This is a genomic window from Pseudodesulfovibrio sp. lm2024, assembly GCF_051175575.1.
Taxonomy (GTDB): domain Bacteria; phylum Desulfobacterota; class Desulfovibrionia; order Desulfovibrionales; family Desulfovibrionaceae; genus Pseudodesulfovibrio; species Pseudodesulfovibrio caledoniensis.
The window spans coordinates 3,906,372-4,131,389 of sequence record NZ_CP195092.1; the positions used below are offsets into that span (position 1 = coordinate 3,906,372).

Sequence of the window (225,018 nt, forward strand, 5' to 3'; positions counted from 1 at the left end):
GTTCGTCCTTTTCCCGGTTCAGGCGAATGACCTGGGTGGTGAAGGTGGTCTCGTCGGGAACGCAGTTGGGGCACCCTTCCGAGAGGATCACGCACCGTTCATCTAGGGTGGACGGATCGATCTTGGCCAATTTGAGGAGCTTCGTGGTCATGCCGCTCTTCCAGAGGACAGGCTGGCCGCAACGATGACATTCCACATACAACAATTCGGGATCGAATTTCCTGGTCATGGTTCCAAGGTAAGCCTCCGATCACGGATTGGCAAGGGGACGTACCGTTAGCCATGTTATTATTTCCGGGTCTGGCCGCCCCCCTTTGAAGGGCGCATGCTGGCGTCCGGCATCGAGGCCGGGGCCGGGAACCTGGTGTTCAATCCGGTCATCGGCGCGGACCTGAAAAGGCGCGGCGAGGACATCACTATGGCCGACTACGCCGTGGACACCATGCTGGGCACGGGCGTGGGCATGCTCTTCGGCGGGACGCACGGGGCGTGGAAGCATTTCCGGGGCGAGACCAAGGACGCGGTGCTGCGGGCCCTGCAAAAGGGGGCGTTGGACATCGGCGACGGCGGGCCGGTGGACGTGGGGCCGATTCTCAAGGACGTGGTCGAGGCCGGGCAGTTCAACCGGGGCGCGGCCTTGGAGCGGCTGACCGGGGCGGGCTTGGGCGCGGACCGGGCCGAGACGTTCCTGGCGCACCTGGACGGGCTGGCCGCCGCGCAGGGAATGGACGCCGACGGGTGGCTGCGGCGGCATATCGCGGACATCGAAGTGGGCGGGACCGACGGGGAGGGCATACGGTTCGCAAAGAAGGTGCTCTATGACGACACCGGGAAGATCCGGGTGGAGTACGAGGACACGGGGACCGATTTCAGTCTGAAAGACCGGGAGGTCATGAAAGCGTATTTTGATACGTTGAAGCCGGAAAAGATCATACGATTAAAATATGATGATCCGAATCAATATATAGAGGTTGTAAAGGGAATTGCTGATCAGCTTTTCCCGGAAGGAATTCTGCTGTCGCCGACCAAGGATTGGAGTGGAGTTGATTATGAGCATTTCACGAAACAGTCCAAGCGGCAAAAATATGTCGGAACACTGCCTGAAACAATTCATAATAAAGATCTTAAAGTTGTGATTTCCCAGACCGATGGGGAAAAGTTCTACTTCTTCAAGCGATATGTCGATGAAGAACTGGGCAAGGATATCTGGGATACGGTCATAGCCTACAAGAAGACCTTTCTTGAACCGTTGGAATTGCAGACCAAGATCCAAACAAGGAGAGGAAGGGTAAGAGCGAATGGGCGCGATGGATTGATATGGAAAAGAAGGGGGTTGAACCTGAAGCGTCCCAGTCTACCGATCCGGGCGGGGATACGGGGAGCGCTCCCACCCACCAAGATCACAAACTCAATATAAGCGATGGGCACGGAAAAGGCAACCCGGATTCCGTTGCGGCGCGCGAGGCCGTGGAGCGGTTGCAGAGCCGTGCGGCCAATGCCCTGCCGCTTGTGGTGGTGGATACCTTCCGCGACCTGCCCGAGCACATCCGGGCCCGGTACCGGGAACGGCGGATGACCGGCGGGGTGAGCGGCGTTTCGGACGGCAAGACCGTGTATCTCGTGGCCGACGCGCTGGAGTCCGAGGCCCATGCCGTGGCCCTGTGGATGCACGAGCAGGGGGTGCACCACGGGCTGCGCGGGCTGGTGGGCGACGACGCGCGGTTCAATGCCCTGCTGGACGGCGTGTTCGAGCACTTCGGGCCGGATGAGTTGGACGGCATCCGCCAGCAGTACGGGCTGGACTTCGAACGCGTGGCCCACCGCCGCGAGGCGGCCGAGGAGATGCTGGCGGGCCCTTTGACAGGACAGCCTTCGGCTGGCACCAAACTTGATATGGTGAACGGACCGGAAAGAACTGCCACCGCAACCAAGGGCGCACTGTGAAAACGAAATACCTGATCATCGGCGCGGGCCCCACGGGCCTGGGCGCGGCCCACCGGCTCCAGGAACTCGGCGAGGCCGACTTCCTGGTGCTGGAGCGCAACGATTACGCGGGCGGACTGGCCGCCAGCTTCAAGGACGACAACGGCTTCACCTGGGACATCGGCGGCCACGTGGTCTTCTCCCACTACGCCTATTTCGACGCGCTCATGGATTCCCTGCTCGGTGACGAACGCCTCGAGCACCAGCGCGAGTCCTGGGTCCGCTCCAATCAGACCTGGGTGCCCTACCCGTTCCAGAACAACATCCGCCACCTGCCCAAGGACGCCCGCTGGGAGTGCGTGGAAGGGCTGCTGCCCGGCAACCGGCCCGACAGGCCGCCCGAGAACTTCGCCCAGTGGATCGACGCCATCTTCGGCCCGGGCATCGCCCGCCACTTCATGGACCCGTACAACTTCAAGGTCTGGGCCACCCCGCCCGAGCTGATGCAGTACGGCTGGATCGGCGAGCGGGTCTCGGTGGTGGACCTGAAAAAGGTGCTGCGCAACATCATCCTGGAGCGCGACGACGTGGCCTGGGGCCCGAACAACACCTTCAAGTTTCCGCTGCACGGCGGCACGGGCGAAATCTTCCGGCGGCTGGCCGCTCGCCTGGCCGACCGCATCGAGTACGGCCAGGCCGTCGGCCGCATCGACACCAAGGCCAAAACCGTAACCACCGCGCAGGGGCTGACCGTCGAGTACGACGCCCTGCTCAACACCGCGCCCCTAAACATCCTGGCCCGCGACTGGCTCGCTGACGCCCCGGACGCCATGGTGGACGCGGCCGCCAGGCTGACCCACAACTCGGTCTACGTGGCCGGAGTGGGCCTCGACACCGAGCCGGACGCCGCCCGCGATCCGCGCTGCTGGATGTATTTCCCGGAGTCGGATTCGCCCTTCTACCGGGTGACCAATTTCCACAACTATTCGCCGAACAACACGGCCCGGCCGGGCGAGCAGCTGGCCTTCATGTGCGAGACGTCCTTCTCGAAGCACAAGCCGGAAAAGGTCCATGAACTGATGGACCGCACCGTGGACGGTCTGGTAAACTCCGCCCTGTTGCGCGGGGACAGGGTGGACGACATCCTGACCCGCTGGGAGATCGCCGTGGACTACGGCTATCCCGTGCCATGCCTTGCGCGCGACAAAGCGCTGGACGTCCTCCAGCCGGGGTTGGAAGCCATGGGCATCCAGTCCCGGGGCCGCTTCGGCGGCTGGAAATACGAGGTCTCCAACATGGACCACTCGGTCATGCAGGGCGTGGAATGGGCCGAACGCATGATCACCGGCACCCCGGAAAAAACCTACACACTGGACTGACCCACCATGAATACATCCGTTTTCGAAAAACGCCGCGAGGAGCTCAAGAGCGAAATGCACGCCCGCGGCCTGTCCGCCATGCTCGTGTCGCTGGCGGCCAACCGGTATTACCTGAGCGGCTTCGAGCTGCACGATGCGCAGTGCAACGAATCCTCCGGCTGGATAGTCGTCACCCCCGACGACGACTACCTGTTCACCGACCCGCGCTATCTGGACGCGGCCCGGCAGGTCTGGGACGAGAACAACCTGTGCATCTACGCGTCCCGCAAGCACAAGGAGATCGCCGAGTTCCTCAAAGGGCGCGGCGTCGATTCCCTGGGCTTCGAGCCCAAGGCCCTGCACCTGTTCGACTACGACAAATTGTCCGAGGACTTCACCCTGGCCCCCACCGAGAACATCGTGGAGTCCCTGCGGATCATCAAGGACGCGGAGGAAATCCGCCGCATGGACGAATCCATGCGCCTGAACCACGAACTGTTCGAGTACATCGAGGGCGAGCTCATCCCCGGCCGCACCGAAAAGGAAGTCGCCTGGCTGGTGGAAAAATTCTTCCGCGAGCACGGCGCCCAGGAACTGGCCTTCTCGACCATCGTGGGTGTGGGCCCCAACGCGGCCCTGCCCCACTGCATCCCCGGCGACACCAAGCTTCGCGAGAACGACATGGTCCTCATCGACACCGGCTGCCGGCTGCTCGACTACAACTCGGACCAGACCCGGACCTTCTGGGTGGGCAACAAGCCGTCCGACCGTTTCCAAAAGACCATGGACCAGGTGCGCGCCGCCCAGCAGGCGGCCATCGACATCATCCGCCCGGGCCTGACCTGCATCGACGCCTACCGCGCCGCCTACGCGGTCTTTGAAAAGGACGGCGTGGAGGCCCTGTTCACCCACGGCCTGGGCCACGGCGTGGGCCTGGAAACCCACGAGCCCCCGTCCCTGTCCCGCGCGGGCCAGGGCGAACTCGAACCCGGCATGGTCGTCACCGTGGAACCCGGCCTCTACGACCCCGCCTGGGGCGGTATCCGCTGGGAATACCAGGTCCTCGTCACCGAAGACGGCTGCCGCGTAATGTAACCCGGCCACTCGAAGGACGTTGCAATAAAGGCGCGGCCCGCTTGAGCGGGCCGCGCCTTTTTGAATGCCTCCGGCGGCCAGAGGGGGAAACTTTTGAAAAAGTTTCCCCCTCTGGACTCCCCCTTCCAAACTTTTTGTCGCCGCTTCGCGGGGAGGGCCACGTAAAAAAGTCCCCTGACGCGTACTGGACTCAAGGGCCCTGCCTTTTTCTTAATGGAGTGAATCGGGTGCACAGCACCCGACAACAGCTCAGTCCCCCGCGCTCGGAATAGGCTTTCGAGAGTGGTGCAGCTGTGCATTTTCTTCCGGCCGCGGCAACCGCAGCGTAGCCGTCTACGTGAGGATTGGCGCGGCCGGAAAAAATGTGCAGATGTGCCGCTATCGGAAGCCGCGTAGGGTCCCTATATCTGCAGTCGAGCGCCTACTTCGATTACCTGCTCGGATGGTATGTCGAAGAACGCCGCCGGGTCCATGCCGTTTCTGGCCAGGAAGAGGTAGAGGTTGGAGCGCCAGCGGGCCATGGCCGGGGGAGTGCCCACGGTCAGCTTTTCGCGGCCCAGGAAGAAGCTGGCCGCCTGGATGTCCACGTCCACGCCCTTGTCCTTGCACAGGGCGAAGATCACGGCCACGGTGGGCTGTTCCATGTACCCGAAGTGGGCGATGACCCGCAGCACGCCCGAGCCGAACCGCTCCAACTCGATCTTCTCGAAGTTGGGCACGCGGGGAATCTGCTCGGTGCGGATGTTCAGGAAATAGACCTCGGAGTGCAGGACCCTGTTGTGGCGCAGGTTCTGGATCATGGCCACGGGCACGGTGTTGTGGCTGCGGGTCAGAAACACGGCCTGGCCCGGCACGCGCTTGGGCGGGTTGTCGCCGATCTCCTTGAGGAACTCGTCCAGGGGCCGGGTCAGCCCCCGGGCCCGCTCGGCCAGGATCTCGCCGCCCCGCTCCCAGGTGAGCATCACGGCCAGGACCAGCAGGGCGATGACCAGGGGGAACCACGCGCCGTGCGCGATCTTGGTCATGTTCGCGGCAAAGAACGAAAAGTCCACGGTGAAGAACAGGGCCGTCAGCCCCACGGCCACGGGCAGCTTCCATTCCCAGCGTCTGCGCATGACCACGTAGAACAGGGTGGCGGTGACCAGCATGCTCGCGGTCACGGCCACGCCGTAGGCCGCGGCCAGCCGGCTCGAGGTCTGGAAACCCAGGACCAGCCCAACGGTACAGATCATCAACAGCCAGTTGACCGGGGCCACGTAGATCTGGCCCATGTGCGTGGACGAGGTGTGGGTCACGCGCAGTCTCGGCAGATAGCCGAGCTGGACCGCCTGGGAGGTCAGGGAAAAGGCTCCGGTGATGACCGCCTGGGAGGCCACGATGGTGGCCATGGTGGCCAGCACGACCATGGGGATGATCGCCCAGCGGGGCACGATGGCGTAAAACGGATGAAAGGCGTCCTGGGGCGCGGACAGCAGGTGCGCGCCCTGGCCGAAATAGTTGAGCAGCAGGGCGGGCAGGGCCACCAGGAACCAAGTCAGCCGGATGGGCTTGCGCCCGAAATGGCCCAGGTCCGCGTAGATGGCCTCGGCCCCGGTGGCCACCAGGAAGACCGCGCCCAGGACCACGAAACCGTGGACCTTGTTGGCGATCAGGAAATGCAGCCCGTGCCACGGCAGGACGGCCGCGAGCACCGACGGGGTCTTGACCACCTGGTGCAGGCCGATCAGGGCCAGGCTGGTCATCCAGACCAGGATAACCGGGCCGAACAGGGTGCCGACCCGGGCCGTGCCGTGGCGTTGCAAGAGGAACAGGCTGATCAGGATGACCAGGGTGATGTGCAGGATGTACGGTTCCAGCAGAGGCGTGATGTGCCCCAAGCCCTCCACCGCGCTCAGGACCGAGATGGCCGGGGTGATCATGCCGTCGCCGTACAGCAGGCAGGCCGCGAACAGGCCGAGGATGACCAGGGTCCAGGCCCCTTTTCCCATGTTCTCCTTGCGCGGCTTGACCAGGGTGGTCAGGGCGAGCACGCCGCCCTCGCCGTCGTGATCGGCGCGCAGCACCATGGTCAGGTACTTGAAGGACACGATGAGCATCAGCGCCCAAAAGATCAGGGAGAGCACGCCCAGGACGTTCTCCGGGGTGACCGCGATGCCGTAATCGCCGTGAAAGCACTCGCGCAGGGCGTACAGCGGGCTGGTCCCGATGTCGCCGAAGACCACGCCCAGCGCGGCCAGGGAAAGCCCTGCCAACCGTTTGCCCGTCGGATTATCGCTCTGTTCCATGAAAGCTCCGGTTTCAGTGGCCGGACCCGGATTTCCGGCCCGACGCGCAACACCATACCGCCATCCGCGCCGCAGGGCCACCCCCTCCGCCTGCAGCCCGCAAAGGCCCGAAATACGGGGGTTGACCGCCGCGCCACGCTCTGTCATCAATTTGAATGACACAATGAAAACCTCCGGGGGGTGGTGCCATGAGCAAGAAAGTTCGCAGTGTTCGTGTTCCCAAGGAATTGGAAACCCTGAATCTTTCGGGTATGATCCGGGAGTGCGAGAATCACTTGCGTGATCTCGAATCCGCCACCCTGCTCAAGCAGCAGGGCAACCAGGAGGCGGCCGAGGCGCTGATGAAGACGCGCCAGGCCGACCTGGGCCGCAAGATCGGGAAACTGGTCTGGGAGGCCCGCGTTCAATACGGAAAATCCAGAGAGGACTGATATGAAAGCGAAATCCGCAGCAGAATCCGAGGTGATCATGACCCACCTCGTCCTGCCTCAGGACGCCAACCCCGCAGGCAACCTGCACGGCGGCGTCATACTCAAACACGTGGACACCACCGGCGGCGTGGTCGCCAAGCGACACTCGCGCGGCAACACCGTGACCGTGTCCATCGACCGCATGGCCTTCAAGCAGCCCGCCTACATGGGCGAACTGCTCATCTTCAAGGCCAGCCTCAACCACGTGGGCCGCACCTCCATGGAGATCGGCGTGCGCGTGGAGGCCGAAAACCTGCGCACCGGCGAGGTCCGCCACACCAACTCCGCCTACCTGACCTACGTGGCCCTGGACGACAACGGCAAACCCACCGAAGTCCCGCCCCTCAAACTCGAGACCGAAACCGCCAAACGCCGCTACCGCGAAGCCGAACTGCGCCGCGAAAACCGCAAGCGCGAACGCGAACTCGAAGAGGGCAAGAAAATCTGCCCCACCAAGGAATAACCCCACGCAAAAGGGCCGCCCAAAGGCGGCCCTTTTGATTTGAAATGCCTCTGGACTGCCCTTCCAAACTTTTTATCGCCGCTTCGCGGGGCAAGCACCCATAGCAAAGGCCTTCGGCTCCCAACTGAGTCAAAGGCCGTATTTTTCTCTTCATGGAGCGATTCGGGTGCGCAGCACCCGACAGCGGCTCAGTCACCCGCGCTCGGAATAGGCTTTCGAGAGTGGGTCAGCTGTGCATTTTTCGAGGGTCCGCCTGACCGCAGCGTACCCCAGTACGTGAGGATCAGGCGGGCCCTCGAAAAATGTGCAGATGGCCCGCTATCGGAAGCCGCTCAAGGCACCCGCTTCTTTCTTCCGCCCTGGGAGCCGATATAGATGCCCACGAGCGCCAACCCAACACCGGACAGCTCAACCCAATTAACCACCTTCCCAAAAAAGAGAATGTCCCAGACAAAGGAGAGCGTCGGCTGCAACAGGAGAATGAGCCCGACCAGGGCGCCGCGCACGTTCTGGATGCCGCGCGTGATCAGGAACCAGCCCACGGCGTGGCAGATCAGGGCCAGGGTGGAGATGGCGGCCAGGGACTTGAACGTGGGGATGGCGAAGGACTCGCCCTCGATGAGGGCGAACGCGCCGAGGATCAGGCCGGTGGCCAGGGCGGCGGCCGAGGCCAGGACCAGGGAGTCCGCGCGGTCCTTGGCCAGGGCGTATTTGAGCGAGAGCATGTACAGGGCGTAGAAGCAGGCCGTCAGAAGCCCGAAAAACACGCCCAGCCGGTAGTCGGCGGTAAAGCCGGACCAGCCCACGCCGACCATGAGGTAGAGCCCGGCCAGGGCCAGCGGGATGGCCGCGTACATGCGCGGCGGCATGCGCTCCTTGAAGAACAGGGCCGAGACCACGGCCAGGGGGATGACCTGGAAATTGCCGAGCATGGTGGACAGGCCGGGCCCGACGTACGCGATGGAGCGGTGCCAGAACACGAAGTCGCCCGCAAAGAACACGGCGGCCACGCAGCCCCACTTGATGACGTTGGGCGTAAACAGCTTGAGCTTGCCTGCCCGGGCCAGGACCGCGAACATGGCCAGCCCGCCGCAGGTCAGCCGGTAGAACCCGGTCACGTCCGGGGGCAGCCCGGCCAGGACCACCATGACCGAGGAGAAGCTGATCAGCACCGCGCCGACAACGAGCGCGCTCACGGGGCCACCACCTTCAGCCTGCGGCCCAGCGTGATGCCGGTCTCGTCCACCTCGGCCACGTAGGGCCAGGCCTCGACCCCGGCGTCCAGGGCCTCGTAGAACAGCTCCGCATAGACCGGATCGATCATGTCCGCCGGGCCGAAACAACGGCCGTCGGGCCGCTGGACCAGGAAGAACAGGGCCACGCGCGCGCCGGTCGCGGCCAGGGCCATGAGCTCGCGCAGGTGCTTCTGGCCGCGCTCGGTGATGGCGTCCGGGAATAGGGCCACGTCGTCCTCAACCATGGTCACGTTCTTGCACTCCACCCACAGGTCGCCGGGATCGCCGGTCAGGTGCGCATCCAGGCGGCTCTGGCCCACCTTGGCCTCTTTCTGGAAATGGCCGTAGCCGTCCATCTCGGGCATGGCCCCGGCCCACCAGGCCGCGTACAGCATGCGGTTGGGCGTGAGCGTGTTGACCCCGACCATGGCCCCGGCGAGCTCAAGGCCCTCCAGGGTGTACTTGAGCTTGCGGTCCGGGTTGGCGGCGGGCGAAAGCAGGGCCTTTGACCCCGGCCGCAGCAGGCCGAGCATGGACCCGGTGTTGTTGGTGTGGGCCGCAAGGAGCGCGCCCTTGTCCGGGCCGTCCAGGGCCGTGGCCTCCACGGTGAACCGCTTGATCCGGCGGATGAAGGCGGCGCGGCGGCACGGGGCGTGGAACGGGATATGGGCGGCTGGTCTGGACACGGTTGCTCCTGGGGCACAAGCACTAGGCGATTTCCATGGCTTTAGCCAGCGGAAAACCCGGGGTTCCCCGGCTACTCCCCGCGCTTGAGCCTTTCCAGGGCCTCGACGATCTTGTGGCCCTCGCCCTCGTACACGGCCTTGTCCTCGTCCGGCGTGGGCGCGGTCACCTCGGGCCAGACACCGGGCCGGGGCTCGGACCCCTTGCGGGCCTCCGGGCTGGGCTTGGAGTCGGTCATGACCGGGGTCCTGCGCAGGTCCACGCCGGGCACCTCGGCGCTGAACTCGATGGGGATGTTGTTCGGGTCAAAGGCGTAGATGGAGTGGATGAACCCGTGGTCCACCACCTCGGAGCACCACACGTCCGCGGCCTCGAGCTTGTCCTTGATCTCCCACAGGTCGTCCTCGCCCGCAACGCCGAAGGAGATGTGGTCGAAGGCCACCTTGCCCTTGACCGGAAAGCCGTGGTCCTTCTCGTCCAGCGGCTCCACGCCGTCCCATTCGAAAAAGGCGATCATGTCGTTTTCCGCGATCTCGAAGAAATAGTGGCGGTAGCCGGGTCGGCCCAGGCCGACCACCAACCGCATGCCGAGCAGGTCGCGCCAGAAGCGGATGGTCCCGTCCATGTCGCCGGTGACCATGGCCAGATGGTTGATGCCGGTGTATCGTGCCATGCGAAATCCTTTCCTTGCTTGGTTTTACACAGGCTACCATGGGGGAGGAAAGGAGAAAAGGGGAACCGGACCGGCCCGCGGGGAGTCGGTTTCCGGGCGAAAAAAAGCCCCGGACGTGGTCCGGGGTTTTCGCTTACGCCTTGTTCCGCCGCCTGCTCCGGCGCAGGAAACCGACCATGCCCAGGAGGCCGAGCCCCGTGATCAGGAAGGTGCCCGGCTCGGGAACCGGCGTGCCGCCGTCAAAGGGGACGTCGTGCTGCTCGATGTGCGCGTTATAGGACGAGGCGATGAGGGTCCCGTCGATATGGCCCCAGCCGCCCCACCGGCCGGCAACGTCGGCCCCCGGGGCGAGGATCGAGCCCTTGATCCCGACGCTGTCCAGTATCAGATCTTCGGCATTGTAAAAATTGAACAGGACCTTGTCGCTGTAGGGCATGAGCGCGTCCATGCCCATGTTGACCAACCCGGCGGTCGCCCCATTGACGTTGATCAGTATGGTCGCGCCGTCTGCAATCTGGTCGATGGACAACGTGTTGGCGTTCAGGAGATCGGCGGCGTCGAGGTTGAAGACCTGGAGCCCGGATGTGTTGTCGCCGCTCAGCGAGATGGCGCCCCAGGGCGTGCTGTCCACCGTGCCGTTGGCGCCGGTTCCGCTCAGGGCAAGCGACAGGTTCTTGAGATAGGCCGCCTGGGCACCGAAATCGAACGGCAGCGTGGCATTGCCGGGGACTGTGCTGCGTCCGGCTCTACCCCGTGTCAGGCTGGCTGAGCCGCCTACCACCGCGTTACCGCCGATGCTGCCGTTGGTCATGGTGAGATCTTTGCCCACCACCACGGAGCCGCCGATGCGGTAATTGGACATCGTCGCGTTGCCCCCGACGGCCAGATTGCCCTGGGTGTCGCTGCTGTCGCTGGTATAGTCGCCCAGGATGAACGCGTTGTAGTCCCCGGCCACGCCGAGGTCGATATAGGCCGCCCGGGCGGGGGAGGCCGCGAGGATCAGCGCCAGCAGGCTCAAGAGAATATATGCGTACTTCATGTGAATGCTCCGGTGTCTTTGCGTCGGCCCCCCGCACGGGTTATCCTGCGGGGGACTGCAATAATAGCAAAAACCGGTCCGCTTGTATATCCTCCTGAAATATAATATTTTCCGCATCTGTACTATACTAACTATGTAAAAGAAAGCGCGTTTTCTGTCGGACAGCTTTACAACGCCATGGCAAAGAAACGGTTCCTTGGCGAAGGCGTGCGCCCGGCTCGGCTCGGGCCGGTTCCCTTTACAAACAGCCTGAAATGGGCTCAAACTGCGGCCAAATGACGAAACTCTTGCTGCATATCTGTTGTGGCCCGTGCTCCATCACCACGCTCAAGACGCTGCTGGCGCAGGGCCATGAGATCACGGGGCTGTTCTACAACCCGAACATCCATCCCCTCACGGAATACGCGAAGCGGCGGGACGGCTGTCTGGCCGTGGCCGAGAAGCTCGGCGTGAAGGTCATCGTCAAGGATGACGAGTACCGGCCCCAGGAGTGGTTCCGGGCCGTGGCCCACCGCGAGAACAACCGCTGTTTCCACTGCTACGCCATGCGTTTGGAGCGCACCGCGCAGATCGCCAAGCGGGGCGGATTCGACTTTTTCACCACCACCCTGCTCTATTCCAAGTACCAGAAGCACGATGAGATCGCGGCCCTGGGCCGGGACCTGGAGTCGGCCAAGACGAAATTCCTGTACCACGACTTCCGCGAGGGCTGGAAAGAGGGCATCGAGACCTCCAAGAAGTGGGAAATCTACCGCCAGCAATACTGCGGCTGCCTGTACAGCGAGAACGAGCGGTACAAGCGGGAGCTGCTGGGCTAGGCCATGCGCGCGCTTCTCGCCTTCCTGTTCACGCGCAAGCACGCGCTCGTCGGCTTCCTGCTGCTCAAGGCCGTGGCCGTGATCGTCAACGGGCTGGCCCGGGGCTCGGCCGAGGCCTGGGGTATCGGCATCCTGGCCCTCATGGTCTACGCGATCATCGCCCGGTTCGCCCAGGCCGGGCGGGCCATCTCCATCTGGGCCGTCACCCTGCTCATGCTCTACGAGGCCGCCGGGGCCCTGCTCCTGGCCTGGTCCGGTCTGACCAGCGCCCCCGCCATGGCCCTGATCGGGCTCGTCGTGGCTTTGTACCTCATCGTCGGGGCGCTGGCGGTCTTCGCCAGCCGCCGGGAGGGGTGAGCGTGGGCAGGATCTTCGGCGAATACGTCCCTGTGCGCCCCGCCTTTCCCGAGGCCGGGTCCAAGCCGGTACAGAAGGCGGACCACGGCAAGGGACTGCTGCTCTACATCCACGTGCCGTTCTGCCGCTCGCGGTGCCACTACTGTTCCTTCCATTCCCAGTCCTTCGACCAGGCCACCTTCGCCTGGTACGTCTCCCTGCTGCTCAAGGAGATCGAGCTGTGGGGGAGGCGGCTGAACCGCCCGAGGCTGCGCACGGTCTATTTCGGCGGAGGCACCCCGTCCCTGATCCCCCTGGCCCAGCTCGACCGGATCATGAAGGCCCTGAACAAGGCGTTCGTCTTCAATCCGGGCATCGAGGCGACCATCGAGGCCAACCCGGACTCGGCCCAGGACGTCAGCTATTTCCGGGGGCTTTTGTCCATGGGCTTCAACCGGCTGTCGCTGGGCATGCAGAGCCTCAAGGACGCGGACCTGCAGGTCATGGGCCGCCCGCACTCGGTGGCCATGGCCTACCAGGCGTTCGACCAGGCCCGGCGGGCCGGGTTCGGCAACATCGGCGTGGACCTCATCTGGGGGCTACCCGGCCAGAAGCTCAAGGTCTGGCTCGACCAGCTGCGCATCGTCTCCGAGATGCGGCCCGAGCACATCTCGGCCTACAACCTGACCCTGGAGGAGGGCACGGTCATGGCCCGGCGCTGCGGGGAGGGCGGGGACCTGACCCTGCCCCTGGACCAGGAGCAGGGGCGCATGTTCGTGTACGGGGCCGAGTACATGGAGTCCGTGGGCTACCTGCACTACGAGGTATCGAATTTCGCACGCATGGGGTTCGTGTCCGTGCACAACTCCGGGTACTGGGACGGGTCCGACTACCTCGGGCTCGGGCCGTCGGCCGTGTCCACCCTGGGCCGCAGGCGGTTCACGGTGCCGCGCTACATGGACGAGTACGACGCCTACGTGCGGGGCGAGCTGGTCGGCAGCGACTACGAGGAGCTGACCGACGAGGTCCTGCTCGAGGAGATGGTCATGCTCTCCCTGCGCACGGGCAAGGGGCTGGACCTCAAGGAATACCGCAAGCGCACCGGCTTCGACCTGGTCAAGAAGAAGGAGCAGCTCATCAGCGCCCTGCACCGCGAGAACCTGGTGCGCATATCGGGCGGCAGGCTCAGGCTGACCAAGAACGGCATGCTCGTGTCCAACGTGATCATCGAACGGCTCGCCTTCGGCGACTAGGCGGCTGCCATGAACGCCCCCTCCCTGACGCGCATCTTCCTGGCCTTCACCCGGCTCGGCCTGACCGCCTTCGGGGGCCCGGCCATGGTCCCGTACATCCGGGCCATGGCCGTGGAACGCAAGCAGTGGGTCGACGAGGCCTCGTTCTCGCTGGGCATGTCCCTGACCCAGCTGCTGCCCGGAGCCACGGCCATGCAGATGGCCGCCTACGTGGGGCTGCGGGCGCGCGGCGGACCGGGAGCCCTGGCCGCCTACGCCGGGTTCGGCCTGCCCGCCTTCCTGCTCATGCTCGGCCTGACCGCGCTCTATTTCTCGGCCCGCGACGTGGCCGTAGTGACCTCGGCCTTTACCGGGCTGCAACTGGTCATCGTCGCCCTGATCCTGCACGCGGCGGTCAACTTCGCCCGGCGCTATCTGAACAATATGGCCGACATGGCCCTGGCCTGCCTGGCGGGCGTCTGGCTCGGGCTCAAGGGCAACCCCATCCTGGCCATGGCCGTGGTCTGCGCCCTGGCCGTGGTCCTGCTGCGCGACGACGGGCGCGGGCTGCCCGAACCACGGGACGGCACAGGACGCGGGCCGCTGCGCTTCGCCCTGCTGCTCCTGACGGCACTGATCCTCTTCCTGGCCGCGCTGTACGCCGTCGATCCCGAGCTGTTCCGGCTCGGCCTGCTCATGGTCAAGATCGACTGCTTCGCCTTTGGCGGCGGGTACGTGTCCGTGCCGCTCATGCTCCATGAGGTGGTCGAAGTGCGCGGCTGGCTGACCGAGCCCATGTTCATGGACGGCATCGCGCTCGGGCAGGTCACGCCCGGCCCCATCGTCATGACCGGGGCGTTCGTGGGCTATGCCGTGGCCGGGCTGCTCGGCGCGCTCATCGCGGCCGTGACCGTGTTCTCGCCCTCGCTCATCGTCCTGTGCGCGGCCATTCCCTTTGCCGACAGGCTGGTCCGCTCGCCCATAGCCCGGCGGGTGCTCAAGGGCAGCCTCATCTCCCTGGTGGGCCTGATGGCCGCCGTGGCCGTACGCTTCGGCCTGTCCGTCCAGTGGACCGTCCCCCAGGCGGTTTTCGCCCTGGCCGCGTTCATCTGCCTGCGCAAGAAGGTGGACATCCTCTGGGTGGTCCTGGCCGGGGCCGGGATCGGGGCGCTGGCCTTCTGAGCAACGCCCCGTCCGTGTTGACAGAATCGTACGGCCGCCGTAGAGAATCTAAATAATATCTAGAGAATTGGCCCGGGCCGACGGGCCCAGCGGGTGCCGCCCGGCAATCCCGGAGGGAGGAGGTATGTTCGATTCCAAGAGGATTCCGTTCCGTTTCAAGCTCATCTTCGGCGTGGTGACCATGGTCGCCCTGACCGCCCTGGTCCTGGCCGGGGGCATCGTCCACCTCGTGGACAACGCGCTGAGCGAACTGAACGTGGCCCCCGAGGCCCTGAGCGCGGTGGAGAGCCGGATTCTCCTGGTGGCCGGAGCCATCGTGGTCGCGGGCGTGATCGCCTCCCTGCTGGGCAGCTTCCTGCTGGTCCGCATCCTGATCAAACCGCTGCGCCAACTCTCGGCCTACACCCTCGAAGCGGCGGCGGGCAACTACGCCGCGACCATCGACTACCAGGCCGAGGACGCCATCGGCGAGACCATCGACGCGGTCAGGAACATGACCGCGGAGCTCAAGGCCAAACTCGGCATGTCCCAGGGGCTGCTGACCAGCCTGACCCAGCCGTGCGTGGTGACGGACACCGACGAGATCATCACCTTCCTGAACCAGCCCGAGCTGGACCTGTTGCAGATCGACGGCCAGCCGTCCGATTTCATCGGCATGCACATGTCCGAGTTCATCTACGGCGACCGCTCGCGGCCGACCCTGCTCGGCCAGTGCATGCGCAAGGGCAAGGTCATCGTGGGCCAGACCACCAAGGGCACGGGCCGCAAGGGCCGCCCCTACCACCTGCTGGTCGACACCTCGCCCATCCGGGACCTGGACGGGAACATCGTGGGCGCGTTCACCATCCTGACCGAGACCACGGAGATCAAGAAGAGCGAGGCCGAGGCCCTGCACCAGCACGAGCTCATCGCCGAGACCGCCCGCGAGGCCGAGGCCATCGCCCTGGAGCTGGACGAGGCGTCCGCCACCCTGTCGGGCAAGGTGGACGAGGCCAGCCACGGCTCGGACATCCAGCGCGACCGGGCCACCGAGACGGCCACGGCCATGGAGCAGATGAACGCCACTGTGCTCGAGGTGGCTCAGAACGCCGGAAGCGCGTCCAACAACGCGGACAACATGCGCGACTTGGCCGAAGAGGGGGCCGGACTGGTCAACCAGGTGGTCCAGGCCATCCAGGACGTGGGCGTGCAGTCCGAGGCCCTCAAGAAGTCCATGGCCCAGCTCGACCAGCAGACCGAGGACATCGGGGCGATCATGCAGGTCATCGACGACATCGCGGACCAGACCAACCTGCTGGCGCTCAACGCGGCCATCGAGGCGGCCCGCGCGGGCGAGGCCGGGCGAGGCTTCGCCGTGGTCGCGGACGAGGTCCGCAAGCTGGCCGAAAAGACCATGACCGCCACCAAGGAGGTGGACGCGGCCATCCAGTCCATCCGCACCGGCACCCACGAAAACGTGGCCGCCACGGAACGGGCCGTGGCCTCCATCCAGGAATCCACCGACCTGGCCGACCGCGCCGGGCAGTCCATCGAGAACATCCGGCAAAGCGTAATCCTGACTGCGGACCAGGTGCGCTCCATCGCCACGGCCGCCGAGGAGCAGTCGGCCACCAGCGAACAGGTCACCCGGGCCACCGAGGAGATCACCGCCATTTCCAGCGAGACCGCCCAGGCCATGGGCGAAGCCCGCACCGACCTGGACCGCTTGTCCTCCCTGGCGGGCTCTCTCAAGGAACTCATCGGCCGCATGCAGTCCTGACCGGGACGCTCTTTCAATACTGAACGAATAGCCCTCGCCGAACAAGGCGGGGGCTTTTCGTTTGCGGCAACCGGGTATTTCCTGAAACCTGTCAAGTTGCTTTTTTATGCCTATCAGCTGTTTTTACCCTACATTCTCCGACAAAAGCCGGTTTCCAGGAAAACCCGTGATACGTTCTCGTAAGTGACAACTGTCGCATCAAAGACAATCGACAAGGAGAAGCAACGATGTCTGAAAGGACTGTACAGCACATAGGAGATGACCAGTTGGTTTACGGCATGCCCAAGCGGATGGTCGGTATTGCCACCAGCGCCGGTCCGACTGGGATCAAAAAAGCCGACGCTGACAGGCGAGAGGAACACGTTGATCCTGAAAGCAATTCTTATTGGACAGTCCACCCGGCAACCAGTGCATGTAAGAAGTGCAAGGCTCTCGCTGGAAAGCGGTTCGTGGAAGAGCCTGAACGACCGCATCCGAACTGCAAGTGCGAAATCAGGAAACACCCATTGCGAAAGCCAACACGATATATTAGCGGTTCAGTAGAAGGCTTTGCTATAGAGACCTTTGTCGGAGGAAGACAAGTCGACATCTCTTTTGAAGGTGTCTCGGGCGGCCTCACTTCCGGTGTCCATTTAACCAGTAACCAAGGTCATTCCGAACAAATCGCCTGCATGCCACTCACGAGCAACTCGACCACCCTGACCACAGACCAGACTCCCCCGGTGGACTGGCGCATCAATCTTATTGCGGTAGGTTCAGACAACGTGTTGATTTACTATACGATAACATATGAGGATTGGAGTGAATAAGCCGATACTCACGCTTGCCGTTGTCGCCATACTGTATCTGACCACTTGCGTCTGGGCTTTCGCTCCATGCGAGGCTCACCTGTCTTGCGAGGAAGTACAGGCTATACACGTCGGCAAAGGCAGACAGCATCTGGCTGGCGGGGTGACTAAAATCTTCTACGAAGCATTCGTTCTGGTGAACACGGCAAAAAGCAGCCTGAAGGAAGTCTATGCGACCTGCCCGAACGACACTATCACGATCAGAGTCGGCGACAACGTCATACCTCTCCCCAAGGATGCCATCTCCTCCGGCGGGGACTGGTTCGGAATAGATCGACCGACGCCGCAGGAGGCCCTCGACGCGGCCAGGGGAATGTGTCCGGACAAGGTCATATCGCATTTGCCGGGGTCATTGTCCCAAGACAACTCCGAAACGCCGTGACACGGGTATGCCTTAGCGGCTCCTGTCCAATTCGGATACTTGGGTCCATCGGATAGACATGGCCTATCCCAGCACGGCCCGGACCAGCTCCGGGGTGCGCGTACCGGCTTTGCCTTCGAGGAAGTAATCGGTGGTGTTGTAGGTGTACGAGGTGTCCCGCAGGTTGATCTCGATGATCGTGCCGCCGTGCTGCTTGACCACGACCGGGATGCGTCCGGCCGGGACGACCTCGCCCCCCGTGCCGATGACCAGGCAGACATCCGCCTGCTTGGCCAGGTCCGTGGCCGCCCGGTGTACGTCGTCGGGGATGCCCTCGCCGAAGAAGACGAAGTCCGGCTTGAGCAGTCCGCCGCAGGCCGGACAGGGCGGGGGCAGGATATCCAGCGATATGGATTCGGTGTCGAAGAAGGTCCGGCAGGACAGACACTGCATGCGCCGGGTGGAGCCGTGGTACTCGTGGACCACTTCGCTTCCCGCGTCCTGGTGCAGGGAGTCGATGTTCTGGGTGACGATGCCGACGAGCCTGCCCGCGGCCTCCAGCTCGGCCAGGGCCAGGTGTGCCGGATTGGGTTTGGCCCGGCCGTACATGTCGTAGAATATCTCCTTGAGCAGGGGCCAGACCTCTTCGGGATGGCGCTTGAAATACCCCTTCTCGAACTTGTCCGGGTCGTACCTGGACCACACGCCGCCCGGTCCGCGAAACGGCGGGATGCCCGACTCCACGGAAATGCCCGCGCCGGTGAAAGCCATGGCGCAGCGCGCCTTTTTCAGGGCCTCGGCCGCGTTGTGCAGGGCGTGGTTCGACATGATCTAGTGCCCGGCAAAAGCCATCTGGAGTTTGCCCTGCTCGTCTCGGCGCAGGGAGAAGATGGCGGCCCAGCGGTCGAAGCAGCCGTCCGTCGGCCCGGCGGACGGTCGGAGCACGGCCGGGTCCACGGTGATCTCCGCATTGACCGCGCCCTCCTTGAGAAAGACCAGGCTCCATCCGCCCTCCTTCCTGGGGGCGAGCTCGTAGTCGCGGCCGAACAGGGTGGAGAAGTCATGGTCCGCGCCGGGCAGGACCACGCAGACGGAATCCCAGTCATAGTATTCCATGAAGGCGTCCAGGGAATAGGCCCGGCCGGTCGCGGCCGGGGCCCCCTGCAACGCCTTGAAGAAGCGGTCGCTGACATAGCGGTCCGTGTAGTCGAAAGAAACCAGCACCGAAAAAAGCAGGAGCAGGCCGATGGTCACCACCAACGCGCTTTTGGTCCTCATGGTCATGCGTCACACTCCCCAGGTAACGTGCCCTTAACAATTCCCTCAATAAACCCTACTGGTTTGACCTGTCGCGGTCAAACCGGGCCCAACCCCGAACCGCTCCGGCGGAATCGACAAATATCGCCTTGCACATTTACAATTTTGACAATTTTTTGCCAGAATTGCCAGTTTTGTTAACTCAAAAAAATACTTTTGTGTAGATACCGGCCAAATTCCGTGGTTTTCTCTTGGCCCCGGTCTTGCATGTCCGCCCGGCTGGAGGTTTGAACAATGAATTACACCGACAACGCTTTTATCCTGGTCTGCGCTGCCCTGGTCATGTTCATGACCCCCGGGCTGGCGCTGTTTTACGGCGGGCTGGTCCGCTCGAAAAACGTTCTCGCAACCATCATGCAGTCCTTCATCATGCTCGGGCTCATGTCCGTGCTCTGGGCCGTCATCGGCTATACCCTGTCTTTCGGCTCGGACATCGGCGGGCTCATCGGCGGGCTCGACTTCCTCTTTCTCAAGGGCGTGGGCATGACCAACGCGGGGTCTCCGGCCGAAAACCTGCCCCACCTGACCTTCATGATCTTCCAGTGCATGTTCGCGGTCATCACCCCGGCGCTGATCACCGGCGCGTTCGCCGAGCGCATGAAGTTCGGCGGGTTCATGGTCTTTTCGGCCCTGTGGCTGATCCTGGTCTACGCCCCCATGTGCCACTGGGTCTGGGGCGGCGGCTGGATGGGCCAGATGGGCGCGCTGGACTTCGCGGGCGGCGCGGTCGTCCACATGAGCTCGGGCGCGGCCGCCCTGTGCTGCGCCATCCTCATCGGCAAACGCAAGGGCCACGGCTCCACGGCGTTCATCCCGCACAACCTGCCCATGACCATCCTGGGCGCGGCCATCCTCTGGTTCGGCTGGTTCGGCTTCAACGCCGGTTCCGCCCTGGCCGCCGACGGCGCGGCCGCCAACGCGTTCGTGACCACGCACATGGCCACGGCAGCGGCCGCCCTGTCCTGGATCGTGGCCGAGTGGATGCACGGCGGCAAGGCCACCACCCTGGGCGCGGCCTCAGGCGCGGTGGCCGGACTGGTCGCCATCACCCCGGCGGCCGGGTTCGTCACCCCCATGTGGGCCATCGTGCTCGGCCTGGGCGCGGGCGTGCTCTGTTACGGCGGGATCATGCTCAAGAACAAGTTCGGCTACGACGACGCCCTGGACGTGGTCGGCATCCACGGCCTGGGCGGCACCTACGGGGCCCTGGCCACCGGCCTGCTGGCCACGGTCAACGCCGAGGGGCTGATCGCGGGCAACGCCCACCAGCTGTGGGTCCAGTTCGTCTCCGTGGTGGCCACCTGGGGCTTCTGCTTCGTCATGACCTTCGTCATCTTCAAGGCGGTGGACGCCACCATCGGCCTGCGGGCGAGCGACGAGGAGCAGGACAAGGGCATGGACATTGCCGAGCATTCCGAGACGGGCTATCAGTGGTAGTCAAGGAGACAGCGACATGAAGAAAATCGAGATCATCACCAGGACGTTCAAGCTCGACGAGGTCAAGACCGCCCTTTCCGGCATCGGCGTGAAGGGCATGACCGTCAGCGAAGTCAAGGGATTCGGCCGCCAGGGCGGCCACAAGGAAGTGTACCGGGGCGCCGAGTACCAGGTGGACTTCGTGCCCAAGATCAAGATCGAGGCCGTGGTCGAGGACGACTTCGCCGCCGAGGTGGTGGAGGCGGCCCGCGCGGCCGCGCGCACCGGCGAGGTGGGCGACGGCAAGATATTCGTCTCCACCGTGGACGAGGTCGTGCGCATCCGCACGGGCGAGACCGGCGAAGAGGCCATCTAACACAGACGAAAACGACTCCGGTCCGGGCGCGCCCGGACCGGAACCATCCGGGCCTGCGAGCAGAGAGAGTCCCAGCAATCGCCCGGGCATATTCCGGCCCGGACGGGCCGGCGGCGGCCGGGAGCGGGAAAGGCTCCCGGCCGCCTTTTTCCCGACAGGCCGGACAACCCCAGGAGCGCCCATGCAGCCGGACAGCCTTCTCCCCGAATCCGCCCGCAGGCTGAAACAGGCCAGGGCGGACCTGTGGGCCCGGGCCGAGGCCGGTTCCGTGGGCGGCTTCGCCTGGGAATACACCCACCTGGTGGACCGCTATTTCGAGAGCCGCATCCGGGAGGCCGGGCCGCAACGCTTCGCCTTCACGCTCATCGCCGTGGGCGGCTACGGACGGGGGCGGCTGTGCCCCGGCTCGGACGTGGACGTGCTCCTGCTCTTCAACCGCCGCATCCCGTCCGGGGTCGAAACATTCATCAAGACCCTGCTCTTTCCCCTGTGGGACCTCGGCCTGGACCTGGGCCACGGCGTGCGCACCGTGGCCGACTGCGTGTCCCTGGCCAGAAAAGACTTCCAGGTCCTGGCCTCGCTCATGGACGCCCGCCCCCTGGCCGGGAACGCCGAGGTCTTCGAGACCTTCCGGTCCGCCTTTGCGGCCAAGGTCCTGAACAAGTACGGCGAAACCTTCGCCGCCTCCCTGCGCGAGCACAACGAGGCCCGCGCCGCCCAGTACGGCGACGCCTCGGCCCTGCTCGAACCCGAACTCAAGAACGGGCTGGGCGGTCTGCGCGACGGCCAGCAGGTGGCCTGGCTGTCCCGGGTGCTCAAGGCGCTCAAGCGCGACCCCATCTTCCTGCCCGAGGAACTCTCACGGCTGCGCGAGGACCAGGCGTTCCTCAACCGCGTGCGCACCGCCCTGCACCTGGCCGCCGGGCGCAAGACCGACCGCCTCTTCTTCGACCTCCAGCCGCCCACGGCCCGGCTCATGGGCTTCGCCTCGCGCACCGCCTCGCCCGAGGACACCGGCCTGGCCGTGGAGTTCTTCCTGTCCCGGCTGCACCAGGCCATGACCCGGATCAAGGCCATGCGCGAGGCCCTGTTCCAGGAAGCCTTCCCGGTGCGCACCGGGCCGCCGCCCGAACTGTCCATCCGCAACCTTTCCGCCGGCCAGGGGGGCATCCGCTTCGAGCGCCAGGCGGCGGCCACCCCGGACAACGTGCTCGGCGCGTTCCTGGAGTCCGCGCGCATCGGCCTGCCCCTGACCTGGGGCGCGCGGCGCATTGTCCGGCGCGACCCGGACCGGTTCGCGGCCGGGCTGGCCGGGCGGAGCGAGACCCTGTCCATCCTGGTGGAAATCTTCCTGGCCCCGCACTGCCGGACCGCCCTGGACGGGCTGCTGGAGACCCGGCTGCTGCCCGCCCTGTTCCCGGAGTTCGCCGAGGTGGAGCATCTCATCCAGTTCAACGACTACCACGTCCACCCGGTGGGGCGGCACACCCTGGCCACCGTGGCCCTGCTCTCGGACTTTGTGCGCAACGACGGCGAGTGGACCGGGGAGATGGCCGCCAAGGTGGCCGACCCTGCCCGGCTGGTCCTGGCCGGATTCTTCCACGACCTGGGCAAGGGCGCGCCCGACCACTCCGGAGCCGGGGCGGCCATGGCCCGCGAGGTCCTGACCCGCTACGGACGTGCTCCCGATGTCATAAAGGACGTGGCCTTCCTGGTGGAACACCACCTGCTCCTGCCCAAGACCGCTACCCGGCGCGATCTGTCGGACGAGCGCACGGTGGCGGATGTGGCCGCCGTGGTCGGGGACACGGCCCGGCTGGACATGCTCCACCTGCTGTCCTCGGCCGACTCCATGGCCACCGGCCCGCGCGCCTGGAACTCCTGGACCCGCTCCCTGCTGGGCGAGCTGTATTTCAAGGTCCGCAACCTGCTGCGCCACGGCCCCCTGGCCGAGCCGGACGCGGCCCGCAAGCTGGCCGACGCCAAGCTGGCGGTGCTCGCCGCAGCCCACGACCAGGACCCGGAGTTCGTGGACGCGGCCATGCGGGCCATGCCCCCGCGCGCCTTCCTGGCCCTGACGCCCGAGGCCATCGCCGGGCACGTGCGGCTGGTCAGGAAATTGTGGGCGGCCGTGGCCGAGGACCGCATGCGCAAGCCGTCCTCCATCGGCGGAAAGGGCGTCAACCTGATCGAGGCCGCGCCGGGCCGGGCCGAGAACACCTACAAGCTGACCATCGCCGCCGTGGACCAGCCCCGCCTGTTCGCGACCATTGCCGGAGCCCTGTCCCTGCACGGCCTGAACATCCTGGCCGCCGACATCTTCAGTTGGAAGGACGGCACGGCCGTGGACGTGTTCACCGTGGGCGAGCCGCCCGAAAATCTCTATGCGGAAGAGGTCTGGGCCCGGGTCAGCCGGTCCGTGAGCTACGCCATGGTCGGCAAGCTGGACCTGGCCGCAAGGCTGGAAGAGCGTAGCCGCTCGCCCCTGACCAGGGGACGCGGACGCCCGCGCCTGGGGCCGCTGGTGACCATCGACAACCAGGCCAGCGACTTCTACACCGTGATCGAGGTGGCGGCCACGGACCGCACCGGCTTCCTGTTCGACATGGCCCGCACCCTGGCCGCCCACGGGCTGTCCATCCACGTGGCCATGATCACGACCATCAAGGGCCGCGCGGCCGACGTCTTCCACGTGCGCACCCAGGACGGGCAGCGGCTCCTGGACGAAGCCCGCCTGGACAGCCTGCGCAAGGACCTGCTGGCCGTGGCCAAGGTCCGGTAAAACGCTTTACTTTTCGAAAACCGGCCGTAGAGTGTGGGCTGAACGGAGCCAAAGGACCGCCCATGCCCATCAACGTGACCATCTTTTCCGATTTCGTCTGCCCCTTCTGCTTCATCGGCTCGGGCATCATCGACCGGTTGCGCCGGGACTTCGACATCCGCGACACCTGGCTGCCCCACGAGCTGCATCCCGAGACCCCGCCGGAAGGGCGGGCCCTGGACGACCTGGTGGACCGCTTCGACCTGGACAACGTGATCAAGACCTGCAACCAGCGCGGCGAACCCTACGGCATCCGCTTCGCCCGCGCCGAGATGCTCTTCAACTCCCGGCTCGCCCTGGAGGCCGCCGAGTTCGCGCGCGACGCGGGCAGGTACCACGACTTCCACGGCCGCATGTTCCGGGCCGGATTCACCGAGGGGCGCAACATCGGGGACCTCGAAATGGTCCTGGACGTGGCCGGACGCACCGGCCTGGACACGGAGCGATTGAAGACGGCCCTGTCCGACCACCGCTTTGCGGCCCGCGTGGCCGACGGGTCCAGACAGGCCAAAGAGGCCGGGGTGACCGCCCTGCCCACTTTCATAATCGAAGGACAGCCGCGCATCACCGGGGCCGTGGACGAATCCGTGCTGCGCAAGGCCCTTAAAGCGGCCCGGCCGCAATAGACGGCAACCAACCGCAACGAGCGAATGAATATGACACAACAGGCTGAAATAGTGATTTTCTTCACCGGCGGGACCATCGGCATGTCCCCGGTGGAAGGCAAGGAAGGCGTGGCCCCGGGCGGCAACTTCGACGGGCTGCTCAACCAGCTCTCCCCCCAGGAGGCGGACGTGACCTTGCGGCCCGTGCTCTGGTCGGACAAGCCGAGCCCGCACATGACCCCGGAGGACATGTTCCGGCTGGCCCGCGACGTGGAGGCGGCGCTCGAGGGAAAGTCCGTGCTCGGGGCCGTGGTCCTGCACGGCACGGACACCCTGGCCGAGACCGCCTACATGTGCGACCTGGTGGTCCGCTCGGACAAGCCGGTCATCCTGACCGGGTCCATGCGCTACTATTCCGAGGCGGGTTACGACGGCATCCGCAACCTGGCCAACACCGTGCGCGCCTGCCTGCTCCCCCTGCCTCCGGGCGTGGGCGCGTGCATCCTGATGACCGACCGCATCTTCGCGGCCCGCGAGGCGGTCAAGGTCAACTCGCTCAACGTGGACGCCTTCGAGTCCCGCGAGGCCGGAGTGGTCGGCTACGTGGCCGGGGAGTCCGTACTCCTGGCCAGACCCCGTTCCACCCCCACCCCCAGGCGCAAGTTCGCGCCCTCGGCCATCGAGCCCAACGTGCCGCTGATCACCGCGTATACGGGAATTGACCGGAAACCTCTCGATCATGCAATAAGCGAAGGAGCTCGGGGGGTTGTCATCGAAGGGTTCGGCGCGGGCAACGTGCCACCGGCCATGGTCGAGGGGATCGAGGCGTGCCTGGAAAAGGGGCTGCCCGTGGTCCTGGCCACCCGCTGCATCGAGGGCGGGGTCTGGCCCGTGTACGGCTATCCCGGCGGCGGGGCCGACCTGCACGCCAAGGGCGTCATCCTGTGCGGCAGGCTGGGCGGACCCAAGGCCCGTATCCGGCTCATGTGCGCCCTGGGACTGACCTCGGACCGGGAAGAAATCCGGAAGATTTTCGAAGAGGCGTAGGCCGGACGGCTAGCCGTTTTCTTCGGTGAAGTGGCGGAACTCGGCCAGGGCGCGGCTCTGGACCATGGTCCGGACGGCGTCCAGGTGGTCGTGGTTCTCGATGACCAGGTTGACGATGTCCACGTCCAGGAAGCCGCTGTCCGCCATGGAGCGGAGCACGGCCACGGTCCGCTCGCGGGTCATGCCCTTGCGATAGGGACGGTCCTCGGTGATGGCCGTGTGCACGTCCGCCACCTGCATGATCCGGGAGCCCAGCGAGAGCTCCTTTTCCGTCAGTCCCAGGGGATATCCCTTGCCGTTCAGGCGCTCGTGGTGCTGGGCCGCCCAGTCGGCCACCTCGCCCAGGCCCGGGATGGCCCGAAGGACCTCGGCGCTGACCGTGGCGTGGTCCTTGATCCGGGTGTACTCGTCCTCGTCCAGGGCGCTCTGCTTGTCCAGCAGGGAGGTGGGCACGGCCAGCTTGCCGATGTCGTGCAGGTTCCCGGCCAACCGCATGGCCTTCTGTTCCTTCTCGTCCATGCCCGCCAGCCGGGCCAGCAGGACCGCGGTCTCGGCCACCCCCGCCGAATGGGTGGCCGTGTGGCGGCTCCGGAAGTCGATGATCCGGGTGAAGAAGCCGGAGAAATCGATGAGCTGGTCCGGGGTGATGCGCACGTCCAGAAGGTCCTGGGAGAGCATCTCCCTGACCGGCCGGTCCGTGTTCTCCATCAGCGGCCAGAACAGCCCGCCCTCGGTCAGTTCCCGGAAGGCGGCCGTCAGCTCCGGGGCATAGAGGTCCGAGGTGAACCCGGCCACGGCCCGCTCCACGTCTCTGTGCTCCCGCATGCGCGCGCCCATCCGGCGCAGGATGTCCACCCGGTCGGCCAGATTGAGGATGTTGGCCAGCAGCAGCGTCTCGCGGTCGCCCTCCTGGCGGATGACCCGCAGGTCGCGCCAGCTGGTGTGGTGGTACAGGACCATGCGCGAGGCGCGCTCCAGGAAGGGATGGTCCTTGAGCAGCCGGTAGCCGACCACGGCGTGCTCCTCCAGGTCGGCGTCGAAGCTCAGGCCGTCCAGGGCCAGGTCCATGGAGAACGCCCCGATATCGTGCAGCAGCCCGGCCAGGAGCAAGTCCACCAGGGAGGAGGGCTTGATGCCCACGCGGTTGCCGAGAACGGCGGAGGCCAGCCCCACCCGGCGGTGGTGCCCGGTGACCGTGGGAGAGATGTAGTCCAGGGCGGTGGAGATGCCGCCGGCTATGTCGATAAGTGAGACGTCTTCCATGTAGCGCATACTGTCATCTGGATACATATGTTGAGTCGGCTGTGAATCCCGAGGAATGATCCTTTTTTACTCGGGCACTGCCAATTATATTTCGTGAGGGGGAAGGCAACCACACCCGAAAACGGTTGTCAACACACGGTGACACCTCCTGCAATGGGCACCGCGCTAACCCTGTCAAGTTGATTTTCCCTGCCGATCGGACGCTTTTCCTTGTCATTCGCCGACAAAGGCGGGGCACGGCGAAAACGCGTGGTACGCTTTGCCCGCCGGGATGCCCGAAACCCTAGCGAAGCGAGGAACACGCATATGGCAACGAGTGTGATAGAAATCTGCAACAACGCCCTGCTGGACCTGGGAGAGGACGCGATCATGTCCCTGGGCGACGACTCCAAGGCCGCCGGGCTGTGCAACCACCGCTGGCCCGCCGTGCGCGACGCGGTCCTGCGCGCCCATCCCTGGAACTGCGCCATGGCCCAGGCCGAACTGGCCGCCGGGGCCGTGGCCCCCCTGTGGAAGTGGGCGTTGCGCTACGTCCTGCCCACGGACTTTTTGCGGATCATCGCCATCACCGGCGCGGACGGCGGGGAGGTCCGGGACTGGGAGATCCAGTCCGGGGTCGTCCTGTGCAACGAACAGGCTCCCCTGTACATCGCCTACGTGCGCCGCGAGACCGACCCCAAGAAGTACGACGCCCTGCTGTCCGAGGCGTTGTCCGCGCGAATGGCCGCCACCCTGGCCTATCCCCTGTCCGGGTCCACCTCCCTGGCCCAAGCCTGCTGGAAGACCTACCAGGACAAGCTGGCCGAGGCGCGCGGCGTGAACGCCCGCGAGGGCGTGCCCGAGCCCATTGCACCGGCCACCTGGCTGGGGGCCAAGCTCGGCGGCTGACGAAAGTCGGAAAACGGCGCGCGGCCCCTGACAGGGCCGCGCGCCTGGAATTATTTCACGGAGAGGGACGCTGCGTAGAAGAACTCGTTCAGCGGCGAGTCGGACGGCGTGGTCCATTCGCGCTCCACGGACACCCGGTCATTGTCCCCGATGAACCGGGCGACCAGCCCCTGGTTCTCCTCGGGGTTGAGGGTGCAGGTGATGACCGCGATGCGCCCGCCGGGTTTGACCTGCGCCAGGGCGTTGTCCAGGATCTCCCGCTGCAGCAGGGTCAGGTCGCCCAGGTCGGCGGGCTTGCGCTTCCACTTGGTGTCCGGGCGGCGCGAGAGCACGCCCAACCCCGAGCAGGGCATGTCCAGAAGGACGGTGCCGGGCGTGCGCGGCGGCTCGGCCGTGGCCGCATTGGCCTCGAAGACCTCCACCCCGTGCAGTTCGCGCTCGAGCGCGGCCAGCCGCCCACGGTGCGGGTCCGAGGCGAACACGTCCAGACCCTTTTCCAGCAGGATGCGGGTCTTGCCCCCGCGTCCGGCGCAGGCGTCCCAGACCGGACCCTTCCAGATCTCCGGCTCCAACGCCTCCAGGGCCTGGCGCGCCGCGAACGACTGCCGGGCCAGGGGCGGGTCGGGCTCGCCCTCGAAAGCGGTGCCCGCGGGCAGGGCGAAGCTCATGCCCTCGATGTCGATCAGTTCGGGCCAGCCCGCGATCTCGGTGTACAGTTCATCCGCGTCGGGATGGCCGAAGAGGTTGAAGCCGAGCGCCGGGGGTTTGATCTGCGCCTCGAGGTAGTCGATGGCCGTCTTCTCCCCGTATTCGCGCCACCACAGGTCCACCAGCCACTGGGGGCAGGCGTACCAGCGCGACAGGAATTCAGGCAGGGAGGCGTCCTTGCGGAAAAAGTCGGGGTCGTGGGCGTCCTCGCCCAGCTCGGACACCCTGCGAAGCACGGCGTTGAACAGCCCGGCCAGCCGCGCGCCCGGCTTGGACTTGGAGAACTCCACGGCCCAGTCCACCGAGGCGTAGGCCGGGATCTTGTCCAGGAACAAAATCTCGTAGGCGGCCACGCCCATGGCCAGCCGCATCTTGGGATTGAGCTTGCCCGGGTCCTGGAGGAACCGGGACAGGACGTACTCGATACGCCCCTTGAGCCGAAGATAGCCGTAGCTGAGTTCCGTGGCCAAGCCCACGTCGCGCGGATCGTCCACCCCGGAGGACAGGGCCGCGTCCAGGGCGGCCTGGATATCCTGCCGGTTCATGAGACAGCGGAACAGGGCTTCGAGCGCCGCCCGCCGCGCCGACGGCAGGGGCTTTGATGAACGTGCTTGCATACGTGCCTAAATACCCTGCCGGCCACCGGTTGGCAAGCGGCAGCGCATGGCAACGCCGTGACAAAGCGCGAACGCCCCCGTCCGCGCGGTCGAAACTCTATTCGAAGATCTTCTTGGCGGCCTCGCCCGCGTCCTCGGCGGCCTTGTCCATCTGCTGGCCCGCCTCCTGGGCGGCCTTGTCGATCTTCTTGCCCGCCTTTTCCATGGGGCCTTCCTCGCTGCACCCGAAGGCCACGGTCAGGACGGCGAGCATGCACGCGATGGTCAGCATTTTCTTCAGCATTTTCATTGGATATCCTTTCAGTTAGCGGTTTTCCAGGCGGCACGTCTGGCTGTAGTAGGCCGTGCCGAAGGCCATGTCCGTGTTCATGGGCCGGATGATGGCGTTGGCCCCGTGGCCGTATTTCATCCATCCGTCCCGGCGCATGATCACGGCCCGGGGGTGCAGATCATCCACGGTCAGCACCCGGACCTGCATGGCCCCGAGGTCGGTGGCCAGATATACGTCCGCGGACAGGTCAAGGACACTATATGCCGGATTGGCCTTGGAAATCCAGACTGTGGGCACGCCGCGCTGCTCTTTCTCGGGAATCTGCGAGTGCAGGAACTCCCCGCGCACCAGGGTCAGCAGCTGCAGGGGATAGTCCGGGTCCCGCTCGGGCTCGGCATGCAGCGCCTCGGGGAAACGGTACAGCCCGTCCAGGTGGCCGAAGACCAGGTCCTCGAAGGCCACGTAGGGGTGGTTGACCTTGGCGAACCCGTTTTCACGCAACTCGTCCAGGGACACGTTCGAGCGCTTGAGCCCCTCGCGCAGGCAGGCGTCCTTGTCCGGCAGGCGGATGGGATCGCGCAGCCGCGAGCCCAGGTCGGCCAGGATGTCGAAGTCCGGCCGCGCCTGTCCGCGCGGGGCCACGGCCGGGGCGCAGAGGTTGACGTAGTTGTGCACGAAGGAACCGAGCACGTCGAGGCGCTCGAACATCAAGGCGGGCGGCAGGATGACGTCGGCCCGCATGGCCGTGTCGTTCATGAACCCTTCCACCGCCACGGTGAACGGCGCGGCCAGCGCGTCGGCCACGGCCAGCGAGTCCGGCACCTGGTTGACCACGTTGTGGCCGTCGATCCAGACAAACGCCACCGGCGGATCGGCCCGGCGCAGCTCCGCGCCCAGATCCTGCAGGAGCAGCCTGCGCCGTTCGCCGGGCGCTTCGCCGCCCTGTATCAGGTGCGCCCAGGAGCCGAAGTTGCGGGCCGAGGAGATGTTGTAATAGGAGCCGCCGCCGCGTACGCCGACGTTGCCCGAGACCATGGCCACGGCGTTGATGAAGCGGACGTTCTCGCCGCCGAACACGTGGCGCTGCAGCCCCCAGCCGATGACCGTGGCCACGTTGCCCCGGTCCGCGTACCACTCGTAGACCATCTCCGCGTCCGAGGGCGGGATCTCGCAGGCCGCGCACAGCTCGCGGAACTTCAGGCCGTCCACCAGCCCGCGCAGGGCGGGCCAGTTGGCGGTCCGGGTCAGGACCCACGGGTTGAGGTCACCCGCTTCCAGAAAGAGCTTGAGCACGGCGGCGGCCAGGAAGCGGTCCGTGCCCGGCCGGATGACGACGTTGACGTCCGAGAACTCGGGCGTGCCGTCCCCGCCGGGCGAGACGGTCAGGACCTCGGTGCCGTTCTTGCGGGCGCGCTGGAGCAGGGCCAGCTGGTGCACGGAACAGCGGGTCAGGTCCCGGCCCCAGTTGACCACCCGGTCGCTGTTGAGAATGTCCTCGGGATCGTTGTGGTTGAGCACGCCGAAATCGCGCAGGCACGCCTCGATGCCGGTGTCGTCGCACACGCAGCCATAGGTCGTGGACGCGCCCAGCCGCTCGAAAAAGTGGGTGCTGGCCGTGCCCAGGATGCCCCGGTAGCCGTGGCCGTGGACGTGCAGGATGGACTCGGGCACTGCCCTGGCCGCGTCGAGCTTCTCGGCGATCAGGCCGAGGGCCTCGTCCCAGCTTGCGGGCGCGAATCCGTTGCCGCGCCGGATGAGCGGCTCGGTGATGCGCTCGTCCGCGTCCAGCCGCTCGAAGTAGCGGCCGCCCTTCTTGCAGCAGAACCCCTTGGTGAACGGGTGTTTCGGGTTGCCCCGGATGGTTTTATTGTCGGCGTCGATCAGCAGCGAACAGGCGTCGCCGCAGTCCATGGTGCATGCCGTAACGGTCTTCATGCGCATTCCCCCTGGCCCGGAGAGTGGAGTATTGGACGCGCGAGGTCAAATCAAAAGAACCGAAGGGGGACTTCGGCGGAACTCCTACCCCGCGCCGCATTCCGCACCACACTCTTTTTGACAATCATACGGGTTTGGTCTAACCAGATTCGGTTCCAGCGACCCTACATCTATTTAAGGATATTGAACGCGACATGGCGAAAGTACAAAAAATAAAGGGATTCGCGGACCTCTTTCCCGATGAGGCCGCCAAGTACACCTTCATGGAAAAGTGCGCCCGCGAGGTCTTTTCGCGCTACGGTTTCGGCGAGCTGCGCACGCCCATCCTGGAGAAGACCGAGCTGTTCCAGAAGTCCATCGGCGAGGACACCGACGTGGTCGGCAAGGAGATGTTCACCTTCCCGGACCGCAAGGACCGGTCCCTGACCATGCGCCCCGAAGCCACGGCGGGCGTGGTCCGCGCGTTCATCGAGTCCAAGATTCATCAGCCGGGCAACATTTCCAAATTCTTCACTTTCGGGCCCATGTTCCGGTACGAGCGTCCGCAGAAGGGCCGCCAGCGCCAGTTCCACCAGATCGACGCCGAGATATTCGGGGCGGACGAGCCCCAGGCCGACGCCGAGCTGATCCTCATGCTCAAGGCGTTTCTCAACGCCATCGGGCTGACCAAGCTGACCATCGAGATCAACTCCCTGGGCTGCCACGACTGCCGCCCGGCCTACAAGCAGGCCCTGGTGGACTATTACAAGTCCAAGGACAAGGCGAATTTCTGCGAGGACTGCCAGCGCCGCATGGAGACCAACCCGCTGCGCGTGCTCGACTGCAAGGTGCCCACCTGCAAGGCGCTGGTCGAGGACGCCCCGGTCATCACCGACCACCTCTGCCCGGACTGCCAGACCCACTTCGCCGACGTCCGGGCCATCCTGGACGGGGCCAAGGTGCCTTACGAGCTCAATCCCCGCATGGTGCGCGGCCTGGACTACTACGTGCGCACCTGCTTCGAGGTGACCAGCAATGACATCGGCTCCCAGACCGCAGTGGCGGGCGGCGGCCGGTACGACGGCCTGGTCAAGAACCTCGGCGGCCCGGACTGCCCGGGCACCGGCTTCGCCTGCGGCATGGAGCGGCTCGCCCTGCTCCTCGGCGACATGCAGACCGACGCCCCGGATTTCTACCTGGCCGTGGTCGACCAGGAGGCCTCGAACGAGGCCATGCTCTTTGCCCAGGCCCTGCGCGAAAAGGGGCTGACCGGCGAGGTCAGCTTCTCGGGCGGGTCCATGAAGTCGCGCATGCGCGCGGCCAACAAGTCCGGGGCCAGGACCTGCCTGATCATGGGCGGCAGCGAACTGGCCGACCAGACCGTGACCATCAAGGACATGGTCGGCGACCGGGAACAGGAAACCCTGGACCGGAAGCTGTACCTGGCGAGTCTGTAGAAAGAAATTTGGATGCCGCTGCGCGGCGGGGTCGGGTGACTTCGCCTCCGGCGGCCAAAGGCCGAGGGCCTTTGGAATCCCGTGTGCGGCTTCGCCGCAAGGTTGTGTACCCAAGCCTTCAAACGGCGGCCCCGCCCGCCGAAGGCGCGACAAAAAGTTTTGGAAGATCCTTAAGAAACCTATTTCAAAAGGTTTCTTAAGCCGCCGGAGGCAAGCCCCCGCAGGGGCCGCCGGAGGCCATACAATACGAGATACCGGAGAGAGAATGTCCGAACTAGAAAGAGATTACGACGAGTACCGCGTCATCGAAGACCTGGCAGGCTGGCGGCGCACGCACCACAACAACGAGTTGACCGCCGCCAACATGGACGAGGAAGTCTGCCTCATGGGCTGGGTCCAGTTCCGCCGCGACCACGGCGGGCTGATCTTCCTGGACCTGCGCGACCGCGAGGGGCTGACCCAGGTGGTCTTCAACCCCGAGGACAACGCCGACGTGCACGAGCGCGCCCACGCCATCCGTCCCGAGTACGTGATCGCAATCAAGGGCAAGGTCCGTCCGCGCCCCGAAGGCATGGCCAACCCGAACATGGTCACCGGCGAAGTCGAGATCGAGGTCACGGACTACAAACTCCTGAACACCTCCGAGACCCCGCCGTTCCCCATCGAGGACCGCGTGGAGGTGGGTGAGAACCTGCGCCTCAAGTACCGCTTTCTGGACCTCAGGCGCCCGTCCCTGGCCCGCAATTTCGTGATCCGCAACAAGGCCGCGCAGTCGGTTCGCCGCTACCTGGACGGTCTGGGCTTCCTCGAGGTCGAGACCCCGGTGCTGACCAAGTCCACCCCCGAGGGCGCGCGCGACTTCCTGGTGCCCAGCCGGGTCAACCAGGGCGAGTTCTACGCCCTGCCCCAGTCCCCGCAGCTGTTCAAGCAGATGCTCATGGTCTCGGGCATGGACCGCTATTTCCAGATCGTCAAATGCTTCCGCGACGAGGACCTGCGCGCCGACCGCCAGCCCGAGTTCACCCAGATCGACATCGAGATGTCCTTTGTGGACGAATCGCTGATCCAGGACATGGCCGAGGGCATGGTCAAGCGGCTCTTCAAGGAGACCATCGGCGTGGACCTGCCCGCCGAGTTCCCGCGCATGACCTTTGCCGACGCCATGCGCGACTACGGCGTGGACAAGCCGGACCTGCGCTTCGAGCTCAAGCACATCGACATCACCGACGTTTTCAAGAACTCCGGGTTCAAGGTCTTCGCCTCCTCCGAACTGGTCAAGGTCATGGTCGTGCCCGGCGGGGCCGAGCTGTCCCGCAAGGAGATCGACGAGTACACCAAGTTCGTCGAGATTTACGGATCCAAGGGTCTGGCCTGGATCAAGGTCAAGGAGGACGGCGAGTGGCAGTCCCCCATCGTCAAGTTCTTCTCCGAGGACGAAATCGCCACCCTGCGTGAGCGTTCCGGCTGCAAGCCCGGCGACATCCTGTTCTTCCAGGCCGGTCCGGCGGACATCGCCAACGCCGCGCTCGGCAACCTGCGCTGCGAGCTGGGCAAGCGCTTCGGCCTGATCAAGGAGGGCGAGTTCAAGCCCGTCTGGATCACCGACTTCCCGCTGCTCGAGTGGGCCCCGGACGAGAAGCGGTTCGTGGCCCGGCACCATCCCTTCACCTCGGCCCGACCCGAACAGATGCAGATTCTCAAGGACGACCCGGCCCAGGCCATCGCCCGCGCCTACGACCTGGTCATGAACGGCTACGAGGTCGGCGGCGGCTCCATCCGCATCCACACCGAGGACCAGCAGCAGGCCATGTTCGCCGCGCTGGGCATTCAGGAGGAAGAGGCGCGCGAGAAGTTCGGCTTCCTCATGGACGCGCTCAAGTTCGGCGCGCCGCCCCACGGCGGCATCGCGTTCGGCCTGGACCGCCTGATCATGATCCTGACCGGCTCCAAGTCCATCCGCGACGTCATCGCCTTCCCCAAGACCCAGAAGGCCACCTGCCTGATGACCGAGGCCCCGTCCGAGGTCCCCAACAAGCAGCTGCGCGAACTCGGGATTCGGCTGCGCGAGAAGAAGAAAGAAGAGTAGGAACGAAGATGCGAGAGGGGAACCTTTTGAGAAAGGTTCCCCTCTCGCGCTCTCCCTTCAAAACTTTTTAGCGCCGCTTCGCGGGATGTATCGGCCGCGAAAAGTCTACCGATTACGGCTGGTTTCACTTTGAAACTGGCCTTTTGAATTTCCGTAATTATTAAGTTAATAGACAAGACCGATTCCGCCGCAAACGGGACCAAACGCTCCCCTCCACTCTCCCTGCGGCGCGATAAAAAGTTTAGGAAAAAGAGGGGATGGGGGTTCGGGGGAAGGGGAGGAAAAACCCTTTTCTCAAAGGGTTTTTCCTCCCCTTCCCCCGACCGCCGGAGGCAACCACAATGCGATTAGAGATATGTACCTGGCCTGACGAGGTCCTCGAGGCCAAGGCCGAACCCATCACCGAGATCACACCGGAGCTCGAGGAACTCATCGAGAACATGGTCGAGACCATGTACGAGTCCGACGGCGTCGGCTTGGCCGCGCCGCAGGTGAACCGGTCCATCCGGCTGATCTGCGTGGACCAGACCGGGCCCAAGGAGCGCGGCGACCTGCGGGTGCTGATCAACCCGGAGATCGTCGAGTGCGACGGCGAGGTGGAGTCCGAGGAAGGCTGCCTGAGCTGCCCGGAGCTGAACCTCAAGGTCAAGCGCAAGGAGCGGGTCAAGGTCAAGGCCCTGAACCGCGCGGGCGAGGAAATCTGCGTGGAGACGGAAGGCTTCCTGTCCATCATCCTGCAGCATGAGATCGACCACCTGGACGGCGTGACCCTGGCCGACCGGGCGGGCCGCCTGAAACAAGCCATGTACCGAAAGAAGGCCATGCGATGGAAGAAGTAGCCAACGGCGTGAGCACGCCCGAATCCTGGGGCGCGGTGGACCTCAAGCCGCTGCGCGTGGTCTTCATGGGCACCCCGGACTTCGCGGCCGAGGCGCTCTCGACCCTGCTCAAGTTCGACGCCGCCGACGTGATCGGCGTGTACACCCAGCCGGACCGGCCCTGCGGGCGCGGGCGGCAGTGCAAACCGTCGGCGGTTAAACAGGTGGCGCTGGAGAACGACATCCCGGTCTACCAGCCGGTGAATTTTAAGGACCAGGCCGACGTGGACCAGCTGGCCGCGCTTGAGCCGGACGTGCTGGTAGTGGCGGCCTACGGCCTGATCCTGCCCCAGTCCGTGCTCGACATCCCGGCCATCCTGCCGCTGAACATCCACGCCTCCCTGCTGCCCCGGTGGCGCGGCGCGGCCCCGATCCAGCGGTCCATCGAGAACGGCGACGTGGTCACCGGCATCTCGATCATGAAGATGGAGGCCGGGCTGGACACCGGCCCGGTCATGGTCCAGCGCGCCCTGCGCATCGGCTACAACGACCACGCGGGCACCATCCACGACGAGCTGGCCAAGCTTGGCGGCATCTGCATCTGCGAGGCCCTGGCCCGCCTGCAGACCGGAGCCTACGACCTCAAGCCCCAGGACGACTCCCTGGCTACCTACGCCAGGAAGCTGGAGAAGCAGGAGGGCGAGATCGACTGGAGCCAGTCAGCCGAGTCGATCCACAACCGGATCCGGGCCATGTATCCCTGGCCCGGCGCGTTCTTCGACTGGACCAATCCGGAAGGCAAGGTCCTGCGCCTGCACGTGACCCCGGGCGAGGTGTCCGAGGAGACCACCCAGCAGATCGCGCCCGGCACGGTGCTGGGCGAGATGGACGGCAAGCTGGCCATCACCACGGCGGACAGGATATACCTGACGCCGGAGGTCAAACCCCAGGGCAAGAAGGGCATGGACGCCACGGCCTTTACCTGCGGGTACATGAAGGAATGCAAGTAGGAACCCCGCTCGAACAACCCCGGGCCGTACGCCGGGCGCGCAAGCGCCTGTTCGTCGGCCTGATCAGCGTGGCCTGTTTCGTCATCTGCGTGCTGCTCGGCCTGCTCTGGCTGGTGCCGTACGTGGGGCTGGACAACATCCACCCGGCGGCCAAGTGGGTCCTCGGCGCGTTGGTCCTGGGTCTGCTCGGCCTGGTCTGCGTGGCCTACTGGGGGTTGTTCCTGAACATCGTCACCAAGAAGCCCCTGCCCGGCGCGCGCCGATTCCGGGGGCTGACCATCAAGCTGTTCCTGCCGCTCATGGTCCTGCTCGGCCGGGCCTTCGGCATCGCCAAGGAACACATCATGCTGTCGTTCATCTCGGTGAACAACGACATGGTCCTGGCCGAGGCCGGACAATACGCGCCCGGCGACATCCTCCTGCTCATGCCGCACTGCCTGCAGAACTCCAAGTGCGACCGGCGGCTGACCTACGACATCAACAACTGCGTGCGCTGCGGCAAGTGCCCCCTGGCCGGGCTGCTCGAGTTGCACGACAAGTACGGCGTGAACCTGGCCATCGCCACGGGCGGGACCATCGCCCGGCGTATCGTGGTCCAGCTGCGGCCCCGGCTGATCATCGCCGTGGCCTGCTACCGCGACCTCTCCTCCGGCATCCAGGACACCTACCCCCTGCCCGTGTACGGCGTGCTCAACGAGCGGCCCCACGGCCCCTGCCTCGACACCACGGTTTCCCTGGCCACGGTCGAAAAGATGCTCGGCCGCTTCATCGATCCCACCAAGGCCAAGGACGGCCGGACCATTTCCACGGGCCAGGCCGCCCAGGCGTAATCTCTTTATCTTGTCGGCCGCCGACGGGCGGTGCGGATTCGCCGGACTGCGGCGGGCTTTGGATGAGCGCGGGAGACTGGCCGCGCATCCGCGTCGGAGCTCTTGGCTGTCCGCCCTACTTTTGGATTTCGCCTTTACGGCGACTTCCTTTTTTGCCGGCGCAGAAAAAAGGAAGCAAAAACTGCGCTGTGGTGCCAGCGCGCGCAAGCGGACCCAAGAGCCCGTAGCGGCTTTCGCTGACTGGATCGATTGTCTGCTGCGCAGACTCGATCCAGCCTCGCTTCGCCGCCGAAGACGGGCTCTAGGGTCCGCTTGCGATTGCTGCCCTGCGCCTGTGGGGATTGGGCCGCCGCGTTAAACCTGGCGTAAGGCCCGGCAGGAACTTCTTTCGACACTCCATGGAGCGATTCGGGTGCGCAGCACCCGACAGCGGCTCTCTCTTCCCGACGCCTGAGCGTACTCGGGATAGGCTTTCGAGAGTGGGTCAGCTGTGCATTTTCTTCCGGTGGGCGCTGACCGCAGCGTGCCTCAGCTCTTAGGCCGAGCTTGCTTGGTCTTAGAGATGACGACAGCAACGATAGCCGTCTACGTGAGGATCAGCGCCCGCCGGAAAAATGTGCAGATGGCCCGCTATCGGAAGCCGCCCCCCGTAAAAAAATCAGTCATGTGTATCCCACATCCCATTGTATACCCATCCAAAGTACTTGCGGGCGATGTAGGAAGCCACTTCAGCGGCGTCTTCGAGGCCAAACTTGGGAACGTCGGCATCCGCGCCCCGGTCGGTGACCATGGCGACGAGCTTCCGGGCGTGCTGGTTGTGCCGATCGCACAAGGGATGGACATGGGCGTCCTTGCGGTAGACCTCGATCTTGGGCTGGTCGGAGTTGAAATACCCCTCGGCCAAGACCAGGTCCTTGTCCGCGAACAGGGTCTCGGCTAACTCCTCCAGGGAGCGTTCGCGGTCCACCGATTTGATCATGGCCACGCGGTCGGGAGAGGAGACCACCACGGTTTCGGCCCCGGCGCGCTTGAGCCGCCAGGAGTCCTTGCCCTCCACGTCCATCTCGAAGGAATGGGTATCGTGCTTGACCGCGCCCACGGACAGCCCGAGCTTGCGCAGCTCGGGGATAAGTTTCTCCATGAAGGTGGTTTTGCCGGACTTTTTCTTGCCGACGATGCAGAGTATATGCTGTGACATTTCAATCCTTTCAGGTTGGGATACAGGGACGCGGCCAGGGGTCCGCAACAGCCCCCCGGCGCAACGCATCTACAGACTTTTTATCATATATTAAGGGCGCAAAGGGTGCAATTATTATGGGAGCCGGGGGCCGATCCTTTACAACGTGTCGGGCGGGTGCCAGTATGGCACTCTCCAGCCCCGCAAACATCCCGAGGAAGCCCATGCAGACACCCATTTCCCGTAAGGACGCGGTCAGGAAACTGCTCCGCCGAGCCCGCCCCGCCGAAGTGCGGCCCGCGCCTCCCATGGACGGCGTGGGCCTGGCCGCCGGGCTGGATGTGGCCGCCCTGTGCGACGTGCCCGAGCACGCCTGCTCGGTGCGCGACGGCTACGCGGTGCGCAGCCAGGACGTGGCCCGGGCCAAGCCCATGGCCCCGGTGCGGCTGGAGGTGAAGGGGTGCCTGCGGGCCGAATCCGCCGACCCGGACACCCTCGAACCGGGCACGGCCGTGCGCGTGCTGACCGGCGGTCCGGTGCCTCCGGGCGCGGACGCGGTCTATGCCGAAGAGGACGTACGGGAGGAGGAGGGCCACATCCTGGCCGCCGAGCCCGTGCGTTCCGGCTGGTTCGTGCGCGCGGCGGGCGGCGAAATCGCGGCAGGCACGGTAATCACCCCGGCGGGCAACGAGATCACGCCCCAGGCCGCGGCGGTCATGACCCGCACGCGCGTGGACTCCATCCTGGTACACCCCCGGCCCCGAGCCCGGCTCATGGCGCTGGGCAGCGAGCTGGCCAAGCCGGGCCTCGACCCGGTCGAGCTGCCCGCGCCCGGCACCGCCCGGTTCCCGGCCGACAACCTGGTCCTGCTCAAGGGGCTTTTCGAAGCGGCCGGGGCCGCCGTGGAACAGACCGGGGTCATCCCGGACGACCGCGACAGGCTGGTCTCGGTCCTGTCCGGACCGGACCTGCCCGAGATCATCGTGACCACGGGCGGCACGGGCAACAGCGAGCGGGACTTCGCCTATGAGGCCGCCCTGGAGGCAGGCTTCGAACCGCTCTTCAAGCGCATCGACATCCGCCCCGGCCGGAACATGTTCGCGGCCGCGCGGGCCGACAGCCTGCTCTTCGGCCTGCCCGGACCGCCCGCAGCGGGACACGCCTGCTTCCACGCGGTCATCCTCCCGGTGATCCGCACCCTGCGCGGCCTGCCCGAGCCGAAACAGCGCACCGCCCGGTTCACCCAGGCCATCAACGCCCGGCCCGGCTCCGAATGGCTGGTCCAGTGCCGCCTGGAAATAGAGGGGGCCACCCTGACCGCCACCCCCCTGGCCGGAAAAACCGTTCCCCCCATGCACGGCCTGGCCCGGGCACACGGCCTCGCCGTTCTGCAAAGCGGCCAAACCCTCACCCCCGGCGACGAAGCCGAGATACTGACCACGCTGTTCTAAAAACGCCTGCGGCGCCCGGGGGAAGGGGAAGGAAAACCCTTTGAAAAGGGCTTTTCCTTCCCCTTCCCCCGGACCCCCATCCCCATCCTTTCCGAAACTTTTTGTCGCCGCTTCGCGGGTTACGAACGCGATTATCCGGTCTGTAACCAGCCATATTGACTTCAGCGTCAATCATCAAACAGCTTCTAGCTCGCCTCCCTCCCCTGGAGCGAATCGGGTGCGCAGCACCCGACAACGGCTCTTTCACCGCGCTAGCACAAGGCTTTCGAGAGTGGGTCAGCTGTGCATTTTCTTCCGGCCGCGGCAACCGCAGCGTAGCCGTCTACGTGAGGATTGGCGCGGCCGGAAAAAATGTGCAGATGGCCCGCTATCGGAAGCCGCCCCACCCGAAAACTGTCACTGACCTTTCGAGAGGCCGTCACGAAGATGTAACACGACAGGTCTATCACTACGGCACATGTCGACGAGGAATGGATTTTGATCATAAATTCTTTAAGGAAGGTATCTCTGATGAAAAAACTGCTCATTGCTTTCGTGACCCTGGCTGTGCTGAGCGTGTCCGCTCTGTCCTTTGCCGCCGAAATCCGCGTCAAGGGCTCCACCACCGTGGACCCGGCCATGAAGAAGCTGGTGGCCGCCTACCAGACCGCCAACCCGGGCGTGAATTTCTCCATCTCCGCCACCGGCTCCGGTGACGGCGCCAAGGCGATCATCAACAAGACCGCCGACATCGGCATGATGTCCCGCGACATGAAGCCCGCCGAGATCGAAAAGTGCAAGGCCAACGGCATCGAGCCCGTCCAGTACGTCATCGCCCTGGACTGCCTGGTTCCCATCGTGCACCCCTCCAACCCCGTGTCCAAGATCACCACCGCCCAGCTCAAGGACATGTACCAGGACAAGATCCGCAACTGGAAGGACGTCGGTGGTGAAGACGGCATGATCGCCCTGTTCTCCCGCGAGACCAACTCCGGCACCTACGAGGTCTGGGAAAAGAAGGTCATGAACAAGGAAGACGAATTCGACATGGTCTCCCGCATGCCCTCCAACGCCGCCATGGCCGCCAAGATCGCCGGTAACAAGAAGGGCATCGGCTACGTGGGCCTGGGCTTCCTGAACCCCAAGATCAAGGCCCTGGAAGTGAACGGCGTCATGCCCTCCGTGGCCACCGGCAAGTCCGGCGAGTACCCGCTGTCCCGCGGCCTGAACCTGTACACCGGTGGCCAGCCCACCGGCGAGATCGCGAAGTTCATTGACTTCGTGATGTCTCCGGCCGGCCAGAAGATCATCGCCGAAGTCGGCTTCGTGCCCATGATCTAGCCTTCACGGCATAGAGACGAAGACAACAACGTCCCGTCGGGGTGGCTTTCCGCCCCGACGGGATCACGTATCAAAGGCGGAAAAGAATGCTCGTTTCACGGTCCACCAAGGAAAAGCTCATCCGGGGCATGTTCCTGGCCTGCGCCAGCGCATCGATCCTCGCCCTCGGGCTGATCATGTACTTTCTGATCTCCGAAGCCCTGCCCACGTTCACCGGCTTCAACGCCATGGGCGAGAAGATCAGCGGACTGAATTTCTTTGATTTCATCTTCGGCACCGACTGGAAGCCCATCTCCGCGAATCCGCGCTGGGGCATCCTGCCGCTGATCATGGGCTCCTTCTGGGTCACCCTGATCTCCTCGATCATCGCCATCCCCCTGGGCATCATGACCGCCGTGTACCTGGCCGAGATCGCGCCCAACAAGGTGCGCGAGATCGTCAAGCCCATGGTCGAGTTGCTGGCCTCGCTACCGTCGGTGGTCATCGGCTTCTTCGGGCTGGCCGTGGTCGCCCCGATCATGCTCGAACTCTTCGATATCCGGTTCGGCGTGAACATGCTCAACGCCTCGATCATGCTCGCCTTCATGGCCGTACCGACCATCACCTCCATCGCCGAGGACGCCATCCACTCCGTGCCAGCCGAGGTCCGCGAAGGGTCCCTGGCCCTGGGCGCGACCCGGTTCGAGACCATCTGGCGCGTGGTTCTGCCCGCGTCCCTGTCCGGGCTGTCCACGGCGGTCATCCTGGGCATGTCCCGGTCCATCGGCGAGACCATGGTCGTGCTCATGGTCGCGGGCGGCGCGGCACGCATCCCGACCTCCATCTTCGACCCGGTCCGGCCTATGCCCGCCTCCATCGCGGCCGAGATGGGCGAGACCAGCTTCGGCCTGGAGCGGCACTATTTCTCCCTGTTCGCCATCGCCATGGTGCTCTTCATCATCACCTTTCTCTTCAACCTCCTGGCCGACCACATAGCCCACAAATACAAGCAGGTCGGCTCGGCCAGCCTCTAGGAATAAGGACATGTCTGAAATGGTAAGCACCGAAATGACCTTGAACGGTTCCAACATTCCGGACACTCCGGGCATGCGCCTCAGGCGCAAGGCGACCCAGGAGATCTGGTTCACCCTGTTCAGGATCGCCGTGGCCATCAACGCCCTGGCCCTGTTCATCATCGTGGGCTATATGGTCTACTACGGCCTCCCGGCCATCAGCTGGGACTTCCTGTTCACCCAGCCCACCGAGGGCGGGCTGGCGGGCGGTATCTTCCCCTGCATCGTGGGCACCTTCTATCTCTCCCTGGGCTCAATGGCCCTGGCCCTGCCGCTGGGCGTGGCCGCGGCCATCTACCTGCACGAATATGCCACCCCGGGCCCGTTCATGCGCGTGGTCAGGCTGTGCATCAACAACCTGGCAGGCGTGCCGTCCGTGGTCTTCGGCCTGTTCGGCATGGCCTTTTTCGTGGCCGGACGCGACCTCGGCGGCCTGGGCATGGGCGTGTCCATCGCCTCGGGCTGCATGACCCTGGCCGTGCTCATCCTGCCGGTCATCATCGGCACCTCGGAAGAGGCGCTGCGGAGCGTGCCGGACACCTACCGCGAGGCCTCCCTGGGGTTGGGCGCCACCAAGTGGCAGACCATCTTCAAGGTGGTCCTGCCCTCGGCCATGCCCGGCGTGCTGACCGGCTCCATCCTGTCCATCTCCCGCGCGGCGGGCGAAACCGCGGCGATCATGTTCACGGCCGCGGCCAGCTACAACCCGACCCTGCCCAAGTCCATCTTCAACGAGGTCATGGCCCTGCCCTACCAGATCTATTCCCTGTCGGTCTCCTCCACCGACCCCGAGGCCACCCTGCCGCTCCAGTACGGCACCTCGCTCGTACTGGTGGCCCTGGTCCTGGGCATGAACCTGGTGGCCATCATGCTCCGCTCCCACCTGCGCAAGAAGCTGACCTAGATCACACGACGAACCGCAAGAAAGCCCCTGTACCGACACTCGGTACAGGGGCTTTCTTTCATGAAGCACCACGCGCCGCTAGGCGCATACCCGGGATGCAAGGGTGCGAACCCTATCGCTGCTGTCGCTATCTCTAAGGCTCGCAGACTCGCCTAAGAGCTAGTGCTGCCCGCCGGAGGCGAAGTCACCCGACACCGCCGCGCAGCGGCTTCAACTCCTGATTTTTCTATAACCAAACGGTGGGCCTACAGGCTCGCATACAACCGGGCGTAATCCCCGACCATGCGTTCCACGGCGAACTTGCGGCGGCCGGACAGGAAAGCTTCCTGGCCCATCTGGCGGACCAGGGAGCGGCTGGACAGGACGGACAGGGCGGTGGCCACGAACTGGTCGCGGTCGCCGGGCGGCACGAGCATGCCGGTCATGCGGTCCACGATCTGCTCGGGGATGCCGCCCACGGCGTAGGCCACCACGGGCAGTCCGGCGGCCATGGCTTCCAGGACCACCAGGGAGTGGTTGTCCGCACGGGTGGGATAGAGCAGGACATCGGACGCGGACATGAGCAGGGCGAGCTTTTCGCGGTCCACGTAGGGCCACAGGATGAAATTGTCGCGCCGCTCCTCGCGGTCCCCGCCCACGGCGAAGCAGACCAGGTCGGGCAGTTTCTTTTTCAGCCGCTCCCAGAGTTCCTGCCAGGCATCGCCCGACTTGTAGGCCGCGTTCATGCCGCCGTGGGCCGCGAACAGGGCCACGCGCGCGGCCGGGTGGATGCCGAGCCGCTTGCGGGCCTCGGCCTTGGCGCGCAGATCGGCGGGCCAGGGGATGCCGTTGGGGATGACCCGAACCGGCCGGAGCAGGTGGGTCTTGGCCAGCCGGGCCAGCCAGCGCGACGGGGCGGCCAGGACCGGATCGAGCCGTTTTATTTCGGCCAGCTTGCACTTGCGCAACTCGTCGGCGTCCCGGAAGTTGCGCGGGCAGGGAGCGGCGCAGCCGTCCTCGGAGATGGGGCAGTCCAGGGGATAGGGGCAGCCGCCGGTGAACAGCTCGCAGTCGTGCAGGGTGACGACCACCTTCGCGCCCGTGGGGATGGCCCCGAGCAGGGCGGGCCAGTCGCCGGTGCAGTGCACGTGGGCGATGGCCCCCTCGGGCAGGCGCGCGCCGAAGTCCTCGGGCGGGATGGCCGCCACGTCCGCCCTCTCGGCCAGCTCGAAGGACAGGCTGGAGTCCACGTCAAAGCGGGCCAGCCCCTCGAGCAGAAGCCGGGCCACGCGGGTGGCCCCGCCGCTCGACTCCAGGCCGGTGTGGTGATGGACCGGGGGCAGGGTCATGCCTAGATTTCCACCTTGTCCATATCCAGGACCATGTCCACCAGATCCGGGTCGTGGGGATCGGGCGCGATCTCGAAGCCGAACTTTTTGGAGAGCCCCTGCATGGCCTTGTTCTCGAGCATGGTCTGGCCGGTGAGCAGCCTGGTGCCGCGCTCCTTGGTGTACTGGATGCCCTTGTAAAATAGCATGGAGCCCAGCCCTTCGCCCTTCATGTCCGAGCGGACCACGATGGCGAACTCGGCCTCGGAGTTGTCCGGCTTGGTATTGGTGCGCATGACGCCCAGCGTCTCGGGCTCGCCGCGCTCGGTCAGGGCCGTGGCGATGAAGGCCATCTCCCGGTCGTAGTCGATCTGGGTGAAGCGGGCGATGTCCTTGTGGTCGAAATCGCGCTGGACCACGCCGAAGAAGCGCAGACGCAGGTCCTCGTCGGACAGGCTGGCCAGGAACACGCGGTGGGTGCCCTCATCCTCGGGCCGGATGGGCCGCAGGGTGATCTGCCGCCCGCTCTTGAGGGTGACGCACTCCTCCAGCTCGCGGGGATAGGGCCGGATGGCCAGCCGGGACTCGCCCTCGTCGTCGAACGGCGCGATGTCGATCTTGGCGTCCAGGGCGAGCACGCCCTCGGAGTCGGCGTAGAGCGGGTTGATGTCGATGGATGTGATCTGGGGCACGTCCACGATGAGCTGGGATATCTGGATGATGGTCAGGCAGATGTCGTCGATGTCCGCGGGCTGGTGCGACGGGGTGCCCTTGAGCAGGGTGCTGATGCGCGTGCGCGAGACCAGCTCCCTGGCCAGGGACATGGACAGGGGCGGCAGGGTCAGGGCCTGGTCCTGGATCATCTCGCGGGCCATGCCGCCATGGCCGAACTGGAGCACCGGGCCGAAGATGCCATCCAGGTGGGCGGACACGGACAGCTCGTGCGCGCCGGGCCTGCGGCCCATCTTCTGGACCGTGAACCCCTCGATGTAGGCGTCGGGCCGCTCGCGGGTGCAGCGGGCCAGGATGGAGGCCGCGCCCTCCCAGACACGCTCGGGCGTCTCCAGGTCCAGGAGCACGCCGCCCACGTCGTAGGGTTGGGGAATCTGCGGACTTCTGAGCTTCAGGGCCACGGGATAACCGAGCTCGTCGGCCGCGATGACCGCTTCCTTGGCGGACACGGCGATGCGCGTCTCGACCACCGGGATGCCGTAGGCGGCCAGGATGTCCTTGGCCTCGGGCTCGGTCAGGGATTCGCGCCCGGTTTGCAGGGCCCGGTCCACTATCTTGCGCGCCCCGGCGGTGTCCGGAAAAAAGTCCGTGGGCAGGGAGTCCGGGGTCTCGATGAGCATCTCCTGGTTGTGCAGATACTCGGCCATGTACAGGAAGGCCTGAACCGCCTGGGACGGGGTCTCGTAGGTGGGGATGCCCGCGTTGCGAAAGACCTCGCGGGCCTGCCCGGCCTGGCCCGAGCCGAGCCAGGCGGTCAGAACCATGCGCCGGACCCGTTTCAGGGAGTCGCGGATGGCCTCGGCCACCTCCACGTCGGGCTGGGCGGTCCAGGGCACGTGCATGGCCAGGATGCCGTTGGAATTCTTGTCCTTGATGAGCAGCTTGAGGACCTCGGAATAGGCCTTGCCGTCGGCGTTGAACGGGATGTCCACCGGGTTGGCCCGGGACCAGTTGCTCGCGCCGAGCACCGCGTCGATGCCCTTGACCGTGTCGTCGGACAGGGGGGCCATCTCGCCGCCGCCCACCAGCAGCCGGTCGGCGGCCAGGATGCCCGCGCTGGTCCCGTTGGTCAGGATGGCCAGCTTGCGGCCGAAGACCTGGCGCGGCGCGGACAGGGTCTGGGCCGCGTCGAACAGGCCGTCGATGTCCTCGACCCGGAGCATGCCCGCCCTGCGGAAGGCCACGTCGTAAATTTCGTCCGAATAGCGGGCCTCGCCGGTCTCGCGCTGCTTGAGCTGGGCGAACACGGTGTCCAGGGCCTGGCCGGGCCGGATAACCAGCACCGGCTTGTTGCGCGAGGCGGCCCGGGCCGCGGACATGAACTCGCGGGCGTCGCGGATGGACTCCACGTAGAGCATGATGGACCGGGTCAGCGGGTCCGAGCCGAGATAGTCGAGGATGTCGGCGAAGGTCACGTCGATACGGCTGCCCAGGGCGACCATGTGCGAGAAGCCCACGCCCTTGTCGATGGCCCAGTCCAGGACCGTGACGAACAGGGAGTCGGACTGGGAGATGAAGGCCACTTTTCCCGGCTCCACCCTGGCGTGGGCCAGGGAGGCGTTCAGGTTCATGGACGGGACCATGAGCCCCAGAGACTTAGGCCCGAGGATGCGGATCTCGGGCGGCTGGGCGATGGACAGGATGGTGTGCTTGATGTCCTCGCTCTCGTCATAGGACATGGACGCGAACCCCGCGCCCATGAGCACGGCCGCGCGCGTGCCCCGCTCCCGCAGGGAATGGATGACCTCCGGGACCTCGTCCAGCGGTGAGCAGACCACGGCCAGGTCCGGGGTCTTGGGCAGATGCCTGACCGAGGGGTGGGTCAGCACCCCGGCGATGGCCTCGGCCTGGGACGAAACCGGCATGACCGGCCCCAGGAAGCCGCCGGCCATGATGTTGCGCATGACGATGTGGCCCGCGTTGCGAGGGTCGTTGGTGGCGCCGATGACCGCCACGGACTTGGGCTTGAAGAGGTATTCGAGATTGGTGACGCTCATGTGGCTCCTTGGCGTGTCGCGACAGGACGGTTCAGGCAAAGGATAGCGTCTTTTACCGCCATGAGGCAACCGCAGAATGGGCTTGCCAGACGTCCGCCCGGCCCCCCTGCCCGGGCCGGGCCAAAGGGCGTTTCTATATTTTTATAAAAATATGCATATGAGCCTAAAGTTATCTCAACGTGGTCCGATAAGCTGACCGAGGGAAGTTCCATGCACGCAACAAGGGAGTGCGGACCATGGCGATCGAATCATTGATGCAACAGGCCGGGACTTTCGTGGACACGCTGACCATCAAGCCGGCGGCCACGGACAAAACCGCATCCGAAACCGCCCAGGAGGCGCGGGTTCCCGAGCAGGGAGACTCCGTGACCATCTCCGAGGAGGCGCGCGCCCTTGCGGCCGGAGAAGAATCCGGCGAAACCGGGGAGACCGGCGATTCCAAGGTGGGGATCGACAGCCTGGAGCAAGAGGAAGACCAGGGAGAGAGCGAGATCGACCAGATCATCCGCATGCTCAAGGAACAGATCCAGCGCATCCAGGAAGAGATCAAGGAGCTGGAGAAGTCGGACATGCCGGAGAAGCTCAAGCGGACCATGATCCAGGACAAGCAGGTCATGCTCATGGATCTGAACGACCAGCTGAGCGACGCCCTGGAAAAGAAGATGAAGAACATCGGCGGCTCCGTGGGCGGCGGCACCCCGGCCGAAGGGTTCGGCAACTCGGTCTCGTCGTTCTGATCGCGAACGGACCGCATGAACCGGTTACGGCCGGTCCCTTTTTGGTGGGGCCGGATATCGGCTAACCTGTGAGAATAAAGCTTTCTATGCACGGCCCGACAAGCCGGGTGAGGGGATGACCATGCAGCCACAAAGGAGTGCGAACCATGGCTATCGAATCATTGATGCAGCAGGCGGGGGCCTTCGTGGACGCGCTGACCGTCAAACCGGCGGCCACGACCAAGACCGGTGATGAAGCCGCCCTGGAGGCACGGGTTCCCGAGCAGGGCGACACCGTGACCATCTCCGAGGAAGCGCGCGCCCTGATGGCCATGGAAAAGCCCGGCGACTCCCATGAGCTCGACCAGGAAAAGGACATGGACCAGACCATCGACTCCCTCAAGAAGCGCATCCAGAAGCTGGAGGAGGAGATCAAGGCCATCGAGGACGGCGATCTCCCCGAAGACCGCAAGCAGGTGCAGCTCCAGGAAAAGGAGGCCATGCTCATGGACCTGCGCGATCATTTGCTCAAGGCCGAGCAGACCAAGCTCAAGGTCACCGGCATGGCCGACGGCGGCGGCACCCGCGCCAACGGCTTCGGCAACTCCGTCGAGAACTTCTGATCCCGGCCCGCCGCCGGACCGGCCCCATGACGGAGGCCACCCTTCCCCGCCTATTCAGGGCGGAGAATATACCCCTTGACGCCCTTTTTCCCCCTCGTATATTGTAGATATACGCCTGAAGGCCCCTTCGCGGGCGCATGCGGACCATGGAAGGCCCGCTCGGCGGGGAGAAAATCCCATGTCCATGGGAGTTACCGATTTCATCGTGGCCGGACCTCCGGGTCAGGTCAGCGCGGGCCCGGCAGGCTCGTTCCAGGCCGGACCGCCCGGCCAGATATCCATTGGCGAACCCGGGCACGTGCCCATCGACGCCACGCCAGCGCGCGTGCCCATCGACACGTCCATGGCCCGAATCCCCTACTCCGCAGCCACCAGCGGCGGCCTCGCCTCGGCCTTTGCCGGCGCGGCCTCCGGCGGCGGGCTGACCGCGGGCTCGTCCTCCTCGCACATCGGCGGCGGAGGCGGCGGGGGCGGCTCCGTGGGCAGCGCCACCGGCATGGGCAGTACCGGCGGCGGGGGCGGCGGCAACTCCACCGGCCAGGGCACCTCGGGCGGGTTCTCGGTCTCGGGCGGGGCCAACGTGCCCATCTCCACCGAGGGCGGCCGCACCAACGCATCCTCGACCACGGGCGGCGGCTCCGTTCAGTCCGGCGGCGGCAGCGGGCCGAGCCAGGGCTCCTCGGGCGGGTTCGCGGTCTCGGGCGGGGCCAATGTGCCCATCTCCACCGAAGGCGGCCGCACCAACCCGGCCCCGGCCACGGGCGGCAACCCCAGCGGCCCGGTGGGCGGCAACCCGGTCGAGCACCCCGGCTCACCTCCGACCCGGGCCGCAGGCAACGTGACCATCGCCCCGGGCCTGGGCGTCCAGCCCATATCCCCGGCGGGCAGCGTGTCCATCACGCCCAAGATCGGCTTCTCCATGCCCACCCTGACCGGGTTCGTGCCCATCACCCCGGGCGGAACCATCATGGCCCACCGCATGACCAGCCCGCACGGCATGTTCTTCGGGCACACCCAGCACTGGCCCAACGACGTCTTCCACCACTCGCGCCATTCCTCGCCCTACGTGCGCCCCGTCGTGCCCATGGCCCCGTGGGTGCCGACCTCGGACGGCTACGCGGAACCCTTCTCCCCGCCCAAGACCGAATTCGACCAGGACATGGGCCGGGGCGCGCCCATCGACATGAGCTCCGAATACTCCATGCGCATCGACCAGACCCAGGACATCGAACAGAACCGCCAGGTGATCCAGAACAAGACCATTGACCAGGTCCTGGACCAGTCCATGAACCAGTCCATCGAGCGCAACGACCGGTCCCTGACCCAGAACGAATTCGACAACTCCTCCCACCGCAACCTGGACCTGTCCACCAACCAAACCACCGAGAACACCGAAAAGGTCACGCAGAACTTCAACAACGACAACCAGTTCTCCAATGTGACCAACGTCACCAACGAACAGGACAACTCGCGCAGCTTCACCAACCAGGAGAACCACGAAACCACCCTGGCCAACGAAAACACCGACGTGCGCAACGTGGACGCCAGCCAGAACACCACCGAAAATCACATTGTGGAACGGACCGAGCAGGACAATTCGCGGACCAACGTGACCACCGAGCTGCACTCCTCCCTGGCCTACAACGACACGCACGTGAACGAGATCGACAACTCGCGGCGCGAAGAAACCACCACGGCCTACAACTTCACCGACCAGGACAACTCCCGGACCACCTACGTCAACGACAACGACACCATCCTCGAGGAAAACCGCTCCGTAACCATGGCCTTCCCCGAATCCCGGATCATGGAGGCCGACAACTCCACCACCCTCAACCAGATCAACAACTTCGAAAACGTGGACCGCAGCGTTTCGGAAATCAACAATATCGACGCCAGCCAGACCCACTTCACCACCACCGAAGACCCCACCTACGTGTTCGACAACTCCTCGCGCACCTTCCTCAACTTCGCCGCCCCCGAACGCACCGGCGGCGCCATCGTGGTCGGCAACGCATAGTCCGAAGGACCTTACGCAGGCGTTGGAAATGCCTCCGGCGGGCCCTCGCCGGGCGGCGTCTCCGACGGCCTAAGAACCTTTTGAAAAAGGTTCTTAGGAATCTCCAAAACTTCTTGTGTCGCCTGCGGCGAAGGGCGTGCGGCGGCGGAAGGCTGGCAAGGGACGTCTTCCGCCGTGCCGGTGAGCGATTTCGGGTAGAAAAAACGGATCGAACGGCATGCTTTTTTTCCTTAAGGAGCACGCCGTTTTTTCTACCCGAAATCGCGGGGTTGTTTTTGAAGAAGGCGTGACAACTAAAGAACATCCGCTTCACCAGCAGTCGAAAAACGCCGCAAAACCCATTTCACGAGTTTCGCCCATGCCCGCCTGCGGCGTTGGCAACCGTCCCGAAGGGTTTGCGCCGGCCGGCCCTCCGAGGCCCATGGCCGTCCGGCGCAAACCCTTCGGGACACCACACAGCCAAGCTACTCCCGCCCTCGCGTGAAACACCTCGCCACCCCGCTTCCGCACCTTCGCCGCAGGCGACCCAAAAAATTTGGGAGGGGGTCCAGGGCAGCGCCCCGGCCGCCGGAGGCATCTCCAGCCCCCCTAATCCACGGCCAGGCTCGCCGTCTGGTAGACGCACATCTCCCCGAAGCCGTACAGCCGGGCGAAGCGAAAGAGCTTTTCGTCGAACCGGCCCTGGTCGTTGGCGCGCACGCCCATGATCTTGGGCAGGCCGAGTCGACGGGCTTCGCCTTTGAGCCATTCGAGGTCGCGGGCCAGGGTCCGCCGGGTCTTGGGTCCCCAGCGGGTCACGGTGATGTGCAGTTCGAGGTAATCCGGGCGTTCGGCGATAGCGCAGGCGGCGTAGGAACCGTGGGTATCGGCGAGTTCGAGCCAGCGGTAGGGGCCGGTTTCAGGGAAGCTGTCCAGGACGGCGGGCCGGATGGCGGTCTCAGTCACGGGCATGGGTGCCTCCGAAGGGGTTGTAGTTGTTGGCGGTCCGGGACGGGCGCGGGCCGGGCTCGGGTTGGCGGAAGCCCACGGCGAAGTAGCGGAAGCCGTCGGCGGCGTGGCTGGTCCAGTCGTGCAGGGGGTGGGCCGAGAAGTCGGCGGTCCGGTCGTTGAAGGAGCGCCGGTAGTGGCGCAGGGCCTCGATGCCCGTCGCGCAGCGGGTTTCGTCGAACCAGCAGCGCGGCAGGATGGTGCGCACAGCGTTGATGCCGTCCTGGATGGGGATGTTGGCGGCGATGTCGAAGCGGATGCCGAGCGACCGGGCCACTTCCAGGCGCGACTTGCCGGTGCCCAGTTCGCGTACGCGGATGTCGTGTGGCGCGATGTGGGTGCCGTACTTGTACCCTTTGGCGTCCAGGATCTTGGCGTAGTGGTCCAGGCCCTCGCCGCTGGCTTCGTAGTAGTCCACCACCGCGAAGGTGCCGCCGGGCCGGGCCTGGACGAACCAGATGGAGGTGGAGTCGGACATGCCCAGGTCCCAGGCGGTGTGCACGGGCATGCTGGGGTCCATGGGCACGGCGGTGACGCGGCCCTCGCGGTCGGCGTCGGCCAAAAGCTGGCCGAAGTAGGCGCCCCGGATGGCGGCGGTGAAGGAACATTCGAACTCCTGCTCGTATTCCTCGGGCGACATCTCGCGGGCGCTGGCGTCCAGTTCTCCCACGGGGATGATCCCGGTCTCGGAGGCGCGGTACATGGCGGCCAGCCAGTCCGGGTCGAGTCTGGCCTTTTCCCATATCTCGTAGAGCGCGTTCTTGCCGCGTGGGGTGCCGATGAACATGGCCCAACCCCGGCGGTCGGACAGGGCGGGCCGGATGACCTCGGTCCAGACGCGCAGGGGCATCTGGGCCACCTCGTCGAAGACCACGCCGTCCAGGTACATGCCGCGCAGGGAGTCCGGGTTGTTGGCCCCGAACAGGCGGATGCGCGCCCCGTTGTCGAAGTCGGCGCGCAGCTCGGACTCGTTGAACTTGACGGTGCAGCCGTCCATGCCCAGGCCGCAGTAGCGCTTGAGCTCGTCCCAGACCACGGTCTTGGCCTGGCGGTACAGGGGGGCGATGTAGGCCCCGCGCCAGTCGTCACGGCGGGTGGCCCTGGCCGCGCGGATGAGCCGGTTGACGGACAGCACGGTCTTGCCGAACCGGCGGTGGCAGACCAGGACCGAAAAGCGGCCGAGTTCGGCCTCGATCCTGGCCTGGTGTTCCCTGGGCACATACAGATCACTGGACATTCTTTCCTCGCTTATGTTGACGGGCAATGCGGGCCAAGGGTATTCCACGGCCATGCGAACGTACGCCCTGATTGTTCTTCTCTGCCTGATCCTGGCCGCGCCGGGCTGCGCGGAGAAGCAAACTCCGCCCGCGCACCCGCCCACTGCCGAGGAGCTGGCCGCGCAGCGGCGCGAGGCCCGGGCGGCCGATGCGTTGTCCGAGGCCATGCAGCTTCAGCACGACGGCGAGTTCCTGGACGCGGACACCGCGCTGGTCTACCTGAACCAGGCCCTGGACCTGGACCCGGACCTGGCCAATGCGCGCTACCAGCGGGCGACCATCCTGTTTTCCAAGGGACGGGCCAACGAGGCCCTGGCCGACGTGAACCGGGCCATCGAGCTGAAGCCGGACCACGTGCAGGCGCACTACACGCGCGGCTCCATCCTCCTGAACCTGGGGCGGTTCCGTGAGGCGGCGCGGGACTTCACCGAGGTCATCCGGCACGACCCGTCCGTGGCCGAGGCGTTTGTCCGGCGCGGGCTGTGCTACGTGCAACTGCGCCGCGAGGACGAGGCCATCGACGACTTCGGCAGCGCCCTGGCGCTGAACCCGGCCAACCTGGAGGCCAACTACAACCGGGGCATGGCCTACCTGGCCCGGAAGGACTACGAGGCCGCCCTGAGCGACCTTTCCCAGGCGTACATCCTGGACGCGGACAACGTCGGGCTGCTCTCCGCGCGGGGCCAGGCCCTGCTCAAGCTCGGGCGGTTCAAGGACGCCGCGCGGGACTACCAGCGGGCCACCCAGCTGGAGCCGGGACAGAGCGCCCTGTACGGGCTGCTGGGCGAGGCCCTGGCCGGTGCAGGGGAGATGGACCAGGCCATCGCGGCCGTGGAAAAGGCCCTGGCCATGGCGCGCGCCCAGGGCGACGACTTCCTGGCCGCCCAGTACGCGGACCAGCTGCGGCAGTACCGGGACAAAACCTACCCCTAGGCTCATCGCAGCACCTCGAAGAGCATCCGTCCGCCCATGGCGGCCACGCCCGCCACGCTGCCCCAGACCAGCCGCTCCAACAGCCGTATTTTCTCCCGGTTGCCCGCGCATTGCCGGGTCTCGTTGATCTCGCGGATGGCCACCTGGATGGCCTTGACCCTCTCGTCGATGCGGACCAGAAGGTCCTGCAGGTCCTGTCTCTCCATGGCCGTCATTTGCCGCCTCCGAAGGCGTCCTTGAGGCCGCGCACCGCGCCGGGCAGGTAGTCGCCGATCTTCTTGACCCCGAGCACGGCGGCCACGATCCAGAAGGTGATCTGCAAAAACCAGTCGGGCAGCGCCTCCCAGGAGCGGATGACCTCGCCCGCGCCCTCGGGGTCCGCCCCGGACCAGATGAAGAAGCCTATCCAGGCGAAGAAGAGCACGTCGTCCTTCCAGCCCGCGTTCTCCAGCTGCTTCATCTCCCAGTCATGATTGAATTCCCGGTCCGACCGGGCCAGCCGCATCCGGTTCTCCATGACCGCCTTTTTCAACTCCTGTTTGCCCTTGAGGTGGTCCGCCACTCCATCCACCACCGTGGTCAGCAGTCCCGCCACGGCTCCGATAATCGGTATCATGCCGTTCTCCATGTCTTTGATGGTTGCGTACGCCACCCCGGTCCGGGACAGCATAGCCCCGGTTTTCGGCAAAACCGGGTTTCGGGAACGATCGGCAGGAAAAAACAACTCAATGGTATAAAAAATCATCTTGACGGGGTTCGCGCGGCCGGGGTAGCCGACCGGACCCGCCCGGCGCGCGAAAAAAGCGTCCCGGGACTAGCCAAATGGCGCGGGAATCGTTAAGAATAGCTCAGAATATCGATTGTATCCGGCCGGGCGAGGTCGGTTAACCAAGGAGGAATACCCCTATGCTGGTAGTCAACTGGATGAGCACCGACGTCGTCACCATCACCCCCGAGCGCTCCATGATGAAGGCCTCCAAACTGATGAAGGACAAGTCCATCAGCCGCCTTCCCGTAGTCGATGAGAACGGCGTCATCATAGGCATCGTCTCGGACCGCGACGTCAAGGACGCCTCCCCGTCCAAGGCCACCACCCTGGATGTGCACGAGCTGTACTACCTGCTCTCCGAGATTAAGGTCGGGGACATCATGACCAAGAAGGTGGTCACCATCCGCGACACCGAGACCGTGGAAAAGGCCGCCGTGCTCATGCTCGAAGGCAACTTCGGCGGCCTGCCCGTGGTGGACGAGGAAAACAAGGTCGTGGGCATCATCACCGATACCGACATCTTCAAGGTCCTGGTCGAAATTTCCGGCGTCTACGAGGGCGGCGCGCAGTTCTGCCTGCGCCTTTCCACCGCGCCCGGCAGCCTGCGCCCGGTTCTCGCCTTCCTCAAGGACCACGGCGCGCGTATCATGTCCATCATGACCCACAACGTGCCCGAATCCGAAGGGTTCAAGAACGTCTACATCCGCATCCGCGACATGGAAAAGCCCGAGTTCAAACGCCTCAAGCAGGACCTCGCCGACACCTTCGACGTCGTCTACTGGGCCGTGGATTCCGTCCACAAGGTCATCTAACCCCCGGAAGAACCTCGAAAAACACTTTTTTCGATAAAAGGCCGATAAGTTACTTGATCTATATCCACGCGTAATATAGTCATATCTTACCGACGATCTCTGCCTTTTTCCAAATCTAGGAGGCCGCCCCGCAAGGAGCGGCCTCCTGCCGTTTGCGAAGGACAGCGGGGAGGAGGATGCCTCCGGCGGGCCCTCGCCGGGCGGCGTCTCCGACGGCCTAAGAACCTTTTGAGAAAAAGGTTCTTAGGGATCTCCAAAACTTTTTCTGTCGCCTGCGGCGAAGGGCGTGCGGCGGCGGAAAGCCAAGACGAGAACACCTTCCGCCATGCCGGTGAGCGATTTCGGGGGAATAGCCCCGAAGCACACCCACTCCGCCCGCAGTCGCAAAACGCCGCAAAACCCATTCCCCGAGCGTCGCCCACGCCCGCCTGCGGCGTTGGCAACCGTCCCGAAGCGTTTGCGCCGGGCGGCCCTCCGAGGCCCGTGGACGTCCGGCGCGAACGCTTCGGGACACCGCCCAGCCAAGCTACTCCCACCCTTCCCGCGCAACATGCCGCCTTCCCGCGTCCGCACACCTGCCGAAGGCACACAAAAAGTTTGGGAGGGTCCAGGGAACCTTTTTCCAAAAGGTTCCCTGGCGGGGTCTGGGGCAGCGCACCAGCCGCCGGAGGCATTCCCTTCCTCGCCAAGGGTCAACAAGTACCTTAAGAAATATGAAGAAGGGCCGAAAAGAGAAGGGACAGCGTTTGGAAAAAGGAGCGGATATGGGAAACGTGGTGGCCTTGGAGGAATTCCGGCGCACGCTGGACCGGCGCGAGGAGCGCGGCCGGGCATTGGAGCGGCCGGAGATCCGGGGTGCGGAGATATGGGGCCGGGACTACACGCAGCTGGAGGCGGTGGTTTTCGGGCTGTTGAAGGTCCGGGAGATCGCGGCCTACCATGCGTCGTTGCGCGCGGCCCGGCACGCGGACGGGTCCGACCAGATGTTCGACGCGTTGTGCCTGGACGCCCTGGACGCGGCCTACCGGGTGGAGGACCTGGGCCCGGCCCGGCTCAAGGCGTCCATCAAGCCGCTCAAGGAATGGCTCCTGGACGCCATGACCGAGGACAACAAACGCGACATGGCCTGGGCGCTGGTCCTGGTCGACCTCATCGAAAAGTCGCCGACAAAGTAAATATCGATAAGCTACGATAAGTCATTTCCATCATAATTTAAGACTGATGAAAGCCGCCGATTTGTTCAGCGGCTTTTTTGTTGCCGCTTCCGCACTCGGCTCGGACAAATCGTAATGGACCGGGGCGGCGAGGCGGGTCGCGGCAGGCTGCATTCTCGCGGCGAACGGACGCCGGACGCTATTTGCCGCCGTTTACCCGCCGGATTTCGCCCTTCCCCGATATTTCATTGCCTGGACCTGGAGTTGTCGTATGGTGCAGGCATGGGAGAAGACGCAGTCGGCCCGGGCGGCCCCCAGATTCTGCTGTCGGCGGGATGTTTGTTCCACCTGCCGCTCAAGCTTGTGGCGCGCATCGGCCGGGAGGCCGGGTTCGCTGGCATGGAGCTGATCATGAACTCGCCCAAGCTCGACCCGCAGGCCGGGCTGACGGCCGTCAGCGACATCCTGCCCATCCGCAGCCTGCACGCGCCGTTCCGAGACTGGGCGGCCTGGGGCGGACATCTCAATTCCTGGCGCGCGACCACGGCCCTGGCCAACTCCCTGCCCGAGGCGGACCACATCGTCATGCATCCGCCCGGCTCGCGGCTGGCCAACATGATCCAGAACCGCTGGTTCGAAAAGGCCGTGGACCTGCCGTTGCTCCTGGACGCCAAGGGGCGCATCCGCTTCTCGCTGGAAAACATGCCGTGGGCCGAGTCCTCGCCGTTCGGCCGCGACCCGCTGGACAAGCTCATGGCCCAGTGCCGGGACAAGAACGTGGGCTTGACCTTCGACGTCTGCCACATGGGCGTGTCCGGCCGCAACGTGCTGGATGCCATAGATAAAGTGCCGCTCGGTCTGCTCTACAACGTCCATTTCTCCGACGCCGTGGGCTATACCGAGCACCTCGCGCCGGGCAAGGGCGCGTTGCCTCTGGACGATTTCCTGGCCCGCCTTGGCAAACGGGGCTACGGCGGATACATTACCCTCGAACTGGAGCCCGGCGCCTTTCCCGACGACATGGACGGCACCGTGGAATTGCTCACCAGGCTGCGCCGGGACATGGAGGCGCGGCTGACAACCGGCCGGAGTGATTAGCCCAATGCCCCAATCCTACCTCGATGCGGTCCGCCAGCCGGGCCAGACCGTGAACAACCTCTTCACCTTCCTCGGCATTGTTGTCGACGCCATCGAACCGGACCGAGCCGTGCTGCGCTTGCCCTTTCGCCCGGAACTGACCCAGGGCGCGGGCATGGTCGCGGGCGGCGTGCTGGCCACCCTGCTCGACGAGACCATGGCCCACGCCGTGCTCGGTGGCAATGAACCCGGCCAGCGCACCACCACCGTGGACCTGTCCGTCAGCTACCTGCGCGCAGTCAGACCCGGCTCGGGCCTGACCTGCGAGGCCCGCGTCATCAAACGCGGCGGCCGCGTCCTGTTCGTCGAGGCCACCGCTTCGTCCGACGACCGCGAAGTGGCCCGGGCCACGGCCTCGTTCCTGCTCCTGGCCTGATTCCCGCCCTTGCCCCGCGCGGTTTCATGCTTATTTTTCTTCCGTACGACACCAACGGAGGAACACCATGACCACCGACAATCGACTCATCGTCTGCCCGCACTGCGGGGCCATCAACCGCGTCCAGACCGGCCGTGAGGCCGAAGCCACCTGCGGCAAATGCCGCGACAAGGTCTTTGACGACCATCCCCTCGAACTCGTGGGCTCGACCTTCGACCGCCACATCGCCAAATCCCAGGTGCCCACCCTGGTGGACTTCTACTCGCCCACCTGCGGCCCCTGCCTGATGATGGGCCCCCAGTTCGCCGACGCCGCCAAAACCCTGTTCCCCCAGGTCCGGCTGGCCAAAATAGACACCTCGGCCGAACAGGCCATCGCCGGACGCTACGGCATCCAGGCCGTGCCCACCCTCATCCTGTTCAAAAACGGACAGGAAGCCGCCCGCCAGTCCGGGGCCATGAACGCCCGAGACATCGCGGCCTGGGTGGGGCAATACTTGTAGGGGGATGCCTCCGGCGGGCCTACCGGCGGTCTCCTTCGGAGAGACCAGGGCGCTGTCCTATCGCTGCTGTCGACGGCTCTAAGACCGAGCAAGCTCGGCCTAAGACCCGACGCGGCCCCGCTTAAGGCCGAGGGCCTTAAGAATCCCATGTTCGCTTCGCTCAGGGGCGTGCGGGCGCGAAAGGCTGGCAAGGAACGCCTTCCGCCGTGCCCGAAATCGCGGGGTTGTATTTAAAGAAGGCATGGCCACAAAAGCCCCCCCCGCTTCTCCCGTAGTCACAAAACGCCGCGAAACCCATTTCACGAGTTCCGACCACGCTAGCCTGCGGCGTTGGCAACCGTCCCGAAGGGTTCGCGCCGGACGGCCCTCCATACACCATGGCCTTCCGGCGCGAACTCTTCGGGACACCACCGGGCCGAGCTACTTCCGTCCTCCTGTTAAGCACCTCGTCACACCGCGCTCGCACCTTCGCCGCAGGCGACATAAAACGTTTGGGAGGGGGGCCAGGGGGAACCCTTTTCAAAGGGTTCCCCCTGGCGGGGTCTGGGGCAGCGCCCCAGCCGCCGGAGGCATCTTCCATCCCCGCCCTCCCGCGCTTGTTTCCCGTGCTCTACTTTGGTATTTCTCCGCGATCATTATGGAATACATCCGGGAGGGCCTATGAGCCGGGAAAGAAAACACGCCATGGGGACCGAGGCGGTCTGGGGCGGCGAGGACAAGTTGTTCGAGGGCAACGCCACGCAGGTGCCGGTGGTGCACAGCGTGTCGTTCGGCTTTGATGACATGGACGAATGGCTGGACGTGGCTTTGGGCAACCGGCCGGGGCACATTTACACGCGCAACACCAACCCCACGGTGGAGGTGTTCGAGGAGAAGGTCCGGCTGCTGGAGGGCGGCGAGGCGGCCACAAGCGCCTCGTCCGGCATGGGCATCATTTCCAACGCGCTGTTCGCACTGCTGAAGCCGGGCGACAGGGTGGTCTCGGTCAAGGACACCTATGGCGGCACGAACCGGATGTTCTCGGAATTCCTGCCCCGAATCAACGTGGACGTGACCCTGTGCGACACCGCGGACCACGCGGCCATCGAGGCCGAGGTGGCCAAGGGGTGCACGGTGCTGTACCTGGAGACCCCGACCAACCCGACCATCAAGGTGCTGGACATCGAACGGCTGGCCAGGGCGGGCAAGGCGGTGGGGGCCGTGGTCATGGCGGACAACACCTTTGCCACGCCGGTGAACCAGAATCCGCTGGCCCTGGGCGCGGACCTGGTGCTGCACAGCGCGACCAAGTATCTGGGCGGGCACGCGGACGCCTTGGGCGGCGTGGCCGTGGGCGGCGCCGGGCTGATCAAGACCATCTATTCGTACCGCGAGATCGTGGGCAACGTGCTGGAGCCCATGAGCGCGTACCTGCTGCTGCGCGGCATGAAGACGCTGCACCTGCGCATCGAGCGGCAGAACGCCAACGCCCTGGAGATCGCCCGGTTCCTGGAGGGGCATCCGGGAGTGGAGAAGGTGTTTTATCCGGGGCTTGCGTCCCATCCGGGCCACGAGATCGCGCGCAGGCAGATGCGCGGGTTCGGCGGGATGTTGAGCTTTGTGGCCAAGGGCGGGACGTATGCGGACGCCTGCCGGGTGCTGTCCGGGCTGAAGCTGGCGCGGCGCGCGGCCAACCTGGGCGCGGTGGAGACCATCGCCGGGCCGCCCGCGACCACGAGCCATGTAGAGTGCACCAGGGAGGAACGCGCGGCCATGGGCATCCCCGAGAGCCTGATCCGCTATTCCGTGGGCATCGAGGACGTGGAGGATTTGAAGGCGGACCTGGACCGGGCTTTGCGACAGGACGCTTGACGCGAACCGCTCGGGGGGTGAGAACAGGGTATGCTGCTGGACGTACCTTTTTTGCCCCACGCCGATTATACGGCTTTTTTGCGCGATCGGTCCGACCGGCTCGCGTCGGTCCACTTCTCGCTGTCCGACCCGCGCGTGCCGGACGCCCGGCAACGGCTGGCCGAGACGGATGTCGGGAAGGTCGTGCGCGGCCTGAACCGGCTGGAGGGCGTGAACCGGTTCCTGCTGATGAACGGGCGGCTGCACCAGCCGGAGCGGTATTTCTACGCGGGAAGCCTGGACGCGACCGCCGATCTGCTGGAGCGGCTCGCGGACGAGGCCGGGTTGACCGGAGTGGTGTTCGCGGACGCGTATTGGTTGCAGGCTTTGTCCGACGCCCGGCCCGGGGTGTGCGAACGGCTGGAGGCGGTGCCGAGCGTCAACGCCATGCCGGATTCGCCGGCCAGGGTCTTCGCCCTGCTGGACATGATCGCGGGGACCGCGTTCCGGCCGCCGTCCAGGCTGGTGGCGGACCGGGCATTGAATCGCGACCCGGAAGGGCTGAGCGGGCTGGTCCATGGGCTGCGCGCCCGGCATGCGGATGTGCGCCTGTTCCTGCTGGCAAACGAAGGGTGCCTGTACCAATGCCCGTACAAGCCCGCCCACGACGCGCACATCGCGCTGGTGGTGGAGGGACTGTGCGGGGACCGGACCTTTGCCATGAACCGGGAGTTCGGGTGCGTACGGCGCATGCTTGACGAGCCGGGACTGATGCTCGCCTCGCCGTTCATCCGGCCCGAGGACGCGGACCGCTACACGGGTGTGGTCCACGGACTCAAAGTCTGCGGGCGCAACCGGGGTGCGGATTTTCTCATGCGCGCGGTGGCCGCGTATGCGGAGGGGACGTACGAAGGCAATCTGCTGGACCTGATGGACGCCATGGGCGATTTGGCCGAGCGGGTGTACATCCCCAACCATGGGCTGCCCGCCGATTTTTTCGAGCAGGTCACGGCGTGCGACAAGGCGTGCCGAGCCTGCGGCCGATGCGCGGCCCTGGCTAAGCGCATCGCCGAACGCACCGACCCCGGCCTGTCCGGATTCGGGCGCTGACGTTTCCATTCACCCCGGCCCGCCCGGAACGGCAGGCCCCATGCATACAAGGAGCGAACCTCATGAAGAAATCCCTCGGTCCCAATACCCTGGCGCAGCCCACTCCTGTCTGGGCGGTGGGTTCTTACGACGAGGCGGGCAAGCCCAACGCCATGATCGCGGCCTGGGGCGGCATCTGCGGTTCGGACCCGGCCTGCCTGACCGTGTCCGTGCGCCCGTCGCGCCACACCTACAAGGGCATCCTCAGGCACAAGGCGTTCACCGTGTCCGTGAGCTCGGCCCCGCTGGCCGCCGAGGCGGACTTCCTGGGCATGGCCTCGGGCGACAAGATGGACAAATTCGCGATCACGGGCCTGACCCCTGTCAAGGCCGAATTCGTGGACGCCCCGTACATCGAGGAATTTCCGCTGGTCATCGAATGCGAGCTCAAGGAGACCGTGGACCTCAACGCGCACGTCATGTTCGTGGGCGAGATCAAGGACGTGAAGTGCGACGAGGACAAGCTGGCCGACGGCAAGTACCCGGACCCGGAAAAGGTCCTGCCCCTGATCTTCTCCCCCGGCACCCGCAGCTACCACACCGTGGGCGAAAAGGTCGGCAGGGGGTTCGACCTGGGCAAGAAATTCCTCAAGAAAGGCTAGCCCATGCGTCGCCCCGGCCTGCCCGCGTTTCTGTTCCCGCTCCTGCTCGCGGCCCTGCTCCTGACCGGCGCGGGGTGCGCGGTGCGGGGGGCGGACCAGCCGCTTGTGCTGCCCGCCCAGGACGCCGGAGCGTACCACGGGTTGCCCGGGGATGCGCCGCTCATGGGCCCGGAGGTCCAGGGGATGGCGTGGTCGGACTTCCTTGCCCGCCACTTCGACCCCTGGGATCGGACCCGGCCGGAATACCCGGCGGACAAGGTCTTCTGGGGGCTGACCGCCTTTGCGGACAAGCCGGTATACGGCGAAAACCTGCAGCCGCGCGAGCCGGGCTGGCTCGCCGCCATGGCCGAGGCGTCACGGGTGGCCGAGTATCCCAGCCTGAACCGGCGGGCCATCGCCGTGGCCAATACCGCCATGCGGGTGCTGCCCACGGAAAAACCCGCCTTCGCCGACCCGGGCCAGGCGGGCGAGGGGTTCCCTTTCGACTACCTGCAGAACTCCCTGGTCCTGGCCGGGACGCCGCTCTACGCCAGCCACGAGAGCGCGGACCGCGCCTGGGTCCTGGTGGAGTCGCGCTTCGCCTACGGCTGGGTGCGCCGCGCAGACATCGCCTGGGTGGACGACGCGTTCGCGCAAACGTTCCGGTCGGGCCGGTACGCGGCCGTTGTCCGGGAGGGCGTCTCCCTGACGGACACGGACGGCGAGTTCCGCTTCAAGGGGTTCATCGGCACCCTGCTGCCCGTGGCCGAAAACACGAAATACGCCGATGACGGCGACCTCACGGTCATGGTTCCGGCCAGGGACGTCATGGGCCGGGCCGTGGTCCGCTACGCCCGTGTCGCGTCCGGCGACGCGCTCCCTGCGCCGCTTGCGCCCACGCCGGACAACTTCGCCATGCTGGCGAACCGCATGCTCGGCGAGCCCTACGGCTGGGGCGGGCTGTACACGGACCGCGACTGCTCGGCCACAGTCATGGACCTGATGGCCGGGTTCGGCGTGTTCCTGCCGCGCAATTCGAGCCAGCAGGCCAGGCTCGGCTGGGTGGAGCCCCTGGACGGGGAGAGCGACGCAGCCAAGAAGGCGCGGCTGCTCGATAAGGGCGTGCCCTTCCTGACCCTGGTGCGCAAGCCCGGGCACATCATGCTCTACATCGGTTCCAAGGACGGCGAGCCCGTGGTCCTGCAGACCATCTGGGGGCTCAAGACCAGGCGCGGCGGGGCCGAGGGACGGCGAATCATCGGCCGGACCGTGGTCTCCACCCTGGAACCGGGCGCGGGCCTCCGCGACCTGGCCCGGCCGGACGGCATACTCCTGCACACGGTCCGCTCCTTCAACACCCTGCCCTGAGCGACCTTTTTTTGACGGCGGCCGCGCGGCTCGCCACAGCGCCCGGCGCAACGGGTTGATTTCCCACGCCTTGGCGCGGTTGGGAACGGGCCGTGCAATGTATGGGGCATGCACAGAGCGAAACTCGGCCATATCCTGCTCCTGGGAGCGCTAACCGTCCTGCCCGGCTGCCTGGCCATCAACGCGGCCCTGGGCGTGTTCGGCGTGATCGGGCCGCCCGCCGCCCAACTGGCCGGAGCGGCCTACACCGTGGCCGAGTACTCCTACGAATACGGGGCCCACGACCGCACCCCGGACGAGGTCTTCATGGCCAAGTTCGACTGGCTCCTGGACGACGGGGACGAGCCCGAACCGGCCGCTTTCGCAGGGGCCCTGAGCGCGGCCGTGTCCGGCCCTCGCATGGCCGATTCGCCGCGCCCGATGGTGTCCGTGGCCGACGCCGGGGACGTACTCGGGCCCGTTGCCAAGCCCGTTGCCGTGCCCGAAACGCGGCGTGCGACGCAGCCGGTGGAGGCGGCCGCTCCCGTGAACACGGCAAGGAAGGCCGCCCCCGTGCGGCGGGCCGTCAGGGTCCGGACGGTTGCCGCCAAGGCTTCCGCCGAGCCCGCTGTCGGCGAACCGGTCCGAATCGTCGCGCCGCGCAGGTCCGCACCGGTTCACACCTATGTGGCCCATGCGCCCAATCCGCTCCAGGCCCGTCTCGACCGGCTGGAGAACGGGCTGGCCCAGGCCGAGGCGCTCTACCTTGCGGAACCAAAGGACGGGTTGCGCCTGTCCGTGCCCCCGCGCGACGGCGACCCGAGCGCCCAGGGCGTGAACGGCGGGAACTCCCTACGGCTGCCGCTCATGCGCAGCGTTCCGGCCATGCCCGCGAATCCTGCCTAGGATCGGGCCGGAATCAATCCGGCGACGCCTCCGTGCGCTCCCTGAACACGTAGTTGCTGATGTGCCGGTCGCGCTGCTCGCGGATCCACCGTTGCAGATCCTCGGGCAGGGCGCGCCACGACCCCTTGTCGTCCCGCTTCCAGGCGGGCAGTCCCTTGTCCCGGACAAGTTCCGTGATGTTGCGCGGGTTCTCCCCCACCGCCTCGCAGATATCCTTCGCCCCTTTCAGACAGATCTCCGACATACCGCCACCGCCTTCTACTCTTCGATAGTGAATTGGAAGACCCGCTCGTCGGCGCAGCGGTCCAGGAACTCCGCAAAGGCCGCGCGGGAATCGAGCACGCCGCGCTCGGTGCCGAGCCTGCCGAACCGGCTGCCGAGCAGGATACAGCCGTGCGTGTCACGGGCCACGTTGCCCTGGTGGAACAGGATGGCGGTGCGGCCGGGCACGTCGGCCACCTCGAAGGTCGGGCCGAAGGTGGGCGAATCCACCCTCCGGCAGGTGTAGGTCCCGGCCGGGATACAGGACACCCCCACCCGGTTGCCCCGTTCGGGCGGCTCCAGAGTGACGCACTGGACCCGGCCGTCCAGACGGAGCACGCCGAAGGTCCCTTCCTCGCTTTTCTCCAATCGCATAATATCTACCTTTCTCATCAGTTATGCCTCCATATTTGCATTATGACAATGACTTTACAGCCGTGTATAGTCAATTGGCTATTTGCTAGTCAACCATTTTCCTCATTTCTCTTTAGACATTTGCCAATTTTCATGTATAAGGATGCACAACCATTACAGAGAAAAGGGGAAGAAATGGGATTTACCGATGACGTGCGCCAGGCGCTCCTCAACCGGATCGGGCCGGGCAAACGGTACCCCAACAACAAACGGATGGCCGACGAACTCGGGGTCGACCCGTCGCAGCTCAACCGCTTCCTCAAGCGGGAGCGCGGCCTGAACAGCGATTCCCTGGGGCACATCCTGGACCGCGTGGGCGTGACCCTGTCCTTTTGCGACGAACCGGCCGACGCCGCCCGCGAGGTCTGCTTCCGGCCGCCCGACCGGGCCCGGACCGGGGCGGGCGCGCCAGAGCCCAGGGCCGACGACTACCTGGCCGTGCCCCTGGCCGCCCCGGCCGTGGCCGCCTCGGCCGGACTGGTCCCGGAGGGCAGCGTGGACGGCTGGGTCCTGGTCTGGCGGCATCAGGAGTCCATCCGCTTCCGGTCCAACCTGGTGGCCGTGGAGGTGGGCCTGGGCGAACTGTCCATGACCCCCACCCTGCACCCCGGGGACATCGTCCTGGTGGACCGCGACGACCGCGACCCCTGCCCGGCGGGCAAGATCATGCTCGTCCGCGAACCGGGGGAAGACGGGGCCGCGCACATCCGGCGGGTCAGCACCCGGCGGCTGGACGACGACCTGGAGCTGATCTACTACTCGGACAACAGCCGCGAGCACCCGCCCGCCACCTTCCGGCTGGGCCGGGACTTCGGCGGCGACATCAACGGGGCCATCGGCGGCAACGTGGTCTGGGCCTGGAGCGACATGACCCGGAAATAGCCACTTTTCAAAATAAGGAGGCCCGATGTTGGACTTTCGACACATTCTCTCGGCCCGGAGGCTCGTCCCGGCAGTGCTGTTCACCCTGGCCCTTGTCCCGGCACCGGCCGCCTCGGCCTCGGAACCGGACGGGCTGCGCATCGCGGGCCAGCTGGGCAGCCGGGACGAAGGCGAACGGGCCGCAGGGTTGTCCGCCCTGCGCCGAGACGGTCAGGCGGCCCTGCCCGGCCTGATCCAGGGGTTGCACGCCCCGGATGCCGAGGTGCGGCGCGGCGCGGTGTACGGGCTGAACCTGCAACCCGCCCCCGCACTGGCCCTGGACGGTCTGCTCGAGGCATTGGGCGACCCGGTCCCCTCGGTCCGCTTCCTGGCCGCCCTGACCCTGGCCCGGCTCGGCGATCTGGCCGCCCCGGACGTGGCCCGGCTGCTGGCCAGTCCGAATGAGAATGTCCGCGTGGCCGCCTCCTTGTGCCTGAGCCGCATGGGACGGGACGCGGTCCCGGCCCTGGCCGCCATGCTGGACCGCGACGATCCCCCGGTCCAGGCCAAGGCCGCCTGGCTGCTCGGGGCCCTGGGCGCCGAGGCCATGCCCGCGGTTCCGGCCCTGATCCGGGCGCTCACGACCCGGGACATACGCCTGGTCCACGTCCTGGCCGAGAGCCTGGACCTCGTCGGGCCAGCCCCGGCGCTCGTTTTTAGACAAATGACCCTGCTCGGCAGCGAGGATGCCAACCGGCCGTTCGCCCGGCTGGGCGCGGCAGCGGCCCCGGCCCTGGTCAAGCTGCTGGCCCGGCCCGGCACGCCCATGGGACAGATGGCCCTGTACACCCTGGTGCGCATGGGCGCGCAGGCCGAGCCCGCCCTGCGCGCGGCCCTGGCCACCGGCAGCGACGGACAGAAGGCTGCGGCCGCCCTGCTCCTGACCGGCATCGACCCGGACCTGGCGCACACCCTGCCCGAGCCCCTTCGCCGCTCCCTGGGCGGCGCCCTTCACCAAAACTGACACGGAGGCACCATGCCCGAACTCGTTTATTCCCTTATCTGCTCGGACCTTATCATCGACAAGGATTCAAGCTCGACCTCGTTCATCCGGACCATCGAACACGCCGTGGTCCCGGACTTCCCGACCACCCTGCCGCCCATATACTTCGCCAGCCTGTGGGACCTGGAGAACGCGGGCAATAGCCCGTTCACCATCTCCCTGGCCCTGGTCTCGCCCGAGGGCAAGGAGATCACCCTGGGCATGCAGGAGATCGCCCCCACCGGAACCATGCTGCACAAGATGAACTTCCAGCTGCCCGGCCTCAAGGTGGAAGGCGAGGGCAAGCACGTCCTGGCCGTGGCCGTGAAGACCGACGGCGGCTGGGAGACCCGAGCGAGGCTTCCGCTCTACGTGTTCAAGAGCCAGGACCAATAGGCGGCGTACACGCTCTGCAAAAGGCCGCGTCATGCATGGTGATTCCATGCATGACGCGGCCTTTTACATTATGAACTACACAACTATGCCTTTCCTGCAGACAGAGCCGATGCAACACTCCTCGGACTGCTCTATAAAATGTTTTCTACAGCAAAACCTTAAATTGTATTTTACTAATTTTTCAAAGTAAAATAGGACATTAGATGCAAAATTTGTCAGTTTTTACTAGACATTTTATGGCTCAATCCCTACTGTCGCATCGTTGTTTCTATATTTATCGATTGCCCGCTTTGCCGCCCTCCTGGGCGGCCGGGCATCCAGGGGGAATTATGCGCCTTGCCGTCATCATAAAAGCCGAAAAGAAGGAGGAGCTGCCCACGGCCGCCGAACTCCGCGAGGCGGGCTTTGCCATATCCACGGCCCTGGGGCCGGACCGTGACGCGGACGCGCCCGGCAACGCGCCGCCGGACCGGCCCGCGCCGAACCGGAGCGACCAGGCCTGCCGACTTTGCCCGGAACGAAAGAGCCCCTGACGCCGGGAATGGCGCCAGGGGCTTTGATTGCATTGATGGTGAGCGCGGCCGGGCTAGAGGATGTCCTCGTACCCCTTGATGGCCTCGTCCACCGGGGCGTCTTCGTGGACGATCCGGTTGAGGACCTCGACCAGCCGGGTGGTGTCGCGGTGCTGGAACACGTTGCGGCCCACGGACAGGCCGGAACCGCCCGCGTCCAGGGAGGTGCGGACCATGTCCAGGAAGTCGCGGGTGGAGTCCATCTTGGCCCCGCCCGCGATGACCACGGGCACGCCCGCGCACTCGACCACATGGGCGAAGCTCTCGGCGCTGCCGGGATAGTTGACCTTGACCACGTCCGCGCCGAGCTCCGCGCCCACGCGGGCGCAGTGGGCAACAACGTCCGGGGCATACTCGTCCGGGACCTTTGGGCCGCGCGCGTAGACCATGGCCAGCAGGGGCATGCCCCACTCCGAGGCGGACGCGGCCACCCGTCCCAGGTCCATGAGCATCTGCCCTTCGGTCTCGTCGCCCAGGTTGACGTGCACGCTGACCGCGTCCGCGCCGATCCGGATGGCCTCCTCCACGGTGGTCACCAGCCGCTTCACGTTGGGAAACGGCGACAGGCAGGTACCCGCCGACAGGTGGACGATGCAGCCGAAGTCGCGGCCCTGCATGCGGTGGCCGAGCTTGACCTGGCCCTTGTGGACCAGGCCCGCGTTGGCCCCGCCCGCCACCAGGTTGGTGACCGTGTCGCGCATCTTTTCGAGCCCGGCGATGGGGCCCACGGTCACGCCATGGTCCATGGGCACGATGATGGTCCGCATGGTGTTGCGGTTGAAAATCCTCTCCAGACGGATGGCCTTTCCGATATGCATTGCGTCACCTCTCTCCTGGTGGTTGCTGTCTGTCCAATACCTGGGTTCCCATAATACAGTCCGGCCCAAGAGGAAAGCGGAATTCCCCCGTCCGAGCTCCGGTTTTCGACCGCTTTTTGTGCGGAGTTGTTGACGAATGTCCCTCCACGCCCTATCCTTGGTACCGTGCCGTTTCCCTGTGAACCGCATGAACGATCCGATTGCCTGCCAAAGGGGACACAGATGACCGACGAGAAGACCTATGAATCCGTCTTCGTGGCCCGTCAGCCCATATTCGATACCCAGCACGAGACCTGGGGCTACATGATGCTCTTCCGCGACAGCGAAGACGCCGACCACGCCGTATTCACCGACAATTCCGAGGCGACCATGAGCCTCGTGTCCAGCCTCCCGCTGTGCGACACCCCGCGAACCGGCAAGACCCGGTTCCTGATCCACTTCACGCCCGAAGCCGTGGTCCGGGGCATCCCCCACGCCATCCCGTGGGACAACACGGTCATCATCCTGGAGGAGCTCGAGGACCCGGACGAGGCCCTGTTCGTGGCCCTGGGCGACCTGATGCTCGACGGCTACGAGCTGGCCCTGAACAATTTCGAGGGCAAGCCCGGCTGCGAGCGGCTGGGGGAACTGGCCGACACCCTGCTCATCGACGTGGAGGGCAAGGACCAGGCCGATCTCGAGGCCATCGTCACCCGCGCAAAGCGGTTCGGCGCACCCCGGCTCGTGGCCAAGCGGGTGGAGAACGCCGAAGACCTGGAGCGGGCCCGGAACGCGGGCTTCTCCCTGTTCCACGGATATTTTTTCAAGCGCCCTCAGATCGAATCCGGTCGCAAGATCAGCTCGGCCAAGGCCACCCGGCTCAAGCTCTTCGAGATCATCGAGAAGGATGAGCCCAACTTCGACGCCCTGGCCCCGGCCATCGAGGCGGACGTGGCCATCAGCTACCGACTGCTCAACTTCCTCAACTCCGCCAACTTCAGCTTCGCCACCAAGGTGACCTCCATCAAACAGGCCGTGGTCCTGACCGGGTGGAAGCCCATCCGCAACTGGCTCCGGCTGATCATCCTGACCGACCTGACCCCGTCGGAGAAGACCCTTGAGCTGGCCTACATCTCGGCCCACCGAGCCAAGCTCTTCGAGACCGCCGCCCTGGGCAGCGGGTACGAGGAGGACTCGGACACCCTGTTCATCGTCGGCCTGTTCTCCCTGCTGGACGCCATGCTCGACACGGACATGAAGGAGATCACCAACCACCTGCCCGTGGACGACGAGGTCAAGGCCACCCTGTGCGGCAAGAAGACCCGGTTCACCCCGTGGCTGGACTTGGCCAAGGCCATCGAGGCCTCGGACTGGGACGAGGTCGGCGAGCGCGCGGCGGCCCTGAACCTGCTGCCCGGCACCGTGGCCGTCAGCTACCAGCACGCCTTCACCTGGGCCGACGCCTTCTTCTCCTCCAAGCCCGGCGCGGAATAGCCCCGGCCCATGGCCCTGTCCCGGCGCGCGTTCCTGACCCTGCTGGCCGGAACGAGCCTGCTCGCGCCCTTAGCCCACGCCGCTCCGCCCAGTGGGACCTTCGCCCTGGCGGGCACCGTCCATCCCGGCCGGGGAGCGCCTCTGCCCGGCCATGCCGTGCTCGTCCGTTCGGGCCGCATCGAGGACGTGGTACCGGCCCACTTGGTGTCCGACCGCCCGGTCATCACCCAGGAAAACGGCTCCATCCTGCCGGGCGTGATCAACGCCCACTGCCACAACCTGCACACCGTCGGCGAGCGGCGCGAACGCTGGCTTGAACACGGCGTGACCTCCATCGGCGACGCGGCCTCGCCCCTCGAATTTCTGCCCGCGCTCCTCGCCTCGCCTCCGGGCCGAACGGCCACGGCCTCGGCCTGCGGGCCCATGCTCTGCCCGCCCGGCGGCTACCCACTGCCCGTGCACAGCCCGGAGCACGCCCTGGAGGCCGCCTCACCGGAGCAGGGGACGGACGCGGTCAAACGGCTGGCCGACCTGGGCGCGACACGCATCAAGATCGCTTTCGAACCCGGCACCCTGCCGAAAGCGTACCCCCTGTTCGAACCGGCCACAGCCAGGGCGATCTGCGACGCGGCCCACCGGCTCGGGCTGGCCGTGCGTTGCCACGTGGAGGACCTTTCCGGCCTCGAGCCCGCGCTGGACGCCGGGGCGGACTGCATCGAGCACGTCCCGCACCGCTGGCGCGACCGGGGCCGAATCCGCCCCGTGCTCGGCCCTGACGGCGCGCCCGTGCCCTATTACCGGCAACAGCTCGAACGCATGGCCCGCGACGGGATCGTCATGACCCCGACCCTGGACGTGTTCACCCGCACCCCGTGGAACGGGCCGTCCCTGTTCGCGCCGGTGCGCGCCTTCCACGCCCTGGGCGGGCGGATAGCCCTGGGCAACGACTTTCCCTACCGGCGCACGGACGCGTCCATGCAGGTGCGCGAGATGCGCCTGCTGGCCGAGGCCGGACTGGACGGGCTGGCCGTGCTCGAAGCGGCCACGGCCACGGCGGCCGGGGTCTGCGGATTCACGGACCGGGGGCGCATCGCGCCGGGCATGGCCGCCGACCTGCTGGCCGTGCGCGGCGCGCCCACCCCGGACGCGCTGCAAGACCCCGCGCACATCGTCAAGGACGGGGTTTTCATCCGCTGATTGTCAGGAAGGTCAGAGCCGCCGGACCGACTCGTCCCGGAGCGGGGCCGCGCCCGCCAGGGCCTGGTCGATGCGGTCCAGGGCCGCCTGTTTGCCCGAAGGCAGGCGGACCTTGAGCGGCAGGTAGTTGGAGGCGTGGTCGGCCAGGAACAGGCCGCGCGTCAAGGTGGTCCCTGCCAGCATTTCGCGCAGCTCCCGAAGAATGCCCGACGCGTCGGGTATGTCGAATTCACCGCGCCGGGCGCGCTCGAAGAGCGGGGTGCCGGGCACGAGCATCAGGCTGAGCGCCCCCACCTGGTCCGGGTCCATGCGGGTCAGGGCGCGGGCCGTGGCCTGCGCGTGCTCCATGGACCGCTTCACCCCGCCCAGCCCGTTGACGACCGTGACGTTGAGCTTGAACCCGGCCGCCTTGGCGCGCCGCCCCTGCTCCACGATGCCGTCCGCGTCGCCGTTCTTGTCCATCTCCTTGAGCACCATGTCGTCGCCGGACTCCAGGCCCATGTAGACGATGCCCAGCCCCAGCTCGCGCAGCTCGGCCAGTTCCGCGTCGGACTTGCGCTTCAGGCTCTTGGCGTTGGCGTAGGTGCCCACCCTGGTGACCCAGGGCAGATGTTCGCGGATGAGGGACAGGATATCGGTCAGCCTGGCCTGGGGCAGGATCATGGCGTCCCCGTCGCACAGGAACACCCGCCGCAGGTCGCGCAGGTGGCGGGCCGCGTAGAGGATGTCCGCCAGCACGGTCTCGCGCGGCTTGATGGCGAACCGCTTGTCCAGGTACGCGCCGCAAAAGGCGCACCGGCCGTGCGAACACCCCAGGGTGACCTGAAGCAGAACGGACCCGGCCTCGCTCGGCGGTCGTATGATCGTGCCCTGATGGTCCATGCGTCCTCCCTTGAACCGGCCCCACGATACGGCAACGGGCGGAAATGGCAAGCCGCCGGGAGGCCACATTTATAATAGTCCGAGGGGCTTTCCCGTTGACCTTACCGGCCCGGTTTCTTACTACTTGGTCAAGAGTAACCTATCGAATCCACGAACAGCATGCCCTTCGAGAAAAAACCCGCGCGACCCACCTCCTACGTGGCCTTGGACGAGACCTCCCGGGCGCTGATGGACTCCTCGGTGGAATCCGCCTTCGTCATGGACGTGAGCGGATACGTGCTGGCCGCCAACGAGGCCGCGGCCAAGCTGTTCGACCTCAAGCCGGGCCAGAGCCTGCAGCGCTCCAACATCTACGAGCTCCTGCCCGCCGACGCGGCGGACTCCCGCCGGGCCAAGATCAAGGAGGCCATCGAGAGCGTGCGGGCCGTGCGTTTCGAAGAGGAGATCGGCGGCCGCTCCCTGGTCCACTCCATCGTGCCCGTGGCCAACCCCTGGGGCGAGGTCAACCGGCTGGCCGTGCACACCCTGGACCTGACCAAGCTGCGGCGCACCGACGAGGACCTGCGCCGCGAACAGCAGCGCCAGATCTTTTTCATGGAATCCCTGCCCGGCATCGTCTACCACCTCTACCCGGATCAGACCATCCGCTACGCCAACCGCTACTTCCGGCGGTATTTCGGCAGCCCCAAGAACCGCAACTGCCGCGATGCCCTGAACTGCTCGGGCACCACCTGCTCCCTGTGCCCGCCCATGGAGGCCATGAACACTGACCGGGCCGTGGAATGGGACTGGACCGACAACCAGGGGCGCACCTTCCACCTGCAGTGCAGCCCCATGACCGACTCCAACGGCGAACGCATGATCATGGTGCTCGGCATCGACATCACCGCCAGGCAGCGGGCCGAGGACGCCCTGAAAAAGGCCCGCGACAAGTTGGAGGACCGCGTCAAACAACGCACCAAGGAACTGGAAAAGGCCAACCTGGAGCTGACCAGCAAGTCCCAGCGGCTGGTCACGGCCATGGAAAAGGCGGACGCCGCCACCCGGGCCAAATCCTCGTTTCTGGCCAACATGAGCCATGAAATCCGCACTCCGCTCAACGCCATTCTGGGCATGTCCGAACTGGCCCTGTCCATCGATGACCAGGAGCGCAAGGACCGCTACCTGCACCGGGTCATGGAGGCGGGCAACTCGCTCTTGTCCGTCATCAACGACATCCTCGACTTCTCCAAAATCGAGGCCTCGCGGCTGACCCTGGAATCCATCGATTTCGACCTGCGCCGGGTCATCGGCGGGGCCATGGACCTGCACCTTATCGGGGCCGAGGAAAAGGGCCTCAAGCTGCGGGCCAGCGTGGCCGAGGACGTGCCCCCGGCCCTGGTGGGCGACCCCTCGCGGCTGCGCCAGATCATCATCAATCTGGTGGGCAACGCCATCAAGTTCACCGAGACCGGCGGGGTGACCGTGCACGTGCGACCCGCCGAATCCACCCACGGCCTCAAACCCGGCGACCCGGTGACCATGATCTTCTCCGTGGCCGACACCGGCGTGGGCATCCCGGAGCACAAGCAGCGGGACATCTTCCAGTCCTTTCTCCAGGCCGACGACTCCATCACCCGCAAATACGGCGGCACCGGCCTCGGGCTGGCCATCTGCCAGCTCCTGGTCGGACTCATGGGCGGCGAACTCTCCCTGGAAAGCCAGGAAGGAAAGGGCAGCACCTTCACCTTCACCACCGACCTCAAGGTCGGCGACCCGGCCGCCGAGGAACGGGAACGGCTCGAAGCTGAAACCCCGCCCCCGGAAGCCGAGCCCATGACCGTGCTCCTGGCCGACGACAACCCGCTCAACCGTGAGCTGGCCACCACCCTGCTCAGCGAACAGGGCCACCGGGTCCTGGCCGTGAAAAACGGCATCGAGGCCCTCAACGCCCTGCGCGAGTCCCCCTTCGACCTGGTGCTCATGGACGTCCAAATGCCGATCATGGACGGCGTGTCGGCCACCCGGGCCATCCGCGACCCCAACTCCGGCGCGCTCAACCCGAATATCCCCATCGTGGCTCTGACCGCCCACGCGCTCAAGGGCGACCGCGAACGGTTCCTGGACGCGGGCATGGACGACTACATCGCCAAGCCCATTAAGATGCGGGACTTCTACAACACCATCGCCAGGGTCTCCGGCGAACGACCGCACAAGGCCCCGGAACCCGAGAAGGAACACCGCGTGCCCGTCCCCTCGGGCAAGCCGTTCGACCGCGAAAGCGCCCTGGAGATGCTCGGGGGCAAACAGTCGCTCCTAAGCCGCATGGACGAAATCTTCCTGCGCGACGTGCCCGGCGAGCTCGAGGAGCTGGCCGACTTCTTCGCCCAGCGCGACTGGCAGAACGCCAAGCGCATGGCCCACTCCATCAAAAGCTCGGCCCGGACCATCGGTGCACAACGCCTCGGGGCCATCGCCGAACAAATGGAATACCTCTGCCGCCAACAGGATGTCGCCTCCGCCGAAAAAGAATTGAAAATCCTTGAATCGGATGTCCGGTCCGCGCTAGACTACCTGACCGATACAGGCGATAAGGCAGCGGCCCCCCTCTCTGAAACGTAAAGGAGCACCTTGATGAAAACCATCCTCGTCGTCGACGACGCCCCCATGATCCGGGAACTGCTCAAGTCGGTTCTCGAGGCCGAAGGCTTTAACGTGATCGAGGCCGCTGACGGCGAAGAAGCGATCCACATCTGCCACGACACCCCCATCGACCTGTCCATCATCGACATCTTTCTGCCCAAGAAGGGCGGCCTCCAGGTCATGGGCGAACTGATCAAGGCCGACAGCGCGCACAAGTTCATCGCCATCTCCGGCGGCGAAGCCTTCAACCCTGAAGCCATCGTCGAACTCGCCAAGGTCTACGACGTGGTCGACACCTTCACCAAACCCATCGACACCCGCCGCCTCGTCGAAGTCGTCCGCACCGCCCTGGCCGATTAGCCCGGCGTATCCAGACGAAAAAAGGACCTCCCGGCCTCATTACGGCCGGGAGGTCCTTTTTTTTTGCTTTCGGCGGACAGAGGGAAACCTTTAAAATTACTCTGGGGTTGGAGATCATCAAAAACTTTCCCATAAGGGCTTAAGCCGTCGGAGACGCCCGCCCGGCGAGGTCGTCCCCGGAAAAAAGGTGCAAAAAAAGTGCGCTGACCGGATTACCCGGCGGTCCCTGGCTTTCTGCCTCGGGGGTCCATGCGCACACTATGCTTTGCGGGGGCGCGACTCGATTCGCTGATATATGATCTGCTGTGGTTTAACGGGTGGAATCCTCCGTTTAGGTTATCGTTGTATATCTCATGGGCCGATCCCTTACGGGCCTTTCCCTTATGGCCATCTTTGGCACTATAGAAGTAAGCATTCCGGCAGACTTGTCCAGAGGCCGGACCGTGAAATCGACCGATACCGGGACGGTTTCCGACAGGGAACCGGGGCACCGCGCCGTGCCTTCTTGTCTTGCCCCCGCCAGGTGGTATGGTTGAGACCTTGAAAGGACAATAACAGGAGACATTTCTTATGATCACCATCGACGGACAAAAATGTGTGCGCGACGGGCTCTGCGTCCGGGCCTGCCCCGTGAATCTGATCCGCATGGACGGCGGGTCCGTGCCCGAGGAGGTCGACGGGGCCGCCGACCGCTGTATCCGCTGCGGGCACTGCGTGGCCGTGTGCCCCGAGGGCGCGCTGGACAACGCGCTCACCCCCGCCGGGGACTTTCTCCCGGTGCCCGAAAACACGCCCGACGTTGAAGCCATGGAGAATCTGCTCATTTCGCGGCGTTCGGCGCGGTCGTTCCGCAAGAAGCCCATTGCGCGGGAGCAACTGGAACGGCTGTTGGAAACGGCCCGACGCGCGCCCACGGCGTCCAACGCCCAGAAGCTGTCCTGGACCATGATCCAGGACCCGCAGCGGCTGGACCGCGTCCGGGAACTGTCGCTTGAGTGGATGGCTACCGACCCGGCGCGCTCGCGCTACATGGAGGCCGCCCGGCAGGGGCGGGACGTGATCCTGCGCGACGCCACGGCCCTGGCCGTGGTCCACGGCCCAGCCGACTATTTCTGGACCGCCATCGACGGTACCCTCGCCCTGACCTACATGGAGCTGCAGGCCGCGACCATGGGGCTGGGTACCTGCTGGGCCGGACTGGTGACCTTCGCGAGCACGGCGGTTCCCGAACTGCTTCCGGTGCTCGGCGTGCCCGAGGGCAGCAAGGTCGGCGGCGCGATCATGCTCGGCCATCCCCGGCTGAAGCATTATCTCATCCCGCCCCGAAACGCGGCGCGGGTCACCTGGCTGTAGGAAAAGAATACGGGTGGCCCTCCTGCGGGAGGGTCACTTGACTTGCTTGACCACGGCCCCGGCCTCGCGGTCCGGGGTCAGCTCGAAGATACGGTCGGCCGACCCGGCAAAAAGGTCCAGCGGATGATGGCTGATGACCAGGAGCTGGAGGTCCAGCCGGGCGGCGATCTCCTGGATGAGCTTCATGAACTTGGGGATCAGTCCTGGCTTGAGCCAGCAGTCCTGCTCGTCGAGCACCAGGAAAGGCCGGTGGGAGACCTCGGGCAGCTGGGACAGGGCGATGAGCCGCAGCCCCACGGACAGGATGTTGCAGACCGAGCCGCCCTGACCGGTCATGATGTCCTCGATCTCATCCTCGCGCCCCTGGTTGCGGATCAGAAAATGGATCTGGAGGCGGTTGTTCTTGACCTCGCGCTCGGTGACCACCACCCGGTCCTGACCGAGGATCTCGCGGATGGCGTGGGTCAGGTTGGCCTCCACCTCGTCAAGGATCCGTCCGAACAAGGCGGTGGACAGTTCCTCGAGCGTGTCGCGCGCCTTGGGAGCGAGGTCCAGGAACTCGCGCACCTCGACCAGCTTGCGGCGCACGCGGCCGTGCTCGGCGTGCCACTGCTCGCCCAGGGCGGCCAGCCGGTGCAGACGGCCCTCGGCCTCCCGACGGGCCCGGCGCAGCTCGTTGAGGTCGGTGGACGGATTCACCTAGTCGCCCTCCACCGCGTTTTCCACCCGAGCGAGGTCTGCCTGCACCTGTTGGATGTGTTCGCGGTACTTTGCGACAACCTCTTCGTTTTGCTTGCGTTTCTCTTCAAGAAGCTGTTGCAGTTCCTTGAGGTCGCTGGTCCCGTACTCGGCCTCGGCCTGCTGCTTCAGGGTCTCCAGCTGATGGGAGAGCTGGGCCACGGCCTCCTCGGTGCGCACCTTGCGGTCGCGCAGCTGCTCGTACTGACGGCGCAGGGCGTTAAGTTCCTGCTCCACCTGGGAATCCCTGTTTGTCCCTGTTTGGTTGGGGTTGTTATTCACCGTTGACGACCTCCTCGTAGAGTTCCCAGATGAGTTTGCCCTCCGGGGTTTCGGTGCTCAGATTTTCGGTCAGGAACTGCCGCAGGCCCGTGCCCTCGTGGGTGCGTTGCCAGGCCAGCCGTTCCAGCCCCTTGATGAAATTCGATTCGCCCTCGACCTCCTGCTCCTCGGGGGGCAGGTCCTGGTCCGGGAAGACCTGGTCGAAGGGCAGGTACGGGACCACCCATTTCTCCAGCTCCGCGCAGCCGGGGGTCCAGATGGCGGCCGCGGGCTCGCGGGCCATGGACCGCCGGGTGAAGGTCAGCCGGGTGATGTTGCCGGGGTTGGCCCAGGTGGTCTGTCCCTTGGTCACCGTGGCCTGGGGCCGGTGGATGTGGCCGTTGACGACCCAGTCGATGCCCGGCAGCTCCTTGATGGAATAGGCCCGGTCGATGAACTCCGGAAAGCGGATGTTGTGATGGGTCAGCCAGACCACGGTGTCCGGGTCGCCGTCTTCGTGCTCATACGCCTTGGGCAACGGCGCGCCGTCCGGGCTGGCCCCGACCAGGACCGCGCCGTCCGGGGTGTCCAGGACGAACTGCGGGCCCCCCTCCTTCATCAGCCGGACCGCGCCGGCGGTCTCGAGCACGGCCAGGGACACGTCGTCCGTGAAGCGCGACTGGTACTTGTCGTGGTTGCCCACCAGCACGAACACGGCTCGATCCCCGGTGCGGCCGCCGAACAGCCGGATAAGCTCCACAAGCATGCGGTTGGAGTTGTCGCGCGGCCAGTGGAAGAGGTCGCCAAGCAGGACGAAGGCCATGCCGAGTTCGTCGGCCCGCTTGAGGCAGGCGGCGAGCTTGTCCATGATCTGGTCGAGGTACCCTTCCAGCCGCTGGCCCGGGGGATGGTCGGCCAGATGCGGGTCGGCCACCAGGAACAGGCCGTTGGCCTTGATGCGCTCAAGCGTCATGACGGCACCCGTGGTCCAGGAAGGAGTCGGTGGTCAGGTCGCCGCCGCAGACCGGGCAGCAGCCGATGGTCCGGATACGCTCTTCCATGGCGACTACAACGGACCGCAAGTCCGTTTCCAGGCCGCCCAGCTCGGCTTGCCTTTCCGAAATTTTTTCCTTTAATCCGGTGAGTTCAGCAACCGTACCGTCCAGGCCGTCCAGGGGCGCGGGCGCGGGCGGTTCCGCAACCTTCCCCAAGGCCGCTTCCAGGCGGGCCAGCCGCTTGTTGCGGGCCCGCAGGACGTACAGTTCGTCCACCAACCCGGCCAGCCGCGCGGTGTCCTCCCGCTCCGGGGGGACGGCCAGCCCGGCCAGTGCCGTTTGATGGATCGAGGCCCGATGCAGGGTCGCGCCGGTGACGGCCAGTTCACGCAGAACGTGGCGTAGGGGGGCGGTGTCCGCCGTTTCGGGCGGAACGCCGAGTCCGCCCAACGCCTCGGCGGTGCGAGCCGCCTTGCCGCGCTGGGCCGAGACCGTGCCCATGGACGCAATGTATTGCTTCAACCGGTCCACGTCCTGAACCGGGGGCGGGGGCTGAATTCCTTCGAGGACCGAACCGGCGGCCCGTTCGCGGTCCAAAGCGGCGACCAGGGCGCGATGCTCGGCCAAGCCCGCCTCAAGGGCCGGGATGGCCCGCTCCAGACCGGCGGCTACACGCTCCAGGTCCTCGGCCTCCTCCATGCGCCGGGCTATGTCCGGCAGCGGGGCGAGGCGGTCCAGGTCCGAGCCGACGCGGTCGGCCTGGTCCAGCAAGGCGCGTTCCTCGCGCTTGGCGTCGCGCACGCGCATTTTGAGGGCGTTCTGCATGGCCAGCAGATGGGCGGACTCGGTGGACGCGGCGAAAAACTCGGCCATGACCGAATCGGGCTGATTGAGCAGAAAGACCGGGTCGCGCTGGTTGCCCAGGTGCACGTCCACGGAGTCCTTGCGCGTCTCGAGCTCCACCTGGTCCAAGCGCAGGATCCTGGCCACGTCCTCGGGCACCCGTCCCTGGAGCTTGTGGTACTCCTCGGGCTCCTCGGCGTCCGGCGCCCAGACCTCGTACTTGGCCCACCGCTTGGTGCGCACCCAGGCCACGCGCGTGCCGTCGTCCACCTCCACCTCCACGCGCGCCTCCTTGGCCCCGTGGCGGATGTACAGGGCCGGGTTCGGGCTGCGTGCCGGATTGGTGGCCAGGCAACGCAGGGCCTCGACCACGGCGGACTTGCCGGTGTTGTTGGAACCGGTCAGGATGGTCACGCCAGGGCCGAGCGCAAGCTCGGTATGCTCGTGAGCCATGAAGTTATCGATAATGATTTTTGTAATCATATTTTACGGATATCTAGGCTTATCCTTGAGTTCCCGATACCATTTTTGATAGCCGCACTCACGCATCTTCTCGTTGTTCTTCCGCCAGATGCCGTCCAAGCGGTCCGGCATGCCGTGGTCCTGGCAGGGGAACGCCTCGCATTCGAAACAGTAGTCCGCTCCGTGTTGCCGGGCGCAGTCCGGAACCTTGCAGGCCTGGAACAGGCACCCCTGCTCCCGGCACCCGGCGCAGGACCCTTGGGCCAGAAATTCGAGCAACTCGGCAAAGGCCGGGTAGTTGGCAAAGACCGGGTTCATGGCTTCGAACCGCTTGGCGTAGGCCGCGAAGTTCGGCCCGAGCTGGTCGCGCAGCTCCCGGCCGGCGCGGTGGATGGGCCCGTCCGAGAAGGCCGCGCACGTACCGCAGAGCAGGCCGCACGGGGCGAGCCTGGACTTGATCCAGTCGGCCTCATCCGGAAGGTAGCCGTGTTCCCGGAGAATGGAAAGGGCGGTCTCGGCCGCGAACACGGCCATGCGGTAGCAGTCGCGGCGTAGGTTGTCGCGGCGATAGCGCGCCTTGTCGTCCGGGTCGGTGAAATCGCACTGGATCAACTCGAAGCAGTTGATGGACCCGAATCGGCCGTCAAAACGGTCCAACAGTTCCTGGACCAGGGCGTAACACGCCTCGTGATCCTCCCCGGCCTCGCCCCGTCCGGCGTACAGGCCGATGCCCATGACCGCGCCGGACACGGCCCCGCACTGGCCGCAGGTCCGCGACATGCCGCTGCAGAAGCCCGTGGCCGCGCGGACCACGTCCCGGCTCTCGCGCCCGCCCGCCTCGGCTATGACCTGGAGCACGGACTCGGCGCACAGAAACTTGTTGTCCCCGAACAGCTCCAGCAGCCGGTCCTTCACGAAATCGCTCGCCATCTATGTATCCTCTTCGTCGCCCTCTTTGGGGTTGCAGGCCAGAAACGGACAGAAATCCAGGGCCTGCCCGCTCAACCGGGTGCCCTTCCCTGTCCCTTCGTGCAAAATCAGCGGCGGCTCCACGCGCAGTCCGGGGCTGGCAGCCTTGACCGTCTCCATCAGGACCATGCGGGCCTCCTGGTCCGCCTTGCCGTGGACCATGCGCAACCGCTTGGAAGCCAGCCCCACATCGGCCAGGTCGGCCATGATCTCGGGCAGCCGCTCGGGCAGGTGCACGAAGGCGAACCGTCCCCGCGTCTTGAGGGCCACGGCCGCGCACCGGGCGAACGCCGCGAACGTCCCGGTCCCTTCGAAGCGGGCGTTGCGACGGCCCTCTCCGGAGCTCTCCCTCCCCTGGCCGAGCTTGCGGTAGGGCGGGTTGGCGACCACGAAATCCACCACCTGTCCGGGCCGCCAGTCGGCCACGTCGCCCTGCGCTATCGTCAACTTATCGGTAAGATGTAGATACGTCGCATTTTCCTTGGCAGTCTCCACGGACTGCGGGTTCAGCTCGATTCCTGTCAGGCTGAGTCCTGGCTGACGAAGGAGCAGAGCCAGTCCGATCACCCCGCAGCCGCAGCCCAGGTCCACGCCTTTCTGGCCCCGCGTCACGTTGACGAAGGAGGCCAGGAGCAGGGAGTCCAGGGAGAAGCGGTAGCCCCCTTCGGGCTGGACCAGGCCGCGCGGGAAATAGGCGCGCCGGTCGAGGATCGCCCGGGTGTCCACGCCGCTCATCTGCGCCCCGCCAGCTTGCGCCGCAAACGGGAGCGGAACATGTCCGCGAACAGGCGGGCCTCCTTGAGCCCTACGGCCAGGGAAAGAGTCATGTAGACCGCGACCCAGACCGGGATGAGCAGCACCCACCACGGCCGCCAGGCCGCGCTGAGGAACGCGCCCCCGCCGATGAGCGCGGACAGCAGGAGCATGCGCAGGGCCGCCCCGGCGGGCAGCAGGGACGCGCCGCGCCTGCGGCGCAGCAGCACGTACAGCAGCCCGAAATTGAGCAGGGAGGACGCGCTCACGGCCAGGGCCAGCCCCACGTGGGCCAGCGGCTGCATGAGCAGCACGCCCAGACCGATGTTGGCCGCCAGGCAGAGCACCGCGATCTTGACCGGAGTGCGGGTGTCCTCCAGGGCGTAGAACCCGGCCACCAGGGGCCGCGACAGGGCGATGAACGGCAGCCCCACGGAGTAGGCCACCAGGGCGTTGGCCGTGGCGGTCACCGCCTCGGGCGTGAACGCCCCGCGCTCGAAAAGCAGGCCGATGACCGGCGAGGCCAGGCCGATGAGCCCGGCCGCGGCGGGCAGGCTGATGAACAGGGTCAGGCCGAGCGACGCGGACAGCGCCTCGTCGTATTCCGCCATCTCCCCCCTGGCCGCCAGCCGGGACAGGGACGGCAGGGCCGCCGTGCTGATGGCGATGCCGAACACGCCCAGCGGGAACTGGACCAGCCGGTCCGCGTAATAGAGATAGGACACGGACCCCACCGGCAGGAACGAGGCCAGCAGGGTACCGAGCAGGATGTTCAGCTGGTACACGGCCGCGCCGAAGACCGTGGGCAGCATGAGCATACCCATGCGCGCCACGCCCTGGTTGCGCCAGGACCACGGCCCGCGCCAGGAGAACCCGGTGCGCGCCAGAAACGGCTGTTGCAGCAGCCACTGGGCAGCGCCCCCGACGAGCACGCCGTAGGCCATGCAGTAGGCCACGTTGTAGCCCATGAAATAGCCGAACAGGGCCGCGCCGATGAGCGAGACGTTCAATGCCACCGGGGCCAGCGCCGGGGCCAGGAAATGGTTGCGCGAATTGAGGATGCCCATGCACAGGGCCACCCCGCAGATGAGCACCACATAGGGGAAGCAGATGCGCACCAGATCCACGGTGACCGCGAACTGCTCGGCGTTGTCCAGAAATCCCGGCGCGATGGCCATGGTCAGCGGGCGGGCCAGCAGCTCCACGACCACGGTGATGCCGATGAGCACCACGGCCAGCCAGATGGCGGCCGACCGGGCCATGGCCTGGGCCGCCTCCTCCCCTTCCTCCTCCATGAGCCGGGAGTAGATGGGGATGAAGGCCATGGTCAGCGACCCCTCGCCGAACAGCCGCCGGAGCAGGTTCGGGATGCGGAAGGCCACGAAAAAGGCGTCCGCGAACAATCCCGCGCCCAGGGCAAAGGCCACGATGATGTCTCTAACGAACCCCAAGAGGCGCGAGACCAGGGTGGCACCCGCCACCACCGCCGCGTTTCGGGCTATGCGCCTGCCGTGATCGCTCACCGGGTCAACCGTCCGGATTCGTTTCGCCGCTGTTCCATTTTCTGCACAGGATAAACTCTAGAGATTTTTTAGAGAACGATCTTCCAGTCCGGAATGACTGTCTGTTTTATCCACACATTTCCACACATCTGATCCGCTGGAGAGCCGTCGGGTCTGACACCGCGTCCGTCGGTCGGCTTTCGTTCTCCGCGCCGTCACGGATTCGGACCGGTCCCTGCGCCGCAACCGCAACCCACTTTCGCAGGCCGTTGCGGTCCAAAATTCATCGCCTGCGCTGGCACTTGGGACAGAAGGTGGAGGTCCGGCCCGCCACGGTCACGGCGCGCAGCGCATCGCCGCACTGCTTGCACGGTTCACCCTTGCGGCCGTACACGTTGAAGCTATTCTGGAACGCCCCGGCGTCGCCGTGCGCGTTCACATAGTCCGAGATGGAGCTGCCGTTCTCGGCGATGGCCTGCGTGAGCACGGCCTGCAGCTCGGTGAACAGCTTCACCGCCCGCTCGCGCCCCACCCGGCTGCCCCGGGTCTCGGGGTTGATGCCCGCCCGGAACAGGGATTCGTCCGCGTAGATGTTGCCCACGCCCGCCACCACCGACTGGTTCAGCAGCAGGGCCTTGATGGCGCAGTTGCGCCTGGTCACCCGCTCGGCCAGCAGTTCGGGCGCGGTCTCCAGCGGCTCGGGCCCGGCCTTGCACAGAAAATCCCAGCAGTCCAGCTCGCCCGGTGCAAAGCAGCGTACGTAGCCGAACTTGCGCATGTCCGCAAAGAACAACAACGAACCGTCATCCAAATAAAAAAGGACACGGTCGTGCTTCTCGGCCGCGCGGGCGGGCCCGTGCACCACGCGCCCGGTCATCTTCAGGTGGAAAGCCAGGGTCGAGCCGTTGTCCAGCTCCATGAGCAGCACCTTGGCCCGCCGCCAGACGCGCGCGATGGTCCGGCCCAGCACCTTGGGCACCAGGGTCTCCTCGGGCTCGCTCAGCCGCGTCAGGCCCGGGACCTCCACCGACTCGATGGCCCGGCCCGTCACCGACGCGTCCAGCCCGCGCGCAATCACTTCCACTTCAGGCAGTTCCGGCATGGTTTGGTGAGTACCCGAAATCCGGGCGGGTGAAAAGCGGCTCCTCCAGTCCGGGCATCGGAAGTTTCAATGGGTCGAGAACCCCGCCCGATACCGGTTGCAGTCGGCCTGACTACTCCTCAACCAAAGTAAACCGCCAGGCGCAGGCCCATTCCTCGGGGTGCGGGTCGGGCGGGCAGCCCACGCATTCGCAGCGCAGCCGCGAGTCGATCTCGCGTGCGAACCCGGTATACTCGGTGGTGCCGCCGGATTTACACGGATAATCCGCCAGGCCGCGCCGTTTGCGAGCGGTCTGTACCCGGCAGTCGGTCATGCGGAAAACAATGGAGTTCTCCGCCTCCTCGACAAACTCCCACTCGTTGAGACGCCCGTACATGCGCGCGGCCAGCCCGGCCTTGAGCGCGCCGATCCCCCCGTTTTCCGGCAGCTTGAGCAGGGTCTTGACCCGCCGGGCCTCCAGCGGCGCGAACCGGGCCCAGCAGGTGTCGTTGACCCGTTTGGCCGCGGCCATGCCCGCCATGCGCTCCACGGCCTGGAACCAGACCCCGTCCGCTGCTAGCCAGCCGGTACGCAGCGCCTGGGCCGCATCGTCCAGCACCTCCGGGGCCACGCCGGCCAGCAGCCCGCCCGGCTCCCTGCCCAGCGCCCGCTCCAGCTTGCCGCGTAAAATAGACTCCAAACGGTCCCCGGCCTCGCCCTCGGCGTCGAGCGCCGCGTCCAGCCCGAGCTGGTGCACGCTCTCGGCCAGCCATAACCCGTAATGCGCCGCCAACTGCCGGATCACCCCGGCCAGTTCCGCCGCCTTGTCTGCCTTGGTCTCGCTCACGCTGCCTCCCGGTTTCGGTCAGCACTACACGGGAAGCGGGAGTCGAGGCAAGAACGGAGGATGGGTGATGCCTCCGGCGGCCCATTCAGGGAGAGCCCTCGCCGGGCGGCGTCTCCGACGGCCAGGGCGCCGCCCTGGACCCGCTTAAGGCCCAGGGCCTTAAGAATCCCATCGCCGAGCTGCGCTCGGGGGGGGGCGGGAGCGGAAGGCTGGCTGGGGACGCCTGCCGCCGTGCCGGTGGGCGATTGCGGGGTTTCTTTTTTGGGGAAGGGCATAACGCGTTGAGCACTGCCACTTATCGGAAGTCAGAAAACGCCGCAAAACCGCTTTGGCGAGTTACGCCCAACCAGTCCAACGGCGTTGGCTATTGTCCCGAAGGGTTCGCGCCGGACGGCCCTCCAAACACCATGGACGTCCGGCGCGAACCCTTCGGGACACCACCGGGCCGAGCTACTCCCGTCCTCCCGCTAAGCATCTCGCCACACCGCGCCCGCCCTTCGCCGCAGGCGACACAAAAAGTTTGGGAAGGGGTCCAGGGGGAACCCTTTTCAAAGGGTTCCCCCTGGCGGGGTCTGGGGCAGCGCCCCAGCCGCCGGAGGCAACTTCTTCCCCGAATGTTGCGCGGTTGGGCCGGGCAGGGTAGGTTACACGGCAAACCGAGCACGCAAGGAGTTGAAATGGCCACATTCCCGCCTGTCACCATATTGGTTCGGAACATCGACAAATCCGCGCGTTTCTACAAGCGGGCGCTGGGCTTCGACCTGGCCTGGGACGGATTGCTGGTCGGTCCGTACGGCCAGTCGCTGCGGCTGGTGGAGGGGCCGGGCACCACTTCCGGGGGGTGCGTGATCGTCACCCTTGAAGTGCCGGACGTGGACCGGGCCGTGAACGCCATTCTGGACAGCGGCGGGGGCCGGGCCGAGAAGCTGATGGGCGACGCGCCGCTGTACCTGGGGCCGGACGGCGAGATGCTGGCCCTGTCCGGGCGCGGGCTGCCGGGCGCGAAGCGCATCCGGCTGGTGGTCTACGACTTTGACGGGGTGATGACGGACAACATGGTCCTGACCGACCAGGACGGGCGCGAATCGGTCCAGGCCAACCGCAGCGACGGGCTGGGCGTGGGGCTTATCCAGCGGCTGGGCATCCGGCAGATTATCCTGTCCACCGAGGCCAACCCGGTGGTCAAGGCCCGGGCCGACAAGATCGGGCTGGAGGCGCTGCACGGCATCCGCGACAAGGGCTCGGCCCTGCTCCGGCTGGCCGAGAAATACCAGATTTCCGTGGGCGACATCCTGTTCATCGGCAACGACATCAACGACGCCACGGCCATGGGGCTGGCCGGGTTCAAGGCCGCGCCCGCCGACGCCCACCCGTCCATCCTGGCCATGGCCGATTACGTCACCGACGCCAAGGGCGGACGCGGCGTGATCCGCGAGATGGCCGACGTCCTGACCGCGGCCTTCAAATAGCTACTTCCGGCGGTGCGTCCGCCGCCACCGGGCCGGGGTCATGTCCAGGCCGCCCTTGACCCAGAAACCGCGCTTTTCCCGGCGCGCCTCTCCTTCCGCCTGTTTGAACCGGTCGTAATACCGGGTGTTCGGCTTGATCCGGATGGGGATGGCCAGCCCGGCGCGGACCAGTTCCTCATTGAGCATGCGACCGTCCGCATACACATAGGCCAGGGTGCGGCCGTAGCGGTCGCGGCGCTCCTTGTCGAATTCCAGATGCACCGTCTTGCCCTGGCAAAAACGTTGGGAGAAGTCCTTGGCCTTGCGGCTGTATTCCTGCCTGTATTCCGGGGCGTCCACGCCGATGAGGCGGATTTCCAGGACCTCGCCCGCGTGGTCCACGCGCAGGGAATCACCGTCCAGGGCGCGCAGGAAGCGGGCGTCGAGGCCTTCGGCCCCGGCGAGAATGGGCGGGAAGCAGAGGCAGACGAGCATGCAGGCCGCGAAAAAAACGCGGGAGAAAAGGGGGTTGCGGCGGCGCATGCGTTGAGCATAGACTCTTTTGTCCTGTCCTGCCAGTAGACCGCAACCCCGGAGCCCCCTGATGGAACTGACCTTTCTGATAGACAACAACGCCCTGGTGGGCACCCGGCTCCTGGCCGAGGCCGGGCTGTCCATGCTCATCGAAGCGGACGGAAAGCGCGTACTGTTCGACACCGGCTATTCGGACGCGTTTCTGGCCAACGCCCGATGCCTGGGCGCGGACATGGACCACCTGGACTGGATCGCCCTGTCCCACGGCCACTCGGACCACACCTGGGGGCTGGGCATGCTGCTGCGGCACTACGACATGACGCCGTGCGAGGACCGGACCCGGGCGGGGCTGATCGCCCATCCCAAGGCGCTGGGCGCCAAACGTCACCGTGGCATTCCCGAATTCGGCTCCCTGGTGGCCGAGGAAAAGCTGGCCAGCTATTTCGATCTGACGCTCACGGCCGAACCTTTCTGGCTGACCGACTCACTGGTGGCCCTGGGCGAGATAGAGCGGGTCACGGACTTCGAGAAACCCGCGCCGCTGGGCGAGCGGCTGGAGGACGGCGCGTTCGTGCCCGACGACATCCCGGACGACACGGCGCTGGCGTATGTCTCGAACACGGGGCTGGTGGTCATCGCGGGCTGCGCCCATGCGGGCATCTGCAACACCGTGGAGCAGGCCAAACGGGTGACGGGCGTGGACAACGTCCGCGCGGTGCTCGGCGGATTCCACCTGCAAAAGGCTCAGCCCGAGCGGCTCGCCCCCACGGCGGACTACCTGGCCGCGCTCGATCTGGAAGGGCTGTGGTGCTGTCATTGCACGGACCTGGCCGCCAAGATCAGTCTGGCCGCCCAATGCCCGGTTAGGGAGGTGGGCTCGGGCATGAAGCTGGTGTTCTAACGACCAGAGACTCATGATGGACTCTCGGCCCCCTTGATAGCTTGCGGCTCATAGCGAATGTAATATATCGTTAATTCAAACGAGAACGCATGCCGATCCAATACGAATTCATGGGGCGCGCCAAGCTGAGCAAAGGCTATGCATATCCCGTCAAGAGAAGCGAACTCGACTCTGCGCTTGAAAAGGCCGGGGTCCGGGAACTGGGCCGAGTGTTCTATTCCTCCAGCTACGACGATTCCGAGATACAGATACTGAGAGCGTTTCTCATGGGGGAGACGCAACAAGGGTACCGGGCTGAAAGCGCCCCACCGCTCAGCGTGTACTCAGTCCCTTCGGAGCAACTCGCAGAGACACGACGCCTCTTGGAGCAAGGCGACATCCTGACTCGTATCGCGAGCTGGTTGAAACGGCTGGAGAATGCCGCAAACGTCATCCGGGGGGTCAATCAGGAAGTCATTGTTTCCTTCGACGCCGGGACCCTCTCCTTCAAGGACCGGCATAACAAAAATGTGGAGCTGCCCTGAGGCAACCCCATTGATTCATGACACCGGACTTTCCGGGTCGTAACCCTGTAAGTATCTCCCCATTAGATCCTCGATAAGAGGCGTGATCAATCACCCCTTTCGTTCTCCGCCTGGCGAACCAAACGACGGCGAACAAGGCGACATACGCGCCGTGCGCCGTCAAAAGCACGGGAACAAAGCGGCCACGGTAGGGAGCCCCGAGGAAATGCGTCGCCAGATACACTGCCGAAAAAAGCGCGGCGGCGGGAGCGACAATAGCGAGCACCTTGTCCCGCAACATGGAGGCCAGAAACACGGCAAGAACGAAATAGAGGAGCCAAGTATAGTCGTTGGCCAGCCCGGTTGCATCATGCGACGGAAAGGCGGTCAGGTAGACCAGCGGCGTGTAGGTCAGAAGAAACAACACGCAATACCCTGTCCACCCATCGGCGGCGACCGCCACGCCACGGCTCTGCCGGATAAGGCCCGCCGCATCGGCGAACACGACGAACACGAAGAGGAGCAAGCCCGCGCCATACGGGGTTGAGAGCGATTCCGGCGCAACAACGGCCAAGGACACGGCCAGATACGCCGGATAGAGGACATGAAGGGCGAGCAGGCAACCGAGCGCCTTGCCGAAGACCGCCCGCTTCGTCCGAAAATACAAAAAGCACAGAGGCAGCTCCAGCGAGAGCAACGCCGTATAACCAACGGCAAAAACAAGATTTTGCCCTTGCACCACGGTTTCGCGAACATGATTCGAAAACAGAGCCAGGATGACAAGCGTGCAGACATTCAAGATAATTTTGTACATGGGGTGGCCTTTCAATGGCCGGTGCCTTCCAACACCGTGCCCGTTACATTCTTCTATGTTCTCTCTGTCCGCATTTGTACGGTGAAACGCAGCGTTTTCCAACAATAGCTTCATATCGAATATTCTCTTCCATCTGTCCTCCTCCCGAAAAAGGGCCTCCCGAAGGAGGCCCATAGAGGGGGAAGTGCCCCCAACGTCAATCTCCTCTGTTTGTCCGTTAGGCGGTGATCACGGTGACCGCGCCGTCCGTGTTGGCCGCGACCATCAGGTCGATGGCGGCGGCGTGGTTCGCGCCGGTGCAGGCGATGACGATATCGCCGGTCTCCAGGTTGTAGTCCTCGGCCGCCTGGTCGAAGTAGCCCGGCCCGGACACGGTGGCCGCGTCGTCCTCGGAACGGTAGATGAACAGCTGCTGGCCGGGCACGCCGCCCATGAGCCGCATGTCTTCGCTGGTGTATGCCATGGTTGGTATCTCCTTTTGCGGTTGGTTGTGGTCGATTGCGGTCCTAGACGATGGCCGCGTCGTCGTCGCACTGGATCTGGACCACGCCGTCCGGGTCGATGAGGCAGGCCCCGGCCGAGAGCATGTGGTCCACCAGGTGGGCGGCCTTTTCCGGCACCCAGTCCACGAACGCCTGAACCTTCTGGCCCTCGGCCAGGCCCGCGGCGTTGCGGTGGTAGATGTAGCACTTGCGCATGCCCGCCTCGTCCAGCGGCAGGCCGGTGTGGAACATCCAGGTGATGCCCAGCCAGGTGCGGGACTCGGTGCCTTTGAGCCAGGCGTACTGCTCACCCGCGTAGTCGCTGGACTTGAACTCCTGGATGTTCAGCAGTTCGTTCCACTGGTGCGGGCCGACCACGGCGAAGCGGTGGCCGTCGTCGGGCACGTCGTTGGCGTTCAGGGTGCCGAAGGCCTGGAGGATCTTGTCCTTGGTCAGGCCGGTGGCCGCCTCGGCGACCACGTTGGTGGCCCCTTCGAGCTTGGTGATGATCAACTCGTCGATCTTGCGGCCGAGCGCCCAGGCGCCGGCGTTGGCGGCCACCTGCTTCTCGTCGCTCTTGTCCTTGAGCTCGTCGAGCTTGTCGATGTACTCGGCGGCGTACCAGTCGGACAGGGTGCAGGACACGTTGGAATGGTTGAGGTTCATGAGCGGCACGTTGCCGTGGCGGGTCTTTTTCCCGGCCGCGCCCTTGCCGACCTTCTGGAAGACGCACTTGGAACCCTCCACCTCGGTCTGCAGGCGGACGGTCTGACGCATCTTGGAGCCCTGGGCCTGATAGGCCTGATGGACCATCTCGACGTACTGGGAGACAAAGGCATTGCTGACAGTCGTGGACATCGGTTTCTCCTTGTCCGTTGCGGGTTGTGACAGGCCGGGTATCCGAGCTGCGTCCGCCGGGCGGGTGTCCGGGAGCGGGCGGGCGAACCGTTCGCCCACCGCCCCCCGGGCCGCGTGCAAGACCTCCGGGCCGGGTGCGCAAACCGTATCACCGGTTTTCCGCAAACCCCGGTTTTGTTGAAGAATGTCAGGAAAAAACAGCCGAGAGGTATAAAAAAGCAACTTGACAGGGTTTCAAATCCGGGCAGATTCGGCCCTGATGCAACCGCTCGACGAAAAACGCAGACAGGACCTGGCGAACCGCCTCGATCGACCGCTGACCATCGGCTCCAAGACCGTGGCCAACCGCCTCTGGCTCGCGCCCCTGGCCGGGCTCGGCAACGTGGCCTTTCGCGAGGTGCTCGACGGGTACGGCGGGTGCGGGCTGATGTTCACCGAGATGTGCGGGGCCAAGAGCGTGCCCACCGAGAGCCCGCTGGTCTCGCCGGTCTTCCGCTGGCGCGAGGAAGAGCTGCCCCGCCTGGTCTGCCAGGTGGCCGGGGCCACCCCGGAGCAGATGATCCCGGCCGCCCGTCGCGTCCAGGACTGCGGCTTCTTCGGCTTCGACATCAACATGGGCTGCTCGGTCTCGGGCATCGTCAAGAAGAACGCGGGCGCGGCCCTGCTCAAGGACCCGGACCAGGCCCTGCGCGTGGTCGAGGGAGTGCGCGGGGCCATTTCCATCCCCCTGTTCATCAAATTCCGCACCGGCTGGACCCCGGACATCGAACCCGCCGTGCAACTCGCCAAGCGCTTCGAGGACGCGGGCGCGGACTGCCTGGTCTTCCACCCGCGCATGGCCCCGGACAAGCGTACCCGCCCGGCGATCCGCAACCACATCAAGGCCATAGCCGACGCGGTGTCCATCCCGGTCCTCGGCAACGGCGACGTCATCACCCCCGAAGACTGTCTCGACATGCTCGAAACCACGGGCTGCGCCGGTGTCTCCGTAGGCCGCATGGCAATCGCCCGGCCCTGGCTGTTCGCCGAATGGACCGCATCCTACGCCCCGCCCGAGACCTGCTTCCGCGATTACGCCCTGCAACTGGCCGACACCCTGGACCGACACTTCGACCCGGTGCGCGCGCTCAAGCGCTACCGGCTGTTCACCATCTATTTCGCGGCCAACTTCCTGTTCGGGCATTCCCTGCAATCTTACTTCCTCAAGGCCAAGAGCATGGATGAAATACGAAACGTCATACAAAAACACGTCCAACCCGATCTGCAGCTCGTCAAGCGGCCGAACATGAACATGTACAATATCTGACGGAGGGAAGCCATGCAGACCATCGATCTCAGCCATACCATCCGCACCGGCATGCCGGTCTTTCCCGGCGATGAGACGCCCAATGTTCGCCGTACCCATTTCGTCAAGAAACACGGTTTCGCACAGACCTCGCTCTCCCTGACTACCCATACCGGGACGCACGTGGACGCGGCCGCGCACCTGTTTCTCGAAGCGCCCACCCTGGACGGACTCGGCCCGGACAACTTCACCGGCTGGGGCGCGGTCCTCGACCTGACCAGTCTGACCACCCCGGTCATCGACCAGCCCGACCTCGCCGCCCTGGCCGACATCGACAGCCTGGATTTCGCCCTGCTCCGCACCGGCTGGGACCGACACTGGAACACCGACCGCTACTACCAGGATTTCCCCGCCCTGACCCCGACCGCCGCCCGCTTCCTGGCCGGGCTCGGGCTCAAGGGCGTCGGTCTCGACACCCCGTCGCCCGATCCCGTGGATTCCCACGACCTGCCCGCGCACCGCATCCTCTTCGACCACGGCCTCATCGTCGTCGAAAACCTCACCCGCCTCGGCGACCTGCCCAGCGAAAGCTTCCTGTTCTGCTGCCTGCCCTTGAAAATCGCCGACGGCGAAGCCTCGCCTTGTAGGGCCGTGGGGATTGCGTTGTAACGGGATGGCGAGTGGGGGGGGCCTCCGGCGGCCCCTTCGGGGGGAGCCCTCGCCGGGCGGTGTCTCCGACGGCCAGGGCGCTGCCCTGGACCCGCTTAAGGCCGAGGGCCTTAAGAATCCCATCGCCGAGCTGCGCTCGGGGGTGCGGACGCGAAAGGCTGGCTGGGGACTCCTTCCGCCGTGCCGGTGGGCGATTTCGGGCAGGGAAAACGGGTGAAAGTCCGTGCGGCTTTACGCTACATCCCCTGCCGTTTTCCCTGCCCGAAATCGCGGGGGTTGTTTTTTGGGGAAGGGCATAACGCATAGAGCACTGCCACTTTCCGGAAGTTGGAAAACGCCGCAAGACCACCTTGACGGGTTCCGCCCAACCAGTCCAGCGGCGTTGGCTACCGTCCCGAAGAGTTCGCGCCGGACGGCCCTCCAAGGCTCATGGACGTCCGGCGCGAACTCTTCGGGACACCACCCGGCCGAGCTACCCCCAAACTCCACGCGCAACAATCCATCAACTTGCGCTCGCAATTTCGCCACAGGCGACACAAAAAGTTTGGGAGATTCCAAAGAACCTTTTCCAAAAGGTTCTTTGGCCGTCGGAGACGCCCGCCCGGCGAGGGCCCACCGGAGGCTCGCTAGATGCCGAGTTCCACGGCCAATCTCTCGGCCTGGCGGAGGTCGTCCGGGGAGTTGACGTTAAAGAAGGAGACCCGGTGGGGGTCGCCTTCTTCGAGCTGGGCGACCGGGACCTTTTTGACGCGGACCTGATCGAAGAAGCCGATGATGCGGAAATTTTTCTGTTTCAGCTGGGCCTCGATGGGGGGGATGCACTGCTTGGAGTAGATGGCGCAGAGCGGTTCGACGTAGCCGTCTTCCTTGATCGGGATGATGACGTCGCACTCGGGCTCGGCCTGATCGAGCAGCGCCCGGACGAGGCCGGGCTGGAGAAACGGACCGTCGCAGGCGGCCATGAACCCGTGGGAGGCGTGCATGGCGCTCAGGCCCGCGTGGATGCCGGTCAGGGACGAGCGGGCCTCGAACCGGTCTTCGGCGACCGGGTAGTCATACGCCTTGTAGTCGTTCTCGTCGCGCGCGGCGATGAGGATTTCCGGGAAAAGCGGGCGGTAGACGTTGATGAGGCGGTCGAGGATGGTCTGCCCGTTGATGGTCAGAAACGCCTTCTTGACGTGGCCCATGCGGGTGCCGAGCCCCCCGGCCAGGATGATGCCTGCGATATCCATGGGGACAAAATAGAACAAGGCGGAACAAATGGAAAGGGTGCAAAACCGGGCTGTCGCGTGTATGGTCCGGCCATGTGGACGGCGTTGAAAATAGCGGGCGGCGCGGGGGTGGTGTACGCGGCCATCGCGGCCTGGGTGTTTATCACCCAGCGCGGTCTGGTCTATTGCCCCAGAAGGGGGCTGGTGGCCACGCCGGACCAGGCGGGACTGGCCTTTGAGGACATCTGGCTGACCACCAGGCTGGGCACGCGCCTCCACGGCTGGTGGCTGCCGTGCGAGGGGGCGGACCGGGTCCTGCTGCTCTGCCACGGCAACGGCGGCAACATCTCCTACCTGATGGAGACGTACAGAATATTTCACGATCTCGGCCTGTCGGTGCTGTCCTTCGACTATTCGGGCTACGGCCGAAGCGGAGGGCGGCCGTCGGAGAAGGCGACGCGCCATGACGCCCGGACGGCCTGGGACTGGCTGGTGGGCGACAAGGGGTTCGAGCCCGGACAGGTGGTCCTGTTCGGACGCAGCCTGGGCGGCGGCGTGGCCGCGCGTCTGGCTGCGGATCTGGCTACGGAAGGGGTTGCTCCCGGCGGGATCATCCTGGAGTCCACGTTCACCTCGGTGACGGCCATGGGCGCGGCGCGGTTTCCGTGGCTCCCGGTCCGCTGGCTGGTGCGCCACCGCTACGACAGCGTGAACGCGCTGGGCGCGGTGCGGATTCCCGCCCTGTTCCTGCACAGCCCGGAAGACGACCTGGTGCCGTACGCCATGGGCCGGACGCTGTACGAGGCGTACGCGGGGCCGAAGTTGTTCTGGGGCCTTTCCGGCGACCACAACTGCGGCTTCATGGCCACCTCGGGCTATGCCGAGGGTCTGCGCCGGTTCCTGCGCGGGCTGCCCGGGCGGTGCGGATGACGGGCGGGTCCGTGGCCCTGTGGGCCGACGCGGTCCTGGTCTTCCATTTCTTCGTCGCGGCCTTTCTTGTCCTGGGCTTGCCGGTCGTCTGGATCGGGGCGGCTGCCGGTTGGCGGTTCGTGCGCAACCCGTGGTTCCGCTGGACCCATGCCGGGCTTATGGGGTTCGTCCTGGCCGAGACCGTGGCCGGAAAGCTCTGCCCCCTGACCGTGTGGGAAGCGGCCCTGCGGCGCGCGGCGGGCGAGGGGAGCGATGAGCCGACCTCGTTCGTGGCGTACTGGGTGAGCCGCCTGCTCTTCCCGGACTTCGACCCGGCCTGGTTCGGGATCGCCTATGGGTTGTTTTTCGGGCTCATTGTCCTGACCCTGTTCCTGGTCCCGGTCCGCAGACCGGCAAAACCTGCCGGTTTGCGGAAGAACCGCAAAGACAACACTGAGGAATAACAAGATTTTTATTTTGGAGCACGGGTTTTGCTTTTTGTTGTGGCAGCCAACAAGAAGGAGACAAATATGCCCGCTATCCAACCTGTTACGCCTCAGGCCGGGGTTTCCAGCCCCTCCCGCGAACGCATAGAGCAGCTCAAGGCCCGCGCCACCGAGGGCCTGGACGAGGCCATGGCCGCCGTGACCCGCAACCTGGGCCGCCGCGAGGCGGACGAGGCCGAACAGAGCCTGGGCGAACTCGGCCTGGATCTGGCCGCCCACGGATCGGACGCCCACCGCCTTGATCACGCCAAGGTCCTGGACCTGATCAGCGACCCGTTCGAGGACGACTAGGCCCTGACCACCTTTCGCGAAAACCTTGCGGACAGGCCTAAAAACGGGCCTGTCCGTGTATGTGCTTGCCTTTTGTTCGTGGCCACAATATATTGTCATAATTGAACCTTCCCTCCAAAGGCTGTCCCTGTCCGGTGACTCGCCGACCATCCCGACAAAAATGCATTTTTATCTCCTGGCCTGACCGAAGGTTGCGATCAATATGGCGGTTTGTCCGGCGCGCGCCCTTGCGCACGCTTTCCGGCGGGCGTATATTTTAATCAACGGCTAGGGACCTCGACAGAGGATAGTGAAAGACTCAGACGGAGGATGGGAGGAAATAGACACCGATTTCTTCTATGACACATGTGGCGAATGGAGTCGCCCCGCTCACAGAAAGAGCACCGTGCGCCAAAAGAAACACGCACCAGGCCGTCATAAAGTGCATATTTAGAAATGTCTGGCCCTGATGCCCGCCGGGTAACCCGGCAAGGCGCACTTTTTTTTGTGTTTTATCATTCTCCTTTCTCCTTGAAGCGTGCTAAAGACCGATGCTATCAAACCGAAAAGGCGGCGCTTTTGCCTAACCTGCGGCTGGTCCGGGTCTTTTCAGAGTCCATCACACCGGGAAACTTCGAACATGCCTAAAACTGCCAACGAGATCGACCGCTTTTACAGGAGCCTGCACGCCTCCGACACCCCTCGCCAGGGGGACTGGATGGCCGTCATCCTGTTCGTCCGCAACCTGCTCCCGCAACTGAGCATCTACTCCGACGACAAGAAATCCGAGATCCAGTTCGAGGTCTGCGAGCATCTCATGGAGAACGACTTCTCCGAGGAGCGGCTGGAGACGATCCTGGCCCTGCTCGACGGCTACCTGATGCAGACCATCGGGGCCCTGGAGATGGAGGAGGCCCTGACCCAGGAGAAGCGCACCGCCGGGCTGCTCATCGGCGAGATGGACGAGATGATCTCGAGCATGCACGGGGCCAACGAGCGCCAGGACACCCGCTTGAGCACCTTCCAGGAGGAGACCGTGGAGGTCATCCGGGGGGACAACCAGAAGGCCCACATCCTGTCCAGGGTGCGCGGCATGTTCCAGGAGCTCATCGAGGAATTTCGCGAGGAGGCGCGCGTGCTCAACGCCAAGGCCGAGCACTTCCGCATGACCGCCGATTTCGATCCCCTGCTGACCGAGCTGCACAACCGCCGTTCCATGGAGTCCTACCTCAAGAACGCGGTGGAGGAGTTCGCCCGCTCGGGCACGTCCCTGTCCCTGATGATGATCGACGTGGACCATTTCAAGAAGGTCAACGACACCTACGGCCACCAGGCGGGCGACGACGTGCTCCGCGCCCTGGCCGGGATCATCACCACCCACGCCATCAAGTGCGACGGCTTCGCGGCCCGCTACGGCGGCGAAGAGCTTGTCCTGGCCGTGCAGGACATGGACCTCAAGATGGCCGCGCTCAAGGCCGAAGCCCTGCGGTCCGACGTGGAGAACTACGATTTCCGCCTCCGGACCAACGGCCACCTGGAGGACACGCCCATCAACTTCACGGTGTCCGTGGGCGTGGCCCGGCTGAAGGTCGGCTGGTCCGCCGGGGAGCTGATCGGGGCCGCCGACGCCGCCCTGTACCAGGCCAAGAACGCGGGCCGAAACCGGGTATGCACGGCCCCGAAATAGCGGCTGCTTATCGACAGTTTCCGATAACTGACGACGGAGAATCCTTTGTCGGAAGAGAATATTACACGGTTCCGATTACTTCCCGTACTGACGCTGGCCTGGGTGTTGGCGTTCTGCGCACCGGCCCTGGCCGCCGAGGTGCTTCTGCTCCATTCCGGGCCCGGTCCCACCCCCTGGAACCAGCGCCTGGCCTCCGGCCTCATCGAGGGGCTGGGCAGTGCGGCTTCGGTGCGCCAGACCTTCCTCAAGGGTGACGGCGCGGACGAGGACGCCTATGACGACGTCTACCGCCAGCTCTCCGAGGCCCTGGCCGGGGACGCGCCCGAGGCCGTGGTGGCCCAGGGAGCCCTGGCCTTCGCCTTTGCCCGCAAATACGCCGACCTGTTCCCGGACGCGCCGGTGGTCTTCTGCGCCATGGACCGACCCGCTCCCGAAATCCTGAGCCTGTGCGATAACTGCACGGGGTTGTCCATGCCCGTCCCGGTGCGCGAAAACGTGGACCTCATCTTCGCCATGCGGCCCGAAACCCGCCTGGTTGTGGCCATCACCGACCACACGCCCGGCGCTGTCCGGCTCAGGGAACGGGTCGACCAAGCCATGCGCCCCTACCTGGACCGGGCGCAGATCATGTTCCCCGGCTTCGAGGCGGGCGATGACCGGGGCCTCGATATCCACACCCTGGGCGATACCCTGGCCAGCGTGCCCTCCACCGGCGCGGTCCTGTTCCTGGGGTTCTCCGAGGACCGGGACGGCAACCCGGTCACGGACGAGACGCTGGCCGCCCTGATCCGGGAGCGGGCGGCGTCGCCCGTCTACCTGGCGGGCGACGCGGTCTTCGGGTCCGGAGCGGTGGGCGGCTGGATGATCCCGGCCAAAAGCGTGGGCGCGGACGCGGCCCGCGTGGTCCTCAAGGTCCTTGACGGCGAGAACCCCGGCGAGATGCTGCCCCGGCTCACCCGGCCGGTGCTGCGCTTCGACGGCACGGCCCTGGCCCGGTTCGGGCTCAAGGCGCCGGACAAGGCCGAGTTGATCAACCCGCCCGCCGGAAAGGTGGAGGAACGGCCCATCCTGCCGGTCACCGGGCTGGCCTGGGGGCTGGGGCTGGCGGCGGCAATCGCCCTGGTCGCGTTTCTGCGCCGCCGCTACAGGGCGTAGATGACCGACGCCTGGGCTGCGGCCATGGCCAGCAGGGCCGCGCCCGCCGCCAGGGTCATGCCCCGCTTGGTCGCCCGGGCCAACCGGCGCAGGTCGCCCAGGCCGGCGGCAAAGAACTCAGCCGTATAGTTCTTGTGCTGGAACCAGATCATGTCCGCCCTCCCGTTCTGGCTTTCTGGAGAGAAAATCAGATGATGAAGCCGCTTCGCGGCTTTGTCGGGTGATTTCGCCTCCGGCGGGCAGGGGCTCGCACCCCTGCACCCCGTTATGCGCCTGCGGCGCAGGGGTCAGAGGGGAGGCTAGCCCGTGGCCGGGAACGGGGCTTGACCGAAAGGTGGCGATCCAACGACGGGTCCGTGTCGGCTAGGCAGCGTGGCGGACGTCCACGGCCAGCACGGACAGGATATTCCCCTTGCTGTCCTTCACCGGGGTGGCCACGGTCAGGCAGTAGTCGTCTATGTTTTTGGAATAATAGATGTTCGAGATGAAGCTCTCGCCCGTGCGCAGCGGCTCGCGGAACCAGTCGCGGTCGGCCCAGCTGGTGCCCGGGCCGCCCCGGGAGCCGTCCGCCTTGCCGTGGGCCATGGCGAACTCCGTGACCTGCACGCCGCGCGGGTCGATGACCCAGGCCATCTCCAGGCTGGGGTTTTCCCGGACCACCCGCTTGAGCAGGTCGAGCTGCTTGGCCGTGCTCCCGTTGATCAGGGCCGGGGCCTTTGCCAGGGATTCCACCTGCTTCTGAACCACGCCCTGGCCGAGCAGCATGAACAGCCCGTAGAGCTTGGACAGGGTCTCGATCTGGCCGGTCAACTCGCCGATGGCCCCGCCGGTCTGGGCCACGGCCTCGGCGGTCTTCGTGGAGACCGCGTCCACCTCGCTCACGGCCCGGTTGATCTCCTCGCCCGTGCTGGACTGCTGGGTGCTGGCTGCGGCGATTGCCTCCACCTGGCGGGTGACGGTCTCGAAAAACTCCATGATCTCGTTCAGGGCCCGGCCCGATTCCCCGGCCAGCCGGTTGGCCACGTCCACCTGGTCGGCGGCCCGGTCCATGCCCTTGATGTTCTCGCGCACGTCCGCCTGGATGGCCGCGATGGACCCGCCCACCTCGCGGGTGGCGTCCATGGTCTTCTCGGCCAGCTTGCGGACCTCGTCGGCCACCACGGCGAAACCGCGCCCGGCCTCGCCCGCGCGGGCCGCCTCGATGGCCGCGTTCAGGGCCAGCAGGTTGGTCTGGTCCGCGATGTCGGAGATGACGTTCATGACCTTGCCGATGGAGTCCGCCTTGGTCCCGAGGTTGGCCACCTGCTCGCGCAGCTGCTCGGTGATGGTGTGCACGTCGCCGATGGACTCCACCGTGCGCCGGACCACTTCGGATCCCTCCTCGGCGCGCTGCCGGGCGTTGGCCGCGTCCCCGGACGCGGTCTCGGCGTTCTCGGCCACCGCGCGGATGGACCCGGCCAGCTCCTCCATGGAGGCGGCCGTGGTCTCCACGCGGGAACTCAGGCTGTTGGCCCCCTCCATGATCCGGTCGGACTCCAGGTTGACCGTGGCCGACGCCTCGCGCATGCCCGAGACCACGGTCTCGAGCATCCCGGCCGCCTGGAGCATGCCCTCGCGCTGGGCGCGGGCCGCGTCCGTGCGCGCCCTGCGCTCACCCTCGGCGCGGACCACGGCGGCCTCGGCCTCGGCGGCGCGGGTCTCGGCCAGGCGCGAGGCCTCCTCGGCCTCCTCCATCTTCTCGCCCAGGTTGCGGACCATGCGCTCGATGGCCTCGGTGACCTCGCCGAGCTCGCCCTTGAACCGGCCGCGCGGCCTGGCCGCCAGGTCGCCCTCGGCCACACGGCCCGCGTAGACGCGCAGCTCCTTGAGCGGCTTGAGCAGGACCATGCGCAGGAAAAACAGGGTGATCAAAACGATGCCCGCCACGGACCCGCCGCCCACGACCATGGCCGCCTCCTTGAGCTTGCGCACCGGGTCCAGGGCCTCGGACGAGTCGATCTTGGCCACCAGCCCCCAGGCGGTGTCGCCCACCTTGACCGGGGAATAGGCGGCCAGAACCGCCCGGCCCCGGTAGTCCACGCTGTCCATCCGCCCGCTTTGGCCCTCAAGGGCGCGGCTGGCGGGTTCGGAGCGCATGCCCCCGGTCTGCGGGTCGGCAAAGGAGGCGATCACGCTGTGCCCGTCCGGGTCGGAGTACAGGTCCGAACGCATGCGCCCGTCCGGGCCCACCAGGTAGGCCTCGCCGGTTCGGCCCAGGCCCGCGCGGGTGCGCATGACCGTGTTCACGGACTCGATGGGGATGCGCAGCATGGCCACGCCCTCGATACCTTCGCCGTAGCGCCGGATGGGCGCGGCGATAAAGGCGCAGGGCCTGCCGTTCAGCGGTTCGTAGGGAGCGAAATCGACGAACACGGTCTCGCCCTTGAGGGCCCGTTTCCAGGCGTCCAGCAGCTGGCTCTTGGCCAGCGGCCCCTTGGCGATGTCCTGACCCAGTTCCTTGCCCCGGGTCACGGAAAAGACAATGCGTCCGGTGTCGTCCAGGATCAGGGCGTCGGCGTAGCCGCGCACCTTGACCCACGGGGCGAAGTCCGGGGCGACCCGCTTCAGGGCGTGGACGTAGTCCTCGTCGGCTAGGTCCATGGGCTTGCCGGGCTGGGCCGCATAAAAAATGATGTCCCGAAGGCGGACCAGTCCGCTGTACACGTACTTGGCCTCGGAGTACATGGTGATGTCCCGGTTCCACAGCTCGGTCAGCCCGTCCAGCTCGTGGGACTTGGCCTCCTGGAGCGAGACCAGCTTGCTGAAGGACTGCTCCTTCAGGCTCACCGAGGCGTTGTGCAGGCTGTAGCCGGCCATGCCCGCCAAGGGCACGATCCCCACCAGCAGACAGAACAGAATCATCTTCACGCTGAGTCGCATTATCCCCCCCTTATGCGGCGCCGCCGGGCCGCGCAAATACGTACAATGGAAGGAGGAAGACTACCTGCGGCCACGGTTTTGGCGACCCGATTTGTTACAGGAGCGTCACACTCGTGTTACATCTGGCAGGAGTTTCTGTTACAGCGACAACCGTAATGATTATCAGGAGATGAAAGCGATCAGGCGAACACGGCGCAGAGCACGGACAGCAGCCACAACAGAGCGCACAGGACGGATGCGGCCGGTATCATCCACCACCGGAGCTGCACGGCGCGGCCCCGGAACCGGAAGGTTGCGCAGCAACTGAACAGGGAGAGAATCATCTGGAAGAGCAGGCCGGACACGGCCAGGGCGGGCAGGGCCAGGACCCAGAACAGGGGATCGGATATCCAGTCGGCGCGCACGATCAAGACCTAGCTCATGACCCACTCGGCCAAGAGCGGCGGACGCCGCAGGCCGCAGACGTGCTGGAAACGGCAGAGCGCGGTCAGCTCCACCCCGTCCTTGATGATCGACACGGGCCGGTCGGCGGACACGACCACGACCACCAGGTTCTCGTGCTCGGCCGTGAAGCGCAGGGCGGAGTTGAAGCGCGCCCCGCGCGCCCGATTCTCGCCGGGTACGCAGCGGCCGTCCATGAGGCAGGCGAAGCCGTGCAGCTTGAGGTCCCGGCCGATGTGCACGGCCCCGTCCAGCTTGGCCAGGGAGCAGGCCAGCTTGAGCTGGCTGGTCCGGGTCAGGTCCAGGGGTTCCTCCAGGTGCTGGCCGGACATGCTCATGGGCTCGCGTCCCATGTCCACCACCAGGGTGCAGCCGTGCTTGCGGTCGCGCACCCGGTTGACCATGGTCGAGGCGATCTTGAACAGGGCGTTCTGCTTCTCCATGCTCATGTCCGTCTCCAGCAGCTGCTCCTCCAGTTGGACCAGGTTGGCCCGCAGGTTGGAGGAGCGGAACCGCCCGTCGGAAAAGCTGCAGACCATCTGGTCGCGGATCCACAAAAACCCGTAGGAGCCCGAGAACTGGGCGGCCAGGTACGAGCCCGGCATGGGCCCGATGGCGATGCCGAGCACCGAGGTGCCGTTGGAGACCAGGACCCGGCCCGAGTCCTCCACGGCCTGCAGCAGCTTGCGCACGTGCTTGAAATTCACGGTCTGGGGCTGTTCGTGCTGCGGGAAGCGGCAGACGAAACGGACCTGGTTCAGCTGGCTGGGCTCCACCACCACGATGCGGCCACGGGGCGACGCGCCCTCCTCCTTGGTGGCCGACACGCCCAGGATCGCATCCAGAAACGGATAGACCCGGATCTGGGTGTCCAACCCCACCTGGCGGGAGCGCTCGTCCACGATAAAGTCGCGGATGGCGTGGACCGCGCAGTGCTGGAGCATGAACCCGGCGGTGTCCAGCCCCATGACGTTGCCGATGGCGAAATGCTGGGAAAAGAGCTCGGCCGCGTATTCCAGCCAGCTCCGGGTGGGGCCGAGCGAGCACATGTCCGGGTGCTCCTCGGTGAACCACATCTGGTAGCACACGGAATTGGACCGCGCGGCCAGGGTGATCAGGCCGGACAGGTCCAGGTCCGTCTCCTCCTGGCTGAGGATGCGCAGCCCGTCGACCTCCTCGTCCCTGCTCCGCCAGCGGCTCGAATAAAGGAAATAATCCTGGAGCTTGGGTTCGTGCCCTTCAAGCAGTCCCTGAGGGTCGCAAATGCGCGGCGGCTCGCCCTTGCCCACGGCGTAGACCACGGCCACGCGGCTGGGCGGCGAAAAGTGGGACAGTCCTTCCCGAAGGCCGTCCAGGATATGAAATACGCAGATGTTCTCGAACGATGCTTGCGACATGCTACCGGCTCCAGAGGATGAATTGCCGCCCCGATCTTGGCCCATCCGTAGACCGAAAGTCTCGAAAATGTCCAGAAAAGGTTACCCCGGAAACGGTGTCCGGCCGGGCGCGCCCGAGGCTCGCAAACCAGCGCAGGACGGTACGTTTGGGCAACTTCCGACATTGATGGTTGAACATTCCTATGGATATCGCATAGGATGGGGCCGGTCTTGCCACTGGCGGTCGGTGTCGAAGCCTCCACGATCCTGTCTCTGCCTGCTCAAACGGAGAACCCCATGAACCATGGTAAACTCTTTTCCTCACTGATCCTCCTGGTATTGTTGTTGATCCTCGGCGCATGGCTGGTGTTCTTCTTTCAGTGGTCCGCGCCCATGCCCAGGGCGGCGGCCCCGGCCGGGCCCGGGGCCGGGACAGGTGCGGCCGCAGTCCCCGCGCCGCTCGGGCCGGTCTTCAATCCCCCGGCGCCCGAGGACGCCCCGGAGAGCATCCGGCCCATGGTCATGCTCGGCTACAAAATCATGACCGAGACCAAGAAGTACGCGCCCGAATACGTGGGCAACGACATGGCCTGCACCAACTGCCATTTCGACGGCGGGCGCAGCAAGGACACCATCTCCCTGGTGGGCGTGGCCGCCAAGTACCCGCTCTACCGGGCCCGACGCGAATACACGGCCGACCTGGCCCTGCGCACCCAGGGGTGCTTCGAGCGCAGCATGGGCGGCAAGGCCCCGGCGGCGGACAGCCAGATCATGCAGTCCCTGCTGGTCTATTACCAATGGATATCCAAGGGCATCCCCATCTACTCCACCCCGCCCTGGTCGGTCCTGGCCCACCACCTGGACAACGAGCACAAGCCCGACGCCGCTGCGGGCAAGACGGTCTTCAAGGACGTCTGCGCGCGCTGCCACGGCGAGGACGGACTCGGCACGCCCATCGCCCCGCCCCTGTGGGGCGACGGAGCCTACAACGACGGGGCCGGGATGCACCGCATCCGCACCTTCTCGGTCTTTGTCTGGCGGTTCATGCCCAAGACCGACCCGAGCCTGACCCAGGAGCAGGCCCTGGACGTGGCCGCCTACGCCCATGAGCAGCCCCGGCCCAAGTTCGTGGCCACCCACCCGAACAAGATCGAGCGCGTCATCCCGCTCCCCGGGGAGGCCCGGCAATGATCTTCCCCCTGATCCATGTTCCGGTGCTGGGCGACGGCATGACCATCGCCCTGGACGCCGTGCTCCACGTGCTCATCAGCCACGGGGTGGCCATCGGCATGACCATCCTCATCGTCATCTTCCAGAACCTCGGAGCCACGGGCCGCGGCGCTTTCTGGGAGGAGGCCGCGCGCACACTGCTCAAGCCGGTGGTCATCGTGACCACCTCGGTGGGCGCGGTGACCGGCGTGGGCATCTGGTTCATCACCGGCATCCTCGCGCCCGAGGGCATCGGCTCGCTCATCCACCTCTTCTTCTGGCCGTGGTTCATCGAATGGTGGGCCTTCACCACCGAGGTCGTCCTCCTGCTCATCTACTACTTCCTCTGGGACCGGCTGTCCCAACGCAGGCCGCGCCTGCTCATGGCGCTGGGCTGGACCTACGTGGCCGTGGCCCTGAGCTCGGCCGTGCTCATCTCCGGCATCCTCGGGTTCATGCTCACCCCGGACGGCTGGCCCCAGGGCGGTACCTTCACCCAGGCCTACTTCAACCCGACCTTCGTGCCCCAGTTCATGCTGCGCATCTCGGCGGGCATCGTCCTGGGCGCGCTGCTCGTCCTCGGCTGGACCGCATGGCGGTTCCAGGGCACGGACCATAAGCGCGGCCGGATGCTGCGCCTGACCGGTCTGGTCATGCTCGCGGCCATGGTCTCCACCACCGTGTTCGCCTGGATCTACTTCTCGCGCATCCCCATGACCTACCTGACTCACTGGAAATTCGCGGTGGCCACCTCGGTCTGGTCCCAGGTGCCGAACCTGCTGCCCACGCTCAACACCGTGGCCGCAGCCTGCCTGGTCCTGGCCGCCGTGGCCGGACTGCTCAAAAAACGCAAAACCTCCATGCTCCTGTTCCTGCCGTCCCTGCTCCTGGCCGTGGGCATGGTCGCCGAGTTCGAGCGGGTCCGCGAGTTCGTGCGCGGCCCCTACCTCCTGCCCGGCTACATGTACGCCAACCAGGCGCGCATGGTCCGCCAGCAGGCCACCGCCCAACAGGGCCGCCCGCTGCTGCCGTCCATGAACTGGGTCAACGCCGCAACGGACAACGCGCCGGACGCCAGGGCGGGACGCGCCCTGTTCGACGCCAACTGCGGGGTCTGCCACACCATCGGCGGGATCAACGACATCACCGTGCGGCTGCAGGGGAGGACCCTGGAGAGCGTCAACGCCCTGACCGCCATCACCGAGAGCATGGTCCCGTTCATGACCCCGTTCAACGGTTCCGAACAGGAGCGGCTGACCATGTCCGCCTACCTCTATTCACTGGCCAACAAGAACACCCTGCCCCGGCCGCAACTCCAAGGGGAGGTCAAGTGATGGCGCCCTGGCAAGACCTCTTCCTCGCCCTGCCGCTGCCCGAGACCTGGCTGCGCATCCTGCTCTTCGTGACCTTCGGCCTGCACCTGATCTTCGTCCTGCTCATGCTCGGCACGGCCATGCTCGGCTTCGTCTACTTCCTCCAGGACTGCTGCTCCGGCAACCGGGCGGACATGGGCTGGAACCAGCGCATGGTCAAATCCCACCTGGGGCTCAAGAGCCTGGCCGTGGTCCTGGGCGTGGGCCCGCTGCTGATCATCCAGGTCATCTACTCCATGGGCTTCTTCACGGCCACCGGGCTGCAGGCCTTCACCTGGCTGTCCGTCATTCCCCTGCTCATCCTCGCCTTCCTGACCATCGAGCTGTTCGAGCACAAGATGCCCGCCCGCCCGTGGCTGCCGTTCATCAGCGGGGCCATCGGCCTGGGCGCGCTGCTCACGGTTCCGGCCATCTTCACCGGGGCCCTGTCGCTCATGGAGCGGCCCGGCGAATGGACCGGCTTCGCGGCCAAGGCCCTGGCCCCGGGCTCCGTCTACCCGCCCCACTGGCTCTTCCGCTACCTGCACGTGCTCGGCGCGGCCGTCGTCTTCGGCGCGGCCTTCCACCTCTTCTTCACCGCCGGGCAGGACACGGCCAAACGCGCCCGGCTGCGCGCCTGGCTGTTCGGCGGCATCCTCTTCCAGGTGGCCGTGGGCGCGCCCCTGCTGTTCTCTGTGGCCGACGTCTTCAACTGGCCCGTGCTGATTGCCGTGACCCTCGGGTCCGCAGCGGCCATGGCCCTGGTCTGGACCCTGCGCCCGGCCCCGGTCATGACCCTGACCGACGGGACCATCCGTGGCGGCCGCGCCCTGCTTCTGCTCCTACCGGTTGTCTTCGTGTCCATGCTCGCCGCCCGCCAGCTGCTGCAGGACGCCACGCTCATGCCCCTGCACCGACAGGCCCGCATCGCCCTGGCCCGGGAATCCGCCGACCTCGCCCAATTCCAGCAACCGGCCCTGGACGCCTTCCGGCTCAAACTCGCCACGGTCTACGACAACGGCCCGACCCTGTACGAAAAGAGCTGCCAGCCCTGCCACGGCGCGGGCGGGTTGGGCGACGGCCCGGCCGCCAAACGGCTGCTCATCCGCGCCGAGGACATCGCCGCCGTACGCGCGGACCGCGACTACGTCCGCCAGGTTCTCCTGGCCGGGTGGCCCGGTTCGGGCATGCCCTACTTCACCGTGTTCGACAAAGACAAGATCGACGCCCTGCTCGACCAGTTGGACGGGACCTTCACCATGTTCGGCCCGACCACCGTGCCCCAGCGCGAGGTCGGCCAACAGGCCCGCGACCTGTGGAAGAACACCTGCGCCACCTGCCACGGCGCGACCGGACGCCCCACCGCGTTCGGCCTGACCCTGCGGCCCGCGCCCCCGGACCTCAGCCGGTTCTCCCTGCAGCCGGAGCGGTCCCTCCAGATCATCACCGACGGATATCCCGGCACGGTCATGCAGCCCTACCGCGCCCTGCCCGAGGAAACCCGCCGCGACCTGGTCGCCATCTCGTCCAACCTGCGGCGTTGATTCTCGGTTGAAGAGTAACAAACAAGGCCCCCTGTCGTGCGACAGGGGGCCTTGTTGTTGCCTTCGGCGGCAGGCGCGTGCGGAAGCGTGAGGGCGATGCGGGATAAAGGCTAGAAGCGCAGCAGGTAGCGGCGGGCGATGGCGTTGTAGGTGCCGTCCTGGGACATCTGGTCCAGGGCCCGTTCCAGGGCCTGGATGATCTCGGCCTTGTCCTCCCGCTTGGCGGCCCGGGAGAGCACGGCGTAGGAAGGTTTTCCGGTCAAAAGCTTGCGGTCCAGATAGACCACGGAACTGGTCATGCCCATGGCCTTGAGCCGATAGTAGGTGACATCGATGTTCCCGGCAAAGGCGTCGATCTCGCCGCCGAGCAACCCGGCCATGATGGCCCGCTGGTCCTGGTACTCCTTGACCAGCATGTCGCCCTTGGCGCGTGCCGCCGCAAAGTCCGGACCGAGATCGAGCCCGACGACCATGCCGATGACCTTGCCCGCCAGGTCCTCGTAGGAGTTGAAGGGGAACCGGCCGCCGACCTTGGTGAAGAGCACGTAGTCGCTGTAGTGGACCGGGGTGGCCTCCATGAACAGGGCGTAACGCTCCCGGTCCGGGCTGCGGAACATAGTCAGCGCCCCGTCGCAGCTGCCGTCCTTGACCTTCTCCAGGACGATTTCCAGAGGCTGGGTTTGAATATTAATCGCAAGCCCCGCCCGGCGGGCGGCCTCGTTGAAGACGTCCACGTCGATGCCCGTGGGCTCGCCGTTTATGACCATGGAGTACGGCGCAAAGTCCCTGTCAGCCAGGAACTGAAGCGGGGTCTCGGCCCGGGCCACTGCGGCGAACAAGAGAAACAGACAAACGAACAGACATTTTTTCATGAAGGGAGGTCTCCTGGAGGGTACTAGATATATTCAACCCTAACCCGTTCCGTTTTTTTGCACAAGAACAGCTGCGAACCGGCGTGGAACGGGCAGTATAAGCGCGTTTGTGCAAAGCGCGTCACGTACTGTAACATAGATTGTACTTTATCTTCTAGACATTGTCCTGATTTTTACTAGCAATCGCCCAACTAATATTATATGCAATCCGGGAATGGATACGAATACTCGTGCCGCTCGACCGGTATCCTACTTTCCCGTCTCTCCGGTCATGCTGTTTCCGGAAGCCCTTGGGAATTTCTCCGTCTACCTCTGGCAGGGCGGAGACTTTGTCCTTTACACCGCCTCCGGCCAGAAATTCACCACCCGCCACCGCCAGACCCTGCACAAGAACGGGGTCAAGGAAGTCTATGTCCAGGGCTCGGAGCGGGCGGAGTACGAGAAATACATCGAGCGCAACCTGGGCAAGATCCTGCTGGACGAGACCCTGCCCATCGAGGCGCGCTCAAGGATATTCTTCGAGGCCACCACGGTGGTCCTGCAGGACGTGTTCGACCGCAAGCTGCCCAGCGCGCTGCGGGCCCGGCATCTGGACCGCATCACGGACATCGTGCGCAATTCCATCAAGTTCCTGGCCAAGGACAACTCCCTGTCCGCCGTGGCCCCGTTCATCTCGCACGACTACAAGACGTACACCCACTGCATGCACGTGTTCGTCTACTCCGTGGCCCTGTTCCAGACCTTCGAGATGACCGAGAGCGAGGTCTTCGAGTACGGCCTGGGCGCCCTGCTGCACGACGTGGGCAAGGCCAAGATCCCCAAACGCATCCTGAACAAGCGCGGCCCGCTGACCACGGCGGAACGCGAAATCATCAAGGAACACCCGGTACACGGGGTGTCCATGTGCGCGCACCTGCCCATGACCCAGAACACGATCAACTGCATCCTGTTCCACCACGAGACCATGGACGGCGCGGGCTATCCGGCGGGCATCAAGGGCGACAACGTGCCCTTGCCCGTGCGCATCATCTCCCTGTCCGACATCTACGACGCCCTGACCACGGACCGCCCCTACGCCGAAGCCATGGAGCCCTACGAGGCCCTCTCCCTCATACGCAACGAGATGCGTGAGAATGTGGATATGAATGTCTTCAAGCGGTTTGTTGCAGTACTGAGCGGCGCTGAAATCATTTAGTACAGTCTTTGTGCAGAGAGCGGCTTCCGATAGCGGCGCATCTGCACATTTTTTCCATGGGGCTTTCATCCTCACGTAGACGACTACGCTGCGGTGAAAGCCCCATAAAAGAAAATACACAGCTACACCACTCTCGAAAGCCTATCCCGAGCGGGGGGGGGGCTGAGCCGCTGTCGGCTCTACGCACCCGATTCGCTCCAGAAGAATATAAATCAAAGGCCTCCGACTCATTGCCGAGTAGGAGGCCTTATTGTTGCGTTCCCGCTCCGCGAAGCGGCACTAAAAAGTTTAGGAGGGAAAGGGGGATGGGGGTCCGGGGGAAGGGGGAAAGGGAAGCCCTTTTCAAAGGGTTCCCTTTCCCCCTTCCCCCGGCCACCGGAGGCATAAAAAAAGTCCCGGCAAGCGTTGCGCTTGCCGGGACTTTTTCATTCGCCGGTATGGTTACTGGACGTAGACCTTGAGTTTCTGGCCTGCGTAGATGGTGGTTTTGGTGCTGATGGCGTTCCATTGGCAGAGGTCGGAGACCTTGACGCCGAACTTGCGCGAGATGGAATAGAGGTTGTCGCCGCGCCGGACCTTGTACTGGACCAGCTGGGTCTTGACCTTTCCGGCTTCCTTGACGGCCTGTTTGGTGGCCGCGTTGGAGCTGTTGGGAATGTAGAGCTTCTGGCCGATCTTGAGGCGGCTGGAGCGCAATCCGTTGGCCTTGCGAAGGGTGGACACCGTGGTGTTGAACGATTGGGCGATGGACCACAGGGTGTCGCCGGAGCGGACCACGTAGTTGCCGCGCTGGGCGGCGATGGCCCGGGTCTTGGCCGCGGAGGTGGACGCCGGAGCGGAGGCCGACGCGACCGAGGTGCGGCTCGATCCCCCGCCGGGCACCATGACGTAGGCGCCGGGCCGCAGGGTATTGGAGCGGGTGTTGTTCACGCTCTTGAGCACGTTGATGGGCACGTCGTAGCGCCGGGAGATGCGCCACCAGGAGTCGCCGGAGCGCACGCGGTAGCGGATGTAGCCCGCGTAGGGCTGCGCGCCGGGCTCGCTCAGGTAGGCGATCATCTTGTCGGCCTTGTTGGCGGGCAGGTAGGCGGTGGCTTCCATGTGGGGCGGGCTGACCTGGCGGCGGAAGGCGGGGTTCAGGTCGTGGAATTCCTTCCAGGACATGCCCCCGGCGCGGGCCAGGGCGAGCAGGTCGGTGCCGCCGGGCACCTTGACCGGGGTGACGTCATATTCCAGGTCCCAGGACACGGGCTCGAAGCCGAGGGTGTCGAGGTTCTGGAAAATCTTGGAAATGGCAATGAACTTGGGAACGTAGTGCTGAGTTTCCCGTTTCAATCGGGTGCGGCGGGAAAGCTTGCGGTTCTTCTCGGTCAGCTCGAAGAAATCATCGCAGTTGGCCTGTTTCAGGGCGCGGGCAATCTTACCTTCACCGGCGTTATACGCGGCCAGGGCCAGGTACCAGTCGCCGAACTTGTCGTACAGGTCCTTCAGATGGCGGGCAGCGGCGTCCGTGGCCTTGTAGGGGTCGCGGCGTTCATCGATCCACCAGTCGGACTTGAGCCCGTACAGACGACCCGTGCCGCGCATGAACTGCCACAAGCCGCCCGCTCCGGCCCAGGAGTAGGCCCGGACATTGTAGCCGGACTCGACAAAGGGCAGCAGGACCAGGTCCTGGGGCAGGCCGTACTTGGTGAAGACGCGGCGCACGTAAGGCAGGTAGGGCTGGGAACGTTCCAGCCAGCGCACCATGGTCTTGCGGGCCTTATGGTTGAAATAGGTGAAGAAGAGCTCGACTTCGTCGCTCTCGTGCTGCTCCAGGTCGAACAACAGGCCAAAACGCTGGTTGAGCACGGCCTGCTCGGTCTGGGTCAGGTCCTCGCCGGGAGCCACCTCGGGGGCGGCTTCGATCTCGGGCTCGAGCGCCTCGGCGTCATCGGGCACGAGGTTTTCGGTGACCTGTTCCTCTACGGGCGGGGCCGTTTCCTGGGGTGCCTTGGGCGCACAGCCAGCGGCCAGGCTCGCGATGAGCAGACCCATCGCAAGTAAATATGCATACTTGTTAACTCTCAAGCGATCCTCCGACTTCGGCACACCATTATCAGATAAGTCCGGATTTGAAAAGTCTAGAAAAAATCATGAGTGCCGGTAACGCGATACTACCAGCTAGCCCACCTTGCCATGGATTGCAATAGGAGCGATAAACGCCTACTAGAGCCCCTTGCCGAACGCAACCATGTGCAGCATTTTGCTGTCTTTACCATAAGGAAACGATAATGCAAGATCACGGCCGGGACAAAAAAGATTCGAAAATTTACGTAGTTGGCAACAAGCCGGTCAAAGAGCTCCTGCTGGATACTCCTCAGAAGGTGGACTTCGTCGCCTTCCGGAAGGGACGCCGCGACCAGGCCATGGAAGAAATTCTCGATCTTTGCCGCACCGGCAACGTGCCCTACAAGTCCGTGTCCGCCAAGGACCTCGACTACATGTACCGGGGCAACCACCAGGGCGTGGCCGCCCGCTGCGCCGCACTGGAATACACCCCGCTCGAGCAGTTGCTCGAACACGCCCCGGAGGCCCCCCTGCCGCTCATCGTCGCCCTAGACCAGGTCCAGGATACCGGCAACGTGGGCGTGCTCGCGCGCACGGTCCACGCCCTGGGCGGCGCGGGCCTCATCGTCTGCCAGCATCACGGCGCGTACATAGGGGCCGGGGCCGTGCGTTCCTCGGCGGGCGCGCTGAACAAGCTCCCGGTGGCCAAGGTCGGCAACCTGGCCAACGCCATGAAGGACTGCGTCAACTACGATTACACCCTGTATTGCGCACGCATGGCCCCGGATTCAGACAACGTCTACACCGCGGACCTGCAAACCCCGGCCGTGCTCCTGCTCGGCAACGAGGAAAAAGGCGTCCGCCCGGGCGTGGCCAAATTCGCCCACCACAGCCTGCACATCCCCTTCCTGCGCGAATTCGACTCCCTCAACGTGGCCCAGGCCGGAGCCATCATCGTCTCGGAATTCGCCAGACGACTGGGATAATACAAGAATACGGGGGGGACGCCCCCGGCCCCCCATCCCCCTTTCCCTCCTAAACTTTTTGTTGCCGCTTCGCGGGGTGCGGGCGCGGGCTGATGAGACTTCAATAAAAAGACTTCGCGTATTTTTTGGATAACGGCACAGAAGTTTCCCTACCGGGCTAGACCCTTTCCATAGAATACCCTGCGATTTCGTACGGGAAAAACGGCGGACGCTACCGCGTGAAGACGCACGTCCTTTCACCCGTTTTTCCCGCCCGAAATCGCACTCCGGCACGGCAAAAGGCGTCCCCACCAACCTTCCGCCGTACGCCTCCGAGCGCAGCGAGGCGATGGGGGTCCAGGGGGCCTTGCTCCCTGGCGGGTCCAGGGCAGCGCCCTGGTCTCCCCGAAGGGGCCGCCGGAGGCATCCCCTGACACGCCAAATCGCTAGGCGCTCTTCAGTGCGGGCAGGGTGAAGATGAACTTGCTGCCTTGTCCGGGCTTGCTTTCTGCCCAGATATGGCCGCCGTGTTCATGGATGATGTGTTTGCAGATGGTCAGGCCGAGGCCGGTTCCGGCCGGGCGGTTGGACAGGTGCTCGCCGGCCTGGGTGAACTCGTCGAAGATGGCTTCGAGCAGTTCGGACTGGATGCCGATGCCGGTGTCGGCCACGCTGATGCGCACGGTGTCGTCCACGGTACGGGCGGTGCAGGTGATGGCGCCCCGGGAGGTGAACTTCACGGCATTGGAGAAGAGGTTGACCATGACTTGCATGAGCCGGTCCATGTCCCCCTTGACCTTGGGCAGGTGGGATTCGATGTTCAGCTTCAGTTCCAGGCCGTTGTCGTCGAACAGGGAGGAGGTGACTTCCACGGTCTTGTTGATGAACTCCTCGGGATGGAGGGGCTCCATGACGTATTCGACGCGGTTGGCCTCCATCTTTGCCAGGTCGAGGACGTCGTTGATGAGCGTGGTCAGCCGCTGGCCTTCGCCGGCGATGATCTCGAGGTTCTTGCGGACCACCTCCATCTCCTTTCTCAGCGCCTCGTCCGCGATGCGGTCCAGGGCCGGGAAGATGGAGCTGATGAGCTTCTTGCGTGTGACCTTGGCGAAGCCGAGCACGGCGGTCAGCGGGGTGCGCAGTTCGTGGGACACGGTGGACAGGAACTCGGACTTGGCCCGGTTGGCCTGGTCCAGCTCCTTGGTCCGTTCGCGGACCCGGATCTCCAGCTGGTCGTGGCTGCGCTTGAGGGCGCGCTCCGTGCGTTTGCGTTCGCTGATGTCGCGGGCCACGATGATCGCCTGGCGCTGGTCCTGGAAGGAGACCAGGCTCAGGGTCAGGTCCACCGGGACGGGCGGCTGGCCCTGGCAGTCGGGGCAGGAGAACTCGGTCTCCAGCCGCACGGTCTTGGTCTCGTTATGGAAGAGGTTGTGGGCGTGGCGGCGGATGTGCGGGGGCAGGATTTCCTTGAAGCTCATGCCCCGGAGCTGTTCCGGGCCGCAGCCGAGCAGGGCGTCGGCCGCGCCCGAGATGTCCAGGATGACGCCGCTGTCCGCGTCGACCACGAAGATGGCGTCGTTGACCCTGTCGAGCAGGGCGCGGAAATGCTCGAGTTCATCCAGCCGGCTCTTGAGTTCCGGATAGTAACTCTTGCTGATGGAACGCTTGCCCAGCCCGATGAGCTTTTCGCGCTCGGTGGTCTGGGCCGGTTCGGGATCAGCAGCTGGCTTTGAATATCTGGATGAGTTCATCTGCCGTCGGTTGTTTGGGGTTGGTCAGCATGCAGGCGTCGGCCAGGGCGTTTTGCGCCAGCAGGGGCAGGTTCTCGTCGGTCATGCCCAGTTCACACAGGGTGTGGGTCACGCCCACGCTTTGTTTCAGATCGCGGATCGCCTCCAGGGTGCGGTCCCTGGCCTCCTCGAGAGAGGCCTCCTCCGGTATGTCCGCGCCCAGGATGTTGCCCAGGCGGCGGTATTTCTCGGGTTCCGCGTCGAAATTGTAGGCGATGACGTGATCCAGGAGGATGGCGTTGCACAGGCCATGGGGCAGGTCGAGGAGACCGCCCAGGCTGTGGGCCATGGCGTGGACCGCACCCAGGATGGCGTTGGAGAAGGCCAGGCCCGCGTAGGTGGAGGCGAGCATCATGCCGGTGCGCGCTTCCAGGTCGTCGGACCGCTCGACCGCGTTGCGCAGATGGATGCGGACGAGGCGCATGGCCTCCATGGCGTTGAGGTCGGTGATGGCCGAGGAGGCGTTGGAGGCGAACGCCTCGATCGCGTGGGTCAGGGCGTCCAGGCCGGTGTGCGCGGTGAGCTCCGGGCCCATGGTCAAGGTCAGACGGGGGTCGATGAGGGCCACGTCCGGGACCATGGTCTTGGACACGATGGCGATTTTGACCTTCCGGTCGGTGTCGTTGATGATGCAGAACTGGGAGACGTCCGCGGCGGTCCCGGCGGTGGTGGGAATGCAGATGAGCGGCGGGCCGGGGCGCTCCACGTTGTCCACGCCCTCGAATTCGAGGACGTGCCGGTCGTTGGTGCAGACGATGCCGATTGCCTTGGCGCAGTCCATGGGCGAGCCGCCGCCCACGGCCACGATGGAATCGCACCCCTCGCGCCGGTAGATCTCGGCCCCGGCCATGACCTCCTCGTGGCGCGGATTGGGCGTCACGTCCGAAAACACGGTGCAGGCCACGCCCTCGCGGGCAAGGGAGTCGACGACCTGGCTGGTGCAGCCGATGGCCTCCAGGGCCTGGCAGGAGACGACCAGGGCCTTTTTGGTGGAGAGATTGGCTGCGTATTGCCCGGCCAGCATGGCCGCGCCCGGACCGAAGACGAACTCCGGGGCCACAAATTTCCGCAACTCGGTAAACTCCCGACCGGGCATGGCTCTCCTCCTCTTACGAAAATCGGCGCACGGACAAGGACAAGGTTTGAACGGACATTTCCCACTTCTACTCAGGAGGATATGTCCCTGCAAAGTCTTAGTCCATGATTTTCATTAGGCTGCCTATCTCCTCGCGAAGGCGTGAGAAAGCGGTGTTTTCATCGCCTCCTTCCGTGCAGGCCGAGGCCAGGGTGGCGGCGGCCAGGGCGGCCGCGTTGGCCCCTATGGCCGTGCACACGGACCGGACGGTGCCCGCCAGTTCTCCGGCCTTGGCCGTGTCGCCCGCTCCGGTGGCCTGTTCCAGCTCCTCGGTCAGCAGCGCGAGTTCGGTCTTGGCCGTGACCAGGAAGTCGGCGAAGATGGCCTCGTCCACACCCAGGTGCTCCATGGCCGATTCCGGGGTCCAGGACGGCAGGGCGTCCATGGGTTCGGCCTCGGCCTCGACCGTGCCCGCGTCCGGGGGCTGCGGCGGAGCGGGCGCGGCACCGATGAGCCGGTTGATGATCACGGCCAGCTCGTTGAAGTCCACGGGCTTGGCCACGTAGTCGTCCATGCCCGCGTCCAGGCTCTTGTCGCGGAACTCCTTGAGGGCGTGGGCCGTGACCCCGATGATCGGGATGTCCGGGTCCGCTATGGGCCCGCCCGGCACGGCGGAACGGATGGCCTTGGTGGTGGAGATGCCGTCCAGCACCGGCATTTCGATGTCCATGAGGATGAGGTCGAAGGGCTCGCGCTTGAGCAGATCCAGGACCTCGAGCCCGGTCTTGGCCACGGCGTAGGTGTAGCCCAGGTCCTCGAGCTTGAGGGTGGTGACCATGATGTTGACGTCGTTGTCCTCGGCCACGAGCACCCGCACGGGCCGGGTCGGGGCCTCGGGCCGCCGATGGACGTCGTCCTCGTCGGGCATGGGGCAGGAGAAGCCGGGTTCGAACCAGACGGTGAAGGAAAAGATGCTGCCTTTGCCCACGGTGGAGTCCACCCGGATGTCGCCGCCCATGAGCGAAATGAGCTGCTTGCAGATGGCCAGTCCCAGGCCGGTGCCCCCGAAGGCGCGGGTGGATTGCGAGAAGCTCTGGAAGATGGAGTCCAGGAACTCGCGCGGAATGCCGATGCCGGTGTCCTCCACGGCAAAGGCCACGCCCACGGGCCGGGTCTCGTCCGGTGCCGGGCCCGCGGCGGCCCGCACACGGATGGTGATGGACCCGCGATGGGTGAACTTGACCGCGTTGCCCGCCAGGTTGACCAGCACCTGCCGCAGGGAAAGCGGGTCGCCCTTGACGCAGTGGGGGACGGACTCGTCTATTTGCAGATCCATGTCCAGCCCCTTCTGACGGGCCTGGAGCTCGAGCCCCTTGATGGTCGTGCGCACGTGGAACGGCAGGTCGAAATCCACGTGGTCCAGCTCCAGCTTGCGCGCCTCGATTTTGGACAGGTCGAGGATGTCGTTGATGATGGACAGGAGGTGCTGGGCCGAGTCCTGGACGGTCTTGAGGTAGTCGCGCTGGTCCTCGGTCAGGTCGGTCTGCAGGGTGATCTCGGTCATGCCCACGATGGCGTTCATGGGCGTGCGGATCTCGTGGCTCATGGCGGCCAGGAATTCGGATTTGGCCCGGTTGGCGGCCTCGGCGTCCTCGCGGGTGCGCAGCAGGTCCTCCTGGGCCTTGCGGTTCTCGGTGACGTCGTCCCAGGCCCAGATGACGCCCTTGGACAGGTCGAAGCGGTCCACGGTCTTGGCGTACATGCGGCACCAGACCGTGGAGCCGTTCTTGCTCCTGAAGGCCTGCTCGGTGTTGAACTCCCCGCGCTCGGTCAGGGCGGACTTGGCCGCCAGGACGAAGTCGTCCTCGGTCTGGTAGTGGCCGAGCAGCAGGTTCAGGGTGTTGTTCTGTATCTCGTCCGTGGAGTAGCCGAATATCTCCGCGCCCCGCCGGTTGATGGTCACGATCTTGCGGTGCACGGACATGGCGATGCCCATCAGTGAGTTCTCCAGGATGGCCTCGAACTTGACCAGGTTCTGGCGGATGGCGTTCTCCGACTCCTTGCGCTCGGAGATGTCCCGGATGTTGGCCAGGATGGCCTCCTCGCCCCGGTAGATGATCCGGGTCAGGTGGACCTCCACCTCGAACTCCTTATGGTCCCGGTAGCGCCGGACGCGCCACTCCAGATGACGGGGCTTGCCGCCCAAAACTTCGCGCATGATGGAGGCCATGGAGTGCAGGGGATTTTCCTTGCTCGACAGGTCGCGGGACAGGGACACGCCGGACGGGTCCATGCCCTCCAGGCCGAACATCTCGATCATGCGCTGATTCACTTCCAGGATGCGGCCGTTGCCGTCGTGGATGATAATGGCGTCATAGGAAAAATCGAAGATGGTCCGCAGGACCTCCTCGGACTGGCGCAGCTCGCTGGTCCGCTCCTTGACCCGCTCCTCCAGGGTCCGGTGGGCGGTGCGCAGCTCCTTTTCGGCCCGCCGCCTGCGGGTGATGTTCAGGACCAGGGCCAGGATGATCAGTGTCTGCAGGACGCCGAACCCGGCCACGCCCAGGAGCACGCCGGAGTGCTCGCGGTAAAAGGAGTTGGGGCGGTTGCTGATCACGCTGTCCGGCGGGAGCTTGGCCGGGTCGAGGTCGAACCGCTTGAGCTGAATGTAGTCGAACTCCGGGGCAAAGGAGCTGCCCTGCAGGACCGGTATTTCGCCGGGGGGGCGGCCGGACATGACGTGCAGGGCGATCTGGGCCATGGCCTGTCCCTGGTCGTGGCCGTTGGAGAGCATGCCGCCCACGATGCCGTGGCCCATGTCCCCCTTGAGGATACCGAAGACCGGCACCCGGGCGCGGGCGGATATGGCCTCGGCCACTTCGCTCTTGTCGTAGAACCGCCCGCTCATGTCCCGGTTGAACACGCTGAGAAGGATCACGGCGTTGGACGGCAGCCCCTCCACGTGCTGGAGGATGGCCGTCAGGTCCGAATTGCCGGAAAAGACCACGGTGACGTTCCGGTCCAGGCCGCGCAGCTGCTCCTCGATGGACCTGCGCACGGCCACGCCGGTCCATGAATAGTCGTTGACCACGTAGATGGTCCGGGTGCCGGGTTTGAGCCTGAGGGCGCAGTCGATGGTCTGCCGGGCGTCCAGGACCTCGGCCACGCCCGTGAACAGGGGGTAGTTCTCGAGTTGGTCGGACCTGAAGAAGTTCACCCCGCCGAAGACCACCGGGATGTCCGGAAAGAGCTCGTCGTGGTGACGGCGCAGAAAGTCGTAGGCCGCATTGTCCGTGGCCAGGATCAGGTCCAGGGGCAGCCCCTTGTACTTGTGGGCGTAGACGTTCAGGAGCTGCTGCTCGTAGTGGGCGTTGAACTCCACCCGCTTGGTGTCCATGTACTCCACGTGCAGGGTGATGCCCGTCTCGTGGGGCCTGAGCACGTCCATGAGCCCCCGGCAGACGGCGTCGGTCCACCGGAACCCCTGATGGTAGGAGTTGAGCAGGAGGATCTGCTTGCGGTCCGAGGCCCGGCCCGCGGCGGGCGCGAGCAGGACCGCCAGCGCCAGGACGGCGAGCAGGAAGGGGCCCGGGGCCCAGGAAGAACGAACCGGCGGCTGCATGACGACTCCTGCGCAGGGGAGAACCGTCCGTTCTCTAACAAATACGCGGGAATTAATAAAGTCCCTGCACACTTGGAACCGCTATGCCCGGCGCGGCGGGCAGCCGCAGCCCCCGGGCATAGTCTCCAGCAGCCGGATGCCCTCCGGGGTGTCGATGCGCGCGGCCATGCGCGGCGCCTCCAAAGGCGGCAGGGGATGCACCTTGACCAGGTCCACCGGGCCCACGGCGTCCAGAATGCCTCCCAACCACTCGGGGTATGGGTGATAGATGTCCAGGCCGAGCAGCCGGCACCCCAGGTCGGGCATGGCCAGGGCCGGGTGGGACTCGGTCTGCCACTGGATGGCGTAGGGCAGCATGCCCCCGGCCAGCAGCCGCCCGTCCGAGGGCAGGGCGAACCGCCAGTTCAGTTCGCCCCGGCTGACCGGCGTGGCCGTGCCGAAGGACAGAGGGGCCGCGTCCAGAAAGGCCGCGATGTCGTCGGTGTTGGCCACCCAGGCCAGGAAGGCGGGAGACCGGTCCAGCCGCTCGCGCACGGACGGGTCGTCCAGGCCGAACCAGCGCGGCTTGGCCGGAACCGGTCCGTCCGGGTTGATGGCGATGATCTCCAGGAACATCTCCTCGCCGATGCGCATGACGTGGTTGCGGGTGCCCATGGTCTCGTGCACCCCGCCGCGCGGCACGCGCACGCCGAGACGCTTCTCGGCCCAGTCCACGCCCCGCTCCATGTCCGTGGCCGCAATGACGATATGGTCCAATCTGGTTCGCATGTCCTTGCCCCCTTGTATTACAGAATAGTTGCCGAAACGCTGCCGCTTTCGTCGGACAGTCCGATCTCCATCCGCCCCGCCTCCACGGCCGTGCCGCCCACCTGCACCTTGTGCGGGCCGCCGTCGTCGCGGGTCACGGTGACCTCGATGACCCCTTCGCTCCCCATGGCCACGCCCTGGCGGCCCAGGTAGCGGAAGACCGGCCGGTCGGGCAGCACGCCGTATTGCGAGAGATACGCCCCGCACGGCCCGTTGCCGTTGCCCGTGACCGGGTCCTCGTCGATGCCCACGGCCGGGGCGAACATCCGCCCGCTGGTCAGGCACGGGTCCTGGCCGCCGTTCAGGACGAAGACGAAATAGCCGTTGCAGCCGATCTCCCGGCTGAGCGCCCTGAGCGCGGCCATGTCGGGCCTGAGCCCGTCCAGGACGGCCACGGACCGGATGGGGACCATGACCTTGGAATGGCCGGTGGAGACCTCCTGCACGGGCAGCCCGTCCGCCAGGTCGCTCGGCTCGAGACCGAGCCCGGCCAGGATGGCCTCACGCGCCGACGCACCATAGGGCGGGGTAAAGGCCACCGCGCCCTGGGTCATGGTCACCTTGAGCCGCCCGTCCACGGTCTCCACGTCGATGGGCAGCACGCCCGCGCCGGTCATGATGCGTACCCGGCCATGGGCCATGCTCAGGGCCCGGGCGCGCACGAAGTGCGACCCGATGGTGGCGTGGCCGCAGGTCGGCACCTCCACCTCGGGCGTGAAATAGCGTTGCACCAGATCATAGTCCGCCCCCTTGGGCGCGGGGGACAGGAAGGCGGTTTCGGACACGCCGACCATGGCGGCCACGGCCTGCATGGCCGCGTCGGACAGCCCCGCCGCGTCCAGGACCACGCCCGCCCGGTTGCCCTTGCCGGGCTCGGTGGTGAAGGCGTCCGCCAGAAAGACGGTGATTGTTCGAGTCATGACGGGAAGATAGTCCTTTCGGGCCTGGACCACAACCCGGCGTGTCCGGATGCAAGGACAAAGGGGAAGTTGCCTGCGCGGAGATTTCGCCTCGGACGGAAGGAGTTCGTCCCCCCTTGCGCCCCATTTGACACCTGCGGACGCCGGGCGTTTGGGAGGGGATCGGACCGTCGGGATTTATTTTATCGCGCTTTTCTCCCCTTTTTTGACTTAAATCATACTCCGGTTCTGCCGCATGCCCTAGGTTGGAACGCATCGAACGCAATCCACCAGAACAAAGGAGCGAAACCATGTTTTGTTATCAGTGTGAACAGGCCGCCAAGGGCGGTTGCACCAAAATCGGCGTGTGCGGCAAGACCGATTCCACCGCCACCCTCCAGGACCTTCTTCTCTACCTGACCAAGGGCCTCGCCCAGGTGGCCGTTGCCGCCCGCGAACAAGGCATCGAGGATAACGAAGTGAACCGCTTCACCTCCGAGGCGGTCTTCTCCACCCTGACCAACGTGAATTTCGACGACGCCCGGTTCGTCACCCTGATCAACAAGTGCGTGGCCCTGCGCGACGGGCTCAAGGCCAAGGTGTCGGGCGTGGAATTCGACGGCCCGGCCGTGCTCGCGCCCGCCCTCGACATCCCCGGCATGGTGGCCCAGGGCAAGGCGGTCGGCGTGGAGTCCGACCCCGAGCCGAACCCGGACATCAAGTCCCTCAAGCACACCCTGACCTACGGCCTCAAGGGCGTGGCCGCTTACATGGACCACGCCGCCATCCTGGGCCGCGAGGACGACGAACTGTACGCCAAGTTCCAGGGGCTGCTGGCCGCCACACTGGCCACCGGCCTGACCCTGGAGCAGGCCGTGGAGGCCGGACTCGAGTGCGGACGCATCAACATCCGGGCCATGGAACTGCTGGACGACGCCAATACCTCGGCCTACGGCCATCCGGTGCCCACCCAGGTCAAGCTCGGCCCCACCGCGGGCAAGGCCATCCTGGTCTCGGGCCACGACCTCAAGGACCTCGAGACCCTGCTCAAGCAGACCGAGGGCAAGGGCATCAACGTCTACACCCACGGCGAGATGCTCCCCTGCCACGGCTATCCGGAACTGCACAAGTACCCGCATCTGGCCGGTCACTACGGCACGGCCTGGCAGAACCAGAAAAAGGAATTCGCCGAGTTCCCGGGGGCCATCCTGATGACCACCAACTGCATCCAGGACCCCAAGAAATACATCGAGAACATCTTCACCACCGGCCTGGTGGGCTGGCCCGGCGCGGTCCATGTGGGCAATGACGATTTCACCCCCGTCATCGAGCGAGCCCTTGCCATGCCAGGCTTTGAAGCGGATATCGATAAGGGATCGGTAATGACGGGTTTTGCCCGCAACGCGGTCATGTCCGTGGCCGGAACGGTCATCGACGCGGTCAAGTCCGGGGCCATCCGCCACTTCTTCCTGGTGGGTGGTTGCGACGGCGCCAAGCCCGGCCGCAACTACTACACCGAGTTCGTGGAGCAGGCCCCGGCCGACACGGTCATCCTGACGCTGGCCTGCGGCAAGTTCCGCTTCTTCGACAAGCAGCTCGGCGACATCGGCGGCATCCCGCGCCTGCTCGACGTGGGCCAGTGCAACGACGCCTATTCCGCGGTCCAGATCGCCCTGGCCCTGGCCAAGGCCTTCGACTGCGGGGTCAACGACCTGCCGCTCTCCCTGGTCCTGTCCTGGTACGAGCAGAAGGCCGTGGCCATCCTCCTGTCCCTGCTCGCGCTCGGCATCAAGAACATCAAGCTCGGACCGACCCTGCCGTCCTTCATCACCCCCAATGTCCTCAACCTCCTGGTCGAGAACTACAACATCGCCCCCATCACCACCCCCGAGGCCGACCTGGCCGAAATCCTGGGTTAAACGACAGGCGGCCCGCCGGTGCATACCGGCGGGCCGCCTGACTTCCAGGAAACTCCGACATTGCGGCGCGTGCCGCCTACCGTTCGGAAAGCGCCAATTCGATCCCCAATGCGATCAGGACCGACCCCAGCAACCGGTCCAGCCAGACGCGCAGGGACCGGCTCTGCCGCAACCGCCTGCCCAACCGGTCGCCGACCAGGATCAGCGGCGGCTCCACAAAAGCGGCCACGACGATGATCAGCAGCCCGTGGAACATGGATTGCGCCCACACCGGCCCGCTGCCCGGGACCACGAACTGCGGCAGAAAGGCCAGGAAAAAGGTCGCCACCTTGGGATTGAACAGGTCGATGAGAACGCCCTGGCGAAACACCGAGGCGGCGTCCCGAGGCTTGCCGTCCCCGACCGGCCGCAGCATATCCCCTTTCGAACGCAGGGCCTGGAGGCCGAGCCAGCCCAGATAGACCACCCCGATCCATTTGACCACGGCAAAGGCCGTGGCCGAGGTGGCCACAATGGCGCTCAGCCCCAGCACGGCCAGCAGGACGTGCGCGCATGCGCCGGTCCAGATGCCGAGCATGGCCGCAACGCCCGATCGCTTACCGCCCTGGACGGTATGGCCGAGTATGAAGGCCATGTCCGGCCCGGGAGAAATGTTCAGCAACAGGGCGGCCGCCAGAAACGTGGTCCAATGAGTCATTGTATAGTCGAACATGCGTCACACCGTTACTCTTCCGGCCGGATATGGACCAATACTTATTTGATCATGACCGCCCGTCGCGCGCCTGGCGTCCGCATCGGGGCTGTGCTAGCCTGTCCTGGCCCGCTCCTTTTATGAGGGCGGCGCAACGACAACAGACAGGAGCGAACGACGATGAAGGTTATCAAGTATACGGACGTGGACCCCATGGAGCTGAAGGTGGCCGGGCCGGGCGTGACCGGACGGGTGGTCATCGGCAAGGCGGACGACGACGTCAATTTCTGCATGCGGGTCATCGAACTCGAACCCGGCGCGCAGATTCCGCCTCACTCCCACCCGTGGGAGCACCAGCAGTTCTACCACGCGGGCACCGGCTACGTGGTCAGGAACGGCGAAAAGCTGCCCCTCGGCCCGGGCAGCGTGGTCTACGTGGCCCCGGACGAGGAGCACCACGTGGTCAACACCGGCGACGAGACCATGGTCCTGGTCTGCCTCATCCCCAAAGGCATCCCGGAAATCTAGGCCCTGCCGCAACCGAAGACAGGGGACGGAAAACCAGCGCATGGACTTCCGTCCCTCTTTTCTTGCCCGGCCGCATGAACCGGACGGGATTGAATATTTGATTTTCCCTTGGGAATAGAGGATATATAATGGAGTACCAACCCGGAGGGGCCGACATGGACATTGAACGCTTGGAGGGCCGCGATGACGCGGTCCTGACGATCCTCAAGATCACGGACGAGGTCAACCAGCTCAAGGACGTGGACACGATCCTGGACAAGATCCTCCACGAATCCAGGCGGTTTTCCGGCGCGGACGCCGGGTCCATCTTCCTGGTGGACAACAACCGCCTGATCTTCAGCTACGTCCAGAACGACACCCTGTTCAAGACCGAGGCCGCCAACGCCGCCCTGTACCAGAACTTCGGCATCCCCATCAGCGAGCAGTCCATCGTGGGCTACGTGGCCAAGACCCGCAAAAGCCTGTCCATCGACGACGCCTACGAACTGGACCCCACCCTTCCCTTTTCCTTCAACAAATCCTTTGACGAAAAGTCCGGCTTCCGAACCACCAGCATGCTGACCATCCCGCTCATCGCCCAGGAGAGCCGGCTGGTCGGGGTCATGCAGCTGATCAACGCCAAGAACGAGTCCGGCGCGGTGGTCCCCTTCTCCGACGAGGCCAAGACCTACATCCCGCTGTTCTGCAACAACGCCTCTGTGGCCATCGAGCGCGGCATCATGAACCGCGAGCTCATCCTGCGCATGATGCAGATGGCCGAGCTGCGCGACCCGGCCGAGACCGGGGCGCACGTCCAGCGGGTGGGCGCGTACTGCGCGGAAATCTATGGAACCTGGGCCGCCCGCCGGGGCTACTCCGCCAAGGAGATCAAGAGCACCCGCGACAACCTGCGCCTGGCCGCCATGCTCCACGACGTGGGCAAGGTCGGCATCTCCGACTCCATCCTCAAGAAGCCCGCCAAGCTGACCGACGAGGAATACGACATCATGAAGTGGCACACGGTCTACGGGGCCCGGCTCTTCAAGAACCAGACCTCGGAGCTGGACCGCATGTCCATGGAGATCGCCCTGTACCACCACGAAAAATGGGCCGGCAGGGGGTATCCCTCCATCCCCCTGGACCAGGTCTGGGTGCCGGAGCCGGAACTGGGCGTCACGCCCATGAACGGCGAGACCATTCCCCTGTCCGCGCGCATCTGCGCGGTGGCCGATGTGTATGACGCCCTGGCCTCCCCCCGGTCATACAAAGACCCCTTCCCGGATGGAAAGTGCCTGGGGATACTGGAAAAGGACGCGGGCACCCATTTCGACCCCGAGGTGGTGGAAATCTTCCTGGAGATATTCGACGTCATCAAGGCCATCCGCGACAGGTGGGTGGAAACCCCCGGAATGTAGCGTATGGCAAGATCCGAGATGAAGCTCTACGACTTTGTTGACCCGGTGGACGCCGAGTGCGTGCGCCGGGAGACCGAAGACCTCATGCGGGAGTTCTTCGCCGACTACGACGGCCGGGTCTTTCACAGCGCCTTTGCCGACGTGGAACGGCTCTTCGCGGGCCGCTACCCCGGCTATCGTGCGAGCAACACCAAATACCACAACTTCGAGCACACCTGCTCCGTGGTCCTGGCCTCGGCGCGCCTAATCTACGGGGCCATGAGCCGCAAAGAATCCTTTTCCGAGGCCGACTGCCTCAAAGGACTGCTGGCCTCCCTGTTCCACGACGTGGGACTCATCCAGGACGTGGACGACACCCAGGGCACCGGGGCCAAGCACACCGTGGGCCACGAAGAGCGCTCGATCCAGTTCATGCACTGCTACCTCGACGGGGTCATGGGCGAACAGGACATCGAGGACATCGCAGACTGCATCCGGTGCACCATCCTGGCCATGTCCCCGGCCAAGATCGCCTTCCGCACCGAAAACATGCGCAAGATGGGTTACTTCACCGGCACCGCCGACCTCCTGGCCCAGATCGCGGACCGCTACTACCTGGAGAAGCTCCTCCTGCTCTTCGAGGAGTTCCAGGAGGCCAAGCTGCCCGGCTACGGCAGCGCCCTGGACCTGGTGTTCAAGACCCGGTCCTTCTACAAGGACGTGGCCCGCAAACGGCTGGACGAGGAGTTCCGGGGCGCGGACCGCTACATGCTCGACTATTTCCGGTCGCACCGGCAGGTCGACAAGGACCTCTACCGGGAAGCCATCGACAACAACCTGGCCTACCTGGACAAGATTCTGGCCGAATGCGGCGACGACCTGGACGCGTTCACGGCCAGGCTCAGGCGCAGCCACGACCACGACCCCTTCTGCTGACGAATTGACGCCCCGGCCCCGGACCACACAGGAGACCCCCCGCATGCAGGACAAGACCGAACCGTTTGAATCCATGTTCATAGCGCGGCAACCGGTCTTCACGCCGGACGAATCCGTTTGGGGTTACGAGCTGCTCTTCCGCGCCGGGCGGGACAACGTGGCCGTCATCAGCGACGAGTCCCGGGCCACGGCCTCGGTTATCGCCGACGGCCTGACGCTGGCTACCGAAGGCATGGACCATACGGCCCGGATCCTCATCAACTTCCCGGAAAAGCTGCTCGTGGAGGACGCCGGTTTCGCCCTGCCCAGGGAACGGTGCGTAGTCGAAATCCTGGAAAACGTCCGGCCCTCCAAGGCGACCCTGGCCGCCGCCCGCCGCCTCAAGGACGCGGGCTACACCCTGGCCGTGGACGACTTCTTCGGCCAGGACGAACTGCGCCCCTTCGTGGAGCTGGCCGACATCGTCAAGATGGACATCCTGGCCCTGGACGCCGACCCCGAACGCATCAGGGAGGGAATGGCCGGGCTGCCCGACGGCGTGACCCTGCTGGCCGAAAAGGTCGAGGACGACGAGACCTTCAGGACACTGCGTGACATGGGCTTCTCCCTGTTCCAGGGGTTCTTCTTCAGCCGCCCGGAGATCATCCCCGGGCGCAAGCTGACCGCGGCCGAGACCACCAAGCTCCAGGTCCTCGGCGAACTGGCCAAGCCGGATTTCGAGGCCGCGCGCCTGGCCGCCATCCTGCGGTCCGACCCGAGCCTGACCTACCGCCTCTTCCGCTACATCAACTCCGTGGGGGTCGGCCTGGCCCACAAGATCACCTCGGCCAAAAGGGCCCTGGACATGATGGGCACGATCCAATCCAAGCAATGGCTGCGCAGCGCGGTCATCGCCGACCTCAACCCGTCGCCCAAGGCCGCCGAGCTGGCCTATATGGCCGTGCACCGGGCCAAGTTCCTGGAGTCCATATGCTCCAGCTCCAACCGGGCCGTGTGCGAACCCGACGCCCTGTTCATGACCGGCCTCTTCTCGCTGCTCGACGCCATGCTCGGCATGCGCATGCACGACATCCTCAAGTCCCTGCCCCTGGACGAGTCCGTGGTAGAGGCCCTGGACGGCAACGGCGACCTCTACGACTTCCTGCGGCTGGCCGCCAGCTACGAGCGCGGCCAGTGGGGCGAGACCACACAGCGCCTCAAGCGGCTCTCCCTGGACTCCTTTCAGGCCGAACTGCTGTACATCCAGTCCCGCAGCTGGGCCCAGAAGATGCTCGGCTACTCCAAGCCCGAATAGACCGCCCGTTTCGGCCCTTCGCCGCCCGGAGCGATTGGTTTAGACATTCTCAAGGAAATGTGTAGACTTCGAGGCGCGAGGGGAGAACCACAGCGCATGGAGTCAGGAAAGATGAAGGATCAGGCAAAGTTGCCCATCGGCATGTTCGATTCGGGCGTGGGCGGTTTGACCGTGCTCAAGGCGTTGCGCGAACGCATGCCGTGCGAGGACGTCATCTATCTCGGCGATACCGCGAGGCTGCCCTACGGCACCAAATCGCCCCAGACCGTCACCCGCTACGGCGTGCAGTGCGGCGGTGAACTGATCAAGCGCGGCGTCAAACTGCTCGTTGTGGCCTGCAACACCGCCTCGGCCGTGGCCCTTGACGCCCTGCGCCAGGCCAACCCCGGCGTGCCCGTCATCGGCGTGGTCGAACCCGGCGCGCGCGCCGCCTGCGAGGCCACCGTGAACCAGGCCGTGGCCGTCATCGCCACGGAATCGACCATCGCGGGCGGGGCCTACCAACGCGCCATCCACGCCCTCAAACCCCAGGCCCGGATCATCGGCCACCCCTGCCCGCTGTTCGTGGCCCTGGCCGAGGAAGGCTGGACCGACGGCCAGGTGCCCGAGGCCGTGGCCGCCCGCTACCTCGACCCCATCTTCAAGCCCGCGTCCGGCACCGGACACCCGGTCATCCCCGATACCCTCGTGCTCGGCTGCACCCACTTCCCGCTGCTCGCCCCCGCCATCCGCAACGTGGTGCCCGCTGGGACCACCATCGTGGACTCCGCCGCCACCACCGCCGAAACCGTGTACCGGGAACTCGACCGCCTGCATCTCGACCGCCCCGAAAACGGCTGCGGCTCCACCCGCTACCTGACCACCGACGACGTCCCCCGCTTCGCCCGCACCGGCTCCCGGTTCCTCGGCACCCCCATCGCCGAGACCGACGTGGAACTGGTGGATTTGTAAGGCATACGTAACGACGGACGGGACTGCGGCCGGGGAAGGCCTCCGGCGGCCCCTTCGGGGAGACCAGGGCGCTGCCCTGGACCCGCTTAAGGCCGAGGGCCTTAAGAATCCCTTGTTCGCTTCGCTCAGATGAGTGCGAACGCAGAAGGCCGCGACAGGACCCCTTCCGCCTTGCCGGTTGGCGATTTCGGGCAGAAAAAACGGATAGGACGGCGTGCTTCTTCTCCGAATAAAGCACGCCGTTTTCTCTGCCCGAAATCGCGGTTTTTTCTTTTGGCAAAGAAACTCGTCCGTTAAGAAATACGTCTTCGCCGTTTCTCGAAAACGCCGCAAAACCCATTCCCCGCGTTTCGACCACGCCCGCCAGCGGCGTTGGCTACCGTCCCGAAGGGTTCGCGCCGGGCGGCCCTCCGAGGCCCGTGGACGTCCGGCGCGAACCCTTCGGGACACCGCACAGCCGCGCACACTCCAGCCCCACGCGAAACGAGCCGCCATTCCGCGCCCGCACCTTCGCCGCAGGCGACACAAAAAGTTTGGGAGGGTCCAGGGAACCCTTTTCAAAGGGTTCCCTGGCGGGGCCTGGGGCAGAGCCCCAGCGGGGTCCGGGGCCGCGCCCCGGCCGCCGGAGGCCTTCCCCCCCGGCCTATTTGACGATCATGACGGAATTTCTAGCTTTCTCAGCCACTTCGTGGGACACGCTGAATCCTTTGGCGAACCAGGGTTTGAGGGATTCGGAGGCGAGGATGAGGGAGAAATCGTAGCCGATGGTGATGATGGTTTCCACGGGGTCGCCGACCTCGACGAGGATTTCGGCGGGGGTGGTGCCGAGTTCGCCGAGGATCTGGGCGGCTTCCTGGGCGGCTTTCCGGGCCGAGACGAGGTCGTCTTCGGTCGGCGCCACGGACAGGATGGACAGGGGGTATTGGCAGGACTGGAAGTAGCGGCTGACCATGGGGAGCATGGCCCGGGACTGGTCGGTATCCTGGACGCAGACGAGGTGGTTGCGTCCGGGTTCGAGGTGGCGGGCGACGATGACGGAGCAGTGCGCGTGGGCGGCGATCTTGAGGGCCAGGGGTTTGCGGGAGAAGAGTTTCTTGAGCCCGGTCATGGGTTCGGGGGACGCGCCGACGATGACCACGTCGGCCTGGAACCGCTCGGCCTCGTCGGACACGGCGGAGGTCACGTCCGAGGCGGTGCGCAGCCGCAGGGAGACGATGCCGCCGCAGGGGTTTTCGTAGTCGCGGATGTATTCGCCCGCGGGGTCGCCCTTGATTTCGCGGTGCTTCCATTCGCGGTGTTCGCCGGGCTCGATCTCGCCCAGTTCCACGAGGATGTCGCGGGCGGCCTTGAGCTGGCGCAGGCCGGGCAGTTCGAGCCCCCAGTCCAGGACGTTTTCACGGGCCACGCGGACTTCGAGGCCGCCGGAGTTGAGGCCGCTGTCCAGGGGCCGGACGTAGAGCAGGGCGATGTCGGCGCAGGTGGTCTTGGACAGGCGGACGGCGTAGCGCAGGCTGGCGTAGGCTTCGGGGCCGCCGCCGATGCAGATGAGGATTCGCAGGTTGGTCTTGTCGTCCGTGGTCATGGACAACTCCTTAGAGGCCGATGAGGGGCCAATACAGTTTGGATGCCGTCAGGAGCACGATAAAGGACATGAGGGCTATGCGCCAGCCCACTTTCATAAAATCAGAGGGGCGCAGATAGCCCGAGGAGTAGACGATGGTGGAGGCCGGTGTGCCGATGACCGTGAAGTAGGCGAACGCGCTGGAGATGGCGGTGACCATGCCCACGGCCAGGGGGTTGGTCTCGGTGGCCAGGGCGATGGTCAGGACGATGGGGCCGAGCACGGCCACGGCAGCGCCGTTACTCATGGTGTTGGTGATGAAGGTGGTCAGGAGCATGACCGCGGCCAGCAGGCCGAGGCCGGTGTTGAGTCCGAACGGGGCGAGCCCGTCCATGAACATGCCGGCCACCCAGGCGGCCGCGCCGGTGTCGCGCATCTGCACGCCCAGCGAGATGGCGGCGGCGTAGAGCAGGACCACGCCCCAGTTGACGCCGGAATTGAGATCCTGCCAGCGGACCAGGCCGGTGACCAGGAAGAGGACCGCGCCGAGGATGGCGATGGTGCCCATGCCGAACTTCGAGGAGAAGCCGACCCAGCCCGCCAGGGTCAGGAGGAAGAGGGAGATGGCCACGTAGTGGCGGCCGGTCAGCGCCCCCTCGCTGCCCACCTGTTCCTTGAGCTTGTCCACGGCCGGGCCGAGGTCGCACAGGTCGGTTTTGAAGGTGCGGCGCAGGATGAGGTGCATGAGCGGCAGCTGGATGAGGAAGATGGGGTAGGCGTAGATCATCCAGTGCAGGTAGGAGACCGAGTAGCCGTAGGTGGCCGGGTCGTCCGAAGCGTAGAAGAAGTCCCGCAGGTAGTCGATCATGATCGCATTGCGCGCGCCGCCCGACGGGGTGCCGATCCCGGCCATGGCGCAGGCGTAGGAGATGGAGAAGAGGAGGAGCACGGCCAGAGCGCGCTGCTGCTTGGGATCGTCCGTGGACAGCTGGATCAGGGACAGGGCCACGGGCAGCATCATGGCGGCCACGGTGTGCTCGCCGATGAACGAGGCGAGCAGGCCGGAGAAGACGGATATGCCGAAGGCGATGGCGTAGGTGGACGAGCCGGTGACCCTGATGATCAGCAGGGCGAGGCGCTTGTCGAGCTTCTGTTTGACCAGGGCCACGGCGAGCATGAGCGAGCCCATGATGAACAGGACCGAGTCCTTCATCAGGGACTTGGCCACCAGCGAGGAGTCCAGCCCGAGGAGGAAGACCTGGCCGAGGATGATGAGCAGGGCCACGGCGGGCAGGGGGATGGGCTCGGTGATGAACAGGATGGTCGCGCCCACGGTCATGACCAGCACGCGCCAGCCCTCCTGGGTGACGCCCTCGGGCGGAGGCAGGAGCAACATGGCGGCCTGGATGGCCAGGGTGAGGAAAAACCAGCGTTTTTCACGGAGAAAATGGATCACGATACGGGCACTATACATGCATGGGCAGGTTGCCGCCAGTTGAAAGCGCAAAGAGGGGGGCTACCCATCCCGAGATTTGCATTGAGCCGAGGATCGGGTATTGTGCTTGGGCGCGGAAACCCGCGCACGCCAACCGCAACGAGGAGATCCCCCTTGAAACGTACCCTGTCCGCACTGTGCCGCAACGAACCCGGCGTCCTGGCCATGATGGCCCGGGAATGCGGCAAATATGACGCCAATATCCTCTCCCTGGCCGCTGGGGAAACTGAAAACCCGCAGGTCTCGCGCATCGTCTTGTGCGTGGACGGCGACGACGACGCCGTGGACAAGATCGGCCGCTACCTGGAGTCCCTGGACGCGGTCATCCAGCTGGACGACCTGTCGCGCAAGGACTTCGTGGACCGCGAGCTGGTCATGATCAAGGTGGCCATGGCCCCGGACCAGACCAGCCAGCTGATGCAGATATTCGAGGTCTTCCGGGCCAGCGTGGTCGGCATGGGCCGGGAGACGGTCACGGTGGAGCTCTCCGGCGACCAGGAGCGCGTGGACGGGCTGATCAAGATGCTCGTGCCCTACGGCATCAAGTCCATGTGCCGGTCCGGGATGATCGCGCTCAAGCGCGGGGATGAGTAAGTGTCCGATTTCCCTCCCATCACCAGTCTGAACGAGTTGATCCAGGCCGCCCTGGATTACGGCGAGCGCGGGGCCATGCCCAAGGTGGCCATCGCCCGGTCCGCCGAGGGGTTCGTGCTCCGGGCCGGGATCGAGGCCTATGAGCGCGGCGTGGCCGAGCCCATCCTCATCGGCAACATGGAGGAGACCGGACGGATCGCGGACGAACGGGGGCTGGACATCTCGCCCTTTCGCCAGGTGCACGTCACCGACGACGAAGGGGCCGTGTTCGAGGCGGTCCGCCTGTTCCGCGAGGGCGAGGCCCAGCTGATCATGAAGGGGCTGGTGCCCACGGCCACCCTGCTCAAGGCGGTGCTCAACAAGGAGACCGGCGTGCCCCACGGCGGGCGCATCCTCAGCCACGTGGCGGTCTTCGAGTCCCCGGTGGACGCCCGCCTGATGCTCCTGACCGACCCGGGCGTGAACATCGCGCCCACCCTGCAGCGCAAGGTGGAGATCCTCAAGAACGCCCTGGAGGTGGCCCATGCGCTCGGCATGGAGGCCCCCAAGTGCGCCGTGCTGGCGGCCACGGAAAAGATCAACTACCCGGCCATGCCCGCCACCCTGGACGGCGACATCCTGACCAAGATGGCCCGCCAGGGCCAGTTCGGCGAGGCAAAGGTCCTCGGCCCGCTGTCCCTGGACCTGGCCGTATCCCGCGAGGTGGCGGCCACCAAACGTTTCGACAACCCGGTGGCCGGAAACGCGGACATCCTGGTCACCCCGAACATCGAGGCGGGTAACGTGTTGTACAAGTCCCTGTCCACCCTGTGCGGCTGTACCATGGCCGCCGTGGTCGTGGGCAGCCGCGTGCCGGTGGTGGTCCCGTCCCGGGGCGACTCGGACGCGTCCAAATTCCATTCCATCGCCCTGGCCTCGGTCCTGGCGGGGAGGAGCCGGGCATGAGCATACTGGTCATCAACCCCGGCTCCACCTCCACCAAGGTGGCTCTGTACCGGAGCGGCGACACCCTGGCCGCCGAGGAACTGCAGCACTCCCGCGAGGAGATGGCCGGATTCCACAAGGTGGCGGACCAGTTCGACTACCGCATGCGCCTGGTGGCCGAGTTCCTGGGCAAGACCGGCACGGACCCGAAACGCATCCAGGCCGTGGTCGCCCGGGGCGGCCTGCTGCGCCCCCTGGAAGGCGGCGTTTACGAAGTGTCCGACGCCATGGTCGACGACCTGCAGTCCGCCCGGTACGGCGAACACGCCTGCAACCTGGGCGGAATCCTGGCCCTGGCCCTGGCCCGGCACTGGAACGTACCCGCCTACGTGGTGGACCCGGTGGTCACGGACGAGATGATGGACAAGGCGCGGCTGACCGGACTGCCCGGGCTGTCGCGGCGGTCCATCTTCCACGCCCTGAACCAGCGCGGGGTGGCCCGCATCGTGGCCGGACGGCTCGGCGTGGAGTACGCCCGTTCGAATTTCATCGTCTGCCACATGGGCGGCGGGGTCTCCATCGGCGCGCACCGCCAGGGCCGCGTGGTGGACGTGATCAACGCCCTGGACGGCGAGGGGCCGTTCACCCCGGAGCGCACGGGCAGCCTGCCCCTGGTGCCGATCCTGGACATGGTCCACAACGGCGAGCGCGAATACGCCGAGCTGCGCACGACCATCCTGCGCCAGGGCGGCCTGGCCGCCCACCTGGGGACCAACGACCCGCGCGTGGTCCTGGCCCGCATGGACCAGGGCGACGAGCACGCGGCGCTCGTCTTCCGGGCCATGGCCTACGGCATCGCCCGATACATCGTCTCCATGGCCCCGGCCCTGACCGACGGACAAGGCGGCCTGGACCTGGCCGCCGTGGTCCTGACCGGCGGGCTCTCCCGAAGCGCCGCCCTGGTGGAGGAGATCACCCGGCAGGTGGCGTTCCTCGGCCCGGTGGAGGTGGTCCCGGGCGAGGTGGAGATGGCCGCCCTGGCCCAGGGCGCGCACCGCGCGCTGAACGGCGAGGAGCCGGTCCGCACCTATCGGGCGGGGTAAATCTTCAACCATTATTTTTATTAATAAATACTAGTCTTCAACAAATAACTTGCAGTAACGGTCAACGGGGTGAGAAGGACAGTATTCAGGAAGGATCGCGATAGATGAGCTCGTTGTTCAGCAAATCCGCCACCTTGCGAAAGGGCGTAAAGATTACGGATGAGGAATTCATCCAGTTGCGCGACTTCATCTACGGCAAGAGCGGCATCTTCGTGGACGAGAAACGCAAGTATTTGTTCGAAAGCCGCTTTTCCCGACGGCTGAACGAGCTCGGCCTGACCAGCTTCACCGACTACATCAAGTACCTCAAGGTGGACCGGGGCCAGGAGCTCAAGCAACTCTTCGAGATGGTCACCACCAACGAGACCAGCTTCTGCCGGGACACCAAGCAGCTCGACTCCTTCCGCGACAACCTGCTCAAGGAGGTCCTCGACCGCCAGCGCAAGGCGGGCAGGCTCGAACTGAACATCTGGTCCGCCGGGTGTTCGTCCGGCGAGGAGCCCTACACCCTGGTCTTCCTCCTGCTCGAGACCCTCAAAGCCGAGATCGCCCGCTGGCGGATCAACATCACCGCCGTGGACCTGTCCGAGGAGATGATCGCCAAGGCACAGGCCGGGATCTACACCGAATACGCCTTCAAGACCACGCCGAACGAGATCCGCAAGCGCTATTTCAAGGAGGTCGAAGGGGGCTGGGAGCTCGATCCGCGTCTCCGCAAGCTGGTCAAGTTCATGCCCATGAACCTGAACGACTCCCTGGCCCTGAAGCGCGTCCCCCGGTCGCACATCGTCTTCTGCCGCAATGTCATCATCTATTTCGACGACGCCATGAAGCGCAAGGTCGTGCAGGCGTTCTACGACAACCTGCTGCCCGGCGGCTATCTGCTGGTCGGCCATTCCGAGTCCCTGCACAAGATTTCCCAGTCGTTCAAGCCGGTCCACAATGCGGGCGCCATCGCCTACAAGAAGGAGGAATAGGCCATGAGCACAAAGCCCTTAGACGAGCTCAAGCCGGGCATGGTCCTGGCCTCCGACCTGGTCGCCAAAGACGGCAGGCTGCTCTTCAAGAGCGGCACCGAACTGGCGGAAAACCATCTCCAGCTGCTCAAGCGCGTGGGCGTGGCCGAGGCCGACGTGCAACCGGACCTGTCCGACCTGACCGAGGACGATCTTCTGGCCGTGGAAGACTACGTGCGCGAGTTCTTCCTGTACGTGAATCCGGACCACCCCGCGATCATCGAGATGTTCCACATCGCCCTGGAGCTGACCGCCCGGGCCGTGGCCGGCGGCTGGAAACTGCCCGACCTGGATGTGCGCCGGGCCACCAACGTCGAGCACCTGGACGACATCTTCATCACCGGCATGGGCACGCCCGAAACCATCGTCGAGCACGAGACCGAGCTGGCCAGCTTCCCGGATATCTTCTTCCGCATCAAAGAGGTCCTCGAGGACGACGCCGCCTCGGCCGACCGCATCGCCAAGGTGGTCAGCACCGACGTCGGCCTGTCCGCCAAGCTGCTCAAGCTGGTCAACTCGCCCCTCTACGGCTTCCCCCAGACCATCGACTCCATCAGCCGGGCCGTGGCCCTGGTGGGCGGCAAGGAGCTGTCCACCCTGGCGCTGGGCATCTCGGCCATCAACTATTTCCAGGACATCCCGCCCGAACTCGTGGACATGCGGACCTTCTGGCGGCACTCCATCACCTGCGGCATTTTCGCCCGCATGCTCGCCGGGACCCAGAGCGGCCTGTCCGCGGAACGATTCTTCATCGGCGGCCTGCTCCACGACGTGGGACGGCTCATCCTGTTCAAGAAACTGCCCTACGCCTCCACCGAGGCCATGCTCTTCGCCCGCGAAAACTGCCTGCCCCTGGTCGAGGCCGAACTGGCCGTCATGGAACTCTGCCACACCGATATCAGCAAACCCCTGCTCGAAGCCTGGAAGTTTCCCGAAAGCCTGGCCGTCATGATCAACTACCACCACAATCCCATGGAATACCCCAACCCCCTGGAACCCGCCATTGTCCACCTGGCCGACAACCTGACCAACGCCGTGGAAGTCGCCCAGGGCGGCATGTACGTCATGCCCGGACTCGACGAAGAGGCCTGGGAACTCCTCGGCATCGACCCCGAAAAGATCCTCAATGAAGCCGTCAGCCAATACGGCGACCAGATCGACCAAGTCATGAGCGCCTTTTTCTAGGCGGCGCGGGCTCCTGAATACGAGGAAGGAATGCCTCCGGCGGGGCCTACCGGCGGTCTCCTTCGGAGAGACCAGGGCGCTGCCCTATCGCTGCTGTCGACGGCTCTAAGACCGAGCGAGCTCGGCCTAAGACCCGACGCGGCCCCGGCAGGGAGCAAAGCCCCCTGCACCCCCATCGCCTCGCTGCGCTCGGGGCGTATGGACGCCTTCCGCCGTGCCGGTTGAGGATTTCGGAAAAGAAAATCAACCCATTAAAAAATGCTTCTTCACCGCCGTCCGAAAACGCCGCAAAACCCATTTCCCGCGTTCCGCCCACGCCCGCCTGCGGCGTTGGCAACCGTCCCGAAGGGGTCGCGCCGGGCGGCCCTCCGAGGCCCGTGGACGTCCGGCGCGAACCCTTCGGGACACCGCACTGCCGAGCTCCCGCCACACCCCGCACCCGCACCTTCGCCACAGGCGACACAAAAAGTTTGGGAGGGTCCAGGGAACCCTTTTCAAAGGGTTCCCTGGCGGGGCCTGGGGCAGCGCCCCAGCGGGGTCCGGGGCGGCGCCCCGGCCACCGGAGGTGCCGACAAAATCCAAACCTCATGTTGAGCAGGCCCCTGGTATGGGCTATCATAGGCAAAAGCAGCCATTGGAGGTCGCATGTTTCGGATAGAGACTGACAGTTTGGGCGAGGTCCGGGTACCGGAAGAGGCGTTGTGGGGTGCGCAGACACAGCGCGCGCTGACGTTGTTCACCATAGACGGCGAGCTGATGCCCAGGGAGATGATCCGGGCGTACGCGATATTGAAGAAGGCGTGCGCGCTGGCCAATGGCGGTGCCGGGAAGCTGGACGATGCGCGGCGCGACCTGATCGTGGCGGTCTGCGACGAGATCCTGGCCGGACAGCACGCGGACATGTTCCCGTTGCCGGTGTGGATCTCGGGCAGCGGGACGCAGTTCAACATGAACGTGAACGAGGTCATCGCCAACCGCTGCTCCCAGCTGGCCGACCGGGCCGTGGGCTCCAAGGAGCCGGTCCATCCCAACGACCACGTCAACATGAGTCAGTCAACTAACGATAACTTTCCGACAGTCATGTATATGTCTGTCGCCACAGAAATTATTGAGCGCCTTTTGCCATCGGCAACCGCCATGCGCGAGGTGCTTTCCGCCAAGGCCGAGGCGTGGGACGACATCGTCAAGATAGGACGCACGCACATGCAGGACGCCACGCCTTTGACCCTGGGCCAGGAGTTTTCCGGGTACGCCTCCATGCTGGAGGACGACGAGGGCCGGATCCGCGCGGCGCTGGAAACCGTGTTCGAGCTGACCCTGGGCGGCACGGCGGTGGGCACCGGGGTGAACAGCTGGCCCGGATTCGCCGAGGCGGCCATCGGGCATATCGCCCGGTTGAGCGGGCTGCCGTTCGTCCCGGCGCGGAACCGGTTTGCGGCGCAGGGCGGGCACGACGCGCTGGTGCATGTTTCGGCGGCGCTCAAGACCCTGGCCAATTCCCTGAACAAGATCGCGTCGGACATCCGGCTGTTGTCGTGCGGGCCACGCGCCGGGCTGGGAGAGTTGGTCATCCCGGCCAACGAACCGGGCTCGTCGATCATGCCGGGCAAGGTCAACCCGACCCAGTGCGAGGCGCTGACCATGGTCTCGCTGCAGGCCATGGCCAACGACCTGGCCGTGACCCTGGGCGGCACGGGCGGGGTGCTGGAGATGAACGTGTACAAGCCGCTGATCGTGCGCAATGTGCTCCACTCGGTGCGTTTGCTCGGCGACGGCATGCGCAGCTTCACGGAACATCTGCTCAAGGGGCTCGAGCCCGACCGGGAGCGCATCGCGGCCCATGTGTCCCATTCACTCATGCTGGTCACGGCCCTGACCCCGGTGATCGGCTACGACAAGTCGGCCAAAATCGCCCTGCACGCCCACAAGACCGGGCAGAGCCTGCGCGAGGCGGCCCTGGAACTCGGCTTTGTCTCGGCCGAGGACTTCGACCGGGTGGTCGTGCCCGAGGAGATGATCCGCCCCAAGGGCTAGACGAACAGGGCGTACATGGTCGCCCCGACCATGACCGCCACGAGCACGCAGTTGACCCCGGTAAGCACGGCCCCGGACTTGAGGGTGCGCAGGATGGCGGCCCCGGCCAACCCCCAGGCCGAGTGGAAGGACACCTGGAAGACCATGAAGGTCAGGACAAAGACCGCGACCTGCCACAGCAGCGGCTGGGACGGGTCGGCGAACTGCGTGAAACCGACCAGGGCCATGGCCCAGCTCTTGGGATTGAGCGGATGCAGGATGACCCCTTCCCAGAAGGTGAACCGACGGTTCACCGTGTGGCTGCCCAGCCGCATGGTCAGCAGCTTCCAGCCGAGATACAGAATGTAACACGTTCCGCAAACCTTCATTATTGCCGCAAGGTTGGGTGAGGTCTGGATGATCTTGCCCAAGCCGAGCGCCACCATGGTGTCCAGGCTGACCGCGCCCACGGTGGCCCCGATCAGAAAGGGGATGGCGGATTTGAAGCCCGTGGTCTGGCCGATGCCCATCATGGTCAGGTTGCCCGCGCCGGGCGTGCCGGTCATGACGATGACGAAAAGGACGAAGGCGGCGTACGTTTCCATGTTCATGGCGATAACTCCCCGGGCCGCCGCTGTTTTGGAGCGGCCCTGCTGCGATTTTTCGTATATTGAGGGGTAAGGTTGACTTTGTGTGTAGTCAATGAATATATTGTCTGCATGACAATATACGCACCCGCACTGGTTCGGGGCGAAGGCCCCTTGTACGTGGAGTTGGCGGACGCCATCGAACGGGACATCACGGCCGGGACGCTCGCGCCCGGTGAGCGGTTGCCCACGCACCGCGACCTGGCCGACGCGCTGCAACTGAACGTGTCCACGGTGACGCGCGGCTACCGCGAGGCCGAGAAACGCGGGCTGGTGTCGGCCACGGTGGGGCGCGGCACTTTCGTCACCTCGGACGCGGTGACCAATTCCGCCATGGTCTCGTTCGAGCCGAGCGCGCCCGGCATGCTCGAACTCGGGCTCATCGCGCCGCTGGACCACCTGGACCCGGAGATATCCGAAGGGTTCAAACGGATCGCCCGGCGCAAGGACCCGTCCGCGCTGCTGCGCTATTCCGACCCGCGCGGCCAGGCCGAACACCGCAGGGCGGGCGCGCTCTGGGCCGAACGGTACGGCGTTCCGGCCAGGGCCGAGGACGTCATTGTCTGCGCCGGTTCCCAACACGCCCTGACCTGCGCCTTGGGCGGCCTGCTCAAGTCCGGCGACCGGGTGGCCGTGGACGAGTTGACCTACCCCGGTCTCAAGACCCTGGCCGCCATGCTCGGCCCGCGTCTGGTGTCCGTCGCCATGGACGAGTACGGCATGATCCCGGAAAGCCTGGACGCAGCCTGCCGCCGCGACGAGATCAAGGCGCTCTATCTCATGCCCGGCGTGCACAACCCCACCACCATCTCCATGCCCGATCCCCGGCGCAACGATATCGCCCGCCTGGCCGACAAACACGACCTCATCCTCATCGAGGACGACGCCTACGACCTGACCGATCCCGGCCGCATCGAACCGGTGGGCAACCGCGTGCCGCACCGCTCGGTGTACATAGCGGGCATGTCCAAATCCCTGGCCGCCGGTCTGCGCGTGGCCTTTGTCGTCGCCCCGCAGCCCATGCTCAAGCCTCTGGCCCAGGCCGTGCTCAATACCATCTGGATGGCCCCGCCCCTGAACGTGGAACTGACCGCCATGTGGATCGCCGATGGCACCGCCGACCGCGTGGTGGCCGCCAAACAGGCCGAAGCCGCCCGCCGGTACATGCTCGCCTGCGATATCCTCGACGGCCTGCGCTTCCACGGTAAACGGACCGGCTTCTTCCTCTGGCTCGAACTGCCCGAACCGTGGACCGGACACGCCCTGGAACAGGCCGCCGCCGCGCAGGGCGTCAACGTGTTCGGCGCCGAAAAATTCGTGGTCGGCCAAAACCCCGCCCCGCGCGCCGCGCGCGTGGCGCTCACCGGCACCGAGTCCTTGGACCAGCTGGAAAAAGGGTTGCTAACCTTGCGCGAGATATTGCGGGGACGTCCTTAGGGGGGATGGGGAGGCCTCCGGCGTGCCGGTTGGCGATTTCGGGCAGGGGAAACGGGTGGGATGACGTGCGCTTACTAGCAACATTGCCCGCCGTTTCCCCTGCCCGAAATCGCGGCTTTTCTTTTTGGGACAGATTTTACCCACTACTAAAGCCTCTTTGCCACTGTCCGAAAACGCCGCAAAACCACTTTCTCAAGTTCCGACCACGCCCGCCTGCGGCGTTGGCAACCGTCCCGAAGTGTTCGCGCCGGGCGGCCCTCCGAGGCCCATGGACGTCCGGCGCGAACACTTCGGGACACCACCCTGCCGAGCTACTCCCATCCCCACGCGAAACGAGTCTTCACTCCGCGTCCGCACCTTCGCCGCAGGCGACACAATAAGTTTGGGAGATTCTTAAGAACCTTTTCTCAAAAGGTTCTTAAGCCGTCGGAGACGCCCGCCCGGCGAGGGCCCGCCGGAGGCATTCCCAGACAAAAAAAGGGCCCACGACCTCTCGCTGCGGGCCCCTTTCACAGTCAGGAGTCGCTGCTATTCCAAGGTCTTGATAAAGGAATCGGCTTCGGCGATGGATTTGTCCATCTCCTTGATGAGGGCGTCCACGTCGGTGCGGATGGAGGTGAGTTCGCCTTGCAGCGAGGCGATGGCCTTGGCGTTAAGGTTGTGCTTGAGATAGAGCACCTGGTCGTGGAAGGCGTTGAGCACGGGCTGCATTTTCTTTTCGGCGTTGCGCATGGCGCGGATCAGGCCGTTGTACTTCTTTTTGGTGGCCGCGAGTTTCTGTTCGCTGGACCGGCGCAGCTTGGCGCTGGAGTACTCTTTAATCTCTGCGCTCCATTCGTCGAACAGGGCGTCGGCCACATCCTCGACGGAGTCGATACGCGCCTTGACGTCATCCGCCTGGTCCTTGCAGTCCTCGTATTCATCATTGAGCTTTTCATAGACTTCCTGGAGCTTGCCGCCGTCGAAATCTACCACGGACTTGAACTGGTCCAGGGCCGAGGCGAACTGCTCCTTGGCGTCCTTTTGCGATTCGCGGGCGTTTTCGACCCGGTCGGACAGGATCTCGCGCTTGTCGTACCCCACTGATTCCATGGCGGAATAGTAGGTCTTGGAGCACCCGTAGGCGAGAAAGAGGGTGAGGATGGACAGGACCAGGGCGAACCGTTTCATGTGAGACTCCTTGGATGCGGCGATTGTTTCCCGGTGAATACAACAAAGGCTATGGATGGGCAAACCTAGGACCGCTGGATGAGCAGGCGGTGCGCGCCGTCAACCAGGGCGTCGGTGAATGAAGCCAGGCGTGCGGATTCGAGATTCCAGCACTGCCAGTTCAACCGCACGGTGAAGACGTGACCGGGCAGGAGATCGATGATCTCGCCGCGTTCCAGGTAGGGCGCGGCTTGCTGGTCCGGGAGCATGCCGGACACCCGGCCCGAGGCCACGGCCGGGGCGAACCGTTCGGACGACGGCAGGTAGAAGGGCGAGCGAAGGTTGGGGCGCTGCCCCAACGCCTCGGCCAGCAGGACCTCGTGCATGATGTCCTTGCGGTTGAAGACGAGAATCGGGGCGGTTTCTGTGCTATCCAACACCGCGCCGTTCTTATACCATTTCGTTTTGTATGACGGAGTGGCATACAACCGATAATCCATATCGCCGAGGTATTCCACGCGACAGCCCTGGACCGGTTCGGCGCGGTCCGCGACGCAGCCGAGCACGTCTCCGGCCTTGAGGAGTTTGAGGGTCTCGGCCTGGTCGTCCATGGACAGGTCCAGGAGCACGGGCTCGGCGTCCAGGTAAGCGTCCACGGCCGGGAAGAACCAGGTGGCCAGCGAATCGGCGTTGACGCCCACGGTCAGGGTGTCGAACCCGCCGTCAGGCTGGCCGAGCCCTGCGCCCAGATCCTCTTCGAGCCGCCGAACCTGGCGGTAATGCTTGAGCATGGCCTGCCCGGCCACGGTGGGCCGGGGCGGCGAGGAGCGCACCAGGAGCACGCACCCGGCCTGCTCCTCCAGCAATTTGACCCGCTGCGACACGGCCCCCTGCGTCAGATGCAGGACCCGCGCCCCCTTCTCGAACCCGCCTTCCCCGACCACGGCGGCAAAGGCCTCGACCAACTTGTAATCCAGCATACCTAATCATTAGCATTTCTAATGAACACTGAAAACAATTAGTTTTACACCACCACACCGCCCCTCTACAACTTCAATCAACAACAACCTGAACCAACCACCCCACCCCTCCCGCGAAGCGGCACCAAAAAGTTTAGGAAAAGGAGGGGATGGGGGTCCGGGGGAAGGGGAGGAAAAAGCCCTTTTCAAAGGGTTTTCCCTCCCCTTCCCCCGGCCGCCGGAGGCACAACAAATGACACCATTCATACAGGGGTACGCCATGGGGGGCGGGCTGATCGTGGCCATCGGGGCGCAGAACGCGTTTGTTTTGACGCAGGGCGTGCGCCGCAACCATCATCTGGCGGTGGCCGCCTTGTGCATACTGTGCGACGGGCTGCTCATCGGCCTGGGCGTGACCGGCGTGGGCACGGTGGTGGCGTCCAACCCGACCCTGGGCCTAGCGGCGGCCTGGGGCGGGGCGGCCTTTCTGGCCTGGTACGGATTGGGCGCGCTGCGATCGGCGTTGCGCGGCGGATCCATGGAGACGCGGCAGGAGGTGGAGCAGGGGCTGAAACGCACCCTGGCCCTGACCCTGGCCGTGACCCTGCTCAACCCGCATGTCTACCTGGACACCGTGGTGCTCATGGGCTCGGTCAGCGGACAGTTCCAGGACACGGCCCGGTACGTCTTCGGCCTGGGCGCGTTCACGGCCTCGTTCACATGGTTCCTGTGCCTGAGCCTGGGCGGCCAGATCCTGGCCCCGCTCTTCTCCCGCGACCTGACCTGGCGCATCCTGGACGGCGCGGTCTGCCTGACAATGTGGTCCATCGCCGCCTCCCTGCTCCGGCCCGTGCTCTTTGCCTGATGGACAGCCTCACCCGCCCGATACGACATATAGCTAGCTATTCAAAATGTCAGCGATATCCTGAATACACTTTTATAATCAAGCGGTTATGGCTTATTCTGACCGGCCATGGAGAAACAGCTTCTCCCAATCCAGGGGCACGAGGCTGCGGCTGTTGCGCCACTGGAGATAGGCCCACCCCTCGGCCGGGATGGTGCCGACCTGGACCTTGTTGACGAACTGCTTGCCGTCGTCGCCGCAGCACTTGCAGGCCCAGCCGCAGATGTCGCAGGTGCACCCGCCGGTCTTGACCATCTCCTTGTTGGTCCCGGAGTGGTCGCAGCATGTGTCGCACAGGCGCAGGTGCGGGGAATCGATTTTACCGGTCATGGACCACCTGTACGGTCGGACACCCGAAGGGTCAACCCTACCCTGAAGAATACCCTCCGCGCCGAAGGCGCAAAAAAAGGCGGACGCCCATATGGGCGTCCGCCTTGCTTTCAGCCGTTCGGCTTCGGTTAGTCCTTGGCGATCATGACGCTGGTGGCCTTGACCATGGCGTCGACCTTGTCGCCGACCTTGATGCCCATGCGTTCCACGGAATTCTTGGTGATGACCGAGACCATCTCCACGCCGGGAGCGATTTCGATGACGACTTCAGCGTTGACCATGCCGATGGTGACTTCCTTGACGGTGCCGGGGATGAGATTGCGTGCGCTTAATTTCATGATTTCCTCCATTTGATTCCAATTTGATTGATCTACACCATTACTGCCTCCGACCAGGAGGCGGAGACGTATGAACACATGCCGCTATGTGCACATAGTAGCCCTGGCGGGAGAAAAGGGAAGCACAATTTGTATAGAAAATTTAAACCAATGTGTTACTCGACCAATGACGTCAGCTATCGTATAGGCGAGGTGGAGGCCTGCTATGACCTTTGACTGCAAGACGGTTGAGCGCGCTTTGCGCCGGGAATCGGACCGGGAGCCACCGCCCTCGAGCGGCTCGTCGGACGGTGCGGGGTCGGGCGAACGGTCGGACGAGCTGTTGGACCCGGTGGAAGCGAAGACCGGCGGGGTGCTGGTCTGCCGAGCGTGCCGCAGCCGTATCACCCGGCGCGACCTGGGCATGGAGATCAACGGCCGGCACCGGCATGTGTTCTTCAACCCGGACGGGCTGGTCTTCGAGCTGGGCTGCTTCGCCTCGGCCAGAAACCTGACCCCGGCCGGACCCGAGACCGGGGAGTTCACCTGGTTTCCGGGCTACCGCTGGCAGGTGGTCCTGTGCACCGGCTGCTCCAGCCAGCTCGGCTGGCGGTACGTGAGCGACGACGGCGGGTTCTTCGGACTGATCCTCAAGGCGCTCATGGAAGAGGAGCAGGGCATCAGGCCCTAGCCCCCTGGCAACCCGTTTCGGCTTGCGCTACACTCCGGCCATGGACACCCGCATCACCCGCTCCCTCCGCTGGCTCGTCGACTTCGGCCGGGTGCACGAGGCCCGCGCTCCCGAGGAACTCCGGGGGCGGGTCCGGCGCAAGATCAAGCATCCCATGCGCGTGCTGGCCCACGTGCGCCACATCCTGGATGAGGAACGTCCCGGGCCGGATCTGGCCCTGGCCGCCGAGATCGCGGCCATCCTGCACGACACCGGGCGGTTCGCGCAGCTGGTGGACCGGCGGACCGCCGATGACGTCGCCGAATACGACCACGGCGAAGAGGGCGCGCGCATCCTGGCCGGTTCCGACGTGCTGGACGGCCTGGACAAGCATTGGCGGACCGTGGTCATCGAGGCCGTGCGCCTGCACAACCGGGCCGCCCTGCCCGAGGCCATGGACCCGGACGCGCGCACCGTGACCGAGATGGTCCGGGACGCGGACAAGCTCGACGCGGTGCGCAACAGCGTGGGCGGCCTGCTGCACAAGGAGCTGACCGGCAGGGCGATCAAATACGGCATCACCGTGCATCCGGACGAGGTCTCGCCCGACGTGGTCCGCCGCACGCGGGAACGCAAACTCATTCCGTACGCGTCCATGCGCTGGTCCAACGACTTCGCCCTGTTCCTGTGCGCCTGGGTCCACGATCTGCACTACAGGTACGCCTATAACCGGTTGATCAACACCGGACACTTCGAGCTGCTGCTGGCCCTGTTGCCGGACCGGGGCGTGTTCCCGGAGCTCAAGGCGCAGCTGCGCGGAGACCTCCACCGGCTGGCCGGGAGGGATTGAGCCGGGGTTGACCCTGCCAAAGCGGCCGGGCTACACCGGCCCATGGCCGACAGATACCCCATCCCCGCCGCCTTCCACCGGGTGGAGGAAACCATCAAGCGCAGCCGGTTCATGGCCTCCCTGGGCCACGCCCCGGACATGGACGGGGCCCGGGCCTTTGTGGCCGCCATCAAAGAGGAATTCCCGGAGGCCACGCACAACTGCTGGGCCTTCAACGCCGGTCCGCCGGGCGACACCGCCTGCGTGGGTTTGAGCGACGACGGGGAGCCGAGCGGCACGGCGGGCAAGCCCATGCTGAACGTCCTGCTCCACTCGGGCGTGGGCGAGATCGCGGTGGTGGCCACCCGCTGGTTCGGCGGGACCAAGCTCGGCACCGGCGGCCTGGTCCGGGCCTACGCGGGGCTGGTCAACCTCGGCCTGGAGACCCTGCCCCTGCGCGACATGGTCGTAACCAGACGCCTCGAGGTGTCCCTGCCCTACCCGTCCGTGACCCTGTTCAAGCGGCTTTTGCCCGACTTCGAGGCCGAGGTGGCGGACGAGGCCTTCAGCGACGTGGCCGGATTCACCGTGGAACTGCCCGAGGAACGTGTGGACGAATTCTCCCGCGCCGTGGTCGAACTGACCGGCGGGCGTGCGGAAATACACGAAAAATGATGGCTCCACCGGTTGCGGACCGCCCGGAAAATGCGCTAGCCTAAACTAGGCTTTTGATAATCCGGGGTAACAGCAAGGTGAAAAGCAGGTTCCATGTCCACACAGAAATTGCGAGCGATCTATAAGCAACTTACCGACAAAATTGATATTTCAAAAGAGAAAGCTCTGTTCGAGATCAAGGAGCTGAAGACAGACCTCAACGAACTCCAACGACATCTCTCCGGGCGCAAGAAGGAAACCGACATCCAGCCGGAGGACCTTTTGCGCTCCGCCTACGAGATCGCCCAGTTCCTCCGGGACATGCAAAAGCGTGAGGAGATTCTGGCCGAACTGGAAGGGGTGGCCGCCGAGACCGAGGCCGAGGAATACCTGCTCTCACGCGGGGCCAAGCTCCTGACCCGGCCCGCGGGGTGGCACTTCCAGACATCCAAGGAGCGATTCCTGCTCCACGAGTCCGACGTGGTCCAGGCCGCGGCCGAGCTGCGCAAGCTCCTGGCCGCGGGCAAGCGCCTCAAACGGCCGACCAAGAAGAAAAAATAGCCGAGTTGCAGGCAATCCTCCCGACCAGCCTTGACTTTCGCGTTGCCGGGCGCATCTTGTAGACCAATGCAAACAACCCCAACCAAGGGAAAACAAGCCATGTTCAAACGACTTGTCACGGTCCTCGCGGCCCTTTTCATCGCAACCTCCCTGGCCGGATGCGGCTACAACTCCATGCAGCAGCAGGAGGAAGAGGTCTACGGCGCCTGGGCCAACCTGGAATCCGCCCTGCAACGCCGCGCGGACCTGATCCCCAACCTGGTGGAAACCGTCAAGGGCGCGGCCGCCCACGAGAAATCCACTCTGACCGCCGTGGTCGAGGCGCGCGCCAAGGCCACCCAGACCAAGCTCACCCCCGAAATGCTGACCAACAAGGCCGCCCTGGCCAACTTCCAGGCCGCCCAGGGCCAACTCTCCTCGGCCCTGTCCCGGCTCATGGTCGTGGTCGAGCGCTACCCTGACCTCAAGGCCAACCAGAATTTCCTGGCCCTGCAGCACCAGCTCGAAGGCACCGAGAACCGCATCAATGTGGCCCGGCAACGCTACAACGAGGCGGTCAAGACCTTCAACTTCTCCATCCGCAAGTTCCCGAACTCCCTGACCAACTCGCTGCTCCTCCACCTGGAGCGCAAGGAGTTTTTCGAGGCCGCTCCGGAGGCCAAGACCGTGCCCAAAGTCAACTTCGGGTCCGAGTCCTAGGCGGGCATCGCGGTGCGCTTCCCGATCAACAAACCGTCCGCCCTCGCCACGGTCCTGTTCGCGGCCCTGGTCCTGGTCCTCGGCCTGAGCGCCACGGCCCTGGCCCTGGACGTGCCCCCGTACACCACGCGGGTCAACGACCTGGCCAAGATGATGTCGCCCCAGACCCGGCAGACCATCGAGAGCCAGCTGGCCGCCCTGGAGGAGTCGGACTCCACCCAGGTGGCGGTCCTGACCGTGCCGTCGCTGGAGGGCGAGCCCATCGAGGACTTCTCCATCCGCGTGGCCGAAGCCTGGAAGGTCGGCCACAAGGACTTCGACAACGGGGTCATCCTCCTGGTCAGCCAGGAGGACCGCAAGATCCGCATCGAGGTGGGCTACGGCCTGGAAGGCCGCCTGACCGACGTCCTGTCCGGGCAGATCATCGACAACGTCATCACCCCGCAGTTCAAGGCCGGACGGTTCAACCAGGGCTTCATGGAAGGCGTCACCGCCATCACCGGGGCCGTGCGCGGCGAGTTCACTGCCCTGCCCAAGAAGCGCAAGAGCAAGCTCAACATCCTGGCCATCCTCATCGGCCCCATGATCTTCATGATCCTGCTGACCGAAAAGTTCGGCCGACGCCGCGTCCCCGGGGCGACCCAAGGGGCCAACACCGTCCGGCGCAGCGGCCCCGGCTTCATCTTCATGCCCGGACCGCGCATAGGCGGAGGCGGCGGTGGCTTCGGCGGCGGCGGAGGATTCGGCGGGTTCGGCGGAGGCGGATTCGGAGGCGGCGGCGCTTCCGGAGGCTGGTAAAAAAACAAGGACAACCCATGCGCAACGCGGAAACATTTCTCACCCAAGCGGAACAGGACGCGCTCGTCGAGTGCGTCCAGAAGGCCGAGGCCACGACCTCCGGCGAGATCGTGCCGGTCATCGCGACCATGAGCTACGACTACCCGAGGGCCGGGCTCATCGGCAGCCTCATCCTCGGCGCGCTCGCCGCCGTGGCCCTGACCCTGGCCCTGGGCCGCGAGGACATGTGGGTCTTTCTGGCCCTGTTCCTGGCCCTGTTCTTCTGCTTCTCCCGCCTGTTCGACGCCTTCCCGGCCCTCAAGCGCCCGTTCGTTTCCAAACGCGAGATGCGCGAGGAGGTGGCCGAGGCCGCCTTCACCGCCTTCCACGCACACGGCCTGCACGACACCCGCGACAAGACCGGCATCATCCTCTACGTCTCGGTCTTTGAGCGTTCGGTCCAGGTCCTGGCCGACAAGGGCATCAACGAACTGGTCAATCCCCTGGCCTGGGAAGAAGTCGTCGCCATGGTTACCGACGGCATCCGCGCGGGCAAGCCCGGTGAAGCCCTGTGCAAGGGCGTGACCCGCTGCGGTGAAATGCTCACCGAACGGTTTCCCATCAAACCCGACGACACCGACGAGCTGCCCAACCTGATCATCGAAAAAGCGGACTAACCCCCGCACAACGTCACCCAAGGGTCACGAGCCCTCCATACTCCCGTAACACCGGTCTGGTCTTCTGTGCCAAACATGGAGGTCCGTCATGTGTGCCGCCGTCCCGGTCGCGCTCCTGCTGCTCGTCATCCTCGCCGCGCTCACCATCCTGCGCCTGACCAGGACCGCGCCTAACGCCCTGCTCCTTTCCCGGCTCCTCGACTCCCTCGACACCGACCCCGATCCGACCGGCAGCCCCACCATGACGCCGCCCGCTCCAACCTCCGCCCCCATCCGCACCGGCTAGGCGGGATCGGCCCGACCAACCGCCCTCGCTTGCCGCCGCAAACAAGACGCGCTCTCCCGAAAAGAGGGCGCGTTGCTTTTTGGCGAGGAAGTGAATGCCTCCGGCGGCTGGGGCGCTGCCCCAGACCCCGCCAGGGAACCTTTTGGGAAAAGGTTCCCTGGACCCTCCCAAACTTTTTGTGTCGCCTGCGGCGAAGGTGGGGGCGCGGGGTACGACTTGTTGCGCGTGGGAAGCGGTAGCAGCTCGGCCGGGTGGTGTCCCGAAGCGTTCGCGCCGGACGTCCACGGGCCTCGGAGGGCCGCCCGGCGCGAACGCTTCGGGACGGTTGCCAACGCCGCTGGCGGGCGTGGTCGGAACACGGGGAATGGGTTTCGCGGCGTTTTCGAGCAACGGCGTAGACGTATCTCTTAACGGACGAATTTCTTCCCCAAAAGAAAAACCCGCGATCTCGGGCAGAGAAAACGGCGTGCTTTATTCGGAGAAGAAGCACGCCGTCCGAGCCGTTTTTTCTGCCCGAAATCGCCAACCGGCACGGCGGAAGGCGTCCCTTGCCAGCCTTTCGCCGCCGCACGCCTCCGAGCGCAGCGAGGCGATGGGGGTCCAGGGGGCCTTGCTCCCTGGCGGGTGCAGGGCAGCGCCCTGCCCGTCGGAGACGCCCGCCCGGCGAGGGCCCGCCGGAGGCATCCCCTCACCTCAGCGCCCCGACTACCCCCTCCATATCGAGCAGAACGATGTCGTTGCCGTCCATGCGGATGTCGCCGTTGTCGGCCATTTTGCGCAGGGTGCGGGACAGGGCTTCGGGGGTGATGCCGATGATCTTGGCGAGTTCGCGTTGGGAGAGATCGAGGGTGACGCGGCCGTCCTGGTGCCGACTCTTGAAGTAGGCCAAGAGCCGGGAGGGGACCTGCTTAAGGGACAGGGAGTCGATCATGTCCATGGCCTCCTTGAGGCGTCGGGACATGACCCGCATCATGGTCAGGAGGATGGACGGGTCTTCGCGGACCATGCGTTCGTATTCACGGGGCGGGATGTACAGGACGCGGCTGTCTTCGAGCGCGCCGAGGTTGGCGGGCAGCTTGCCGTCCGAAAAGGTGGAGCACAAACAGAACGGCTCGCCGGGCCCGAACACGAAGATGGTCTGTTCCTTGCCGTCCTCGGCCAGGCGGAAGAGCTTGACCTGTCCGGTCAGGAGCACGTGCAGCCCCTGGGACGAGTTGTCCTCGCTGAAGAACATGGATTTCTTGGGAAAGCGCAGGACCTCGGCGTGCGAGGCGATGCGTTCGAGCTGGGCGTCGTCGAGCCGTTCGAACACGGGAAAGGCGCTGATTTCGTTCTTGAGATCGATAGGCTGCATGAAAATCCCCGAAAAAGTGGTGCGTGTTGATCGAGATCAATGTGAAAGGGGCGTCGCGCGCCTATTTTGGAGGCCACAACGGAAAAAAACAAGGAGGTCCCCATGAGCGCAACCATTCACTGTCCGTACTGCAATGCCGGCCAGGCAATGGGCGATTTCGACAACTACGCCCCCTTCTACGTCAATTGCCAGGAATGTTCCAGGCGGTACATTGTCGAGCCGGTGAGCCACGGGGTGGTCGTCTACCGCGACGGCGACGCCCCCTGCTGTTCCGACCCCGAATGCCGCGCCACCGAGATGGCCGGATCGGGGCAGGAGTAACCCCCAAGGAGCCGACATGTTCACCATATTACAGAAACTGACCAAGAATCTGATCTACGCCATCCCGGCCATGATGCTCGCCGGGTTCGCCTACGGGTTGTGGGCGGACACGGCCTGGCTCAAGGCCGCGATCATCCCGTTCACCTTCCTCATGGTCTACCCCATGATGGTCACGCTCAAGATCCGCAAGGTATTCGAGGGGGGCGACGCCAAGGCCCAAATCCTGACACAGCTCATCAACTTCGGGCTGATTCCCTTCCTGACCTTCGGCGTCGGCCTCCTCTTCTTCCGCGACAGGCCGTACATGGCTCTGGGGCTGCTCCTGGCCGGGCTGGTGCCCACCAGCGGCATGACCATCTCCTGGACCGGGTTCGCCAAGGGCAACATGTCCGCCGCGGTCAAAATGACCGTAATCGGGCTGATCGCCGGGTCCCTGGCCACCCCGTTCTACGTCCAGGCCCTGATGGGCACGGCCATCCAGATGCAGCTGTCCGCCGTGTTCAAGCAGATCCTGTTCATCGTGTTCCTGCCCATGGCGCTCGGCTACCTGACCCAGCGGTTCCTGGTGAAGCATTACGGCCAGCAGACGTTCCAGCGCGACATCGGCCCGAAATTCCCGGGGCTGTCCACCGTGGGCGTGCTCGGCATCGTGTTCGTGGCCCTGGCCCTCAAGGCCAGGACCATCGCGGCCGCGCCCGGCGTGCTCCTGGACATCCTCGTGCCTCTGCTCCTGCTCTACGGGTTCAACTTCCTGCTCTCCACGCTTATCGGCAAATCCCTGCTGCCGCGCGGCGACGCCATCGCCCTGGTCTACGGCTCGGTCATGCGCAACCTGTCCATCGCCCTGGCCATCGCCATCAACGCCTTCGGCGCGCAGGGCTCGGACGCCGCCCTGGTCATCGCCATGGCCTATATCATCCAGGTCCAGTCCGCCGCCTGGTACGTCCGCTTCACCCCCAAGGTCTTCGGCCTGCCCGAGGAGATGGTCCGACAACCGGCCTGACGGCCGCCGAAGGCTCCTCCATCCGCCACGCCTTCGGCGTGGCGGGAGGCGGGGGTTGTGTGTTATGTATCGGGTCATGCGAAAAATAATCCTGAACATCTTGTCAATGGTCCTGTTCTCGGCGGTGCTGGCCGGTTGCGGGCAGGAGCCTCCGGCGACGGTGAAGAAAGGGGCCGGGTACGAGCCCGGGGACACGGCCGTGGCCGAGCGCACGGTGTTGCCGCGTTTGTTCGACGCGGTGGGCACGGTCCAGGCCAAGACCGACATCCGGGTGGAGGCCCAGGTCACGGGCAGGGTGCTCGAAATTCTGGTCCGGCCCGGCGACCGCGTGGCCAAGGGCGACAGGCTGGTGGTTCTGGACAGCCGCGCCTCCAACACGCGCCTGGAGCGTTCCCGCCAGGCGCTGGCTTCGGCCCGCAGCCAGGTGGCCCAGGCGCGCGATGTGCTGGCTTCGGCCAAGGCCGCGTACACCAAGTCCGAATCCACCTACCGGCGCATGAGCCAGCTTTTCGAGCAGAAGGTGGTCACGGCCGAGGAAGTGGAAAAGGCCGAGTCCGACTATCTGCAGGCCAAGGCCGCGTTGAGCCGGGCCGAGCAGGGCGTGTCCGGGGCCGAGGCCCAGGCACGCGAGGCGGAGAAAGTGGTCCAGGGGGCCGAGATCGACCTGGGCTACACGACCATCACGGCCCAGGAGGCGGGCGAGGTGGCCAGGCGGCTGGTGGAGCCGGGCGACCTGGCCTTTCCCAACAAGGAGCTTTTGACCTTGCACACCAGCGGGGCCCTGCATCTGGAGGCCATGGTCCGCGAGGCGCTCATCGGGCGCATCAAGCTCGGCGACTCCCTGTCCGTGGTCGTCACCGCCTTAAGCGACAAAACGCCCCTGACCGGCGTGGTCCAGGAGATCGAGCCCCTGGCCGATCCCGTGACCCGCTCGTTCCTGGTCAAGGTCCGGCTGCCCGACCGGCCCGGCCTGTATCCCGGCATGTTCGGCCGCCTGCTCATCCCCCTGGGCGAGCGGGAGACCGTGCTGGTGCCCAAGGATGCGGTCCGCCATGTGGGCCAGTTGGAGACCGTCATGGTCAAGAGCGACGATACGTGGCAGCCGGTCTACGTGCGCACCGGCCGGGCCGAGGACGGCAAGGTCGAGATCCTGTCCGGCCTGTCCGGCGGCGAGACCGTGGGGCTGGACCCGGAGGGGAGCCGCTGATGCAGCCCGATCAATCCAGGGTCAGGGGATTTCTGCCGTCCATCGTTCGGTATTTTCTGACTTCCCAGATGTCCATCATCCTGGCGCTGGCCTCGCTGCTGGTCGGTGTGGCCGCCATCCTGGTCACCCCGCGCGAGGAGGAGCCGCAGATCGTGGTGCCCATGGCCGACGTCCTGGTCCAGGTGCCGGGCGCGTCCGCCGAAGAAGTGGAGAAGCTCGTGACCACGCCGCTGGAGCGGCTGCTCTGGCAGATCGATGGTGTGGAGTACGTCTACTCCATCTCCAGCAAGGACCGGACCGCCGTGACCGTGCGTTTCTATGTGGGCGAGAACCGCGAGGACTCGCTGCTCAAGCTGTACAACACGATCATGAAGAATCAGGACCTGGCCCCTGACATCGTGTCGGGCTGGGTGGTCAAGCCGGTGGAAATCGACGACGTGCCCATCGTCACCCTGACCCTGCATGCGGGCCACAGCTACGAGGGCCGCTACTCCGATTTCGACCTGCGGCGCATGGCCGAGGAGCTGTTCCACCGGCTGGCCGAGGTCGAGGACGTCTCCCGGGTACACCTGTACTCGGGCCGCTCGCGCGAGGTGCGCGTGGAGCTGCACCCGGACCGCATGGCCGGGTTCCATGTCTCGCCCAAGGAGATAGCCACGGCCCTTTCGGGCGCGGACCGCTCCCTGCCCGCCGGGCATTTCGTATCCGGCGACGCGGACACCCCGGTGGTCAGCGAATCCTTCCTGCTGTCCGCGGACGACGCCGCCTCCCTGGTGGTCGGCGTGTTCGACAACAGGCCCGTCTACCTGCGCGATGTGGCCGACATCATCGACGGCCCGGCCGAACCGGCCAGCTATTCGCGTATCGGCTTTTCCGACCTGTACCTGACCGAACACGACCGCAAGCCCGAGAACGTGTCCCGGCCCGCCGTGACCATCGGCCTGTCCAAGAAAAAGGGCGTCAACGCCGTGGGCGTGGCCGACGCGGTCCTCCAGCGCGCCAAGGAGCTCGAACGCGACGTCCTGCCCGAGGGCGTGACCCTGACCGTGACCCGGGACTACGGCCAGACCGCCCACGCCAAGGTCAACGACCTGCTCTCGTCCCTGCTCTTCGCCATCATCACGGTCATCGCCCTGCTCGCCTTCACCCTGGGCTGGCGCGAGGCCCTGGTGGTCGCCCTGGCCGTGCCCATGAGCTTCTCGCTCGCCCTGTTCGTCAACTATCTCATGGGCTACACCATCAACCGGGTTACGCTGTTTGCGCTCATCCTCTCGCTGGGCCTGGTGGTGGACGACCCCATCACCAACGTGGACAACATCCAGCGGCACATCCGCATGGGGCTGCGCGACCCGCTCGAGGCCACCCTGGCCGCCGTGAAAGAGGTCCTGCCCCCGGTCATCCTGTCCACCCTGGCGATCATCGTCTCCTTTGCCCCGCTTTTCTTCATCACCGGCATGATGGGCCCGTACATGGCCCCCATGGCCGCCAACGTGCCCCTGACCGTGTCCTTCTCCACCCTGGCCGCCCTGACCGTGGTGCCGTGGATGGCCTACTTGCTGCTGCGTAACCACAAGCCCAAAAAGCCCAGGCCCGAGGAAGGCAAACCGGAGAAGAAAGTCGGCACCAGGCTGCTGCGCGTCTACGGCGCGGCTATCGCTCCGTTTCTGAACAAGGCCCGCAACCGGTGGCTGCTGCTGATCGGCATCCTGGCCGGGCTCGGCCTGTGCGCCGGGCTGGTGCTCATGCGGTTGGTGCCGCTCAAGATGCTGCCGTTCGACAACAAAAACGAGTTCCAGATCCTGGTGGACATGCCCGAAGGGACCACCCTGGAGCGGACCGACCGCACCGTGCGCGACTTCGAGGCGTATCTACGCACCGTGCCCGAGGTGACCGACTTCGTGACCTATTCGGGCCAACCCTCGCCCATGGACTTCAACGGCATGGTCCGTCACTACTACTGGCGCGAACAGCCCAACCTTGCCGACATCCGCGTCAACCTGAAGGACAAGTCCGAGCGGGCCATGCAGTCCCACGCCATCGGCCTGCGCCTGCGCAACGACCTCCAGGCCATCGCGGACCGTAATCACGTGCGCATGAAGCTCGTCGAGACCCCGCCCGGTCCACCGGTCATCGCCACCCTGACCGCCGAGCTCTACGGCCGACCCGGCACGGCCTACATCTCCCTCATCCAGGGCGCGCGCCACGTGGAGTCGGTCATGGGAACCCTGCCCGGCCTGGTGGACCTGGACAACTCGTCCGAGACCGACCGGACCATGTACGATTTCGTCCTGGACAAGGAAAAGGCCGCCCTGCACGGCGTGACCGCCGCCGATGTGGTCGACACCCTGCGCATGGCCCTGTCCGGCTTGACCCCGGCCAACGTGCATCTGCCCAACGAGCGTCAGCCCCTGCCCGTGCGCCTGGTCCTGCCCGTCGGTCTGCGCACCGGCCCGGACGCCTTAAGCGAATTGCGCATGAAGACCGCGTCCGGAGCCATGGTCCCCCTGGCCGAACTCGGTGCCTTCCGCGAAGTCCCGGCCGAACAGCCCATCTACCACAAGAACCTCAGGCGCGTGGCCTACGTCTATGCCGAAACCGCAGGCATCCCGCCCGGTGAGGCGGTCCTGGACCTCCAGTCCATGCTAAGGAAAGATCCCCTGCAACCCGGCCTGACCACCGAGTGGGCGGGCGAGGGCGAATGGAAGATCACCCTGGACGTGTTCCGCGACCTGGGCATCGCCTTCGGGGCCGCCCTCATCGGCATCTTCATACTGCTCGTGGGCCAGACCGGCTCGTTCGTCATGCCCACCCTTATCATGTCCGCCATCCCCCTGACCCTGCTCGGCATCCTGCCCGGATTCTGGCTGCTCAACCTCATAGCGGGCTCCACGGTCGGCGGGTTCGGCGACCCGGTCTTCTTCACCGCCACGTCCATGATCGGCATGATCGCGCTTGGCGGCATCGTTATCCGCAATTCGCTCGTGCTCATCGAGTTCATCCAGGCCGAAGTCAAGGAAGGCGTGCCGCTCAAGGAAGCCATCGTCCAGTCCGGCGCCGTGCGCATGCGCCCCATCGTACTCACCGCCCTGACCACCGCGCTCGGCGCCTGGCCCATCACACTGGACCCCATCTTCTCCGGCCTGGCCTGGGCCCTGATCTTCGGCCTTGTGGCGTCGACGTTGTTCACGCTGGTCGTGGTCCCGAGCGGGTACTATGCACTGTACGGCGGGAAGGAGAAGGAAGACGAGGAAGCGGCGTAGGGGGGAGGCCTCCGGCGGCCCCTCCGGGGAGGGCAGGGCGCTGCCCTGCACCCGCTTAAGGCCGAGGGCCTTAAGAATCCCGTAGCCTCGCTGCGCTCGGGGTATGGATACGGAGGGCTGGTTGGGGACGCCTTCCGCCGTGCCGGTTGGCGATTTCGGACAGAAATCGCGGGGTTTGTTTTTTGGGGAAGGGCAGAACGCATAGAGCACTGCCACTTTTCGGAAGTTAGAAAACGCCGCAAGACCGCCTTGGCGGGTTCCGCTCAACCAGTCCAGCGGCGTTGGCAACCGTCCCGAAGTGTTCGCGCCGGGCGGCCCTCCGAGGCCCGTGGACGTCCGGCGCGAACACTTTGGGACACCACCCGGCCGAGCTACTACCACTCCTCACGCGCAACAGGTCCGCCCCGCGTCCCGCCTTCGCCGTAGGCGACACAAAAAGTTTGGGAGGGTCCAGGGAACCTTTTCCCAAAAGGTTCCCTGGCGGGGTCTGGGGCAGAGCCCCAGCCGCCGGAGGCATCTTACGACTCGTCTAGTCGAGCCGGTCCATGTCCCAGGGTTTGCGGATGAACATGCCGGATTTGATTTCCGGGTGGTCGCAGATGAAGATGGCGCGTTGGCCGGGGTGCGAGATGTCGACGGCTTCGCCGGTATCGTTGACCAGGCCGTAGTCTTCGGCGGAGATCTGGGGCCGGATGAGGCCGGGCACGAGGATTTCCACGGGTTCGGCGCTGGTCCAGCGCGCCTTGGTCTGGACGAGCCAGCGGCCCTGGGCCAGGGGGGAGAGGATGCGGCCGAGCACGGGCCGTTTTTCGGTCTCGTCGGGCGGCTGGGCGATGACGCCCCGGTTGGCCGGATCAAAGAAGCCGGTGGTCAGGGGCCGCGAGGCGGCATTGACCAGTTCGGACAGATAGAGTTCGGGTTGGAACCGGCCGGTGGCGGCGTGGTTGAGGGCGGTCTTGTAGGCGTCCACGACCTGGGCGAGGTAGGCCGAGCTCTTGGTACGGCCTTCGAGCTTGAGGGAAGCGACCTTCATGCCCCGGAACCATTCGAGGTAGTGGAGCAGGCAGAGGTCCTCGGCGGCGAAGAATTTGGTCCAGTTGTCGGTGTCGAGCGCGGCGGACAGGGCGCGGTCGGCCGGAGGCTGGGACGCAGGGCCGTCGTTGTCCGGGGAGGAGAAGGCGAACTCCTCGGGCGCGTCGAAGGTGAAGTCTTCGGGAAACGGGTTTTCGTATTCGCGCATCTCCCAGAGCTTATCGCCGGGCCGGGTGCGTTCCTCGAAGGTCATGGACACGGGCCGGTACTCGTAGCGGCAGGGGTGGGAACACTGGCCGAGGTTGCCGGGCCGGTCGTTGAGCAGGGCGGACATGTAGCAGCGGCCGGACACGGCCATGCACATGGACCCGTGGACGAAGACCTCGAGTTCCATGGTCGGCATCTGCTTGCGGCAGGCGTCGAGCATCTCGCCCAGCTCGCTGGAGCGCAGCTCGCGGGCCACGTTGACGCGCCTGGCCCCGTTCTCGCGCCAGAAGCGCACGGCCTCGACATTGGAGGTGTTGGCCTGGGTGGAGATGTGCACCGGGATTTCAGGCAGCTCGCGGCGCAACAGGCGGATGACGCCGGGGTCGGCGGCGATGATCGCGTCGGGTTTCAGTTCGCCCAGGGTGTCGATCTGCTCGCGCACCGCGTTCATGTGCGACTGGCGCGGGTAGACGTTGAGCGTGTAGTAGACCTTGACCCCGGCCTTGTGGGCGACCTGGATGGCCCGTTCCAGGGCCTGGCGGTCGAACCCGCCCGCGCCGGCGCGCAGGTTGAGGCCTTCGCCGCCGAGATACACGGCGTCCGCGCCGTAGAGGATGGCGGTCTCGAGCTTTTCCATGTCGCCCGCCGGGGCGAGCAGTTCCGGGATGAACGGGGTGTCGGGCATGGCGCAGAGTACCTGATGGGGGTTCGTTTCGCCAAGGGGAATGTTGGCGCGGGCCTAGAGCAGGTGGCCGACCTCTCGCCAGTCGACGCCCAGCAGCCCGGCGGCGGCCCGGTCCACGGCCAGCGGGTCGGCCCCGGCCAGGATCATGCCCACCTCCGGGCAGCACCGGGGGCCGCCCAGATGGTAGTCCTTGAGCCCGACCGTGGCGTCCATGAGGGTGAAGTGCGGGGTGACGTAGCGGTTCAGGTCGCGGATGGAGCCGTGCATGTCGCGGTGAAAGAGCGCCTTTTTCCAGCCGCCGCCCTGGTAGTGGGAAGGCGGGGCAAAGCCCATCATGTTCTTCATGGTCCCGGTCACGACGGCCAGGGAGTGGCGCTTGAGCACGGGCAGGGAAACGATGCCGTGGGCGAAGGCGGCCTTGGGCAGCCACATGGTCGGGAAGACCGGGCAGCCGGGCCGCGAGACCTCGGCCAGGTCCGCGCGGTTGAGGTCGAGCAGATCAACGCCCTTGCACCGGGCGAGCTCCTCGTAGCCCAGGGCGGCGAAGACTTCGCCGGTCTCCTTGTCCTTGTCGCCCGTGCCCTCGGCGATGGTGATGGGCGCGTCCGTGTGGGCGCGGATGGCGTCGATGACCGCGCCCGTGAAGTCCGGGTGGGTGGTCACCGGAAACGGCGAGGTGTTGACCAGGTTGGGTTTGAGCAGGATGCGCGTAAACCCGGCCAGGGCGTCCGGCCCGCCCGCCTGTTCAAAGGCGTCGCGCACGGTCCGGGCGTAGCTTTCGCAAGGCAGGGTGACGATTTCGGGCATGATCGGCTAGACGGACAATCCCTTGGCCCGTCGGGCTTGTTTCATTTTTTCGAGCAGCTCGTTGGGGATATTGAGGTTACCCCGGCCCACGCCGAGCTTGATGTCCGGCTTGTTGGCCCCGTGGAAGTCCGAGCCGCCGCTGTGGAGCAGGCCGAGGCGGTCGGCCATCTCGCCGTACGCCTTGGTGTCGGCCTCGGAGTGCTCGGAGTAGATGACCTCCATGCCGTCCAGGCCGAGGTCCATGAGGCGGCGGACCACCTTTTCGGTCTCCTTGTAGCTCAGCTTCAGGGCGAAGGGGTGGGCCAGGATCGAGGTGGCTCCGATGTCGTTCAGGATGGAGAGGGCCTTTTCGGGAGTGAGCTTGCGTTTGGGCACGTAGGCCCGGCCATTGTCCCCGACCCAGACCTTGAACGCCTCGTCCATGGACGAGACCACGCCGAGAGCCATGAGCTCCTGGGCGAAGTGCGGGCGGCCCACGGTCCCGGAGGCGCGGGCGGCCACGGCCTCGTAGGTGATGTTCACGCCCAGCTTGCGCAGTTTCTCCACGATCTCGTGGTTGCGGTTGGCGCGCCCTTCGATGACCCAGTCAAAGGCCCTCTGAAGCTTGTCCGCCTTCTCGGGCAGCCACAGGGCGACCACGTGGATCCAGCCGGTGCCCTCCGGGGATTCCAGGCTCAGTTCCGCGCCCGGAATGACCTCGATGCCGTACTTTTTCCCGGCCTCAAGCGCCTCGGGTATGCCCTGGAAAGTGTCGTGGTCGGTCACCGCGATGGCGTCCAGACCGCTCTCCTTGGCCAGTTTGACCAGTTCCGTGGGCGTCAGGGTCCCGTCCGAGACCGTGGTATGCGTGTGCAGGTCTATGCTCATGGATATGTTGTCCCTATGCTTGTCTATGGTTAAGACTTCAAGGTACAGGCTCCTTGCCGTGAGGTAAAGCTCGGCGTGGTTGCCAACGGCCGCTTCCGGGGCTATTCTGCGCGGCGAAAAGGAGAACGCCATGACCCTGAAGAAAGAACTGCTCGATATCCTGGCCTGCCCGCAGTGCAAGGGCGAACTCACGCCCAAACCCGGCGGAGACGGGCTGGCCTGCCCCAAGTGCAAGGTGGTCTATCCGGTCAAGGACGACATCCCGATCATGCTCGTGGATCAGGCCGTGCCCGAAAAGGACTGGACCGGCTCGAAATAGCCGTCCCAAGGTATCGTCTTTCACGCCGCCCTGCCCGCATCCGCGGACAGGGCGGTTTTTTTGTCTCCAATTTTATACCCTTCAACCTCTCGTCCTCTCCGTCGTCAGGTCCGCGATAGCGAACCGCGAGCATAAGTAAAAAAATTATCCACAGGGAGTCTTGACGATGAAAGAAGTGTGCCTATTTTTGATTTTGAACGAACGAAAAGGAGGTGCCGTTCATGGTTATCGATTTCAATACGCTCTACAATTTTCCGTCCCGGTTGGACCGTGTCTTTGAGGAGATGCTCAGATCGCCCATGGGCGACGACCGGCGTCTGGCCTACCCTCCGCTCAACTTGAGCAACGACGAGGAGAACATTTACGTCCGCGCGGAAGTGCCCGGCGTGACCATCGACGACGTGGAACTGACGTTGACGGACAAGACGCTGGTCATCAAGGGCGAGCGCACCGCTCCCCAGGGCAAATTCTATCGCCAGGAGCGCCCGAGCGGTGTTTTCCACAGAGTTGTCAACATCGGCGTGCCGGTGGACAGGGACAAGGTGACCGCGGCCATGAAGGACGGGGTGCTGACCGTGACCCTGCCCAAGTCCGAAGAGATCAAGCCGCGCACCATCAGCATCGACGTTGCCTAAGGAGGGTGTCATGAGTGAAGTCGCGAAGAATGAGACAGTCAAGGAATTGAGCCGTTTCCGTCCGGCCACGGACATCCTGGAGCGCGAGGACGGTTTTCACATCTTCATGGACATGCCCGGCGTGAGCAGGGATGACATGACCATCGACCTGGAAGAGGACGAGCTGACCGTGACCGGCCGCTCAACCCAGTGCCCGGTCCCGGGCGAAAAATTCGTGGAGGCGCAGTTCGGCGCGTGCGAGTACGTGCGGTCCATCTCCATCTCCGACATCGTGGACCGGGAGCGCATCAAGGCGTCTCTGGAGAACGGCGTCCTGGAACTCTTCCTGCCCAAGGTGGAAAAGGTCCAGCCCAAACGGATCACCATCCAGGCGCAATAGTTTCGTCAGTTATTCAATAAACAAAGAGCCCCCGGCAACCTCGGTTGCCGGGGGCTCTTTGCATGAAAACCGCGCCACAGGCGCAATATGGGATGCAAGGGTGCGAACCCTATCGCTGCTGTCGCTATCTCTAAGGCTCGACGACTCGCCCAAGAGCTAGCGCTGCCCGCCGGAGGCGAAATCACCGATCTATCGCCGCGAAGCGGCCTTCCACCTCTGCCTTACAACCAAGGTAAATCTAAATGGCCCAGGTTTCGATATCGATCAGCCCCAGCCGGGCGGCGTAGCGGACGAGTTCCACGGAGCTCTTGAGCCCCAGTTTCTTCATCAGGTTGGTGCGGTGGTTTTCCACGGTCTTGGGCGAGATGAACAATTCCTCGGCCACGCCCTTGGCGGTCAGCCCCTCGGCGAGCATGCGCATGACTTCCTGCTCGCGCGGGGTCAGGGTGGAATACGGGTCGTCCTGATCGTCCCCTGAGTCGCTCTTGGTCTGGAGCAGCTTGAAGACCACCTCCTGCGACAGGGCGCTGTCCAGGAAGAGGTTGCCGCCGGCCACGGTGTTCAGCCCCTTGAGGAGCTGCCCGGCGGCGGATTCCTTGATGATGTAGCCGGTGGCCCCGGCGCGGAAGGCCTCGACGATGTAGTCGGCCTCCGAGTGCATGGAGATGATCACGAACCGGGTCTGGGGCAGTTCGTCCTTGAGTTCGCGGATCATCTGGATGCCGCTCTTGTCGGGCATGGAGATGTCCACGAGGACGATGTCCGGTTTGTGGGTGCGGGCCAGAGCCACACCCTCCTGGCCGGTGCCCGCCTCGGCGCAGACCGCGAAGTTCTCGTCCCGGCTGACAATGGCTTTGAGGCCCTCCCTGAAGAGGGGGTGGTCATCGACGATCATTATGTCCAGGGTGTTCGCTCCCATATCAGCCGTGTCTCCTCGCGCTTTCGACCGGCACCTTGAACAGGATGCGTGTTCCCGTGCCGGTCAGGGTCTGGATTTCCATGGAACCGCCGATCAGGCGGGCTCGCTCCTCCATGCTCCGCAGGCCCATGCGCTTTTCGGCGTCGGCCCTGGCCAGGCTCTCCTCCATCGGGAACCCGCTGCCGTTGTCCTCGATGCGTATGAGGATATCCGGGTGGCTTTTGACCAGGCGGATGACGGCCTTGGTCGCCCCGGCGTGGCGGCAGATGTTCCTGACGGCTTCCTGGACCATGCGGTAGAGGTTGATTTCCACGTCGAAGTCCAATGAAATATTTTCGATTCCGGTGGAGAAAAAGTCAACGTCAAACCCGTAGCGGTTTCCCGAATCGTGGCAGAGGTTGATCAGGGCCTGCACCAGGCCCAGCTGATCCAGGGCCGGGGGCCGCAGCCCGTAGGCGATTTCCCGGACCGAGGCGATGGTCCGGCGCAGGATGCCGGCCACGGCCTCGCCCCGCTCGGCCAGTTCCAGGTCCGGCGTCGGGAGGCCGTCGAACAGAGTCTCCATCTTGAGCATGATGGACGAGAGGTCCTGGGCCACGTTGTCGTGCAGGTCGCGGGCGATGCGCTGGCGCTCGTCCTCCTGCACGCGGATGAGCTGCTGGGTCAGGGCCTGGATGCGCTCCTGGGCCTTGCCCCGCTCCTCGGCCACGGCCTTGAGCCGGACATTGGCCTTGGACAGTTCGGCGGTCCGCTTGCGCACCCGGTTCTCCATCTGGGCGTGGGCGATGAGCAGTTCGGACTCCAACGCCTTGTAGCGGGTGATGTTGGTCAGGATGAGCATCTGGGCCTCGCGTCCGCCCCACATGATCGGCTTGACGCTCATGTTCACCCACTTGGTCCCGCCGCTGCGGGTCAGGATGCGGAAGGAGCCCAGGGACTCGTTCATCTCGTCGGAGTCGAGCCGGGCGAACTGGGCGGCGTGCTCGTGCCGGTCGCCGGGGTGGACCATGTCCACGAAATCGATGGTCTCGAGCTCCCTGGCCGTGTAGCCGGTGATGCGCAGCATGGACTCGTTGACGTACCGGACCGCGCCGTTTTGCATGACGATGACGCCCTCCTGGGAGTTCTCGGCCAGGACGCGATAGCGCTCCTCGGAGTCCATGAGGGCCTCTTCGGCCCGCCGCCTGGGGGTCACATCCAGCAGGGAGACGATGACCCTGGACAGGGTGTCCTTGTACTCGTCGGGCACGAAGAAGTGGACCATGACCCAGATGGTTTCGCCGTCCAGGGTGCGGTTGGTGATCTCGCCGCAATACTCCCGGCCGCCGGAGGCGAGCAGGATCATCTCCTCGGCGAAGGCGGCCATGGAGGACTCGGTCAGGACCTTGTCCAGGTTGCCGAACAACTCCTCCTTGCTGGCCGCGCCGAGCAGGGCCAGGGTGGCCTTGTTCACGTCCACCACGGTGACCAGGGTGGCGCAGTGCAGCAGCGCCTCGGGGGTGTCGTTGAAGAACTTGCGGAAATCGGTGACGCCCTGCTCCCTGAGGTCGTCGAAATAGAACTTGAGCTTGGTCAGGTCCTCTTCCCACAGGGAGATGGGGGAGTCCTCGAACAGGGTGCGGAAGCGGGCCTCGCTGGCCGCGATGGCGGCCCCGGCCTCCAGGCGCAGGGTGACATCCCGGGAGACCCCCTGGAATCCGCGCGGGCGCCCCTTGTCGTCGAGCAGCCTCTTTATCATGGTCTCGGCCCAGAAGGTCTTGCCGTTTTTGTGGATGTGCTCCAGCTCCATGCTGTTGATCAGGGAGTAGTCCCCCCCGATCTCGGCCTGTTGCCGCCGGGCCAGGGCCTCCTCGAACTTGGCGATGGACGCCCTGGTGACCATCTTCCGGAACGGGCGGCCCTTGAGTTCCTCCAGGGTGAAGCCGCTGATGTCCTTGATGGATGGGGTGGCGTAGGCCAGGCGGTAGTCGTTGTCCATGGTCCAGATGACGTCGGCGGTGTTCTCGGCCAGGAGGCGGAACTTCTCCTCACTGGCCCGCAACCGCTCCTCGGCCTGCTTGCGCGCGGTGATGTCCGTGGCGATGCCTTCCACGGCCAGGGGGTCGCCGTTCTTGTCCCGGAGCAGGATATGGCGCTGGCTGGCCCAGTGGACCTCGCCCGACTTATGGATGAACTGGAACTCGTACTCGTCGCGGACCTTGCCCGCAAGCAGCTCCTCCATGACCTGGTCCAGGTAGTCCTGCCAGTCCGGGTGGATGATCTTGCGCACGAGCATGGGGCATTCCTGGTACTCGCGCACCGAATAGCCCGAGAACCGCTCCGCCGAGGGGCTGAGGTAGTCGTACAGGCCGGTGCGCAGGTTCAGGCGGAAAAAGATGTCGCTGGTGCAGTCGGAGATGAAGTTCAGGCTCTTCTCGGCCGAGCCAAGGGCCTCGCGGATGCGGATGAGGTCGGACAGGTCCTGCTTGATGGCGATGACGTGGGTGACTTCCCCGGATTCGTCGGTGATCGGGTCGAACCACCCCTTGACCGTGTGCAGCCCGCCGTCCCTGGCCCGGACCACGTACTCCCCCTCCCAGCGCCTGCCCTGTTTGACCGTGGGCCATACGCTGTTCCAATACAGCTTCACGGTCTCCTCGGGCATGATCTGTTCCTGGGGGATGTCCATGATCTCGTCCACGGAATACCCCCAGATGTCCATCCAGGCCTGGTTCCCCCAGATGGGGTAGAGGTTCCTGTCGTGAATGGAGACCGCCATGCCCGAGGCCTCGATCAGCCGCCTGAACAGGGCGGGATCGGAATCGACCAACCGCTGGCAGGTTTCGGCGTCGGGGCGTTCGGGTTTCTTGCGGTCGGTTGTCACGGGTCGTCCGGCTGGATGAAGGTGGCGGGCAAGGGCCTCTACAGTGGGCGTACCGTATCCGATTTGCCGGTTGAATGGAAGGCGCGGGCTCTTTGCCGCACGGTGCCGGAGCTACCTGAGGCCGTTGATCCAGGACGCGGCCAGGGCGGCGTGGTCGTCGGCCACCTGCTCCACCCAGGAGGAGCGTTCGCCCTCGGCCTGGAGCACCTCCCGGCTGGTCTTGGCCGGGGCCACCACGATGGTGAAGGCGCGTTTTTCGCGGTCGCGCAGGGTCTCCAGGACGGAGATCAGCGGCCGCCACTTGGCCGTCTCGCGGCCGGTGATCAACCAGAAAACGGGCCGGTCCAGCCCGGCCAGGACGTCGCGGCCCGGCAGGTCGCCGGGGTCGAGACCGTCGGTCAGCATGCAGACCAGGAAGGCGGGCGAGGCTCGGCGCGCGGCCCGGATGGCTGCCGGAACGCCCTGCCCGGAGCCCCATATTCCAGCCTTGCCCGCGTCGACGGACCGGTGGGCCGCCAGGAAATCGAAGGCGGACAGGGTATCCTCGGCCAGTTCCCTTGCGCCCGCCGGGGAGGGGGATTCGCCTCCGCAGCCGCGCGGGGTGAATGTCAGGGCGGCCAGGCCGTGCATGGACAGGGTCCGGGTGAAGGCCTGGACCATGCCGGGGTCGGCGCAGTCCGGGCCGTGGACGACCACCGCGCCCGCGTGGCCCTCGTCGTAGGGCGGGCGGGAAAGGCGGGCCTCGATCCGCCCGGCCGGGCCGTCGAAGGCGGTCTCCTCCTCGCGCACGTGCACCTTGACCGGGTAGTGGGCCAACCGGTCGTCGTCGGTCATCAGGATGAACCGCTCGATGCGGTCGTCCTTGGCCAGGAAGGTGACCGAGCCGGTGACCGGCTCATCCTCGTACACGGACGGGCCGATGGTGTAGACGTACTTGCCGAAGGCCTGCTTCAGGCGGCGCAGGGTCTTGTTCTTGGAGTCGTAGATCAGAAAACGCCCGTACTTGGTGTTGCGGGCATCGATGATGGAGATGACCCGGTTGTCCTTGGTCCGGAACTGGCCGGAGAACTCCTTGGAGGAGTAGGAAAAATAGTCGCCCATCAGGGCCCGGCCGAAGCGCGCCTCGGCCCCCCGGTGCACGGTGGCGTCCTTGCGCACGTAGATCTTCTTGGGCAGGCCGTCCTCGGCCAGTTCCTCTTCGGCGGGCGGCTCGGGCGGCAGGGTCTTGGACGGGCTGATCTCGATCGCCTCGGGCTCGGGCAAGGGAACGGCCTCGGCCTCGGGCGGCGGGGCGGTCTCGGGCGGCGGGGGCGTATCGTCCAGGACCACGGTCTTGTCCATGGGCAAGGGCGCGGCGGCCGGGGGGGCGTCCGGGCACTCCAGCTTGGCCTCGGGCGGCGGCTCGGGTGCGGGGGTCGGCATGGGCATGGGTATGACCGGTTCCGGCTCCCGGACCTCGGTCAGGTTCACCTCCATGAGCTCCTCGGGCAGCAGGTCCGGCAGGTCCACGGAGTGGATCAGCGCCGCCGCCACCACGGCGTGAAAGAGGATGGAGAGTGTCCAGCTCAGTACCCGCTGCATGCCGCCCAGCTCCCGCCTACTTCCTGTCCCGGTCGCGCGGCTGTTCGGCCACAATGCCGAGCCTGTCGACGCCCGCAGCCTTGATCTCGCCCATGACCTGGACCACGGTGCCGTAGGGAACCTCTTTGTCCGCGCGCAGGAAAAGCTGCTTTTTCTGCTTGGTCACCAGCCGCTGGATGTATGTCTGCAGCTCGTCCAGGGCCACCTGGTACTCGTCCAGGAAGATCGCGCCGTCCTTGCGCACGGTCAGGACCAGGTGCTCGGAGTCCTGGGGCAGGTTGCGGACCGTGCGCGTGGTCGGCAGGTCCACCTCCACCCCCTGGGTCATGAGCGGGGCCGTGACCATGAAGATGATCAGCAACACCAGCATCACGTCCACGAAGGGCGTAACGTTGATCTCGTTGAGGAAGCCGCCGCCGGTCTTGATCGCCATGGCGCGCTCCTAGGCCCGCTCGGGCTTGTCGGCCCAGGCGATCTCGCGTTCCGCGCGGTTCAGGAAGGCCCCGGCAAAGTCGACCATGCCGGACTCGACCTCGTTCAGCTTGCCCAGGAAATAGTTGTAGAAAATGGTCGCCGGGATGGCCACGAGCAGGCCGATGGCCGTGGCGATGAGCGCCTCCGAGATGCCGGGCGCCACCGTGGCCAGGGCAGCAGACTGGGCCATGCCGATGGAGTGGAACGAGTGCATGATGCCCCAGACCGTGCCGAACAGGCCGATGAACGGGGCCGCGTTGGCGCAGGTGGCCAGAAACGGCAGGTTGCGGGTCAGTCCGCGCATCTCCTTGGAGATGCCCTGCTTGAGCACGCGCCGCAGGGTGTCCTTGACCAGCAGCCGCTTGCGCTCGCGGTTGACGTCGGCCTTTTCCAGCAGCCGGAATTCCTTCACGGCCAGGGACGAGACCCGGGCCAGGGGCGAGTCGTCCTTGTCGCCCAACCCCTTGATTCCCTTGGACAGATCACCGGCCGCCACAAAAGCGTCGTAGCCCTGGATGACCTTTTTGCGGGCCGTGCCGATGGAAAAGAACTTGAAGAAGATGATGGTCCAGCTCCACAGGGACATGCACCCCAGGAAGATCATGACCAGCTTGACCGCCAGGGTCGCCCCGGCCAGCAGGGACAGGATGGAGTTGTCGGGCAGAAAGTTCATGGTTGCACCTTTTCGGGTCTATGTGTCGGGAACGGCCGTCACGGAAGGGGCCTGTACTGTGTGTAAACCCCGTCGGGCCAGAAAGCAAGGGGGGCTCGAAATGGAAGGACTGTCTTTTCAGACGGTTGCAGTCAGCTATGCGGCCGCACACCCGGCCGGGCCCGGGCGCGCCGGGATCGTGAATGCGGTATGTACTATCCCTTGTCCCGTTTCTGGCGTAAGAATACCGGGTAGGCGGCGGGAACTGTTCATTTTTCAAGGCGGCCAGTGGAGGCGTCGTGTGAAAATACTGATCTTGGCGGGCAAACATGTGGACGAGCAGGACCTGAACCTGCTCCCCGAGGGCCACAAGCCGACCGTGGCCCGCCAGGCCTCGGTCTCCCGGGGCGTGCGCCGGTTGGAAAAGGACGACGCGGACGTTGTCCTGTTCGTGCCCGATGCGGACGACGACTCCTGGCCCCGGGCCGTGCGCCGCGTGCGCGAGGAATACGGACGGCCGTCCATCGTCCTGGGCCGCGATCCGGGCATGGAGGCCGAGGCCCTGATCCTGGGGGCCTTCGATTATTTCGTCCAGGGACCGCAGACGCGCGAGTGCCTGGCCCGCAGCCTCCGCCACCTCGAGGACCGGCTGGATATCGAGAACCATCTCAAGTTCCGACAGGACCTGCTCGACTGGATGGAGCGCACCGATTCCTTCGGCAGCTGGGAGATGGGCGCGGACGGGGAGATCCGCTGGTCCAAGGGACTGAGCCGCATCTTCGGCAGGGAAAAGGAGCCTGGACGCAGGCTGTCCGGCCTGCGCAACCACGTCCACCCGGACGATCTGGAGGTCTTTGACCGGGCCAACGAAGCCACCTTCGACCAGGGCTGGCCCCTGGATTTCGAGTACCGCGTGGTGGACAGGGACGGCAAGATCCGCCACCTGCACGTCAACCGCGAGGTGGAGTTGGGGCCGGGCGGCGACATCGTGCGCATCTGGGGCATGGCCCGGGACGTCTCCCTGCAGAAGGAATTCGAGGAGCTGCTCTTTCGCCGGGACGCCATCCTCCAGGTCCTGGCCAACTTCGCCAGCCGGTTCCTGCGCAAGGTGGATTGGAACGAGGGCGTGAACGAGGCCCTGGCCAAGCTCGGCAAGGTCACGGACGTGACCCGCATCTATCTCTTCAAAAAGGACACCGGACCGGACGGCGGCGAAGTCCTGACCCTGCACAACGAGTGGGGCACGGAGTGGGTCGCGCCCCTGAGCGCCATGCCCCTGAGCCGGAATCTCCCGATCTCGCCCCGCTACGACACCTGGCGCGCGGCCATGCTCAAGCGCAAGGTGGTCACCGGACACGTCAAGCACTTCCGCAAGGAGGAGCGGACCCTGTTCGCGGCCACCGGGGCCAAGTCGGTCATGATCCTGCCGGTCTTCGCCGGAAACGCCTGGTGGGGGTTCCTGGGCCTGTCCGAGCACCGCCGCGAGCGGGACTGGCTGCCCGTGGAGATCGAGTCCATGATGTTGGCCGCCAACCTGTTCGGCTCGGCCATCCACTACGGCGAGATGAGCCGCAAGCTGGTGGAGGCCAACCGGTCCGCCGAGGAGGCCTCCAGCGCCGCGCTCGAGGCGAACATGGCCAAGTCCATGTTCCTGGCCAACATGAGCCACGAGATCCGCACGCCCATCAGCGGCATCCTGGGCATGGCCGAGATGATGGTCACCACCGGCCTGACCGAAACCCAGCGCGAGCACATGGACATGATCCGCGACGCCAGCAACTCTCTGCTGAATATCGTCAACGACATCCTGGACATCTCCAAGATCGAGGCGGGACGCATGGAACTGAAACCCGAAGACTTCACTTTCCGCACGGCCCTCGAAACCAGCGTGCGCTCCTTCGGCCCACAGGCCGAGCTCAACGGGCTGGTCTTCTGCTACTCCGTGGCCGACGACGTGCCCGCACGGCTCAACGGCGACCCGGACCGGCTGGGCCAGGTCCTGTGGAACCTCATCGGCAACGCGCTCAAATTCACCCCGCGCGGGTTGGTGGAACTGACCGTGGAGCTCTCCCGCATCGAGTCCGGGCGCGCCTGCCTGCAGTTCAAGGTCCGCGACACCGGCGTGGGCATCCCCGAGGACAAACTCGACGCGGTCTTCGACAGCTTCACCCAGGCGGACAGCTCCCTGCGCAAGAAGCACCAGGGCACCGGGCTCGGCCTGACCATCTCCCGCCAGCTGGTCAACATGATGGGCGGCGAGATCGGCGTGGAGTCCGCCGTGGACCGGGGCAGCACCTTTTTCTTCACCGCCTGGTTCGGCCTGGCCGAAGAGCCCGAGCCCGAACCCGAGCCGATCCGGCCGCGCACCCCGCGCACCCTGCACCTGAACATCCTCCTGGCCGACGACAACCCCATGAACCGGAAGTATCTGCAACACTTTCTGACCATGTTCGGCCACACCGTGACCACGGCCAAGAACGGAGTCCAGGCCCTGGAAGCCCTGCGCGAAAAGGGGCGGGCCATCGACCTGGTGCTCATGGACGTCCAGATGCCCGAGATGAGCGGTCTGGAAGCCACCCGTGCCATCCGCGAGTCCGACGGCCGCCTGTACGACCGCAAGATCCCGATCATCGCCCTGACCGCCTACGCCATGAAGGGCGACCGGGAACGCATGCTCGACGCGGGCATGGACGACTACGTCAGCAAGCCCGTGGACATGCACAAGCTGTCCGAGGCCATCGTCCGCTGCACCGCCGCCCGCGAGGCCCGCAAGGACATGAACTGCCGACACGTCCCGGCGGCGCTGGCCCCCCGGCGGGAAGAGAAGGTCGAGGTCACCCTGGACGTGGACAGCCTGTGCAAGCGGTTCGAGGGCAACATGGACCTGTACAAGGACATCCTCGACCTCTTCCTGATCGAGGCCAGGGCCAAGCGCGAAGACCTCCACAAGGGACTCGAGGCCATGGACGCCAAGGCCGTGGCCAATGCCCTGCACTCCATCACCAACATCTCCAGCCACGTCCTGGCCATGGATGTGGTCGAAGAATCCCGCTCCCTGGAAAAGAGGTGTTATTGCGGTGAGATGGAAGACGTCAGAAAGGGGGTGCAGGACCTCGTCCCGCGCTTCGACGCCCTGGTCCAAGCCGTGGAGAAAGAGGCCGCGCGGCTGTAACCCGTTGCAATTTGCGGACTTACAGAGTAGGTATTGCTGACCGTTTCCATCCCGGAAATCGCCGTACAGGAGGTAGCCGATGCTGGTCAGAGACTGGATGACGGTCAACGTCATCGCCCTGGGAGTGAATTCCTCGGTGCTGGACGCGGCCGAGATACTGCGGGAAAAGAACATCCGACAGTTCCCGGTCATCGACAGCGCGGGCTCCCTGGTGGGCATCGTCTCCGACCGGGACATCCGCGACGCCATGCCGTCCAAGTTCATCCCCGGCGACGCCGTGGTCGAGAGCGGCGGCGGCCTGTACACCCTCACCGCCGGGGACATCATGACCCTGGACCCGGTGTCCGTACCCTCGGACGCGGCCATGACCGAAGTGGCCGACATCCTTGTTAAACACAAGGTCGGCGGCCTGCCCGTGGTGGACGGCGGCCGCCTTGAGGGGATCATCACCCAGCTGGACGTGCTCCGCTTCCTCTGCTCCTCGGCGGGCTCCGCGCGCGGCGGCGCCCAGTTCGGCATCCGCCTTGACGGCTCCGAGGACGCCCTGGCCGACATCCTCTGCGACCTGCGCGCCAAGGGGCTCGTCTTCACCAGCGTGTTCACCGCCGTGGACCCCACCCGCTGCGGTTCCCGCAACGCCTACGTGACCATCGCCGATCTCGCCGACAAGTCCGTTGAGGACGTCGTTGAACTTTTACAAAGCAAGTACACCCTCCTCTTCTACGTAGCCGAAGGGGTGACCGTGGATTTGGTGTAGGGCGGCTCCCGATAGCGGGCCATCTGCACATTTTTACCGGCCGAGCCAATCTTCACGTAGACGGCTACCACTGCTGTCGCCATCTCTAAGACCGAGCAAGCTCGGCCTAAGAGCTGAGGCACGCTGCGGTTGCCGCGGCCGGAAGAAAATGCACAGCGGACCCACTCTCGAAAGCCTTGTACTAGCGCGGGGGAGAGAGCCGCTGGCGGGGCTGCGCACCCGATTCACTCCATTAAGAGAAGAATGGGGGCCTCATGCGGATTATGCATCGGGCCCATAAAAAGGTGCTCCCACCCCGCGAAGCGGCTACAAAAAGTTTGGAAGGGGGGGCCAGGGGGGGAACTTTTTCCCAAAAGTTTCCCCCCTGGCCGCCGGAGGCATCAAAAAAAAAGCCCCGCTCGACGAATTCGTCGGGCGGGGCTTTTTAATAGCGTCAGTGGACGGTTAGTCCCAGGTGCGTTTGTCTTCGATGGGCCGGATCTGCGGGGGCAGGGTGCCGGGGGCGAGGACTTTGAGGATGGGGCGCAGTTTGATCTTTTCGCGGAACAGGTGGAGGAGTTCGTCCTCCTGGTTGAACTGGCCAGCCTCGATGGACAGGATCATCTCGTCGATGCCGCCGGGATTGGTGACTTCGATCTGCCAGCGCTTGACCTCTTCGAACCGGGCCATGACCTGCTCGACCTGATGCGGGTACACGAACATGCCCTTGATGCGGGCGGTGGTGTCCACGCGGCCGACGATGCCGCCCAGGCGCGGGGAGGTACGGCCGCAGGCGCACGGAGTGCGGTCCAGGTAGCCGAGGTCGCCGGTGGCCAGGCGGATGAGCGGGTAGGTGCGGTTGAAGGCGGTGACCACGATCTCGCCGACCTCGCCGTCCTTGAGCGGGATGCCGGTGTCGGGGTGGCAGATTTCCACGAAGGCGCGGTTGGACAGGTGCAGGCCGGACTTGTGGAAGCATTCGTAGCCGATGCAGCCCACATCGGCGGTGCCGTAGCCCTGACGCATGATGCAGTCGAACTTCTTTTCCAGGGTGGAGCGCATCTTCTCGGAGAACTTCTCGCCGGTGACGAAGGCGACTTCCAGGAACAGGTCCTTGCGCAGGGACAGGCCCGCTTCCTCGGCCTTCTGGGCCAGGTGCATGAGGTAGCTGGGCGTGCCGACGTAGCCGGTGACGCGCAGCTTCTGCATGATCTCGATCTGCGAGTTGGTGTTGCCGGGACCGGCGGGCACCACGGCGCAGGACAGGTTGCGCAGGGGCTCTTCGAACATCAGCCCGGCCGGGGCCAGGTGATAGTTGAAAGTGATCTGGGCCAGGTCGCCGGAACGGAAGCCCGCGGCGTAGAACCCTTCGGTCCAGCCCCAGTAGTCCTCAGAGCGGTCTTCGGGGTCGAAGATCGGGCCCGGGGAAAGGAACACGCGCTGCAGCTCACCCAGGTCCTTGGTCAGCAGCCCGCCGAGGCGGGGGCCCATGGACTGGAGGAAAATCAGTTCCTTTTTCTTGATGATGGGGATATGCTTGAGGTCGTTGAGCACGCGGAACTTGTCCACGTTGAACTGGGCGCGGTCGAACCGCTTCTTGACGTCTTCGGAGTACCTGTAGGCATAGGAAAGCAGCTCTTTCAGCTGCAGCTGGCAGTACTGCCTGCGCTCGGACTCGTCGAGCACCTCGCGGCGGGAATAGATTCCCTCGGTACGGTCTTTTCGTGTCATATGTAGCTCCTTGGTGGCTTGGATTCCATATCGGACAGGGAGCGGGACTATAACACGCCGGGCGATTTTTGCAAGAAAAATTTTAAATTTACAGACATTCCGAACGGTTGCAAGCACAATCTTGCTTCACCCCGAAGTTGCAAAATATGCTTGACACCGCAAGGCCAAATGGATAGTCATACTTTCCCTGACGGGTCATGGGTCGTTAACTCAGTTGGTAGAGTATCTGCCTTTTAAGCAGAGAGTCACTGGTTCGAGCCCAGTACGACCCACCAGAATGCGTCCCCATCGTCTAGTGGCCTAGGACTCCGGCCTCTCACGCCGGCAACAGGGGTTCAAACCCCCTTGGGGACGCCACTGACAGAACAACGGGTTACAGCGGAAGCTGTAGCCCGTTTTTTTGTTTGCGCACCGACAGGCGCGAGAACGCTCCGGAACTTGTGGTTTCGGGGCGTTTCCTTATTAGCCGAAGGCCCTTTCCAGGACACTCTCCGTGATGCCAGATCGTTGTATGTAGCGGAACGTGGTCATTGTGTTCATGCGCGGCAAGATGCCTTGGCGGTGGGTATACGCACCCCCTCCCCAATCCGAGACCGAATAGGCCGGATCGCGGAGAGTGTGAGGTCCAGCCCATTGCCTGCAGGTTCCAGGCAATATAGTCAAATGTCCCGAAAAGCGTCGCGGACATGCTCGGCGAGGCGGTCCACCAGATCGTTACGGGGACCGCTGCCGTGGTGGAGAGTGACCGATGCGTCGGGCAGGGTCGGATAGCCGTCGTTCTCATCCAGTACATGTATCCCCTCGGGCAATGTCGTCGAGCCGACGACACCCACGGCCAACCCGGCGGATACGGCAGCGATTATCCCTGAAATGGAAAGACTGTTGAAGGCCACGTGGTAGTCACGGCCGATACGGTCAAGAGCCTCCATGGCGGATTTCCGGTAGCTGCACCCCTCCCAGAAGACCGCGAGCGGTACCGGCGTGCGCTCGTGCACCAGGCTTGATGGGGAGGCTATCCAATGCAGAGGCTCCATCTTCAGCAATTCGACGCCGTCTATGAGAGCCACGCCCGCCCGGATACCGATATCCAGCTTTCCAGCACGCAGTAGCGCGCTGATCTGTTCTCCCGGGGCGCAGGCAACGTCGACCTGCGCGTTCGGATTCGTTTTCCCGAACCGGGCGAGCACTTCCGGTAAAACCGTGCTCGAGAAATCCTCCGGCAGCCCGATTCGGACCCTTCCCTCCACTCCCGGGCGGGCGACGGCGGCCACGGCCTCCTCATGGAGCGCAAGTATCCTGTGCGCATAGCGGAGCAATTCCTCGCCCTTGGGTGTCAGGGTGATCCTTCTCAGTCCGCCGTTGCGTTCAAACAGCACATGGCCCGCCTTCGCCTCGAGCCGCTTGATCTGCATGGACACGGCCGACTGCGTACGGTTGACCAACGCGCCCGCCTTGGTGAAGTTGCCGCTGTCCGCCACGGCAGCGAATGTTTCGAGAAGGTCGTTGGAAAACTGCATTTTTCCCTCTATATCAATTTTTTTCATGATTAGTATAAAAATAATTCGTTTGTCAAATGTTTATGGCAAACTTATCTATATTTCAGACGCTAACCACCAACCGGCAACGGCGCAAGGAGGCAACATGGAAATATACAGCGAGGCTTCGTATATGGAAGACCGGACGATTCGGGATGTTTTTTACCAACAGATTTGCCGCTTGCGGAATCTGATCGGGAGAATGAGGAGGCATCGCAACGAAGCCGCGGCCCGCAGGGAACTCTCGGCATTAAGCCCATGGCTCAAAGCGGACTTAGGCATCGGAGAAGACGGCAGGCCGCTGGACAGAAAGGCCTGACCGGGCCCACGCGGGGACGCCCTGGAAAAGGACTTACAAGAAATCTCAAGTCCTTTTCCGGTGCTGGACACAAATCGCTGACGCTCTGCCGAGCGAAAATATGACTTCACCTGGCCCGTTTTCGTCCTCTGGCCCCACCTCCGATATCTGGCGGGAATATCGCCCCGGCCCCGTATTGACGACAATAGAACAGACCGCATCCCGATGACCGCCGCAGGATGCAGGAGGTGACAGATGGTGGTGAACGACTTTCTTCTCTGGCTTGGGATGATGTTTCCGCTGGTGTTTTCCGCAGGGCCCGCCAACATCGCAATGGCTTCGGTGGGAGCCCGCTTCGGGCTCATGCGCTCGCTGCCCTTTATCCTGGGCATCAACTTCATTGTGCTGCTCCAGTCGCTGTTGATCGGATTCGGGGCCGGTACCCTGGTGCACAACTATCCGGGGGCATACCGCTACCTGCAATACGCCGGGGCCTTTTACCTGTTGTACCTGGCGTCGAAGTTCTTCCGGGCCACGCAGCTTGCATCCGGGGAGATTGCGGCCGATGTGCCCGGCTTTTTCGATGGGATCATATTGCAATCGTTGAACATGAAAGTGATCACGGTAATGATGGCCATGTTCTCCCAATTCATCGCCCCTCATTCCGCCCAGTGGTATCAGGTGGTCGTTTTGTCCATCGGACTGACCTCGTTGACCAGCTGTGCCACGCTGACCTGGGCCCTCGGCGGCGGCTGGCTGGGGCGCCGATTCGCATCCGGGGCAAACGCCAGATTGCAGGGGTACGTCTCCGGTACCATGCTGGCCTGCGTCTCGGTCTGGATGCTGTTCCAGGCCATGCAACAAGGCTGAGCCCGGGGTATCGTCCCACAGGAAAACCGATCGCCGTGGCGGCCCCGTAGACGGCATGCACCGCATCTCCATGGACACCATGGCATTGACCGCGCCGTTTCGCACCTCATGCCCCCCCGCCCTCGCTTTGCCCGTCCGTCCTCCAAAAGTCTCTGACTGTGCGCCTTGCCTGCGATGGCCCCTTGCCTTGCGGTCGATGCAAAAGGTATCATACTTCCAATATGCCTTCTCCGGGGCAGTCTTTCGCTGAAAATAATGATACCGTAGGCCACTCCGACCACAAGGATTACGGGCTCGGTCGCGCGACGATCCGGGCGCAATCATTTTTTGCTTCGGCAAGTTTAACTCCAAAGAATTGAGGGAAATATGGGAAAAGCAAAAGTCTACTTCACCGACTTTCGGACCAAGGCGTTCGGTGACGGGCTGCCCACCAAGCTCAAGAAGATGATCAGGAAGGCGGGCATCGGCGACATCGACATGGAAGGCCGGTTCGTGGCCATCAAGATGCACTTCGGCGAATTGGGCAACATCAGCTACCTGCGGCCCAACTACGCCAAGGCCGTGGCTGACGTGGTCAGGGAGCTGGGCGGCAAGCCGTTTCTGACCGACTGCAACACCATGTATCCGGGCAAGCGCAAGAACGCCCTGGAGCACCTGGAATGCGCCTGGGAAAACGGCTTCACCCCCCTGACCGTGGGCTGTCCCGTGCTCATCGGCGACGGCCTCAAGGGCACCGACGACGTCGAGGTCCCGGTCGAAGGCGGCGAATACGTCAAGAAGGCCAAGATCGGGCGGGCCATCATGGACGCCGACGTATTCATCAGCCTGACCCACTTCAAGGGCCACGAGATGACCGGCTTCGGCGGCACGATCAAGAACATCGGCATGGGCTGCGGCTCCCGCGCGGGCAAGACCGAGCAGCACAGCGGCGGCAAGCCGAACATCGACGAGGAAAAGTGCGTGGGCTGCAAGGCCTGCATCAAGGAGTGCGCCAACGACGCCCTGCATTTCGACGCGGAGGCTAAGAAGTCCCGCATCAATCACGACAACTGCGTAGGCTGCGGCCGGTGTCTGGGCGCGTGCAACTTCGACGCGATCTCCTTTGGCCTGGACTCCGCCATCTGCGACCTCAACCGGAAGATGGCCGAGTACACCAAGGCCGTGGTCGACGGCCGCCCGCAGTTTCACATCTCCCTGATCGTGGACGTCTCGCCCAACTGCGACTGCCACGGCGAAAACGACGTGCCCATCCTGCCCAACCTGGGCATGCTGGCCTCCGCCGATCCCCTGGCCCTGGACCAGGCCTGCGTGGACGCCTGCATGAAGGCCACCCCGCTCCCCGGCAGCCAGCTGGCCGAAAACTTGGCCAAAAAGGACTTCGTCGACCACCACGACCACTTCACCAACTCCCGCCCGGAGTCCGAGTGGAAGACCTGCATGGACCATGCGGAGAAGATCGGACTGGGCACCAGGGAATACGAACTGATCGTGGTCAAATAACGACCGCGGCCCTCCACGGGCCGACAGGACGCAACAACGGGTTACGGCCAACAGCCGTAACCCGTTTTTTGTTTTCAGCGCCGCGCCGGGCGGCCCGGTGGTGGCTTTTTTCCAAAGCCGTACGGAGGGCCTTCCTCTCCCCGGGCACGGAGCGATCGAGCCGATCCACCGGACCGGGTTGACGCGGCCCCCGCTTTGCTTCAGGCTTCAAGATGAGACAACCGCGTCCGGCGAGCACGGAGCATGAAGCGCACACGGAGAGCGATCCGCATGGAAACGATACGGAACAGACAGTGGCATCACCTGGAGGCCGAAGAAGCGGCCCGTCTCCTGGACACCGATCCGGCCCGGGGTTTGGACGAACCCGAGGTTAAGCGGCGGCGCGAACGGTTCGGCGAAAACGCCATCTCGGGCAAGAAGGGGGCCTCGGCCCTGACCCGGTTCCTGCTCCAGTTCCACCAGCCCCTGGTCTATATCCTCATCGTGGCCGGGGTGGTGACCGCCTTCCTCGGCGAATGGATAGACTCGGGCGTCATCTTCGGCGTGGTCCTGGTCAACGCCGCCGTGGGCTACCTCCAGGAAGCCAAGGCGATCAAGGCCCTGGACTCGCTGTCCGCCAACCTCAGCGCCGAGGCCCGGGTCCTGCGCGCCGGGAAACCGGTCCGCATCCCGGCGCGGGATACGGTCCCCGGCGACGTGGTCCTGCTGCGCTCCGGGGACAAGGTCCCGGCCGACCTGCGCCTGCTCTCGGCCAAGGAGCTGCGCATCGACGAGTCCATGCTCACCGGCGAATCCCTACCCACGGCCAAGAACGCCGCCCCCCTGCCACAGGACACGGTCCTGGCCGATCGCCGGGGCATGGCCTACGCGGGCACCCTGGTCAGTTCGGGGCAGGGCGCGGGCGTGGCCGTAACCACGGGCGGACACACCGAGATCGGGCGCATCTCCGGGCTCATCGACGCGGCCGAGGAACTCCAGACCCCGCTGACCCGCAAGATCGCCCGGTTCAGCCGGGTGCTCCTGTTCGCCATTCTGGGGCTGTCCGCCGCCTCCTTTGTCCTGGGCATACTGCGCGACGAGCCCGCGGCCGATATGTTCATGGCCGCCGTGGCCCTGGCCGTGGGCGCGATCCCCGAGGGACTGCCCGCCGCAGTGACCATCATCCTGGCGCTCGGCGTGTCGCGCATGGCCGGGCGCAAGGCGATCATCCGCAAGCTCCCGGCCGTGGAGACCCTGGGCGGGACCACGGTCATCTGCTCGGACAAGACCGGGACCCTGACCGAGAACCAGATGACGGTCCAGGAGATCTTCGGCGGGGGACGGTCCTACACGGTCTCGGGCACGGGCTACGACCCGCGCGGCGCGGTGGAGCCGGTCGACGCCCACGACGGCCCCGACGGGGCCCTGGCCGAGACCCTGCGGGCCGGGCTGCTGTGCAACGACGCGGGCATCAGCGTCAGCCACGGCCGCCACCGGGTGGAGGGCGACCCCACCGAGGGCGCGCTGCTCGTCTCCGCCGGGAAATTCGGCCTGGACATGGAGCGCGAACGGAATCGATTCCGGCGAGTGGACGAGCTGCCCTTCGAGTCTGAATGGCAATCCATGGCCACCCTGCACGACGCCCCCGACCGGGACGGACGCGTGGTCTATCTCAAGGGCGCGGTGGAAAAGGTCCTCGACTGCTGCAATGGCGCCCTGCTGCCCACGGGCGAGGCCGGGGACCTCGACGCAGAGGCCGTGATCCGGGCCCAGCGCGCCATGGCCGAGAAGGGGCTGCGCGTCCTGGCCTTCGCCCGCAAGGCCCTGCCCGGCGACGGCGGGCTGGAGCGCTCGGACTCGTGCATGGGCATGGTCTTCCTCGGGTTGCAGGGCATGATAGACCCGCCGCGCGAAGAGGCGAAGGCGGCCATCGCCGCCTGCCTGCACGCCGGGATCAAGGTCAAGATGATCACCGGGGACCACGCCCTGACCGCACAGGCCATCGGCCTGCGCCTCGGGCTGGGCGGCGAGGGGTGCGAAAGCGGAGAGAACGGCGGGGACTGTTCGGTCATGACCGGGCGCGAAATCAGCGAGCTGGACGACGCGGAGCTGATCGAGCGGGCCCCCGGCATCCCGGTCTTCGCCCGGGTCTCGCCCGAGCAGAAGCTCCGCCTGGTCACGGCCCTGCAAAGAAACGGCGAGGTCTGCGCCATGACCGGCGACGGGGTCAACGACGCCCCGGCGCTGAAGCAGGCGGACATCGGCGTGGCCATGGGCGTGACCGGCACCGAGGTGGCCAAGGAGGCCGCCGACATGGTTCTGACCGACGACAACTTCGCGACCATCGAGGCCGCCGTGGAAGAGGGGCGCGGCGTGTTCGCCAACCTGGTCAAGTTCATCGCCTGGACCCTGCCCACCAACGCGGGCGAGGGGCTGGTCATCCTGGCCGCCATCCTGTTCGACGCGGCCCTGCCCATCCTGCCGGTGCAGATCCTGTGGATCAACATGACCACCGCGGGCTGCCTGGGCATGACCCTGGCCTTCGAGCCCGTGCAGCCGGGGATCATGGACCGCCCGCCCCGGCGGCCGGACCGCCCCCTCCTGGACCGGGCCATCCTGCGCCGCATAGCCGTGGTCAGCCTGCTCCTGTTGCTGTGCGCCTTCGGCCTGTTCCAATGGGAGCTCGCGGGCGGGGCGACCATGGAGACGGCCCGGACCGTGGCGGTCAACGTCTTCGTCGCCATCGAGGCCTTCTACCTGCTCAACGCCCGGTCCTTCACCCGCTCACCCCTGGCCCTGGGGCTGTCCACCAACAAATGGGTCCTCGGCGGGGTCGGCGCGATGCTCGTCCTCCAGCTCTTCTACACCTACGCCCCGGTCATGCACCGGCTGTTCGCCAGCGCCCCACTGGACCTCGTGCAATGGGCAAAAATCCTCGGTTGCGGTCTGGCCGCCTATGTCATCGTGGAGCTCGACAAAAAACGGGCTGATTCGGACATCTGACGGCTCCCGGCCGGTGAGCCCGTAAACGACTATCATTGACATGCATATTCTTGATTCATATTATATAGAATATATAAATTGTAACGATTGTAGAAGGTTACTAAATGATATCACTAGGATGCACATCATTGTACCGACATAACACAAGCTAAGGCCACAGCATTCCGTTCCCACCTACGGAGCGGACGATGGTTGCCGCTTCGGATCGTGTTGTCGCACGTGACGCCTCTGGCCATCTTCTCCCGGCGGAACAGCTTCCGGACCGAATACGGAACACAGGAGCACTCTCATGCTGCACATGCTTGTCATAGATGAAAGCAAGAAATTCCACGCGGCCGTCGAGCCTGTCTTCAAGGACGAATTCAGGGTCAGGAGCATTCCCACAGGGGACCTGGCGGCCCTGGACGACATCGATACGCCCGGCATCGTGATCTATGTGGGCATCGGCCCGGTACGGGAAATCCGCAAGAAGGTGGCCCTTGTCCGCCGTTCCTGGCCCGGAGCCCTGACCATCCTGCTGCTGCCCGCCCTGTCGGACGCGACCCGACTCCAGGGGGTGTCCATACCCGCGCACACCATCGTCTTCGGCCGCTGCTCCAGAAAGCGGCTGACCGAGATCGTGGACGACTACAAGGAGGTCCTGCGCTATTCGGTCCAGGCGGACAAGGAAAAGGCCATCCTCCAGTCCCTGGTCGAGTTCACCAGCAACTACATCCCCTGCGTGTACATCTGCCATCACCAGGTCCTTCCCCTGCTCATGTCCCTGTCCTCCCGAGTCGGCTGGGGCGCGGAACGGATCCGGAAACTGTTCAGCGCCTACCTCCTGATCCTGTCCAGCCTCGACCGGGAACGCCTCTCCTCGGTCATGAGCGGCAACGACTCCAGCGCCGAAACGCTGCGGGACATCTACGAACACGTGGAACGGGCCGTGCTCCTGCTGGAGGCCGACGACCGGACCGAGGACATGGCACACAGCCTGCGCTACGTCCTGAAGCGCTACGACGGCGGCGGCTATCCCAAGGACGACGTCCAGGGCGACGACATTCCCCTCCCGGCCAGGATGATCCGGCTCGCCCTGGACTACCACTATCTGGTCCAGAGCGGCAAAAGCGAGGGCGAGGCGATCTTCATCCTCAACCAGCGGGGCAAGCGCTACGACAAGCGATTGTTCGAGGAATTCAAGTCCATCGTCGGAAACGCCGGGCAGTCCGTCCAGCGGGCCGTGTACCCCCTGGGGCTCGCCCCGGGCATGGTCGTGGCCGAAGACGTATACGGCACGGTCGACGGCAAGCGGAGGAAATTCCTGTCGGGCGGCGAGATACTGACCCCGAAGACCATTGAATTCCTCCAGCGGCACTGCGACGAATTCCTCGACATCACGGAGCCCATCCAGATCCGCGAGAACGTCGAGGGAGCCCTCGGGGGCTAGCCATGCTCAAGGAAATCTCGGTCAAACGCCTCACCGTGGGCATGTACGTGAGTCTGAGGGAGATTCCCTGGTTCAGCCACCCCTTCCTGCTGTCCAACTTCGAGATCCGAAACCGCCAGGAACTACGGGACATCGTCGCCATCGGCCGGGCCACCGTGCTCTACGATCCGCAGAAAAGCCGTTCGGCCCCGCTCGACGAGGACCGGGAGGTGGAGATCGCCGAGAACAGTCCGGGAACGGTGACCAAATCCCGGCGCAAGCGGGAAAAGGCCTCGGAGCTGCGCGTCCGGCGGACCCGGTTCAACGAGGTCAGGGAGGAGTTCGGCAAGGGACTGGGCAAGTCCAAGTGGATACTGGAGGCCATCAAGAGCGGGGAGCCGACAGCCGCCGAGGACGCCCGGCGGCTGGCCACGGCCTTCGGCGAAAAATTCCTGGAGGACGTCAGCCTGGCCATCCAGCACATCAACCTGACGTCCATGGACGCCGGGCAGCACTTCCACTCCCTCAATGTCATGACCCTGTCCCTGATGCTCGGCAAGCAGCTGGGCCTGCCCAGGGAGGAAATGAACACCCTGAGCATGGGCGCCCTGCTCCACGACGTGGGGCAGCTGCTCCTGCCCGGCGGCATCGCGACCAGTCCCAAGCTGAGCAAGGCCGGGTGGATTCTCTTCAAGCGGCACCCGATGACCGGCGTGCAGCTGCTCTCCAAACTGCCCGGCATCGACCCGGCGGTCATGAAGATCGTCTACCAGCACCACGAGCAGTGCGACGGCCGGGGATACCCCAAGGCCCTCCAGGGCGACGCTATCGCCGACCTCAGCAAGGTCGTGGCCATTGCGGACACGTACGACCGGCTGGTCAACGCCCGGGACCTGAGCCGCGGCCTCGCCCCGCACAAGGCTCTCGCCCTGATGTTCACCAAGAAGCGAAAGGAGTTCCAGGAGGAATACCTGGAGCAATTCATCAAGATGCTCGGGGTCTACCCGCCCGGAACCGTCTGCCGCTTCAACTCCGGCGACGTGGGCGTGGTGGTTTCGGTCGACCCGGCCAACCCCCTGTTGCCGGAAGTGGTCATCTACGATGCGAACATCCCCAAATACGACGCCATGATCTACCGGCTGGGCGAGGACCTCGACCTGACCATCACCGGTACCCTGAACCCGGGAGAAATCGACCGCGAGGTCAAGGGATATCTGGATTCCAGGTCCGTGGTGCAGTATTTCCCCGAGTCCTGATCCGGCCCCCCCGCCTCTCTCCCGGCCCTGCCGTACGGCTGAAACCGGACCCTCACGGTCGGTTTTATCTATTTATTGTATTTATAACCTAAATATAATAGTCCGCGTCCGCCCCATTCCGGTATTCAATGGGGCATATAGGCGGGGAGTCCCCCGAAGGCTTCCCCGGCTCGTCAACCGCGCACCTTGGAGGGCATATGTTCAAGAATCTCAAGCTTGGCCTGAAGCTCGGACTCGGCTTCGGGTGCCTGATACTCATCGCCGCCGCCCTGGGCGGCACAGCCATCTACGACATGTTGGTAGTGAGCGAGGATTCGCGGCAACTTGCCGAGGAGTATGTCCCGGAAGTCTCCATCGCCAGCCAGCTGGAACGGTCCGCCTTGCTGGCAATGTACGCCTTCCGTGGCTATTCCCTGAGCGAGTCCCAAGTATACTGGACCGAGGGGCGCAAGCGGCTGGACGAGACCGGGGAGATACTCCGCGCGGCCAAGGCCCATGCGGACAAATATCCCCGCCTGGTCAAGCTGAAGCAGGACGCGGAAAAGGCGGAGCAGGGCGTCGCCGTCTATGACGGCCTGGTCCGAGAAACCCACGACCTGATCACGGCCATGGCCGAGAACAGGAAGGTCATGGACGAGTGCGCGGTCATCTGCATGAAAAACTGCATGGACTTTCTGGACTCGCAAAACCTGGCCCTGGACCGAGAGATCGCAGCCGGCGCGACCATGACCCAACTCACCGAGCGCCACGGCAAGATCTCCATGATCCATGAGATCATCGACCTGTGCAACGGCATCCGCATCAAGAACTTCAAGGCCCAGGCCGCCAGGGACCCCGAAGACATGAAGGAGGCCATGAAGGCCTTCCCGATCATTCGCGAGAAATACGAGGAGCTCAAGACCGTCACCCGGCGGCCCGAGAACCTCCGCCAACTGGAAGCGACCATGGATGCCGTTGAAAAATACGGCGCCGCGATGCAAAATTTCACTGATAATTTTGTGGAAATGACAAAGCTGAACACGCGCCGCAACGAGGCCGGGCAGGCCGTGCTCGATGCGGCTCTGAATACGAATCACGCGGGTGTTGAGGCCACCCAGACGCGGGCCGACGCGGCTGTGGCCTCTTTGCGGACCGCGTCTATGGTCATGGCCGGGGGACTGGGTATCGCCTTCCTGCTCGGCGTGGCCATCGCCTGGGCCCTGACGCGGATGATCACCCGCCCGATCCTGCAGGGGGTGGACTTCGCAAAGCGCATGAGCGAGGGCGATTTCACCCGCACCCTGGCCATCAACCAGCGTGACGAGATCGGCATCCTGGCCCAGGCCCTGAACAACATGGTCACTCGGCTCCAGTCCGTGGTGGCCGACGTGGACTCCGCCACCAACAACGTGGCCGGGGGCAGCGCCGAGCTGTCCTCCTCGTCCCAGTCCCTGTCTCAGGGGGCCACGGAGCAGGCCGCGTCCATCGAGGAGGTCTCCTCGTCCATGGAGCAGATGGCCTCGAACATCAGTCAGAACGCGGAGAACGCCCGCGAGACCGAGACCCTGGCCTCCAAGGCCGCCTCGGACGCCCGCGAGACCGGCGGCGCCGTGGGCCAGACCGTGGAGGCCATGAAGGAAATCGCGGAAAAGATATCCATCATCGAGGAAATCGCCCGGCAGACCAACCTGCTGGCGCTCAACGCGGCCATCGAGGCGGCCCGGGCCGGGGAGCACGGCAAGGGGTTCGCCGTGGTCGCCGCCGAGGTGCGCAAGCTGGCCGAACGCTCGGGCACGGCCGCGGCCGAGATCAGCGAACTCTCCTCGTCCAGCGTGGAAGTGGCCGAAAAGGCGGGCACCATGCTCAGCCAGCTGGTCCCGGACATCGAGCGAACCGCCTCCCTGGTCCAGGAGATCACCGCAGCCAGCAACGAGCAGAACGCGGGCGCGACCCAGATCAACCAGGCCATCAGCCAGCTCGACACGGTCATCCAGCAGAACGCCTCGGCGTCCGAGGAGATGGCCTCCACCAGCGAGGAACTGTCCAGCCAAAGCCAGCAGCTCCAGGAGACCATGTCCTTCTTCAACGTGGGCAACGGCAATCGGCGCAAGCAGACCACCGTAAAGGTGCGCAAGACCCCGGCAGCCGCCCTGCCCGCGTCCAAGCCCTCCCGACAGGCCGCCGATCTCGAAGGGTTCGGCGCGGGCATGGACCTGGACATGGACGACGACGGCGCGGCCGATTTCGAGCGGTTCTAGCCCGGCCCGCCAGGCAAACGAAAAGGCCGCCCCTCCACAACGGAGGGGCGGCCTTTTATACGATTCTCTGCCGACGCCTACTCGTGGACCACGTCGGCTTCCTTGACCAGCGCCTCGGGAATCTCGAGACCCATCTTCCCGGCCGCGGCCGGGAAGACGTGGAAGGAAAGCTTCTTCTGGAATTCCACCGGCGTCTCGCCGGGCTTGGCCCCGTTCAGGATGCGGATGGCCATGGCCCCGGTTTGGCGGCCGTGCAGGTAGTAGTCGAAGCCCAGCGCGGCGATGGCCCCGCGCGACACGGAGTCCACGTCGGCCACGAAGACCGGCGTCCGGCTGCGGCGGCCGACCTTGATGACCACCTCCATGGCCGAGACCACGGTGTTGTCCGTGGGGATGTAGATGGCGTCCACGTTGCCCACCAGGCTGGACGCGGCCTGCTGCACGTCGGCCGAGCTGGTCACCGTAACCGGCACGATCTCGATGCCCCGCTCCTTGGCGGCGGCGGTGATCCGCTTCAGGTTGGACACGGAGTTCATCTCGCCCGCGTTGTACAGAAAGCCGAGCTTCTTCATGTCCGGCAGAAACTTGAGCAGCATCTCCACGTGCTTGTCCATGGGCATCTGGTTGGACACGCCGGTCACGTCGCCGCCCGGATGCTCGTAATTGGTCACCAGCCCGGCCAGCAGCGGGTCGGTGATGGCCGTGAACAGCATGGGCGTGCCCTTGAGGGATTCGCTCTTGTCGTACTGCTTGACCAATGCCTGGGCGTTGGGCGTGGCGATGGCCACGATCATGTCCGGCTTGTCGGCCGCCACCTGGGTGGCGATCTGGTAGGCCATGCTCATGTTGCCCTGGGAATTGTAGATCTTGTATTCGACGTCCATGCCCGCGTCCTTGAGCTCATCCTGGAACCCCTTGAGCACGGCGTCCAGGGCCGGATGCTCGACGAACTGGCTGACGTCGATGAGGACCTTGCCCGCGTGGGCGAGACAGGCCGTGCCCAGAACGAGCAATACGGCGAAAACACAGAGACAACGTTTCATGAAATCCCCCCTCAAAAGGAACTGATGCCGGGACAATCCCGTAATGTACGCTAACGTGTCGATTTTTCTATAGCAACATTAAAGGACTTGCAAGTTGCGGGCGATGGGTGCAAAATCCGCCTCCTGCCCCCACACCCACATTCCGGATTTTGTAAAATGACCCGACCCACCGTGACCCTTTTCATCCAGTGCCTGGTGGATTCCCTGTCGCCCGAGACCGGGGACGCCATGGTCCGCGTGCTGGAACGGCTCGGCGTGCGCATGCACTACCCCCCGAACCAGACCTGCTGCGGCCAGCCCGCCTTCAATTCCGGGTACCGCCGGGAAGCGGCCAAGGCCGCCCGCCGGTTCCTCGACATTTTTGAAAACAGCGAAGCCATCGTCTGTCCGTCCGGCTCCTGCGTGCACATGGTCCGCCACCATTACCTGGAGCTCTTCCGCGACGAGCCCACCCAGCTGGCCCGGGCGCGCATGGTCGCGGACAAGACCTTCGAGTTCACCGAATACCTGGTGGACGTCCTGGGCGTGACCGACCCCGGCGCGCAGCTCGGCTGCCGCTTCGACGGGGCCGTGACCTATCACGACTCCTGCCACCTCTCGCGCGGCCTGGGCATCCGCAGGCAGCCCCGCCTGCTCCTGGAGAACACCCCGGGCCTGACCCTCATCGAGATGGACGAGTCCGACCGCTGCTGCGGCTTCGGCGGAACCTTCGCGGTCAAATACCCGGAGATATCCACGGCCATGGTTGACGACAAGGTCCGGACCATCCTCGACACCGGGGCCGGGGCCGTGGTCGGCTGCGACGTCAGCTGCCTGATGAACATCCAGGGCCGCCTCTCCCGCATGGACTCCGGCGTCCGCGCCCTGCACATCGCCGAAATCCTGGCCGGGGAGGGCAAGTAATGAACCAGCAAAGCGACAAGACCTACACCGAGCTGGCTCACGACGCCATCGGCAACGAGGAACTGCATGCGGCCATCCGCATGATCCAGGACCGCATCGGCAAGTCCTCCCAGGCCCTGTGGCGGGACGAAATCTCCCCGGAACACCGCCGGTTGGCCAAGGAGGCGCGCCTGCGCACCCTGGAGAACCTCGACCAGGTCCTGGCCGCCCTGGCCGGAAAGATCCGCGCCCGGGGCGGGCACGTCCACTTCGCGGCCACGGCCGAGGACGCACGCCACTACTGCCTGGAAGTGGCCCGCAAGCACGACGTCAAGCGCGTGGTCAAGGGCAAGTCCATGACCTCGGCCGAGATCGGCGTGGACCCCCTGCTCGAGAGCGAGGGCATCGAGGTGGTCGAGACCGACCTCGGCGAATACATCATCCAGCTGGCCGGCGACACGCCTTCGCACATCATCGCCCCGTGCATCCACATGAACAAGCGCCAGATCGGCAAGCTGTTCCAGGAAAAGCTCGGCATCCCCTACTCCGAGGACCCGCCCACCCTGACCAGGGCCGCGCGCAAGGCCCTGCGCGAAAAGCTTTTGACCGCCGACATGGGCTTAAGCGGCTGCAACATCGCCTGCGCCGAGACCGGGCACGTCTGCCTGGTGTCCAACGAGGGCAACATCCGCATGGCCACGACCATGCCCAAGGTGCACATCGCGCTGATGGGCATGGAGCGCGTCACCGCCACCCTGGCCGAGCACGACATGCTCCTGCGCCTGCTCACCCGGGGCGCGGCGGCCCAGAAGGTCTCCACCTACGTCTCCTTCCTGGGCGGCCCCCGCCAGCCCGGCGAGACCGACGGGCCCGAGGAATTCCACCTGGTCATCATCGACAACGGGCGCATGAAGATGCTCGCCGATCCCCGGTTCCGCGAGGTCCTGTCCTGCATCCGCTGCGGCGGCTGCCTGAACATCTGCCCGGTCTACGGACGCATCGGCGGCCACGCCTACAACGGCCCCTACCCCGGCCCCATCGGCGCGGTGGTCATGCCGCTCATCCAGGGCGTCAACCGGCACGCCGACCTCTGCCGGGGCGAATCCCTGTGCGGCGCGTGCAAGGACATCTGCCCGGTCAACAACGACCTGCCGCGCATGCTCTCCGAACTCAGGTACATGCTCGCCTACGGCGACGAGGCCTGGGAGGTCGAGCCCGTGGACAAAACCGAGGCGCGGGCCTTCAAGGCCTGGAGCGCGGCCATGTCCAGCCGCACCGCCTACAACCTGCTGGTCAAGGCCGGCCGCCTGGCCCAGGCGCCGTTCGTCAAGAACGGCGCGCTCTCCAAGGGCGTCGGCCCCCTGGCCAAATGGACCGCCACCCGCGACTTCCCGCCCATCGCCAAAAAGACCTTCGCCGAACGATGGAAGACCGACCACGCCAAGCGCCTCAGCGAGACCGACCATGACTAACGAAGAATACTTCCTCAAGCGCATCCGCAAGGCCCTGGGCCGCAAGAACGCGCCCGACGCGGCAACCCTCTTCTCCAGCCGTCCCCAGGGCGAACTGGAAGGGCTGCTCTCGCGCGCGGACCGCAACCGCGACGAACGCCTCGAACTCCTCGCCCTGCTCCAGCAGGCCGCCGTGCCCCTGAACCTCAATGTCCACGTGGCCGAGAACGCCGCCGAAGCCGGTCGCCGCATCGCGGAACTGGCCCGCGTCTCGGACACCGAATGGGGCGGCGACAAGCACGTCCTCATGCACGACGACGCCCTGCTCCACTCCCTCGATCTGCCAAAACTTCTGGCCGACGACCCCATTGCCGTGGATGTGGCCCGCTTCGACCCGGACGAGGACGAACTCGCGGGCAAGCAGCGCCTCCGCCATATCGCGGAAAAGGCCTACATCGGCGTGACCGGCGCGGACTGGTGCGCCGTGGACTGCGCCGCCATCGCCCTGCTGTCCGGACCGGGCCACGGACGCGCCGTGTCCCTGGTCCCGTCCATCCACATCGCGGTCCTGACCCTGGACCGGCTCGTGGCCGACCTGCCCGAAGGATACGCCCTGCTCGAAAACCACGACCAGCTGCCCGCCTCCTTCACCTTCATCTCCGGCCCGTCCAAAACCGCCGACATCGAAGCCCAACTCGTCCACGGCGCGCACGGGCCCAGAGAGATGCACCTGCTCGTCATTACGGAGTAAGGGGAGCCTCCGGCGGGCCTACCGGCGGTCTCCTTCGGAGAGACCAGGGCGCTGCCCTATCGCTGCTGTCGACGGCTCTAAGACCGAGCAAGCTCGGCCTAAGACCCGACGCGGCCCCGCTTAAGGCCGAGGGCCTTAAGAATCCCATGTTCGCTTCGCTAAGGTACGTGCGACAGCGGAAGGCCGCGACGGGAACGCCTTCCGCTGTGCCGGGTGCCGATTTCGGGCAGAAAAAACGGATAGGACGGCGTGCTTCTTCTCTGAATGAAGCACGCCGTTTTTTCTGCCCGAAATCGCGGGTTTTATTTTTGGGAAAGGAAATCAACCTATTAAAAAACTGTCTCTTTACCGCCGTCCGAAAACGCCGCAATACCCATTCCCTGCGTTTCGACCACGCCCTGCCGAGCTCCCGCCACACCCCGCGAACAACAATCGCCTCCCCGCGCACGCACGCCCCTGCCGAAGGCACACAAAAAGTTTGGGAGGGGGTCCAGGGGGAACCCTTTTCAAAGGGTTCCCCCTGGCGGGGTCTGGGGCAGAGCCCCAGCAGGGTCCGGGGTGGCGCCCCGGCCGCCGAGACACGCCTTTCACCCCTCCGAATATCTCCATGGATGGTATTTGCCTAACCAATAGGTTAAGGGGTAAGCTGGAGGGACGGGTTCCGTTGCAACGTACAGGGGGATGCATGGACCTGATCATCATTACTTCCATAGGCATACAATTGACGGCTGCCGTGCTGGCGCTATTTCTGATCCCGGAGACGGGCCGCCGCTGGTCGTGGATACTGATCGCGGCGGGGTTGATCGGCATGGTGCACCGGCGGGTGCACACTCTGTACATGTTCTGGGAGGGGCGGGCGCAGCCGGACCTGGCCTTCGAGCTGATCGGGCTGCTGGTCTCGATCATCATCCTGTTGGGGATCTTGCAGATCCGGCCGATCTTCCGGCAGCTCAAGGCGGCCAACGAGAAGCTGGCCAAGAACGAGGAGCGGTTCCGGACCGTGGCGGACTTCACCTACGACTGGGAGTACTGGCGCGGACCGGACGGCGAATTCCTGTACATGTCGCCGTCGTGCGAACGGATCACCGGGTATCCGAGGTCCGCGTTCATGAAGGACCCGGAGCTTATGTTCAAAATGGTCCATCCCGAGGACCGGCCCATGGTCAAGGCGCATCTGCACCGGGAGCACCGCAACGAGGACACGGACACCCTTGATTTCCGCATCATCCGGGCGGACGGCACGCAGCACTGGCTGTCGCACCGGTGCGTGCCGGTGACCAACGAGCAGGGCACGTTCCTGGGCGCGCGGGCCAGCAACCGGATCATCGACCAGCGGGTGGAGGCCGAGCACCGGCTGCGCGAGAGCCGCAGGCTGTACCGCGACCTGGTGGAGCAAGCGCATTTCATCGTCCTCGAGGTGGACACCGAGGGCAAGGTCTTCTTCATCAACCGTTGGGGGCTCGACTTTTTCGGGTTCCGCGAAGGCGAGCTGACCGGCCGCGAGGCGCTGGGGCTGCTGCTGCCCGAGACCGACCATCAGGACCGCGACCTGCGCTCCCATTTCCATGATCTGCTCGAACACAATCCGGGCCACACCTTCACCGAAGTGGAGGTCGTGCGCCGCAACGAGAGCCGGGCCACCCTGTCGCTCGGCACCTCGGTCATGGTCGACGAGACCGGCCAGGCCACCGGCATCCTCTGCATCGGCATCGATATCACCGCGCGCAAGGCTGCGGAAAAGCTGAAGGAAGACGTGGAGCGCATCGTCCGGCACGATCTCAAATCGCCGCTCATGGGCATCATCGGCCTGCCGCGCCTCATGCAGGAGGACGAGAACCTCACGGACCGGCAAAAGGAGATGCTCCAGGTGGTCGAAGAGGCGGGCATGCAGATGATGGACCTGATCAACCAGTCCCTGACCCTGTACAAGCTCGAATCCGGCACCTACGAACACCAGCCCCAGTCCGTGGACTGGCTGGCCGTGATCATGCGCGCCGTGCGCGACACCTCCATGCACCGCGAACCCGCCTGCACCGTCGAAACCACCCTGGACGGCCGGGAGGTCGGAAAAGACATGCAACTCGTCATACAGGGCGACAGCACTCTGTTATACGGCATGACCGCCAACCTGCTCAAGAACGCGGTCGAGGCCTCGGGCGGCCAGCCTGTTCACGTGGACGTGACCAGCGGCGACCCCTGCGTGCTCGAGATCCGCAACCGGCTGCCCGTGCCCGATGAGGTGCGCCGGTCGTTCTTCGACAAATACTCCACCCACGGCAAACACAACGGCACCGGCCTGGGCACCTACTCCGCACGGCTCGCCGCCGAAGCGCACGGCGGCCATATATCCATGGACACCTCCCCGGAAACCGGCACCGTGGTCCGCGTGGCCCTGCCCAAAGGCGCGACCCAAGCCGCCTGATCGGGGTGGTGGTATGGCCTTGGGGGGGGCCTCCGGCGGCCCCTTCGGGTGAGCCCTCGCCGGGCGGCGTCTCCGACAGCCAGGGCGCTGCCCTATCGCTGCTGTCGACGGCTCTAAGACCGAGCAAGCTCGGCCTAAGACCCGACGCGGCCCCGCTTAAGGCCGAAGGCCTTAAGAATCCCATGTTCGCTTCGCTCAGGTACGTGCGGGCGCGAAAGGACGCGACGGAGCGCCTTCCGCCGTGCCGGTTGGCGATTTCGGGCAGGGCGGCCCTCCGAGGCCCATAGACGTCCGGCTCGAACACTTCGGGACACCGCCCTGCCGAGCTCCCGCCACACCCCGCGAACAACAATCGCCTCCCCGCGCACGCACGCCCCTGCCGAAGGCACACAAAAAGTTTGGGGGGGGGTCCAGGGAGAACCCTTTTCAAAGGGTTCCCCCTGGCGGGGTCCGGGGCAGCGCCCCGGCCGCCGGAGGCACGCCGGAGGCACGCCGGAGGCACAAAAAAAGCCCCCCGGCGGGTGCCGGGGGGCTTGTGATGGTCTGTTCGGGACAGCCTTACAGGGTCTGTTCCTTGAGTTTGACGCGCATGACGCGTTCGATGTCGCGGACCTGCGTCTTGTCTTCGCTGGTGACGAGGCTGACGGCGCTCCCGGAGCGGCCGGCGCGGCCGGTGCGGCCGATGCGGTGGGTGTAGGTTTCCACGGTATCGGGCATGTCGAAGTTGATGACGTGGGAGATACGGTCGCAGTCGATGCCTCGGGCGGCGATGTCGGTGGCGACCATGATGTCGAACCGGCCGTCGCGGAAGCCGTCCAGGGCGCGCTGGCGCTGGCTCTGGCTCATGTTGCCCTGGAGGAAGGTGGACTTGTATCCCTGGTTGGACAGTTTGCGGGCCAGGTTCTTGGCCTTGTGCTTGGTCCGGGTGAAGACGAGCACGCTTTGGCGGTCGCGGTTGTCCAGAAGCCGGGTGAGCAGGTCGCCCTTGAGGTTGCTGGCCGTGGCGTAGAAGCAGTGCTCCACGGACTCCACGGGCTGGGTATTGGCTACCTGAACGGTCTTGGGGTTGTTCAGGATGTTCTCGGCGAGCTTGCGGATATCATTGGGCATGGTGGCCGAGAAGAGCAGGTTCTGCCGTTTGGCGGGCAGCTTGGCCAGGATGCGCTTGATGTCGGGCATGAAGCCCATGTCGAGCATGCGGTCGGCCTCGTCCAGGACCAGGGTGTCGATGTGGTTGAGGGACACGGACCCCTTGCTCATCAGCCGGACCAGCCGGCCGGGGCAGGCCACGATGATGCGGCAATGCCCGAAGGCCTTGATCTGCGGGTTCATGCCCACGCCGCCGATGACCACGCCCGAGCGGATGCCGGTCTGTTTGCCCAGAGCGTTGAAGTTCTCGTCGATCTGCAGGGCGAGTTCGCGGGTGGGGGCCAGGACCAGGACGCTGGGCAGCGCCCGGCCGGACTTGTTGCTGGTCAGCAGCCGCTGCAGGATGGGCAGGGCGAAGGCAGCGGTCTTGCCGGTGCCGGTCTGGGCCAGTCCCATGACGTCGTGCCCTTTGAGCACGAGGGGAATGGCCTGTTCTTGAATGGGGGTGGGGGTTTCATAACCGCACCCCTTGACGCCGGCGAGGATGCGCCGGTCCAGGGAAAAATTGGAAAAAGTCATATAAACCTTTGGTAAAAAGGAGTTGTTTTCGACGGCGCGCGACAGCGGTCGGGGTCCGGGATTGCCCGGTATATCGGAAGAGCTCTGGTACGGGAGTAAATCTTGGTTCGACGGGGTGTGGAACGTTGGGCGCCCGATGGGGCAAAGAAGTATTCGTACGTCCAGTCACGCTGAGCTGGCCCTTTATCGGCCATTGGCCCGGCAAAGTAAAGAAGTATTTTCGGAGCGGTACGGAGGGGAAAAAACAAGGCCCCGGCGGGAGAGCGCAGGGGCCTTGCATTCAGGGCGTGTCCGGCCGGAAGGCCGGAAGGTCAGCTCCGTTGCGGCGGGCCGGGCACGACACCTGGCTTCAGGCCGGAGGGAGCCTGGCCGTTCGGGCCTTTTTCTTCGCGCTTGGGGGTGACGCTCGACCGGCAGAGCGGGCAGAGCGTTTCGAGGATCAGGGCATCCCAGGTTCCGGTCCATTGGCATTTGTCGCATTCGTAAAGCATATGTCCTCCTTGAGACAGTTGGGCCCCGGCCCGCAGACCGGGCCATAGAGGGTGAGTGAGAGGAAGATCAGGCCGTGACCGGATACGTGATCCCCGATCCTGCCGAATCGGTTTTCCGGCTTGGCTGTCCCCTGCATGTCGATGCGGGAGACGCCCTTGTCGAGCGTGGCGCTGATCTGATTGCGGTCGAAACAGCCGGGTGGTCGGACGCCGGAGCGTCGGCGACCTTTTTCCCGATCATTTCCATGCCCCGGTAGACAGGATGAGGACGCCGGTTGAATAAATCGGATGCGTCCCTTTGGCCGATGCCCGAACTATCGGGCCGGACGGCGTGTTCCTTGTCGGTGCCGCAGACGTCCGTCCCCGTGAGGAGGGGTGGAGACATCCACATGCGGGATTGCGTGAAACCGGGGGTGTTCGGCGGGCAAGCTGCCCTTGACCGGATTACATGGATTCGACCATGCCGTCGAATTCGGCGTGGAAGCGAACAGGCGATGCGGCGGTTGCGCCTTCTCCCGGCCCTTTTGCCGAACCGGGATTATTTGCCTGTGTTCCTCCCCGCTTGAACCTGTTCCCGGGACGATTCGGCCGGAGCCGGGGTGTCCATCATGGAGCGGAGCAAGGGGGGTGCCTTTCGACCATGCCAACTATAGCGACTATCGCGAGATAGTCAAGGCGGGGCTCCTGGCGCCGCCCCGGGGCGCGGTTCAGACCGCCCGGCGCATGCGGGGCGGACGTCTGCGGGCCAGGTCGAGCAGGGCGCGTCCGGCCTCGGCCAGCTCCCCGCTGTTGTCGATGGTCCGCAGGGCCGGGTGGCTGACCGCGTAGTCCCCGGCGCGCTGCAAACGGCCCTCGATCTCATCGGGCGTCTCGCGGCCGCGCAGGATGAGGCGCTGGCGCAGGATGTCCCGGTCCAGGGTGACCAGCACCGGGACGAGATCCGGGTAGCGGCGGGCGGCCTCGGGCAGGTAGGCGCGCGAGCCGTTGACCACCACGTTGAGGCCCGCCTCCAGCCAGGCGTCGATCTCGAGGCCCACGCCGTAGCGGTTGCCGTGGCTGTCCCAGGCGAGGGCGAACAGCCCGAGGTCCAGGCGGGCGCGGTACTCGTCGGGCAGCAGGGCCACGTGGTTCTCGCCCCCGGCGTCGGCCGGGCGGGTGATGTAGCGGTGTGCAAAGGCCGCCTCGCTGCCGGGACAGTGCTTGCGGGCGTAGAGCATGATGGAGTCCTTGCCGCAGCCGGAAGGACCGATGACGTAGATCAGGTTGCCGGGGATCATGAATTCTCCTTGGGGTTGCCGAGCCGGGCCCGGTGGATCAGCCGGAACGGAGTCGACCGGTCCGGCTGGTGGAAGAGGCAGAGTTCGCGGACCGGACGGGCACGGCCGGTGACGGGCGCGGCCAGGCCGGACAGGATGTCCGCAAGCCGCCCGCGCCGGTCCGGGTCCTCGACGCGGCCGGTCAGGGTGATGTGGAAGCGGAATTCGGAAAGCACGTAGGGATAGCCCCACTCGTCGAGCAGGCGGTCCTGGGCCGGGGTCAGATTCGGGGTCCGGCGGGCCGCGTTCTCCTCGGGGGTGGCCGGGACGCGCAGAGGGGTCATGGCCCGCAGGCACGCTTCGGCCACCTCGCCCAACCGGACCTGCCCGGCCGGGACCAGGGCCAGGAACGAGCCTATGGCGCGCACGGACAGGGGGGCCAGGTCGAACGGGTCCAGGGACGCGGCCAAGGCCTCCAGCCGGTCGATGATCCCGGCCTCGCTTACGCCGGGCAGGGGCGTGAAGGGCGGCATGAGCGTGCCGTGAAAGCCGTAGCGGCGGGGCGACTCGGTGGCCGCGCGCCATTCGTCCGGGGACAAACCGTCCGGCAGGGCAAGACGCACGGGATGGCCGGTCTCGTTGTCCCGGCCGAGCCAGGCCGCGCCGAAGCGGTCGAATGCGCCGCCTTGTTCCGGGGCGTAGTACACGCCGTAGCGTCCGTGGGTCTGCCGGTTCTCGGGAGCGTTCATGGCACCGTTCATAGGGCCGCGCCCTCGTACTTGTCCAGGAACGCCTCGATATCCAGCTCGCGGAAGTCTGGCAGCGCCTTGCCCAGATAGTCGTGGGGCCAGTCCCACCAGGCCAGGCGCAGGAGGCGCTGGCGCACCTCGGCCGGGAACCGCTCGCGGATTATCCGGGCCGGGACGCCGCCAACGATGGCGTAGGGCGGCACATCCTTCGAGACCACGGCCCCGGCCCCGATGACCGCGCCGTGCCCCACGTTCACGCCGGGCAGGACCACGGCCCCGTGGCCGATCCAGACGTCGCAGCCGATGCGCGTGCGCTGGGCGCGCCGCCACTCGAAGACCGAGTCGTCGTCCGGGCCGAAGCCGTAGCGGGCGCTGCGGTAGGTGAAGTGGTGCTGGGACGCCCGCCACATGGGGTGGTTGGTCGGCCCGATGCGCACGTCCGAGGCGATGGACGCGAACTTGCCGATGTCGGCATAGGCCACGTCGCAGCCGGAGCTGAGGTAGGCATAGTCGCCCAGGCTGGATTCGAGCATCAGACAGTCTTCCAGGACCTCGGTGTAGCGGCCGAGCGAGCTGTCACGGACCTCCGCCATGGGATGGACCGAGGGTTCCGGGCCGAGCCGGACGTCCCCCCGGGGGTGCGGGTGCATGTTCATGGCCTTTGACTGACAAATGCGCCCGGTTTGGAAAAGCACGGAAGCGCATCATTTCCGCGACGAAGATGACGGTCAGGTTACAACAAGTTGAAATCCCTTCCCAAAGCGGACAAGTGGGGGACTTGTCTAGTGTGCCCCGCCCGCCCTTGTCCTACCACGTTCCCGAACGCGGCCCGAACCCCGGGCCGGACAAACCCGGAACGCGGAACCATGCGCACGGCCCGATCACGGCTCCACCAGAATCTGCACCCAGTCGCTGGCGAACAGGCAGACCCCGAACTCCACGGGCACGCCGGTCTCGTCCACGTTGACGCTCTCGGTCACGAGCACCGGGCGGTTCCTGGGCTGGCCCAGTTCCCGGGCCTCCTCGGAGGTCGGCATGCGGGCGGTGATCCGGGTCTGCCTGCGCGAGTAGTCGGTCACCCCGAAGTGCTCCAGCGTCCGGGTCACGGACTTGAGTTCGCGGTAGACGCGGACCATGCCCGGAAACAGGGCCTTGGGGAAAAAGGCGGTGGAATAGCTGATGCGCCTGCCGTCCGCCTCGCCCGCGCTGGTGATCCGCGTGACCACCTCGCCCGGCTCGATGGCCAGGGCCTCGGCCACCTGCGGGTCGGCCTCGGCGTCCACGGCCGCGAGCAGGACGTTGCCCGGCGTGCGCCGCTGGCGGGACAGGTTCTCGCTGAACCGGGTGCGGCGGCTGACCGGATAGTGGATGACCGGTTCGCGCACGAAGGAGCCGCGCCCCTGTTCCACGCGGATACGTCCGTCCTCCTCGAGCACGGACAGAGCGCGACGGATGGTGTGGCGGTTGACCTGGAACTCCACGGACAGGCTGTGTTCCGACGGCAGCCGGTCGCCCGGACCGAACCGTCCGGACGCGATGGCCGCCTCCAGTCGGGCATGGATCTGCCGCCACAGGGCGATCCCGTTTCCGCGCGTGAGCATGAACGCACCTCGATTCTTTTTTCCGACCGGCAGAGCACAGGCTCCGTCGGTTGTCTAGACAACCTGTGAGGATTTCACACAAATGAAACCCGATAGTGACATGAAGGCCCCCATGGACCGGCAAACCCGAGCCAGAAAGGAATGGATGGGGGTCCTCGCCCGGACCGGCACCGAGAGCCTGGAGGCGGCCTACGCCCGGCTCGACCCCGAACCCCGTTACGAGCACCTGCGCCCGCCCGAGGTGGGCATGACCATGGTCCGCGCCAGGGCCGAGGCGCGCGGGCAGCGGTTCAATCTCGGCGAGATGACCATGTGCCGCTGCTCGGTCCGCCTTGCGGACGGCAGCGTGGGCCACGGCTTCGTGGCCGGGCGCGACGCACGGCACGCCGAACTGGCGGCGCTGTTCGACGCGCTGCTCCAGGACCCTGAATCCGGCCCCGCCCTGCACCGGGCCGTCATCGAACCGCTGTCGGCCTCCCTTGCGAAGGGACGCCGCGAGCGGGCAGCCAAAACCGCGGCCACCAGGGTGAACTTCTTCACCATGGTCCGCGGCCAAGACTAGGGGGAACCCATGCAAGGACACGCCATGGACGCGGCCAGGGAGCCGCGCGAACCGGCCCTTGAAAACCAGCGCATATTCCGGGCCATACTCCTGACCATGTCCCATCCGGGCACGGTCACCGTGCTCGGCAACTGGCCCCAGCCGCCCAAGGGGCTGCACCCGGCCGCGGCCGCGGTCTGCCTGGCCCTGGTGGACATGGACACGCCCCTGTGGATCGGTCCATCCGGGCCGCTGGATATCCAGACCTACCTGCGCTTCCACTGCGGCTGCACCGTCTGCCGCAAGCCGGAGAACGCGGCCTTCGGGCTGATCCTCGACGGGCAGGAACTGCCGGACCTCGGCCTGTTCCACCCCGGCGACCTGGAATACCCGGACCGCTCGGCCACCCTGATCATCCAGGTCAAGGCCCTGAACGTGGGCCGGGGCGTGCCGTTGTCCGGCCCGGGCATCAACGGCGAGACCCGGCTGCACGTGGACGGGCTCAACCCGGACTTCTGGCGGTCGCTGCAGCGCAACGGACGGCGCTTCCCCCTGGGATTCGACGTCATTCTGGCAACTCAAACGGAGATCGTCTCCCTGCCGAGGACGATCCAGGTGGGTATTTAACGTGTACGTAGCCGTCAAGGGTGGCGAACAGGCCATCGAGAACGCCCATCGGCTCATGGCCGAGGAGCGGCGGGGCGAGCCAAGCGTCCCGGAACTGACCGTGGAACAGATTCTTCAACAGATGCGCCTGGCCGTGGACCGGGTCATGAGCGAGGGCGCGTTGTACGACCCCTGGCTCGCGGCCCTGGCCGTGAAGCAGGCGCGCGGCGACCTGGTGGAGGCGACCTTTCTCTTGCGGGCCTACCGCACGACCCTGCCCAGGCTGTACGACTCCCAGCCCGTGGACACCACGGCCATGGAGGTCCGGCGCCGCATCTCCGCGACCTTCAAGGACATCCCCGGAGGCCAGGTCCTCGGACCGACCTTCGACTACACCCACCGGCTCCTGGACTTCGCCCTGGCCGCCGAGAGCCGCCTTGAACCGACGGCCACGGTCCCGGTCCCGGAGCAAAGCCCGGATCAAGCCGGGCCGCCCCTGTCCAGGGTCATGGACCTGCTGGCCAAGGAGGGGCTGGTGGACCGGACCGGCGATGGGGACGATAAAGACGGAGCGCGCCCCGTGGGCGACATAACCCGCGACCCGCTGACCTATCCGGCCGCCCGCGACGTGCGTCTGCAGAACCTGGCGCGCGGGGACGAGGGATTCCTGCTGGCGCTGGGCTATTCCAGCCAGCGCGGGTTCGGCGACAACCATCCCTTTGCGGGCGAGATCCGCATGGGCGAGGTGGCCGTGTCGATCCTCCCGGACGAACTCGGCTTCGAGGTGGAGATCGGCGACATCACCGTGTCCGAGTGTGAGATGGTCACCAGCTTCAAGGGGTCCAAGGACGAGCTGCCCCGGTTCACGCGCGGCTACGGCCTGTCCTTCGGCTACAACGAACGCAAGGCCATGGCCATGTCCCTGGTGGACCGCTCCCTCCAGGCCCGCGAGCTCGGCGAAGACATCGACGCCCCGTCCCGGGATGAGGAATTCGTCCTGTCCCACAGCGACAACGTGGAGGCCCAGGGATTCGTCCAGCACCTCAAGCTGCCGCACTACGTGGACTTCCAGGCCGACCTGGTCATGGTCCGGGCGATGCGGGCCGAGATCCTCAAACGGGCCGAAGCCAAGGCCGAGACCGAGGAGGCCGCATGACCGCCGCGACGCAAACCCCTCCCGCCGTGGAGGCGGGCTACAACTACGGTTATTTGAACGAGCAGACCAAGCGGATGATCCGCCGGGCCATCCTCAAGGCCGTGGCCATCCCCGGCTACCAGGTGCCCTTTGCCGGGCGCGAGATGCCCATGCCTTACGGCTGGGGCACGGGCGGCATCCAGCTGTCCGCCTCCATCCTCGGCCCGGACGACGTCTTCAAGGTCATCGACCAGGGCGCGGACGACACCACCAACGCGGTCTCCATCCGCAAGTTCTTCGCCAAGGTCACCGGGGTGAAGACCACCGAGCGGACCGGTGAGGCCACGGTCATCCAGACCCGCCACCGCATCCCGGAAACCCCGCTCACGGACGGCCAGATCATGGTCTACCAGGTGCCCATCCCCGAGCCCCTGCGCTGGGTGGAGCCGCGCGAGACCGAGACGCGGACCATGCACGCGCTGGAGGAGTACGGGGTCATGCACGTCCAGCTCTACGAGGACATCGCCCGGCACGGGCGCATCGCCACCAACTACATGTACCCGGTCAAGGTCAACGGACGGTACATCATGAGCCCGTCGCCCATCCCCAAATTCGACAACCCCAAGCTCGACGACTCCCCGGCCCTGCACGTCTTCGGCGCGGGCCGCGAGAAGCGCATCTACGCCATCCCGCCCTACACCGAGGTCAAGAGCCTGGATTTCAAGGACTACCCCTTCGAGGTGGAGACCTGGGACGGCTGCTGCGCCCTGTGCGGGGCCACGGACAGCTACCTGGACGAGGTCATCCTCAACGACGCGGGCGAGCGCATGTTCGTCTGCTCGGACACGGACTACTGCGCCACCCGGCGCAGCCAGGGGCACGCCGGACCCATGGCCGGACGCGAGGAACTCTCGGAACTGACGGGCGCAACGCCGGACAAACAGGACGAAAACCAATGACGACCCTACCGCAACCCATGATCCGCGTGCGCAACGTCACCAAGAAATACGGCGAGATGATCGGCTGCCGGGACATCTCCTTCGACCTCTGGCCCGGCGAGGTCATGGGCATCGTGGGCGAGTCCGGCTCGGGCAAGTCCACCCTGCTCGCCTGCCTGTCCGGCAGGCTCGAACCGACCTCGGGCAACGTCGGCTACGCGTCGCGCGAGTTCGGCGACATCGACGTGCACGGCTGCGCCGAGCCCGTGCGGCGCAAGCTGTTGCGCACCGAGCTCGGCGTGGTCCACCAGAACCCGCGCGACGGGCTCAGGCTGGGCGTCACGGCCGGGGCCAACCTGGGCGAGCGGCTGATGTCCATCGGCGCGCGCCACTACGGAAACATCCGCGCCGAGGCGCTCAAGTGGCTGGCCGAGGTGGAGATCGAGGCCGGACGCATCGACCATTTCCCCAAGACCTTTTCCGGCGGCATGCAGCAGCGGCTGCAGATCGCCTGCAACCTGATCACCAACCCGAGGATCGTGTTCATGGACGAGCCCACCGGCGGCCTGGACGTGTCCGTGCAGGCCAAGCTGCTGGACCTGTTGCGCAACCTGGTCTCCCGGCTCGGATTGTCGGTCATCATCGTTACCCACGACCTGGCCGTGGCCCGTCTGCTGGCCCACCGGCTGATGGTCATGCAGCGCGGCGAGGTGGTCGAGACCGGGCTGACCGACCAGGTCCTGGACGATCCCCAACACCCCTACACCCAGCTGCTGGTCTCCTCGATCCTGCAGGCCTAGGAGCGCACATGTCCAACGACAACACCATGATTTCCGTTCGCGGCCTGGACAAGACCTTCACCCTGCACACCCAGGGCGGCACGGTCATCCCGGTCTTCTCCGGGCTGACCCTCGACGTGGACGCGGGCGAGTGCGTGGCCCTGGCCGGAGCATCGGGCGCGGGCAAGTCCTCGCTCATCTGCTCGCTGTACGGCAACTACCGGCCGCAGCGCGGGTCCGTGGCCATCCGCCACGAGGGCGAGATGGTCGATATCACCTCCGCCACCCCCAGGCAGGTCCTGGACATCCGCAAGCGGACCATGGGCTATGTCAGCCAGTTCCTGCGCGTGGTGCCCCGCGTACCGGCCCTGGATGTGGTGGCCGAGCCCCTGGTGACGCTGACCGGCGGCCTCAAGGAGGCCCGCGACCGGGCCGCCTTCCTGCTCAAACGGCTGAACATCCCGTCCGCCCTGTGGTCCCTGCCCCCGGCCACCTTCTCGGGCGGCGAGCAACAGCGGGTCAACATTGCGCGCGGCTTCAGCGTGGAATACCCGGTCCTGTTGCTCGACGAGCCCACCGCCTCCCTGGACGCCGAAAACCGGCGGGTGGTGGTCTCCCTGATCAACGAGGCCAAGGCACGGGGCACGGCCGTGGTCGGCATCTTCCACGACGAGGAAGTGCGCGACCTGGTGGCCGACAGACTGTTCGAAATGCGCAGCTTCAAGGAGGCCGCATAGTTATGGACCGCATCATCAAGAACGCGCGCATCGTCCTGCGCGACGAGATCCTCACCGGCTCGGTCAAGATTACGGACGGGGTCATCCAGGCCATCGAGCCGGGGCCGTGCCACGCGACCAACGCGCTGGACCTGGAAAACGACTACCTCCTGCCCGGCTTCGTGGAGCTGCACACCGACAACCTGGAGCAGGAGCTGGAGCCCAGGCCGGGCGTGTTCTGGCCCGACCCCATCGGCGCGGTCCTGGCCCACGACAACACCATGGCGGGCGCGGGCGTAACCACGGTCCTCGACGCGGTCTCGCTGGGCGAGTACCACGACGGCCCCAACCGCTCGGAGATGATGCGCATGTCCCTGCGGGCGCTTTCCCGGGCGCGAGCCACCGGGGTGCTCAAGGCGGACCACCGGCTGCACCTGCGCTGCGAATTTTCCGACCCCAAGGTCATGGACATGCTCCTGCCGCACATCGACGACCCGGTCCTCATGCTCGTTTCGCTCATGGACCACACTCCGGGACAGCGGCAGTTCACGGACACGGACAAGTACCGCAAATACTACAAGAAGGGCTGGAGCGACGAGGAATTCGCCGAGATCGAACAGCGGCTGCGCGCCACCCAGCAGGCGTGCGCGGCCGACAACCGCGAACGCATCGTCTCCCTGTGCCGCGAACGGGGTCTGCCCATGGCCAGCCACGACGACACCCTGGCCGAGCACATCACCCAGGCCGTGGCCGAGGGCATGGCCATTTCCGAGTTTCCGACCACCCTGGAGGCCGCCCGCCTGGCCCGCGAAGCGGGCATCCGCATCGTCATGGGCGGGCCCAACCTGGTGCGCGGCGCGTCCCACTCGGGCAACGTCTCGGCCCGCGAACTGGCCGAAGCGGGTCTGCTCGACATCATCTCCTCGGACTACGTGCCCGGCAGCCTGGTTGCCGGGGCGTTCGCCCTGCACCGCCATCTGGACTTCTCCCTGCCCGAGGCCGTGGCCCGGATCAGCGCCAACCCGGCGCAGGCCGTGGGGTTGGCCGACCGGGGGGCCATCGGTTGCGGCCTGCGCGCGGACCTGGTCCGTGTACGCGAGATCGAAGGCGTGCCCGCCGTGTTACAAACCTGGGCGGTCGGATGTTCCGGACCGTTTGAAATACCAGCCAAAAACGCGGCCTGAATGTGACAACCGCAAGCGACGATTTCGTCAAACCGTCACCCGGTCACCATACCCCTGTTGCAGGGGCTGTGTAGACCGTTCACGGTGAGGGAAGCCGTAGCCGCAGGGCCGCGCCTCCCCCGTACCTATCCAAAAGAACGAGTCGGGAGGCTTTCATGAAATCCATCGATATCCGCAACCGCCAGCACCGCGAGGCCATCCGGGCCAAGGGGCTGAGCAAGGTCTACCCCAACGGCACCGTGGCCCTGAAAGACGTGTCCGTGACCGTCAACGCGGACGACTTCTGCGTCATCATCGGCCTGTCCGGGGCGGGCAAGTCCACGCTGCTGCGCTGCATGAACCGGCTCATCCGCCCGACCCAGGGGTCCATCGCCCTGTTCGGCGAGGACGTCACCCGGGTCAACGGCGGCCAGCTGCGCCAGGTGCGCCGCCGCGTAGGCATGATCTTTCAGCAGTTCAACCTGGTCCGCCGCCTGACCGTGATCGAGAACGTGCTGGTCGGGCGGCTGCGCTTCAACGCCCACCCGGTCAAGCGCTGCCTGTCCATGTTCCGCCAGTTCTCCAGGGCCGAGCGCGAGTTCGCCTTCGACTGCCTGCGGCAGGTGGGCATCGGGGACCTGGCCTTCCGCCGGGCCGACGCCCTGTCCGGCGGCCAGCAGCAGCGCGTGGCCATCGCCCGCGCCCTGGCCCAGGAGCCCGAGGTCTTCCTGGCCGACGAGCCCATCGCCAGCCTCGACCCGCGCAGCTCGGAAACGGTCATGCAGATCCTAGCCAAGATCCACGAGGACAAGGGCATCCCGGTGCTCGTGAACCTGCACCACATCGATTTCGCCCAGCGCTACGGCAAGCGCATCCTGGGCATGTCCAAAGGCGAACTGATCTTTGACGGCACGGCCCGCGACCTGGACGCCGAGACCGTGTCGTGCATCTACGGCGACAAGGCGGAAGAGGCCCTGGAAGAGCTCTCCGCCGCCTGATCCATACCCGGCAGCGAACCGGCCGCCGATCGGCAAGTACTGCGTCAACCTCAACAACCACAGGAGATTCCCCCATGTTCTCGAAACTGTCCAAAGTGCTCATGACGGCGGCCCTGGTGCTGACCGTGGCCCTGCCCGGCCTGGCCTTCGCCGGCCCCGCCCAGTGGCCCACGACCCTGAAGCTCGGCTTCATCCCCACCGAAGGCGCGGCCGACTCCGCCAAGCGCGCCAAGCCCATCGCCGCCGAACTGGAAAAGGACCTCGGCGTCAAGGTCGAGGTCTTCACCGCCTCGGACTACAACGGCATCATCACCGCCATGGCCAACAAGCACATCGACCTGGCCTACTTCGGCCCCAAGAGCTACGTGGAGGCCGCTGAAAAGGCCAACGCCGAGGCCGTGGTCATGGAACTGAACAAGGACGGCCAGCCCGGCTACACCGGCATCATCATCACCAAGAAGGGCTCCGGCATCACCGACATGGACAAGGCCAAGGGCAAGACCTTCGCCTTCACCGATCCCAACTCCACCTCCGGCTACCTCGTGCCCAACGTCATCTTCGCCCGCGACATGAAGATCGACCCCGAGAAGTTCTTCAAGGAAGTGCGGTTCTCCGGCTCCCACGGCGCGTCCATCCTGGCCGTCAAGAACGGCTCCATCCAGGTGGCCGCCACCAACAACATCGACATGGACCGCATGATCGAGAAGGGCGCCGCCTCCCTGGAGGACTTCAACATCATCAAGCGCTCCGACATGATCCCGGGCGCGCCCATCGCCGTGCGCAAGGACCTGCCCGAGAGCCTGAAGGTGGCCATCGCCGGTTCCCTGCTCAAGATCAACGACGACCCCGAGGCCCTGCAGATCCTGCAGAACGGCGGCTACCGCCACACCTCGGACAAGGACTACGACATGGTCCGCTACCTCAAGCGTCTCAAGGCCGAACTGGCCAAGAAGAAGTAACGATGACTCATGATCTGACACTCGATCAGGTCACTCCCAGGAAGAGCTTCCCCCGGAAGCTCGCCCTGGGGGGCCTGGTGGCCATCGTCCTGGCCGTGCTCGTCGCCTCCTACATCTCCACGGACATCGACCCGTTCAAGCTGTACACCAAGCGCCAGAACGCCTTCGAGTACCTCTTCGGTCGGCAGCTCAACGACGCGGACAAGCAGGCGGCCATGGACCAGGCCAAGCGATTGCCCGCGATCATCGCCTTTGAGGAGTCCTACCAGGCGGTCAAGGCGGAGTACGCCGCCACCGGCAAGACGCTCGACCCGGTGACCATGCAGCGCGAGGCCCAAAAACGCGCCGACGCGCGCATGAAGGCCATGTCCCCGGCGGACCGCGACCGCATCGTGCAGAGCGAATACGACCGCATCGCGGACGAGAAGACCGGCGGCTATTTCCCGCCCGAAACCGCCTGGCCACACCTCATGGAGTACTCCAAGGCGCTCATCGAGACCGTGGCCATCGCCATCTGGGGCACGCTCATCGCCTTTATCGCGGCCATCCCCATGGCCATGTTCGCGGCCAGCAACACCCTGGAGCTGATGGTCCAGGGCGACGGCGTCTGGCAGCGCGCGGTGCGCTGGTTCGGCCAGTTCGCGGCCCGGCGCGTGCTCGACTTCTGCCGCGGGTTCAACGAGTTCGTCATGGCCCTCATCTTCGTGGCCGTCATCGGCCTGGGCCCCTACGCGGGCGTCCTGGCGCTCGCCATCCACACCTTCGGCATCCTGGGCAAGGTCTTTTCCGAGGCCATCGAACAGATCGAACCCGGCCAGGTCGAGGCCGTCACCGCCTCGGGCGCTGGCCCGGCCCAGATCATGGCCTTCTCGGTCGTGCCGCAGATCATGCCGCTCGTCGTCAGCTATACCCTGCTGCGCTTCGAATCCAACGTCCGCTCCGCCACCATCCTCGGCTTCGTGGGCGCGGGCGGCATCGGCTTCCTCATGTTCGACAAGATCAACGGCTACCTCTACCGCGAAGTCTGCACCATGATGATCATGGTCATCGTCTCCGTGACCATCATCGACTACCTCTGCGGCATCCTGCGTAGAAAGTTCGTTTAGGCGCGCCTCCGGCGGCCGGGGGGAAGGGGAAGGAAAACCCTTTGAAAAGGGCTTTTCCTTCCCCTTCCCCCCGGACCCCCCATCCCCATCCTTTCCGAAACTTCTTGTGCCGCTGCGCGGATGACAAAGCGCGATAAAACATCTGTTTCTCCAACAGTCCCAAAACGCCGCGAAACCGCTTGGACGGCTCGCGCCAACCTCGCCCGCGGCGTTGGCAACCGTCCCGAAGTGTTCGCGCCGGACGGCCCTCCAAAACACCATGGCCTTCCGGCGCGAACACTTCGGGACACCGCCCAGCCAACCCCTACCCACCTCTCCGCAAAACACCCCGCCACCCCGCACACGCACCTTCGCCGCAGGCGACACAAAAAGTTTTGAAGGGGAGTCCAGAGGGGAAACTTTTCCAAAAGTTTCCCCTCTGGCGGGGTCCGGGGCAGCGCCCCGGCCGCCGGAGGCATTCCCCTCCCATTGTGCGACCTGTTGCAGTTGGTTGCGACCGCTGGCGGGGGCGCGTATAGGTGCTGGTATGAAATTCGTGGGCGTGGACGGATGCAAGGCTGGTTGGTGCGCGGCCTGGGTGAGCAATGACCGGTGGGACGTGGGCGTCTATCCGGCGTTCGCGGACCTGTGGGAGGAGCACCGGGACGCGGCAAACGTACTGGTGGACATCCCCATCGGGCTGGCGGACAACGCCGAGCGCAGAGCCGAAAAACTGCTCCGGGAACGGCTCGGCCCGAGGCGGAGCAGCGTGTTCAATACGCCCGCCCGTGCGGCCCTCCACACCGGGTCCAAGGAGACGGCAAAGGCAATCAACCGGAAAGCCTCCGGTAAGTCTTTGTCCGAACAATCCTTGGGTATTATGAAGAAGATTGCGGAAGTCGATTTATTTTTCGCCGCCAACAAAGAGACTGTGGAAAAAGTGTTCGAATCGCATCCGGAGCTGGCCTTTGCGCTGGCTGGCGGAGCGCCCATGAAATATCCCAAGCGGGACACGCCCGGTGTGGTGGAGCGGTATGAGATTCTGACGCGGTTCGTGCCGGACGTGCGCGGATTGCTGGACCGGGTGCGGGGTACGCATCCGGCCTCCAAGGTGGCCGGGGACGACGTGTTCGACGCCCTGATCCTGGCCGTGACCGGACGGCAGGGCGAAGGGCGATTGCGGTCCCTGCCCGATCCGGTGGAACGGGACGCGGCGGGGCTGCCCATGGCCATCTGGTACGCTGAATTCGACAAGTAACGAGGTTTTCATGATCGAGCATATACTGCGGACCGCGCGCAAAGGCGCGTTGTGGCTCTGCCTGCCGGGCCTGGTACTGGCCCTGGGCGCGTGCGTGAAGAACGCGCCCGAGACGCGGCCCGACGCCATCGGGGATGCGTCCATGCCGGTGACGTTCCTGCCCCAGAAGGGCGAGTTCATCTCCAACTACGGACAACCGCTGAGCCTGGAAGAAGTCGTCGCCATGGCAAGAGGTTACGACTATATCCTCATCGGCGAGGGGCACCGCAACCCGGTGGACCACAAGGTACAGCAAGCACTGCTGGACGGACTGTCCGGCAACGGCGACGGGTTGTCCCTGGGGCTGGAGATGGTCGGCGTGGACCGGCAGCAGGAGCTGGACGATTACTGCAAGGGTCAGGTCAGCCTGGACGGGCTGCCCGACGAGCTCGATTGGGCCGAGAACTGGGGCTATGATTTCGGGCTGTTCCGCGACCATTTCGCCATTGCCAAGCGCAACGGCGTGCCCGTGGCCGGGCTGAACGTGCCGTCGAAAGTGGTGCGCAAGATATCCAAGGATGGGCTGGATGGGCTGAGCGATGAGGAGCGGGCGCTGCTGCCCGCCGAGATCGTGCCGCCCGCCACGGACCAGCGCGCGTTCCTGAACGCGGTCATGGCCATGCACAAGAACAAGGACGCCAAGGACGAACAGGAGCGCGAGCGGTTCTATCTGGTCCAGTCCATCTGGGACTCCAAGATGGCCGAGCAGGCCGTGCGGCTGCGCAGGCAGTATGACTGGCCCGTGCTGGTGGTGGCCGGGGCAGGGCACGTGGAATACGGCTGGGGCATCGCCAAGCGCATCCGCTGGTTCGACCCGGCGGCGCGCATCCTAACGATCATGCCGTGGCGGGGCGGTGAGTTCGATTCCGAGGCCGGGGACGTGTTCTTCTATTCGCCGGACACCTACCGTTCGCGCATGGGCATGGTCCTGTCCGGCCAGGTGGACGGTATCCTGGTGGAGTCCGTATCGCGCGGCTCGAGGGCGGACCGGGCCGGACTGCGCCCGGGCGACCTGCTGACCGAGGCATCCGGCATCCCGCTGGAGGGCTTGTTCAGCCTGCACTTGGCCGGGACCAAGGTGCACGACGCGGACGAGCCGTTGGTCTTCACGGTCCTGCGGGGCGGGAAGACCTTTACCGCCGACCTGGGCAGGCTCGGCAGACCCAAGGCCGGGAAAAAAGCCATGACAAAACCCGCTCCCGAACCAGAGCCTGATCCAGAGCCCGAGGCCGATTCCGGGCCCAAGGCCGAGCCCGAGTCCAAGCTCGCCGGAACCCCGACAACGGAGGCCCGATAGATGCGCCGCGCCTGTCTGATCCTGTGCAGTCTGCTTGTTTTCGCTGTTCCGGCCCTGGCCGACAACCTGTCCGGGCTGCTGCCCGAAACCGCGGGCGGGCTCAAACGGGTGCAGCTGATCACCGGGGCCGAGGCGCAGGCCGAGGTGGACCGGCTGCACGGCAAGGCGCTCACGGCCGAAGCCAGCGCCATCGCCCGCTACGCGCAGGACGGCGGACGTCCGGCCGAGGTCTGGGTGTCGCGGGTGGCCACGGAGAAAGAGGCCCGCCGCCAGACCGGGCTCATGGTCCACAAGATGTTCGAGAATCCCAAGTCGCCCTTCAAGGACCCCAAGCGGATCGAGCACAACGGGCTGGCCGTGTACCGGTTCTCCGGCATGGGCCAAACGCATCTCATCTGGCACTCGGGCGATCTGGTCTGGTGGGTGAGCGTCGCGCCGGACAAGGCGCAGCCGTTGCTGGACGCCTTCTGCCGCTGACGTTTGACAGCAATTCCCCGCCTCCGATATAGGGTGTATGAACCCTAAAAGGATGGCGGCCATGCACAAAGCCTGTTTCGTTCCGACCCTGTTGCTGCTCCTGGTCCTGACGGCCCTCCCGGCCCGTGCCCAGGGGCAGATCCTGTCCGAGATCCGGGGCGGGGTCTACGACCACGACGTCAGCTTCTGGAGCTTCCACCGCGAATCCGGAACGGACATCAACGGCGAGCTGCTCTTCGTGTCCCCGTCCTTCCTGGAAGTGCTCTGGTCGCCGCGCCCGCACCTGGGTGCCACCGTCAACACCGAGGGCAACACCTCCCACGCCTACGCGGGGCTGACCTGGGAGCTGCCCGTGTTCTCCACCGGCTTCTTCGTGGACGGCAACCTCGGCCTGTCCGTGAACAACGGCCGCCGCGACACCGACGATCCTGACCGCAAATCCCTGGGCTCCCCGGTCCTGTTCCGGCTGGGCGCGGCCGTGGGCTACAACCTGACCGAAAAGGTCAACGTCTCGCTCCAGTTCGAGCACATGTCCAACGCCTACCTGGCCAACGAGAACGAGGGCATGGACAACTTCGGCCTGCGCCTGGGTTATCGGTTCTAGCGGACTGCCTCCGGGCGTTCTTTCTCTATCCGGGATTGATAATCCTCATTATTCCCAGCTGTGTCCCCATTTTCTAGAATTAATCTAGACTTACTCTACACTCCATCGACCTGCGGTTCCGGGGCGCCGGTTGCCTGTTTGGCGGCCCGTTTCCGGTCCTTGCGCTCCTTGCGCCGGGCGACCATGTCCCAGAGGATGGGCATGACCAGTAGTGTCATGGCCGTGGCCACGCACAGGCCGGTGACGAAGGTCGTGGCCATGGTCCCCCAGACCACGGAGTAGTAGGGTATGCCGAGCGCCATGGGCAGCAGTCCCAGGGTGGTGGTCAGGGTGGTCAGCAGGATGGGCCGCAGCCGCACGCGAACAGCCTCGCGAATGGCGTCGGCGCGCGCATACCCCTTGGCGTAGAGGCGGTTGATGAAGTCGAGCAGGACCAGTGAGTCGTTGACCACGACCCCGGCCACGCCCACGGTGGCGATGAAGCTGTTCACCGTAAACAGGGAGCGAGTCAGGAAGGTCCCGAAGACCACGCCTATCAGGGCGAACGCCACGGCGGACAGGATGATGGCCGGCTGGACGTAGGATTGGAACTGGCAGGCCAGGATGGTGTACATGACCAGAATGGCGATGCAGAACGCGTACATCAGCGAGGTGAAGGACCGGCCCGTGGACTCGAACTCACCGGCGAAGCTGATGGTCGCGCCGGGATAGTCGTCCTGGACGGACCGGTAGTACGCCCGGACGTCATGGACCACGCTGGGCGCGCTGACCGGCGCGCCTTCGCGGATGTTGGCGGTCAGGGTCACGGCCCGCTGTCCCTGGAAGCGGTTGAGCTGGCCGGGCTCGCGGTAGGTGCGCACCTCGGCCAGGTCGCCCACGCGCACCGGTCCGGTGTCGTTCTGCAGGATCGGGATGTCCAGGGCGTCCTCCGGGGAGGACAGGAACCGCTTGTCGATCTTCATACGCAGGTCCACGTCCTCGTCGGCGGCCCGGAACTTCCCCACGAACCGGCCGTCCAGGATGCCGCCCGCCAGGGAGACCACCTGGGCCGGGGTCAGTCCGTACTCGGCCACCAGGCTCGGGATGGGGATGAACCGGAAGACGCGGTTGTCCGTGCCCGTGTCCGTGGCCAGGTCCGTGAGATAGGGCGACAGCTTCTTATTGGCCCGTATCCAGTTGAAGACGTCGTCCTTCAACGCGGTGACGGCATCCTGGTCCGGGCCGAGCACGCGGATGTTCACGTCCTTGCCCGCCGGAGGGCCGCCCTGTTCGGGCCAGACGCGAAAACGCCAGCCGCCCGAGGTCAGGGGCTCAAGTTTGGCGCGGATGACGTCCAGGAGGAGCTGAGGGTCGTTTTCCGGGTTGTCCACGAACGCCTGCTCACCCTGCCGGGGCATCTCCACGATGACGATGGCCCGGTTGGAGCCGAAGATGTTCTCGTAGTCCTCGTTGATGTCCATGCCGCCCAGGCCGGAACACGCCTTGGTGGTGCCCGGCCCGAGCGCCAAGAGGGTCCGGGAGACCTCCTTGGCCTTGTCCGAGGCCGTGTACACGTCCGTGCCCACCGGGCCTTCCATGGACACGTAGTAGAGGGTGTATTCGTCCGGGAAGAACTTGATGCGCAACAGCGGCATAACTCCGGTGACCGAGACCCCGAGCATGAACAGGGCCATGAAGAAGGCCACCACGACCACGCCGAGGGTCTTCCAGCGGTGGCGCAGGGTCCGGCGCAGGACCGCGTCGGTCGCCTTTCGCAGCCAGACCATGAAACGCGGGTCCCGGGCCTGGAGATGCTCCTTGGCCTGCCGGGCGAGCTTGTCCGCGCCGGGCCAGTCCAGGAAGTGCAGGGGCAGGATGGCCAGGCACTCGATCAGGGAGGCGATGATGGCGAACGACACGGCCTTGGGCACCAGGGCGAAGAATTCGCCGGTGGACCCGGTCATGATCAGCATGGGCATGAACGCGGCCACGGTGGTGGAGGTGGCCGCCACCACGGGCAGGAAGACTTCGCTGGCCCCGTCCACCACGGCCTCGCGCAGTCCCTTGCCGTCCTGGACGTGGCGGTAGATGTTCTCGACCACCACGATGGCGTCGTCCACGATGATGCCGCTGACCAGGACAAAGGAGAAGAGGGTGATCTCGTTGATGGAGTTGTTGGTCAGCCACATGATGATCATGGTCACCAGAAACGAGAAGGGCACGCCCATGGTGGTCAGCATGGCGTTGCGGAAGCCCATGAACAGCCAGATGCAGCCGCAGACCAGGACGATGCCGACCAGCAGGTTGGAGCCCAGCGTATTGATGTTCTCGCGGATGTTGATGCGCTGATCCTGGGTGACCACCGCCTGGACGCCCTCCTTGTCGAGCACGGGCTTGTAGTCGGCGACCACCTTTTCCACGGCGGCCCCGATATCCAGGGCGTTGCCCTCGGGCGACTTGAGGACCTTGACCGACACGGCGTCCTTGCCGTTGACTGACGAGACCACGAACGGATCGCGGTAATCCATGCCCGCCGAGCTCAACACGTCGCCCACGGTCACGAAGGAGCCGTCCAGGTCGCGCCGCACTATGGTCCCGGCCACCTCGTCGCGGGACCGGAACTTCTCGTCGACCACGATGACGTACTCGCCGGAATCGCTGATGAAATCACCCGCCGGGACCGACACGTTGGCCCCCTGCAGCGCCTGGCCCACCTCGTCGAAGGTGACCCCGAAGCGCATCATCTTGACCGGGTCCAGGGCCACGTGGAACTCGCGGGTGTACTCGCCGTTTATCTGGACTTCCTTGACCCCGGGGATGGACTGCAACGGCAGCTTGAGCTCGTCGGCCATGAGGCTGAGGGACCGGTTGGATCGGTCTCCGAGCAGGTTCACGGACATGACCGGCAGCCACTCGGACACGCGGATGACCGTGAAGTCGGGCGGGTCCATATCGTCGGGCAGGTCATTCTGTATGGACAACACCTTGAAACGCAATTCGTCATACAGTTTGTCGTAATCGGTGTCGTCCAGGAACTTGACCATGATGGAGCAGCGCTGGCGGAAGGAGCGGGAGCGGATGAACTCCACGTTCTCCAGGTCCTCGAGCGCGTCCTCGATCTTGCGCGTGACCAGGGTCTCTACCTCGTCCGGGCTGGCGCCGGGCAGAAAGGCGGAGATGACCACCTTGCCCATGCGCACGTCCGGGTAGCGCTCCACCGGCAGGTCGAAGACGCAGAACACGCCCACGACCATGAGCATGACGAACATGAGGTTGACGAAGACCTTCTGGCCCAGGGTGAACCGGATCAGGGCCTGAGTGGGCGAATCATTGTGCATGGCTCGTCTCGCCGGGGGTTAGGGATTGAGCAGGAAGACGTCGCCGGGGCGCACGTCCGGGCCGGACACCCGGCGCAGGCCGTCGCCCGCCGAGCCGAGCAGGACCACGCGGACGCGATCGCCGTCCGGGGTCATCAGGAAATACTCCTCGTACGCCTTGACCAGCGCGGACGCGGGCACAACCACTGCCCCGCCGGGGTCGGGCAGGACCACGTCCAACTCCGTGCGGATGCCGCCCCGGAACTCGAAGTCGCCCTCGGTGATCTCCAGGTCCACGTTGATCTTGCGCGTGACCGGATCGAATCCGGGCGAGACGCGGGCCACGCGGGCCCGGACCGTACCGCCCAGGTCGGTCAGGCGCAGGGTCACGGCGTCGCCCATGTCCTTGAGGGCGCGGTACTCCTCGCTGGTCAGGGCAAAGGGCACGAGCAGGACGTCGTAACGCCCGAGCTCGGCCACGGTCTCGCCCTTGGTGACCCACTCGCCGGGCTCGATGTCCCGGGACACGACCTTCCAGCCCGGAGGGCCGACCAGGGAGAACCGTTTCAGCCGCTCCAGGAGGACCTCTTCCTCCACCTGCTTGGCGCGAAGCTGTTGCAGGGCGGCCTGGTGGGCGCGGACGTTGGAGTCCAGGGTGGACTGGGGCGCGGTGTCGGTCCGGACCAGCGCCTGGTAGCGGTCCATCTCCTTCTTTTTGTAGTCCAGGTCGCTCTTGAGCCGCTGCTGGTCCGCGCGGTTGGCGGCCAGGTCGAGCTTGATGAAGGTGGTGTCCAGTTCGGCGAACAGCCCGGAGGCCCCCAGGGCGTCGCCCACGTCGGCCAGGACCTTGACCACCCGGCCGGACTCCTCGGCAACCAGGCTCATGGCGTTGCGGGCGCGGGTGAAGCCGGTCAGGGAGGACTGCCGGTCGGCGGGCTCAACCGTGAAGGTCTCGGTGGAGACCGGCTTGGGCGGGACCGGGGTGGGCACCTCGACCTGGGCCGCCTCGGCCAGGTCGCTGCCCGGCACCGGGGCCTTGGCGTCGCCCGCCTCGCCGAGCCGGTCGTTGCCGCAGCCGGAGAGCAGCAGGGCCGCCAGCAGGGCCAGAAAGATGAGGTATGCGCAAATCCGTTTCATGAACTACCGCCTTTAAACTTACGGCTGAGATTGTTTAATTTCTTGTCCGGGCCGCAGGCCGAACCCGATGATCCGGTCCAGCAGCCCATCGAGGTCCGCGCCCCTGCTCAGTGAGGCCATCTGCCCGGTGGAGATGAGGTGGACCAGCCCGTGGAGCTGCCCCCACAGGGTGAAGACCAGGATGTCCGGCTCCACGTCGCCGAACCGGCCCGTGGCCGCGCACTCCACCACCAGGTCCCGAAACATGTGGAAGGAGCGCAGCGAACTGGCCGCCCATTCGCCGTCCAGGTCCACCTGTCCGCAGCTGGTGCTGAACATGAGGTGGTAGTGGTCCGGCTCGGACAGGGCAAAGCCGATGTACTCGCGCGCCCCGGCCCGCAGCCGCTCCAGCGGGTCCGGATAGCGCTTTCTGGTCCGCTCCTGCCGCTCCACGAAGCGGACGAACCCCTCTTCGCGCAGGGCGGACAAGATCTCCTTCTTGTTCCGAAAATAGCGGTACAGCGCTGCCGGGCTGTACTCGATGCGCGAGGCGATGCGCCGCAACGACACGTTGTCGAACCCCTCTTTGACGAAGAGCTGCCTGGCCGCGTCAAGGATGCGCCGCCGCATCTTCTGCCTGTCCCGTTCCCGCCGGTTTTCCGTGGTCATGCCCGCCTCTAGCAAACTCCGACCAATGTGTAAACACTGTTCACACAATTGTAGCCGAGGTCATGCGGCAAAGGTCGCATCGCCCGCATTCTAGCGGACCTCCCGTCCAATAACGGAACGCATGGCCGCAAGGACAACCAGGTGGTGGAAGGGCCGGATGACGTTGAAATACACCCGCCCGGCCAGGTTGTGATACCGAACCACGGTGACCACGTGAAACCGCTTGCGCCCGTTCGGCAGGCACGTCGCGCAGACCGCCATGGCCGCCTCAAGATGGGATTCCCGCCCCTCGACGATCCAATGCGTTTCACCGTCCGAGCGGACCACGGAGAAGAAACCGACCTTTTCGCCCGCCGTACGGGGCAGGGTTTCGGCAGTCCACCTCTGGCGGACGGGCACCGCCCGGTCTCCCTGGCCCAGCACCCGAAGCAGCCAGACCCGGACGCGCCACAAAAAGGCCATCCAACCGGGCCGGTAGGAGAGAATGCCCGCAGCCACGCCGCACACCGAGCCGGTCCCGTCCATGGCGTGAACGTCCACGTGATCCGCGCCGTCCAGAAGTCCGTCCATGCCCGGCAGCCGTTGTATCTCAGCGCGTTCCATGGCCGCCTCCCGCAAGCACGCCGTCCAGGACCACGTCCAGCCGGGCCATGACCGCGTCCACCTGGCCGCGCACGTCGAAACGGTCGCGGTTCAGCCCGTCGATCAGACCGGCCGCGTACAGGGACCAGCAGACCATGGCCAGATCCGGACCGGAAACCTCGGGCCTGACCTCGCCGGCTCCCTTGCGCGCCTCGATCACGGCAGCCACCTTGCCGACAACCTCCGCGAGCTGGCCATCGAACCGTGTTTTCCATTCGCCGGTGGCGAACAGGGCCTCCTTGACCACGGACCGCAGAAACAGGGTGTTCTCGCCGTAATAGCCGTACATTGTCTGCAGCATATGCCGGAATTGTTCACGAAGGGGGGCGTCTCCGGGCGCGCCGTCCACGGCCCGGCGGGAGACCTCGCCGATGTCGTCGAAAAACGAGGAGAAGAGCAGGGATATCTTGTCCTGGAAATGCAGGGCGATGGTGCCGATTCCCACCCCGGCCTCGCGGGCCAGGGCGCGCATGGTCGTGGCCTCGAACCCGTCCCGTGCGATCAGCCGCCGCGCCGCCTCCTGAATCCGTTGCCGGGTATCGGCCTTGCGCCGTTCCCGCAATGTCTCACGTTCGGTCATCACTCACCCTCGTGGTTAAAATGAACACGTTCATTTGCTGAACATGTTCATTAAAACGATCCGCAAGTCGTGTCAAGCAGGGTGAGATAAGAGCGTGCCCGCTCTCTGTTTTTAGGGAATATCAGGCCGTACGGCAGCGGGTGTATTGCGTATAGCCTGCTATTAAAAACAGACTAATATATTGCTATACAGTGATTTATTCGTTACGATTTGAGCACATCGAGAATCTCGATGTTGGCCGCCTGCCAGGCGGGGTAGGCCCCGGCCGCCACGCCGAGGAGGCAGGAGCCGACCAGGGTGGTGGCCAGGCTGGCCGGGTCGATGATGATCGGCAGCTTGGCGATGGTGCAGCCGACCACCACCAGGATCACGGTCACGGCCACGCCCAGTCCGCCGCCCACGGCGGCCATGAGCCCGGACTCGAACAGGAACTGGCGGACGATGTCGCGCCTGCGTCCGCCCACGGCCCGGCGCACGCCGATCTCCACCCTCCGGGAGCGGACCACCAGAATCATGATGGACAAAATGCCCATGCCGCCCACGGCAAAGGAGATGGTCGAGGTGATGCCGCCCAAGGTGGTCATCAGGTCCAGGGCCTGGCGTTGCAGCTTGATGGCGTCGGCCGCGGACATGGCGCTGAAGTCGTCGTCCTCGCCGGGGTCGATCTTGTGCCGTTCGCGCATGATCGCGTCCACGGCCCCCTGGACCGTGCCCAACCCCGCGTCCTTGGCCAGGCGCATGTAGACCCCGGATATCCAGCGCTGGTTGGCGGCCCGGCGCATGTAGGTGGTGATCGGCATGAGCAGGACCTCGTCCTGGTCCGTGCCGGACACGTCTCGCCCCTTTTCCTCCATGACCCCGAGGACCCGGAAACTGGCCCTGAACATGTAGATGTCGCGGCCCACGGCCAGCTCTGGCTTGCCGAACAGGCGCTCGGCGATCTTGCGCCCGAGCACGCAGACCTTGGCCCGTTCATCGACCTCGCGCCAGGTGAAGAAACGCCCGGAAGCGGGGCGGAAGCTGCGGATTTCCTGGTAGTTGGGCCAACAGGCCATGATCTGGGCGTTGACCGCGTTGCCGTTGCCGCGCACGGCCATGGTCGCGGTGACGAACGGCGTGCCGTCCAGGACCGAGGGCACGGAGTCGAGCAGGGCCTGGGCGTCGGCCAGGACAAAGGTGCGCGAATGGCCCGAGATGCGCATATTCCCGCCGCGCGTGAAACGGACCGACCCGGCCAGGACCGCGTACAGGTTGGGGCCGAGCTTCTCGGTCTCCAGCTCGGCCTGGCGGACCATGATCTTGGACACGTGCTGCACCCCGGTAAAGGCCAGCGCGCCCAGGAAGACCCCGAGCATGGCCAGCACGGCCCGCAGCTTGTGCGCCGAGAGCGAGGAGATGGCGATGGTCAGGTTCAGGGGCAGCATACCGGTTCTCCCGCTACTCGTACCGGTTCCGGTTCCAGGCCGTGTTGCCGTTGAAGATGTGCTGCCACAGCCGCTCGAAAGCGTGGCCCGTGTTGTTCTCGTCGTGGGGGTCGGCCTCGATGAGGCGCAGGCAAAAGGCGTAGAAGGCCCTGGGGCGGGTGCGGATGCGCTCCCCGGTCACACAGAAATTGCCCGTGGGGGCACGGCAAATGATCTCGCGCGGCATGGGCGCGTCGAAGATGCGCTCGAAGATGTCGCCGACCGGGATATCCCGGCCCCAACCGGCCCAGCGCCCCTCGTTCTCGGGCTTGCGCAGATCATGCGGGCGGCCCAGCCGGTCGCTCTTGAGCTTGAACCAGGCCAGCCCCTTGAAGGGCATGCCCCGATCCGCAACGTCTTCAAGCTGCTTCCGCAAGGTCTCGACCGTGGCTCGGCCGCGATCGTCGATGTGATCAAAGGGGTCGCCCTGCAGGAAGACGTTCAGGGGGGCCAGGGAGTCGTACTCGTTGACGATGTGAGTGAAGTAGGTGTGCGCCTCGCGCCCGATGTTCGGCAGCGGGCGGACGTTCGGGCCGCCATCGCCGCCCTTGTCGTAGACCACGTGATCGCATCCGAGGGCCTCGGCCCAGGACACGTCCTCGCGGTATCTGGCAATGATCACCCGGATGTCGTCACGCACGATCACGCTCCCTGCATCGGCTATCCTTCCGCAACCTTCTCCAAAACCATGGCCCGGACATAGGTGGGCTGCTCGTCCGAAGACCGTCCGCCCGAGCCGTACCCCACCCCGAGGAGGGTGCCCAGGGGCAGGGAACCGAAGCTGTCCGCAACGGTCCGCAAGATGGCCAGTCCAGTGGGCGTGGCCCGCTCCATGGAACAGTCGGAGCCAAAGGTGGTCAAGCCCTTGGCCAGTTCCGCACAAGCCGGTGCCGGGACAGGCATTCTGCCGTGGGCGCAGTCCACGAAACCGGATCCCAGATCGACCGGGCTGCAGACCACGCTCCCGGCCTCAAGGGCGTCCAGAAGGAGCATGGAACCGCAAATATCCGCAAGGGTATCCACAGCGCCTATCTCATGGAAGTGGACCTGCTCCAGGTCCACGCCGTGGACCTTGGCCTCGGCCTCGCCGAGCAGGCGCAGGGCCCGCACGGACCGTTCCCCGGCCCGGCCGGCCAGGCCGCTCTCTTCGATGATCCGGCACAGGTCCGTGTAATGGCGCAGGGGCTGCTCCCGGGTCTGGAGCACGTCCACATGCTTGGTGCGGATGCCCGCGATGCGCTTTTCCGACCATTCGAGCCCGAAGCCGTCCAGGCCGAGCCGGGCCAGTTCCTTTTCCAGGAAATCGAACCCGCTGCCGGGTCCGCGCCACTCCTCCAGGGCGTGGCTCAGGGCGGAGAGGAGCATGTCGCCGCTCACGCCCGTGGAACAATCAAGGTATACCGTGTTCATGAAGTCCTTATCCGTTCCGTTCGCCTGCGGCCAACGAGTTGATTTTGTGGGCAAGATACCCGGCGCCGAACCCGTTGTCGATGTTCACCACACCGATGCCCGGAGCGCAGGAGTTCATCATGGTCAGCAGGGCGGACAGCCCTTGAAAATTGGCCCCGTAGCCCACGCTGGTGGGCACGGCAACGATGGGCGGCAGGGCCATGCCGCCGATGACCGAGGGCAGGGCGCCCTCCATGCCCGCCACGGCGATGATCACCGAGGCCCCGTTGAGCCGGTCCATGACCGAGAAGAGCCGGTGGATGCCCGCCACGCCGCAATCGTAGTGCCGGTCCACGCGGCTGCCCAGGAATTCCGCGGTACCCGCCGCCTCCTCGGCCACGGGCAGGTCGGAGGTGCCTGCGGAAACGACCGCCACCGTGCCGACGGGGTTTTCCGGGGCGCAGCCCGCGGAAAGCAGGCCTGACACCGGGTCGAACCGGACGTTGGCCACCTTGCGCGCGGCCTCGAAGTGGGCCTGATCGGCCTTGGTGCCCAGGACCCGGCCGTTGGTGCGGTTGAGGTGATCAAAGATCGAGGCCACCTGATCAGGTGTCTTTCCGGCGCAGTAGATCACCTCGGGCCCGCCGGTGCGCATCTCGCGAAAATGGTCGATCTTGGCGCTGCCCGTCTCGATGAAGGTCTGCCTGAGCAGCTCCTTTTTCAATCTATCGCGTGAGATGTTTCCGGCTTCGAAATCGTCCAGCAGTCGATCCAGGCTCATTCAACCCACTCCTTGAAGGTGCATGATTGAAGCCCGATCTTCTTCGCCAACGCCATGACTTTATCACGATTATTCTCTATGATTTCCGCGTACTGCGGAAGGTACTCCACGGTTGCCATCAGATTATCAGGGCGGACGCGAACCGTGTTCAGGCCGAGCGTGTGCAAAAAGGTTTCCATGATCGCGACCCGGTTCAACCCTTCGGCGGACAGTTCGACGCCGGTGGGTATGCGGGTGGCCAGGCAGCTCTCGGAAGGGGTTTCCCAGTTGGGCAGCCCGGCGTCAAAGGCCAGGGCCCGGACATTCGACTTGCCCAGGCCGAGGTCGGCCAGTGGCGAGAGGACCTTGAATTCGCTGACCGCCTTGAGGCCGGGCCGGGCAGGATCGTCCTCCGCGTTGGTCCCGTCCAGCAGCAGGCATTCAGTGCCCAAGGCTTCCCGCATGGTGCGGAAAACCAGGCTCTTGCAGTGATAGCAGCGGTCTTCCCGGTTGCGCCGGACCTCGGGCACGGCCAGGGCCGAGACCTCGAGAAGGCGGTGTTCGATGCCGATGCGGCCGGCCACTTCCACAGCCCGCTCCCGGTCCCGCTCCTGGGTCATCTCGGTGACCACGGTGCAGGCCACGGCCCGGTCGCCGAGGGCGAGCCTGGCCGCGGCGGCCACCAGGCCGCTGTCGACCCCGCCGGACAATGCCACGGCAGCGCAGCCAACGTCGCCGGAGCGCTCGGCAATATGCGTCGCTAGTTGTTCAATGCTCATTCCGTTATAATAGCCCAGCCGACACCACGCTTCAACCCATTTCGGGCTTGTTCCGCCCGATGAGGTCTATGCGCCGCCACGGCCCCTTGACGAACCGGAAGGCGAACGTGGTGGCCAGGATCAGCACGTAGACGAGCAGGAATATCCACGGGCCGTGTATGCTGTTGATACCCAGGCCGTTGAGCACCAGCAGGGGGATGACGATGCAGACGATGGAGGACGTGCCCATGACGGCCATGATGAACCGGGTGTCGCCCGCGCCCTTGAGCCCGCCCATATACACGATGGCCACGGCGTCCAGCAGGGTGAAGACCGCGCAGTAGCGCATGAGAACCCGCCCCATGACCAGGACCGCGTCGAAGTCGGCGGCGGCCGCGCCTCGGGCCCGGAACAGGTTGAGCAGGAACTCGGGCATGACCCAGAAGACCACGGCCATGACGCCCATGTAGGCCAGGGCCATGTGCAGGACCGACTGGGTCGCGAAGGCCGCCCTGTCCGGATTGCCGTCGCCCATGGCCTGGCCGACCATGATGCTGGCGGCCACGTGCAGGCCGATGGTCGGCAGGAAGGCAAGGTTGTAGATGGAGAAGACCGCGCTGGTCGAAGCCAGCTCCACCTGTCCGAACCGGCCGACGATGAAGACGAAGAAGGAGACGGCGAACATGTCCAGGAAGAACTGGACCCCGCCCGGCAGACCGAAATGCAGGAACCGGCCGAACAGCTCGCGGTCGAACCGCCAGGCGGACCGGACCTTGTACACAGCCTCGTTCTTCTTGGTGAAGATGAGCAAAATATAGACGAACACGGGCACGATGAACCCGATGACCGTGGCCAGCCCGGCCCCGGCTATACCCATCTCCGGGAAGGGGCCGATACCGTTGATCAGGCAGTAATCCAGCGGAACGTTGATAAAAATCGACCCCATGCTGATGAGCATGACCGGCTTGGTCAGGCCGCGCCCGGCAAAGAAGTTGGACAGGCACAGCCCGATCAGGCAGGGCAGGCTGCCCACCGTGAGAATCTGGAAATAGACGACCTCAAGCCGTTGCATGGTCGGAGGATGGCCGCTCAACCGGAACATGGGCTCGGCGATGAACAGCAGTGAGGCCAGGAACAGACCGGACGGGACACAGAACCAGATGCCCTGCCACAGGGCGCGGCCCACATCGGCCGGACGGCACGCGCCGGTATACTGCGCGATGAACACGTTGACGTATTCGGACACGCCCATGAAGAAGGAAAGAAAGAGAAAGGCCATGATGTTGGCCGGAAGCGAGGCTCCGAGAGACTCCAGCGAGTAGTTGCCCAGAAAGATACGGTCCGTGAAGGTCATGACCGTATTGGAAATCATGCTGACGACCAGCGGAAACCCTATGTTCAGGGCCTCTCTGTAACCGCCCCTGGCATGCCAACGTTTGACCATATTCATAATTTCACCTGCGTCTTGCGGCCGCCCCTTATTCAAAGAGCCTTGCCGCCCATGGCAACCTATCCCGGAGCGGGCCCATGGTAAAGCGGAATCATTGTATGTCACCAACTTGAAAAACAGCACACAGCATGCTATCTAATAACCTATAGCACTCTGTAATAACGACAAAATATGAGCTTCAAAACAGACTATCTCTTTTTCGCGGCCATGGGCCGGTTCAATCGGCTCTACGCCAAGGGGCTGGCCAAACGACTTTTGCCCTACAACGTACGTCCCGGATATCTCGAGATATTCTTCCGCCTGTGGGATCAGGACCACATAACCCAGAAGGCCCTGCACCAGGGCATGGACGTGGAGCAGGCCACTTTATCCAATACCCTCAAGCGGATGGAACGCGACGGGTTCGTGCTTCGGCAACGCAACCCCAAAGACCGGAGACAATCCGTCATCGTGTTGACCGACACCGGCGCGGGCCTGCGCAAACTCGTACTCACGGCCATCGACGATCTGCAGTCCGTGGTAGACCACCGCCTCAGCGTCAGCGACCGGCGATATTTCAAGAAAATCCTGATGCAGATGAACGAACAGCTCCTCACGGACCTGGATGACGCCACGCTCGTCCTGCTGGACGAGGTCAACGATTCAGCTACTGAAACGCTTGGCTAAAGCCTCAATACGATAAGCCGTTGATCCACAAACAACTACAATCCATTTAACGCGTTCGATCTTCCCGATTGTCAGACTCTGACGACTCCCTAAGCCAGCTTGCTCCGCACACTACCGCATCTTTCCCCAAGGTTTATTGATTGAGAAGTGCTTTTGCGGACACTATTTTTATTCTGCCAGCAACTATTCGTTTTATTTTAATATTCACAAAAAGTCAGCTATCTGGTCTATTGACGGTTCTTTTCAGCGCATGCTATCCCGGCGCGCCTCCGAGGCAGTCGGAAAAGTCAGATTTGTGTATTTTTTCGATTATTTTTTCTCATGAAATCTGATATGTCATCCCTAATTAACAACAACGTCCCGTAATCCTTTTTCATAGGACTTTTTCTGGAGAATCTCTAGACAATGTAGGACAACGTTGTACTTTGTTGACAATCTTTGACACCCTATGTCAAAGAATGAACATCATAGGTCAGATTGTGACATTATGGACAACTCAGATGCACCCAGGCCGCCGACACTGCTTACCGTGCGGGAAGTTGCGGACTATTTACGGGTACACCAGAGAACGGCCTACAGGCTGATCACCAACGGCAGCATCAGGGCCATCAAGATCGGGAGCCAGTGGCGCGTACCCAAGCAGGCTTTGATGGAATTTTTAGAGAGTGGAATGAAGGCCTCGGCACCTTCGGGCAAGAGGAAGACCGAGCCGGATCAATTCAAACTCCCACTGGACTAAGGAGAGCGGCATGTCCAAAAGAACGGTTGGCGGTTACGACGGGGGCGACCCTATCCTGAACGTTACCCTGCCCAATGATTTCGGCCAGGACCTTGATGTCTCCGGCAAACTCATTGGCGAAGAAATGTATTTCGACGACGGAACCGGCATGCTGACCATGGAAAAGCTGTACCGGGGCGAGGACGGCAATCTCGCCTACGGTATCATCTCCGCCATCGGCCACGCCCGCGAACGCCGCGCCTACCGTGTTGAAGAGCGCGAGGACAGCTGCATCGTCAGCAACGGCAGCCTCAGCCTCGAATTCAACTACGATGAGCTCTTCGAACTCCTGGCCGTTGCCCTGGAATCCGAAAAGGAATCCACCGCCAGCCAGGTCAGCGAGCAAGTCCGCCGCAAACTCGCCGTGAACGAATAGTCTTTCTTGAAAGCGCAATAAGAGAGGGGCCTTTTGGCCCCTTTTTTATTGGTTGTTCGCCTCCGGCGGCCGGGGCGCTGCCCCGGACCCCGCCTAAGAACCTTTTGGAATGGTTCTTAGGATTCTCCAAAACTTTATATACCGCTTCGCAGGAAGCGGAGCTCAGTCACACACAGATGCCTTTTATTACCACAGCCATCTCCATCTCTGTACATAGCACTTACTGTAGCATTCCCTCGCACGCGCGCAGCCTACAAAAGGTTTAGGAAGGGAGAGGGGATGGGGGTTCGGGGGAAGGGGAGAGGGAAACCCTTTTCCCAAAGGATTTCCCTCTCCCCTTCCCCCGATTCGCTCTACTTCAGATATTCGTTCTGCCCGGTGGCTTCCAAGACGGAGGACCACCAATCGGACTTGATGTTGATGCGTCGGCGTTCGGTGGCCACGAGATCCAGGGGCAGGTGGACCATACTTGATTTGAGGCGCGACACCACCATACCAGTCTTGCCGGCCATGGCCGCGTGCACGGCGTTCTGTCCCAGGAACCCGCAATAGACACGATCGCCCGCATTGGCCGGGACGGATCGAATCAAGTAGCTGGGATCAATAAATTTGAGGTTGATCTCGAAATCCTTGGCCTGGGCGTACTCCTCCAGCTGGTCGACGATGAGACCGCAGATGTCGCCCAGTTTGGGGTTTCCGGAAGGGTCGCGCTCGATCTCGGTGCCGAGCAGGTCCTGGCCCGCGCCCTCGGCGCAGACGATGATGGCGTGCTTACGCTCCTTGAGCCGCTTTTCCACGGCTTCCAGCAGGCCGCCCTTGCCGGTCAGGGAGAAGGGCTGTTCCGGGACCAGGAGGAAGTTGACCTCCTGCATGGCCAGGGTGGCCTGGGCCGCGATGAAGCCCGCCTCGCGACCCATGAGCTTGACCAGCCCCACGCCCATGTCCACGCCCGTGGCCTCCACATGGGCGCACTGGATGACCTCGGCCGCCTTTTCCACGGCCGTGTCGAAGCCGAACGAGCGGGTGATGAAGTTGATGTCGTTGTCGATGGTCTTGGGGATGCCGATGATGGCGATGTTTCGCT

Annotated in this window: 212 protein-coding genes and 2 tRNA genes (2 of these 214 running past the window's edge); 128 read left to right on the plus strand and 86 right to left on the minus strand. The window is 65.2% G+C overall.

All coding sequences use genetic code 11. The features are described from left to right. On the minus strand, positions 1-229 hold the 5' portion of the coding sequence (locus tag ACR42D_RS18195) for a hypothetical protein (protein ID WP_484568200.1). The gene continues 29 nt to the left of window position 1, outside the view; the window shows 229 of its 258 coding nt (coding positions 1-229); its start codon is at positions 227-229; its stop codon lies off the left edge, out of view. Between the two features lie 189 nt (positions 230-418). On the opposite strand from ACR42D_RS18195, the gene ACR42D_RS18200 reads away from it, so the two are divergent. The 4 genes from ACR42D_RS18200 to ACR42D_RS18215 are packed head-to-tail and all read left to right on the plus strand — an operon-like array spanning position 419 to position 4,376. Beyond that, positions 419-1,417, plus strand: a complete 999-nt coding sequence (locus ACR42D_RS18200) for a hypothetical protein (protein ID WP_484568201.1) — start codon at positions 419-421, stop codon at positions 1,415-1,417. A gap of 50 nt (positions 1,418-1,467) precedes the next feature. Continuing rightward, positions 1,468-1,944: a hypothetical protein gene (locus tag ACR42D_RS18205; RefSeq protein ID WP_484568202.1), complete on the plus strand. Its 477-nt coding sequence runs from the start codon at positions 1,468-1,470 to the stop codon at positions 1,942-1,944. Continuing rightward, positions 1,941-3,302 carry a protoporphyrinogen/coproporphyrinogen oxidase gene (locus ACR42D_RS18210; protein WP_484568203.1) on the plus strand — a complete coding sequence of 454 codons (1,362 nt, stop codon included), beginning with the start codon at positions 1,941-1,943 and terminating at the stop codon, positions 3,300-3,302. The genes ACR42D_RS18205 and ACR42D_RS18210 overlap by 4 nt, the downstream gene beginning before the upstream one ends. 6 nt (positions 3,303-3,308) lie before the next feature. Next, a complete protein-coding gene (locus tag ACR42D_RS18215; RefSeq protein ID WP_484568204.1) occupies positions 3,309-4,376 on the plus strand; it encodes a M24 family metallopeptidase in 1,068 nt (355 codons plus the stop codon). Positions 4,377-4,777: 401 nt separating this feature from the next. Here ACR42D_RS18215 and ACR42D_RS18220 read toward each other — a convergent pair whose 3' ends face one another. After that, positions 4,778-6,661 (minus strand): potassium transporter Kup, encoded by a 1,884-nt coding sequence (locus ACR42D_RS18220; RefSeq protein ID WP_484568205.1) that lies wholly within the window; start codon positions 6,659-6,661, stop codon positions 4,778-4,780. 188 nt (positions 6,662-6,849) lie between these two features. On the opposite strand from ACR42D_RS18220, the gene ACR42D_RS18225 reads away from it, so the two are divergent. Beyond that, positions 6,850-7,092: a hypothetical protein gene (locus ACR42D_RS18225; protein ID WP_484568206.1), complete on the plus strand. Its 243-nt coding sequence runs from the start codon at positions 6,850-6,852 to the stop codon at positions 7,090-7,092. 1 nt (position 7,093) lies between these two features. Continuing rightward, positions 7,094-7,594, plus strand: a complete 501-nt coding sequence (locus ACR42D_RS18230) for an acyl-CoA thioesterase (protein ID WP_484568207.1) — start codon at positions 7,094-7,096, stop codon at positions 7,592-7,594. 332 nt (positions 7,595-7,926) lie between these two features. Here ACR42D_RS18230 and ACR42D_RS18235 read toward each other — a convergent pair whose 3' ends face one another. The 4 genes from ACR42D_RS18235 to ACR42D_RS18250 all read right to left on the minus strand — a co-directional run bounded on the left by ACR42D_RS18235 (position 7,927) and on the right by ACR42D_RS18250 (position 11,225). Then, positions 7,927-8,790 carry a DMT family transporter gene (locus ACR42D_RS18235; RefSeq protein WP_484568208.1) on the minus strand — a complete coding sequence of 288 codons (864 nt, stop codon included), beginning with the start codon at positions 8,788-8,790 and terminating at the stop codon, positions 7,927-7,929. After that, on the minus strand, positions 8,787-9,515 hold the full coding sequence (gene sfsA / locus ACR42D_RS18240) for a DNA/RNA nuclease SfsA (RefSeq protein WP_484568209.1): 729 nt from the start codon (positions 9,513-9,515) through the stop codon (positions 8,787-8,789). Before sfsA ends, ACR42D_RS18235 begins: the two co-directional genes overlap by 4 nt. Positions 9,516-9,586: 71 nt before the next feature. Continuing rightward, positions 9,587-10,186, minus strand: a complete 600-nt coding sequence (locus ACR42D_RS18245) for a VOC family protein (RefSeq protein WP_484568210.1) — start codon at positions 10,184-10,186, stop codon at positions 9,587-9,589. Between the two features lie 133 nt (positions 10,187-10,319). Further along, positions 10,320-11,225, minus strand: a complete 906-nt coding sequence (locus tag ACR42D_RS18250; protein ID WP_484568211.1) for a choice-of-anchor A family protein — start codon at positions 11,223-11,225, stop codon at positions 10,320-10,322. A 275-nt stretch (positions 11,226-11,500) separates the two neighbouring features. On the opposite strand from ACR42D_RS18250, the gene ACR42D_RS18255 reads away from it, so the two are divergent. The 7 genes from ACR42D_RS18255 (at position 11,501) to ACR42D_RS18285 (ending at position 17,782) form a co-directional block, all read left to right on the plus strand. Next, positions 11,501-12,043, plus strand: a complete 543-nt coding sequence (locus ACR42D_RS18255) for an epoxyqueuosine reductase QueH (RefSeq protein WP_484568212.1) — start codon at positions 11,501-11,503, stop codon at positions 12,041-12,043. A gap of 3 nt (positions 12,044-12,046) precedes the next feature. Continuing rightward, positions 12,047-12,400, plus strand: a complete 354-nt coding sequence (locus tag ACR42D_RS18260) for a hypothetical protein (protein ID WP_484568213.1) — start codon at positions 12,047-12,049, stop codon at positions 12,398-12,400. Positions 12,401-12,402: 2 nt separating this feature from the next. Beyond that, on the plus strand, positions 12,403-13,632 hold the full coding sequence (gene hemW, locus ACR42D_RS18265) for a radical SAM family heme chaperone HemW (RefSeq protein WP_484568214.1): 1,230 nt from the start codon (positions 12,403-12,405) through the stop codon (positions 13,630-13,632). Between the two features lie 9 nt (positions 13,633-13,641). After that, positions 13,642-14,793, plus strand: coding sequence for a chromate efflux transporter (gene chrA, locus ACR42D_RS18270; RefSeq protein ID WP_484568215.1), 1,152 nt, complete (start codon positions 13,642-13,644; stop codon positions 14,791-14,793). A 124-nt stretch (positions 14,794-14,917) separates the two neighbouring features. Beyond that, positions 14,918-16,552 carry a methyl-accepting chemotaxis protein gene (locus ACR42D_RS18275; protein ID WP_484568216.1) on the plus strand — a complete coding sequence of 545 codons (1,635 nt, stop codon included), beginning with the start codon at positions 14,918-14,920 and terminating at the stop codon, positions 16,550-16,552. Positions 16,553-16,779: 227 nt separating this feature from the next. Next, on the plus strand, positions 16,780-17,361 hold the full coding sequence (locus tag ACR42D_RS18280) for a hypothetical protein (protein ID WP_484568217.1): 582 nt from the start codon (positions 16,780-16,782) through the stop codon (positions 17,359-17,361). Beyond that, positions 17,342-17,782, plus strand: a complete 441-nt coding sequence (locus tag ACR42D_RS18285; RefSeq protein WP_484568218.1) for a hypothetical protein — start codon at positions 17,342-17,344, stop codon at positions 17,780-17,782. Before ACR42D_RS18280 ends, ACR42D_RS18285 begins: the two co-directional genes overlap by 20 nt. A gap of 63 nt (positions 17,783-17,845) precedes the next feature. On the opposite strand, the gene ACR42D_RS18290 is transcribed toward ACR42D_RS18285, so the two are convergent. Both ACR42D_RS18290 and ACR42D_RS18295 read right to left on the minus strand, forming a co-directional pair. Further along, positions 17,846-18,589: an SIR2 family NAD-dependent protein deacylase gene (locus ACR42D_RS18290; RefSeq protein ID WP_484568219.1), complete on the minus strand. Its 744-nt coding sequence runs from the start codon at positions 18,587-18,589 to the stop codon at positions 17,846-17,848. Between the two features lie 3 nt (positions 18,590-18,592). After that, positions 18,593-19,045: a hypothetical protein gene (locus tag ACR42D_RS18295; protein ID WP_484568220.1), complete on the minus strand. Its 453-nt coding sequence runs from the start codon at positions 19,043-19,045 to the stop codon at positions 18,593-18,595. Between the two features lie 267 nt (positions 19,046-19,312). Between ACR42D_RS18295 and ACR42D_RS18300 the strand changes: the two genes are divergently transcribed. The 5 genes from ACR42D_RS18300 to ACR42D_RS18320 all read left to right on the plus strand — a co-directional run bounded on the left by ACR42D_RS18300 (position 19,313) and on the right by ACR42D_RS18320 (position 25,343). Then, on the plus strand, positions 19,313-20,515 hold the full coding sequence (locus ACR42D_RS18300) for an ammonium transporter (RefSeq protein WP_484568221.1): 1,203 nt from the start codon (positions 19,313-19,315) through the stop codon (positions 20,513-20,515). Positions 20,516-20,531: 16 nt separating this feature from the next. After that, entirely contained in the window at positions 20,532-20,870 is a 339-nt protein-coding gene (locus ACR42D_RS18305; protein ID WP_484568222.1) for a P-II family nitrogen regulator, read from the plus strand. A 181-nt stretch (positions 20,871-21,051) separates the two neighbouring features. Then, a complete protein-coding gene (glnD, locus tag ACR42D_RS18310; protein ID WP_484568223.1) occupies positions 21,052-23,652 on the plus strand; it encodes a [protein-PII] uridylyltransferase in 2,601 nt (866 codons plus the stop codon). A 62-nt stretch (positions 23,653-23,714) separates the two neighbouring features. Then, positions 23,715-24,317 (plus strand): DsbA family oxidoreductase, encoded by a 603-nt coding sequence (locus ACR42D_RS18315; protein WP_484568224.1) that lies wholly within the window; start codon positions 23,715-23,717, stop codon positions 24,315-24,317. 30 nt (positions 24,318-24,347) lie between these two features. Then, on the plus strand, positions 24,348-25,343 hold the full coding sequence (locus ACR42D_RS18320) for an asparaginase (RefSeq protein WP_484568225.1): 996 nt from the start codon (positions 24,348-24,350) through the stop codon (positions 25,341-25,343). Between the two features lie 9 nt (positions 25,344-25,352). Here the strand turns inward: ACR42D_RS18320 and ACR42D_RS18325 are convergent, their stop codons facing one another. Next, complete coding sequence (locus ACR42D_RS18325) at positions 25,353-26,615, minus strand: HD-GYP domain-containing protein (protein ID WP_484568226.1); 1,263 nt, start codon at positions 26,613-26,615, stop codon at positions 25,353-25,355. A 297-nt stretch (positions 26,616-26,912) separates the two neighbouring features. Between ACR42D_RS18325 and ACR42D_RS18330 the strand changes: the two genes are divergently transcribed. After that, the gene (locus ACR42D_RS18330; protein ID WP_484568227.1) at positions 26,913-27,494 is read left to right on the plus strand and encodes a phage connector family protein; all 582 of its coding nucleotides are present in this window, start codon (positions 26,913-26,915) and stop codon (positions 27,492-27,494) included. 50 nt (positions 27,495-27,544) lie between these two features. Here ACR42D_RS18330 and ACR42D_RS18335 read toward each other — a convergent pair whose 3' ends face one another. From ACR42D_RS18335 to ACR42D_RS18345, 3 genes are all read right to left on the minus strand, one after another. Beyond that, complete coding sequence (locus ACR42D_RS18335; protein WP_484568228.1) at positions 27,545-28,819, minus strand: transcription antitermination factor NusB; 1,275 nt, start codon at positions 28,817-28,819, stop codon at positions 27,545-27,547. Between the two features lie 97 nt (positions 28,820-28,916). Then, a complete protein-coding gene (locus ACR42D_RS18340) occupies positions 28,917-29,108 on the minus strand; it encodes a hypothetical protein (RefSeq protein ID WP_484568229.1) in 192 nt (63 codons plus the stop codon). Positions 29,109-29,123: 15 nt separating this feature from the next. Continuing rightward, the gene (locus ACR42D_RS18345) at positions 29,124-31,025 is read right to left on the minus strand and encodes a molybdopterin-dependent oxidoreductase (RefSeq protein ID WP_484568230.1); all 1,902 of its coding nucleotides are present in this window, start codon (positions 31,023-31,025) and stop codon (positions 29,124-29,126) included. 194 nt (positions 31,026-31,219) lie between these two features. Here ACR42D_RS18345 and hisS point away from each other — a divergent pair, with 194 nt between their 5' ends. From hisS to ACR42D_RS18370, 5 genes are all read left to right on the plus strand, one after another. Next, on the plus strand, positions 31,220-32,461 hold the full coding sequence (hisS, locus tag ACR42D_RS18350) for a histidine--tRNA ligase (protein ID WP_484568231.1): 1,242 nt from the start codon (positions 31,220-31,222) through the stop codon (positions 32,459-32,461). Positions 32,462-32,726: 265 nt separating this feature from the next. Next, a complete protein-coding gene (gene aspS, locus ACR42D_RS18355) occupies positions 32,727-34,547 on the plus strand; it encodes an aspartate--tRNA ligase (RefSeq protein ID WP_484568232.1) in 1,821 nt (606 codons plus the stop codon). Between the two features lie 341 nt (positions 34,548-34,888). After that, positions 34,889-35,386 (plus strand): peptide deformylase, encoded by a 498-nt coding sequence (gene def / locus ACR42D_RS18360; RefSeq protein ID WP_484568233.1) that lies wholly within the window; start codon positions 34,889-34,891, stop codon positions 35,384-35,386. After that, on the plus strand, positions 35,374-36,375 hold the full coding sequence (gene fmt, locus ACR42D_RS18365) for a methionyl-tRNA formyltransferase (RefSeq protein WP_484568234.1): 1,002 nt from the start codon (positions 35,374-35,376) through the stop codon (positions 36,373-36,375). The genes def and fmt overlap by 13 nt, the downstream gene beginning before the upstream one ends. Beyond that, entirely contained in the window at positions 36,366-37,205 is an 840-nt protein-coding gene (locus ACR42D_RS18370) for a DUF116 domain-containing protein (protein WP_484568235.1), read from the plus strand. Before fmt ends, ACR42D_RS18370 begins: the two co-directional genes overlap by 10 nt. A gap of 658 nt (positions 37,206-37,863) precedes the next feature. On the opposite strand, the gene mobB is transcribed toward ACR42D_RS18370, so the two are convergent. After that, entirely contained in the window at positions 37,864-38,403 is a 540-nt protein-coding gene (mobB, locus tag ACR42D_RS18375; RefSeq protein ID WP_484568236.1) for a molybdopterin-guanine dinucleotide biosynthesis protein B, read from the minus strand. A 203-nt stretch (positions 38,404-38,606) separates the two neighbouring features. Between mobB and ACR42D_RS18380 the strand changes: the two genes are divergently transcribed. From ACR42D_RS18380 to pstA, 4 genes are all read left to right on the plus strand, one after another. After that, the gene (locus ACR42D_RS18380) at positions 38,607-39,833 is read left to right on the plus strand and encodes a molybdopterin molybdotransferase MoeA (RefSeq protein ID WP_484568237.1); all 1,227 of its coding nucleotides are present in this window, start codon (positions 38,607-38,609) and stop codon (positions 39,831-39,833) included. Between the two features lie 510 nt (positions 39,834-40,343). After that, entirely contained in the window at positions 40,344-41,153 is an 810-nt protein-coding gene (locus tag ACR42D_RS18385) for a PstS family phosphate ABC transporter substrate-binding protein (RefSeq protein WP_484568238.1), read from the plus strand. An 86-nt stretch (positions 41,154-41,239) separates the two neighbouring features. After that, the gene (pstC, locus tag ACR42D_RS18390) at positions 41,240-42,166 is read left to right on the plus strand and encodes a phosphate ABC transporter permease subunit PstC (RefSeq protein WP_484568239.1); all 927 of its coding nucleotides are present in this window, start codon (positions 41,240-41,242) and stop codon (positions 42,164-42,166) included. Positions 42,167-42,176: 10 nt separating this feature from the next. Continuing rightward, positions 42,177-43,109: a phosphate ABC transporter permease PstA gene (pstA, locus tag ACR42D_RS18395; protein ID WP_484568240.1), complete on the plus strand. Its 933-nt coding sequence runs from the start codon at positions 42,177-42,179 to the stop codon at positions 43,107-43,109. A gap of 245 nt (positions 43,110-43,354) precedes the next feature. Here pstA and ACR42D_RS18400 read toward each other — a convergent pair whose 3' ends face one another. Together ACR42D_RS18400 and ACR42D_RS18405 are read right to left on the minus strand one after the other, a co-directional pair. Then, complete coding sequence (locus ACR42D_RS18400) at positions 43,355-44,437, minus strand: glycosyltransferase (protein ID WP_484568241.1); 1,083 nt, start codon at positions 44,435-44,437, stop codon at positions 43,355-43,357. Between the two features lie 2 nt (positions 44,438-44,439). Continuing rightward, a complete protein-coding gene (locus tag ACR42D_RS18405; RefSeq protein WP_484568242.1) occupies positions 44,440-47,145 on the minus strand; it encodes a bifunctional acetate--CoA ligase family protein/GNAT family N-acetyltransferase in 2,706 nt (901 codons plus the stop codon). A 236-nt stretch (positions 47,146-47,381) separates the two neighbouring features. On the opposite strand from ACR42D_RS18405, the gene ACR42D_RS18410 reads away from it, so the two are divergent. From ACR42D_RS18410 to ACR42D_RS18420, 3 genes are all read left to right on the plus strand, one after another. Further along, positions 47,382-47,882, plus strand: a complete 501-nt coding sequence (locus ACR42D_RS18410; protein WP_484568243.1) for a hypothetical protein — start codon at positions 47,382-47,384, stop codon at positions 47,880-47,882. Positions 47,883-48,028: 146 nt separating this feature from the next. After that, the gene (locus ACR42D_RS18415; protein WP_484568244.1) at positions 48,029-48,484 is read left to right on the plus strand and encodes a Med9 domain-containing protein; all 456 of its coding nucleotides are present in this window, start codon (positions 48,029-48,031) and stop codon (positions 48,482-48,484) included. A gap of 178 nt (positions 48,485-48,662) precedes the next feature. Further along, positions 48,663-50,504 (plus strand): hypothetical protein, encoded by a 1,842-nt coding sequence (locus tag ACR42D_RS18420; protein WP_484568245.1) that lies wholly within the window; start codon positions 48,663-48,665, stop codon positions 50,502-50,504. A 588-nt stretch (positions 50,505-51,092) separates the two neighbouring features. Here ACR42D_RS18420 and ACR42D_RS18425 read toward each other — a convergent pair. Both ACR42D_RS18425 and ACR42D_RS18430 read right to left on the minus strand, forming a co-directional pair. Further along, positions 51,093-51,455 carry a hypothetical protein gene (locus tag ACR42D_RS18425; RefSeq protein WP_484568246.1) on the minus strand — a complete coding sequence of 121 codons (363 nt, stop codon included), beginning with the start codon at positions 51,453-51,455 and terminating at the stop codon, positions 51,093-51,095. Next, entirely contained in the window at positions 51,442-52,728 is a 1,287-nt protein-coding gene (locus tag ACR42D_RS18430) for a terminase large subunit domain-containing protein (RefSeq protein ID WP_484568247.1), read from the minus strand. Before ACR42D_RS18430 ends, ACR42D_RS18425 begins: the two co-directional genes overlap by 14 nt. Before the next feature lie 52 nt (positions 52,729-52,780). Here ACR42D_RS18430 and ACR42D_RS18435 point away from each other — a divergent pair, with 52 nt between their 5' ends. Beyond that, entirely contained in the window at positions 52,781-53,701 is a 921-nt protein-coding gene (locus ACR42D_RS18435; protein ID WP_484568248.1) for a tetratricopeptide repeat protein, read from the plus strand. Between the two features lie 2 nt (positions 53,702-53,703). On the opposite strand, the gene ACR42D_RS18440 is transcribed toward ACR42D_RS18435, so the two are convergent. Together ACR42D_RS18440 and ACR42D_RS18445 are read right to left on the minus strand one after the other, a co-directional pair. Next, positions 53,704-53,916: a hypothetical protein gene (locus ACR42D_RS18440; RefSeq protein WP_484568249.1), complete on the minus strand. Its 213-nt coding sequence runs from the start codon at positions 53,914-53,916 to the stop codon at positions 53,704-53,706. After that, positions 53,913-54,317: a hypothetical protein gene (locus tag ACR42D_RS18445; RefSeq protein ID WP_484568250.1), complete on the minus strand. Its 405-nt coding sequence runs from the start codon at positions 54,315-54,317 to the stop codon at positions 53,913-53,915. The genes ACR42D_RS18440 and ACR42D_RS18445 overlap by 4 nt, the downstream gene beginning before the upstream one ends. Before the next feature lie 290 nt (positions 54,318-54,607). Here ACR42D_RS18445 and ACR42D_RS18450 point away from each other — a divergent pair, with 290 nt between their 5' ends. The 10 genes from ACR42D_RS18450 (at position 54,608) to ACR42D_RS18495 (ending at position 64,264) form a co-directional block, all read left to right on the plus strand. Continuing rightward, positions 54,608-55,282: a CBS and ACT domain-containing protein gene (locus tag ACR42D_RS18450; RefSeq protein ID WP_484568251.1), complete on the plus strand. Its 675-nt coding sequence runs from the start codon at positions 54,608-54,610 to the stop codon at positions 55,280-55,282. Positions 55,283-56,046: 764 nt separating this feature from the next. Further along, the gene (locus ACR42D_RS18455) at positions 56,047-56,457 is read left to right on the plus strand and encodes a hypothetical protein (RefSeq protein ID WP_484568252.1); all 411 of its coding nucleotides are present in this window, start codon (positions 56,047-56,049) and stop codon (positions 56,455-56,457) included. 261 nt (positions 56,458-56,718) lie between these two features. After that, positions 56,719-57,534 carry a sugar phosphate isomerase/epimerase family protein gene (locus ACR42D_RS18460; RefSeq protein ID WP_484568253.1) on the plus strand — a complete coding sequence of 272 codons (816 nt, stop codon included), beginning with the start codon at positions 56,719-56,721 and terminating at the stop codon, positions 57,532-57,534. 4 nt (positions 57,535-57,538) lie between these two features. Beyond that, entirely contained in the window at positions 57,539-57,949 is a 411-nt protein-coding gene (locus ACR42D_RS18465) for a PaaI family thioesterase (RefSeq protein WP_484568254.1), read from the plus strand. 67 nt (positions 57,950-58,016) lie between these two features. After that, positions 58,017-58,451: a thioredoxin family protein gene (locus ACR42D_RS18470; RefSeq protein WP_484568255.1), complete on the plus strand. Its 435-nt coding sequence runs from the start codon at positions 58,017-58,019 to the stop codon at positions 58,449-58,451. 660 nt (positions 58,452-59,111) lie between these two features. Next, positions 59,112-60,302 carry a cystathionine gamma-synthase family protein gene (locus ACR42D_RS18475; protein ID WP_484568256.1) on the plus strand — a complete coding sequence of 397 codons (1,191 nt, stop codon included), beginning with the start codon at positions 59,112-59,114 and terminating at the stop codon, positions 60,300-60,302. Positions 60,303-60,332: 30 nt separating this feature from the next. Beyond that, positions 60,333-61,391 (plus strand): hypothetical protein, encoded by a 1,059-nt coding sequence (locus ACR42D_RS18480; RefSeq protein WP_484568257.1) that lies wholly within the window; start codon positions 60,333-60,335, stop codon positions 61,389-61,391. Between the two features lie 62 nt (positions 61,392-61,453). Then, positions 61,454-62,032: a flavin reductase family protein gene (locus ACR42D_RS18485; RefSeq protein ID WP_484568258.1), complete on the plus strand. Its 579-nt coding sequence runs from the start codon at positions 61,454-61,456 to the stop codon at positions 62,030-62,032. Positions 62,033-62,035: 3 nt separating this feature from the next. Further along, positions 62,036-63,379 carry an SH3 domain-containing protein gene (locus tag ACR42D_RS18490; protein ID WP_484568259.1) on the plus strand — a complete coding sequence of 448 codons (1,344 nt, stop codon included), beginning with the start codon at positions 62,036-62,038 and terminating at the stop codon, positions 63,377-63,379. 108 nt (positions 63,380-63,487) lie between these two features. Further along, entirely contained in the window at positions 63,488-64,264 is a 777-nt protein-coding gene (locus ACR42D_RS18495; protein WP_484568260.1) for a hypothetical protein, read from the plus strand. A 13-nt stretch (positions 64,265-64,277) separates the two neighbouring features. Here the strand turns inward: ACR42D_RS18495 and ACR42D_RS18500 are convergent, their stop codons facing one another. Beyond that, on the minus strand, positions 64,278-64,508 hold the full coding sequence (locus ACR42D_RS18500; protein ID WP_484568261.1) for a DNA-binding protein: 231 nt from the start codon (positions 64,506-64,508) through the stop codon (positions 64,278-64,280). Positions 64,509-64,522: 14 nt separating this feature from the next. Next, on the minus strand, positions 64,523-64,900 hold the full coding sequence (locus ACR42D_RS18505; RefSeq protein ID WP_484568262.1) for a DUF5675 family protein: 378 nt from the start codon (positions 64,898-64,900) through the stop codon (positions 64,523-64,525). Between the two features lie 174 nt (positions 64,901-65,074). Here ACR42D_RS18505 and ACR42D_RS18510 point away from each other — a divergent pair, with 174 nt between their 5' ends. The 4 genes from ACR42D_RS18510 to ACR42D_RS18525 all read left to right on the plus strand — a co-directional run bounded on the left by ACR42D_RS18510 (position 65,075) and on the right by ACR42D_RS18525 (position 67,771). Next, positions 65,075-65,821: a S24 family peptidase gene (locus ACR42D_RS18510; RefSeq protein ID WP_484568263.1), complete on the plus strand. Its 747-nt coding sequence runs from the start codon at positions 65,075-65,077 to the stop codon at positions 65,819-65,821. Positions 65,822-65,846: 25 nt separating this feature from the next. Next, positions 65,847-66,824 (plus strand): HEAT repeat domain-containing protein, encoded by a 978-nt coding sequence (locus tag ACR42D_RS18515; RefSeq protein ID WP_484568264.1) that lies wholly within the window; start codon positions 65,847-65,849, stop codon positions 66,822-66,824. A 12-nt stretch (positions 66,825-66,836) separates the two neighbouring features. Beyond that, on the plus strand, positions 66,837-67,238 hold the full coding sequence (locus tag ACR42D_RS18520) for a DUF6941 family protein (protein WP_484568265.1): 402 nt from the start codon (positions 66,837-66,839) through the stop codon (positions 67,236-67,238). Between the two features lie 329 nt (positions 67,239-67,567). Beyond that, positions 67,568-67,771, plus strand: coding sequence for a hypothetical protein (locus tag ACR42D_RS18525; protein ID WP_484568266.1), 204 nt, complete (start codon positions 67,568-67,570; stop codon positions 67,769-67,771). 53 nt (positions 67,772-67,824) lie between these two features. Here the strand turns inward: ACR42D_RS18525 and ACR42D_RS18530 are convergent, their stop codons facing one another. Further along, a complete protein-coding gene (locus tag ACR42D_RS18530) occupies positions 67,825-68,628 on the minus strand; it encodes a 2-amino-3,7-dideoxy-D-threo-hept-6-ulosonate synthase (RefSeq protein ID WP_484568267.1) in 804 nt (267 codons plus the stop codon). 222 nt (positions 68,629-68,850) lie between these two features. Between ACR42D_RS18530 and ACR42D_RS18535 the strand changes: the two genes are divergently transcribed. Together ACR42D_RS18535 and ACR42D_RS18540 are read left to right on the plus strand one after the other, a co-directional pair. Continuing rightward, positions 68,851-70,101: an EAL and HDOD domain-containing protein gene (locus ACR42D_RS18535; RefSeq protein WP_484568268.1), complete on the plus strand. Its 1,251-nt coding sequence runs from the start codon at positions 68,851-68,853 to the stop codon at positions 70,099-70,101. Positions 70,102-70,110: 9 nt separating this feature from the next. Beyond that, positions 70,111-71,298 carry an amidohydrolase family protein gene (locus tag ACR42D_RS18540; RefSeq protein ID WP_484568269.1) on the plus strand — a complete coding sequence of 396 codons (1,188 nt, stop codon included), beginning with the start codon at positions 70,111-70,113 and terminating at the stop codon, positions 71,296-71,298. A gap of 12 nt (positions 71,299-71,310) precedes the next feature. Here ACR42D_RS18540 and ACR42D_RS18545 read toward each other — a convergent pair whose 3' ends face one another. After that, positions 71,311-72,180 (minus strand): radical SAM protein, encoded by an 870-nt coding sequence (locus tag ACR42D_RS18545; RefSeq protein ID WP_484568270.1) that lies wholly within the window; start codon positions 72,178-72,180, stop codon positions 71,311-71,313. Positions 72,181-72,339: 159 nt separating this feature from the next. Here ACR42D_RS18545 and ACR42D_RS18550 point away from each other — a divergent pair, with 159 nt between their 5' ends. The 3 genes from ACR42D_RS18550 (at position 72,340) to ACR42D_RS18560 (ending at position 76,515) form a co-directional block, all read left to right on the plus strand. Further along, on the plus strand, positions 72,340-74,781 hold the full coding sequence (locus ACR42D_RS18550) for a PAS domain-containing hybrid sensor histidine kinase/response regulator (protein ID WP_484568271.1): 2,442 nt from the start codon (positions 72,340-72,342) through the stop codon (positions 74,779-74,781). 12 nt (positions 74,782-74,793) lie between these two features. Further along, a complete protein-coding gene (locus ACR42D_RS18555) occupies positions 74,794-75,162 on the plus strand; it encodes a response regulator (RefSeq protein ID WP_484568272.1) in 369 nt (122 codons plus the stop codon). 570 nt (positions 75,163-75,732) lie between these two features. Next, entirely contained in the window at positions 75,733-76,515 is a 783-nt protein-coding gene (locus ACR42D_RS18560; protein ID WP_484568273.1) for a nitroreductase family protein, read from the plus strand. Between the two features lie 33 nt (positions 76,516-76,548). Here the strand turns inward: ACR42D_RS18560 and ACR42D_RS18565 are convergent, their stop codons facing one another. From ACR42D_RS18565 to ACR42D_RS18605, 9 genes are all read right to left on the minus strand, one after another. Further along, a complete protein-coding gene (locus ACR42D_RS18565) occupies positions 76,549-77,214 on the minus strand; it encodes a hypothetical protein (protein WP_484568274.1) in 666 nt (221 codons plus the stop codon). Then, positions 77,215-77,535, minus strand: coding sequence for a hypothetical protein (locus ACR42D_RS18570; protein ID WP_484568275.1), 321 nt, complete (start codon positions 77,533-77,535; stop codon positions 77,215-77,217). Continuing rightward, positions 77,528-78,487 carry a metallophosphoesterase family protein gene (locus ACR42D_RS18575; RefSeq protein WP_484568276.1) on the minus strand — a complete coding sequence of 320 codons (960 nt, stop codon included), beginning with the start codon at positions 78,485-78,487 and terminating at the stop codon, positions 77,528-77,530. The genes ACR42D_RS18570 and ACR42D_RS18575 overlap by 8 nt, the downstream gene beginning before the upstream one ends. Next, complete coding sequence (locus tag ACR42D_RS18580) at positions 78,477-79,835, minus strand: AAA family ATPase (RefSeq protein ID WP_484568277.1); 1,359 nt, start codon at positions 79,833-79,835, stop codon at positions 78,477-78,479. The genes ACR42D_RS18575 and ACR42D_RS18580 overlap by 11 nt, the downstream gene beginning before the upstream one ends. Before the next feature lie 3 nt (positions 79,836-79,838). Further along, the gene (locus ACR42D_RS18585; protein ID WP_484568278.1) at positions 79,839-80,744 is read right to left on the minus strand and encodes a C-GCAxxG-C-C family (seleno)protein; all 906 of its coding nucleotides are present in this window, start codon (positions 80,742-80,744) and stop codon (positions 79,839-79,841) included. Then, complete coding sequence (locus ACR42D_RS18590; RefSeq protein WP_484568279.1) at positions 80,745-81,518, minus strand: tRNA1(Val) (adenine(37)-N6)-methyltransferase; 774 nt, start codon at positions 81,516-81,518, stop codon at positions 80,745-80,747. After that, positions 81,515-83,059 (minus strand): murein biosynthesis integral membrane protein MurJ, encoded by a 1,545-nt coding sequence (murJ, locus tag ACR42D_RS18595; protein WP_484568280.1) that lies wholly within the window; start codon positions 83,057-83,059, stop codon positions 81,515-81,517. Before murJ ends, ACR42D_RS18590 begins: the two co-directional genes overlap by 4 nt. Before the next feature lie 262 nt (positions 83,060-83,321). Next, on the minus strand, positions 83,322-84,140 hold the full coding sequence (gene mutM, locus ACR42D_RS18600) for a bifunctional DNA-formamidopyrimidine glycosylase/DNA-(apurinic or apyrimidinic site) lyase (RefSeq protein WP_484568281.1): 819 nt from the start codon (positions 84,138-84,140) through the stop codon (positions 83,322-83,324). 112 nt (positions 84,141-84,252) lie between these two features. Then, entirely contained in the window at positions 84,253-84,966 is a 714-nt protein-coding gene (locus tag ACR42D_RS18605) for a DUF6125 family protein (protein WP_484568282.1), read from the minus strand. 677 nt (positions 84,967-85,643) lie between these two features. On the opposite strand from ACR42D_RS18605, the gene ACR42D_RS18610 reads away from it, so the two are divergent. Further along, the gene (locus ACR42D_RS18610) at positions 85,644-86,435 is read left to right on the plus strand and encodes an HAD hydrolase family protein (protein WP_484568283.1); all 792 of its coding nucleotides are present in this window, start codon (positions 85,644-85,646) and stop codon (positions 86,433-86,435) included. On the opposite strand, the gene ACR42D_RS18615 is transcribed toward ACR42D_RS18610, so the two are convergent. Then, positions 86,436-86,957: a thermonuclease family protein gene (locus ACR42D_RS18615; protein ID WP_484568284.1), complete on the minus strand. Its 522-nt coding sequence runs from the start codon at positions 86,955-86,957 to the stop codon at positions 86,436-86,438. A 61-nt stretch (positions 86,958-87,018) separates the two neighbouring features. Here ACR42D_RS18615 and ACR42D_RS18620 point away from each other — a divergent pair, with 61 nt between their 5' ends. Beyond that, complete coding sequence (locus ACR42D_RS18620) at positions 87,019-87,849, plus strand: MBL fold metallo-hydrolase (protein ID WP_484568285.1); 831 nt, start codon at positions 87,019-87,021, stop codon at positions 87,847-87,849. A gap of 89 nt (positions 87,850-87,938) precedes the next feature. Beyond that, positions 87,939-88,373 carry a hypothetical protein gene (locus ACR42D_RS18625; protein ID WP_484568286.1) on the plus strand — a complete coding sequence of 145 codons (435 nt, stop codon included), beginning with the start codon at positions 87,939-87,941 and terminating at the stop codon, positions 88,371-88,373. Here ACR42D_RS18625 and ACR42D_RS18630 read toward each other — a convergent pair. From ACR42D_RS18630 to ACR42D_RS18640, 3 genes are all read right to left on the minus strand, one after another. Next, on the minus strand, positions 88,336-89,166 hold the full coding sequence (locus ACR42D_RS18630) for a hypothetical protein (RefSeq protein ID WP_484568287.1): 831 nt from the start codon (positions 89,164-89,166) through the stop codon (positions 88,336-88,338). The two genes, ACR42D_RS18625 and ACR42D_RS18630, sit on opposite strands and share 38 nt — an antisense overlap. Positions 89,167-89,383: 217 nt before the next feature. After that, positions 89,384-89,629, minus strand: a complete 246-nt coding sequence (locus tag ACR42D_RS18635) for a hypothetical protein (protein ID WP_484568288.1) — start codon at positions 89,627-89,629, stop codon at positions 89,384-89,386. Positions 89,630-89,672: 43 nt separating this feature from the next. Then, positions 89,673-90,506, minus strand: coding sequence for a phage capsid protein (locus ACR42D_RS18640; protein ID WP_484568289.1), 834 nt, complete (start codon positions 90,504-90,506; stop codon positions 89,673-89,675). A 259-nt stretch (positions 90,507-90,765) separates the two neighbouring features. Between ACR42D_RS18640 and ACR42D_RS18645 the strand changes: the two genes are divergently transcribed. Together ACR42D_RS18645 and ACR42D_RS18650 are read left to right on the plus strand one after the other, a co-directional pair. Beyond that, positions 90,766-91,812 carry a tRNA dihydrouridine synthase gene (locus tag ACR42D_RS18645; protein WP_484568290.1) on the plus strand — a complete coding sequence of 349 codons (1,047 nt, stop codon included), beginning with the start codon at positions 90,766-90,768 and terminating at the stop codon, positions 91,810-91,812. A 12-nt stretch (positions 91,813-91,824) separates the two neighbouring features. After that, the gene (locus ACR42D_RS18650) at positions 91,825-92,460 is read left to right on the plus strand and encodes a cyclase family protein (protein WP_484568291.1); all 636 of its coding nucleotides are present in this window, start codon (positions 91,825-91,827) and stop codon (positions 92,458-92,460) included. A 626-nt stretch (positions 92,461-93,086) separates the two neighbouring features. On the opposite strand, the gene mobA is transcribed toward ACR42D_RS18650, so the two are convergent. Then, positions 93,087-93,692 carry a molybdenum cofactor guanylyltransferase gene (gene mobA, locus ACR42D_RS18655; protein WP_484568292.1) on the minus strand — a complete coding sequence of 202 codons (606 nt, stop codon included), beginning with the start codon at positions 93,690-93,692 and terminating at the stop codon, positions 93,087-93,089. Positions 93,693-93,776: 84 nt separating this feature from the next. Between mobA and ACR42D_RS18660 the strand changes: the two genes are divergently transcribed. The 5 genes from ACR42D_RS18660 (at position 93,777) to ACR42D_RS18680 (ending at position 98,198) form a co-directional block, all read left to right on the plus strand. Further along, positions 93,777-94,601 (plus strand): alpha/beta hydrolase, encoded by an 825-nt coding sequence (locus ACR42D_RS18660; RefSeq protein WP_484568293.1) that lies wholly within the window; start codon positions 93,777-93,779, stop codon positions 94,599-94,601. After that, entirely contained in the window at positions 94,598-95,044 is a 447-nt protein-coding gene (locus ACR42D_RS18665; protein WP_484568294.1) for a DUF2784 domain-containing protein, read from the plus strand. The genes ACR42D_RS18660 and ACR42D_RS18665 overlap by 4 nt, the downstream gene beginning before the upstream one ends. 66 nt (positions 95,045-95,110) lie before the next feature. Continuing rightward, entirely contained in the window at positions 95,111-95,377 is a 267-nt protein-coding gene (locus ACR42D_RS18670) for a hypothetical protein (RefSeq protein WP_484568295.1), read from the plus strand. 619 nt (positions 95,378-95,996) lie between these two features. Beyond that, positions 95,997-97,043, plus strand: a complete 1,047-nt coding sequence (locus tag ACR42D_RS18675) for a GGDEF domain-containing protein (protein WP_484568296.1) — start codon at positions 95,997-95,999, stop codon at positions 97,041-97,043. 45 nt (positions 97,044-97,088) lie between these two features. After that, positions 97,089-98,198 carry an ABC transporter substrate-binding protein gene (locus ACR42D_RS18680; RefSeq protein ID WP_484568297.1) on the plus strand — a complete coding sequence of 370 codons (1,110 nt, stop codon included), beginning with the start codon at positions 97,089-97,091 and terminating at the stop codon, positions 98,196-98,198. On the opposite strand, the gene ACR42D_RS18685 is transcribed toward ACR42D_RS18680, so the two are convergent. The 4 genes from ACR42D_RS18685 to ACR42D_RS18700 form a co-directional block, all read right to left on the minus strand. Beyond that, positions 98,186-98,350 (minus strand): hypothetical protein, encoded by a 165-nt coding sequence (locus tag ACR42D_RS18685; RefSeq protein ID WP_484568298.1) that lies wholly within the window; start codon positions 98,348-98,350, stop codon positions 98,186-98,188. The two genes, ACR42D_RS18680 and ACR42D_RS18685, sit on opposite strands and share 13 nt — an antisense overlap. A gap of 211 nt (positions 98,351-98,561) precedes the next feature. Next, positions 98,562-101,117, minus strand: a complete 2,556-nt coding sequence (locus tag ACR42D_RS18690; protein ID WP_484568299.1) for a methyl-accepting chemotaxis protein — start codon at positions 101,115-101,117, stop codon at positions 98,562-98,564. A 179-nt stretch (positions 101,118-101,296) separates the two neighbouring features. Beyond that, positions 101,297-101,521, minus strand: a complete 225-nt coding sequence (locus tag ACR42D_RS18695; RefSeq protein ID WP_484568487.1) for a competence protein ComEC — start codon at positions 101,519-101,521, stop codon at positions 101,297-101,299. 9 nt (positions 101,522-101,530) lie between these two features. Then, positions 101,531-102,955 (minus strand): DNA integrity scanning protein DisA nucleotide-binding domain protein, encoded by a 1,425-nt coding sequence (locus tag ACR42D_RS18700; RefSeq protein WP_484568300.1) that lies wholly within the window; start codon positions 102,953-102,955, stop codon positions 101,531-101,533. A 276-nt stretch (positions 102,956-103,231) separates the two neighbouring features. On the opposite strand from ACR42D_RS18700, the gene ACR42D_RS18705 reads away from it, so the two are divergent. Genes ACR42D_RS18705 through ACR42D_RS18715 form a run of 3 tightly spaced genes read left to right on the plus strand, consistent with a single transcriptional unit; the run spans position 103,232 to position 107,039 of the window. Next, a complete protein-coding gene (locus tag ACR42D_RS18705) occupies positions 103,232-104,125 on the plus strand; it encodes a c-type cytochrome (protein WP_484568301.1) in 894 nt (297 codons plus the stop codon). Beyond that, a complete protein-coding gene (locus ACR42D_RS18710; protein ID WP_484568302.1) occupies positions 104,122-105,477 on the plus strand; it encodes a cytochrome ubiquinol oxidase subunit I in 1,356 nt (451 codons plus the stop codon). The genes ACR42D_RS18705 and ACR42D_RS18710 overlap by 4 nt, the downstream gene beginning before the upstream one ends. Then, on the plus strand, positions 105,477-107,039 hold the full coding sequence (locus ACR42D_RS18715) for a c-type cytochrome (RefSeq protein ID WP_484568303.1): 1,563 nt from the start codon (positions 105,477-105,479) through the stop codon (positions 107,037-107,039). The genes ACR42D_RS18710 and ACR42D_RS18715 overlap by 1 nt, the downstream gene beginning before the upstream one ends. A 110-nt stretch (positions 107,040-107,149) precedes the next feature. Here the strand turns inward: ACR42D_RS18715 and ACR42D_RS18720 are convergent, their stop codons facing one another. Beyond that, positions 107,150-107,911, minus strand: coding sequence for a substrate-binding periplasmic protein (locus tag ACR42D_RS18720; RefSeq protein WP_484568304.1), 762 nt, complete (start codon positions 107,909-107,911; stop codon positions 107,150-107,152). Between the two features lie 271 nt (positions 107,912-108,182). On the opposite strand from ACR42D_RS18720, the gene ACR42D_RS18725 reads away from it, so the two are divergent. Next, positions 108,183-109,106 carry an HD-GYP domain-containing protein gene (locus ACR42D_RS18725; protein WP_484568305.1) on the plus strand — a complete coding sequence of 308 codons (924 nt, stop codon included), beginning with the start codon at positions 108,183-108,185 and terminating at the stop codon, positions 109,104-109,106. A 441-nt stretch (positions 109,107-109,547) separates the two neighbouring features. Here ACR42D_RS18725 and ACR42D_RS18730 read toward each other — a convergent pair whose 3' ends face one another. Next, the gene (locus ACR42D_RS18730; RefSeq protein WP_484568306.1) at positions 109,548-111,143 is read right to left on the minus strand and encodes a lytic transglycosylase domain-containing protein; all 1,596 of its coding nucleotides are present in this window, start codon (positions 111,141-111,143) and stop codon (positions 109,548-109,550) included. A gap of 236 nt (positions 111,144-111,379) precedes the next feature. On the opposite strand from ACR42D_RS18730, the gene ACR42D_RS18735 reads away from it, so the two are divergent. Next, positions 111,380-112,141, plus strand: a complete 762-nt coding sequence (locus ACR42D_RS18735) for a TrmH family RNA methyltransferase (protein WP_484568307.1) — start codon at positions 111,380-111,382, stop codon at positions 112,139-112,141. Between the two features lie 425 nt (positions 112,142-112,566). Here the strand turns inward: ACR42D_RS18735 and ACR42D_RS18740 are convergent, their stop codons facing one another. From ACR42D_RS18740 to ACR42D_RS18760, 5 genes are all read right to left on the minus strand, one after another. Next, positions 112,567-113,871 (minus strand): ATP-binding protein, encoded by a 1,305-nt coding sequence (locus ACR42D_RS18740; RefSeq protein ID WP_484568308.1) that lies wholly within the window; start codon positions 113,869-113,871, stop codon positions 112,567-112,569. Continuing rightward, a complete protein-coding gene (ercA, locus tag ACR42D_RS18745; protein ID WP_484568309.1) occupies positions 113,837-115,006 on the minus strand; it encodes an alcohol dehydrogenase-like regulatory protein ErcA in 1,170 nt (389 codons plus the stop codon). The genes ACR42D_RS18740 and ercA overlap by 35 nt, the downstream gene beginning before the upstream one ends. A 97-nt stretch (positions 115,007-115,103) precedes the next feature. Continuing rightward, positions 115,104-118,607: a PAS domain S-box protein gene (locus ACR42D_RS18750; RefSeq protein ID WP_484568310.1), complete on the minus strand. Its 3,504-nt coding sequence runs from the start codon at positions 118,605-118,607 to the stop codon at positions 115,104-115,106. Between the two features lie 81 nt (positions 118,608-118,688). Beyond that, the gene (locus ACR42D_RS18755; RefSeq protein WP_484568311.1) at positions 118,689-119,375 is read right to left on the minus strand and encodes a VOC family protein; all 687 of its coding nucleotides are present in this window, start codon (positions 119,373-119,375) and stop codon (positions 118,689-118,691) included. Between the two features lie 17 nt (positions 119,376-119,392). After that, entirely contained in the window at positions 119,393-120,334 is a 942-nt protein-coding gene (locus ACR42D_RS18760; protein WP_484568312.1) for a PhzF family phenazine biosynthesis isomerase, read from the minus strand. Between the two features lie 290 nt (positions 120,335-120,624). Between ACR42D_RS18760 and hcp the strand changes: the two genes are divergently transcribed. After that, complete coding sequence (hcp, locus tag ACR42D_RS18765; protein WP_484568313.1) at positions 120,625-122,232, plus strand: hydroxylamine reductase; 1,608 nt, start codon at positions 120,625-120,627, stop codon at positions 122,230-122,232. Between the two features lie 76 nt (positions 122,233-122,308). Here hcp and ACR42D_RS18770 read toward each other — a convergent pair whose 3' ends face one another. Beyond that, the gene (locus tag ACR42D_RS18770) at positions 122,309-122,944 is read right to left on the minus strand and encodes a LysE family translocator (protein ID WP_484568314.1); all 636 of its coding nucleotides are present in this window, start codon (positions 122,942-122,944) and stop codon (positions 122,309-122,311) included. A gap of 159 nt (positions 122,945-123,103) precedes the next feature. On the opposite strand from ACR42D_RS18770, the gene ACR42D_RS18775 reads away from it, so the two are divergent. The 5 genes from ACR42D_RS18775 to murI all read left to right on the plus strand — a co-directional run bounded on the left by ACR42D_RS18775 (position 123,104) and on the right by murI (position 128,005). Beyond that, positions 123,104-123,451 (plus strand): cupin domain-containing protein, encoded by a 348-nt coding sequence (locus tag ACR42D_RS18775; protein ID WP_484568315.1) that lies wholly within the window; start codon positions 123,104-123,106, stop codon positions 123,449-123,451. A gap of 155 nt (positions 123,452-123,606) precedes the next feature. Next, a complete protein-coding gene (locus ACR42D_RS18780) occupies positions 123,607-124,845 on the plus strand; it encodes an HD domain-containing phosphohydrolase (protein ID WP_484568316.1) in 1,239 nt (412 codons plus the stop codon). Between the two features lie 3 nt (positions 124,846-124,848). After that, a complete protein-coding gene (locus ACR42D_RS18785) occupies positions 124,849-125,760 on the plus strand; it encodes a hypothetical protein (RefSeq protein ID WP_484568317.1) in 912 nt (303 codons plus the stop codon). Positions 125,761-125,803: 43 nt separating this feature from the next. Continuing rightward, positions 125,804-127,054: an EAL and HDOD domain-containing protein gene (locus tag ACR42D_RS18790; RefSeq protein WP_484568318.1), complete on the plus strand. Its 1,251-nt coding sequence runs from the start codon at positions 125,804-125,806 to the stop codon at positions 127,052-127,054. Positions 127,055-127,165: 111 nt separating this feature from the next. Then, positions 127,166-128,005 carry a glutamate racemase gene (gene murI / locus ACR42D_RS18795; protein ID WP_484568319.1) on the plus strand — a complete coding sequence of 280 codons (840 nt, stop codon included), beginning with the start codon at positions 127,166-127,168 and terminating at the stop codon, positions 128,003-128,005. A 643-nt stretch (positions 128,006-128,648) separates the two neighbouring features. Here murI and ACR42D_RS18800 read toward each other — a convergent pair. Beyond that, positions 128,649-129,587: a universal stress protein gene (locus tag ACR42D_RS18800; RefSeq protein WP_484568320.1), complete on the minus strand. Its 939-nt coding sequence runs from the start codon at positions 129,585-129,587 to the stop codon at positions 128,649-128,651. A gap of 10 nt (positions 129,588-129,597) precedes the next feature. Next, positions 129,598-131,022 (minus strand): SLC13 family permease, encoded by a 1,425-nt coding sequence (locus ACR42D_RS18805; protein WP_484568321.1) that lies wholly within the window; start codon positions 131,020-131,022, stop codon positions 129,598-129,600. Positions 131,023-131,175: 153 nt separating this feature from the next. Between ACR42D_RS18805 and ilvN the strand changes: the two genes are divergently transcribed. From ilvN to ACR42D_RS18835, 6 genes are all read left to right on the plus strand, one after another. Next, positions 131,176-131,655, plus strand: a complete 480-nt coding sequence (gene ilvN / locus ACR42D_RS18810) for an acetolactate synthase small subunit (RefSeq protein ID WP_484568322.1) — start codon at positions 131,176-131,178, stop codon at positions 131,653-131,655. Beyond that, positions 131,656-132,600, plus strand: a complete 945-nt coding sequence (locus tag ACR42D_RS18815) for a phosphate acyltransferase (protein ID WP_484568323.1) — start codon at positions 131,656-131,658, stop codon at positions 132,598-132,600. Further along, complete coding sequence (gene buk / locus ACR42D_RS18820; protein WP_484568324.1) at positions 132,597-133,682, plus strand: butyrate kinase; 1,086 nt, start codon at positions 132,597-132,599, stop codon at positions 133,680-133,682. The genes ACR42D_RS18815 and buk overlap by 4 nt, the downstream gene beginning before the upstream one ends. 104 nt (positions 133,683-133,786) lie before the next feature. Then, entirely contained in the window at positions 133,787-134,659 is an 873-nt protein-coding gene (locus ACR42D_RS18825; protein ID WP_484568325.1) for a CheR family methyltransferase, read from the plus strand. Positions 134,660-134,662: 3 nt separating this feature from the next. Then, complete coding sequence (locus tag ACR42D_RS18830) at positions 134,663-135,883, plus strand: HDOD domain-containing protein (RefSeq protein ID WP_484568326.1); 1,221 nt, start codon at positions 134,663-134,665, stop codon at positions 135,881-135,883. Between the two features lie 645 nt (positions 135,884-136,528). Continuing rightward, the gene (locus ACR42D_RS18835) at positions 136,529-137,917 is read left to right on the plus strand and encodes a class II fumarate hydratase (RefSeq protein WP_484568327.1); all 1,389 of its coding nucleotides are present in this window, start codon (positions 136,529-136,531) and stop codon (positions 137,915-137,917) included. On the opposite strand, the gene ACR42D_RS18840 is transcribed toward ACR42D_RS18835, so the two are convergent. Next, complete coding sequence (locus ACR42D_RS18840; protein WP_484568328.1) at positions 137,914-138,507, minus strand: LysE family translocator; 594 nt, start codon at positions 138,505-138,507, stop codon at positions 137,914-137,916. The two genes, ACR42D_RS18835 and ACR42D_RS18840, sit on opposite strands and share 4 nt — an antisense overlap. Before the next feature lie 108 nt (positions 138,508-138,615). On the opposite strand from ACR42D_RS18840, the gene ACR42D_RS18845 reads away from it, so the two are divergent. Further along, a complete protein-coding gene (locus tag ACR42D_RS18845; protein WP_484568329.1) occupies positions 138,616-139,980 on the plus strand; it encodes an aminotransferase-like domain-containing protein in 1,365 nt (454 codons plus the stop codon). 528 nt (positions 139,981-140,508) lie between these two features. Here the strand turns inward: ACR42D_RS18845 and ACR42D_RS18850 are convergent. Continuing rightward, complete coding sequence (locus ACR42D_RS18850; protein WP_484568330.1) at positions 140,509-141,150, minus strand: DUF2959 domain-containing protein; 642 nt, start codon at positions 141,148-141,150, stop codon at positions 140,509-140,511. Positions 141,151-141,215: 65 nt separating this feature from the next. Then, positions 141,216-142,109, minus strand: a complete 894-nt coding sequence (locus ACR42D_RS18855; RefSeq protein ID WP_484568331.1) for a LysR family transcriptional regulator ArgP — start codon at positions 142,107-142,109, stop codon at positions 141,216-141,218. A 232-nt stretch (positions 142,110-142,341) separates the two neighbouring features. Here ACR42D_RS18855 and ACR42D_RS18860 point away from each other — a divergent pair, with 232 nt between their 5' ends. Next, a complete protein-coding gene (locus tag ACR42D_RS18860) occupies positions 142,342-142,953 on the plus strand; it encodes a LysE/ArgO family amino acid transporter (protein WP_484568332.1) in 612 nt (203 codons plus the stop codon). A gap of 93 nt (positions 142,954-143,046) precedes the next feature. On the opposite strand, the gene ACR42D_RS18865 is transcribed toward ACR42D_RS18860, so the two are convergent. Both ACR42D_RS18865 and ACR42D_RS18870 read right to left on the minus strand, forming a co-directional pair. Then, on the minus strand, positions 143,047-143,322 hold the full coding sequence (locus ACR42D_RS18865) for a hypothetical protein (RefSeq protein ID WP_484568333.1): 276 nt from the start codon (positions 143,320-143,322) through the stop codon (positions 143,047-143,049). Positions 143,323-143,450: 128 nt separating this feature from the next. Then, positions 143,451-143,660: a TOBE domain-containing protein gene (locus ACR42D_RS18870; RefSeq protein WP_338668762.1), complete on the minus strand. Its 210-nt coding sequence runs from the start codon at positions 143,658-143,660 to the stop codon at positions 143,451-143,453. Between the two features lie 205 nt (positions 143,661-143,865). On the opposite strand from ACR42D_RS18870, the gene ACR42D_RS18875 reads away from it, so the two are divergent. The 8 genes from ACR42D_RS18875 to ACR42D_RS18910 all read left to right on the plus strand — a co-directional run bounded on the left by ACR42D_RS18875 (position 143,866) and on the right by ACR42D_RS18910 (position 148,792). Next, a complete protein-coding gene (locus ACR42D_RS18875; protein ID WP_484568334.1) occupies positions 143,866-144,330 on the plus strand; it encodes a cereblon family protein in 465 nt (154 codons plus the stop codon). A gap of 22 nt (positions 144,331-144,352) precedes the next feature. Beyond that, entirely contained in the window at positions 144,353-145,159 is an 807-nt protein-coding gene (locus ACR42D_RS18880) for an HD domain-containing protein (protein ID WP_484568335.1), read from the plus strand. 42 nt (positions 145,160-145,201) lie between these two features. Beyond that, positions 145,202-145,813 (plus strand): YigZ family protein, encoded by a 612-nt coding sequence (locus ACR42D_RS18885; protein ID WP_484568336.1) that lies wholly within the window; start codon positions 145,202-145,204, stop codon positions 145,811-145,813. A 93-nt stretch (positions 145,814-145,906) separates the two neighbouring features. Further along, the gene (locus ACR42D_RS18890) at positions 145,907-146,353 is read left to right on the plus strand and encodes a hypothetical protein (RefSeq protein ID WP_484568337.1); all 447 of its coding nucleotides are present in this window, start codon (positions 145,907-145,909) and stop codon (positions 146,351-146,353) included. Between the two features lie 99 nt (positions 146,354-146,452). Next, positions 146,453-147,052: a LemA family protein gene (locus tag ACR42D_RS18895; RefSeq protein ID WP_484568338.1), complete on the plus strand. Its 600-nt coding sequence runs from the start codon at positions 146,453-146,455 to the stop codon at positions 147,050-147,052. A gap of 12 nt (positions 147,053-147,064) precedes the next feature. Further along, on the plus strand, positions 147,065-147,850 hold the full coding sequence (locus ACR42D_RS18900) for a TPM domain-containing protein (RefSeq protein WP_484568339.1): 786 nt from the start codon (positions 147,065-147,067) through the stop codon (positions 147,848-147,850). 17 nt (positions 147,851-147,867) lie between these two features. Continuing rightward, positions 147,868-148,506 carry a TPM domain-containing protein gene (locus tag ACR42D_RS18905; RefSeq protein WP_484568340.1) on the plus strand — a complete coding sequence of 213 codons (639 nt, stop codon included), beginning with the start codon at positions 147,868-147,870 and terminating at the stop codon, positions 148,504-148,506. Between the two features lie 88 nt (positions 148,507-148,594). Next, positions 148,595-148,792 (plus strand): hypothetical protein, encoded by a 198-nt coding sequence (locus tag ACR42D_RS18910; RefSeq protein ID WP_484568341.1) that lies wholly within the window; start codon positions 148,595-148,597, stop codon positions 148,790-148,792. Positions 148,793-149,480: 688 nt separating this feature from the next. On the opposite strand, the gene ACR42D_RS18915 is transcribed toward ACR42D_RS18910, so the two are convergent. Beyond that, positions 149,481-150,146, minus strand: coding sequence for a Crp/Fnr family transcriptional regulator (locus ACR42D_RS18915; protein ID WP_484568342.1), 666 nt, complete (start codon positions 150,144-150,146; stop codon positions 149,481-149,483). 102 nt (positions 150,147-150,248) lie between these two features. Between ACR42D_RS18915 and ACR42D_RS18920 the strand changes: the two genes are divergently transcribed. From ACR42D_RS18920 to ACR42D_RS18935, 4 genes are all read left to right on the plus strand, one after another. Next, entirely contained in the window at positions 150,249-150,467 is a 219-nt protein-coding gene (locus ACR42D_RS18920) for a hypothetical protein (protein WP_484568343.1), read from the plus strand. 16 nt (positions 150,468-150,483) lie between these two features. Then, entirely contained in the window at positions 150,484-151,470 is a 987-nt protein-coding gene (locus ACR42D_RS18925; protein ID WP_484568344.1) for an arsenic resistance protein, read from the plus strand. Between the two features lie 76 nt (positions 151,471-151,546). Next, on the plus strand, positions 151,547-152,677 hold the full coding sequence (locus ACR42D_RS18930; protein WP_484568345.1) for an efflux RND transporter periplasmic adaptor subunit: 1,131 nt from the start codon (positions 151,547-151,549) through the stop codon (positions 152,675-152,677). Further along, complete coding sequence (locus ACR42D_RS18935) at positions 152,677-155,937, plus strand: efflux RND transporter permease subunit (RefSeq protein WP_484568346.1); 3,261 nt, start codon at positions 152,677-152,679, stop codon at positions 155,935-155,937. Before ACR42D_RS18930 ends, ACR42D_RS18935 begins: the two co-directional genes overlap by 1 nt. A 529-nt stretch (positions 155,938-156,466) precedes the next feature. On the opposite strand, the gene ACR42D_RS18940 is transcribed toward ACR42D_RS18935, so the two are convergent. From ACR42D_RS18940 to ACR42D_RS18950, 3 genes are read right to left on the minus strand one after another with little or no spacing between them, the layout of a single operon-like run. Beyond that, the gene (locus ACR42D_RS18940) at positions 156,467-157,861 is read right to left on the minus strand and encodes a peptidase U32 family protein (protein ID WP_484568347.1); all 1,395 of its coding nucleotides are present in this window, start codon (positions 157,859-157,861) and stop codon (positions 156,467-156,469) included. A gap of 54 nt (positions 157,862-157,915) precedes the next feature. Then, positions 157,916-158,668, minus strand: coding sequence for a DUF362 domain-containing protein (locus tag ACR42D_RS18945; protein ID WP_484568348.1), 753 nt, complete (start codon positions 158,666-158,668; stop codon positions 157,916-157,918). A gap of 6 nt (positions 158,669-158,674) precedes the next feature. Further along, positions 158,675-159,535, minus strand: a complete 861-nt coding sequence (locus ACR42D_RS18950) for a PHP domain-containing protein (RefSeq protein WP_484568349.1) — start codon at positions 159,533-159,535, stop codon at positions 158,675-158,677. Between the two features lie 130 nt (positions 159,536-159,665). Here ACR42D_RS18950 and ACR42D_RS18955 point away from each other — a divergent pair, with 130 nt between their 5' ends. The 3 genes from ACR42D_RS18955 to ACR42D_RS18965 all read left to right on the plus strand — a co-directional run bounded on the left by ACR42D_RS18955 (position 159,666) and on the right by ACR42D_RS18965 (position 160,868). Next, complete coding sequence (locus tag ACR42D_RS18955) at positions 159,666-159,854, plus strand: Trm112 family protein (RefSeq protein ID WP_484568350.1); 189 nt, start codon at positions 159,666-159,668, stop codon at positions 159,852-159,854. 221 nt (positions 159,855-160,075) lie between these two features. Beyond that, positions 160,076-160,489 carry an Hsp20/alpha crystallin family protein gene (locus ACR42D_RS18960; protein WP_484568351.1) on the plus strand — a complete coding sequence of 138 codons (414 nt, stop codon included), beginning with the start codon at positions 160,076-160,078 and terminating at the stop codon, positions 160,487-160,489. A 10-nt stretch (positions 160,490-160,499) separates the two neighbouring features. Next, positions 160,500-160,868 (plus strand): Hsp20/alpha crystallin family protein, encoded by a 369-nt coding sequence (locus tag ACR42D_RS18965; RefSeq protein ID WP_484568352.1) that lies wholly within the window; start codon positions 160,500-160,502, stop codon positions 160,866-160,868. Between the two features lie 238 nt (positions 160,869-161,106). Here ACR42D_RS18965 and ACR42D_RS18970 read toward each other — a convergent pair whose 3' ends face one another. The 5 genes from ACR42D_RS18970 to ACR42D_RS18990 form a co-directional block, all read right to left on the minus strand. Next, complete coding sequence (locus tag ACR42D_RS18970; RefSeq protein WP_484568353.1) at positions 161,107-161,787, minus strand: response regulator; 681 nt, start codon at positions 161,785-161,787, stop codon at positions 161,107-161,109. Position 161,788: 1 nt separating this feature from the next. Next, positions 161,789-164,650, minus strand: coding sequence for a PAS domain-containing sensor histidine kinase (locus ACR42D_RS18975; protein ID WP_484568354.1), 2,862 nt, complete (start codon positions 164,648-164,650; stop codon positions 161,789-161,791). Between the two features lie 111 nt (positions 164,651-164,761). Further along, the gene (locus ACR42D_RS18980) at positions 164,762-166,231 is read right to left on the minus strand and encodes an alpha/beta hydrolase family protein (RefSeq protein ID WP_484568355.1); all 1,470 of its coding nucleotides are present in this window, start codon (positions 166,229-166,231) and stop codon (positions 164,762-164,764) included. Positions 166,232-166,247: 16 nt separating this feature from the next. After that, complete coding sequence (gene tolR / locus ACR42D_RS18985; protein WP_484568356.1) at positions 166,248-166,664, minus strand: protein TolR; 417 nt, start codon at positions 166,662-166,664, stop codon at positions 166,248-166,250. Positions 166,665-166,673: 9 nt separating this feature from the next. Continuing rightward, positions 166,674-167,378 carry a MotA/TolQ/ExbB proton channel family protein gene (locus ACR42D_RS18990; protein ID WP_484568357.1) on the minus strand — a complete coding sequence of 235 codons (705 nt, stop codon included), beginning with the start codon at positions 167,376-167,378 and terminating at the stop codon, positions 166,674-166,676. A 280-nt stretch (positions 167,379-167,658) separates the two neighbouring features. On the opposite strand from ACR42D_RS18990, the gene ACR42D_RS18995 reads away from it, so the two are divergent. Together ACR42D_RS18995 and ACR42D_RS19000 are read left to right on the plus strand one after the other, a co-directional pair. Beyond that, complete coding sequence (locus ACR42D_RS18995) at positions 167,659-170,529, plus strand: hybrid sensor histidine kinase/response regulator (protein WP_484568358.1); 2,871 nt, start codon at positions 167,659-167,661, stop codon at positions 170,527-170,529. 79 nt (positions 170,530-170,608) lie between these two features. Next, positions 170,609-171,286 (plus strand): CBS domain-containing protein, encoded by a 678-nt coding sequence (locus tag ACR42D_RS19000; protein ID WP_484568359.1) that lies wholly within the window; start codon positions 170,609-170,611, stop codon positions 171,284-171,286. Between the two features lie 444 nt (positions 171,287-171,730). On the opposite strand, the gene ACR42D_RS19005 is transcribed toward ACR42D_RS19000, so the two are convergent. Next, positions 171,731-172,996: a phenylacetate--CoA ligase family protein gene (locus tag ACR42D_RS19005; RefSeq protein ID WP_338668754.1), complete on the minus strand. Its 1,266-nt coding sequence runs from the start codon at positions 172,994-172,996 to the stop codon at positions 171,731-171,733. Positions 172,997-173,195: 199 nt separating this feature from the next. On the opposite strand from ACR42D_RS19005, the gene ACR42D_RS19010 reads away from it, so the two are divergent. Continuing rightward, positions 173,196-173,271 (plus strand) — tRNA-Lys (locus ACR42D_RS19010). Between the two features lie 6 nt (positions 173,272-173,277). Then, a tRNA-Glu gene (locus ACR42D_RS19015) sits at positions 173,278-173,353 on the plus strand. A gap of 302 nt (positions 173,354-173,655) precedes the next feature. Here ACR42D_RS19015 and ACR42D_RS19020 read toward each other — a convergent pair. After that, positions 173,656-174,540, minus strand: coding sequence for a LysR substrate-binding domain-containing protein (locus ACR42D_RS19020; protein ID WP_484568360.1), 885 nt, complete (start codon positions 174,538-174,540; stop codon positions 173,656-173,658). A 97-nt stretch (positions 174,541-174,637) separates the two neighbouring features. Between ACR42D_RS19020 and ACR42D_RS19025 the strand changes: the two genes are divergently transcribed. From ACR42D_RS19025 to ACR42D_RS19055, 7 genes are all read left to right on the plus strand, one after another. Next, positions 174,638-174,850, plus strand: coding sequence for a hypothetical protein (locus tag ACR42D_RS19025; RefSeq protein ID WP_484568361.1), 213 nt, complete (start codon positions 174,638-174,640; stop codon positions 174,848-174,850). 234 nt (positions 174,851-175,084) lie between these two features. Beyond that, positions 175,085-175,699 carry a LysE family translocator gene (locus ACR42D_RS19030; protein ID WP_484568362.1) on the plus strand — a complete coding sequence of 205 codons (615 nt, stop codon included), beginning with the start codon at positions 175,085-175,087 and terminating at the stop codon, positions 175,697-175,699. 366 nt (positions 175,700-176,065) lie between these two features. Continuing rightward, positions 176,066-177,199, plus strand: a complete 1,134-nt coding sequence (locus ACR42D_RS19035) for a DUF362 domain-containing protein (RefSeq protein ID WP_484568363.1) — start codon at positions 176,066-176,068, stop codon at positions 177,197-177,199. Between the two features lie 270 nt (positions 177,200-177,469). Further along, on the plus strand, positions 177,470-180,181 hold the full coding sequence (locus tag ACR42D_RS19040; protein ID WP_484568364.1) for a cation-transporting P-type ATPase: 2,712 nt from the start codon (positions 177,470-177,472) through the stop codon (positions 180,179-180,181). Positions 180,182-180,470: 289 nt separating this feature from the next. After that, complete coding sequence (locus ACR42D_RS19045; RefSeq protein ID WP_484568365.1) at positions 180,471-181,610, plus strand: HD domain-containing phosphohydrolase; 1,140 nt, start codon at positions 180,471-180,473, stop codon at positions 181,608-181,610. Between the two features lie 2 nt (positions 181,611-181,612). Further along, the gene (locus tag ACR42D_RS19050; RefSeq protein ID WP_484568366.1) at positions 181,613-182,845 is read left to right on the plus strand and encodes an HD-GYP domain-containing protein; all 1,233 of its coding nucleotides are present in this window, start codon (positions 181,613-181,615) and stop codon (positions 182,843-182,845) included. A gap of 197 nt (positions 182,846-183,042) precedes the next feature. Then, complete coding sequence (locus ACR42D_RS19055; RefSeq protein ID WP_484568367.1) at positions 183,043-185,082, plus strand: methyl-accepting chemotaxis protein; 2,040 nt, start codon at positions 183,043-183,045, stop codon at positions 185,080-185,082. Between the two features lie 77 nt (positions 185,083-185,159). Here the strand turns inward: ACR42D_RS19055 and ACR42D_RS19060 are convergent, their stop codons facing one another. After that, on the minus strand, positions 185,160-186,125 hold the full coding sequence (locus tag ACR42D_RS19060) for an ABC transporter substrate-binding protein (RefSeq protein ID WP_484568368.1): 966 nt from the start codon (positions 186,123-186,125) through the stop codon (positions 185,160-185,162). 156 nt (positions 186,126-186,281) lie between these two features. Between ACR42D_RS19060 and ACR42D_RS19065 the strand changes: the two genes are divergently transcribed. From ACR42D_RS19065 to ACR42D_RS19080, 4 genes are all read left to right on the plus strand, one after another. Then, positions 186,282-187,028 (plus strand): (Fe-S)-binding protein, encoded by a 747-nt coding sequence (locus tag ACR42D_RS19065; RefSeq protein ID WP_484568369.1) that lies wholly within the window; start codon positions 186,282-186,284, stop codon positions 187,026-187,028. Beyond that, the gene (locus ACR42D_RS19070) at positions 187,028-188,479 is read left to right on the plus strand and encodes a LutB/LldF family L-lactate oxidation iron-sulfur protein (RefSeq protein ID WP_484568370.1); all 1,452 of its coding nucleotides are present in this window, start codon (positions 187,028-187,030) and stop codon (positions 188,477-188,479) included. The genes ACR42D_RS19065 and ACR42D_RS19070 overlap by 1 nt, the downstream gene beginning before the upstream one ends. Then, entirely contained in the window at positions 188,472-189,209 is a 738-nt protein-coding gene (locus ACR42D_RS19075) for a LutC/YkgG family protein (protein ID WP_484568371.1), read from the plus strand. The genes ACR42D_RS19070 and ACR42D_RS19075 overlap by 8 nt, the downstream gene beginning before the upstream one ends. A gap of 685 nt (positions 189,210-189,894) precedes the next feature. Then, a complete protein-coding gene (locus ACR42D_RS19080; protein WP_484568372.1) occupies positions 189,895-191,631 on the plus strand; it encodes a PAS domain S-box protein in 1,737 nt (578 codons plus the stop codon). A gap of 558 nt (positions 191,632-192,189) precedes the next feature. On the opposite strand, the gene ACR42D_RS19085 is transcribed toward ACR42D_RS19080, so the two are convergent. Next, positions 192,190-193,299, minus strand: a complete 1,110-nt coding sequence (locus ACR42D_RS19085; protein ID WP_484568373.1) for a DEAD/DEAH box helicase — start codon at positions 193,297-193,299, stop codon at positions 192,190-192,192. Between the two features lie 311 nt (positions 193,300-193,610). Next, positions 193,611-193,790, minus strand: a complete 180-nt coding sequence (locus ACR42D_RS19090; RefSeq protein WP_484568374.1) for a hypothetical protein — start codon at positions 193,788-193,790, stop codon at positions 193,611-193,613. 74 nt (positions 193,791-193,864) lie between these two features. Here ACR42D_RS19090 and ACR42D_RS19095 point away from each other — a divergent pair, with 74 nt between their 5' ends. Further along, complete coding sequence (locus ACR42D_RS19095) at positions 193,865-194,047, plus strand: hypothetical protein (protein ID WP_484568375.1); 183 nt, start codon at positions 193,865-193,867, stop codon at positions 194,045-194,047. Positions 194,048-194,497: 450 nt separating this feature from the next. On the opposite strand, the gene phnN is transcribed toward ACR42D_RS19095, so the two are convergent. The 4 genes from phnN to phnF all read right to left on the minus strand — a co-directional run bounded on the left by phnN (position 194,498) and on the right by phnF (position 197,396). Further along, positions 194,498-195,067: a phosphonate metabolism protein/1,5-bisphosphokinase (PRPP-forming) PhnN gene (gene phnN / locus ACR42D_RS19100; protein ID WP_484568376.1), complete on the minus strand. Its 570-nt coding sequence runs from the start codon at positions 195,065-195,067 to the stop codon at positions 194,498-194,500. Next, positions 195,064-195,807 (minus strand): DUF1045 domain-containing protein, encoded by a 744-nt coding sequence (locus ACR42D_RS19105; RefSeq protein ID WP_484568377.1) that lies wholly within the window; start codon positions 195,805-195,807, stop codon positions 195,064-195,066. Before ACR42D_RS19105 ends, phnN begins: the two co-directional genes overlap by 4 nt. Then, a complete protein-coding gene (locus ACR42D_RS19110; RefSeq protein ID WP_484568378.1) occupies positions 195,804-196,445 on the minus strand; it encodes an LbetaH domain-containing protein in 642 nt (213 codons plus the stop codon). Before ACR42D_RS19110 ends, ACR42D_RS19105 begins: the two co-directional genes overlap by 4 nt. A gap of 231 nt (positions 196,446-196,676) precedes the next feature. Beyond that, the gene (gene phnF / locus ACR42D_RS19115) at positions 196,677-197,396 is read right to left on the minus strand and encodes a phosphonate metabolism transcriptional regulator PhnF (RefSeq protein ID WP_484568379.1); all 720 of its coding nucleotides are present in this window, start codon (positions 197,394-197,396) and stop codon (positions 196,677-196,679) included. Positions 197,397-197,478: 82 nt separating this feature from the next. Between phnF and phnG the strand changes: the two genes are divergently transcribed. From phnG to ACR42D_RS19185, 14 genes are all read left to right on the plus strand, one after another. After that, positions 197,479-197,958 carry a phosphonate C-P lyase system protein PhnG gene (gene phnG / locus ACR42D_RS19120; RefSeq protein ID WP_484568380.1) on the plus strand — a complete coding sequence of 160 codons (480 nt, stop codon included), beginning with the start codon at positions 197,479-197,481 and terminating at the stop codon, positions 197,956-197,958. A 9-nt stretch (positions 197,959-197,967) separates the two neighbouring features. After that, complete coding sequence (phnH, locus tag ACR42D_RS19125) at positions 197,968-198,564, plus strand: phosphonate C-P lyase system protein PhnH (RefSeq protein WP_484568381.1); 597 nt, start codon at positions 197,968-197,970, stop codon at positions 198,562-198,564. Position 198,565: 1 nt separating this feature from the next. Next, on the plus strand, positions 198,566-199,699 hold the full coding sequence (locus ACR42D_RS19130; protein WP_484568382.1) for a carbon-phosphorus lyase complex subunit: 1,134 nt from the start codon (positions 198,566-198,568) through the stop codon (positions 199,697-199,699). Beyond that, entirely contained in the window at positions 199,696-200,637 is a 942-nt protein-coding gene (locus ACR42D_RS19135) for an alpha-D-ribose 1-methylphosphonate 5-phosphate C-P-lyase PhnJ (RefSeq protein ID WP_484568383.1), read from the plus strand. The genes ACR42D_RS19130 and ACR42D_RS19135 overlap by 4 nt, the downstream gene beginning before the upstream one ends. Then, on the plus strand, positions 200,634-201,416 hold the full coding sequence (phnK, locus tag ACR42D_RS19140; protein WP_484568384.1) for a phosphonate C-P lyase system protein PhnK: 783 nt from the start codon (positions 200,634-200,636) through the stop codon (positions 201,414-201,416). Before ACR42D_RS19135 ends, phnK begins: the two co-directional genes overlap by 4 nt. An 8-nt stretch (positions 201,417-201,424) precedes the next feature. Next, positions 201,425-202,132: a phosphonate C-P lyase system protein PhnL gene (phnL, locus tag ACR42D_RS19145; RefSeq protein WP_484568385.1), complete on the plus strand. Its 708-nt coding sequence runs from the start codon at positions 201,425-201,427 to the stop codon at positions 202,130-202,132. Positions 202,133-202,134: 2 nt separating this feature from the next. Beyond that, entirely contained in the window at positions 202,135-203,295 is a 1,161-nt protein-coding gene (locus tag ACR42D_RS19150) for an alpha-D-ribose 1-methylphosphonate 5-triphosphate diphosphatase (protein WP_484568386.1), read from the plus strand. Positions 203,296-203,450: 155 nt separating this feature from the next. Further along, positions 203,451-204,272, plus strand: a complete 822-nt coding sequence (phnC, locus tag ACR42D_RS19155) for a phosphonate ABC transporter ATP-binding protein (RefSeq protein ID WP_484568387.1) — start codon at positions 203,451-203,453, stop codon at positions 204,270-204,272. A 74-nt stretch (positions 204,273-204,346) separates the two neighbouring features. Beyond that, positions 204,347-205,231, plus strand: a complete 885-nt coding sequence (gene phnD / locus ACR42D_RS19160) for a phosphonate ABC transporter substrate-binding protein (RefSeq protein ID WP_484568388.1) — start codon at positions 204,347-204,349, stop codon at positions 205,229-205,231. Positions 205,232-205,233: 2 nt separating this feature from the next. Continuing rightward, positions 205,234-206,337, plus strand: coding sequence for a phosphonate ABC transporter, permease protein PhnE (gene phnE, locus ACR42D_RS19165; RefSeq protein ID WP_484568389.1), 1,104 nt, complete (start codon positions 205,234-205,236; stop codon positions 206,335-206,337). 526 nt (positions 206,338-206,863) lie between these two features. After that, positions 206,864-207,574, plus strand: coding sequence for a DUF429 domain-containing protein (locus tag ACR42D_RS19170; RefSeq protein WP_484568390.1), 711 nt, complete (start codon positions 206,864-206,866; stop codon positions 207,572-207,574). A gap of 10 nt (positions 207,575-207,584) precedes the next feature. Beyond that, positions 207,585-208,910 (plus strand): ChaN family lipoprotein, encoded by a 1,326-nt coding sequence (locus tag ACR42D_RS19175; RefSeq protein ID WP_484568391.1) that lies wholly within the window; start codon positions 207,585-207,587, stop codon positions 208,908-208,910. Further along, the gene (locus tag ACR42D_RS19180; protein ID WP_484568392.1) at positions 208,911-209,387 is read left to right on the plus strand and encodes a hypothetical protein; all 477 of its coding nucleotides are present in this window, start codon (positions 208,911-208,913) and stop codon (positions 209,385-209,387) included. It begins immediately after the preceding gene. Between the two features lie 61 nt (positions 209,388-209,448). Beyond that, positions 209,449-209,991 (plus strand): acyloxyacyl hydrolase, encoded by a 543-nt coding sequence (locus ACR42D_RS19185; protein ID WP_484568393.1) that lies wholly within the window; start codon positions 209,449-209,451, stop codon positions 209,989-209,991. Positions 209,992-210,086: 95 nt separating this feature from the next. On the opposite strand, the gene ACR42D_RS19190 is transcribed toward ACR42D_RS19185, so the two are convergent. From ACR42D_RS19190 to ACR42D_RS19240, 11 genes are all read right to left on the minus strand, one after another. After that, positions 210,087-213,308, minus strand: coding sequence for an efflux RND transporter permease subunit (locus ACR42D_RS19190; protein ID WP_484568394.1), 3,222 nt, complete (start codon positions 213,306-213,308; stop codon positions 210,087-210,089). An 18-nt stretch (positions 213,309-213,326) separates the two neighbouring features. Next, the gene (locus ACR42D_RS19195; protein ID WP_484568395.1) at positions 213,327-214,424 is read right to left on the minus strand and encodes an efflux RND transporter periplasmic adaptor subunit; all 1,098 of its coding nucleotides are present in this window, start codon (positions 214,422-214,424) and stop codon (positions 213,327-213,329) included. Between the two features lie 18 nt (positions 214,425-214,442). Next, the gene (locus ACR42D_RS19200; protein WP_484568396.1) at positions 214,443-215,072 is read right to left on the minus strand and encodes a TetR/AcrR family transcriptional regulator; all 630 of its coding nucleotides are present in this window, start codon (positions 215,070-215,072) and stop codon (positions 214,443-214,445) included. Positions 215,073-215,162: 90 nt separating this feature from the next. Then, positions 215,163-215,675: a DUF2867 domain-containing protein gene (locus tag ACR42D_RS19205; protein ID WP_484568397.1), complete on the minus strand. Its 513-nt coding sequence runs from the start codon at positions 215,673-215,675 to the stop codon at positions 215,163-215,165. Next, positions 215,662-216,294, minus strand: coding sequence for a TetR/AcrR family transcriptional regulator (locus ACR42D_RS19210; protein WP_484568398.1), 633 nt, complete (start codon positions 216,292-216,294; stop codon positions 215,662-215,664). Before ACR42D_RS19210 ends, ACR42D_RS19205 begins: the two co-directional genes overlap by 14 nt. Positions 216,295-216,497: 203 nt before the next feature. Then, a complete protein-coding gene (locus ACR42D_RS19215; protein WP_484568399.1) occupies positions 216,498-217,718 on the minus strand; it encodes an ABC transporter permease in 1,221 nt (406 codons plus the stop codon). Between the two features lie 13 nt (positions 217,719-217,731). Further along, positions 217,732-218,397, minus strand: a complete 666-nt coding sequence (locus tag ACR42D_RS19220; RefSeq protein WP_484568400.1) for a DUF3431 domain-containing protein — start codon at positions 218,395-218,397, stop codon at positions 217,732-217,734. Between the two features lie 20 nt (positions 218,398-218,417). Further along, positions 218,418-219,167: a nickel pincer cofactor biosynthesis protein LarC gene (gene larC, locus ACR42D_RS19225; RefSeq protein ID WP_484568401.1), complete on the minus strand. Its 750-nt coding sequence runs from the start codon at positions 219,165-219,167 to the stop codon at positions 218,418-218,420. Between the two features lie 7 nt (positions 219,168-219,174). Next, complete coding sequence (larB, locus tag ACR42D_RS19230) at positions 219,175-219,927, minus strand: nickel pincer cofactor biosynthesis protein LarB (protein ID WP_484568402.1); 753 nt, start codon at positions 219,925-219,927, stop codon at positions 219,175-219,177. Then, positions 219,924-220,685 (minus strand): ATP-dependent sacrificial sulfur transferase LarE, encoded by a 762-nt coding sequence (gene larE / locus ACR42D_RS19235; RefSeq protein WP_484568403.1) that lies wholly within the window; start codon positions 220,683-220,685, stop codon positions 219,924-219,926. The genes larB and larE overlap by 4 nt, the downstream gene beginning before the upstream one ends. Positions 220,686-220,716: 31 nt before the next feature. Beyond that, positions 220,717-222,114 carry an MATE family efflux transporter gene (locus tag ACR42D_RS19240; RefSeq protein ID WP_484568404.1) on the minus strand — a complete coding sequence of 466 codons (1,398 nt, stop codon included), beginning with the start codon at positions 222,112-222,114 and terminating at the stop codon, positions 220,717-220,719. A 171-nt stretch (positions 222,115-222,285) separates the two neighbouring features. Between ACR42D_RS19240 and ACR42D_RS19245 the strand changes: the two genes are divergently transcribed. From ACR42D_RS19245 to ACR42D_RS19255, 3 genes are all read left to right on the plus strand, one after another. Beyond that, complete coding sequence (locus ACR42D_RS19245) at positions 222,286-222,780, plus strand: MarR family winged helix-turn-helix transcriptional regulator (RefSeq protein WP_484568405.1); 495 nt, start codon at positions 222,286-222,288, stop codon at positions 222,778-222,780. 487 nt (positions 222,781-223,267) lie between these two features. Next, positions 223,268-223,519, plus strand: coding sequence for a helix-turn-helix domain-containing protein (locus ACR42D_RS19250; RefSeq protein WP_484568406.1), 252 nt, complete (start codon positions 223,268-223,270; stop codon positions 223,517-223,519). A gap of 10 nt (positions 223,520-223,529) precedes the next feature. Further along, complete coding sequence (locus tag ACR42D_RS19255; protein ID WP_484568407.1) at positions 223,530-223,934, plus strand: hypothetical protein; 405 nt, start codon at positions 223,530-223,532, stop codon at positions 223,932-223,934. Positions 223,935-224,287: 353 nt separating this feature from the next. On the opposite strand, the gene ACR42D_RS19260 is transcribed toward ACR42D_RS19255, so the two are convergent. Continuing rightward, a protein-coding gene (locus tag ACR42D_RS19260; RefSeq protein WP_484568408.1) for an ATP-dependent 6-phosphofructokinase crosses the window boundary here: on the minus strand, positions 224,288-225,018 show its 3' portion. The gene runs 565 nt beyond the window's last position; 731 of the gene's 1,296 nt are visible here — the last part of the coding sequence; its start codon lies off the right edge, out of view — the gene reads right to left on this strand; the stop codon is at positions 224,288-224,290.

Excerpts from the sequence above, each read along its gene's own strand:
- ACR42D_RS18250 (WP_484568211.1), bottom strand. The coding sequence starts at position 11,225 with ATGAAGTACGCATATATTCTCTTGAGCCTGCTGGCGCTGATCCTCGCG.
- murI (WP_484568319.1), top strand. The coding sequence starts at position 127,166 with ATGAAGGATCAGGCAAAGTTGCCCATCGGCATGTTCGATTCGGGCGTG.
- ACR42D_RS19135 (WP_484568383.1), top strand. The coding sequence starts at position 199,696 with ATGACCGCCGCGACGCAAACCCCTCCCGCCGTGGAGGCGGGCTACAAC.
- ACR42D_RS19150 (WP_484568386.1), top strand. The coding sequence starts at position 202,135 with ATGGACCGCATCATCAAGAACGCGCGCATCGTCCTGCGCGACGAGATC.
- ACR42D_RS18925 (WP_484568344.1), top strand. The coding sequence starts at position 150,484 with ATGTTCACCATATTACAGAAACTGACCAAGAATCTGATCTACGCCATC.
- ACR42D_RS18915 (WP_484568342.1), bottom strand. The coding sequence starts at position 150,146 with ATGCAGCCTATCGATCTCAAGAACGAAATCAGCGCCTTTCCCGTGTTC.
- ACR42D_RS18500 (WP_484568261.1), bottom strand. The coding sequence starts at position 64,508 with ATGTCGGAGATCTGTCTGAAAGGGGCGAAGGATATCTGCGAGGCGGTG.
- ACR42D_RS18640 (WP_484568289.1), bottom strand. The coding sequence starts at position 90,506 with ATGTCCACGACTGTCAGCAATGCCTTTGTCTCCCAGTACGTCGAGATG.
- phnH (WP_484568381.1), top strand. The coding sequence starts at position 197,968 with ATGCAAGGACACGCCATGGACGCGGCCAGGGAGCCGCGCGAACCGGCC.
- ACR42D_RS18530 (WP_484568267.1), bottom strand. The coding sequence starts at position 68,628 with ATGCATATCGGAAAGGCCATCCGTCTGGAGAGGATTTTCAACCGCAAC.
- ACR42D_RS18370 (WP_484568235.1), top strand. The coding sequence starts at position 36,366 with ATGCAAGTAGGAACCCCGCTCGAACAACCCCGGGCCGTACGCCGGGCG.
- ACR42D_RS18280 (WP_484568217.1), top strand. The coding sequence starts at position 16,780 with ATGTCTGAAAGGACTGTACAGCACATAGGAGATGACCAGTTGGTTTAC.
- ACR42D_RS18700 (WP_484568300.1), bottom strand. The coding sequence starts at position 102,955 with ATGTCGCAAGCATCGTTCGAGAACATCTGCGTATTTCATATCCTGGAC.
- phnD (WP_484568388.1), top strand. The coding sequence starts at position 204,347 with ATGTTCTCGAAACTGTCCAAAGTGCTCATGACGGCGGCCCTGGTGCTG.
- ACR42D_RS19250 (WP_484568406.1), top strand. The coding sequence starts at position 223,268 with ATGGACAACTCAGATGCACCCAGGCCGCCGACACTGCTTACCGTGCGG.
- ACR42D_RS19075 (WP_484568371.1), top strand. The coding sequence starts at position 188,472 with ATGACTAACGAAGAATACTTCCTCAAGCGCATCCGCAAGGCCCTGGGC.
- mobB (WP_484568236.1), bottom strand. The coding sequence starts at position 38,403 with ATGTCACAGCATATACTCTGCATCGTCGGCAAGAAAAAGTCCGGCAAA.
- glnD (WP_484568223.1), top strand. The coding sequence starts at position 21,052 with ATGCAGCCGGACAGCCTTCTCCCCGAATCCGCCCGCAGGCTGAAACAG.
- tolR (WP_484568356.1), bottom strand. The coding sequence starts at position 166,664 with ATGGCGATCAAGACCGGCGGCGGCTTCCTCAACGAGATCAACGTTACG.
- ACR42D_RS18220 (WP_484568205.1), bottom strand. The coding sequence starts at position 6,661 with ATGGAACAGAGCGATAATCCGACGGGCAAACGGTTGGCAGGGCTTTCC.
- ACR42D_RS19000 (WP_484568359.1), top strand. The coding sequence starts at position 170,609 with ATGCTGGTCAGAGACTGGATGACGGTCAACGTCATCGCCCTGGGAGTG.
- ACR42D_RS18845 (WP_484568329.1), top strand. The coding sequence starts at position 138,616 with ATGACAATATACGCACCCGCACTGGTTCGGGGCGAAGGCCCCTTGTAC.
- ACR42D_RS18885 (WP_484568336.1), top strand. The coding sequence starts at position 145,202 with ATGGCCGACAGATACCCCATCCCCGCCGCCTTCCACCGGGTGGAGGAA.
- ACR42D_RS18295 (WP_484568220.1), bottom strand. The coding sequence starts at position 19,045 with ATGACCATGAGGACCAAAAGCGCGTTGGTGGTGACCATCGGCCTGCTC.
- ACR42D_RS18610 (WP_484568283.1), top strand. The coding sequence starts at position 85,644 with ATGGCCACATTCCCGCCTGTCACCATATTGGTTCGGAACATCGACAAA.
- ACR42D_RS18525 (WP_484568266.1), top strand. The coding sequence starts at position 67,568 with ATGCGCCTTGCCGTCATCATAAAAGCCGAAAAGAAGGAGGAGCTGCCC.
- ACR42D_RS18920 (WP_484568343.1), top strand. The coding sequence starts at position 150,249 with ATGAGCGCAACCATTCACTGTCCGTACTGCAATGCCGGCCAGGCAATG.
- ACR42D_RS19035 (WP_484568363.1), top strand. The coding sequence starts at position 176,066 with ATGGGAAAAGCAAAAGTCTACTTCACCGACTTTCGGACCAAGGCGTTC.
- ACR42D_RS18590 (WP_484568279.1), bottom strand. The coding sequence starts at position 81,518 with ATGAGCGGCGTGGACACCCGGGCGATCCTCGACCGGCGCGCCTATTTC.
- phnN (WP_484568376.1), bottom strand. The coding sequence starts at position 195,067 with ATGATCCCCGGCAACCTGATCTACGTCATCGGTCCTTCCGGCTGCGGC.
- ACR42D_RS18585 (WP_484568278.1), bottom strand. The coding sequence starts at position 80,744 with ATGGCGAGCGATTTCGTGAAGGACCGGCTGCTGGAGCTGTTCGGGGAC.
- ACR42D_RS18330 (WP_484568227.1), top strand. The coding sequence starts at position 26,913 with ATGGCAACGAGTGTGATAGAAATCTGCAACAACGCCCTGCTGGACCTG.
- ACR42D_RS19030 (WP_484568362.1), top strand. The coding sequence starts at position 175,085 with ATGGTGGTGAACGACTTTCTTCTCTGGCTTGGGATGATGTTTCCGCTG.
- ACR42D_RS18410 (WP_484568243.1), top strand. The coding sequence starts at position 47,382 with ATGGCGATCGAATCATTGATGCAACAGGCCGGGACTTTCGTGGACACG.
- ACR42D_RS18625 (WP_484568286.1), top strand. The coding sequence starts at position 87,939 with ATGCCGATCCAATACGAATTCATGGGGCGCGCCAAGCTGAGCAAAGGC.
- ACR42D_RS18630 (WP_484568287.1), bottom strand. The coding sequence starts at position 89,166 with ATGTACAAAATTATCTTGAATGTCTGCACGCTTGTCATCCTGGCTCTG.
- ACR42D_RS19195 (WP_484568395.1), bottom strand. The coding sequence starts at position 214,424 with ATGAAACGGATTTGCGCATACCTCATCTTTCTGGCCCTGCTGGCGGCC.
- ACR42D_RS19005 (WP_338668754.1), bottom strand. The coding sequence starts at position 172,996 with ATGACACGAAAAGACCGTACCGAGGGAATCTATTCCCGCCGCGAGGTG.
- ACR42D_RS18470 (WP_484568255.1), top strand. The coding sequence starts at position 58,017 with ATGACCACCGACAATCGACTCATCGTCTGCCCGCACTGCGGGGCCATC.
- ACR42D_RS18490 (WP_484568259.1), top strand. The coding sequence starts at position 62,036 with ATGCGTCGCCCCGGCCTGCCCGCGTTTCTGTTCCCGCTCCTGCTCGCG.
- ACR42D_RS18475 (WP_484568256.1), top strand. The coding sequence starts at position 59,112 with ATGAGCCGGGAAAGAAAACACGCCATGGGGACCGAGGCGGTCTGGGGC.
- ACR42D_RS18620 (WP_484568285.1), top strand. The coding sequence starts at position 87,019 with ATGGAACTGACCTTTCTGATAGACAACAACGCCCTGGTGGGCACCCGG.
- ACR42D_RS18890 (WP_484568337.1), top strand. The coding sequence starts at position 145,907 with ATGTCCACACAGAAATTGCGAGCGATCTATAAGCAACTTACCGACAAA.
- ACR42D_RS18635 (WP_484568288.1), bottom strand. The coding sequence starts at position 89,629 with ATGGCATACACCAGCGAAGACATGCGGCTCATGGGCGGCGTGCCCGGC.
- ACR42D_RS18535 (WP_484568268.1), top strand. The coding sequence starts at position 68,851 with ATGACCGACGAGAAGACCTATGAATCCGTCTTCGTGGCCCGTCAGCCC.
- ACR42D_RS18275 (WP_484568216.1), top strand. The coding sequence starts at position 14,918 with ATGTTCGATTCCAAGAGGATTCCGTTCCGTTTCAAGCTCATCTTCGGC.
- ACR42D_RS19240 (WP_484568404.1), bottom strand. The coding sequence starts at position 222,114 with ATGAATATGGTCAAACGTTGGCATGCCAGGGGCGGTTACAGAGAGGCC.
- ACR42D_RS18895 (WP_484568338.1), top strand. The coding sequence starts at position 146,453 with ATGTTCAAACGACTTGTCACGGTCCTCGCGGCCCTTTTCATCGCAACC.
- hisS (WP_484568231.1), top strand. The coding sequence starts at position 31,220 with ATGGCGAAAGTACAAAAAATAAAGGGATTCGCGGACCTCTTTCCCGAT.
- ACR42D_RS18685 (WP_484568298.1), bottom strand. The coding sequence starts at position 98,350 with ATGATCTGGTTCCAGCACAAGAACTATACGGCTGAGTTCTTTGCCGCC.
- ACR42D_RS18480 (WP_484568257.1), top strand. The coding sequence starts at position 60,333 with ATGCTGCTGGACGTACCTTTTTTGCCCCACGCCGATTATACGGCTTTT.
- ACR42D_RS18735 (WP_484568307.1), top strand. The coding sequence starts at position 111,380 with ATGCAAGATCACGGCCGGGACAAAAAAGATTCGAAAATTTACGTAGTT.
- ACR42D_RS19050 (WP_484568366.1), top strand. The coding sequence starts at position 181,613 with ATGCTCAAGGAAATCTCGGTCAAACGCCTCACCGTGGGCATGTACGTG.
- def (WP_484568233.1), top strand. The coding sequence starts at position 34,889 with ATGCGATTAGAGATATGTACCTGGCCTGACGAGGTCCTCGAGGCCAAG.
- ACR42D_RS18305 (WP_484568222.1), top strand. The coding sequence starts at position 20,532 with ATGAAGAAAATCGAGATCATCACCAGGACGTTCAAGCTCGACGAGGTC.
- ACR42D_RS18670 (WP_484568295.1), top strand. The coding sequence starts at position 95,111 with ATGCCCGCTATCCAACCTGTTACGCCTCAGGCCGGGGTTTCCAGCCCC.
- ACR42D_RS18650 (WP_484568291.1), top strand. The coding sequence starts at position 91,825 with ATGCAGACCATCGATCTCAGCCATACCATCCGCACCGGCATGCCGGTC.
- ACR42D_RS18430 (WP_484568247.1), bottom strand. The coding sequence starts at position 52,728 with ATGTCCAGTGATCTGTATGTGCCCAGGGAACACCAGGCCAGGATCGAG.
- ACR42D_RS18415 (WP_484568244.1), top strand. The coding sequence starts at position 48,029 with ATGGCTATCGAATCATTGATGCAGCAGGCGGGGGCCTTCGTGGACGCG.
- ACR42D_RS18760 (WP_484568312.1), bottom strand. The coding sequence starts at position 120,334 with ATGACTCGAACAATCACCGTCTTTCTGGCGGACGCCTTCACCACCGAG.
- ACR42D_RS19085 (WP_484568373.1), bottom strand. The coding sequence starts at position 193,299 with ATGACTTTTTCCAATTTTTCCCTGGACCGGCGCATCCTCGCCGGCGTC.
- ACR42D_RS18970 (WP_484568353.1), bottom strand. The coding sequence starts at position 161,787 with ATGGGAGCGAACACCCTGGACATAATGATCGTCGATGACCACCCCCTC.
- ACR42D_RS18340 (WP_484568229.1), bottom strand. The coding sequence starts at position 29,108 with ATGAAAATGCTGAAGAAAATGCTGACCATCGCGTGCATGCTCGCCGTC.
- ACR42D_RS18255 (WP_484568212.1), top strand. The coding sequence starts at position 11,501 with ATGACGAAACTCTTGCTGCATATCTGTTGTGGCCCGTGCTCCATCACC.
- ACR42D_RS18485 (WP_484568258.1), top strand. The coding sequence starts at position 61,454 with ATGAAGAAATCCCTCGGTCCCAATACCCTGGCGCAGCCCACTCCTGTC.
- chrA (WP_484568215.1), top strand. The coding sequence starts at position 13,642 with ATGAACGCCCCCTCCCTGACGCGCATCTTCCTGGCCTTCACCCGGCTC.
- ACR42D_RS18455 (WP_484568252.1), top strand. The coding sequence starts at position 56,047 with ATGGGAAACGTGGTGGCCTTGGAGGAATTCCGGCGCACGCTGGACCGG.
- mobA (WP_484568292.1), bottom strand. The coding sequence starts at position 93,692 with ATGGATATCGCAGGCATCATCCTGGCCGGGGGGCTCGGCACCCGCATG.
- ACR42D_RS18980 (WP_484568355.1), bottom strand. The coding sequence starts at position 166,231 with ATGCAGCGGGTACTGAGCTGGACACTCTCCATCCTCTTTCACGCCGTG.
- ACR42D_RS18990 (WP_484568357.1), bottom strand. The coding sequence starts at position 167,378 with ATGAACTTTCTGCCCGACAACTCCATCCTGTCCCTGCTGGCCGGGGCG.
- ACR42D_RS18225 (WP_484568206.1), top strand. The coding sequence starts at position 6,850 with ATGAGCAAGAAAGTTCGCAGTGTTCGTGTTCCCAAGGAATTGGAAACC.
- ACR42D_RS19105 (WP_484568377.1), bottom strand. The coding sequence starts at position 195,807 with ATGAACGGTGCCATGAACGCTCCCGAGAACCGGCAGACCCACGGACGC.
- ACR42D_RS18710 (WP_484568302.1), top strand. The coding sequence starts at position 104,122 with ATGATCTTCCCCCTGATCCATGTTCCGGTGCTGGGCGACGGCATGACC.
- ACR42D_RS19245 (WP_484568405.1), top strand. The coding sequence starts at position 222,286 with ATGAGCTTCAAAACAGACTATCTCTTTTTCGCGGCCATGGGCCGGTTC.
- ACR42D_RS18460 (WP_484568253.1), top strand. The coding sequence starts at position 56,719 with ATGGGAGAAGACGCAGTCGGCCCGGGCGGCCCCCAGATTCTGCTGTCG.
- ACR42D_RS18905 (WP_484568340.1), top strand. The coding sequence starts at position 147,868 with ATGCGCAACGCGGAAACATTTCTCACCCAAGCGGAACAGGACGCGCTC.
- ACR42D_RS18725 (WP_484568305.1), top strand. The coding sequence starts at position 108,183 with ATGCTGTTTCCGGAAGCCCTTGGGAATTTCTCCGTCTACCTCTGGCAG.
- ercA (WP_484568309.1), bottom strand. The coding sequence starts at position 115,006 with ATGCCCGGTCGGGAGTTTACCGAGTTGCGGAAATTTGTGGCCCCGGAG.
- ACR42D_RS19070 (WP_484568370.1), top strand. The coding sequence starts at position 187,028 with ATGAACCAGCAAAGCGACAAGACCTACACCGAGCTGGCTCACGACGCC.
- fmt (WP_484568234.1), top strand. The coding sequence starts at position 35,374 with ATGGAAGAAGTAGCCAACGGCGTGAGCACGCCCGAATCCTGGGGCGCG.
- ACR42D_RS18755 (WP_484568311.1), bottom strand. The coding sequence starts at position 119,375 with ATGCGAACCAGATTGGACCATATCGTCATTGCGGCCACGGACATGGAG.
- ACR42D_RS18775 (WP_484568315.1), top strand. The coding sequence starts at position 123,104 with ATGAAGGTTATCAAGTATACGGACGTGGACCCCATGGAGCTGAAGGTG.
- ACR42D_RS19040 (WP_484568364.1), top strand. The coding sequence starts at position 177,470 with ATGGAAACGATACGGAACAGACAGTGGCATCACCTGGAGGCCGAAGAA.
- ACR42D_RS19110 (WP_484568378.1), bottom strand. The coding sequence starts at position 196,445 with ATGCACCCGCACCCCCGGGGGGACGTCCGGCTCGGCCCGGAACCCTCG.
- ACR42D_RS18940 (WP_484568347.1), bottom strand. The coding sequence starts at position 157,861 with ATGCCCGACACCCCGTTCATCCCGGAACTGCTCGCCCCGGCGGGCGAC.
- phnF (WP_484568379.1), bottom strand. The coding sequence starts at position 197,396 with ATGCTCACGCGCGGAAACGGGATCGCCCTGTGGCGGCAGATCCATGCC.
- ACR42D_RS18285 (WP_484568218.1), top strand. The coding sequence starts at position 17,342 with ATGAGGATTGGAGTGAATAAGCCGATACTCACGCTTGCCGTTGTCGCC.
- ACR42D_RS19025 (WP_484568361.1), top strand. The coding sequence starts at position 174,638 with ATGGAAATATACAGCGAGGCTTCGTATATGGAAGACCGGACGATTCGG.
- ACR42D_RS18690 (WP_484568299.1), bottom strand. The coding sequence starts at position 101,117 with ATGCGACTCAGCGTGAAGATGATTCTGTTCTGTCTGCTGGTGGGGATC.
- ACR42D_RS18320 (WP_484568225.1), top strand. The coding sequence starts at position 24,348 with ATGACACAACAGGCTGAAATAGTGATTTTCTTCACCGGCGGGACCATC.
- ACR42D_RS19215 (WP_484568399.1), bottom strand. The coding sequence starts at position 217,718 with ATGCTGCCCCTGAACCTGACCATCGCCATCTCCTCGCTCTCGGCGCAC.
- ACR42D_RS18875 (WP_484568334.1), top strand. The coding sequence starts at position 143,866 with ATGACCTTTGACTGCAAGACGGTTGAGCGCGCTTTGCGCCGGGAATCG.
- ACR42D_RS18860 (WP_484568332.1), top strand. The coding sequence starts at position 142,342 with ATGACACCATTCATACAGGGGTACGCCATGGGGGGCGGGCTGATCGTG.
- ACR42D_RS18315 (WP_484568224.1), top strand. The coding sequence starts at position 23,715 with ATGCCCATCAACGTGACCATCTTTTCCGATTTCGTCTGCCCCTTCTGC.
- buk (WP_484568324.1), top strand. The coding sequence starts at position 132,597 with ATGAGCATACTGGTCATCAACCCCGGCTCCACCTCCACCAAGGTGGCT.
- ACR42D_RS18785 (WP_484568317.1), top strand. The coding sequence starts at position 124,849 with ATGGCAAGATCCGAGATGAAGCTCTACGACTTTGTTGACCCGGTGGAC.
- ACR42D_RS18855 (WP_484568331.1), bottom strand. The coding sequence starts at position 142,109 with ATGCTGGATTACAAGTTGGTCGAGGCCTTTGCCGCCGTGGTCGGGGAA.
- ACR42D_RS18740 (WP_484568308.1), bottom strand. The coding sequence starts at position 113,871 with ATGAACTCATCCAGATATTCAAAGCCAGCTGCTGATCCCGAACCGGCC.
- ACR42D_RS18420 (WP_484568245.1), top strand. The coding sequence starts at position 48,663 with ATGTCCATGGGAGTTACCGATTTCATCGTGGCCGGACCTCCGGGTCAG.
- ACR42D_RS18405 (WP_484568242.1), bottom strand. The coding sequence starts at position 47,145 with ATGAGCGTCACCAATCTCGAATACCTCTTCAAGCCCAAGTCCGTGGCG.
- ACR42D_RS18675 (WP_484568296.1), top strand. The coding sequence starts at position 95,997 with ATGCCTAAAACTGCCAACGAGATCGACCGCTTTTACAGGAGCCTGCAC.
- larC (WP_484568401.1), bottom strand. The coding sequence starts at position 219,167 with ATGAACACGGTATACCTTGATTGTTCCACGGGCGTGAGCGGCGACATG.
- pstA (WP_484568240.1), top strand. The coding sequence starts at position 42,177 with ATGTCTGAAATGGTAAGCACCGAAATGACCTTGAACGGTTCCAACATT.
- ACR42D_RS18780 (WP_484568316.1), top strand. The coding sequence starts at position 123,607 with ATGGACATTGAACGCTTGGAGGGCCGCGATGACGCGGTCCTGACGATC.
- ACR42D_RS18300 (WP_484568221.1), top strand. The coding sequence starts at position 19,313 with ATGAATTACACCGACAACGCTTTTATCCTGGTCTGCGCTGCCCTGGTC.
- ACR42D_RS18955 (WP_484568350.1), top strand. The coding sequence starts at position 159,666 with ATGACCCTGAAGAAAGAACTGCTCGATATCCTGGCCTGCCCGCAGTGC.
- ACR42D_RS19190 (WP_484568394.1), bottom strand. The coding sequence starts at position 213,308 with ATGCACAATGATTCGCCCACTCAGGCCCTGATCCGGTTCACCCTGGGC.
- ACR42D_RS18720 (WP_484568304.1), bottom strand. The coding sequence starts at position 107,911 with ATGAAAAAATGTCTGTTCGTTTGTCTGTTTCTCTTGTTCGCCGCAGTG.
- ACR42D_RS18385 (WP_484568238.1), top strand. The coding sequence starts at position 40,344 with ATGAAAAAACTGCTCATTGCTTTCGTGACCCTGGCTGTGCTGAGCGTG.
- ACR42D_RS18345 (WP_484568230.1), bottom strand. The coding sequence starts at position 31,025 with ATGAAGACCGTTACGGCATGCACCATGGACTGCGGCGACGCCTGTTCG.
- ACR42D_RS18930 (WP_484568345.1), top strand. The coding sequence starts at position 151,547 with ATGCGAAAAATAATCCTGAACATCTTGTCAATGGTCCTGTTCTCGGCG.
- ACR42D_RS18445 (WP_484568250.1), bottom strand. The coding sequence starts at position 54,317 with ATGATACCGATTATCGGAGCCGTGGCGGGACTGCTGACCACGGTGGTG.
- ACR42D_RS19170 (WP_484568390.1), top strand. The coding sequence starts at position 206,864 with ATGAAATTCGTGGGCGTGGACGGATGCAAGGCTGGTTGGTGCGCGGCC.
- ACR42D_RS19175 (WP_484568391.1), top strand. The coding sequence starts at position 207,585 with ATGATCGAGCATATACTGCGGACCGCGCGCAAAGGCGCGTTGTGGCTC.
- ACR42D_RS18715 (WP_484568303.1), top strand. The coding sequence starts at position 105,477 with ATGGCGCCCTGGCAAGACCTCTTCCTCGCCCTGCCGCTGCCCGAGACC.
- ACR42D_RS19210 (WP_484568398.1), bottom strand. The coding sequence starts at position 216,294 with ATGACCGAACGTGAGACATTGCGGGAACGGCGCAAGGCCGATACCCGG.
- ACR42D_RS18425 (WP_484568246.1), bottom strand. The coding sequence starts at position 51,455 with ATGCCCGTGACTGAGACCGCCATCCGGCCCGCCGTCCTGGACAGCTTC.
- ACR42D_RS18960 (WP_484568351.1), top strand. The coding sequence starts at position 160,076 with ATGGTTATCGATTTCAATACGCTCTACAATTTTCCGTCCCGGTTGGAC.
- phnL (WP_484568385.1), top strand. The coding sequence starts at position 201,425 with ATGTCCAACGACAACACCATGATTTCCGTTCGCGGCCTGGACAAGACC.
- ACR42D_RS18325 (WP_484568226.1), bottom strand. The coding sequence starts at position 26,615 with ATGCGCTACATGGAAGACGTCTCACTTATCGACATAGCCGGCGGCATC.
- ACR42D_RS18830 (WP_484568326.1), top strand. The coding sequence starts at position 134,663 with ATGAGCACAAAGCCCTTAGACGAGCTCAAGCCGGGCATGGTCCTGGCC.
- ACR42D_RS19045 (WP_484568365.1), top strand. The coding sequence starts at position 180,471 with ATGCTGCACATGCTTGTCATAGATGAAAGCAAGAAATTCCACGCGGCC.
- ACR42D_RS19185 (WP_484568393.1), top strand. The coding sequence starts at position 209,449 with ATGCACAAAGCCTGTTTCGTTCCGACCCTGTTGCTGCTCCTGGTCCTG.
- ACR42D_RS18450 (WP_484568251.1), top strand. The coding sequence starts at position 54,608 with ATGCTGGTAGTCAACTGGATGAGCACCGACGTCGTCACCATCACCCCC.
- ACR42D_RS18850 (WP_484568330.1), bottom strand. The coding sequence starts at position 141,150 with ATGAAACGGTTCGCCCTGGTCCTGTCCATCCTCACCCTCTTTCTCGCC.
- ACR42D_RS18380 (WP_484568237.1), top strand. The coding sequence starts at position 38,607 with ATGCAGACACCCATTTCCCGTAAGGACGCGGTCAGGAAACTGCTCCGC.
- ACR42D_RS18750 (WP_484568310.1), bottom strand. The coding sequence starts at position 118,607 with ATGCAGCCGCCGGTTCGTTCTTCCTGGGCCCCGGGCCCCTTCCTGCTC.
- phnC (WP_484568387.1), top strand. The coding sequence starts at position 203,451 with ATGAAATCCATCGATATCCGCAACCGCCAGCACCGCGAGGCCATCCGG.
- ACR42D_RS18790 (WP_484568318.1), top strand. The coding sequence starts at position 125,804 with ATGCAGGACAAGACCGAACCGTTTGAATCCATGTTCATAGCGCGGCAA.
- mutM (WP_484568281.1), bottom strand. The coding sequence starts at position 84,140 with ATGCCGGAACTGCCTGAAGTGGAAGTGATTGCGCGCGGGCTGGACGCG.
- ACR42D_RS18840 (WP_484568328.1), bottom strand. The coding sequence starts at position 138,507 with ATGAACATGGAAACGTACGCCGCCTTCGTCCTTTTCGTCATCGTCATG.
- aspS (WP_484568232.1), top strand. The coding sequence starts at position 32,727 with ATGTCCGAACTAGAAAGAGATTACGACGAGTACCGCGTCATCGAAGAC.
- ACR42D_RS18230 (WP_484568207.1), top strand. The coding sequence starts at position 7,094 with ATGAAAGCGAAATCCGCAGCAGAATCCGAGGTGATCATGACCCACCTC.
- ACR42D_RS19205 (WP_484568397.1), bottom strand. The coding sequence starts at position 215,675 with ATGGAACGCGCTGAGATACAACGGCTGCCGGGCATGGACGGACTTCTG.
- phnE (WP_484568389.1), top strand. The coding sequence starts at position 205,234 with ATGACTCATGATCTGACACTCGATCAGGTCACTCCCAGGAAGAGCTTC.
- ACR42D_RS18575 (WP_484568276.1), bottom strand. The coding sequence starts at position 78,487 with ATGACGCTTGAGCGCATCAAGGCCAACGGCCTGTTCCTGGTGGCCGAC.
- larE (WP_484568403.1), bottom strand. The coding sequence starts at position 220,685 with ATGAGCATTGAACAACTAGCGACGCATATTGCCGAGCGCTCCGGCGAC.
- ACR42D_RS18665 (WP_484568294.1), top strand. The coding sequence starts at position 94,598 with ATGACGGGCGGGTCCGTGGCCCTGTGGGCCGACGCGGTCCTGGTCTTC.
- ACR42D_RS18400 (WP_484568241.1), bottom strand. The coding sequence starts at position 44,437 with ATGACCCTGCCCCCGGTCCATCACCACACCGGCCTGGAGTCGAGCGGC.
- pstC (WP_484568239.1), top strand. The coding sequence starts at position 41,240 with ATGCTCGTTTCACGGTCCACCAAGGAAAAGCTCATCCGGGGCATGTTC.
- ACR42D_RS18200 (WP_484568201.1), top strand. The coding sequence starts at position 419 with ATGGCCGACTACGCCGTGGACACCATGCTGGGCACGGGCGTGGGCATG.
- phnG (WP_484568380.1), top strand. The coding sequence starts at position 197,479 with ATGAAACCCGATAGTGACATGAAGGCCCCCATGGACCGGCAAACCCGA.
- ACR42D_RS18560 (WP_484568273.1), top strand. The coding sequence starts at position 75,733 with ATGATCACCATCGACGGACAAAAATGTGTGCGCGACGGGCTCTGCGTC.
- ACR42D_RS18945 (WP_484568348.1), bottom strand. The coding sequence starts at position 158,668 with ATGCCCGAAATCGTCACCCTGCCTTGCGAAAGCTACGCCCGGACCGTG.
- ACR42D_RS18465 (WP_484568254.1), top strand. The coding sequence starts at position 57,539 with ATGCCCCAATCCTACCTCGATGCGGTCCGCCAGCCGGGCCAGACCGTG.
- ACR42D_RS19060 (WP_484568368.1), bottom strand. The coding sequence starts at position 186,125 with ATGAAACGTTGTCTCTGTGTTTTCGCCGTATTGCTCGTTCTGGGCACG.
- ACR42D_RS18290 (WP_484568219.1), bottom strand. The coding sequence starts at position 18,589 with ATGTCGAACCACGCCCTGCACAACGCGGCCGAGGCCCTGAAAAAGGCG.
- ACR42D_RS19200 (WP_484568396.1), bottom strand. The coding sequence starts at position 215,072 with ATGACCACGGAAAACCGGCGGGAACGGGACAGGCAGAAGATGCGGCGG.
- ACR42D_RS18730 (WP_484568306.1), bottom strand. The coding sequence starts at position 111,143 with ATGGGTCTGCTCATCGCGAGCCTGGCCGCTGGCTGTGCGCCCAAGGCA.
- ACR42D_RS19020 (WP_484568360.1), bottom strand. The coding sequence starts at position 174,540 with ATGAAAAAAATTGATATAGAGGGAAAAATGCAGTTTTCCAACGACCTT.
- ACR42D_RS18335 (WP_484568228.1), bottom strand. The coding sequence starts at position 28,819 with ATGCAAGCACGTTCATCAAAGCCCCTGCCGTCGGCGCGGCGGGCGGCG.
- ACR42D_RS19180 (WP_484568392.1), top strand. The coding sequence starts at position 208,911 with ATGCGCCGCGCCTGTCTGATCCTGTGCAGTCTGCTTGTTTTCGCTGTT.
- ACR42D_RS18245 (WP_484568210.1), bottom strand. The coding sequence starts at position 10,186 with ATGGCACGATACACCGGCATCAACCATCTGGCCATGGTCACCGGCGAC.
- ACR42D_RS18515 (WP_484568264.1), top strand. The coding sequence starts at position 65,847 with ATGTTGGACTTTCGACACATTCTCTCGGCCCGGAGGCTCGTCCCGGCA.
- ACR42D_RS18540 (WP_484568269.1), top strand. The coding sequence starts at position 70,111 with ATGGCCCTGTCCCGGCGCGCGTTCCTGACCCTGCTGGCCGGAACGAGC.
- ACR42D_RS19080 (WP_484568372.1), top strand. The coding sequence starts at position 189,895 with ATGGACCTGATCATCATTACTTCCATAGGCATACAATTGACGGCTGCC.
- ACR42D_RS18865 (WP_484568333.1), bottom strand. The coding sequence starts at position 143,322 with ATGACCGGTAAAATCGATTCCCCGCACCTGCGCCTGTGCGACACATGC.
- ACR42D_RS19065 (WP_484568369.1), top strand. The coding sequence starts at position 186,282 with ATGACCCGACCCACCGTGACCCTTTTCATCCAGTGCCTGGTGGATTCC.
- ACR42D_RS18770 (WP_484568314.1), bottom strand. The coding sequence starts at position 122,944 with ATGTTCGACTATACAATGACTCATTGGACCACGTTTCTGGCGGCCGCC.
- ACR42D_RS18260 (WP_484568213.1), top strand. The coding sequence starts at position 12,047 with ATGCGCGCGCTTCTCGCCTTCCTGTTCACGCGCAAGCACGCGCTCGTC.
- ACR42D_RS18495 (WP_484568260.1), top strand. The coding sequence starts at position 63,488 with ATGCACAGAGCGAAACTCGGCCATATCCTGCTCCTGGGAGCGCTAACC.
- ACR42D_RS18550 (WP_484568271.1), top strand. The coding sequence starts at position 72,340 with ATGCCCTTCGAGAAAAAACCCGCGCGACCCACCTCCTACGTGGCCTTG.
- ACR42D_RS18800 (WP_484568320.1), bottom strand. The coding sequence starts at position 129,587 with ATGACCACGGACGACAAGACCAACCTGCGAATCCTCATCTGCATCGGC.
- ACR42D_RS18580 (WP_484568277.1), bottom strand. The coding sequence starts at position 79,835 with ATGATTACAAAAATCATTATCGATAACTTCATGGCTCACGAGCATACC.
- ACR42D_RS18615 (WP_484568284.1), bottom strand. The coding sequence starts at position 86,957 with ATGCGCCGCCGCAACCCCCTTTTCTCCCGCGTTTTTTTCGCGGCCTGC.
- ACR42D_RS18545 (WP_484568270.1), bottom strand. The coding sequence starts at position 72,180 with ATGGACCATCAGGGCACGATCATACGACCGCCGAGCGAGGCCGGGTCC.
- hcp (WP_484568313.1), top strand. The coding sequence starts at position 120,625 with ATGTTTTGTTATCAGTGTGAACAGGCCGCCAAGGGCGGTTGCACCAAA.
- ACR42D_RS19055 (WP_484568367.1), top strand. The coding sequence starts at position 183,043 with ATGTTCAAGAATCTCAAGCTTGGCCTGAAGCTCGGACTCGGCTTCGGG.
- ACR42D_RS18910 (WP_484568341.1), top strand. The coding sequence starts at position 148,595 with ATGTGTGCCGCCGTCCCGGTCGCGCTCCTGCTGCTCGTCATCCTCGCC.
- ACR42D_RS18440 (WP_484568249.1), bottom strand. The coding sequence starts at position 53,916 with ATGACGGCCATGGAGAGACAGGACCTGCAGGACCTTCTGGTCCGCATC.
- phnK (WP_484568384.1), top strand. The coding sequence starts at position 200,634 with ATGACGACCCTACCGCAACCCATGATCCGCGTGCGCAACGTCACCAAG.
- ACR42D_RS18645 (WP_484568290.1), top strand. The coding sequence starts at position 90,766 with ATGCAACCGCTCGACGAAAAACGCAGACAGGACCTGGCGAACCGCCTC.
- ACR42D_RS18705 (WP_484568301.1), top strand. The coding sequence starts at position 103,232 with ATGAACCATGGTAAACTCTTTTCCTCACTGATCCTCCTGGTATTGTTG.
- ACR42D_RS18555 (WP_484568272.1), top strand. The coding sequence starts at position 74,794 with ATGAAAACCATCCTCGTCGTCGACGACGCCCCCATGATCCGGGAACTG.
- ACR42D_RS19090 (WP_484568374.1), bottom strand. The coding sequence starts at position 193,790 with ATGCTTTACGAATGCGACAAATGCCAATGGACCGGAACCTGGGATGCC.
- ACR42D_RS19255 (WP_484568407.1), top strand. The coding sequence starts at position 223,530 with ATGTCCAAAAGAACGGTTGGCGGTTACGACGGGGGCGACCCTATCCTG.
- ACR42D_RS18965 (WP_484568352.1), top strand. The coding sequence starts at position 160,500 with ATGAGTGAAGTCGCGAAGAATGAGACAGTCAAGGAATTGAGCCGTTTC.
- ACR42D_RS18835 (WP_484568327.1), top strand. The coding sequence starts at position 136,529 with ATGTTTCGGATAGAGACTGACAGTTTGGGCGAGGTCCGGGTACCGGAA.
- ACR42D_RS18510 (WP_484568263.1), top strand. The coding sequence starts at position 65,075 with ATGGGATTTACCGATGACGTGCGCCAGGCGCTCCTCAACCGGATCGGG.
- ACR42D_RS18520 (WP_484568265.1), top strand. The coding sequence starts at position 66,837 with ATGCCCGAACTCGTTTATTCCCTTATCTGCTCGGACCTTATCATCGAC.
- ACR42D_RS18935 (WP_484568346.1), top strand. The coding sequence starts at position 152,677 with ATGCAGCCCGATCAATCCAGGGTCAGGGGATTTCTGCCGTCCATCGTT.
- ACR42D_RS18870 (WP_338668762.1), bottom strand. The coding sequence starts at position 143,660 with ATGAAATTAAGCGCACGCAATCTCATCCCCGGCACCGTCAAGGAAGTC.
- ACR42D_RS18215 (WP_484568204.1), top strand. The coding sequence starts at position 3,309 with ATGAATACATCCGTTTTCGAAAAACGCCGCGAGGAGCTCAAGAGCGAA.
- ACR42D_RS18950 (WP_484568349.1), bottom strand. The coding sequence starts at position 159,535 with ATGAGCATAGACCTGCACACGCATACCACGGTCTCGGACGGGACCCTG.
- ACR42D_RS18825 (WP_484568325.1), top strand. The coding sequence starts at position 133,787 with ATGAGCTCGTTGTTCAGCAAATCCGCCACCTTGCGAAAGGGCGTAAAG.
- ACR42D_RS18435 (WP_484568248.1), top strand. The coding sequence starts at position 52,781 with ATGCGAACGTACGCCCTGATTGTTCTTCTCTGCCTGATCCTGGCCGCG.
- ACR42D_RS18505 (WP_484568262.1), bottom strand. The coding sequence starts at position 64,900 with ATGCGATTGGAGAAAAGCGAGGAAGGGACCTTCGGCGTGCTCCGTCTG.
- larB (WP_484568402.1), bottom strand. The coding sequence starts at position 219,927 with ATGAGCCTGGATCGACTGCTGGACGATTTCGAAGCCGGAAACATCTCA.